The 230,686-nt window shown below is 40.6% G+C and carries 199 protein-coding genes, 8 tRNA genes, 3 rRNA genes, 8 pseudogenes, 1 riboswitch and 2 other annotated features (2 of these 221 only partly in view); of the genes and pseudogenes, 23 read left to right on the top strand and 195 right to left on the bottom strand.

Going from position 1 to position 230,686, the window contains the following annotated elements:
* The 29 genes and pseudogenes from BSR19_RS02985 to BSR19_RS02845 form a co-directional block, all read right to left on the bottom strand.
* A protein-coding gene (locus BSR19_RS02985; protein ID WP_107372736.1) for an alpha/beta fold hydrolase crosses the window boundary here: on the bottom strand, positions 1 to 742 show its 5' portion. 197 nt of this gene lie to the left of the window's left edge; the window shows 742 of its 939 coding nt (coding positions 1-742); the start codon lies at positions 740 to 742; its stop codon lies beyond the left edge, outside the window.
* Positions 743 to 791: 49 nt separating this feature from the next.
* Complete coding sequence (thrS, locus tag BSR19_RS02980) at positions 792 to 2,738, bottom strand: threonine--tRNA ligase (protein WP_002890325.1); 1,947 nt, start codon at positions 2,736 to 2,738, stop codon at positions 792 to 794.
* A gap of 44 nt (positions 2,739 to 2,782) precedes the next feature.
* Positions 2,783 to 3,178 (bottom strand): hypothetical protein, encoded by a 396-nt coding sequence (locus BSR19_RS02975; protein WP_156246541.1) that lies wholly within the window; start codon positions 3,176 to 3,178, stop codon positions 2,783 to 2,785.
* A 459-nt stretch (positions 3,179 to 3,637) separates the two neighbouring features.
* The gene (locus BSR19_RS02970) at positions 3,638 to 4,960 is read right to left on the bottom strand and encodes a glycosyltransferase family 4 protein (RefSeq protein WP_156246539.1); all 1,323 of its coding nucleotides are present in this window, start codon (positions 4,958 to 4,960) and stop codon (positions 3,638 to 3,640) included.
* Positions 4,961 to 5,959, bottom strand: coding sequence for an LTA glycolipid anchor biosynthesis glycosyltransferase, IagA/BgsA family (locus BSR19_RS02965; protein WP_156246537.1), 999 nt, complete (start codon positions 5,957 to 5,959; stop codon positions 4,961 to 4,963). It abuts the gene before it with no gap.
* 130 nt (positions 5,960 to 6,089) lie between these two features.
* On the bottom strand, positions 6,090 to 9,107 hold the full coding sequence (locus tag BSR19_RS02960) for a Spy0128 family protein (protein WP_156246535.1): 3,018 nt from the start codon (positions 9,105 to 9,107) through the stop codon (positions 6,090 to 6,092).
* Between the two features lie 392 nt (positions 9,108 to 9,499).
* Complete coding sequence (locus tag BSR19_RS02955; RefSeq protein WP_060972447.1) at positions 9,500 to 10,192, bottom strand: 5'-methylthioadenosine/adenosylhomocysteine nucleosidase; 693 nt, start codon at positions 10,190 to 10,192, stop codon at positions 9,500 to 9,502.
* A gap of 66 nt (positions 10,193 to 10,258) precedes the next feature.
* Complete coding sequence (gene macP, locus BSR19_RS02950) at positions 10,259 to 10,519, bottom strand: cell wall synthase accessory phosphoprotein MacP (protein WP_037602071.1); 261 nt, start codon at positions 10,517 to 10,519, stop codon at positions 10,259 to 10,261.
* A gap of 3 nt (positions 10,520 to 10,522) precedes the next feature.
* Positions 10,523 to 11,071 carry an NUDIX domain-containing protein gene (locus BSR19_RS02945; RefSeq protein ID WP_060972448.1) on the bottom strand — a complete coding sequence of 183 codons (549 nt, stop codon included), beginning with the start codon at positions 11,069 to 11,071 and terminating at the stop codon, positions 10,523 to 10,525.
* A gap of 75 nt (positions 11,072 to 11,146) precedes the next feature.
* Positions 11,147 to 12,529, bottom strand: coding sequence for a bifunctional UDP-N-acetylglucosamine diphosphorylase/glucosamine-1-phosphate N-acetyltransferase GlmU (glmU, locus tag BSR19_RS02940; protein ID WP_060972449.1), 1,383 nt, complete (start codon positions 12,527 to 12,529; stop codon positions 11,147 to 11,149).
* A 284-nt stretch (positions 12,530 to 12,813) separates the two neighbouring features.
* Positions 12,814 to 15,474: a magnesium-translocating P-type ATPase gene (mgtA, locus tag BSR19_RS02935; protein ID WP_002890316.1), complete on the bottom strand. Its 2,661-nt coding sequence runs from the start codon at positions 15,472 to 15,474 to the stop codon at positions 12,814 to 12,816.
* A gap of 224 nt (positions 15,475 to 15,698) precedes the next feature.
* Positions 15,699 to 15,854, bottom strand: a riboswitch (M-box (ykoK) riboswitch).
* A 463-nt stretch (positions 15,855 to 16,317) separates the two neighbouring features.
* Entirely contained in the window at positions 16,318 to 17,322 is a 1,005-nt protein-coding gene (gene fni, locus BSR19_RS02930) for a type 2 isopentenyl-diphosphate Delta-isomerase (protein WP_156246531.1), read from the bottom strand.
* A 48-nt stretch (positions 17,323 to 17,370) separates the two neighbouring features.
* On the bottom strand, positions 17,371 to 18,366 hold the full coding sequence (locus BSR19_RS02925) for a phosphomevalonate kinase (RefSeq protein WP_060972450.1): 996 nt from the start codon (positions 18,364 to 18,366) through the stop codon (positions 17,371 to 17,373).
* Positions 18,359 to 19,303, bottom strand: coding sequence for a diphosphomevalonate decarboxylase (mvaD, locus tag BSR19_RS02920; RefSeq protein WP_060972451.1), 945 nt, complete (start codon positions 19,301 to 19,303; stop codon positions 18,359 to 18,361). Before mvaD ends, BSR19_RS02925 begins: the two co-directional genes overlap by 8 nt.
* Positions 19,285 to 20,163: a mevalonate kinase gene (gene mvk, locus BSR19_RS02915; RefSeq protein WP_060972452.1), complete on the bottom strand. Its 879-nt coding sequence runs from the start codon at positions 20,161 to 20,163 to the stop codon at positions 19,285 to 19,287. Before mvk ends, mvaD begins: the two co-directional genes overlap by 19 nt.
* Positions 20,164 to 20,405: 242 nt before the next feature.
* A complete protein-coding gene (locus BSR19_RS02910) occupies positions 20,406 to 21,722 on the bottom strand; it encodes an FAD-containing oxidoreductase (RefSeq protein WP_060972453.1) in 1,317 nt (438 codons plus the stop codon).
* A gap of 180 nt (positions 21,723 to 21,902) precedes the next feature.
* Positions 21,903 to 23,246, bottom strand: coding sequence for a sensor histidine kinase (locus BSR19_RS02905; protein ID WP_037602050.1), 1,344 nt, complete (start codon positions 23,244 to 23,246; stop codon positions 21,903 to 21,905).
* Positions 23,218 to 23,892 (bottom strand): response regulator transcription factor, encoded by a 675-nt coding sequence (locus BSR19_RS02900; RefSeq protein ID WP_037602124.1) that lies wholly within the window; start codon positions 23,890 to 23,892, stop codon positions 23,218 to 23,220. The genes BSR19_RS02905 and BSR19_RS02900 overlap by 29 nt, the downstream gene beginning before the upstream one ends.
* A gap of 102 nt (positions 23,893 to 23,994) precedes the next feature.
* Positions 23,995 to 24,555, bottom strand: coding sequence for a PepSY domain-containing protein (locus BSR19_RS02895; protein WP_037602048.1), 561 nt, complete (start codon positions 24,553 to 24,555; stop codon positions 23,995 to 23,997).
* Positions 24,556 to 24,718: 163 nt separating this feature from the next.
* On the bottom strand, positions 24,719 to 25,519 hold the full coding sequence (locus BSR19_RS02890) for an alpha/beta fold hydrolase (RefSeq protein ID WP_060972454.1): 801 nt from the start codon (positions 25,517 to 25,519) through the stop codon (positions 24,719 to 24,721).
* A 35-nt stretch (positions 25,520 to 25,554) separates the two neighbouring features.
* Positions 25,555 to 25,917 carry a hypothetical protein gene (locus tag BSR19_RS02885; RefSeq protein WP_231605978.1) on the bottom strand — a complete coding sequence of 121 codons (363 nt, stop codon included), beginning with the start codon at positions 25,915 to 25,917 and terminating at the stop codon, positions 25,555 to 25,557.
* A gap of 210 nt (positions 25,918 to 26,127) precedes the next feature.
* Complete coding sequence (gene ald, locus BSR19_RS02880; protein WP_156246526.1) at positions 26,128 to 27,240, bottom strand: alanine dehydrogenase; 1,113 nt, start codon at positions 27,238 to 27,240, stop codon at positions 26,128 to 26,130.
* A 455-nt stretch (positions 27,241 to 27,695) separates the two neighbouring features.
* Positions 27,696 to 28,841: an amidohydrolase gene (locus BSR19_RS02875; protein ID WP_156246524.1), complete on the bottom strand. Its 1,146-nt coding sequence runs from the start codon at positions 28,839 to 28,841 to the stop codon at positions 27,696 to 27,698.
* A 248-nt stretch (positions 28,842 to 29,089) separates the two neighbouring features.
* A complete protein-coding gene (locus BSR19_RS02870) occupies positions 29,090 to 29,809 on the bottom strand; it encodes a 16S rRNA pseudouridine(516) synthase (protein ID WP_156246522.1) in 720 nt (239 codons plus the stop codon).
* Between the two features lie 128 nt (positions 29,810 to 29,937).
* Positions 29,938 to 30,621: a VIT1/CCC1 transporter family protein gene (locus BSR19_RS02865; protein WP_002886159.1), complete on the bottom strand. Its 684-nt coding sequence runs from the start codon at positions 30,619 to 30,621 to the stop codon at positions 29,938 to 29,940.
* A gap of 90 nt (positions 30,622 to 30,711) precedes the next feature.
* Positions 30,712 to 31,482, bottom strand: coding sequence for a nucleoside phosphorylase (locus tag BSR19_RS02860; protein ID WP_156246520.1), 771 nt, complete (start codon positions 31,480 to 31,482; stop codon positions 30,712 to 30,714).
* A 78-nt stretch (positions 31,483 to 31,560) separates the two neighbouring features.
* Positions 31,561 to 31,758 (bottom strand): annotated as a pseudogene (locus BSR19_RS11575) (hypothetical protein); the annotation flags it as partial.
* Positions 31,759 to 31,823: 65 nt separating this feature from the next.
* Positions 31,824 to 32,807 (bottom strand): oxygen-dependent tRNA uridine(34) hydroxylase TrhO, encoded by a 984-nt coding sequence (gene trhO, locus BSR19_RS02850; protein WP_156246518.1) that lies wholly within the window; start codon positions 32,805 to 32,807, stop codon positions 31,824 to 31,826.
* A gap of 189 nt (positions 32,808 to 32,996) precedes the next feature.
* Positions 32,997 to 33,698, bottom strand: coding sequence for a glucosamine-6-phosphate deaminase (locus BSR19_RS02845; RefSeq protein ID WP_156246516.1), 702 nt, complete (start codon positions 33,696 to 33,698; stop codon positions 32,997 to 32,999).
* Positions 33,699 to 33,848: 150 nt separating this feature from the next.
* Here BSR19_RS02845 and queA point away from each other — a divergent pair, with 150 nt between their 5' ends.
* Positions 33,849 to 34,892: a tRNA preQ1(34) S-adenosylmethionine ribosyltransferase-isomerase QueA gene (gene queA / locus BSR19_RS02840; protein WP_070476548.1), complete on the top strand. Its 1,044-nt coding sequence runs from the start codon at positions 33,849 to 33,851 to the stop codon at positions 34,890 to 34,892.
* Between the two features lie 97 nt (positions 34,893 to 34,989).
* On the opposite strand, the gene BSR19_RS02835 is transcribed toward queA, so the two are convergent.
* From BSR19_RS02835 to tnpA (BSR19_RS02790), 10 genes and pseudogenes are all read right to left on the bottom strand, one after another.
* Positions 34,990 to 36,777, bottom strand: coding sequence for an ABC transporter ATP-binding protein (locus BSR19_RS02835; protein ID WP_156246514.1), 1,788 nt, complete (start codon positions 36,775 to 36,777; stop codon positions 34,990 to 34,992).
* 12 nt (positions 36,778 to 36,789) lie between these two features.
* On the bottom strand, positions 36,790 to 38,526 hold the full coding sequence (locus BSR19_RS02830; RefSeq protein ID WP_156246510.1) for an ABC transporter ATP-binding protein: 1,737 nt from the start codon (positions 38,524 to 38,526) through the stop codon (positions 36,790 to 36,792).
* Positions 38,527 to 38,741: 215 nt separating this feature from the next.
* The gene (locus BSR19_RS02825) at positions 38,742 to 39,473 is read right to left on the bottom strand and encodes a LysR family transcriptional regulator substrate-binding protein (protein ID WP_156246506.1); all 732 of its coding nucleotides are present in this window, start codon (positions 39,471 to 39,473) and stop codon (positions 38,742 to 38,744) included.
* A gap of 42 nt (positions 39,474 to 39,515) precedes the next feature.
* Positions 39,516 to 39,635, bottom strand: a complete 120-nt coding sequence (locus BSR19_RS02820) for a LysR family transcriptional regulator (protein WP_156246504.1) — start codon at positions 39,633 to 39,635, stop codon at positions 39,516 to 39,518.
* A gap of 9 nt (positions 39,636 to 39,644) precedes the next feature.
* Positions 39,645 to 41,198: a BCCT family transporter gene (locus tag BSR19_RS02815; protein WP_156246503.1), complete on the bottom strand. Its 1,554-nt coding sequence runs from the start codon at positions 41,196 to 41,198 to the stop codon at positions 39,645 to 39,647.
* Between the two features lie 165 nt (positions 41,199 to 41,363).
* Positions 41,364 to 41,429: pseudogene (locus tag BSR19_RS11950) on the bottom strand (nucleotidyl transferase AbiEii/AbiGii toxin family protein); the annotation flags it as partial.
* A pseudogene (locus BSR19_RS02805) lies at positions 41,426 to 42,019 on the bottom strand (type IV toxin-antitoxin system AbiEi family antitoxin domain-containing protein). The pseudogenes BSR19_RS11950 and BSR19_RS02805, both read right to left, overlap by 4 nt.
* A gap of 57 nt (positions 42,020 to 42,076) precedes the next feature.
* On the bottom strand, positions 42,077 to 43,153 hold the full coding sequence (locus tag BSR19_RS11445; RefSeq protein WP_414820571.1) for a CHAP domain-containing protein: 1,077 nt from the start codon (positions 43,151 to 43,153) through the stop codon (positions 42,077 to 42,079).
* A 56-nt stretch (positions 43,154 to 43,209) separates the two neighbouring features.
* Positions 43,210 to 43,332 (bottom strand): hypothetical protein, encoded by a 123-nt coding sequence (locus BSR19_RS11795; protein WP_002269975.1) that lies wholly within the window; start codon positions 43,330 to 43,332, stop codon positions 43,210 to 43,212.
* 160 nt (positions 43,333 to 43,492) lie between these two features.
* Positions 43,493 to 43,966, bottom strand: coding sequence for an IS200/IS605 family transposase (gene tnpA / locus BSR19_RS02790; RefSeq protein ID WP_002891962.1), 474 nt, complete (start codon positions 43,964 to 43,966; stop codon positions 43,493 to 43,495).
* A 1,018-nt stretch (positions 43,967 to 44,984) separates the two neighbouring features.
* Here tnpA (BSR19_RS02790) and BSR19_RS02785 point away from each other — a divergent pair.
* Together BSR19_RS02785 and BSR19_RS02780 are read left to right on the top strand one after the other, a co-directional pair.
* A complete protein-coding gene (locus tag BSR19_RS02785) occupies positions 44,985 to 45,728 on the top strand; it encodes a response regulator transcription factor (protein WP_156246501.1) in 744 nt (247 codons plus the stop codon).
* 9 nt (positions 45,729 to 45,737) lie between these two features.
* Positions 45,738 to 47,045: a sensor histidine kinase gene (locus BSR19_RS02780; RefSeq protein WP_156246499.1), complete on the top strand. Its 1,308-nt coding sequence runs from the start codon at positions 45,738 to 45,740 to the stop codon at positions 47,043 to 47,045.
* Between the two features lie 239 nt (positions 47,046 to 47,284).
* Here the strand turns inward: BSR19_RS02780 and BSR19_RS02775 are convergent, their stop codons facing one another.
* Complete coding sequence (locus BSR19_RS02775; protein ID WP_156246497.1) at positions 47,285 to 47,851, bottom strand: transcriptional regulator; 567 nt, start codon at positions 47,849 to 47,851, stop codon at positions 47,285 to 47,287.
* A 402-nt stretch (positions 47,852 to 48,253) separates the two neighbouring features.
* Here BSR19_RS02775 and BSR19_RS02770 point away from each other — a divergent pair, with 402 nt between their 5' ends.
* Complete coding sequence (locus tag BSR19_RS02770; RefSeq protein WP_156246495.1) at positions 48,254 to 48,454, top strand: hypothetical protein; 201 nt, start codon at positions 48,254 to 48,256, stop codon at positions 48,452 to 48,454.
* 194 nt (positions 48,455 to 48,648) lie between these two features.
* Here the strand turns inward: BSR19_RS02770 and rplL are convergent, their stop codons facing one another.
* The 12 genes from rplL to BSR19_RS02710 all read right to left on the bottom strand — a co-directional run bounded on the left by rplL (position 48,649) and on the right by BSR19_RS02710 (position 63,065).
* Positions 48,649 to 49,017 (bottom strand): 50S ribosomal protein L7/L12, encoded by a 369-nt coding sequence (gene rplL / locus BSR19_RS02765; protein ID WP_004183006.1) that lies wholly within the window; start codon positions 49,015 to 49,017, stop codon positions 48,649 to 48,651.
* Positions 49,018 to 49,091: 74 nt separating this feature from the next.
* Complete coding sequence (rplJ, locus tag BSR19_RS02760) at positions 49,092 to 49,595, bottom strand: 50S ribosomal protein L10 (protein ID WP_003095623.1); 504 nt, start codon at positions 49,593 to 49,595, stop codon at positions 49,092 to 49,094.
* A 31-nt stretch (positions 49,596 to 49,626) separates the two neighbouring features.
* Positions 49,627 to 49,763 (bottom strand) — a sequence feature (ribosomal protein L10 leader region).
* 123 nt (positions 49,764 to 49,886) lie between these two features.
* Positions 49,887 to 51,095 carry an ABC transporter permease gene (locus BSR19_RS02755; RefSeq protein WP_156246493.1) on the bottom strand — a complete coding sequence of 403 codons (1,209 nt, stop codon included), beginning with the start codon at positions 51,093 to 51,095 and terminating at the stop codon, positions 49,887 to 49,889.
* A gap of 9 nt (positions 51,096 to 51,104) precedes the next feature.
* Positions 51,105 to 51,791, bottom strand: a complete 687-nt coding sequence (locus tag BSR19_RS02750) for an ABC transporter ATP-binding protein (protein WP_414820570.1) — start codon at positions 51,789 to 51,791, stop codon at positions 51,105 to 51,107.
* A gap of 10 nt (positions 51,792 to 51,801) precedes the next feature.
* On the bottom strand, positions 51,802 to 53,055 hold the full coding sequence (locus BSR19_RS02745; protein WP_156246489.1) for an efflux RND transporter periplasmic adaptor subunit: 1,254 nt from the start codon (positions 53,053 to 53,055) through the stop codon (positions 51,802 to 51,804).
* 63 nt (positions 53,056 to 53,118) lie between these two features.
* Positions 53,119 to 53,874 carry a class I SAM-dependent methyltransferase gene (locus BSR19_RS02740; protein WP_156246487.1) on the bottom strand — a complete coding sequence of 252 codons (756 nt, stop codon included), beginning with the start codon at positions 53,872 to 53,874 and terminating at the stop codon, positions 53,119 to 53,121.
* Positions 53,875 to 54,241: 367 nt separating this feature from the next.
* Positions 54,242 to 57,421: a carbamoyl-phosphate synthase large subunit gene (gene carB / locus BSR19_RS02735; protein WP_156246485.1), complete on the bottom strand. Its 3,180-nt coding sequence runs from the start codon at positions 57,419 to 57,421 to the stop codon at positions 54,242 to 54,244.
* A gap of 230 nt (positions 57,422 to 57,651) precedes the next feature.
* Entirely contained in the window at positions 57,652 to 58,740 is a 1,089-nt protein-coding gene (locus BSR19_RS02730; protein WP_002890257.1) for a carbamoyl phosphate synthase small subunit, read from the bottom strand.
* A gap of 163 nt (positions 58,741 to 58,903) precedes the next feature.
* On the bottom strand, positions 58,904 to 59,830 hold the full coding sequence (locus BSR19_RS02725) for an aspartate carbamoyltransferase catalytic subunit (RefSeq protein ID WP_156246483.1): 927 nt from the start codon (positions 59,828 to 59,830) through the stop codon (positions 58,904 to 58,906).
* Positions 59,831 to 59,854: 24 nt separating this feature from the next.
* Positions 59,855 to 61,132 (bottom strand): solute carrier family 23 protein, encoded by a 1,278-nt coding sequence (locus tag BSR19_RS02720; RefSeq protein WP_156246481.1) that lies wholly within the window; start codon positions 61,130 to 61,132, stop codon positions 59,855 to 59,857.
* A gap of 433 nt (positions 61,133 to 61,565) precedes the next feature.
* Positions 61,566 to 62,087, bottom strand: a complete 522-nt coding sequence (pyrR, locus tag BSR19_RS02715) for a bifunctional pyr operon transcriptional regulator/uracil phosphoribosyltransferase PyrR (RefSeq protein WP_002890254.1) — start codon at positions 62,085 to 62,087, stop codon at positions 61,566 to 61,568.
* A gap of 237 nt (positions 62,088 to 62,324) precedes the next feature.
* The gene (locus BSR19_RS02710; RefSeq protein WP_107372412.1) at positions 62,325 to 63,065 is read right to left on the bottom strand and encodes a CPBP family intramembrane glutamic endopeptidase; all 741 of its coding nucleotides are present in this window, start codon (positions 63,063 to 63,065) and stop codon (positions 62,325 to 62,327) included.
* Between the two features lie 83 nt (positions 63,066 to 63,148).
* On the opposite strand from BSR19_RS02710, the pseudogene BSR19_RS11570 reads away from it, so the two are divergent.
* Positions 63,149 to 63,292, top strand: a pseudogene (locus tag BSR19_RS11570) (IS30 family transposase); the annotation flags it as partial.
* A gap of 18 nt (positions 63,293 to 63,310) precedes the next feature.
* Here the strand turns inward: BSR19_RS11570 and BSR19_RS02700 are convergent.
* From BSR19_RS02700 to BSR19_RS02660, 9 genes are all read right to left on the bottom strand, one after another.
* Positions 63,311 to 64,201, bottom strand: coding sequence for an RluA family pseudouridine synthase (locus BSR19_RS02700; protein ID WP_156246479.1), 891 nt, complete (start codon positions 64,199 to 64,201; stop codon positions 63,311 to 63,313).
* A complete protein-coding gene (gene lspA / locus BSR19_RS02695) occupies positions 64,185 to 64,646 on the bottom strand; it encodes a signal peptidase II (RefSeq protein ID WP_037602007.1) in 462 nt (153 codons plus the stop codon). The genes BSR19_RS02700 and lspA overlap by 17 nt, the downstream gene beginning before the upstream one ends.
* Before the next feature lie 8 nt (positions 64,647 to 64,654).
* Positions 64,655 to 65,560, bottom strand: coding sequence for a LysR family transcriptional regulator (locus tag BSR19_RS02690; RefSeq protein WP_156246477.1), 906 nt, complete (start codon positions 65,558 to 65,560; stop codon positions 64,655 to 64,657).
* Positions 65,561 to 65,675: 115 nt separating this feature from the next.
* Positions 65,676 to 66,914: a CD20-like domain-containing protein gene (locus tag BSR19_RS02685; RefSeq protein WP_156246475.1), complete on the bottom strand. Its 1,239-nt coding sequence runs from the start codon at positions 66,912 to 66,914 to the stop codon at positions 65,676 to 65,678.
* Between the two features lie 218 nt (positions 66,915 to 67,132).
* Complete coding sequence (locus BSR19_RS02680) at positions 67,133 to 67,462, bottom strand: hypothetical protein (protein ID WP_048790465.1); 330 nt, start codon at positions 67,460 to 67,462, stop codon at positions 67,133 to 67,135.
* 86 nt (positions 67,463 to 67,548) lie between these two features.
* Positions 67,549 to 68,016: a helix-turn-helix transcriptional regulator gene (locus BSR19_RS02675; protein WP_037599662.1), complete on the bottom strand. Its 468-nt coding sequence runs from the start codon at positions 68,014 to 68,016 to the stop codon at positions 67,549 to 67,551.
* 21 nt (positions 68,017 to 68,037) lie between these two features.
* Positions 68,038 to 68,274, bottom strand: coding sequence for a hypothetical protein (locus BSR19_RS02670; RefSeq protein ID WP_037599660.1), 237 nt, complete (start codon positions 68,272 to 68,274; stop codon positions 68,038 to 68,040).
* Between the two features lie 397 nt (positions 68,275 to 68,671).
* Positions 68,672 to 69,457, bottom strand: coding sequence for a hypothetical protein (locus BSR19_RS02665; RefSeq protein WP_037599658.1), 786 nt, complete (start codon positions 69,455 to 69,457; stop codon positions 68,672 to 68,674).
* A 55-nt stretch (positions 69,458 to 69,512) separates the two neighbouring features.
* Positions 69,513 to 70,880, bottom strand: coding sequence for a hypothetical protein (locus tag BSR19_RS02660; RefSeq protein ID WP_037599657.1), 1,368 nt, complete (start codon positions 70,878 to 70,880; stop codon positions 69,513 to 69,515).
* Between the two features lie 287 nt (positions 70,881 to 71,167).
* Between BSR19_RS02660 and BSR19_RS02655 the strand changes: the two genes are divergently transcribed.
* Positions 71,168 to 71,926, top strand: a complete 759-nt coding sequence (locus BSR19_RS02655; protein WP_037599655.1) for a peptidylprolyl isomerase — start codon at positions 71,168 to 71,170, stop codon at positions 71,924 to 71,926.
* Between the two features lie 36 nt (positions 71,927 to 71,962).
* Here the strand turns inward: BSR19_RS02655 and BSR19_RS02650 are convergent, their stop codons facing one another.
* On the bottom strand, positions 71,963 to 73,864 hold the full coding sequence (locus BSR19_RS02650) for a beta-glucoside-specific PTS transporter subunit IIABC (protein WP_156246473.1): 1,902 nt from the start codon (positions 73,862 to 73,864) through the stop codon (positions 71,963 to 71,965).
* A gap of 305 nt (positions 73,865 to 74,169) precedes the next feature.
* Here BSR19_RS02650 and BSR19_RS02645 point away from each other — a divergent pair, with 305 nt between their 5' ends.
* On the top strand, positions 74,170 to 74,805 hold the full coding sequence (locus BSR19_RS02645) for a nucleotidyltransferase (protein WP_156246471.1): 636 nt from the start codon (positions 74,170 to 74,172) through the stop codon (positions 74,803 to 74,805).
* Between the two features lie 72 nt (positions 74,806 to 74,877).
* Here BSR19_RS02645 and BSR19_RS02640 read toward each other — a convergent pair whose 3' ends face one another.
* The 9 genes from BSR19_RS02640 to BSR19_RS02600 all read right to left on the bottom strand — a co-directional run bounded on the left by BSR19_RS02640 (position 74,878) and on the right by BSR19_RS02600 (position 86,246).
* A complete protein-coding gene (locus BSR19_RS02640) occupies positions 74,878 to 76,269 on the bottom strand; it encodes an amino acid permease (protein WP_156246469.1) in 1,392 nt (463 codons plus the stop codon).
* Between the two features lie 167 nt (positions 76,270 to 76,436).
* Positions 76,437 to 76,694 (bottom strand): DUF896 family protein, encoded by a 258-nt coding sequence (locus tag BSR19_RS02635; RefSeq protein WP_002886085.1) that lies wholly within the window; start codon positions 76,692 to 76,694, stop codon positions 76,437 to 76,439.
* A gap of 33 nt (positions 76,695 to 76,727) precedes the next feature.
* On the bottom strand, positions 76,728 to 78,764 hold the full coding sequence (gene glyS / locus BSR19_RS02630; protein ID WP_156246467.1) for a glycine--tRNA ligase subunit beta: 2,037 nt from the start codon (positions 78,762 to 78,764) through the stop codon (positions 76,728 to 76,730).
* A 280-nt stretch (positions 78,765 to 79,044) separates the two neighbouring features.
* On the bottom strand, positions 79,045 to 79,962 hold the full coding sequence (gene glyQ, locus BSR19_RS02625) for a glycine--tRNA ligase subunit alpha (RefSeq protein ID WP_002886077.1): 918 nt from the start codon (positions 79,960 to 79,962) through the stop codon (positions 79,045 to 79,047).
* A gap of 211 nt (positions 79,963 to 80,173) precedes the next feature.
* Positions 80,174 to 80,545, bottom strand: a complete 372-nt coding sequence (locus BSR19_RS02620; RefSeq protein ID WP_002890241.1) for a GFA family protein — start codon at positions 80,543 to 80,545, stop codon at positions 80,174 to 80,176.
* 272 nt (positions 80,546 to 80,817) lie between these two features.
* Entirely contained in the window at positions 80,818 to 82,062 is a 1,245-nt protein-coding gene (locus BSR19_RS02615; protein WP_156246465.1) for a YkvI family membrane protein, read from the bottom strand.
* A 105-nt stretch (positions 82,063 to 82,167) separates the two neighbouring features.
* Entirely contained in the window at positions 82,168 to 83,316 is a 1,149-nt protein-coding gene (nagA, locus tag BSR19_RS02610) for an N-acetylglucosamine-6-phosphate deacetylase (RefSeq protein ID WP_156246463.1), read from the bottom strand.
* Between the two features lie 84 nt (positions 83,317 to 83,400).
* A complete protein-coding gene (locus BSR19_RS02605) occupies positions 83,401 to 85,032 on the bottom strand; it encodes a Na/Pi cotransporter family protein (RefSeq protein ID WP_156246461.1) in 1,632 nt (543 codons plus the stop codon).
* Between the two features lie 137 nt (positions 85,033 to 85,169).
* Positions 85,170 to 86,246, bottom strand: a complete 1,077-nt coding sequence (locus BSR19_RS02600) for an SH3 domain-containing protein (protein ID WP_156246459.1) — start codon at positions 86,244 to 86,246, stop codon at positions 85,170 to 85,172.
* Positions 86,247 to 86,471: 225 nt separating this feature from the next.
* Here BSR19_RS02600 and BSR19_RS02595 point away from each other — a divergent pair, with 225 nt between their 5' ends.
* On the top strand, positions 86,472 to 86,981 hold the full coding sequence (locus BSR19_RS02595; protein WP_060971870.1) for a YgjV family protein: 510 nt from the start codon (positions 86,472 to 86,474) through the stop codon (positions 86,979 to 86,981).
* A 17-nt stretch (positions 86,982 to 86,998) separates the two neighbouring features.
* Here the strand turns inward: BSR19_RS02595 and BSR19_RS02590 are convergent, their stop codons facing one another.
* From BSR19_RS02590 to BSR19_RS02480, 23 genes are all read right to left on the bottom strand, one after another.
* A complete protein-coding gene (locus tag BSR19_RS02590) occupies positions 86,999 to 87,808 on the bottom strand; it encodes a Cof-type HAD-IIB family hydrolase (protein WP_156246457.1) in 810 nt (269 codons plus the stop codon).
* A gap of 164 nt (positions 87,809 to 87,972) precedes the next feature.
* Positions 87,973 to 88,551: an HD domain-containing protein gene (locus tag BSR19_RS02585; RefSeq protein ID WP_156246455.1), complete on the bottom strand. Its 579-nt coding sequence runs from the start codon at positions 88,549 to 88,551 to the stop codon at positions 87,973 to 87,975.
* A gap of 16 nt (positions 88,552 to 88,567) precedes the next feature.
* On the bottom strand, positions 88,568 to 89,224 hold the full coding sequence (locus tag BSR19_RS02580; protein ID WP_156246453.1) for a glucosaminidase domain-containing protein: 657 nt from the start codon (positions 89,222 to 89,224) through the stop codon (positions 88,568 to 88,570).
* A gap of 90 nt (positions 89,225 to 89,314) precedes the next feature.
* Positions 89,315 to 89,656: a P-II family nitrogen regulator gene (locus BSR19_RS02575; RefSeq protein ID WP_021144573.1), complete on the bottom strand. Its 342-nt coding sequence runs from the start codon at positions 89,654 to 89,656 to the stop codon at positions 89,315 to 89,317.
* A gap of 10 nt (positions 89,657 to 89,666) precedes the next feature.
* Positions 89,667 to 90,902, bottom strand: a complete 1,236-nt coding sequence (locus BSR19_RS02570) for an ammonium transporter (RefSeq protein ID WP_037599642.1) — start codon at positions 90,900 to 90,902, stop codon at positions 89,667 to 89,669.
* Positions 90,903 to 91,038: 136 nt separating this feature from the next.
* Positions 91,039 to 91,905 (bottom strand): 16S rRNA (cytidine(1402)-2'-O)-methyltransferase, encoded by an 867-nt coding sequence (rsmI, locus tag BSR19_RS02565; RefSeq protein ID WP_037599640.1) that lies wholly within the window; start codon positions 91,903 to 91,905, stop codon positions 91,039 to 91,041.
* A gap of 2 nt (positions 91,906 to 91,907) precedes the next feature.
* A complete protein-coding gene (yabA, locus tag BSR19_RS02560; RefSeq protein WP_002887582.1) occupies positions 91,908 to 92,228 on the bottom strand; it encodes a DNA replication initiation control protein YabA in 321 nt (106 codons plus the stop codon).
* Positions 92,215 to 93,021: a regulatory iron-sulfur-containing complex subunit RicT gene (ricT, locus tag BSR19_RS02555; protein WP_037599638.1), complete on the bottom strand. Its 807-nt coding sequence runs from the start codon at positions 93,019 to 93,021 to the stop codon at positions 92,215 to 92,217. Before ricT ends, yabA begins: the two co-directional genes overlap by 14 nt.
* Positions 93,018 to 93,893 carry a DNA polymerase III subunit delta' gene (locus BSR19_RS02550; protein ID WP_037599636.1) on the bottom strand — a complete coding sequence of 292 codons (876 nt, stop codon included), beginning with the start codon at positions 93,891 to 93,893 and terminating at the stop codon, positions 93,018 to 93,020. Before BSR19_RS02550 ends, ricT begins: the two co-directional genes overlap by 4 nt.
* A gap of 8 nt (positions 93,894 to 93,901) precedes the next feature.
* Positions 93,902 to 94,531: a dTMP kinase gene (gene tmk / locus BSR19_RS02545; protein ID WP_037599634.1), complete on the bottom strand. Its 630-nt coding sequence runs from the start codon at positions 94,529 to 94,531 to the stop codon at positions 93,902 to 93,904.
* Positions 94,532 to 94,654: 123 nt separating this feature from the next.
* A tRNA-Thr gene (locus tag BSR19_RS02540) sits at positions 94,655 to 94,727 on the bottom strand.
* Positions 94,728 to 94,819: 92 nt separating this feature from the next.
* The gene (tkt, locus tag BSR19_RS02535) at positions 94,820 to 96,805 is read right to left on the bottom strand and encodes a transketolase (protein WP_156246450.1); all 1,986 of its coding nucleotides are present in this window, start codon (positions 96,803 to 96,805) and stop codon (positions 94,820 to 94,822) included.
* 262 nt (positions 96,806 to 97,067) lie between these two features.
* Positions 97,068 to 97,826 carry a triose-phosphate isomerase gene (tpiA, locus tag BSR19_RS02530; protein ID WP_002890214.1) on the bottom strand — a complete coding sequence of 253 codons (759 nt, stop codon included), beginning with the start codon at positions 97,824 to 97,826 and terminating at the stop codon, positions 97,068 to 97,070.
* 254 nt (positions 97,827 to 98,080) lie between these two features.
* Positions 98,081 to 99,277, bottom strand: a complete 1,197-nt coding sequence (tuf, locus tag BSR19_RS02525) for an elongation factor Tu (protein ID WP_002890213.1) — start codon at positions 99,275 to 99,277, stop codon at positions 98,081 to 98,083.
* A gap of 236 nt (positions 99,278 to 99,513) precedes the next feature.
* Complete coding sequence (gene ftsW / locus BSR19_RS02520; protein ID WP_156246448.1) at positions 99,514 to 100,794, bottom strand: cell division peptidoglycan polymerase FtsW; 1,281 nt, start codon at positions 100,792 to 100,794, stop codon at positions 99,514 to 99,516.
* A gap of 258 nt (positions 100,795 to 101,052) precedes the next feature.
* Complete coding sequence (locus tag BSR19_RS02515; RefSeq protein ID WP_002890211.1) at positions 101,053 to 101,469, bottom strand: F0F1 ATP synthase subunit epsilon; 417 nt, start codon at positions 101,467 to 101,469, stop codon at positions 101,053 to 101,055.
* 12 nt (positions 101,470 to 101,481) lie between these two features.
* Positions 101,482 to 102,888 carry a F0F1 ATP synthase subunit beta gene (gene atpD / locus BSR19_RS02510; protein ID WP_002890209.1) on the bottom strand — a complete coding sequence of 469 codons (1,407 nt, stop codon included), beginning with the start codon at positions 102,886 to 102,888 and terminating at the stop codon, positions 101,482 to 101,484.
* 76 nt (positions 102,889 to 102,964) lie between these two features.
* Positions 102,965 to 103,843: a F0F1 ATP synthase subunit gamma gene (locus BSR19_RS02505; RefSeq protein ID WP_002886026.1), complete on the bottom strand. Its 879-nt coding sequence runs from the start codon at positions 103,841 to 103,843 to the stop codon at positions 102,965 to 102,967.
* 18 nt (positions 103,844 to 103,861) lie between these two features.
* A complete protein-coding gene (atpA, locus tag BSR19_RS02500) occupies positions 103,862 to 105,367 on the bottom strand; it encodes a F0F1 ATP synthase subunit alpha (RefSeq protein WP_002885972.1) in 1,506 nt (501 codons plus the stop codon).
* Between the two features lie 15 nt (positions 105,368 to 105,382).
* Entirely contained in the window at positions 105,383 to 105,919 is a 537-nt protein-coding gene (locus BSR19_RS02495; RefSeq protein ID WP_156246446.1) for a F0F1 ATP synthase subunit delta, read from the bottom strand.
* On the bottom strand, positions 105,919 to 106,416 hold the full coding sequence (gene atpF / locus BSR19_RS02490) for a F0F1 ATP synthase subunit B (RefSeq protein ID WP_156246444.1): 498 nt from the start codon (positions 106,414 to 106,416) through the stop codon (positions 105,919 to 105,921). The genes BSR19_RS02495 and atpF overlap by 1 nt, the downstream gene beginning before the upstream one ends.
* 20 nt (positions 106,417 to 106,436) lie before the next feature.
* Positions 106,437 to 107,144, bottom strand: coding sequence for a F0F1 ATP synthase subunit A (atpB, locus tag BSR19_RS02485; RefSeq protein WP_002890198.1), 708 nt, complete (start codon positions 107,142 to 107,144; stop codon positions 106,437 to 106,439).
* Positions 107,145 to 107,176: 32 nt separating this feature from the next.
* Positions 107,177 to 107,374 carry a F0F1 ATP synthase subunit C gene (locus BSR19_RS02480; protein WP_002890193.1) on the bottom strand — a complete coding sequence of 66 codons (198 nt, stop codon included), beginning with the start codon at positions 107,372 to 107,374 and terminating at the stop codon, positions 107,177 to 107,179.
* Positions 107,375 to 108,247: 873 nt separating this feature from the next.
* On the opposite strand from BSR19_RS02480, the gene BSR19_RS02475 reads away from it, so the two are divergent.
* Entirely contained in the window at positions 108,248 to 109,423 is a 1,176-nt protein-coding gene (locus tag BSR19_RS02475; RefSeq protein ID WP_060972516.1) for a peptidoglycan bridge formation glycyltransferase FemA/FemB family protein, read from the top strand.
* A gap of 204 nt (positions 109,424 to 109,627) precedes the next feature.
* On the opposite strand, the gene BSR19_RS02470 is transcribed toward BSR19_RS02475, so the two are convergent.
* From BSR19_RS02470 to BSR19_RS02430, 9 genes are all read right to left on the bottom strand, one after another.
* Positions 109,628 to 112,279: a valine--tRNA ligase gene (locus BSR19_RS02470; RefSeq protein ID WP_156246442.1), complete on the bottom strand. Its 2,652-nt coding sequence runs from the start codon at positions 112,277 to 112,279 to the stop codon at positions 109,628 to 109,630.
* Positions 112,280 to 112,291: 12 nt separating this feature from the next.
* Positions 112,292 to 113,179 (bottom strand): hypothetical protein, encoded by an 888-nt coding sequence (locus BSR19_RS02465; RefSeq protein WP_156246437.1) that lies wholly within the window; start codon positions 113,177 to 113,179, stop codon positions 112,292 to 112,294.
* A gap of 12 nt (positions 113,180 to 113,191) precedes the next feature.
* A complete protein-coding gene (locus BSR19_RS02460) occupies positions 113,192 to 113,764 on the bottom strand; it encodes a GNAT family N-acetyltransferase (RefSeq protein WP_156246435.1) in 573 nt (190 codons plus the stop codon).
* A complete protein-coding gene (locus tag BSR19_RS02455) occupies positions 113,751 to 114,329 on the bottom strand; it encodes a flavin reductase family protein (protein ID WP_156246433.1) in 579 nt (192 codons plus the stop codon). Before BSR19_RS02455 ends, BSR19_RS02460 begins: the two co-directional genes overlap by 14 nt.
* Before the next feature lie 446 nt (positions 114,330 to 114,775).
* Entirely contained in the window at positions 114,776 to 114,979 is a 204-nt protein-coding gene (locus BSR19_RS02450; RefSeq protein WP_002886082.1) for a hypothetical protein, read from the bottom strand.
* A gap of 133 nt (positions 114,980 to 115,112) precedes the next feature.
* Entirely contained in the window at positions 115,113 to 115,730 is a 618-nt protein-coding gene (locus tag BSR19_RS02445) for a PepSY domain-containing protein (RefSeq protein ID WP_156246431.1), read from the bottom strand.
* A gap of 111 nt (positions 115,731 to 115,841) precedes the next feature.
* Positions 115,842 to 116,726, bottom strand: coding sequence for an EamA family transporter RarD (gene rarD / locus BSR19_RS02440; RefSeq protein WP_156246429.1), 885 nt, complete (start codon positions 116,724 to 116,726; stop codon positions 115,842 to 115,844).
* Complete coding sequence (gene thrB, locus BSR19_RS02435; RefSeq protein WP_156246427.1) at positions 116,719 to 117,579, bottom strand: homoserine kinase; 861 nt, start codon at positions 117,577 to 117,579, stop codon at positions 116,719 to 116,721. Before thrB ends, rarD begins: the two co-directional genes overlap by 8 nt.
* A gap of 83 nt (positions 117,580 to 117,662) precedes the next feature.
* Entirely contained in the window at positions 117,663 to 118,949 is a 1,287-nt protein-coding gene (locus BSR19_RS02430; protein WP_002890168.1) for a homoserine dehydrogenase, read from the bottom strand.
* A 172-nt stretch (positions 118,950 to 119,121) separates the two neighbouring features.
* On the opposite strand from BSR19_RS02430, the gene BSR19_RS02425 reads away from it, so the two are divergent.
* Positions 119,122 to 120,000 (top strand): polysaccharide deacetylase family protein, encoded by an 879-nt coding sequence (locus BSR19_RS02425; RefSeq protein WP_156246424.1) that lies wholly within the window; start codon positions 119,122 to 119,124, stop codon positions 119,998 to 120,000.
* A gap of 40 nt (positions 120,001 to 120,040) precedes the next feature.
* Here BSR19_RS02425 and BSR19_RS02420 read toward each other — a convergent pair whose 3' ends face one another.
* The 25 genes from BSR19_RS02420 to BSR19_RS02305 form a co-directional block, all read right to left on the bottom strand.
* Positions 120,041 to 121,171: an acetylornithine transaminase gene (locus BSR19_RS02420; protein WP_156246421.1), complete on the bottom strand. Its 1,131-nt coding sequence runs from the start codon at positions 121,169 to 121,171 to the stop codon at positions 120,041 to 120,043.
* Between the two features lie 3 nt (positions 121,172 to 121,174).
* On the bottom strand, positions 121,175 to 121,912 hold the full coding sequence (gene argB, locus BSR19_RS02415; protein ID WP_156246419.1) for an acetylglutamate kinase: 738 nt from the start codon (positions 121,910 to 121,912) through the stop codon (positions 121,175 to 121,177).
* Between the two features lie 26 nt (positions 121,913 to 121,938).
* On the bottom strand, positions 121,939 to 123,132 hold the full coding sequence (gene argJ, locus BSR19_RS02410; protein ID WP_156246417.1) for a bifunctional glutamate N-acetyltransferase/amino-acid acetyltransferase ArgJ: 1,194 nt from the start codon (positions 123,130 to 123,132) through the stop codon (positions 121,939 to 121,941).
* A gap of 28 nt (positions 123,133 to 123,160) precedes the next feature.
* On the bottom strand, positions 123,161 to 124,183 hold the full coding sequence (argC, locus tag BSR19_RS02405; protein ID WP_156246414.1) for an N-acetyl-gamma-glutamyl-phosphate reductase: 1,023 nt from the start codon (positions 124,181 to 124,183) through the stop codon (positions 123,161 to 123,163).
* A gap of 127 nt (positions 124,184 to 124,310) precedes the next feature.
* Entirely contained in the window at positions 124,311 to 125,492 is a 1,182-nt protein-coding gene (locus tag BSR19_RS02400) for a pyridoxal phosphate-dependent aminotransferase (RefSeq protein WP_014633993.1), read from the bottom strand.
* Positions 125,493 to 125,501: 9 nt separating this feature from the next.
* Entirely contained in the window at positions 125,502 to 126,284 is a 783-nt protein-coding gene (locus BSR19_RS02395) for a carbon-nitrogen family hydrolase (protein ID WP_014633992.1), read from the bottom strand.
* 132 nt (positions 126,285 to 126,416) lie between these two features.
* The gene (ldcB, locus tag BSR19_RS02390) at positions 126,417 to 130,481 is read right to left on the bottom strand and encodes an LD-carboxypeptidase LdcB/DacB (protein WP_156246412.1); all 4,065 of its coding nucleotides are present in this window, start codon (positions 130,479 to 130,481) and stop codon (positions 126,417 to 126,419) included.
* Between the two features lie 284 nt (positions 130,482 to 130,765).
* Complete coding sequence (locus BSR19_RS02385) at positions 130,766 to 131,332, bottom strand: transcriptional regulator (RefSeq protein ID WP_156246408.1); 567 nt, start codon at positions 131,330 to 131,332, stop codon at positions 130,766 to 130,768.
* Between the two features lie 97 nt (positions 131,333 to 131,429).
* Positions 131,430 to 132,260: a sensor histidine kinase gene (locus BSR19_RS11565; RefSeq protein WP_231605976.1), complete on the bottom strand. Its 831-nt coding sequence runs from the start codon at positions 132,258 to 132,260 to the stop codon at positions 131,430 to 131,432.
* Between the two features lie 179 nt (positions 132,261 to 132,439).
* A complete protein-coding gene (locus BSR19_RS11560; RefSeq protein WP_231605975.1) occupies positions 132,440 to 132,724 on the bottom strand; it encodes a hypothetical protein in 285 nt (94 codons plus the stop codon).
* On the bottom strand, positions 132,721 to 133,455 hold the full coding sequence (locus BSR19_RS02375; RefSeq protein WP_060973247.1) for a response regulator transcription factor: 735 nt from the start codon (positions 133,453 to 133,455) through the stop codon (positions 132,721 to 132,723). The genes BSR19_RS11560 and BSR19_RS02375 overlap by 4 nt, the downstream gene beginning before the upstream one ends.
* A gap of 247 nt (positions 133,456 to 133,702) precedes the next feature.
* Entirely contained in the window at positions 133,703 to 134,368 is a 666-nt protein-coding gene (locus tag BSR19_RS02370) for a DUF6287 domain-containing protein (RefSeq protein ID WP_156246406.1), read from the bottom strand.
* Positions 134,369 to 134,502: 134 nt separating this feature from the next.
* Entirely contained in the window at positions 134,503 to 135,255 is a 753-nt protein-coding gene (locus BSR19_RS02365; protein WP_060973375.1) for a response regulator transcription factor, read from the bottom strand.
* A 201-nt stretch (positions 135,256 to 135,456) separates the two neighbouring features.
* Positions 135,457 to 138,039 carry an SH3 domain-containing protein gene (locus tag BSR19_RS02360; RefSeq protein ID WP_060973380.1) on the bottom strand — a complete coding sequence of 861 codons (2,583 nt, stop codon included), beginning with the start codon at positions 138,037 to 138,039 and terminating at the stop codon, positions 135,457 to 135,459.
* Positions 138,040 to 138,315: 276 nt separating this feature from the next.
* Positions 138,316 to 138,615: a hypothetical protein gene (locus tag BSR19_RS02355; RefSeq protein WP_060973374.1), complete on the bottom strand. Its 300-nt coding sequence runs from the start codon at positions 138,613 to 138,615 to the stop codon at positions 138,316 to 138,318.
* 64 nt (positions 138,616 to 138,679) lie between these two features.
* Positions 138,680 to 139,372: a DUF6287 domain-containing protein gene (locus BSR19_RS02350; RefSeq protein ID WP_038675425.1), complete on the bottom strand. Its 693-nt coding sequence runs from the start codon at positions 139,370 to 139,372 to the stop codon at positions 138,680 to 138,682.
* 138 nt (positions 139,373 to 139,510) lie between these two features.
* Complete coding sequence (locus tag BSR19_RS02345) at positions 139,511 to 140,434, bottom strand: helix-turn-helix domain-containing protein (RefSeq protein ID WP_060973373.1); 924 nt, start codon at positions 140,432 to 140,434, stop codon at positions 139,511 to 139,513.
* Positions 140,435 to 140,611: 177 nt separating this feature from the next.
* Complete coding sequence (gene alaS / locus BSR19_RS02340) at positions 140,612 to 143,230, bottom strand: alanine--tRNA ligase (protein ID WP_156246404.1); 2,619 nt, start codon at positions 143,228 to 143,230, stop codon at positions 140,612 to 140,614.
* A gap of 24 nt (positions 143,231 to 143,254) precedes the next feature.
* The gene (locus BSR19_RS02335; RefSeq protein ID WP_073685626.1) at positions 143,255 to 143,740 is read right to left on the bottom strand and encodes an LURP-one-related/scramblase family protein; all 486 of its coding nucleotides are present in this window, start codon (positions 143,738 to 143,740) and stop codon (positions 143,255 to 143,257) included.
* A gap of 337 nt (positions 143,741 to 144,077) precedes the next feature.
* On the bottom strand, positions 144,078 to 145,220 hold the full coding sequence (locus BSR19_RS02330) for a peptidyl-prolyl cis-trans isomerase (protein WP_002890136.1): 1,143 nt from the start codon (positions 145,218 to 145,220) through the stop codon (positions 144,078 to 144,080).
* A 61-nt stretch (positions 145,221 to 145,281) separates the two neighbouring features.
* The gene (locus BSR19_RS02325; RefSeq protein WP_014633986.1) at positions 145,282 to 145,989 is read right to left on the bottom strand and encodes an O-methyltransferase; all 708 of its coding nucleotides are present in this window, start codon (positions 145,987 to 145,989) and stop codon (positions 145,282 to 145,284) included.
* Between the two features lie 71 nt (positions 145,990 to 146,060).
* Positions 146,061 to 147,281, bottom strand: coding sequence for an L-lactate MFS transporter (locus BSR19_RS02320; RefSeq protein WP_073685627.1), 1,221 nt, complete (start codon positions 147,279 to 147,281; stop codon positions 146,061 to 146,063).
* Positions 147,282 to 147,496: 215 nt separating this feature from the next.
* On the bottom strand, positions 147,497 to 149,302 hold the full coding sequence (gene pepF, locus BSR19_RS02315; protein ID WP_060973367.1) for an oligoendopeptidase F: 1,806 nt from the start codon (positions 149,300 to 149,302) through the stop codon (positions 147,497 to 147,499).
* 10 nt (positions 149,303 to 149,312) lie between these two features.
* Positions 149,313 to 150,272: a competence protein CoiA gene (locus BSR19_RS02310; protein WP_156246402.1), complete on the bottom strand. Its 960-nt coding sequence runs from the start codon at positions 150,270 to 150,272 to the stop codon at positions 149,313 to 149,315.
* A gap of 1,302 nt (positions 150,273 to 151,574) precedes the next feature.
* The gene (locus BSR19_RS02305) at positions 151,575 to 153,512 is read right to left on the bottom strand and encodes a GbpC/Spa domain-containing protein (RefSeq protein WP_156246401.1); all 1,938 of its coding nucleotides are present in this window, start codon (positions 153,510 to 153,512) and stop codon (positions 151,575 to 151,577) included.
* Positions 153,513 to 153,924: 412 nt separating this feature from the next.
* On the opposite strand from BSR19_RS02305, the gene BSR19_RS02300 reads away from it, so the two are divergent.
* From BSR19_RS02300 to tnpA (BSR19_RS02285), 4 genes and pseudogenes are all read left to right on the top strand, one after another.
* On the top strand, positions 153,925 to 154,665 hold the full coding sequence (locus tag BSR19_RS02300) for a CPBP family intramembrane glutamic endopeptidase (protein WP_156246400.1): 741 nt from the start codon (positions 153,925 to 153,927) through the stop codon (positions 154,663 to 154,665).
* A 238-nt stretch (positions 154,666 to 154,903) separates the two neighbouring features.
* Positions 154,904 to 155,800, top strand: coding sequence for a LysR family transcriptional regulator (locus BSR19_RS02295; RefSeq protein WP_002885507.1), 897 nt, complete (start codon positions 154,904 to 154,906; stop codon positions 155,798 to 155,800).
* 10 nt (positions 155,801 to 155,810) lie between these two features.
* The gene (locus BSR19_RS02290) at positions 155,811 to 156,656 is read left to right on the top strand and encodes an aldo/keto reductase (protein WP_070839714.1); all 846 of its coding nucleotides are present in this window, start codon (positions 155,811 to 155,813) and stop codon (positions 156,654 to 156,656) included.
* Between the two features lie 69 nt (positions 156,657 to 156,725).
* Positions 156,726 to 157,183, top strand: a pseudogene (gene tnpA / locus BSR19_RS02285) (IS200/IS605 family transposase).
* 185 nt (positions 157,184 to 157,368) lie between these two features.
* Here the strand turns inward: tnpA (BSR19_RS02285) and BSR19_RS02280 are convergent.
* The 21 genes and pseudogenes from BSR19_RS02280 to gdhA form a co-directional block, all read right to left on the bottom strand.
* On the bottom strand, positions 157,369 to 159,177 hold the full coding sequence (locus tag BSR19_RS02280) for a DUF262 domain-containing protein (protein WP_156246399.1): 1,809 nt from the start codon (positions 159,175 to 159,177) through the stop codon (positions 157,369 to 157,371).
* Between the two features lie 15 nt (positions 159,178 to 159,192).
* The gene (gene metG / locus BSR19_RS02275; RefSeq protein ID WP_156246398.1) at positions 159,193 to 161,196 is read right to left on the bottom strand and encodes a methionine--tRNA ligase; all 2,004 of its coding nucleotides are present in this window, start codon (positions 161,194 to 161,196) and stop codon (positions 159,193 to 159,195) included.
* 109 nt (positions 161,197 to 161,305) lie between these two features.
* Entirely contained in the window at positions 161,306 to 162,184 is an 879-nt protein-coding gene (locus BSR19_RS02270; protein ID WP_156246397.1) for a hypothetical protein, read from the bottom strand.
* A 130-nt stretch (positions 162,185 to 162,314) separates the two neighbouring features.
* Complete coding sequence (locus BSR19_RS02265) at positions 162,315 to 163,361, bottom strand: hypothetical protein (RefSeq protein ID WP_156246396.1); 1,047 nt, start codon at positions 163,359 to 163,361, stop codon at positions 162,315 to 162,317.
* Between the two features lie 152 nt (positions 163,362 to 163,513).
* Positions 163,514 to 164,212, bottom strand: coding sequence for a hypothetical protein (locus BSR19_RS02260; RefSeq protein ID WP_156246395.1), 699 nt, complete (start codon positions 164,210 to 164,212; stop codon positions 163,514 to 163,516).
* Positions 164,213 to 164,338: 126 nt separating this feature from the next.
* On the bottom strand, positions 164,339 to 165,400 hold the full coding sequence (locus BSR19_RS02255; RefSeq protein WP_118185730.1) for a PhoH family protein: 1,062 nt from the start codon (positions 165,398 to 165,400) through the stop codon (positions 164,339 to 164,341).
* A 79-nt stretch (positions 165,401 to 165,479) separates the two neighbouring features.
* Complete coding sequence (locus tag BSR19_RS02250) at positions 165,480 to 166,745, bottom strand: LysM peptidoglycan-binding domain-containing protein (RefSeq protein ID WP_156246394.1); 1,266 nt, start codon at positions 166,743 to 166,745, stop codon at positions 165,480 to 165,482.
* A gap of 239 nt (positions 166,746 to 166,984) precedes the next feature.
* The gene (locus BSR19_RS02245) at positions 166,985 to 167,200 is read right to left on the bottom strand and encodes a YozE family protein (RefSeq protein ID WP_002885591.1); all 216 of its coding nucleotides are present in this window, start codon (positions 167,198 to 167,200) and stop codon (positions 166,985 to 166,987) included.
* 8 nt (positions 167,201 to 167,208) lie between these two features.
* The gene (gene cvfB / locus BSR19_RS02240; protein ID WP_104020677.1) at positions 167,209 to 168,066 is read right to left on the bottom strand and encodes an RNA-binding virulence regulatory protein CvfB; all 858 of its coding nucleotides are present in this window, start codon (positions 168,064 to 168,066) and stop codon (positions 167,209 to 167,211) included.
* 90 nt (positions 168,067 to 168,156) lie between these two features.
* Positions 168,157 to 168,714 carry a ribosome recycling factor gene (gene frr / locus BSR19_RS02235; RefSeq protein WP_156246393.1) on the bottom strand — a complete coding sequence of 186 codons (558 nt, stop codon included), beginning with the start codon at positions 168,712 to 168,714 and terminating at the stop codon, positions 168,157 to 168,159.
* Positions 168,715 to 168,728: 14 nt separating this feature from the next.
* Positions 168,729 to 169,466: a UMP kinase gene (gene pyrH, locus BSR19_RS02230; RefSeq protein WP_002885551.1), complete on the bottom strand. Its 738-nt coding sequence runs from the start codon at positions 169,464 to 169,466 to the stop codon at positions 168,729 to 168,731.
* 236 nt (positions 169,467 to 169,702) lie between these two features.
* The gene (locus BSR19_RS02225; RefSeq protein WP_156246392.1) at positions 169,703 to 170,926 is read right to left on the bottom strand and encodes a sensor histidine kinase; all 1,224 of its coding nucleotides are present in this window, start codon (positions 170,924 to 170,926) and stop codon (positions 169,703 to 169,705) included.
* 13 nt (positions 170,927 to 170,939) lie between these two features.
* The gene (locus tag BSR19_RS02220; RefSeq protein ID WP_156246391.1) at positions 170,940 to 171,617 is read right to left on the bottom strand and encodes a response regulator transcription factor; all 678 of its coding nucleotides are present in this window, start codon (positions 171,615 to 171,617) and stop codon (positions 170,940 to 170,942) included.
* Position 171,618: 1 nt separating this feature from the next.
* Positions 171,619 to 172,241: pseudogene (locus BSR19_RS02215) on the bottom strand (GTP pyrophosphokinase).
* A 211-nt stretch (positions 172,242 to 172,452) separates the two neighbouring features.
* A complete protein-coding gene (locus BSR19_RS11555; RefSeq protein WP_231605974.1) occupies positions 172,453 to 172,764 on the bottom strand; it encodes a GNAT family N-acetyltransferase in 312 nt (103 codons plus the stop codon).
* Between the two features lie 356 nt (positions 172,765 to 173,120).
* Positions 173,121 to 174,892: pseudogene (locus tag BSR19_RS02205) on the bottom strand (ABC transporter ATP-binding protein).
* Positions 174,882 to 176,687: pseudogene (locus BSR19_RS02200) on the bottom strand (ABC transporter ATP-binding protein). Before BSR19_RS02200 ends, BSR19_RS02205 begins: the two co-directional pseudogenes overlap by 11 nt.
* Before the next feature lie 3 nt (positions 176,688 to 176,690).
* Positions 176,691 to 177,134: a MarR family winged helix-turn-helix transcriptional regulator gene (locus tag BSR19_RS02195; RefSeq protein WP_156246390.1), complete on the bottom strand. Its 444-nt coding sequence runs from the start codon at positions 177,132 to 177,134 to the stop codon at positions 176,691 to 176,693.
* 188 nt (positions 177,135 to 177,322) lie between these two features.
* Positions 177,323 to 177,733 (bottom strand): peptide deformylase, encoded by a 411-nt coding sequence (locus tag BSR19_RS02190; RefSeq protein WP_156246389.1) that lies wholly within the window; start codon positions 177,731 to 177,733, stop codon positions 177,323 to 177,325.
* Between the two features lie 156 nt (positions 177,734 to 177,889).
* On the bottom strand, positions 177,890 to 179,431 hold the full coding sequence (locus BSR19_RS02185; protein ID WP_156246388.1) for a glycosyltransferase family protein: 1,542 nt from the start codon (positions 179,429 to 179,431) through the stop codon (positions 177,890 to 177,892).
* 286 nt (positions 179,432 to 179,717) lie between these two features.
* Positions 179,718 to 181,070 (bottom strand): NADP-specific glutamate dehydrogenase, encoded by a 1,353-nt coding sequence (gene gdhA, locus BSR19_RS02180; protein ID WP_037597452.1) that lies wholly within the window; start codon positions 181,068 to 181,070, stop codon positions 179,718 to 179,720.
* Between the two features lie 358 nt (positions 181,071 to 181,428).
* Here gdhA and BSR19_RS02175 point away from each other — a divergent pair, with 358 nt between their 5' ends.
* From BSR19_RS02175 to BSR19_RS02165, 3 genes are all read left to right on the top strand, one after another.
* Positions 181,429 to 182,535, top strand: coding sequence for an AAA family ATPase (locus tag BSR19_RS02175; RefSeq protein ID WP_156246387.1), 1,107 nt, complete (start codon positions 181,429 to 181,431; stop codon positions 182,533 to 182,535).
* 58 nt (positions 182,536 to 182,593) lie between these two features.
* Positions 182,594 to 183,355, top strand: a complete 762-nt coding sequence (locus BSR19_RS02170; RefSeq protein WP_107372589.1) for an NUDIX domain-containing protein — start codon at positions 182,594 to 182,596, stop codon at positions 183,353 to 183,355.
* 68 nt (positions 183,356 to 183,423) lie between these two features.
* A complete protein-coding gene (locus tag BSR19_RS02165) occupies positions 183,424 to 183,927 on the top strand; it encodes an HdeD family acid-resistance protein (RefSeq protein WP_037599580.1) in 504 nt (167 codons plus the stop codon).
* 84 nt (positions 183,928 to 184,011) lie between these two features.
* Here BSR19_RS02165 and BSR19_RS02160 read toward each other — a convergent pair whose 3' ends face one another.
* The 13 genes from BSR19_RS02160 to BSR19_RS02100 form a co-directional block, all read right to left on the bottom strand.
* Positions 184,012 to 185,892 carry an ABC-F family ATP-binding cassette domain-containing protein gene (locus tag BSR19_RS02160; protein ID WP_049545668.1) on the bottom strand — a complete coding sequence of 627 codons (1,881 nt, stop codon included), beginning with the start codon at positions 185,890 to 185,892 and terminating at the stop codon, positions 184,012 to 184,014.
* An 83-nt stretch (positions 185,893 to 185,975) separates the two neighbouring features.
* Positions 185,976 to 187,178 (bottom strand): CCA tRNA nucleotidyltransferase, encoded by a 1,203-nt coding sequence (locus BSR19_RS02155; protein ID WP_156246386.1) that lies wholly within the window; start codon positions 187,176 to 187,178, stop codon positions 185,976 to 185,978.
* Positions 187,175 to 187,942, bottom strand: coding sequence for a 4-hydroxy-tetrahydrodipicolinate reductase (gene dapB, locus BSR19_RS02150; RefSeq protein ID WP_156246385.1), 768 nt, complete (start codon positions 187,940 to 187,942; stop codon positions 187,175 to 187,177). The genes BSR19_RS02155 and dapB overlap by 4 nt, the downstream gene beginning before the upstream one ends.
* Before the next feature lie 60 nt (positions 187,943 to 188,002).
* Positions 188,003 to 188,845 (bottom strand): DegV family protein, encoded by an 843-nt coding sequence (locus tag BSR19_RS02145; protein ID WP_156246384.1) that lies wholly within the window; start codon positions 188,843 to 188,845, stop codon positions 188,003 to 188,005.
* Between the two features lies 1 nt (position 188,846).
* Positions 188,847 to 189,221, bottom strand: coding sequence for a DUF1149 family protein (locus BSR19_RS02140; protein WP_002885550.1), 375 nt, complete (start codon positions 189,219 to 189,221; stop codon positions 188,847 to 188,849).
* A gap of 198 nt (positions 189,222 to 189,419) precedes the next feature.
* Entirely contained in the window at positions 189,420 to 190,115 is a 696-nt protein-coding gene (locus BSR19_RS02135; RefSeq protein WP_156246383.1) for a GNAT family N-acetyltransferase, read from the bottom strand.
* A gap of 57 nt (positions 190,116 to 190,172) precedes the next feature.
* Complete coding sequence (gene rpmA / locus BSR19_RS02130) at positions 190,173 to 190,463, bottom strand: 50S ribosomal protein L27 (RefSeq protein ID WP_002885483.1); 291 nt, start codon at positions 190,461 to 190,463, stop codon at positions 190,173 to 190,175.
* Between the two features lie 35 nt (positions 190,464 to 190,498).
* Positions 190,499 to 190,813, bottom strand: a complete 315-nt coding sequence (gene rplU, locus BSR19_RS02125) for a 50S ribosomal protein L21 (RefSeq protein WP_002885597.1) — start codon at positions 190,811 to 190,813, stop codon at positions 190,499 to 190,501.
* A 40-nt stretch (positions 190,814 to 190,853) separates the two neighbouring features.
* Positions 190,854 to 190,928 (bottom strand) — a sequence feature (ribosomal protein L21 leader region).
* A 111-nt stretch (positions 190,929 to 191,039) separates the two neighbouring features.
* The gene (locus BSR19_RS02120; protein ID WP_156246382.1) at positions 191,040 to 191,576 is read right to left on the bottom strand and encodes a GNAT family N-acetyltransferase; all 537 of its coding nucleotides are present in this window, start codon (positions 191,574 to 191,576) and stop codon (positions 191,040 to 191,042) included.
* A 4-nt stretch (positions 191,577 to 191,580) separates the two neighbouring features.
* On the bottom strand, positions 191,581 to 192,900 hold the full coding sequence (gtfB, locus tag BSR19_RS02115) for an accessory Sec system glycosylation chaperone GtfB (RefSeq protein WP_156246381.1): 1,320 nt from the start codon (positions 192,898 to 192,900) through the stop codon (positions 191,581 to 191,583).
* Complete coding sequence (gene gtfA / locus BSR19_RS02110; protein WP_156246380.1) at positions 192,893 to 194,404, bottom strand: accessory Sec system glycosyltransferase GtfA; 1,512 nt, start codon at positions 194,402 to 194,404, stop codon at positions 192,893 to 192,895. The genes gtfB and gtfA overlap by 8 nt, the downstream gene beginning before the upstream one ends.
* Before the next feature lie 104 nt (positions 194,405 to 194,508).
* The gene (gene thiI, locus BSR19_RS02105; protein WP_002886671.1) at positions 194,509 to 195,732 is read right to left on the bottom strand and encodes a tRNA uracil 4-sulfurtransferase ThiI; all 1,224 of its coding nucleotides are present in this window, start codon (positions 195,730 to 195,732) and stop codon (positions 194,509 to 194,511) included.
* A 54-nt stretch (positions 195,733 to 195,786) separates the two neighbouring features.
* Positions 195,787 to 196,932, bottom strand: a complete 1,146-nt coding sequence (locus tag BSR19_RS02100) for a cysteine desulfurase family protein (RefSeq protein ID WP_073689966.1) — start codon at positions 196,930 to 196,932, stop codon at positions 195,787 to 195,789.
* A gap of 108 nt (positions 196,933 to 197,040) precedes the next feature.
* Here BSR19_RS02100 and BSR19_RS02095 point away from each other — a divergent pair, with 108 nt between their 5' ends.
* Positions 197,041 to 197,502: a DUF6556 family protein gene (locus BSR19_RS02095; RefSeq protein WP_156246379.1), complete on the top strand. Its 462-nt coding sequence runs from the start codon at positions 197,041 to 197,043 to the stop codon at positions 197,500 to 197,502.
* A gap of 44 nt (positions 197,503 to 197,546) precedes the next feature.
* A complete protein-coding gene (locus BSR19_RS02090; protein WP_060973343.1) occupies positions 197,547 to 198,803 on the top strand; it encodes a bifunctional folylpolyglutamate synthase/dihydrofolate synthase in 1,257 nt (418 codons plus the stop codon).
* Positions 198,804 to 198,905: 102 nt separating this feature from the next.
* On the opposite strand, the gene gorA is transcribed toward BSR19_RS02090, so the two are convergent.
* The 5 genes from gorA to BSR19_RS02065 all read right to left on the bottom strand — a co-directional run bounded on the left by gorA (position 198,906) and on the right by BSR19_RS02065 (position 205,854).
* Positions 198,906 to 200,258, bottom strand: a complete 1,353-nt coding sequence (gene gorA / locus BSR19_RS02085; RefSeq protein ID WP_156246378.1) for a glutathione-disulfide reductase — start codon at positions 200,256 to 200,258, stop codon at positions 198,906 to 198,908.
* 148 nt (positions 200,259 to 200,406) lie between these two features.
* On the bottom strand, positions 200,407 to 202,383 hold the full coding sequence (locus BSR19_RS02080; protein ID WP_002886665.1) for a PTS fructose transporter subunit IIABC: 1,977 nt from the start codon (positions 202,381 to 202,383) through the stop codon (positions 200,407 to 200,409).
* Complete coding sequence (pfkB, locus tag BSR19_RS02075) at positions 202,380 to 203,291, bottom strand: 1-phosphofructokinase (RefSeq protein ID WP_104020659.1); 912 nt, start codon at positions 203,289 to 203,291, stop codon at positions 202,380 to 202,382. Before pfkB ends, BSR19_RS02080 begins: the two co-directional genes overlap by 4 nt.
* Complete coding sequence (locus tag BSR19_RS02070; protein WP_104020658.1) at positions 203,288 to 204,034, bottom strand: DeoR/GlpR family DNA-binding transcription regulator; 747 nt, start codon at positions 204,032 to 204,034, stop codon at positions 203,288 to 203,290. The genes pfkB and BSR19_RS02070 overlap by 4 nt, the downstream gene beginning before the upstream one ends.
* A gap of 212 nt (positions 204,035 to 204,246) precedes the next feature.
* Positions 204,247 to 205,854: a ribonuclease Y gene (locus BSR19_RS02065; protein ID WP_049553800.1), complete on the bottom strand. Its 1,608-nt coding sequence runs from the start codon at positions 205,852 to 205,854 to the stop codon at positions 204,247 to 204,249.
* A gap of 143 nt (positions 205,855 to 205,997) precedes the next feature.
* On the opposite strand from BSR19_RS02065, the gene BSR19_RS02060 reads away from it, so the two are divergent.
* Entirely contained in the window at positions 205,998 to 206,480 is a 483-nt protein-coding gene (locus BSR19_RS02060) for an S-ribosylhomocysteine lyase (RefSeq protein ID WP_002885585.1), read from the top strand.
* Between the two features lie 28 nt (positions 206,481 to 206,508).
* On the opposite strand, the gene BSR19_RS02055 is transcribed toward BSR19_RS02060, so the two are convergent.
* The 14 genes from BSR19_RS02055 to BSR19_RS01990 form a co-directional block, all read right to left on the bottom strand.
* Complete coding sequence (locus tag BSR19_RS02055) at positions 206,509 to 207,279, bottom strand: acetyl-CoA carboxylase carboxyl transferase subunit alpha (protein ID WP_002886662.1); 771 nt, start codon at positions 207,277 to 207,279, stop codon at positions 206,509 to 206,511.
* A complete protein-coding gene (gene accD, locus BSR19_RS02050) occupies positions 207,276 to 208,142 on the bottom strand; it encodes an acetyl-CoA carboxylase, carboxyltransferase subunit beta (RefSeq protein ID WP_002886660.1) in 867 nt (288 codons plus the stop codon). The genes BSR19_RS02055 and accD overlap by 4 nt, the downstream gene beginning before the upstream one ends.
* Before the next feature lie 5 nt (positions 208,143 to 208,147).
* Positions 208,148 to 209,518, bottom strand: coding sequence for an acetyl-CoA carboxylase biotin carboxylase subunit (locus BSR19_RS02045; RefSeq protein WP_156246377.1), 1,371 nt, complete (start codon positions 209,516 to 209,518; stop codon positions 208,148 to 208,150).
* A gap of 118 nt (positions 209,519 to 209,636) precedes the next feature.
* Positions 209,637 to 210,062 (bottom strand): 3-hydroxyacyl-ACP dehydratase FabZ, encoded by a 426-nt coding sequence (gene fabZ / locus BSR19_RS02040; protein WP_002885470.1) that lies wholly within the window; start codon positions 210,060 to 210,062, stop codon positions 209,637 to 209,639.
* A complete protein-coding gene (gene accB, locus BSR19_RS02035) occupies positions 210,059 to 210,553 on the bottom strand; it encodes an acetyl-CoA carboxylase biotin carboxyl carrier protein (protein ID WP_002886657.1) in 495 nt (164 codons plus the stop codon). The genes fabZ and accB overlap by 4 nt, the downstream gene beginning before the upstream one ends.
* 3 nt (positions 210,554 to 210,556) lie before the next feature.
* The gene (gene fabF / locus BSR19_RS02030) at positions 210,557 to 211,789 is read right to left on the bottom strand and encodes a beta-ketoacyl-ACP synthase II (protein WP_002885574.1); all 1,233 of its coding nucleotides are present in this window, start codon (positions 211,787 to 211,789) and stop codon (positions 210,557 to 210,559) included.
* Positions 211,790 to 211,850: 61 nt separating this feature from the next.
* Entirely contained in the window at positions 211,851 to 212,585 is a 735-nt protein-coding gene (gene fabG / locus BSR19_RS02025; protein ID WP_037601838.1) for a 3-oxoacyl-[acyl-carrier-protein] reductase, read from the bottom strand.
* A gap of 12 nt (positions 212,586 to 212,597) precedes the next feature.
* Positions 212,598 to 213,518, bottom strand: coding sequence for an ACP S-malonyltransferase (fabD, locus tag BSR19_RS02020; RefSeq protein WP_156246376.1), 921 nt, complete (start codon positions 213,516 to 213,518; stop codon positions 212,598 to 212,600).
* Positions 213,519 to 213,540: 22 nt separating this feature from the next.
* The gene (gene fabK, locus BSR19_RS02015; RefSeq protein ID WP_021144652.1) at positions 213,541 to 214,506 is read right to left on the bottom strand and encodes an enoyl-[acyl-carrier-protein] reductase FabK; all 966 of its coding nucleotides are present in this window, start codon (positions 214,504 to 214,506) and stop codon (positions 213,541 to 213,543) included.
* A gap of 105 nt (positions 214,507 to 214,611) precedes the next feature.
* Positions 214,612 to 214,836 carry an acyl carrier protein gene (locus BSR19_RS02010; RefSeq protein ID WP_002885495.1) on the bottom strand — a complete coding sequence of 75 codons (225 nt, stop codon included), beginning with the start codon at positions 214,834 to 214,836 and terminating at the stop codon, positions 214,612 to 214,614.
* 63 nt (positions 214,837 to 214,899) lie between these two features.
* Complete coding sequence (locus tag BSR19_RS02005; RefSeq protein WP_013990101.1) at positions 214,900 to 215,862, bottom strand: beta-ketoacyl-ACP synthase III; 963 nt, start codon at positions 215,860 to 215,862, stop codon at positions 214,900 to 214,902.
* The gene (gene fabT, locus BSR19_RS02000; protein ID WP_002885562.1) at positions 215,862 to 216,296 is read right to left on the bottom strand and encodes a fatty acid biosynthesis transcriptional regulator FabT; all 435 of its coding nucleotides are present in this window, start codon (positions 216,294 to 216,296) and stop codon (positions 215,862 to 215,864) included. The genes BSR19_RS02005 and fabT overlap by 1 nt, the downstream gene beginning before the upstream one ends.
* 104 nt (positions 216,297 to 216,400) lie before the next feature.
* Positions 216,401 to 217,192 carry an enoyl-CoA hydratase gene (locus BSR19_RS01995; protein WP_013990100.1) on the bottom strand — a complete coding sequence of 264 codons (792 nt, stop codon included), beginning with the start codon at positions 217,190 to 217,192 and terminating at the stop codon, positions 216,401 to 216,403.
* Positions 217,193 to 217,403: 211 nt separating this feature from the next.
* Positions 217,404 to 218,042, bottom strand: coding sequence for an HAD family hydrolase (locus BSR19_RS01990; protein ID WP_156246375.1), 639 nt, complete (start codon positions 218,040 to 218,042; stop codon positions 217,404 to 217,406).
* A 129-nt stretch (positions 218,043 to 218,171) separates the two neighbouring features.
* Here BSR19_RS01990 and BSR19_RS01985 point away from each other — a divergent pair, with 129 nt between their 5' ends.
* Complete coding sequence (locus BSR19_RS01985) at positions 218,172 to 219,530, top strand: aspartate kinase (protein WP_070576611.1); 1,359 nt, start codon at positions 218,172 to 218,174, stop codon at positions 219,528 to 219,530.
* A gap of 151 nt (positions 219,531 to 219,681) precedes the next feature.
* Here the strand turns inward: BSR19_RS01985 and asnA are convergent, their stop codons facing one another.
* Positions 219,682 to 220,674 carry an aspartate--ammonia ligase gene (gene asnA, locus BSR19_RS01980; protein ID WP_155124126.1) on the bottom strand — a complete coding sequence of 331 codons (993 nt, stop codon included), beginning with the start codon at positions 220,672 to 220,674 and terminating at the stop codon, positions 219,682 to 219,684.
* A gap of 109 nt (positions 220,675 to 220,783) precedes the next feature.
* Positions 220,784 to 222,139 carry a 23S rRNA (uracil(1939)-C(5))-methyltransferase RlmD gene (rlmD, locus tag BSR19_RS01975; RefSeq protein WP_156246374.1) on the bottom strand — a complete coding sequence of 452 codons (1,356 nt, stop codon included), beginning with the start codon at positions 222,137 to 222,139 and terminating at the stop codon, positions 220,784 to 220,786.
* A gap of 34 nt (positions 222,140 to 222,173) precedes the next feature.
* Between rlmD and recX the strand changes: the two genes are divergently transcribed.
* Positions 222,174 to 222,950 carry a recombination regulator RecX gene (recX, locus tag BSR19_RS01970; RefSeq protein ID WP_156246373.1) on the top strand — a complete coding sequence of 259 codons (777 nt, stop codon included), beginning with the start codon at positions 222,174 to 222,176 and terminating at the stop codon, positions 222,948 to 222,950.
* Positions 222,951 to 223,021: 71 nt separating this feature from the next.
* Positions 223,022 to 223,555: a nucleoside tri-diphosphate phosphatase gene (ntdP, locus tag BSR19_RS01965; RefSeq protein WP_002886644.1), complete on the top strand. Its 534-nt coding sequence runs from the start codon at positions 223,022 to 223,024 to the stop codon at positions 223,553 to 223,555.
* Between the two features lie 29 nt (positions 223,556 to 223,584).
* Here ntdP and BSR19_RS01960 read toward each other — a convergent pair whose 3' ends face one another.
* The 12 genes from BSR19_RS01960 to BSR19_RS01905 all read right to left on the bottom strand — a co-directional run.
* Complete coding sequence (locus BSR19_RS01960) at positions 223,585 to 224,244, bottom strand: DUF1803 domain-containing protein (RefSeq protein WP_156246372.1); 660 nt, start codon at positions 224,242 to 224,244, stop codon at positions 223,585 to 223,587.
* 54 nt (positions 224,245 to 224,298) lie between these two features.
* Positions 224,299 to 225,231: a manganese-dependent inorganic pyrophosphatase gene (locus BSR19_RS01955; protein ID WP_156246371.1), complete on the bottom strand. Its 933-nt coding sequence runs from the start codon at positions 225,229 to 225,231 to the stop codon at positions 224,299 to 224,301.
* A gap of 90 nt (positions 225,232 to 225,321) precedes the next feature.
* Positions 225,322 to 225,393 (bottom strand) — tRNA-Glu (locus BSR19_RS01950).
* Between the two features lie 7 nt (positions 225,394 to 225,400).
* Positions 225,401 to 225,473, bottom strand: a tRNA-Thr gene (locus tag BSR19_RS01945).
* Positions 225,474 to 225,485: 12 nt separating this feature from the next.
* Positions 225,486 to 225,567: transfer RNA gene (locus tag BSR19_RS01940), tRNA-Leu, on the bottom strand.
* Between the two features lie 5 nt (positions 225,568 to 225,572).
* A tRNA-Lys gene (locus tag BSR19_RS01935) sits at positions 225,573 to 225,645 on the bottom strand.
* Between the two features lie 19 nt (positions 225,646 to 225,664).
* Positions 225,665 to 225,737, bottom strand: a tRNA-Asp gene (locus BSR19_RS01930).
* 2 nt (positions 225,738 to 225,739) lie between these two features.
* Positions 225,740 to 225,812 (bottom strand) — tRNA-Val (locus BSR19_RS01925).
* 5 nt (positions 225,813 to 225,817) lie between these two features.
* Positions 225,818 to 225,933, bottom strand: a 5S ribosomal RNA gene (rrf, locus tag BSR19_RS01920).
* A gap of 83 nt (positions 225,934 to 226,016) precedes the next feature.
* Positions 226,017 to 228,916, bottom strand: a 23S ribosomal RNA gene (locus tag BSR19_RS01915).
* Between the two features lie 146 nt (positions 228,917 to 229,062).
* Positions 229,063 to 229,135, bottom strand: a tRNA-Ala gene (locus BSR19_RS01910).
* Positions 229,136 to 229,189: 54 nt separating this feature from the next.
* Positions 229,190 to 230,686, bottom strand: a 16S ribosomal RNA gene (locus BSR19_RS01905) (it continues 51 nt past the right edge of the window).
* The 16S, 23S and 5S rRNA genes sit together here with 7 tRNA genes alongside, the layout of an rRNA operon.

The raw sequence follows: 230,686 nt of genomic DNA, 5'->3' as shown, positions 1-230,686 counted from the left end.
GGATTTGTGAATTTATCTTAGCATCAACCTTTTTAGCATTTTCCTCAACAGATAGGCTCTCATTTAACATAGCTTGTGACAGTATTTGACGATAAGCTATTCGTTGATAGAGGCGTCGATCACTACTACTTAGATTTTCATTAGGCACATATAAGCGACTCGGTATATACCTTAAAAGACCTAATTGACTTCCTAAACGAGCCATACGTAAAATCTGGGAATGCATTCTCAATTGCGAATAACTCTCTGGTAGAGACCAATCTAAGCCGATGACTGCCTGTATTTCACTTGGATATTTTTCTTGCCACAAAAGCGTTTCTAAGGAAGCCATCGAATGAGAAAGAATAATATAAGGACCTGATACTTGTGCCTTGGCTAGGGCTTGTCGTGTCTCTGAAAGAACCTCAGAAACATCTCGGGACTTAGATGTGTCCTCACTGTAACCATAGCCAGCCCTTTCAACAACGACTATCTTATACTGCTTCGAAAGCCCATCATACAAGTCTTTAAAATCTAGAATGGGAGAGGCTGTTCCAGCACCAGAAAGAAAAACTAGAGTTTGTGGCCCCTCCCCCTTTACAAAGACGCTCATGTCATGGCCATTAACAGACACCATTTGCCCCATAGGGTTGAGAGAAGCCTTCTCTCTTTGCAAGGATAATCTGTGATAAGTAAAGCTAGACAGTAACAAGAGCAGGACTGCTCCCAGCAGAAATAAAAGTCTTTTCCTAAAAACGTGCATGCTTTATCCTACTAAAAAGTCAGCTAGCTTAGCTAACCGACTTTCTGATTTATTCGGCATCTGGGCGTGATTTGCGAGCAATATCAGCAAGGATATTTTCTACAAATTCTGACACAGCTTCAGTGTGTGTTTGTTTTTGTCCATAGCGACGAACGTTAACAGTTCCGTCTTCCATTTCCTTATCACCAACAATCAATTGGTAAGGGATTTTTTGTGTTTGAGACGCACGAATCTTGTATTGCATTTTCTCGTTACGTTCATCCACTTCAACACGGATACCACGGTCACGAAGTTGTTTAGCAACTTCCCAAGCGTAATCTGTGTGGGCTTCATTTGAAACTGGAATAACAGTCACTTGTTGAGGTGCCAACCAAGTTGGGAAGGCTCCTTTATAGTTTTCAATAAGGATAGCTGTAAAGCGTTCCATTGTTGAAATAACCCCACGGTGAATCATAACTGGACGGTGTTCTTCCCCATCAGCTCCGATGTATTTAAGGTCAAAGCGTTCTGGAAGCAAGAAGTCCAATTGGATAGTAGAAAGTGTTTCTTCATTACCAAGGGCAGTCTTCACTTGGATATCAAGTTTTGGACCGTAGAAGGCAGCTTCACCTTCTGCTTCAAAGTAGTCGAGTTCCATGTCATCCATGGCTGATTTCAACATGCTTTGAGCATTTTCCCACATTTCGTCATTGTCGAAGTATTTGTGAGTATCTTTAGGGTCGCGGTATGACAAACGGAAACGATAGTCAGTCAAGTTGAAATCTTCGTATACGTCGATGATCAATTGAAGCGTACGTTGGAACTCATCTTTGATTTGTTCAGGTGTTACGAAAGTATGACCATCATTAAGTGACATTTCACGCACACGTTGAAGTCCTGTAAGGGCACCTGATTTTTCATAACGGTGCATCATACCAATTTCAGCGATACGGATAGGCAATTCGCGGTAAGAATGCACATGGTGTTTGTAAACTTCGATGTGGTGAGGACAGTTCATTGGACGAAGAACAAAGGCTTCACCATCTCCCATATCCATTGTTGGGAACATATCTTCACGGTAGTGATCCCAGTGACCTGAAGTTTTATAAAGTTCTACAGAAGCAATTGGTGGAGTGTAGACGTGTTGGTATCCTGCTGCTACTTCCTTATCAACAATGTAGCGTTCCAAGACACGACGGATTGTCGCACCATTTGGCAACCAGAATGGAAGACCTTGACCAACCTCTTGAGAAATCATGAACAAATCAAGTTCTTTACCAAGTTTACGGTGGTCACGTTCTTTAGCTTCTTCAAGACGTTTAAGGTAAGCCTTGAGATCTTTTTTATCGAACCAAGCTGTACCGTAGATACGTTGCATCATAGCATTATCGCTATTTCCACGCCAGTAAGCACCTGCAACATTCAAAAGATGGAAGACTTGGATACGACCAGTTGATGGTACGTGTGGGCCACGGCAAAGGTCAACGTACTCACCTTGACGGTAGATAGTCAAACCACCTTCGTCTTCTGAGTGCTCTTCAATCAATTCCAATTTATATGGGTCATTTTTGAAGATTTCACGCGCTTCGTCTTTAGTCACTTCTTCACGGATTGATGGGAAGTTTTCTTTAACGATTTTCTTCATTTCTTCTTCGATACGAGGAAGGTCTTCGTTAGAAATTTGACCAGCTTCATTGTCAGTATCGTAGTAGAAACCATCTTCGATGGCTGGACCAACACCCAAATGAATATCTGGGAAAAGGCGACGAGCTGCTTGGGCAAACAAGTGAGCCGCTGAGTGACGCAAGATTGGAAGAGCGTCTTCGTGATCAGGTGTCACGATTTCGATGCTTCCATCTTCAGTGATAGCACGAGTTGTGTCAATCAATTTGCCGTTAAATTTACCAGCAAGAGCTTTCTTAGCCAAAGAGTTGCTGATAGATTGTGCAATTTCAAAAGTTGTAACGCCAGATTCGAATTCACGAACAGCGCCATCTGGGAAAGTAATGTTAATCATAATTAAGATGTCAGAGCCCTAAAGGATGAGCCCCTTCTTCCTTTCTATTTAATCTTTTTGTTGTAATAATTTGTTTCTAGGATGCTTTGCAATTCCGTCTTATGCCAATCCGCTCCAATCAATATCTTGTTGACATTAAAGTCTAGCTCCCTGCCATCATTTAGAAAAATGCGAAGTTTATAACCAATAAACAAGCGTTTTTTAAACTGATAAGACTTAATCGTCTCTTCAGGAAATTTGGCGATAATATCTCCTATTTTTCCTAAAGGTGTAATAGAAATAATGAAAATCTCTGTTTCTGTAAAAACAATTAGGAAATAGGCATTGGCTGTTCCACCAAGTCTTTGGGTAGCATAGATAGCGTGCATAGTCTCAGCAAGACCAGCATCCACACCGTGGTCAATCAAGTAGGCCTTGATAGCTTCAAATTTGAACCCCATCATATTCTCCTTCAACTAAAAAGATAGTGCCACTTCATTCTAAACAGTCCTTTTTGTAATCAATAGAGAGAATATTTAGTCACAAAGTAAAGCTTTTCTATCTATACTCGACGTTCTAAAAATTTCAAAGTATCCCGAACAACATAAAAAGCGACATCCTCAAAAGGACGTCGCAACGTGGTTCCACCTTAGTTCGTGTACGACAAAAAATGAGTTTGCCCTACACCTCTGATTGGCTCTAACGTGGCCACCGTTTTATGTTTGCATAAAAAGTTAATCGAGTAGTCCCAATCATGTCCTCTGCGTGATTCCCAGCGACACACGCTCTCTGAAAGATTTCCCATGACTGATATGTCTCTATGCGTTATTATAGCATGAAACTGTAATTTTTCAAGCTAATTATCTCTTTTATTAATCAATTCTAAGATTTTATCTGACTAGGAAAATCTGATAGCTTTCCTAATCCAAAAGTTTCGTGATATTTTTGATTTTCTTGACCTGTTTGGCTGATCCTTTGAGGATACGAACAGAACCATTAACAGGCAAGGTAATAGCCTTGGTTGGCAAGTAAGTCACCATACGCGTCAAGCGTTTCATGGTACTATCTTCACCATTCAAATCATTGTGGAAATCCTTAGAAATCGTGAGGTCCAAGTAGTACTCATAGACACGTTTTCCAAAGTTTTCTGCAGAAATTTCATAAAGCTTGTCGGCCCACTTAGTCTCGTCTTTTTCTGGCGTTGCAATGGATGCTTCCAAAATGGCCCCAGCTAAATCATTATCATGATAATAAAGCGTTCCAAACATCTGGTCCGTAATCACATTATCCAAATAAGGATTTCCATGAGCAATAATCGGAGTACCGCTAGCCAAGGCTTCCAGATAGGTCAAGCCCTGAGTCTCACTGGTTGATGCCGAGATGAAGAAATCAGCAGCCTTATAGTAAAGAGCTGTTTCGCCAGGTGCAATCATACCTGTGAAAACCACCTTATCCAGAATACCAAGTTTCTTGGCTTGAGACTTCAGGTCTGGTAGGTAAGGGCCATCGCCAGCAACAACTAACCGAACCTTATCGTCTTCCTCTAAAACCGAAGGTAGAGCCGCCAGAACTGCTTGGATATTTTTCTCATAAGAGACACGAGACAAGCTCAACAACATGGTTTCATCCGAAGCAATACCAAGCTTGGCTCTCAAGTCCGCTACATCTTCTTCGGTAATCTCTGGACGCTGGAATTTCTCAAGTTCAATGCCTGTTGGAATGACCCGTTTTTCAGCAGCAATCTTGTACTTGAGTAAAAGGTCATAAACAATCTCGCTCGGACAGATAACCCCATCCAGATCGCTCATAAAGCCACGAACAATGTACTTAACCATACTTGGACGGATGACCATACCTTTGGCAATATAGCGGACATAGTCTTCATACTGAGTATGATAAGTGTGCACAACAGGAATCCTAAGTTCACGCGCAATGGCAATCCCTAGAAGCCCTAAGGAGAACTCTGTCTGCGTGTGAATAATATCAAGCTTGTACTGTTTTGCAATCTCTAGAGCCTTAGAAAAGCCACGATAAGCCACTCGGCGATCCTTAAAAGCAAAGAAAGGCACACTGGGAATACGGACAATCTGCCAGTCTTCATAGCGGTCAACATCTCTATCAGTCGTGGTAAAGATAAAGACTGTATGCCCCATTTTTTCCAACTGCGTCTTCAGTGTGCGAATACTAGTCGCAACACCTGATACCTGTGGAAAATAGGTATCTGTAAACAATCCGATACGCATTTAAATCTCCAATACTTCTTTGTAGGCTTCAACAAGTTTTTGGGCGACATCATCAATCGAGCGACTTTCCGCAACCTTGTAACCTTCTTCACGTTTGTCCACTTTACCATCGATAATATCTTGCAAGGCTACTACAAATTCGTCCACGTTATGCCCAAATGAGGCAGAGTTGTCATCAACCCAGCCCTCATAAACAGGAATATCACGCAAAACCACATGTTGGTGACTGGCAAAGGCCTCTAGCACTACGATTCCTTCGGTTTCCTCATAGGACGGAAAAAAGAAGGCATTAGCACCACTCATAGCTCCCTGGAAGACAGCTCCCTTGAAGTAACCTGGGAAGCTGACATTATCAGGGTGCTTGCCATTGACAATGTCTCGAATCTTCTTAGGAATCAACCATTTGCTGATACTCCCTAACCAAATGAAACGAACATGAGGCATCTTTTCGGCAACCTTGACGAAATCTTCAATTCCCTTGCGTTGGAAATAAAGACCCGCACAAATAACCACTGGCTGTCCTTCCTCGATACCAAAGTAGTCTCGGAAAACTTTTTCCTTACGTGGATCCTTACCGTATTTTTTTAGATCAATCCCATTTGAAACAGCAATGATTGGTGTGGTAACTCCGTAAGACTGAATCAATTTTTTGGAATACTCAGATGGTGTAATCACGTAATCGGCCTTTTGATACATGTGGGCCAAATAATTCCCAAAAAGTGGGGCCAAAAGGTTAGAACCGATGAATGAATTCTCAAAGTCTTCACGTGTCGAATGACCATGCATGATGACCTTCTTGCCACGGCGTTTTGCAGCATGCAACAACATCAAACTACGTGGACCATAAGTATTAATATGAACGACATCGTAATCACCCAAGATGTCCGTTGTATAGGGAATCCCCGCCAAGTCCAAGGCATGCATCTGATGGTGGAGAGCCCGTCCGATTCCTGATTTTTCAAGAACCGACTTTCCTTCAAGATAAAGTAGAACTTTCATACTCTTCATTATAGCTTAATTTAGTAGAAATTTCATCCTGCAGTTGGCTTTATCTTGATTTCTCATTTAATGAGATAGGCATTCCAACACTAAAAAAGATCGAGCATTCTCGATCTTTTAGGTCATCATCTTAAACGTCTTTACGGCGACGATGGCTATATGCTACACCCATGACTGCTGCCATTTCTGCTGCCACACCGAGGGCAAGCAAGGCAGTATCGTTAGCTTGACCAGTCTCTGGAAGTTGAGGTCCTGATTTCTCAGAGGATTGAACTGGCTTAGCTGGTTTTGGCGTCACCGGTGGAGTAGGCGGTGTTGGTGGTGTTGGCGGAACCACTGGTGGTGTCGGTGGGACACTTGGTGGTGTTGGCGGTGTAGGAGGTTTTGGAGGAATGTAACTATTGTTAAATTCTGTATCCAAAGGAAGGAGAACTGCTGCTACAAGCAGATTTTCCTTTTCACCCACAGTCTTGGTAACAGTCACCTGGAATTTAGCTACCATGTTATCATAAACCACATCGGCTTCATTGCCCTTGACTTCTTCAACAGTGTAGTAGTAAACACCTGGTTTGTCATAGACAATGTTTTCAAAACTAATGTTTCCTTGTGCATTATTGGTCACTGTTTGGATAACATTACCCTTGTCGTCCTTAAGAACGAAACTAAATTCACCATCTTTGAGGTTACGGCCCGTAAGAACCTTGGTCAATTCGAATTTGGCCTTGGCTGGTTGCACTTCTTTCACATAGTTATTAAAGACAGTGTCTTTTGGATTAGCGACCGTTGATACCAAAGCATCGCCATCTCGGGTCACTGTAATCCAGACAGTCGCTTTCATACCATCATAGATGATATCTTCGTTAGTTCCCTTAACTTCTTCAACAGTATAAGTGTAAGTTCCTGCCTTATCAAAGTGAAGTTCACTAAATGCAACACGACCATCAGCTGTATTTCCAACAGTTTCGACAATATGGCCTGCACTATCTTTGAGGACAAATTGGAACTCATTAGCAGTCAAAGTTTGGTTAACACCTGCCTTAGTCAATTCCTTACTGAACTGAATAGCAGCTTTAGCTGGAGTCACAAACTTGTTGTTAAAGATAGTGTCTTTTGGATTAACTACGGTTGAAACAAGAGCATCACCATCACGTGTTACCGTGATAGAAACAGCAGCTTTCATCGTATCATAGACAATTGCATCATCCTTACCTGCAAGTTCTTCAACAGTGTAGTTGTAGGTACCTACCTTGTTAAAGGTCAACTCACTAAAGGCAACCTGACCGTCAGCTGTATTTCCAACAGTCTCAAGGACTTTTCCAAAACGGTCTTTAAGGACAAATTGGAATTGATCTGCTTTTAGACCTTGCTTAACACCTGCCTTGGTCAATTCCTTACCAAATGCAATTTTGGCCTTGGCTGGTGTTACTAATTTATTGTTAAAGATAACGTCTTCTGGATAGGCAACCTTAGCAACCAATTTAACTTGGTTATCTACAGTTTCACGAACAACCTGAATAGTGATATTGGCTTCGAGTTTGTCGTATACCACATCTTCGTCATTTCCTGGAACTTCAGTCACACGATAATGATAGACGCCTGGCTTGCTAAGTGAGAGATTTGAAAAGACAATTTTACCCTTGGCATCATTAGTGGTTTCCCCTAAGTCAACAGGATTGGCACTATCCGTCACATCAACCAGTTTGAAGGTAAATTCTTTGTCCTTGAGGTCTCTGCCTGCCAAGTCCTTCTCAAGTTCAAGATTGAAATGAGCGAGATTATCCCCGATGGCATCTCCACGACCTCCAACTAAGCGAATGGTTGACTTGTAAGAATCAGAAACAACATCCGCATGGAGTTTAATACGGTTGACAGGGTTGGTTGATTCTTCAACAGGTTTTGTCAAACGGGTTTGATACCAAACATAAACCATGCGGTCCAACTGATTGAGTTTAAGCTCAAAATGGGTGTCGTCATAAGAGAAACTCTTAATCAGGTCCATAGCTGATCCCTTGTCAATCCAAGGATCTGCCGAATCAATGTAGCGGAGTTGCAAAGAACCGTCCACAAATCGTTGATTGTCAGACCAAGTGTCAATCAATCTCAAGTTGTTAAGAACACGACGTGAGTAGTTAAGACGCATCTGCCAATTCAAAAGCGTAGGATCATTCTTGTCTTGACTACCCCACTTAGAAATAACCTCTTGATCTGGAGGAGGTGACTGCACTTTACCCACTGAAACATGAATGATACGTCCCTCAAAATCAAGAGTAAGATGTTCCCCTTCATCTACTTCTTCAGAATAAAGGGTATCCAACTCCAAACTCATGAGCTTATTGTTGGGATGTGTTTGGAAATAGTTATTAAAGGTCGTTGTGACACGATTCTTCTCAGGATCAATTTGAGCCAGACCTACAATTTGATTGTCTGGATTATAGACATTAATATCGTATCTAGTACGGAATCGCAACTGCTCAGGCAAATTAAAAATGACCTGATCCCCTTCATTGATGGTCATATCATCAGGGAAAGGAATATTGTGGTAAACAACCTTGCTAGTAGCATACTTGCTATTTCCATTTGGAAATTCCATTTCCACATCAGGATTTTGAACATTAATTTCAGTTCCTGTCTTAGTCACCTTGACATCCGCTGGAATTGGACGACTTAGATTGGTAACCTTAAGTCCGAAATTATCAGATGAAGTGGAACTACTATTACTTGCTGCAGCAAGTTCGCTAGCACTAGCTTCTCGTGTTTCATTGACTGTAACAGGTTTCTCACTTAGCCCCTCACTAGTCTTATCTTGTGATGAACGCGTTTGCTCAGAACTTGCAACCGTTTGCTCTTGACGCGCAACTTCACTAGAAATAGCAGTCACTGAGATAGCACTTGTACTTTCTGCCTGAGCAGTAGGTTCAGCTGTCACTTCTTGACTTGAAGAACTAGTGTTTGTCCTTTGGCCCCCACCATCAGACTCACTGGCTTCCTCAAGTACACTCGTAGCTGGCTGTCCCGTAGGCTCTTCAGCTTGTTCTGCATTAGCGGTACTTACACCAAAAACTGCAGACGAAAGTAAGACCGAAGCAACGCCCACCGTAAACTTACGGATGGAGAAACGCTGCCTCGAATCACCGAATAGGTTATTCATGATTCTATCCTCCCATTTTTACAAATCTTAACATTTTTGTAACCCTTTTCAACCAGAATTATACACTATTTTCAGAACTTTGCAAGAAAATTATTTACCCCTTTGGAGGTTTTGTAAAGATTTCTAAGATATCAATAGATAGTGAAATTTTTAAACCCTTATATTATAGGCTTTCTTTCGGAGTCTCTCTTTTAATATTGTTTTTCTTTCTCATTTTATTGTCATAATTTTAATTCAAATTTTGTCTAAAAAATACTAAAATTCAGATTTTCTCTTCGAAAAATGAGAAGATTATCTTGTCTAAAGGAAGAAAAAAACTGCCATTCTTAAAGGAATAGCAGTCGTCTTTAAATTAATTAAGAAAATGAGCATAAATACTCATTTAAAGTATTTTAGGCAAGCTCTTTGAGAAACTCCACTAAGATAGCAGCTGATTGTTTCCCCGCCTGAATAATGAATTCGTCAAAAGTAATATTAGCGTCATGGGCTGCTGTATCACTCATAGCACGAACAACGATGAAAGGTTTCTTGACACTGTGTGCAGCTTGAGCAATGGCTGCTCCTTCCATTTCCACGGCTAAGACTTCTGGAAAGTGCCCTTTAATAGCATCAATCTTATCCTGACCTGCAATAAAGCTATCACCAGTCGCAATAAGACCAATTTTAGAGTCGATAGAGGCTTGAGCCAAAACCTTTTCAAAAGTCTCTACAAAGCTAGGGTCACTTTCAAAGTAAAGTGGCTGCATAGACATTTGGCCATAATCATAGCCAAATGCTGTCAAGTCAACATCGTGATAGGCCAATTTTGATGCCACAACGACATCTCCAATTTTGAGCCCAGGTGCTACTGCTCCTGCAGAACCAGTGTTAATGAGGGCATCAACGCCAAAGTGGTCGGCCAGAACAGCCACAGACATGGCTGACATAACCTTACCAACACCTGATTGCACCAAAACGACGTCGTGTTTTCCCAAGCGTCCTGTGTAGTAGGTATTGCCAAGAACAGTTTCTTCAACCTTATTTTCCAATTGCTCCACTAGAAGCACTAACTCCTGCTCCATGGCAGCGATAATTCCAATTTTCATATAGTTCCTTTTCAGCTTGTAATCTTGTCTGAATCAGTAGACAGAGCTATCTGACTCATAGACTTATTAGAAATAAAAGACAGCAATGAAGAGAATAATCAAGAGGACGACAACCCAAAAGAGGATGCGATTAAGCTTGTGCTGGAATTGATTGCGTTTAGCATTCTCAATCCGACGGCTCTTGTAAGCAGAGGGCTGATAATTAGCTTCATAGTCCTCATCATAGAACTCTTGATCATAGTCCTCATAATAAGGATGTTCCTCTAAATCGATTTCCCCACGCTTAGCCTGCTCAATGACATCGTCAGTCAAAAGTGGCTTACTCATAACTTATTTTCCTCCAAAATGAAGTGCATAGTATTGGAGAGCGATGATGGTTTTAGCATCTTGAATAGCCCCCGAAGCTACAAGTTCCATACATTCCTCATAAGTCAACTCATAGATTTCAAGAAACTCATCTTCGTCAAGTGGGCGTGGATTTTCAACAGGCTTGAGGTTTGTAGCCACATAGAGCTTGATTTTTTCATTACAGAAACCAATGGCTGTGTAAAACTCATGAATCAATTTAAGTTCACCCTTATACTGGGTCTCCTCTTCAAGTTCACGCGCTGCTGCAGCCATCTCTTCACCAGCCTCACCAACTTCCAGTTTACCCGCAGGAATCTCGTAGGAAACCGCCTCAATAGCCTTGCGGTATTGTTTGACGATAATGATTTTTCCTTCTGGGGTAACCGCTAAAACAGCTACTGCTCCCTTGTGGAAGATGAGCTCACGACCAGCCGTCTTACCGTCTGGCAAGAGGACCTCGTCTACTGCAACTTCAAAAATATGTCCCTTAAATTTTGACTCACGTTTGAGTGTTTTTTCTTCAAACTCCATGACTTGACTCCTTTAATCTATAACCCCAATCTAAATCATCTCTCCAATAGAAGTAAGACTTAGATAGGCTTAAGCCTACTTATGTTGGCTTGGATGATGAGGCTTCTTAGTAGCATAACCTTCTTTATTGACCTGACGGCCACGTCCAATGGCTACGCTGTCAGCTGGAACATTCTCTGTAATGGTTGAACCAGCTGCTGTAAGTGCATTGTCCCCGATTTCAAGCGGTGCAATCAAAGTTGAATTGCTTCCGATAAAGACGTTGTTAGCAATTTGGGTCTTGAATTTATGTTGACCATCATAGTTTACAGTGATTGTCCCTGCACCAAAGTTAACGTCAGAACCAACTTCCGCATTACCAATGTAGGTCAAGTGACCAGCCTTGGTATTTTCACCGATAGTAGAACCCTTAACCTCGACGAAGTTACCGATATGAACATCTTTTTTGAGGGTTGAATCTGGACGAACATGGGCAAATGGACCAACGGTAACACCTTTTTCAACCACTGAATGCTCAATCATAGAGTTAGTGATAACAGTATTGGCACCGATAGTTGAATCAACAATATAAGTCCCATTGGTAAGCACTGACTCTGCACCAATCTTAGTTTTACCTTTAAGTGTCACATTAGCTTCAATGACAACGTCTGGCTCAATTTCCACATCCACATCGATATAAGTGGCGTTTGGATTTTGGAAAGTAACACCATTAACCATGTGAGCTTGGTTGATGCGACGACGCATAACATCTTCTGCCGTAGCCAAGGCAACACGGTCGTTAACCCCGAGACTTTCTTCAAAGTCACGAAGAGTGAAGGCACCTACTTTTTCACCATTCTCACGGAAAATAGAAATAACATCAGTCAAATAGTATTCCCCTTGAGCGTTGTTAGTGTTGATATTTTTAAGTGCTTCGAAGAGGCGTTTATTATCAAAAACGTAAGTCCCTGTATTGATTTCTTTAACCTGTTGTTCAAACTCGTTGGCATCTTTTTGCTCAACAATCTTAGTCACTTCGCCATTTTCGTTACGGATAATACGACCATAACCAAATGGATTGTCGGCAGTTGCAGTCAAGATAGTCGCAACATTTTTGTGATTAACATGGAAATCAATAAGGTTTTTAAGGCTTTCACCAGTAATCAAAGGCGTGTCACCGGCGATAACAAGCGTTTGCCCTTCAAGTCCAGCCAACTCATCTTCAGCCATCATTACTGCGTGACCAGTCCCCAACTGCTCAGTTTGCATAGTGAAGGCAGATTGACCGTCCAAAACCTCACGAACAAGCTCAGCCTTGTGACCAATAACAGTAACGTTTTTAGCTGGTTCGATAGCTGAAACTGCACGGAAAACATGCTCAAGCATAGTGATGCCTGAAACCTTGTGCAATACTTTTGGAAGATCTGATTTCATGCGAGTTCCTTTACCCGCAGCAAGTATAATAGCGTAATTACTCATTTTCTTTTTCCTTCTTAAGATTTTTTTGTGATGGTTTCCTTCGAGGCGGTCTTAGCCTTGAGCCCCAAATCTCAGGGCCTCCACCTCCCACTGGGATAGCCTACGAAAGAAAGGGGCCTTGAAAACATAGTCTCTCATTTCTTAGAAAATATGTCCTCATAACTGACGTTTTTTAGGGCCTCTGATTATCTATAATCGCCCTATTATACCATAAATGAAAAGGTTTTGGCAGAATGAAAGGTAATGAAAAAAGAGCTGACGCTCTTTTTCTAAGAATAGTTATCCTATAACCATTCTTTGTATTTCTTAATATAGATATGCTTCACAAAGGTAACACTAAGCATATATAAAGTAATGATGATAAACAAGAGAATGAAATAGAGACCGTTTAGATGGCTGAGTTTTAAGAGACTAGCCAATGGACTGTATGGAAGAGAAGTCACAAAGAAAGCAGCAAATAAGGTTGTCACAACAACTGATAGTGCTGGGTGACTTTGAATAAATGGTAGTTTTGGTGAACGTAACATGTGGATAACCATGGTTTGAGACCACATAGATTCGATAAACCAACCTGTTTGGAAAATAATGATAAAGGCTGCTGCTTCTGGTGAACCATGAACATAGCCATGCCCCAAAATCATTGGCACAATGATGAAATAGAGCAAGATATATGTCAAAATATCAAATACGGACGAAATAGGTCCTATCCAAGCCATGAAACGCATGATTGATTTAGCTTCCCAGATATGTGGCTCTTTAAGAAATTCCTTGTCCACATTGTCAAATGGAAGGGCGATACAAGAGATATCATAGACAAGATTTAGGACAATCAAATGCACAGGTGCCATTGGTAGGAATGGTAAGAAAATGCTGGCAAAGAGGAGAGAAAAGATATTCCCGAAATTTGAAGAAACGGTCATCTTGATATATTTGGTCATATTAGCATAGACCTTCCGTCCTTCAACCAAACCTTTTTCCAAGACCATTAAATCCTTATCAAGCAAGATAACATCTGCAGTTTCTTTGGCGATATCAACAGCTGTATCCACAGAAATCCCCACATCTGACACCTTCATGGATGGGGCATCGTTGATACCATCACCCATATAGCCTACCTTATGCCCATTTTCCTTAAGGCTTAGGATAATTCGTGCCTTTTGGTCTGGGGATAACTTAGCAAAGACTGTTGTCGTTTCCACAGCCTTAGCCAAATCTTGATCTGACATGGTATCAAGATCACTTCCAAGTAGAATGTGCGTCACATCTAGACCAACTTTTTCACAGACAGCCTGTGTCACCTTATCATTGTCTCCAGTCAAAATTTTTGTGGTCACACCATATTCCGCCAAAGCCTTGATAGCAGGTGCTGCTGATGGTTTTGGTGGGTCAAGGAAGGCAAGATATCCCGTCAAAATCATATCACTTTCATCTTCGACACTAAAGACGTCATTTTCATTAAGCTGTGATTTGTAGCTAACACCGAGAACACGCAAACCTTGTTCATTCAACTGTGCAACTTCCGCAAGGACTTCCTCACGAACATCGTCAGTCAATGGGATAATGTCTCCCTTGTATTCCACATAGTTAGAAACAGAGAGCATTTCTTCAAGGGCACCTTTTGTCACCATGCTAACAAATCCATCAGTGTCTTGAACAATGACACTCATGCGACGACGTTCAAAATCAAAAGGTAGCTCATCAATCTTGTGGAAGGTCTGGTCAAGGTCACGAACGATGTCATGTTTCTTAGCTTCTCTTTCAGTTCGGCTAATAATGGCACGGTCCATAAGATTTTTTAAGCCAGTTTGGAAATAAGAATTAAGATAGGCTCTCCGAAGTACTGATAGGTCAAGGTCACCATGGATATCAAGAGGGTACTCAAGAACGATTTCATCCTGAGTCAGGGTTCCTGTCTTATCCGTACAAAGGATGTCGATAGCCCCTAGGTCTTGAATAGCATTAAGTTTTTTGATGACCACCTTTTCCTTGGCCATAATGATAGAACCCTTGGCAAGACTGGCTGTGATAATCATCGGCAACATTTCTGGGGTCAAACCGACTCCCACACTAAGGGCAAAGACGCCGGCTTCAAGCCAGTCCCCATCTGTTAAACCGTTAATCACAAAAACAACAGGAACCATAACCAACATGAGTCGAATCAAGAGCCAAGAAATGGAATTCATCTCACGTTCAAATGAAGTTGGTTCGTCATAAGTATTGATGGTCTGCTCAATTGCTCCCATCATGGTTTCATCACCAACAACTAAAACCAAGGCTGTTGCACGACCAGAGATAACATTAGTTCCCATGAAAGCAAGGCTCTCACTTTCAAGCAGGCTCTCTAGATTTTGACCATCTGCTTTAGCCAGACAAGCTTTTTCCACAGCATCACTTTCACCTGTCAAGCCAGACTGTTGAACAAAGAAATCACGAGAATCTAGTAAGACCACATCAGCCGGAATCATATCTCCCGCACTTAGTTTGACCACATCACCAACCACAATTTCATCAATTGGGATTTCTTGCTCACTGCCATCTCGAAGTACTGTTGCTGTATTGACAATCATGCGAGACAAATTACTGGCAGCCTTGTCGCTACGAAGTTCTTGAATAAAACGGATACCACCAGATATCAAAACTAGAGTGACAATGATGATAGAAGTCGTTGGGTCTTCTTCACCCGGTTTAGCAAGCCAGACATTGGTGATAAAGGAAACCAGAGCAATGACTAAGAGAATGACAGTAAAGGGATTGATGATAGATTCATAAATCTTTTTGATGATAGAATCCTCTTGTCCTTTGGTTATGACATTTTCCCCATAAAGGTCACGGTTTTCTTCTACTTGGTCTTCCTTCAAGCCATCCAAATGAGTCTTGTAGCGAGTAAGGGTTGTTTCAAGTGGCTCTTGAAGAGCAGCAATAAGTCTTTCTTTATTTGTTGACATTGGAATCTCCTTATTTAATCAGGAGCCAATCACTTATGGAGTCCCTAAGACACTAATCAGCGATTGACTGGTTAGGTGCGGTTCGGGGTGATCGTCGATTAGTCTCATAGGTTTCTCCTTTCATTTTTTTACATAGTGGGTGGACCTCAGACAAAAGAAAAGAGTCCTACCCATATACAGGTAAGACTCTATAAACTCGAGGTTGATTTTTTAATAGATTCTGTCAAAAAATGGACCGTTCAAGCTTTAGCTCCGCAAGGCGATGAAATGAGCTTAGTCTTGACCTTGACGATCAGGACTGTTGACCAACGAGTAGTGTCTCCACTGCTTTGCGGTAGTCATCCGTATCCTTGTGGTAGCCTCACCTACCGTATTTCACTGAAAATAATACTCCTAAGGCGGTAACTTGTCAAGGGGAAAAGTTACTTTTTGCTTGAGTGGGTAATAAAAAAAGAGCTTCCGCTCTTTTTTGTAAGATATTCTTTTGTAAAATGGATTTTTTTAGACTTTCCTTAAGTGAGTGCGGACGTCAGCGAACTTCTTCGAAGCTCCATGACTAATTTTTGAGCCCCTTCACTTTTTAATTTCTAGGCTCAGGCTAAAACAGTTCCCCAAACTGTTTTACTCTCAAAAATTCCGAGTTCTAGAAATACTTGTATTTCTAGAACTTTTCTCACAGCGGAAAGTCTCGTTAAGTGCTCGCTTTGCTCGCTAGAAACAAGTCAAATCAAGAATGTCATTATTTATCCTTGACCGGTGTTAAAATCATGTCTCCATAATATCATCGCCTAGAGAAATTGTTTTACCATCTTTAAAAATTAAAAAAGAGCACTTGGCTCTTTCCTACTTTCTTTGCTTGATATAAGTCCCTTGTAGCTTACCATGTAAGATGTAATCCACAGACTTGAGCTCATCAACAGTTCGACAATCAAGGGCACACATGATGAGACGAAGGTCATCCTTCCAGCCATTAACGATAGCCACAACCTTATCCACAGGGTAACGTTCCACCAATTCAAGGACAGTTCGTGAGAGGCCTACACCTTTTGCTCCTAAGACCAGACATTTAACCATATCAAGTGGATTGCGCACGCCACCAGAGGCTAAGATTTCCACATCTTCACGAAGATCTTGGGCTTGCAGGAGGGTCTGAACCGTACTTTGTCCCCAGTCATTTAGGTAATCACGGTTGCCGCCTCGACTATTTTCAATATAGGCAAAGCTAGTTCCACCACGACCTGAGATATCCACAGTTTTGATGCCCTGAGACATGGCGTAACGAATGGTTTCCACATCCATACCAAAGCCGACCTCCTTAAGCACAAGAGGAACCTCTATTTTCTGTGCATAAGCCGCCACATTTTCCTTCCAGGTATGGAAAATACGCTCTCCCTCAGGCATGAGAAGCTCCTGCATAAGATTAACATGGAGCTGTAAAAAGACTGGGTTCATAGTTTCCACCGTCTTAATGCCCAGGTCCACAGACTTATCCACACCGATATTAGTCGCTAGGTCTATGTCTGGAAACTCTTGGCGATAGTCAAATGATTCTGGTTCTTCTCCCTTTAGAGCAGCACTGTAGGAACCCGTCACCATGAGAATACCTGTGCGGCTGGCCACCTCAGCTAATTTTCGATTAACAGCACCACCCTTGGCGGAACCACCTGTCATGGCATTGATATAAAAGGGAAAATCCCAAGCTCGTCCCGCAAAATGTGTGGACAAGTCAATCTGATCTAAATCATAAGTCGGTAGAGACTTGTGGATAAGTTCCATATCGTCAAAACTATTGTAGGGCGACTGGTACTTAAGGGCATAACGGATGTGATCGTCTTTACGATTTGTCATAGGTTATTTCTTTACTTTCTTGCGTGATAATGTCTACTTAGCTGACCCCTAAACCTCATACAAAAGCTCTATACCTTCCTGTTGCCAACGCTCGACTAGAGCAGCTCGGCTAGCTTGGTCAAAGGCAAAGGCGATACCACAGTCTCCACCTCCTGCTCCAGAGGACTTAGCAATGGCATCTAGGCCTTGCTCAGCTTCTTTGAGTTTTTTCAGCTTGGCCACATAAATATCTGGACTAAGTGATTCCAACTGGTCACTGACAGTTTGAAGGCTGCTCTTAAGCAAGTTCTTATCTCCTGTTTCCAGAGCCTTGATAGCAGCTTGAACAGCCGCTTCAGTTTCACTTAGATACTTGCTTGATATACGAGATTTGGCCATCTTAACCATGTCTTTTGAAATAGCAGCTTGCTTGGTCCACCCCACCAAAAAGTGAGCTTGGAGAACTGGCACTACAGGACTGATACGATAGTCCCAGTCTTTATCCAAAAGCTCTGATAGAGTTATTTGGTCTATAAGCTCTGCTATTTTTTCACGGTCAAAAGAACGATAGGAAATCAGATCCTCGTATACGATACAAGCTAAATCTCCCATAGAACCATTATCTCCTTGCTTGAGGAGGGTGTAGCTAGCTAATTTAAAGAGAATGTCTTTGGATAAGTCTTTCTGAAGGGCTGCTGCCAAGGCATTGAGGGTCAATACCACAACAGAACCCGAAGAACCGATACCAAATTTAACCCCATCTCGTTCCAACTTTCCAGTGATGGAAAGGTCCAGAGCGGGTAACTTCTCACCACAAAAGGCCTCAAAAGTATTCAAGGCCTCTTGAATGAGGGCGTAATTTGCGTCTGGCTCACGACTAACACTATAGTCAAACATGTCTGAGGACAACTGGGTAGTTTGTGCTTTCTTGACCTCTGCTGACATGAAAATGGGAATAAATTGGATTAGGGCTGTCTGCCCAGCTGTTAAGACTGAGTATTCTCCAGCAATGTAGAGTTTCCCACCTGTTTTTACTGTGACCTGATTGACCGACTGCTTAGGCATCTGGTAACTCCTTGGTGCGTGAAACAATGACCTGATAGTCCTTACGGAAGTGGTCTGCTAGGCGGTCTAGGTCTTCTTCCAGACAGAGCACCTTAACATTTGGTCCTGCATCCATAGTAAAGTAACACTGCTCACCAGAGGCACGGAGAGCCCTAACCTTGTCCATAGCCTGATAAGAGGCTTCCGTTAGATATGAAAATGGTGGGTTAGCCGTACTTGTTGTTTGATGCATACGAAGAGCATTAGCTTCAGTGAGCTCACCGACCGCTTGGAAATCATTAGCCTTGAGGTAGTCTAACATATCCTTGTAATCCTGCTCAGACTGTTTAATCCACTCTGGGAAAGAAGTCGATGTTTCGGTACACAATTTCATACCGTCACGGCTTGATACGGGTTTCTTTTGATCTGTCAAAACCAGCATAATCATAGCCAATTTGAGGTCTGTTTCCACTTGGTAAACTTCACCGCTATCCTTGTCCCAAGCTGCCAATGGTCCAAAGAAGGACCGTGATGACGAACCTGAAGCAAACTTGGCAATTTGAGCCAATTCAGACTGCGTTTTTCCGACTTGGAAGAGCTCGTTGGCTGCTTTAACTAGGGCAGAAAGTCCTGAGGAACTTGATGATAGACCCGCTGCTGTTGGCATGTTGTTCCAAGTTTCAATCTTGACATGTTGGTTTGGATTAGTACGGAAGAGATCTAAAACCTTGCTGGCCTTGGTTGTTTCTTTTTCCCCTTGGAGCTCATCATCTATATACATGACATCACCAGTCGCATCCTCAGGCAGAAAAGATAACTTGGTTTCCGTATACATATTTTCCAAAGTCAGTGAGATACTACTGGTTGAAGGAATCATACGCTCCGCATCCGCCTTACCCCAGTATTTGACAATAGCAATATTTGCGTACGATTTGACGCTTACAGGCTTTCTATCCACGTGTTTACGGCTCCTTTTTCTTGAAGTTTTTTAGCAATCGTTCGGGCTTGGTCTTTAGTACTTGTCAGTGCAATAATACAGCCACCAAGTCCTCCACCTGACATCTTGGCTCCCAGTGCACCTTGCTCCAGAGCAGTTGCTACTAGAAAATCCGACAAATCACAAGACACCCCTAAAGATTTAAGGTGATTATGGGCTTGAGACATGAGCTGTCCAAGAGTATTTTGGTCCTTAGCTTCGAGGGCGTGTTCTGCCTTCTTACTTAATTCGCCCAGTTGGTTGAGATCTGACAAGGCATCTAAACCAATAGCCTCAACCTTTTCCACAGCCTCACGGGTATTTCCATGGATACCCGTATCAGCAATGACCAGATAGGCACCTAAATTGACCTCGATTTCCTTGAAACCGATATTACGCGTAAAGCTAATGGCTTTGTCACTCAAGCAGGTCTTTGCATCTAAACCACTAGGTTTACTATGGGCAATGGTCTCCGCCTGATGAACTAGCATTTCCAAGGTCTCCTGGCTAAGCTCCTGATCAAAATAATCAAAGACCGCACGAATAGCCGCAATGGCTACAGCCGCAGACGACCCCATGCCACGCTTTTCAGGAACACTAGACTTAATAGCATAGCTGATAGGCTGATTCTTGATTTCCAGATAATTAAGCGCTGAAAAAATCGCTGTCGTCAAGGGATCTTGAGCCTTGAGCGTCAAAGGAGTCTCAGCCGCCTGAATCTGACAGACAACCTCAATATCCTTAAGAGGGAGGGCAAGGGCAGGATGACCATAAACGACCGAGTGCTCCCCCATCAAAATAATCTTACTGTGAGCCTTGCCCACTCCTACTTTCTTAGTCATAAATTACACACACTCACAGACGAATTTGCAGGCGAGTGTCTTTCTAGATTTTTCATACAGATTCTAGTGGTGACTCAAGGTCAATCAAGCATTCAAAGGAGACAAAGAGCACCAATCTAAGGAATTTTCCTATGTCACTTCTATCTTATCATCAAAGCGCAAAAAAAGCGACATCTAACCTAGAGTGTCGCTTTGTATTAGAGATATGTTTTCAAAAAAAGAGCCTTTCGGCTCTTTTCATTTTAAATCGCAAACAAATCGTTTAGGTTTTCAGCCATAGTTGGGTGAGTAAAGATTTGTTTAGCCAAATCTGTGTATGGAATGTGATGATTCATCGCTAGGGTAATTAGATTGATAATTTCATGAGATTCTTGACCAAAGAGGGTCACTCCCAAAATTTCCTTAGTTTCAGGATTTACCACAGCTTTGAAGGCACCACGCAAATCGCCATTAACATGACCACGAGGCATGCCAGCAACTGGAAGTTCCTTGACAGCAACTGGTCCACCTGCTGCTCTGGCTTGATCTTCAGTAAGACCAACTTGTGCCAAAGGTGGGTTGAGGAACATGGCAGTTGGAACTGCTCCACGTGTTTCAAGGTTATAGCTACCATCCCCTGTCAAGTAATTAAAGACAATACGGAAATCATCTAGTGAAATGTAAGTGAATTGGAGACCACCATTAACATCACCCACCGCAAAGACACCAGGAACACTTGTTTCTAAATGCTTATTAACCTGAATACCGCCACGTTCTGTCAAGGCAATATCTGTATTTTCCAAGTGAAGGGGTTCGATATTAGGCTTGCGTCCTGTCGCATAGAGGAGAGCATCAAAACGAAACTCACCTTTGTCAGTAACAACGACAACTTCATCACCGTCATTCTTAACTTCAGAAGTTTTAACACCTTGCTCAAAGACAATGCCGTCCTCTTCCATGTATTCCTTGGCCAACTTAGCAATAGATGGCTCCACACGTGGCAAGAAGCTAGTCGCAGCATCCAAGACAGTCACTTGGCTTCCCAAACGGTTAAAAAGGCCAGCAAATTCAAGACCGATATTACCACCACCTAGGACACCCAGACGTTTTGGCAAGGCTTCAAGGGTTTGAATACCAGTTGAATCGTAGACATGCTCAGTTGTTGTCAAGCCAGGAATAGGCAAGACATTAGATACAGCACCAGTATTGATAACAATAGTCTCAGCTGTAAGCTCTTGGCGGTCATCACCAGCCACTACTTCAATAACCTTATTTGACACAAAATGTGCCTCTGCATCAATGACATCAACGCCATTGTCTGCCAACATTTTATAATTCTTAGCATTAAGACGACCAGTCACTGCACCACGTTCCTTCATGGTGTCGTCAAATGACCAGCCCTTCTCAGCCGCAACAATCATAGTCTTGGTTGGGATACACGCAATATTAATGCAAGTACCACCATACATCGCTTTACTGCGCTCGATGACAGCAACTTTCTTACCAGCTGCATTCATCTTAGCAGCCAGAGTTTTACCGGCTTTACCGAAACCGATAACAATCAAATCATAGTTTAACATTTCTGTATCCTCCTATCTATTGCCATTCTATCATTTAATTTTTCAGACTGCACATATCTGATCCGTAAATCAAAAAGGGGAAGTTTAGTAACCTCCCCCTAGTTCAATATAGAAGCTAAACTGTAAGACTTTAAAATAGTCTAGCTAGAAATAACTACTTTTTAGACTCACCCCATTTTCCTAATCACATAGAGGGAAACGAATCATAAAGCTACTCCCAACATCTTCTTTAGACTGAATATCAAGTTCTGCCCGGTGTAACTCTGCAATATCTTTGACAAAGGATAAACCTAACCCAACACCACTATTGAGCGATTTGTTTCGAGAATCTTCGACCTGATAAAAACGGTCCCAGATTTTATTGAGCTGGTCTTCTGAGATACCAATACCATCATCTGCCACTTTTAAAAGAGCCTGATTGTCCACCCTTTCAAGAGTAATGGAAATACTAGTACGAGTAAATTTCATAGCATTACTCAGCAGATTATCTAGCATTCGGATGACAAGTAACTTCTCACCCTTTATCCATAAATTGGGTTCAATAGCTACTTTAAAATCAATAGCTGATTCTGCCCACTTTCTTTCTTGTGCCTGGCAATATTCTGATATCAGGCTTGACAACGATAATCTTTCTAAATCATTCCAATTAAGCTTCTGAGTTTTAGACAACTCCAAAATTTGCTCCGTCATATTTTTCATTAATTTCGCCTGACGGTTTATGATAGTATGGGATTCTTTGGATTCTTCCAGACTATCAGCATATTTCGAACCAAACTCACTTTCAGACAAGATGACAGAAAGTGGTGTTCTAAGTTCATGAGAAACATTTTGATTAAACCGCTTTTCTTTCTCAAAAGTCGACTGGACCGATGATATCATGTCATTAAAAACTTTGGTCAATCGTGTCGTTTCAACATAAGACAGCTTATAAGAAGAGGAAACACGTTTAGTGTAGTCTCTACTTTCTGTAATCTCTTCCGCCATCTGAGTCACATCTTTAATTGGCACAAATGCACGTTTTAAAATTCGACGTCCTACCCATGCCATACCAAGAATTGAAATGGGAGCAAGAATAGCTATCGAAATTAAAAACAAGGTTAATTCCTTACTCAGTCCAGATGCGGTTCGCACACCACGAATCCACTTTCCTTTCTTGGCATTATAAACATCGTAATAATAATAGTTCATTTGTGAACTGCTATAGGTAGATAATTTACCAGACTTAAAGGAAGCATTCGCATCAAAATCACTTGGGAGTGCCCCTTTTTCAAACTCCTTATTTTGATTGTAGAGTGCAAAATAGATACCATCATCAAAGGATTCAAAATCATCAAGATCCGTAGACAATTCTACCGTTTCTTGTTCCAACTCACTTCGTGATTCATAGTCAGACCAAGTTCCTGATATGATAAAAGAGGCTACAAACATGACAATGAATAGTAAGGAGACAAACACTGTATACCAAAGTGTTACCTTCGAAATTATAGAGAGTTGTTTAGTCTGATTCTTCATTTTTGAAAACATAGCCCATGCCCCTCTTTGTCTGAATAATTGACGGATTCCCCAATTTCTTTCGAATATTCTTGACTAGCACATCAATGATATTCGATTCTCCCACATAATCAAAATCCCAAATATGCTCTCTAATTTGCTCCCGACTTAAAACAATATTCGGGTGTCTAACCAGGCATTCAAGAAGTTCAAATTCCTTAGAGGTTAAGTCAATCAGCTGGCCATTTTGAGTCAACGTTTTTTTCACAAAATCTAGACAATAGTCTCCAAAAACCACACTACTGGTTAGATTTTCCCTATTATCTCTTCGAAGCATGACACGAATTCTAGCTAACAATTCATCGAATTCAAAAGGTTTTACGAGATAGTCATCTGCACCAGCATCCAAACCCGTCACCTTGTCTTCTAGTGTATCTTTTGCCGTTAACAACAAAATCGGTGTCTTAATATGATGATTTCTCAAGTAGGACAATACCCCCAAACCATCTAATTTAGGCATCATAATATCTGAAATAATCACATCATACTGTGAAACTTTGATGTAATCCAATGCCTCTTGACCATCATAAGCCGAATCAACACTGTATTTTTGTGTCTTTAATAATTTCACTATGCTTCGGTTCAAGTCAACTTCATCTTCAATTACTAATATTTTCATAGACATCTACTCTCACTCTCTTATCCCATATTATATCATGTTCGTATGAAAAATCTCGGCTAGTAAAGGACTAGTCGAGATTTAGATTTTTAATAACTAAAATTAATCTTTTTCTGTTTCAATGTCTTCTTCTACAATTTGGCCTGTATTAGCATCAAGTTCAAGATCAATCTCTTTCTTGCCCTCAGTTAGACTAACGTCATAGACAAGTGTATTATTCTCAACATCTAATTGCAATTTTTCAATAGTAGACTTAGGATATTTAGATTTAACCTGACTTTCAGCACCAGCTAAATCAATCTTATAACTAGCATTAATCAATTGCTTATCATCCTTATCCTTGGTCAAGTCTTTCGTTTTAGACTTCAAGACATCCCCTGTCTGACCATCAATTTTGTACTCCTTCTCATTTTGACCATCAAGAATAGTAATTTCAAAAACAGTTTTTCCAAACTTAGCCTCTTGCTCATAACCGATTACCTGACCACTTTTTGATTCATTGAGAGCTTTTTCTTTGGCTTGGTCTACCGTCAAACTTGATTGGGTAGTTGACCCAGTACTTTTAGTAGCTTTAGCAGTATTAGCAAACACTACTACTGAACTACATGCGAGACCAAGTGATGCAAGTGTGATAACTGTTTTTTGTTTAATTGTTTTTTTCATGATATGTTCCAACTTTCTTTTTTATTAACTTATCAAGTTTCTCTTGATGATTTTATTTTAGCTAAGAAAGATGAATCTAAAATGAATAAATAACTTTTTTACTATTTTTTTTGATTTTTTTAGAGAGAGTAAGTGGTTAGATTTATTTTTATGAGTTTGCTGCCTAAGCATTCTTTCGCAGAAATTCTAATATCATTTTATTAAATTGATTACTTTCAATAAAGGCCGCGTGCCCCTGTTTGCTAAACTCATAATAGGAGGCTTTTGGAATGCTATTTGCAAGTTCCCTTGCACCACCCACACCCAGAACTAAATCGTTTTTGGCTCCCAGAACAAGGGTCGGACAAGTGATTTTATCAAGCGACTTATAGCAGTCAAACTCAAGAATAGAGTTGGCTAAACGGACAAATCGTTCTTGTTTTTCAACACTCACAGTCTTCAAGAATAGTTTATTAATCACATATAATTTCTTTAAAACAGGTGACGAAAATGTTTTACACATTGAATCCTTATTGAGCTTAGCTATCTCACCATTTTCTACCATTTCAATCCAGCCTCCAATGGTTTCTCTACTGATATCATTATTTCGAGAGAATGTCAGAGCTAATACTAGCTTTTTCACCTTTTGAGGATACTTGATAGCAAATAGCTGAGCAATCATACCTCCCTGTGATATGCCTATGATAGGAGCATTATCAATATGTAATTCTTGCAAGGACTGATAAAGGTCATCCGCCATATCCTCAATAGTAATGCCTTCTTCGATGTGGTCCCTTCTATCAAAAATATAGACCGTATACTCCTTAGCGTATCGATAAAATAGCGAGTAAATGGCAAGGTTGGACATATCACCTAATCGTTGCAAACTTAATCCCGTAATGATAATAAGAGTTTTGTCTCCCTTACCAAAAGTGACATAGTCTACACCTGGGTCCGACAAATGATTTCTTTGAATGGTAAACATTATCTACACACTTTCATTGTAAGATTTAAGTAGTATCATGCGTCCGGGGCATTATTTGATGCCATGATGATAATACTTACCAAGACAACAAAGGTAACTTGCCAAAGAATGAAGGCCAAGAAATCCCCACCTTTAAAAATAAGCAGATCACAAAGTAAAATAGCCAACAGCACAGCATTTTTTCTAAAAAGTTGGTCACAGTTTTTCCAAAAAGTCTCAAAAGAAATATTGGCTCCTATCTTACGAACAAACTTCACATGATAAATAATCTCAACCAGAGATGCCACAGCTACTGTAGTTAGCAGTTCGGTCAAAGAGACATCCATACGAAAACCAAAATAAAGAACGACAAGCTGAGAGAAAATAATTACTGTGATCACACGAATATGGTTGGCCACGATAAAACCTCCTAATGGCAAACATGAATAAAATACCTTATAGATACTCATTACTGCCCTTAATATGTCTACTCATTATAGCATAAAATAAGAGCAAAATTAGAAAAATTCTAACAGTTTCGGCTTTGTAGCATTTCTTGTCTCAGACCACAAAAAAAGAGTCAACCAAATCATGGTGCGACTCCTCTTTGTTTATGCTAAATAATCTATTTATGCCAATTCATCAATTGATGTATACTCTCTGTCTAAGCCCTTTGCAACCGGTTTGCTAGTAATATGACCTTGGTAGGTTGTAACCCCTTGACGAAGACCTTCGTCGTCGTTAATGGCTTTTCTGAATCCTTTTCCTGCAAGGGCTTCGATATAAGGCAAAGTGACATTGGTAAGGGCAATGGTTGATGTACGTGCCACAGCTCCTGGGATATTTGCAACGGCATAGTGAAGGACACCATGTGTTTCATAAACGGGCTCATCGTGAGTGGTCACGCGATCCGCAGTTTCAACAACCCCACCTTGGTCAACGGCAACGTCAACAATAACAGAACCTGGACGCATTTGTTTAACCATATCGTTAGTAACAAGTTTCGGTGCTTTAGCACCTGGGATAAGAACAGCACCGATAACCACATCAGCATCACGAACACTCGCTTCAATATTGAGCGGATTTGACATAAGTGTTTGAATTTGGCTACCAAAGACTTCCTCAAGGACAGACAAACGTTTGGCACTGATATCAAGAATAGTCACTTGAGCCCCAAGTCCAAGTGCGATACGGGCCGCATGTGTCCCTACGACACCACCACCGATAATAGTCACTTTCCCTTTAGGAACACCAGGTACCCCACCTAGGAGAACGCCAGAGCCACCCTCTTGTTTGGTCAAGAAGTGAGCACCGATTTGAACGGCCATACGTCCTGCAACTTCACTCATTGGAACCAAAAGTGGTAGGTGACCTTCTTGACCACGTACTGTTTCATAGGCCACACCTGTTGTCTTAGCATTGACCATAGCATCTGCCAATTCTGGAGCTGCTGCCATGTGCAAGTAGGTAAAGAGTAAAAGATCCTCACGAAGGAAGCCATATTCTGCTGCAAGAGGTTCTTTCACCTTAACCACAAGCTCAGCTGCCCAGGCTTCTGCAGCAGTTGCAACGATTTTAGCACCTTGATTGGCATAATCTGCATCCGCAAAACCAGAGCCAAGGCCTGCATTTGTTTCGATTAACACGACATGTCCCCTAGCTACAAGACTTTGCACACCAGCAGGCGTTAGAGCCACACGGTTCTCGTTATTTTTGATTTCTTTTGGAATACCAATTAACATACGTTTCTCCTTATTCGGAAGTTATAAGGTCAACCATCAAAAAGATGACTTGACCACTCCCTATCTATTTTTGAAATGATAACGCTTTCATTTTATCTAAAAAACTCAAAAATAGCAAGTGAAAAATCTTCCCTCCCTTTCTAAGTCCTGAAATCTTGCTTCTAAAATACGACAAAAGAACCCAACCAATCGGCTGGGTTCTTAAGTGTAAACTAAATGATCAAAAGATTTTTTCTCCTTAAGCACGTCCTCCTTTTCAATATCAAAAGTAGTACCAATTTAAAGTCCTTGTCCTTAAGCTTTATTCAAAATAATCAAAGAGTCCTTGGTCTTTTAAGAGCTTATGTCCCAAGAGAAACTCAGGATGCTACTGAACACCTATAAATGGCGCGTCGGTGAAACTCTCAACTCCCTAACAGGTTTTTCATTACTGGTAATACCGATTAAGGGAATGGTCATTTGCCTTTCTCCTTAAAATAGTCAAGTAGAAAAAGGGCGTTTTCCACATAGTAATTCACAGCTACTGGCAAGGCCTCATCTTTCACAAGGAAATCATCATGGTGCCAGTCTGGTGCATTTTCTTCACCATTTGAGCCAACAAAGGCAAAGACTCCTGGTATTTCCTTTTGATAGGCCGCAAAGTCTTCGCCCCCTGTTGATGGCAGCGTTTCAATCACTTCTGCGAAGGCTTTAGAATTTTCAAAGATGAGTGGTGTGAGAGTATGGTCATTGTAGGTCACGTAAGGTGAATTGCCCCAGCTTATCTCTACCTCAGCACCAAACTGGTCTGCTGTCGCCTGAACAACTTTTTCAAAGCGAGCAATGACATCTTCCCGAACCTTAGGCTCAAAGGTTCGAATCGTTCCTTCGAAAAAGCCGGCTGCCGGAAGAACATTCCAGGTATTTCCAACTTCGATATGAGTGACTGACAATACAGCTGATTCAAAGGGCGATACCGTCCGAGCCACAATTTGCTGTAAATTATTAATGATAGTCGTAGTAACCAAGACTGTATCCACACCCAAATCAGGACGGGCCGCATGGGACGAAACACCCTTGACATCAACCCTAAACTGCTCCACTCCTGCCATAATAGCACCTGAACGAAGACCAATCTGACCAGGTTTCAAGTGAGGATTATTGTGATAACCGATAATAGCTGATACACCCTCAATACCGCCCGCTTCAATGACCTGATAGGCCCCTTGGAAATTTTCCTCAGCCGGTTGAAAAATTAATCGAACGGTCCCCTTAAGCTCTGCTTCTCTTTCTTTTAAAAGATGAGCAGCTCCAATCAGAGAGGTCTGGTGAAAATCATGACCACAAGCATGCATGGCACCATTGTCGCTAGCATAAGGAAGTCCTGTCTTTTCCTTAATCGGTAGGGCATCAATATCAGCACGCAAGGCAATAATAGGATGACCTGACCCAATCTCAGCGATGAGTCCTGTCTTCAAGGGATAATTTAAAGGCTCAATACCTAAATTTTTCAAATAAGCTTTCAAAAAGACTGTCGTCTCATGCTCCTCCTCAGAAACCTCTGGATGTTGGTGAATCTGATGACGCGTCTTTGCTAAATGATTGTAAAATGCTTCTGTCATAATGAACCTCCCTCTCTGATTAGACTTGGTCATTGCTCCTGACTTACTTCAGTTCTCAATCGAATTGATACCATCATACCACCAGAAACAAGGCTTGAGAAATTAAAAAAACTTATGGAATGTCATAAGTTTTACTTATACCCCTAGAAAAGGCCGCCATTATGAGCCTTACAGTATTAAGTCTCATGATAGAGGGAACCTATCATGAGATTGAAAGTTACTATCGCACTTTAAGCCACATAGGGCTGCTAGCCAAGATAAGTACGTAAGATTGCTTTTTCCGCTTCCGTTAACGCTCGGTAGGATCCTACTGCTAACCCTTCATCAAGCTTAAACTCTCCAAAAGAAATACGCTTAAGATAGGTTACCTTGACGCCATAAGCCAAAAACATCTTTTTCACTTGATGAAACTTGCCTTCAGAAATCGTAATTCGAGCACAGCTCTTGTCACTTGCAGAACTTAGAATTTCCAGCTGAGCTGATTGACAAATAGTACCATCTTCAAAAACAACACCAGACTCAAAAAATGCAGGTGCATCAGGCCCAAGAACATCATTGACCTCGACATAATAAGTCTTAGCCACATGATAACGTGGGTGAAGCATGGCAAATCCCAAGGGACCATTGTTAGTAATCAGCACCAGGCCTTCCGTATCTCTATCCAAACGCCCCACAGGATAAAGGCCCTCTCGCTGATCTTCAGGCTTTATCAAATCAATGACTGTTTGGTGTTCCTTGTCCTTTCGAGCTGACACTACACCTGCTGGCTTATTCATGAGATAGTAAACTTCTGGCGTATGCTCCAGTTCCTTACCAGAAACCGTGATAGTTTGAAGACTAGCATCCACATTAAGATTATCTCGATCCGCCAAGACACCGTCTACATAAACTTGACGACTACGAATGAGCTTCTTGACCTGATTGCGGGAACCATAGCCTGCCTGTCCTAATAATTTGTCTAAACGCATAACCTTATTGTACCACGGATAAGCCTGGTCTAGCAGACTAAAAAAGAAGGACAGAAGAAAAATGTCAAAAGAACGCTGGATAAAACAAAAAGTCTACCTTAAAAGATAGACTTATCCATTATTAACACTTACACATTTACATGGAAGACATGCCCGACCAAGAAAGTCACAAGCATGGTCAAGAGTCCTACTGTCAAGTTACGCAACATCGCTTGTTTTACAGGTGCTTTTCCGAGCTTAGCACTGATATAACCAGTCAAAAGCAAGGTAAGAGCAACCACGACCACTGTTACAGGAATACGGTAAGGCTCTGGGAACAACATGATAGCTAGGGCTGGTGGCAAGGAACCAACTGAAAAAGCCAGGAAACTAGATACAGCAGCATGCCATGGATTAGTAATTTCATCCAAATCCACCCCATATTTTTCTTCAACTAAGACCTTAATCGGATTCTTATTGAAGGCTTGATTAACCTTAACTTCAGCTGCTGTTTCACAATCCCCCTGACTGAGGAAGGTTTGATACAAACTCTCTCTAGCTGCCTCAGGAGAGCGGTCCAAGAGGGCTTGTTCCTTAGCGATAGCAGCTTCTTCAGTATCTTTTTGCGTTGACACACTGACATATTCGCCACCTGCCATCGAAAAGGCACCGGCAAAAATCGCTGACAAGGCAGAAATCAAGATGAACCAGATGTTTGATGTCGCACTGGCCACACCGATAACCACTCCCGCAATGGAAATGATACCATCATTGGCACCCAAAACACCAGCTCTCAAAATATTCAAACGTTCTGCAAAATTCTTATCTTCCAATTCTCTTACTCCTTATTTAGAATGATTCTAAAAAGTATTATAGCAGTTATTTAGAATGATTACAAATAAGAAGTTTAAAAAGTAGAATTTTTAAGGTGTACTCCAGTCACACGCAAACTCCAAAGCTAATAAAGCTACCTTGTCCTTTTCATCTAAATCCTCATGACTAGATAAGGTTCGGATATCCCATTTTTCTTCCGAGAGGTGGTCTGCCGCGTAGAAGAAATAGCAGAGCTCAAAGCCTCTATAAGCTGCTAAAGCTGCCACTGCTGAACATTCCATATCCACACAGATGGCTCCTGCTTCCTTTCGTCGCTTCATCTTGTCGATGGTTTCCCGGTACGGTGCATCTGTCGTCCACACTTTTCCTGACTGATAGGAAACCTTGTGGCTTTCCAGAAAGGCTTGGAAGAGCGGAAGGGTTTTCTTGTTTACTTCCACTTCATCACTAGCTGGAAGATAGTGGTAACTGGTCCCCTCGTCGCGAAGAGCAGCTGTTGGAATGATGATGGAGGTCGCTTCGATATCTCGATCTAAAACTCCACAGGTCCCAAAAAGAACGAGTTTTTCCATCCCAAATTGAATTAGGTCCTCAATAATCCCCACACAGGAAGCAGCCCCAACTGGTGCATTAAAGGCACCAATCTGTTGGTCTCCAATAGTGATTCCATAGACCACGACTTCAAAATTAGCCATAGAGGTTCTTGCAATGACCTCATGGTCATAATTCTCAAGGAGGCGAGCAAAAGTTACTCTTGAAAAGCAAGAGATGACAACTTTGGGAAATCCTTCAATTGGTTCGTGTAAGTCTTGTGGATTGATAATCGCTTGTCTATTATCATCAAATTCAGTTAGTAGCATACGTGACCTCCTTAGTTTTAGGACCCATTATAACACAAAAAAATCAGACCAAAAAGAACGGTCTGATTCTATCACTATTTATTCTTCATTCTCCAAATCGTCCAGCTGTTTTTCAAGACGTCTTCTCTCATATCTTCCCAGTGCTGTGAGAGCCCAATTCACCAAAAAGACAAAGGGAACAAAATGATATAAGTAATTAGAGGTGATGACACCCTTGTTAAAGAAGGAGCTATAGACTAAGCATGCAACTGCCTCTGCAATCATTATGTAATGGCATTATGTTAGAAATAAATTGCAAAACAAAAAGCCGAGATTCCTCTCAGCTTCTTCACTATTTAAACTTAAGCAGGCGTTACATCCAAGATCTCACCAATTGCCGCAAGACGTTCGACAACTTCTTCTTGGTTCAAACCATTTTCAGAGACATAACGGTTGCGTGGGTGAACACGGCATTCATGTGAGCAGCCACGGAGGTATTTATCTTCATTTTCCTCTGAGGCAAGGATACGACGGTTACAGAATGGGTTACCGCAGTTGACATAGCGTTCGCAAGGCGTCCCATCGAACCAATCCTTACCGACAACGACAGGGTCTACATGGTTGATATCAACGGCAATACGCTCGTCAAAGACATACATCTTACCATCCCAAAGCTCTCCTTGAACCTCTGGATCTTTTCCGTAAGTGGCAATTCCACCGTGCAATTGACCAACATCTTTGTAGCCTTCACGGACCATCCAACCTGAGAATTTCTCACAGCGGACACCACCAGTACAGTACACAACCACGCGCTTGTCCATGAACTCTTCTTTATGGTCACGGACCCATTGTGGCAATTCACGGAAGTTGCGAATGTCTGGACGAATGGCTCCACGGAAGTGACCAAGGTCATACTCATAGTCATTACGTGTGTCAAGGACAACTGTGTCCTCATCTAAAAGGGCGTCTTTAAACTCTTTTGGTGACAAGTAGGCACCCGTTGTTTCAAGCGGATTGATGTCGCTGTCAAAGTTATCATCCTCTAAGCCAAGGTGAACGATTTCCTTCTTGTAGCGAACAAACATCTTCTTGAAAGCTTGCTCCTCTTCCTCATCAATCTTGAACCAAAGGTCCTCCATCCCTGGAAGGCTGTGAACGTAGTCCATGTATTTTTGAGTGGTTTCATAGTCACCAGAAACCGTTCCATTGATTCCCTCGTCAGCGACTAGGATACGTCCTTTGAGGCCGATTGACTTACAGAAGGCCAAGTGGTCAGCCGCAAATTGCTCAGCATTTTCGATGGGAAGGTATTTATAATAAAGCAATACTCGAATAGGTTTTGCCATTGTATGTCCTCTTTCTTTATGAGATATCTATATCTGTTGTTTGATAGTCAAAGTCAACTTAACTATTATAGCGCTATCAAAGAGAGCTAGGCAATTGATTTGCTTGGAAGTAACTTTTCACAAAAGAAAAAGGTTGAGCGCCAAATGGCTCAACCTGAGTTTCGTAAGATTGTTTTTCAAAAGATAGTATTACAATTTCGCAGCGGCTGCCTCATCTAGGATAAGAGTCACATCAGGATGATTTTGCAAGACACTAGCTGGGACTTCCTCTGTCACCGGACCCTTGACCATCTTGAAAATGGCATCTGCCTTCTTGTCGCCATAGGCAAACAAGATAATCTTCTTAGCAGCCATAATAGAAGCAATCCCCATCGAAATAGCCTTTGTAGGGACTTGATCACGACTGGCAAAGAAACGGCTATTGGCTTCAATGGTGCTGTCAGTCAAGTCGACCACATGAGTTTGACTATCAAAAGGCGTACCTGGCTCATTAAAACCAATATGCCCATTACTTCCAATTCCTAGGATTTGCAAATCAATGGCATGTTGTGCCAAGACGTCATCGTAATCCTTAGCCGCCTGATCCAAGTCCTCAGCCATGCCGTCAGGCAAGAAGCTTTCCTTGAATGGCTTGGCATCAAAGAGTTGAGCCTTCATAAAGGCATGATAGCTCTGCTCATGGTCTGGTGCCAGTCCAACGTACTCATCCAAATTGACGCTGTAAAGTTCCGAAAAATCCACGTCGCTTTCAACCATCTCTTGGTAAAGGGCGATAGGTGAACTACCTGTCGCCAAGCCCAATGTTTGAGCACCCGCTGCAAGGCTCTCTTTAAGAAGATCAAAGGCAACTTGGCCTCCCTCAACTTGATTCTTAACTAAAATCTTTTTCATTCTATTCACCTCGATATTGGTATATACCATTTTCTTTATTATCTCTTTTTTTAACCTTTTTGTCAAGCGCTTTCACTCGACTCCTTTAATGACGGTCGCCCTATATCGTGCTATAATAAAAAGGCTGAAAATTTTTAAACGAGGAAACAAATGAATACAAACGATTTTGATTTTGAACTACCAGAGGAACTGATTGCCCAAACCCCATTGGAACAACGTGATGCTTCTAAACTCTTGGTCATTGATCCTGTAACCAAGGAAATGACTGATACCCACTTCGACCATATCATCGACCAGCTTAACCCTGGCGATGCCTTGGTCATGAACAATACGCGCGTGCTTCCTGCCCGCCTCTACGGTGAAAAGCCTGATACCCACGGCCATGTGGAATTTCTCCTTTTGAAAAATACCCAAGGCGATCAATGGGAAGTTTTGGCTAAGCCAGCCAAACGCCTTAAAGTAGGTGCTAAAGTCAGTTTTGGGGATGGACGCTTGACTGCCACTGTCACTGAGGAACTAGATCACGGTGGCCGTATCGTAGAATTTAGCTACGACGGTATCTTCCTTGAAGTTTTGGAAAGCTTGGGCGAGATGCCATTGCCACCTTATATCCATGAAAAATTGGAAGACCGCGACCGTTACCAAACAGTCTATGCTAAGGAAAATGGCTCTGCCGCTGCTCCAACAGCTGGTCTCCATTTCACTCCTGAATTACTTCAAAAGATTGAAGCTAAAGGCGTAAAATTGGTCTACCTCACCCTTCACGTTGGACTGGGAACCTTCCGACCTGTTTCTGTCGATAATGTCGACGAACATGAGATGCACTCAGAATTTTACACCCTCAGCCAAGACGCTGCCGATACTCTCAATAGCGTCAAAGCCGCTGGAGGACGCATCATTGCAGTGGGAACAACCTCTATCCGAACACTAGAAACAATCGGCAATAAATACGATGGTCAACTCCAAGCCGACTCAGGCTGGACCAATATCTTTATCAAACCAGGCTACCAATTCACAGTAGTAGACGCCTTCTCAACCAACTTCCACCTTCCAAAATCAACTCTGGTCATGTTGGTTTCAGCCTTTGCTGGTCGTGAATTCGTCCTTGATGCCTATAAACACGCCGTCCAAGAACGCTACCGCTTCTTCAGTTTCGGAGATGCCATGTTCGTCACACGACCTGCTGAGAAATAAATATTAATTTTGAGACTTCTCTCACTGGGGAAGTCTCTTTTATTGCTCGTTAAAATCAGCAAAAATCCATCAGTTCATAACTGGTGGATTATTTTATTTATTTCTCTGCAAACTGGCTATTATACAAATCGTAATAGAAGCCTTTATCTGCAAGAAGGGATTCATGGTTCCCTTGTTCGATGATTTGACCATCTTTAAGGACCAAAATCTTGTCTGCTTCTTGGATAGTTGATAAACGGTGAGCGATGACAAAGCTTGTTCGACCCTGCATGAGAGTCTTCATAGCCTTTTGAATCAAGAGTTCCAAACGGGTATCAACTGATGAGGTTGCCTCGTCCAAAATCAAAATTTTCGGATCAGCCAAAAGCGCACGCGCAATGGTCAAAAGTTGCTTTTGTCCCAGTGAAATGTTACTTGATTCCTGGTTCATTTCCATGTTGTAACCGCCAGGTAGCGTACGGATAAAGTGGTCCACATTGGCAGCCTTAGCGGCTTCAACAATTTCTTCGTCAGTTGCCTCAAGATTACCAAAGCGAAGATTTTCCTTGATAGTTCCTTCAAAGAGCCAAGCATCCTGAAGTACCATACCAAACTGTTTACGATAATCCTGACGTGATAAGTTACGAATATCATGACCATCAACCGAGATAGAACCTGCAGTCACATCATAGAAACGCATGAGAAGATTGATAATCGTTGATTTTCCGGCACCAGTTGGGCCGACAATAGCGACCATTTCGCCAGGATTGACTTCAAGATTAAAGTCACGAATCAAAGGTTTATCAGCCACATACTGGAAGTCTACATGCTTAAAGCTAACCCGACCGGTCAAATCTCCTTCAAGCACTTCAGTAGCATCATTAGCCTCGTCTGGTTCATCCATCAGTTGGAAAATACGGTCCAAAGAAGACTTAGCACTCTGCAATTGTCCAGCTAACTGAGTCAAGTTCTGAATAGGTTGATTAATCTGCCAAACGTACTGAACAAAGGCCTGCATATTACCAATCGTCAAGCGACCAGCCAAAACTTGCAAACCACCTAGAACAGCGACAATTAGATAGGTCAAGTCAGATAAACCATTAAGTACAGGCATCATGAGGCCTGAAATGAAATTGGCCTTAAAACCTACCTTCTGAAGGTCTTCCGTAATCTCTTTAAAGTCGTCTAAAGATTTATCCTCACGGCCAAAAAGTTTAAGCACATTGAAACCAGTCAGATTTTCCTGAACAAAACCGTTAAGAGTACCTAGGGCATCAGCCTGCTGCTTAAAGTAAGGTTGAGACTTACTCATAATGAAGCGAGCGCCAAAGTAAGTAATGGGAATAGTGACGACAACTATAGCTCCCAATTGAAGATTAAGGTAAAGCACTGTCCCAATAACCAAGGCTAGAGTAAAGACGGCATTGACAACCTGCAAGAAGGACTGCTGCAAGGCATTCGAAACTGTCTCAACGTCACTCGTAAAGCGACCCAAAAGGTCTCCAAATTGATGCTTATCAAAGTATGACACTGAGGTACGATTGATTTTCTCAGTCATCTCATTTCGCATATCCTGAACCGTTGCTTGCACAGCATTGGTCATGAAATAGTTAGAATAGTAGACAGCCAACTCATAAATGAGACCACGCAAGAGGTAAAAGACCAAAACTAACCCAACGTAGGGCACGTTGATATGAGCCCCTTCTACCCCCTTAATGATGTTCAGTGTATTTTTAGTCAACTCGGTAATGGCTAAACCAATGACCACAGGTTCGAGAACACTCATAATGACACTAACAATTTTCAGGAAAATAGCTAGGTAAAGTGGGAAACGATAAACCTGCAAGTATGACCAAAGACGGCCAAAACTTGAGGAATGATTTGTTTTCTTTTTATTATTCTTCATTTTGACCCCCTTCTAGTCTTCCGTAAGACTCTTTTGATTCAATTGTGAATTAGCAATTTCACGGTAAATGTCATTGCTTTCCATAAGCTCTTCATGACGGCCACGACCAACGATTTCACCTTCATCCAAAACAATGATTTGATCAGCATCCATGATAGTTCCCACACGTTGGGCTACAATCAGGACTGTCGCATCTTGAGTCACTTCTTTTAGACGACGGCGCAAGGTCGCATCAGTCTTGTAGTCCAAGGCAGAGAAGGAATCATCAAAGATATAGAGATCAGGACGTTTAACCACCGCACGTGCAATTGACAAACGCTGCTTCTGTCCCCCAGAAAGGTTGCTGCCACCCTCAGCCAAGTGAGAATCATAGCGTTCTTCCTTACTTTCGATAAATTCCTTGGCTTGAGCCACATCAGTAGCTTGATTCAATTCTTCATGACTGGCATTTTCCTTACCATAACGGATATTTTCACCGATAGTCCCTGTAAAGAGTAGGGCTTTTTGTGGAATAAAGCCAATCTTACGACGAAGAGCCTTAAGATTGTAGTCACGAACATCTACACCATCAACAAGAATGCGTCCAAGTGTGACATCATAAAAGCGTGGAATCAACTGTACAAGTGATGATTTTCCTGAACCCGTAGACCCAATAAAGGCAATGGTTTCACCAGGTTTTGCCTTGAAAGAAATATTGTGTAGGACAGGACTCTCCGTCTCACCAGGATAGGCGAAGGTCACATTATCAAATTCCAAATATCCCTTAGTTTCAGTCTCTGTCACCCCATCTTCATTTGGATTGATAGAAATAGGCATGTCCATAATTTCCTGCAGACGTTCACTAGATACTGCCGTACGAGGATACATGGTAAAGAGATTAGCTAAGAAGAGGAAGGACAATAGTGCATGGAAACTGTACTCAATAAAGGCAACCAAGTCCCCAATTGCCAAAGTTCCAGAACCTAATGGCTCTAGGGCAAACCAAACAATAGCCACAATCATGGCAATGATGATTTGCACAAAAAGTGGCTCGGTCAAACCAGTCAATTTAAAAAGTTTGTTTGAATTATCCGCATAGACAGCATTTTCAGAAGCGAACTTCTTCTCTTGAAAATCTTCTCTAGCGAAAGCACGAATGACACGAAGTCCAGTCAGATTTTCACGAGCATACTGGTTAATCTTGTCGAGAGTTGCCTGTTGCTTTTCAGAAAGCGGACGCGTTTTTACCGCCACATACCAGACTACTACGGCTAGGAAAGGCAAGGAGATGGCCACAATCCAAGCCAAAGATGGACTTGTCGTCAAAATCAAAAAGACACTGGAAACCATCATCAAAGGAGTGATAACACCTAGCTTAAGAACCTGATCCGCAAACTGCATAAGCACAAAAGCATCTGATGTAATACGAGTCACCAAAGAGGATACCCCTATCTGCTCATACTCGTGGTGGGAATACTCCTGAAGCTTAGCATAAATGTCATTACGCATGACTTGCACCATAGTAGTGGTCAATTTACCAACCGCATAGGACAGAAGTATACGACCAACAATCCCAGTCAAAACTACACCAAACATGACCCAAGCATAAGCGTAAAGCTTATCAACATCACCACGGTTTATTCCCTCATCAATCATTCTGGCAAGAACCGTCGGCAGACCCAGGTTAGCAATAACAAATAAAATGGCCGCCGTAAAATTCATCGCCAGCCACTTAGGATAACGCCTGAGATAATACCAAATATAAGCCATAAATTTCTCCTTTTCTTTTTAGCATTTACCATGCCTTTAGAGCTTTTCTAGTTATGTACAACTGCTAGAGACTTAAAAAGCACAGAAAAAGGGCGTGACAAGCACGCACATTACCTACATTCTAACAAATGAAAATATTAAAAGCAATAGAAAAACCAGAGCTTATGCCCTGGTTTTCTTTTTTAAGCGACTTGAGTCGTTACCTTATTATTTCTTTAGAATAACTCTGCTGGATAATAAACTTTAATCCGCTTTAAAAATTCTTGTGCCACAAGAGAAAGATAGCGACTTTCCTTCCAGACTAATATCATCTCAGAGTAGAGAGAAGGCTCCATAGGGACAAAAGTTACCTCAGCATTGATTCTGTTTTTGACAGCTCCCTCAATACAGACTAGAGCCCCGATTTCATGTTCCACCAGAGGAATTGCATTGAAAGCCAGATTACTACTACCGATAACCACCATGTTATCTTGATGACCTCTAGCCCAAGGAATCAAAAAATCCTTGATTTCCTTTCGGTTTGGGAAAATCACTGGGATGTTTTCCATATCTGTGACAGTCACTCTTGGAAATTTGGCCAGATGGGAATGGCTACCTACCAAGACTCCCCATCGCTCCTTCACAGGCAAAAAATGACTTTGATACCAATCTACATTAACTGGGGTTAAAAGTATACCGAAATCCAAAATCCCTTTATCCAACTTATCCTGAATATCATCACTTGTTCCACTATAAAGCTGAAAATTCACATGCGGATAATCGATAAGCAAATCCTCAATTATTCCACCCAACAACTGGCTACTCTCAGATTCAATGCAACCGATAGCTTTCTGTCCAGAAAATAGAGCCTGTCTGCGACGCTCAAATTCCTCCTCGGTCTGCATACTTAACTCTAGGATATCCACTGCTCTATCCTTGAGGAAATGTCCAGCTTCTGTGAGAATCATTTGTTTATGTTCACGGATAAAAAGAGGTTCACCAAGTTCCTGCTATAAATCTTTTAACTGACGACTGAGTGTCGGCTGAGTAATCATCAGCTTCTCAGCTGCCTTGGAGATACTCCCCTCCTCAGCAATAGTAATAAAATAACGAAGCACTCTTAACTCCATGCCATCCTCCTAATTTTCCTCATAAGATTTAAACGGTTGATTCTTCTCAGGATACCGGTCTGGTGTAATGGCGAGTCCCATTTGCTCTTTTTCGTGATATAACTCTTTCATAAGCGACCACATCATCAACACTAGTACTATGGAAAATGGAAAAGCGACAATAATGAGCGTGTTTTGTAAAGCTGTCAATCCACCAGAAAACATGAGTGCAATAGCAATCAAGGCCAGCATGACACCCCAAACCACCTTTTTACGATTACTTGGATTTAGATTGCCATCTTCAGACAACATGGCCAAAACATAGGTGGCAGAATCCGCCGAGGTCACAAAGAAGGTTAAAACTAAAATAATTGCCAGGAGTGAAAGGACACTTCCCAGAGGATATTCATTAAAAGAGGCAAAAAGAATTTCTTCTGTGGCAAAACGTATCAAATCAACCCCCGAATCTTGTAGTGAAGTAGATAAGGTACCAAAAGCAGAAAACCAGATAAAACTAAGGACTGTTGGTGCCAAAAGCACTACTGTCAAAAATTCGCGAATAGTCCGACCTTTTGAGATACGGGCAATAAAGACGCCCACAAAAGGTGACCAGGAAATCCACCATGCCCAGTAAAAAATGGTCCATTGGTTAATCCAAGCCCGCTTGGTCTCATCAAAAGCCGCCGCCCGAAAACTCATACGGAAGAAGTTTTGAAAATAAAGGCCGATAGAGTCTGTCATGGTGTCAAATATCTTAACCGTTGGCCCCAAAACTATGACTCCAGCAAGCAAGACAATAGCTAAAATCAAGTTTGTATTAGATAGGATTTTAACACCCTTTCCTAAACCTGATAAGGCAGAAATAATAAAAAGAATTGTCGCAATGATGATAATGATGACTTGCACAAGACTATTATTAGGAATACCAAAGACATAGGAGAGACCACCATTGATTTGTGAGGCACCAAAGCCGAGCGTTGTCGCTACCCCAATCACTGTCGCAATAATGGTGATGGTATCGATAATGGTTGCTATTGGTCCGTCCGCATATTTTCCAAAAAGAGGCTTAAAGACGACTGAGAGCTGATATTTCTCCCGTTTACGAAAGCCAAAATAAGCCAAAGACAATCCCACCAGGGCATAGACCGCCCAAGCATGAAATCCCCAGTGAAAAAAAGTAAAACGAAAAGCATCTGCGAGAGCATCCGCACTGCCTATTTCTGCATTGGGCGTCGAGATAGCAAAGTGACTCAAAGGCTCTGCTGCCCCATAAAAGACCAGACCAATCCCCATTCCAGCAGAAAACATCATGGCAATCCATGACGTCGTCGAATGCTCTGGCCGACTCGTGGGATTACCCAAGCGAATCTGCCCTATCGGACTTACAATTAAAAAGACACAAAAAATTAAAATCCCCGTAACCAATAACAAGTAAAACCAGCCAACACTAGTTGTTAAGAGATTTTTTAAGTAAGAACTAATATTTTGAAACTGCTGGGGAACAAAGAGCCCTAACAAGACTAAAATAAATATGATGACGAGTGAAAGCTGAAAAACTTTCGTTCTTTTAGAATGCTTCACCATTTTACCTCCTTATGTGTTCTTAGTTATAAAAAGTTTTTGAGAAAACTTAAAATTCTATATGGTTTCATTATAACACGATTGTTTAATTTATACATATAACAACCGAATACATCCAACATATTCGCACCGTATTCTTCAAATATTTGACTAATCTTTTGAGAAAGAGATCCCTTTTTCTTTTGCAATATTCTTGATTTTAGCTTTGAAACTATTAGCATTTGAAAATTTCACGACAAGACCTCCACATATGATTGTAGTTTTTCGGTTACTTTAAATAGTTGTGCATAGTGATACAACTTGGCATAATCAACAGCTCCTTTTTTAAAGTAAGCTTGAAAAGCTGGAGCAATAACTTGAATATCGACATGATAAGCTGTTCTCAAACACACCACTAATGTTCGTTCCATATCATATACTGAGATAAACTGTCCAGCCTGTCGCTCCAGTCTAATAATACCGATTTCATGATACTTTCTAGCGACAATTGGCTTGACACCAGCCTCTTTCATTGGCCTCGTATTTGTCCCGAAAGGAAAAGTCATCACAGGCTCAAATGGAATGGTAAGGGACAGACCATGTAACCAAAGTGCTGTTTCTAAGGAATAAATTCCTTTTGGAAAACGGTACTGTAAACTAAAATAGTCATCGATATAGGTATCTGGCAGATGATAGATACCTTTTTCAATTGATTCCACTTTCCCTTTTGAGACTAATTGATTCAGTTATTGATAAGAAAAGTTAAGCTCTTCCATATCACGAAAAGTTATTACTCCATGATTATTTTTAATATAATTATAAACGGGTTTCTCTAACAAATCCATATCACCACCTCCAAAACAATATGCTAACAAATCAAGTCATTGTTAGCATATCCTTTTTTATTTCGTCGTATACGCAAAACTCAAGTTACTATCCACTCCAGATAATTTACGGAAGGTATGATTTGGATTGCCATTGTAATTGGTTTCGGAGATAAGGAATGAGCCATTTGGGTAGAGTTTTTCGATGAAAGCCACATGTCCGTATTCTGCTGGTGTGCCATGTCCTCCTCCCGCAAAGGAAATAATAGCTCCTGCTTGTGGACTTGTCCCTGTCTCCCCACCGAGACTTGCGGCTGTTCGTACCCAATCTTGGCCATTGCCCATGGTACTGATAATTGGAATCTTCTCACCGTTTTTTCCTTTGAGTTTTAGACCCAGTTGGTTAATACGGGCTGTGACTCCCCAAGTACATTGGCCGTAAGCGTAACCCATACCATCACCACCTCCTGGAATAGAGTTTTCAAAAAGGTCTCCTCGTACAGCTTCAAGTGCTTTTAGATCACTTTGTGCTGTCCCGCCGTTGGGTTGACTAAAGTCTTTTTCAATTTGGTAATACCACTCACTGGCTCGTGTCTGACGTTCAAGTAGTTTATCACCACTATTTCCTTCCCAGTAAATGAGAAAGAGTTGGGCGATATTTTGCAAGATTGGTACTAGACTCATATTCCAAGAGCTAACTGTTGAGGTTTGTTCGGCGAAGTCTGGGATTTCTCCGACATTAGCAAACTCATCCAGATAGCTTCTAACATGGATAGGCAGTTGCCCTTTAAAGTCCACATCAGCCTGTCTGGTCAAAGTGGAGAAAACCATAGAGAAAAATAAAGCAGATAGAAAACGAAAGGTAGTATCATTATCTGGAATAACAAGATAGACCATAGTCTTCTGAGTGCCCCACGTTTTCAAGTCCATAGAGTCTTTTTGCGTCAAATCAATCACCGATTGGATATTAAAAAGGGTAAACTTCGCTGTTGTGACCGCAATCACCAAATCCAACGTCTTATCCTTATAGTATTGAAAATCTGCCCAGTTTCTCATGGTAAAGTTCTCGTGACCGTATTTTTTAGCGTAATCTTTAAACAAGACTTTTGGGAGTTTATAATAACGCTCTGATGTCTGAAATTGATTAGCAGTAATACGTTTCATGATTATCCCTCCAAGACTAAAATTCCAAAATTCCCGAATTCATCAAATCAGATTAAACCTGTTTGTTCCATTTCATTTACCAGTTGAGTTGCTTTTAGATTATCAACTCCCATGATGGTCATGATATGGCTCTTCACGATTTGACGTGATGACTGTTCTTCCTTTTGCATAATTACCTCCGAAACGCAAAAGTCAAAACCACCCGTGAGAACGGGTGGCTTGCTCTTCGGCTGAAAGCCTCTGCTACCGGCCGAGGCCTAAAGGCCTACCGAATGGTTTCCCTTCAGCACCACCTTTGCTAGCTGACCCGTCTAGCGGGTCTCTTTAAGATTACTTTCTTTTATTCTTCTCACCTGTAAACGGATCGTACTCCTCAAATAGACTTAGCTGATCTGCTATCACGTCTTCTTGTAATTGATTACGAATATATTCTTCAATTCGTTTCTGATTTCGTCCAACCGTATCAACATAAAACCCTCGACACCAAAATTTGCGATTCCCATATTTATACTTTAAATTAGCGTGTCGATCAAATATCATTAAGCTACTTTTGCCCTTTAAATATCCCATAAATGAAGAAATACTTAGTTTCGGTGGTATACTCACCAACATGTGAATATGATCTGGGCAAGCTTCTGCTTCATGTATTTCAACACCTTTTCTTTCACATAATAATCGTAAGATTTGACCTATACTTGCTTTGTATTTCCCATAGATTATCTGACGTCTATATTTCGGTGCGAAAACAATATGATACTTACAATTCCATGTAGTATGTGCTAAACTATTATTATCCTGTCTCATCAGGGGTCCTCCTTTTGTATATTAGTTAGTGGTCGGGAAACCTTATCTAATATAACACTTTAGGGGGACTTTTTTGATATACCGCTATACCTCTTTTGGGCTAAGAAGTTAAGTAATTCTGTGGTAAACTGAACCATAGGAATAAATCTCTTTCTAGTAAGGTATTGCAACTCTAATATAACGTATTTATTCCTTTTTAAGTTTACATAACTTATTTTACACTACCTAAACAAAACGTTTATTACGATAAAACATCGAAAAACTATTTAATCTGATGATAAAAAAATAACCTCAAGTACAGTTTACATGTACATGGAGGTTAGTGCACCTTTTCGATATTAAAAAAATAATCTAGATAATCACTAATTTCATTAGAGGTATTCGCTAATGACTTTTTGATATCAATGACACCTAATAGTTCGAGATGTTCATTAAATATTTTGTTATAATCAATATTCGCTGTCAATAAAATAATTTGTGCATAAACGTTACTCCTCCTAATTTTTTTAACTTTTTTCCATAATTACAATTCTTTGTAAATGTGATAAAATAAAGAGTGTTAGTTGCTGTAGTAATCCTTATAGAATTAAAATGATTGTTAACTTTAACTTTTAACTTATATTTTTTAATATACTTTTTAACAGTTATCAACAACCAAAAGTGCCTCACAATATTGAACATACTTCACCTCCAATTCCTATTTTTATTATAGCTTGGTTATACCATTTAATTTGTCATATATCATAAACGGTTCATTTTTTGTCATTTTCAGTAAAAGTATACCGATATAATAGTTTCTAGAACTGTTACGATATACCGGTTTTACTATCATTACTTAAAAGTTTCCATACTTATATGTGTACTGCATGTTAGGGAAAATTATCTGTATTTGCAAAGAAACATGGATTTTTATTTAGACGTCCTAAAAAAACAAAACAAATATATTTTCATACTGGAAAAAGACTTCAATGTCTTTTACTACAGTACTAAATATTTTATCGAATGGAGAGTACACTAATTGTTAAATATTTTTATTTTAGAAGACGAATTTTTACAACAAACACGAATAGAGACTGTTATTAAGGATGTTATTGCAAAAAAATCTCTAAAATGTAAAGGACCTGAGATTTTTGGAAAACCTAGCCAGTTACTTGATGCGATTACCGAAAGAGGTTCTCATCAACTTTTCTTTTTAGATATTGAAATTAAAGGAGAAGAAAAAAAGGGGCTAGACATTGCAAAAGAAATTCGGAAAAAAGACCCTAATGCAACAATTGTTTTTGTAACAACACATTCAGAATTTATGCCAGTCACTTTTAAATATAGAGTTGCTGCACTAGATTTTATTGATAAAGCTTTGGATGATGAAAAGTTTTATGAACGTGTTCATTTAGCAATTGAATATACCATGGATAAAATGGGTGCCACTATTGCCCAAGATTCTTTTACTTTTGAAACAGCTACGGCTCACGTTCAAGTTCCTTTTAACAATATCTTATTTTTTGAAACATCTCCAACAATACATAAAGTTATTTTGCATACTAAAGAAGAACGCATGGAGTTCTACGCCAGTATTTCAGAAGTTGAACGAGCTGATGACCGCCTATTTCGATGCCATCGTTCATTTATCGTTAATCCTGAAAATATCGTTAAGATCAATAAAGAAGAGAAAATGGTAATGTTTGAAAATAATAATGAATGTCCCATTTCGCGTACGAAATATAAGGGCCTCCTAGAAAAAGTTAAATCTCTGAAAAGCTAAGGTGTTTCTATGGATATAGTTATAAATTTATTGCTGTTCTATTCTAAGATATTAGTAGCATTGTTACTGTTTCAACAGGTTAGTAACCAACCAATCAAACCTTTGTGGTGTATTATTGGTCCATTTTTGTATGTTCTACTCCTCATCATATGTCCTCCTGTTGGGTACTTTGCTTTCTTTTTTATCTTTATTGCTTATAATATATATCAAAATAAGTATGGTAGTAAAACACTTGATATTTTTTATGGCTTGTACCCCGTTATCGTTGAAAGCTTGCTAGGTAGAATGTTAGCATTCTACGTTTTCCCTCTACTAGGAGTCTCTGTCTTCAATGAAGTCAAACTAAGTTGGTATGATATCTTAATTCAATTACTGGTTTTCCCTCTCCATTTACTCATAGTAAAATCTCTTAGGTTAGATTTTGACGAAATAAAAGAAGGTTTCAAGCGTTACTATTTCAAGTATTTATTATTACTGATCAACATCTCTATGTTTGTATATATGCTCTTAGTTTCTTTACTTGTTATTTATAGAGACAAATTAGCTGATGCAGATAACTGGAGAGGACATATTAATAACTTTTATATTGTTCTGTTTTTTGTAATGCTACTCTATCTCAATGCAATTTCAAAAGAAAAACTAGAGAAGGAAATAATTGATCAAAAAGATACTCAACTAAATGAACTAGCTATCTATAGTCATCATGTTGAATCACTTTATGAGGAAATTAGAAGTTTCCGTCATGACTACATTAATATTTTGACCAGTCTAAAATTAGGAATTGATAATCAAGATATTGAAGCTATTAAAACTGTATACAATGGCGTACTTAGAGATAGTGGAACCCAATTCTATGATAGTAAGTTTGATATTGCTAAACTTAGTAATATTAAGAATGATGCTATCAAAAGTATTCTTTCCGCTAAATTACTTGAGGCACAAAATAGGGGAATTTCAATTTCTGTTGAGATTGAAGAACCTGTTAGTAATTTTAGGATAGAATTACTAGATTTCATAACTGTTCTTTCTGTCCTTTGTGATAATGCCATTGAAGCCACCATTAAAGCCACAAGTCCTAGAATGACTGTTGTTTTCATAAATAATGATGATTCATTGGTACTTATCGTTGAAAATAGTATAAAATCAGAAAAAGTGGATGTTAGTCATATTTTTGCTAGGGGGTACTCTAGTAAAGGGAAAGGAAGAGGTCTTGGGTTACATAATGTAAATAGCATATTGGAAAAATACCCTAAATCTACGATTACCACTCGTAGTGCAAATCATCTCTTTTCTCAAACCATAAGATTTTGTAAGTAAGTCTCGACTTTTAATTTTAACCTCTTTAATCGACTTAGGTTTTGCATTTGAATAGTCTGTTTCTAGTATTTTTTGCTACATAGCTTAATAATTTTTGGGACCACTAGAATAGCTAGTGGTTTTCGTAAGACCAAAATAAGACAGTAACTTCAGAATAGTTACTGTCTTTTTTATTTCATGTTTTTCTTAAAGCCTTGATAGACTTGAAAAGTGGTTTATAAAGACTTCTTAATCATTTATCAATGCCCTACATCTGAATATGAAATATAATAACGTTGCCCATCTTTGACAAAACTATACCAGTTTCCATCAGGTAAAATTTCATATTTATCCCAATCAACATCACCTGCAGGCATTTTAGAAACAACCTCACTGTCTTTATCTGGTGCAGCATATACAGGGGTTTCCTCATCAAGTGTCAATGTTCCAGAAGTAGCTGTCCAAGCACCTCGACCACCTTCAACTCCTCCAACTTGAGAAGCTGGTGTTGTTGCTTCAGCCACTTGCCCACCATCTGTGGTACCTGCTTGAGCTTGTTCTTGAGAAGAAGCTTTAGGTACTACTGCTGAAGCCTGGTTGTCATTTTCTTTACTTGAAACTGCTGAAGATGATGATTGAGCTGCTTTCTTATCCTTCTTAACAGCTTTACTTGAGCTTGAAGATGATTTCTTAACCGTCCTGACTGAGCTACTACTTGAGCTAACACGCGCCGACTCATGACTGTTAAACTTAGTCACTAAGAAGATAGCGAGGATAACTACAATAAGAGCTGATAGGATACCAATGAGTTTAGTTGTTGTTTTCATGATTGACGTTCCTTTTCTTATGATTTACAAGATTAGTATAATATAAAGACAACTAAAGTTTCATTGAAGTCATAAACTGTAGTTTTTTCGTCATAAAAGGACAACATCTTCTATTTTTAGTGTCTGTTTAAAACGATAGTCTTTATAATATTATTCGTCATGATACAGAATTAAATGAAAAACTTGCACAATACGAACGAGATTACTTAGAGGGTGAAAGGCGTGATCCACCCCCTACTTTGCTATTTGGATATGATGGTAAAACAGATAATGAATCAGATTTTCGTTGTGAAGAATTGACTATTGAAAATGAAAATTTATAAAAAGGTTAGTTCTCGTATTTTTCTACGACTAATATCAAACATAATATATTTAGAAAAATTGAAAATAAGGAGATAATAAATGATGAATCATGTCAATTCCCAAATAAAAAATAGGAGAAGAAATACAGTTATTGCAAGAGGAAAAATCATAAATATAGAACATAATGAGGATTACTCTTACTTAAAATTATTTATTCGAAATGGCGCTGGAGTAAGACATACTTACTTAACATTTAGATATGATCCAAAATATTTTATATTAGTAAAAACCAATATGTGATAATTACAGCTCATATTAAAAACAAACAAAATCAGTCTAAAATAGAAAAACAAAAAAACTGCCAAAGAATTTTTGGCAGGATTTTTGGCAGGAAACCAAATCAATTTATCAGTTTCTATCAATCGCTTATCGCAATAAAAAACCAGAGCTGATGCCCTGGTTTTCTTTTTTAAGCGACTTGAGTCGTTACCTTATTATTTAAGAGTAACTGAAGCTCCTGCTTCTTCAAGTTTAGCTTTGATTTCTTCAGCTTCAGCTGCAGCAACACCTTCTTTAATAACTGATGGTGCACCGTCAACGATAGCTTTAGCTTCTTTAAGACCTTCGCCTGTGATTTCACGTACAACTTTGATAACGCCAACTTTTTTGTCGCCTGCAGATGTCAATTCAACGTCGAATGAATCTTTAGCAGCACCAGCGTCAGCAGCACCAGCTGCAGCAGCAGCTACAGGAGCAGCAGCAGTTACGCCAAACTCTTCTTCGATAGCTTTTACAAGGTCGTTCAATTCAAGGATTGAAGCTTCTTTAATTTCAGCAATAATGTTTTCAATGTTCAATGCCATTGTGATTTCCTCCAAATGTGTTTTTTAATATAGTGTTTTAAACGTAGCTTAGGCTACGAGTTGTGAAGATGGGCTTATGCAGCACCGTCTTCTTTGCTTTCTGCAACCGCTTTGACAGCGTATGCAACGTTGCGCACTGGCGCTTGAAGTACAGAAAGGAGCATAGAAAGCATACCTTCTTTGTTTGGAAGTGATGCAAGAGCGTTGATTTCTTCGACTGAAGTGAACGCGCCGTCAACAACACCACCTTTGATTTCAAGAGCTTCTGCGTCTTTAGCAAATTCGCTAATAACTTTTGCTGGTGCGATAACATCTTCGTTTGAGAATGCTACTGCAGATGGACCAACAAAAAGTTCTTTAAGGTCTTCAAGACCTGCTTCTTCAGCTGCACGGCTCAAGATAGAGTTTTTGATAACTTTAAATTCAACGCCTGATTCACGAAGATTACGACGAAGAACTGTATCTTGGTCAACTGTAAGTCCACGAGAGTCAACAACAACGATAGATGCTGCTGCTTTCATTTTCTCAGCGACGATAGCAACCTGTTCAGCTTTCTTAGCAATAATAGCTTCACTCATTAGTAGTTTTACCTCCGTTTTTATTTTTGGGCTAGGCACAAAAAAAACGTACCTAAACCTAGACACGAAAGTACAATACGTTACAAAAAAATAGTTACGTTTTGTGCCTCGGTTGGATGTTTACGAGTCTAGCTCCCCAACTGTCTTAGGTCAGTTTTTTCAAACCTCATATATAATACCATGACCTATATCAGACGTCAAGAAAAAAATACAACTTTTTTTGATTTTTTCTCTATCTTTTTTTGAACACCATAAAACCTCTTAAAATCCAAAGATTTCAAGAGGTCATTTCTAATCATATCTAAGAGCTTCGATAGGGTCGAGTTTTGAAGCCTTATTAGCCGGCAGGAGGCCAAAAATGATTCCTACGCTTGCTGAGAAGGCTATGCTTCCCATGGCTACGCCAAGAGAGACCGTTGCTTTAAGATCCATTGCACTCCCAATTGGTCCAACTACAAGGGCCGCAAAACCTAGACCAATCAAACCACCCAGGATGGTAAGGACCATCGATTCAATTAAAAACTGAGTCAAGATTTTACGACGTGTGGCGCCTAAAGCTTTACGAAGGCCAATCTCTCGTGTCCGCTCAGTTACCGAAACCAGCATGATATTCATAACACCAATCCCACCAACTAATAATGAAATCCCAGCAATGGCACCAACAACAGTGGTTATGGTTCCAAAGATCGTGTTGACCTGATCTAAGGCTGAACTCATATCTGCCGCCTTGTACTCTCCATTGTCATCTTGGGACAACTGGGTCAAGCGTTTAGCAGCATCCTTAGCAACGCTACTACTATTTTTCACATCGGTCACATGGAAAAAAATTTGACCAATAGCGTCAGTGTTATTTTCAGCCGCTAGCTGGGTATTGGCCACAAGAGCTGTTCCAATTTCGCCGTAGGCACCGATTGCTGTGTCTTTATTCTTATAAACACCAATCACACGATAATCATTGTTCCCAATAGTAACCACTTGGTTAAGGGCATCCTCATTCGTCTCAAAGAGTTTTTTAGCCACCATCTGATCAATGACAATAACTCGTGAAAAGTTTTTATAATCATTGTCTTGCAAGGAACGTCCTGTCAACATTTCTAACTTTTTGGCTTTAAAGTAGCCCTGACTGGCACCTGTGATATTAACATTCTTCACGGTCTTTTTTTGGAGGGAGATCGAGGAAGTTAGGCTGTTGGTCACAAAATAACTATCGATACCTGGCGTCTGCTTAGCCACTTGCTCTAACCAAACTTCTTTAACCGGTTTGGTAGGTTGTGCCAAATCTGCATAAGCAGGATCTAGCTCCTCACCCTTGGCTTCATAGTAGACTTGAACTGTATCCTTGTCACCAGTCACACTATCGGTAACACTCTGACGCATTCCATTTCCTAGCCCCATGATAAGTACTACCGCGGCAACACCAATGATGATTCCCAACATGGTCAGGAAGGACCTCATCTTGTGTGAACGAATAGAACTAAGAGCAAATTTCCAATTTTCCATTCTTACCTCCTAGTCAATCCGAACGCTATCAGTTGTATCCTGGGTAATCTCCCCATCACGGATGACAATCTTACGTCGGGCATAGTCTGCAATCTCTGGCTCATGGGTAACCATGATGATAGTCTTTCCTTCACGATTCAGCTGGGTTAAGAGCTCCATAATCTGCATCCCCGTCTTGGTATCAAGAGCACCCGTAGGCTCGTCCGCCAAAATGATTGCTGGGTCATTAGATAGGGCACGCGCAATAGCCACCCTCTGCTTTTGTCCACCAGACAGCTCCGATGGTAGGTGATGGCTACGGTCTGACAAGCCAACTTTTTCCAAGAATTGTTGTGCCCTTTGCTTACGTTCACGTGGAGATTTCCCTGCATAAATCAAGGGAAGCTCTACATTCTTTTGGGCACTTAACTTTGGCAAGAGAAAAAATTGTTGAAAGATAAAGCCAATCTGGTCATTTCGCACCTTGGCTAATCGATTTTCGGAGAGGTCATCCACATCTTCCCCCTCAAGTTGATAGGAACCTGTAGTCGGTTGATCAAGGAGTCCGATAATATTCATGAGGGTTGATTTCCCTGAACCAGAAGGACCCATGATAGCCACAAAGTCACCTTCTTCAACCGATAAATCAATACCCTTGAGTACCTGCAAGGACTCTTGACCATTTTTGAAAGACTTGGTGATGCCTTTTAAAACCATAAGAGCTGGCTTAGTCACTAGACTTCACCTCTTCTCCACTAGTGTCTTTTGATTTTTTGCTATCAGCATCCGTCACATCCTTTAAGGTCTCGCCATCCTTAAAGGATTTTTCGGCCTTGGTGATGACCTTTTGACCCTCTTTAAGTCCTGATGCAATTTCTTGTTGCTTGCCATCTGCATTACCAAGTTTGACCTTAACTTGCTTGATTTTCTGAGTCTCGTCATCGTAAACCCAGACATAGTTGTCAGAGCCTTTCTTGCTCACAGCAGTTACTGGAACTAACAAGGCATCATCATCCTTTGTCACTTCAAGAGATACATTAAAACCTTGCTTAAGTTTGCCGATAGGACTGGTCAACTGAACCTTATATTCATACTGGGAACCTGACTGACCTGAATTGCCAGATGTCCCCGTTGACTGACTGGCATTTTGCTTAGGATAATTGGAAACGTAGCTGACTTTACCTGTCCAAGTTTGATCTGGGTAGACTTTAGAAGTAATCTTAACCTTCTGACCTACTGAAATATTTGGAATGTCATATTCTGTTAAGGTCCCTTGAATCTCAAATTGGCCTTCACTTGTCACATGAACTAGGGTTTGGCTCTCTTTTGAAGCAGGGTCCACAGAGTCCGCGACTTCTACGACTGTCCCATTAGCATCTGAAACAATGACTGTTTGGTTGAGAACATCTTGTGCCTTTTCTAGCTCTGATGCTGCATTGGCAATGGCATCATTATAATCTTGCAAGGTTTGGTAATTACTTGCCTCGGTTTGCTGACGCTGCTGAGGGCTAACGATAGTTGTCGAATCATCCTCATCCGAATCACTACTTGTTTGTGCTGAAGCCGCAGGAGCCGTCCCATACTGTTGGAAATAATTACGGTCACGAACTGCCTTATTGTAGGCACGACTAGCCGTATCATAAGCCGCTTGGGCTGAGGTGCTATCGTATTGGACCAGTTGCTGACCGACGCTAACTTCCTCACCAACAGAGACTGTCACAGTGGCATTGCGTCCAATGGTATTGTCAAAATAAACATACTGTTCCGACTGAGCCTTCACCATGCCAGTCAGAAGGGTCGACGAGGCTAGCTGCCCCTTAGTTACCTTACTTGCTGTAGGGGACTCAGAAGCCTTATCATTCTTGCCACCACCTGCAAAAAGGTTAAAGCCTAGGACCAAAAGGACAAGGAAGCCAATTCCTCCAATGATCCAAACTCTTTTTTTATTTTTAAATAACTTTGGACTGATTTTCTTTCGCATAAATCTCTCTTTTCTATTTGTACTACATGGATAAAACAATTGTAATACTTTTAATTTCCACTGTCAATGACCCTCTCTTACATCCATGACACCATAATGCAACTTTTGATTGGGCCGAACCTGGCGTTCAAAACCAAGTTCTTCAAAAACGGTATCTCGAAAATGTGCCTTGATGATAATTTTTTCCCGTGCAACACGTTTAGATTCTTTTAGCCATTCTTCTGTCAGACGGCTACCATTGGCCAGAGGCTTGATAGCCTCTAGATTTTCCGATTCCTTGATGATTTCTGAAAACATAGGATCGGCATAGATGATATCAAAGGAATTGTCAGCTTTAGCTTTCAAAAAAGACAAGCTATCGCTCTTAATAGCTTTAATAGAACGCATGGCTTTTTCAAGCTGCTTATCATCCGTCTGATAAGAGGCAAGACCACGAGAAACCACCTGAAAAATCACATCTTGACTCTCAAGGGCAGTCACCTGATTTCCCACTGCTGCCATCACTAAGCTATCAGAAGCCAAACCCATGGTCGTGTCAAGAATAGATTTGGGAGACTTACCTAAAAGACTGACTAAAGCGTCATGGGGGGCCTTAATCCTGAGAGCAGCCGTATCTGGATGGAAGGTCAACTCACTAGCATCCGAATTGACAAAAGACAATCTGTCTTTATATAGAAGATAAAAGGGGCCAAATCGTTCCAGACATTTGGATAAAGACAACTTGCGTCGCGGCTGATAGTCAGCTCCTAGTTCGCTAGCTAATTCTTGGGCACGCGCAATCAAGGTCTCATTTTCACGTAAAGATGTCGTAATAATCATGTTTCTAGTATAGCAGAATCTTAGGAAACAAAACCATCGTCTTAGCTTTCATTTTTAACTTGTTAGCTTACATTTGTGTAAGAAAAAGCCCCAGCAAGGCTGAGACTCAGAACATAATTAAACTATTTTTAAATATGAAATAGATTTTGCGAACCTAGTCAGCTTAGACCGAGACTTTTGGCAGTGATGAAAACGTCTGAAACTAATCGTTTCAGACGTTCGGAAGTTTTGAGACTTTCGGCTCAAAACTTAGTCATGGAACTTCGAAGAAGATCGCTGACGTCCGCCATCACCCAAGAAAAGTCTCAAAAGAAAACTGTGTCTTCAATAAAAAAAGTCCCAGCAATGCTGAGACTCTGTTTTAAAATTAGATAGCTTCTGTTGTAAAGCTACGGCTTTCAAGCACACGCACCATAGCATCTGCTGTATCAAGGGCTGTGAAGAGTGGAATTCCTGCTTCAATAGCTGAACTACGGATAGCTGCTCCATCCTCGTCATAAGTACGTTTGTTACCAACCGTATTGATAATAGCTTGCGCTTTACCTGTACGAACAAGGGCTGGAATGTCATTGTCGTCATTTTCACCTAATTTGTTAACAAGCGTTGCGTGAACTCCATGTTCATTCAAGAACTTAGCTGTTCCTTCAGTGGCGTAGATACCGTAACCGATAGCATCGAAACGACGAGCCAAATCAAGGGCTTCTTCTTTCGTATCATCATGAATAGTAAAGATGACATTACCAAAGGTTGGCAAGTGGAGGTAAGATGCTTCAAAGGCTTTATAGAGCGCTTTTTCAAGAGTCGCATCTGTACCCATAACTTCACCAGTTGATTTCATTTCAGGTCCAAGGAGGCTATCTACCTTAGCCAATTTTGTGAATGAGAAGACTGGTGCTTTGACATGGACATGGCTACTTTCTGGATAAAGACCATCTTTGTAACCTTGCTCAGCCAATGATTTACCAAGAATCAAGTTTGTAGCAACTTGAGCCATTGGGATATCAGTCACCTTAGACAAGAATGGTACTGTACGGCTGGCACGTGGGTTAACCTCGATAACATAGACCGTTTCGTCCTTAATAACGAACTGGATGTTCATCATACCGATACAGTTAAGACCGATAGCCAAACGTTTCGTGTAATCAACGATAGTCTCTTGGATTTTCTTAGAAAGAGTTTGTGGTGGGTAAACCGCCATTGAGTCCCCTGAGTGAACCCCAGCACGTTCGATGTGTTCCATAATACCTGGAATCAAGACATCCTTACCATCAGAGATGGCATCCACTTCACACTCACGTCCAATGATATAGCTATCAACAAGGACTGGATGGTCCGGACTTGCCTTAACGGCTGTACGCATGTAAGAACGAAGGTCATCTTCATTTTCAACGATTTCCATGGCACGTCCACCCAAAACGTATGATGGACGAACAAGAACTGGGAAGCCAATCTTACGAGCTGCTTCAACCGCTTCTTCTTCATTTGTCGCTGTTTGTCCTGGTGGTTGTGGGATATCGAGGTCTTTAAGGGCTTGTTCAAAAAGGTCACGGTCTTCGGCACGGTCAAGGTCAGCAACCTGTGTTCCCAAGATTTTCACACCAGCTTTAGACAATGGCTCTGCCAAGTTGATGGCCGTTTGACCACCAAACTGAACCACGACACCCTTAGGTTGTTCCAATTCGATAACGTTCATCACGTCTTCGAAGGTCAATGGTTCGAAGTAAAGTTTATCTGATACTGAGAAGTCTGTTGAAACCGTCTCAGGGTTAGAGTTCATGATGATGGCTTCGTAACCTGCAGCCTGGATAGCTTTCACAGAGTGAACTGTCGCATAGTCGAACTCAACCCCTTGTCCGATACGGATAGGTCCTGAGCCAAGAACGATGACAGATTCTTTATCAGATTTGATTGATTCATTTTCCCACTCGTAAGTTGAGTAGAAATATGGTGTTGATGACTCGAACTCAGCCGCACAAGTATCAACCATCTTGTAAACAGGAACAATGTTATTTTCCAAACGTGTCGCACGAACTTGGTCAGCTGTTTGATTCCAAAGATCAGCAATCTTACGATCAGAGAAACCGTTACGTTTAGCTTCTTTCAAAACATCAACATCACCTACGTGAGTAGCCAATTCTTGTTCCAATTCAAAGATATGGAGCAATTTGTCGAGGAAGAAGATATCAATCTTAGTCAACTCTGACAATTCTTCAATAGTATAACCACGACGGATGGCTTCAGAAAGGTAGAAGAGACGGTCGTCTTGAGCTTTGACAATCTTTTCAACCAAGGCGTCGTCTGTGACGTCCGCAAGCTCAAGCATTTCATTGTGGTAAACACCGATTTCAAGTGAACGGCAGGCTTTAAGAAGTGACTCTTCGATGTTACGACCGATAGCCATAACTTCACCAGTTGCTTTCATTTGAGTACCAAGACGACGTTCCCCGTGTTCAAATTTATCAAATGGGAAACGCGGAATCTTAGCAACCACATAGTCAAGAGCTGGCTCAAACATAGCGTAAGTTGTACCAGTGACTGGGTTAATCATTTCATCAAGTGTCAAACCAACAGCAATCTTGGCTGCCAATTTGGCGATTGGGTAACCAGTTGCTTTTGAGGCAAGGGCTGATGAACGAGACACACGTGGGTTTACTTCGATAACATAGTACTTGAAGCTATTAGGGTCAAGAGCCAACTGTACGTTACAACCACCCTCAATTTTAAGGGCACGAATAATCTTCAAGCTGGCATCACGAAGCATTTGGTTTTCAATATCTGACAAGGTTTGCGTTGGGGCAAATACGATTGAGTCCCCTGTGTGGATACCAACTGGGTCAAAGTTTTCCATGTTACATACCACAAGAGCATTGTCTGCGGCATCACGCATAACTTCGTATTCGATTTCTTTGAAACCAGCGATAGAACGTTCAATCAAACATTGGGTTACTGGTGACAATTTCAATCCATTTTCAGCGATTTCACGAAGTTCTTCTTCGTTGGCACACATACCTCCACCAGTACCACCAAGGGTAAAGGCTGGACGAACGATAACTGGGTAGCCAATCTCTGACGCAAAGGCAACTGCTTCTTCAACCGTATTTACAATCTCTGATTCTGGAATTGGTTGTTCCAAATCTTCCATCAATTGTTTGAAGAGGTCACGGTCTTCGGCTTGGTCAATGGCAGACAATTTTGTTCCCAAAAGCTCTACTCCAAGCTCTTCAAGAATACCAGCTTTTGACAATTCCATTGCCATGTTCAAACCAGTCTGTCCACCAAGAGTTGGCAAGAGGGCATCAGGACGCTCTTTACGAAGAATACGTGTGACAAACTCAAGCGTAATTGGTTCAATGTAAACCTTGTCTGCGATTTCTTTATCAGTCATGATAGTCGCAGGGTTAGAGTTAACAAGAACAACACTGTAGCCTTCTTCTTTCAAGGCCAAGCAGGCTTGCGTACCAGCGTAGTCGAACTCAGCAGCCTGACCAATGATGATAGGACCAGACCCGATAACCATAATTTTTTTAATATCAGAACGTTTAGGCATAATTTATGATACAAAGCCCGTTAAGGACCCAGTGAAAATAGGAAACGTGACGACGACGCCTAAGTGTCTAGTCACCGTTTATCTTTTTCACACAGTCCTTAGGGCGTGTTCACTTCCGTGAACCTGTATCTTCTCCTTTCTATTTGACAACTCTCTGGTTGTCATTAAATAAGGTAGTAGACTGGGGCGAACAAGAGTCACACCCCACTATAGTCACTAGACAGTTGCAATTAACGACGTGCTTTTTCAGCTTGGAAAGCATCAATCAATTCCAAGAACTCATCGAAGAGATAGCTAGCATCGTGTGGACCAGGTGCTGCATCTGGGTGGAATTGCACTGAGAATGCAGGGAAGTCACGGTGACGAACACCTTCAACTGACTTATCGTTAATTTCTTCGTGTGTTACCATGAGGCAATCTGGAAGCGTCTCACGGTCAATGGCATAACCATGGTTTTGGCTGGTGAAGTCAACACGACCAGTCGCAATTTCACGAACCGCATGGTTAAATCCACGGTGACCAAACTTCATCTTGTAGGCCTTGGCACCATTCGCCAAACTGAACAACTGGTGACCCATACAAATACCAAAAATTGGAATTTTGCCTTGAATGCCACGAATCATATCAAGTGCATACGGTACATCTTCAGGGTTACCTGGACCATTTGACAACATCACACCATCTGGATTAAGATGGAGAATTTCTTCAGCAGTGATATCATGTGGCACAACAGTCACGTTACAGTCACGTTTTGAAAACTCACGCAAGATAGAGTGCTTGAGACCGAAGTCAACCAAAACAATATTTTTACCAACACCTGGTGCTGGGTAGGCTGTCTTAGTTGATACCTGCTCAATATTGTTGGTTGGCAAAACAGTCGCACGCAATTGATCTTGCAAGTGCTCGATACTGTCACCAGGATTAGCCAAAGTCGCTTTCATGGTACCGTGTTGACGGATAATCTTAGTCAAGGCACGTGTATCAATACCAGAGATACCAGGGATGTTTTTTGCTTTCAAAAACTCATCCAAGGTCATTTGGTTACGCCAGTTGCTGGCACGACGGCTAGCCTCTGACACAACAACACCCTTGGTCGTTGGCTTAATTGACTCATAGTCGTCACGGTTAACACCGTAGTTACCAACAAGTGGATAAGTAAAAGTCAAAATTTGACCATTGTAAGACTGGTCTGTGATAGATTCTTGATAACCTGTCATACCAGTATTAAAGACGATTTCACCCGTCACATCCACATCAGCACCGAAGGCCTGACCCTCAAAAATAGTGCCGTCTTCCAAAATAAGTAAACGTTTTGCCATTATAGTAAATTGTTCCTTTCACTAAGATACAAAGGGCGTTAAACATCTGAATGAAAATCAAATCTAACAAAGAAGCTCTAGCCTCTAGGAAGATTTGTCTCTTTTCAAAGATTTAGCCCATGTTCTTTTTCGTCTGATTCTCTCAGGAATCGGTTAACGTAGTTTACGCTTTGCCATTTAAAATAGCTTCAATAATTGCCATACGGACAAAGACCCCGTTTTGCATCTGAGCAACGATACGAGCCTTAGGCGCCTCAACCAGGCTATCAGCAATCTCCACATCACGATTAACCGGAGCAGGATGCATGATAATCGCCTGATCAGCTAACTTGGCATAACGTTCTTCAGTCAAACCATAGAAAGCATGGTAGTCTTCTTTTGAAAATCCTTTATCGTCCCCATGACGTTCGTGCTGAACACGAAGCAACATGAGCACATCCAAGTCCTCAATGACGTCGTCAATAGCCACATGCTGACCATAGACATCGAACTCATTCGAGTACCACTCTGCAGGACCAGCAAAATAAAGCTGAGCACCCAAACGCTTGAGAATCTGCATATTGGACTTAGCGACACGCGAATGCGTAATATCACCTGCAATACAAATCTTTAGATTTTCAAAGGTTCCGAACTCTTCGTAAATGGTCATCAAGTCAAGCAAACACTGACTTGGGTGTTGCCCTGAACCATCACCACCATTAACAATAGAGGTCTGAATAGTCCTACTATCAATCAACTGCTTGTAGTAATCAACTTCCGAGTGGCGAACCACACAGATGTCAACGCCCAAGGCAGACATGGTCAAAATCGTATCATAGAGGGTCTCACCCTTATTCACCGAGCTAGTTCCAGCATCGAACTCAATCACATCCAAGCCAAGTTTTTTCTCAGCCACTTCGAAGGACTTGTGTGTTCGTGTTGAATTTTCAAAAAAGAGATTGGCAGCGAAATACTGTCGATCCAGCTGGAAATCAGCTCTGCCATTTTTAAAATCTCCACCTCGACGAATTAGGCCCAAGACCTCTTCATTCGTGAGGGTTTCCATGGTCACCAAATGCTTCAGTGACACTTTTCCATCTGCAATCGCCATAGTTTTTCCTTTTTAAATGATTGACTAGTCCTTGCTACCTTTATGAGGATCTGGCAAGATTTGGTAAAGTAAGATTCCAAGAATGGTTGAACTTGCCACACCCGTGATTTGAAGACCACCAAGGTCAATCATCAAACCACCGATACCAGATACCAAGATAACACTAGCAATCAAGAGATTCTTTTTATTATCAAAATCAATCTTATGTTCAACTAAAATTTTCAAACCGCTAGCAGCGATAACCCCAAAGAGGGCAATAGAAATTCCACCCAAAACAGCTGTTGGGATAGAACTCAAGAGAGCAGATACCTTACCGATAAAACTCATCAAGACCGCAATCACTGCTGCGCCCGCAATAACGTAAACTGAGTAGACCTTACTGAGGGCCATAACTCCAATATTTTCACCATAAGAAGTTACTGGCGGAGCTCCAAAGAAACCAGCGATAATCTGTGCCAAACCATCACCAGTGAGGGTACGGTCAAGACCTGGATCTTTAAAGTAATCACGTCCAGTTAAACTATTCAAAACCATGACATGGCCAAAGTGTTCGGTCATTGTCACAAAAGCAATCGGAGCCATGGTTAAAATCGCACTTGGATAGAGTTTGAAGTCATAATTCACAAATGGAATGTCAAAACTTGGAACTTGGAACCAATGAGCAGCCGCAACTTTTGAAAATTGAACAAACTCATGTCCTGTCAACCAACCAAGAACCACTGAAAAAATATAACCCACGATTAAACCAAGCAAAATTGGGATAACACCGATGATTTTCTTACCATACATGTTAAAGAGGATGACGGCAAAGAGAGTCACCATAGAAATCACAAGACTGAAGACACTATAGGTATCATTAACCATTGTCGCATCCTTGACTGCATTAGCCGCAAGACTCAAACCGATAACAATGATAATAGGACCAACCACGATTGGCGGAAGGACCTTATCAATCCAAGCATTCCCCGCATACTTAACAATCAAGGCAACAATCAAGTAGACCAAACCACCAGCCATGGCACCTTGAGCTACCGCTGCGATACCGTCAGTCTTCATAAGCATCTGCATGGCTGCAATATAGGCGAAACTAGACCCCATGTAAGCTGGAATCTTGTACTTAGTCACCGTCAAGTGAGCCAAAGTTCCCAAACCAGATGAGAAAAGAGCAATAGCGGGATCAATCCCAACCAAAATCGGTACAAGCACCGTCGCACCAAACATGGCAAACAAGTGCTGGAATGACAAACCAACCAATAAACCAGGTTTTGGCATATCATTCACATCATATTTTACGTTATTCACGATATCAAAGGACTCCTTAAAAACAAGATACAAAGGGACGTTTTGGCTTAGCCAAACATTTCTGTAGAAAAATAGGAAGTCGACAAGGCACTCCAAAGAGTGCTAGGAGACTTATCTTTTTTCCTAAGAAATGAGTCCCGTGTTCAATTAACAAGATACAAAGCCCGTATAAAGCCTAAAGCAAAAATAGGAAATACGATGACGGAGCACCAGCTCCTAAGAGTATTTATCTTTTTTGCACAAGGCTTAGGGCGTGTTCAGTTAAATAAGATACAAAGGGACGTTTTGGCTTAGCCAAACATTTCTGTAGAAAAATAGGAAGTCGACAACGCACTCCAAAGAGTGCTAGGAGACTTATCTTTTTTCCTAAGAAATGAGTCCCGTGTTCAATTAACAAGATACAAAGGGCGTTTCACCCTATCTGTCAGCCAACTTAGCTTGGATCAATAATGTTGACGCTATCTTTGCCATCAACTTCTGTCACCAAAACTTCGATTTCTTCTGACTCACTTGTTGGGATATTTTTACCAACATAGTCCGCACGGATTGGCAATTCACGGTGACCACGGTCAACCAAGACAGCCAAACCAACACGCGCTGGACGTCCATGGCTAACGATATTATCAATAGCTGCACGAATCGTACGACCTGTGTAAAGCACATCATCCACAAGGATAACATCTGTTCCATCAATTTCAATAGGGAAAACAGATGTGTCTTGTTCAGCCTTAACATCATCACGGAAAGCCTTAGTATCAAGCTCAATCAATGGCACATCAAGGTTTTCCAACTGTTTCAAGCGCTCTTGGATACGCTGAGCAATATAAACACCACGTGTCTTAATACCAGCCAAGACAATCTTGTCAAGATTTTTGTTACGCTCAATAATCTCATAAGTGATACGTGTAATGGCACGTTTCATGGTTACGTCATCGACGATCTCTTTTTTCTTCATAAAAGAACCTTTCTAAATACAAAAAAATCCCCTCGAAAACAAGGAGATACACAAAAATATGAGTACAGTTCACCCGTACACTTCTCATGGCTCCTTGCCTGCCTCTCTGGACAGTGATTAAAGGACTTATTTAATTAGGTAAATTATAGCAAATTTCAGACTCTTTTACAAGAAAAAAACAGACGCCTCTCCCAAGAAAGACTATCCGTTTAATAACTCCCAATTTGTAAAATTAAGCTAGACATCCGCCACTGGACGATACCACCGCCAGAGTAAATAGATGGAGCACAACAAGAAGCCTGCTCCCGCTAGCATAAAATGAGAATTCCCAAACCCATAGCCAGCCAATTCAAACATTTTACGAGTCATGTGAATTCCTCCATGCACAGCCACTGCTGCCCAAGTCGTCTGATAGCGATCACGTAGAATCGCTGCAAATAGACCGAAGGAAAATGCCATAGCCGTCGTTAAGAGCCCAAATCCCCATCCTGATGTAAGATGTACTAGATGGATTGCCGCAAATAAAGCAGCTGACGCCAGCATCTTATGGGCGGGCTTGAGATGAAGGGTCTGAAAAATATAGCCCCGAAAGACTAATTCTTCAGGAAAGCCTTGAATCAAAAAGGCCGATACAAAAGCTTTCACAAGGTTAGCAACTGACCAGCTAGCTGCTGACTTGTCCACATCGCCTAGAAAAATAGCGCCTACACAACTAGCTACGACAATTATAACAGTCCAAGAAGCTGCTAGGACAAAGCCTTTGATAGCCTGATGGTCTACCCGTAATTTCATGACTGACCATGGTTTTTTATCCCAAAATGTCAGATAAAGCCAGACCAGTCCTAGATAGGCTAGCACCGTCAGTACCCCTGCAAGCAAGTAACTCGTAACTGTCTCACCCGATACAACTGTTGAGAGGAGAAAAAGGGGTAAAAAGTAAGTAACAGTCATTATAAATGCTCGTACAAAAGTTTTCATCACACACCTCCAAATTTTTGTCAAACTTTTCTATTTTTGTAGAAATGGCTTTTATTCAAAGAGAAAAAGATGATTCCTGCACGCTACCGAAACAAATGGATTTTACGAATATTTCTCAAAATTATTTATCAGCTATAGCTGATAAAAGAAATAGAATTCCTAGGAAGTCTTTGAATTATCAAACACCATACCAAGTTTTTCTGAGTTACTTGAAAAGTCTAACTTAATTTGACAATTTAGGACTGTTAAACTTCTCTCAACTTCTCCAAGGTTTCCTTGAAAATAGCAGGTTCTTCCGCTGTAAATTCGACCAATTCTCCAGTCGTAGGATGCGTGAAACCAAGGGTCTTGGCATGTAGAAATTGGCCATGGCCCTTGAGGGTCTTGCGTGGCCCATAAAGAGGATCTCCCGCCACCGGGTGACCGATATAAGCCATGTGCACACGAATCTGGTGCGTGCGACCTGTTTCCAGTTGCAACTCTACCAAGGTATAGTTGCCAAAACGTTCAAGAACGGTAAATCGTGTAACTGCCGGTTTCCCTTTAGCTGTAATCGCCTGCTTCTTGCGATCCTTGTCTGAGCGCCCAATCGGAGCCTCAATCACACCTCGATCGTTAGGCAGATTGCCATGCACGATAGCCACATACTTACGAAGGGACTTCTTATCCTTAAGCTCCGCCGCCAAAGCATTGTGAGCCTTATCATTCTTAGCAATCATAAGGAGACCTGACGTGTCCTTATCGATACGGTGGACAATTCCTGGACGAACCACACCATTGATAGACGAGAGGTCCTTGACATGATACATCAGGGCATTGACCAAGGTACCAGACGTGTGACCAGCTGAGGGATGGACCACCATACCTTGAGGTTTGTTGACCACTGCCACATCCGCATCTTCGTAGATAATATCCAAAGGAATATCCTCGGCCTTGTACTCCAAGACCTCTTCTTCTGGCAATTCATAGGTGATGACATCACCCTCTTTAACCGCATACTTGGCCTTTGCCGACTTACCATTAACCAAGACTGTCCCAGCCTTGATTGCTTCATTGGCCTGACTACGTGACAATTCTGTCAAATCTGCCAGGGCCTTGTCCAGGCGGTTTCCCGCCTCTTTAATGATGACTTCCATTTTCCTCTTTCCATAAGATTAAAATCAAGAGCAGCACGCCCACCGTTAGATAGGAGTCTGCCACGTTAAATATCGCAAAATCAATAAAATCAAGCTGAACCATATCAACCACGTAACCCAAGTGCAGACGGTCAATAAAGTTACCAATACCACCTGAGATAATCAACACCAAAGATAGCACCAGCCAAAGACTCTTCTGATAATTCTTAACCAGATAAACCAGAGCCGCACCAATCACTAGAACCGTCAAAATCACAAAGAAATATTTCTGATCCTGTAAAATCGAAAAGGCAGCACCACGGTTCTGTAGATAGGTTAAGCTGAAAAGTCCAGGAATAGCCTTGATAACTTGGTTAAGGGCAATATTTGCCACAACCCAATGCTTGACCCACTGATCCAAACCAATCAGAGCTAGAATAGCCAAAGGAATCGCAACCTTACGCATAAATCCTCCTATGGTTTGTATGTATCAAAGTAGTCAAACATAACATTGACAAACTTGAGAGCACAAGACGACAAGTTAATCCCCTTACGACGGACATAAACCATCTTGTTATCCAAATTATCCTCAAGCGGAATCACCGTAATCCCATTCACACTTTGTGCATCCAAGAAGCCAGACCCCGTCGCATAAGCATCCGTACGTTCCAAGATACCGTTCAAAGTCGCACGGTCTGTCACGTTAAACATAAGAGACGAATCTGACGTATCCACAAAGTTCTCAGAATAGTAAAGGTACTCGTCCTTCTCCTGAGTGAAACGCACCGTAGGCAAGGCCGCCAAGTCTTCCATGACCAGACTTTCTTTTTTAGCCAGAGGATGCCCCTTACGGAGATAAATGTGCGTCTTAAACGGAATCAAATCAATAGCCTCAAGCCCAAGCTTGTCCATATTTTGCTGGATTCCCTTGCTATTTTGACGATTCAAATAGATAATCCCAATCTCACTGTGTCCCTTGGCTACCTCATCCAAAATCTGAATGGTCGTAGACTCAAAGATACGGAAATCCTTGTAATCAGGGTAACGCTCTGAAAAAGTCGTAATCAAAGGTGGCAAAAAGTCATAGTGCTGGCTGGCAATCGAATACTGGTTACCCTTTTCAGAAGCATTGAGATAGCGATTTTCAAAACTATCAAAACTGCATACCACCTCAAGCGCACGCTCATAAAAGGTCATACCCTGACTGGTCAAGACAGCCCCCGTCGTTGTACGGGTGAAAATTTGAAAATTCAGCTCCTGCTCCAAATCCTTGATAGCCACTGATAGGCTAGGCTGGCTCACAAAGAGCTTGCTGGCTGCCTCACGGAAGGTTCCGCTGTTGGCAATGGCTACGACATAACGTAGTTGTTGTATGTTCATCTGTGACACTTCTTTCTTGAAAAATCAATCAATTCTATTATACCAGATTTTATCCTCTTTTGTTGATACTAAAAAGCCCAGGTATCCCTGAGCTTGAATGACTAACAAAGTAGTCCTATTCGTCTGATTTATCTGTCAAGAAGTACTCGTTTTCACGTTTGTCATAGTCGAAGGTCAAACGAACAGTATCTACCTTACCATTTTCTGGATTATAATCACGGTAGCTAAGACTCACTGACTGAGTGAGATCGCCCTGTTCGGTTTGTCTCATTTCATGATAAGTGAAGCTAGCCTCTGGGTGTTTTTCAACCACCTCAGAAAGTCGTGTACCCTTAAGCAAATCAGCTTGTGTACCTACAGCCAACTTTTCATAGTCATCTTTTGTCCAGTTGCTATGATAATCATCAACTTTTTTAACCTTATCATAGTTAAAGGTTGCTGAGGCAGATTTCAAAACATAGACATCGCCTTTATTCTCAAAAGTCAAACGAACATAGTTGTTTCCATCTGTGTTTTCTTTTCTATAGGTAAGGTCTAGCAAATCTGGTTTATCTTCCTCGTAAGCATCACTATACTCGGCATCAGTCGCCTTACCGTGAGCGTCCAAGACCTCATCCAATGTCAAAGTACCAACCTTCAACTCCTTAAACTGATCCTCAGTCCAGTCAAACTTATAATTCTCATCGATGTACAGATAAGCTCTATCGTGACCATCACTTTGGAACTGCTCAGCATGGTTCATGACAAATTTCACTGCTTGATAGCCTGCTCCAGCAAGCGAAGTCATGAAGAAGATGATTGACATGACTAGGGCAATAATAGAAAGTGCCTTGCGTGTCGACTTCAGACTCAAAACCAAAGTCACAATAGCTAGAATGATAAGGAAGAAAGCAAGGAAAGTAAAGACAAAACCGAAAGGAAGCGTCCAAGACAAAATGACGAATAGAATCCCCAAAACTAGGATAATAATCGGCAAAGCAATATTAACAAAAGCATTATTCTTGGTTACTTTTGGTTTGTAATAAGGGTTTTCCAAAGGTATCTGACTTGCCTTTGGAGTTTCTTTTTCTTGCTCTTTCTCCATATTCAACTCAGGCATTGGCTTAGGAGCTTCCTCCTCTAATGCCACCTGAGCCTCTTCTGGTTGCGTATCTGCTACTGAGTCAGCTGTCACCTCTTCAGTAGCTTCAGAACTATCCACCTGCTTAGCCTCAACCTGCTCAGACACTTGGGCACTTGGTTCCTCCGAAGCAATGACAAAACCCTCTTTCTTAGCTTCCATAAACTCCTCAGGACTTGGTTTACGTCCATTGACGTCCTCAAAGTGACGCACCCATTCTTCTCTAGTTGCCATAGCTGACTCCTTTATCTCTTTTTCTTTATTTTATCATACTTTAATCTCGTCTTATGAAAATAAAATCGGATATAAGAGAGAATTTTTTGAGACTACCTTAGGTGCTTAAGTGACAAGCCATCTCATGAAAATGGATGGAAGAAGAAAAGAAACTGCACCCAAAAGTTAGATTTTCTCTATCACACTTTTTGGGGGCAGTTCACATTATGGTTTATTTATTACTCATCAGAAAACATCAATTCATCTATCTTTTCTCTATCTTCAGCAATACCCTTATATGACTCGATTGTATTACTAAGGAATTCCATACTTACCTCGTAATCTCCTTCATATAAATATATTTGAGCACCTAATGTTTCAAGACTTTCTAGGAGGGTCCTCATTTTTATCAATTCCTCTAAATCTAGATAATTACATTCTAATAAAACTTCTCCCTTTTGAATCCTATTTTTTATCTCACTAATTGGTATAGTCATAAAGTTTCTTACCAATTTACAAGCTTCAAAAATATTATTTGACATTTTTACTTTTGAGTAGATTACTGACATAACTTCATCCTTTAGAAATCTTGCACATATATACAGTCTAGTATTAGTAAGACTAGTTTTTTATATTTAAATGTATAGCTATGTATCTAGTCTTTTTTAATCTCCAAACTAAGCTTATAAAAACTATAAAGGCTATAAGCAATTGCAATGATTCCCAAGAAACCAAAGTATACATTATCCTTTAAACTCTTCAGATAAATGCCAATTATTATAAAGAGAAAGGTATTGATCAAAATGACTAATCTTTTATTTTCTATCTTGCCTATTTTAAGTACCAATAGTCTAATGATAAGTATCGATGGAGAGAATAAAACGGCAATGATTGTAAGTAAAATATTTTTTCTGCTAATTAAATTAGCTTTAATGCCTTTTTGAGATTCTTTTTCAATATTCATCTCTTTAAATAATAGTTCCAGTGAAACATTATCAGGTTCACTTTTTCCTAATTCCCATTTAGAAATCGTCTGACGAGTAACAAATACTTTATCTGCAAGTTCTTGCTGAGTCATACCTGTTTTAGTTCTATATTCTTTAATCAACGTAGCAATGTCCATTTTAATACCCCTAGCTTATTTCTATTCTTCGATAAAAGGCTCTATCAACAAAATTGCTATTAATATTATATAGAGAGGAAGTTTATAAATAAAGTAAGTAGCAACGAGTAATAGAAACAATAACATTCTCGTAACCCACGGATATTTGTTTGATAAACTGACCAATAAATTAACTAAAGGTTTCAGTATCAACCCCATTAATCCAAAAGCAAGCACCCATATAAAATTAGTTTTGTTTTTCTTAATAAATTGTAACATTAAGAATACCTCCTCAGATTTGTTACTTTAAATTTATCAAGACCCATGACTAAAAGCACGCAACGAATAGTAAAATATGCGCAACGTCCTTAGAAACTAGGATGCAACGCTCCAAGTCATTACGCAACGAGGAGAATATTACCTCTTAAAAGTACGAAATGGCAGTACATTAGAATCTAAAGACAGTGAAATTTTATAATAATTAAGCTGTACTATTTTAAAGTCTATATTTTCATAAACTTTTGTTTGTCTTCGAGACCAAAACGTTGGACTACGACCTTCATATTTTTGAAGCTTCTACTTTTGTAGTTACACTTTCATTAACTTTAATCATCTTTATTACGTTTCCATCAATCTTATAATTAACTTCAAAACCTGTTGGTCTTCTCTATGCACCTTACCCCTGCATCCTCCTATACTCCTTCGACTTCTCGCCATACCAGTCCTTAGCTGAGTAGCCAAACTGCTCTCTATATCGCTCGGAGTATTTGAAGAGGTAATAGCCTCGTAGCAAATCAATGGAAAAGACATAAGTCGCAAAGACAAAAATAGCAGGCATTAGGGGCATCAAAACTGCATCAATACTCCCTCTGATGTCGCTCCCGGTAGAGCGGTCAAACAGTACCAGTCCAGCTGTAATCCCCGTTCCTCCTAAAAAGACCAAGCCATCTGAAATTTTTTCGGTTACAAGAGCTACCATAGGGCTAAACTCTGTCTGATTTTGAACGGCTTCTCTCAGTTTACGGGGAACCGTTCGAATCAAATAATAAATGGACAGAAGAAACATAGCCCCCGATAGTATACTGACAATATTTCGTCGTGTCATCATCATTATACCAGCACATACTGTAAAGATAGCGAGTAAGACGACCATATAAAAGTAGGTGCAGAATTTTAGTTTCATCGGGCTTCTTCTGTACTTTATTGAAAAGAAAAGATAGATCAGATACATGACTACATACAAGAGAATGACTGGCCACTGAATCCAAGAAAATGTTGGATTTTGATCAACTGTCAATCCTTTTATAAACATGGGCATAGCAATGGAGAAGAAATAAATAACAATTGAAGTGATTAACAAGCCAATAAATCGTTTCCAGCTTCCTTTTTGATTGAGCTTTTCTACGGTCTCCTTAGTGACAAGAGACTGACTTTGCTCGAATGTATAATTTAAGAATTTCAATAGCTTTCTCCTTTTATCAAGAAAAAAAAGGAAGGTTTCCCCTCCTGTCCCTTAATTAATCCTCATCTGGACCTGATTTATAAGTAAGGTAGAATGTATCTTCACCTTCTTTGGTATCAAATGACAAGTAAACACTCTTGAGTTTGCCATCTTCAGCCTTATAATCACTATAAGAAATAGTCATTTCTTTTTTGAATTCACCTTGACGAGATGTTGAAATCGTGTATTCTGCACTTGAAGCTTTAGGGTGATCCTTAACGACATCTTCAAGTTTTGTACCGTTTGATGGATCAGTGTAATCCCCCTTATTGAGAGCATCAAACTGTTCTTTTGTCCAGTCAGCTTTATAAGACTTATCAACTTCTACCTTATCTTGAGGGAATCTACCTGAAGCATATGACAAGATAAATGTACCATCATATTGTTTCGTAAAGGTTAGGTAAACACTTTCACCATAGTCTTTACCAGAGTAGTTCAACTTCATCTCATCGCCAGAGATTTGTGCATCAGAAGCCTTACCATAAGTCTTGATGATAGACTTAACGGTATCTTTACCGACTTTCAATTTCTGGAACTTAGATTCATTCCAGTCAAATTTAGCATTTTTGTCAATGTAATCGTTGACGTCAGTGCTATCACCTTTTGAATCAGATTTAGAGTCAGATTTTGAATCGCTGTCATCATTTTTCTTGTCAGCATCATCGTCTTTATCAGCAACTTTTGATGTCTTGCTTGAGCTTGTGTTATCACTAGCGTTTTGAGAGATTTGGAAAATCAAACCACCAATAGACACAAAGAGCATGAGACCAGCAACACCTGTTGCAATGATTGAAAGCAATTTCTTGCTTGATTTAAGGCTAAAGACAAGTGAAACAACTGCCACCGCAACTGCGAGGACTGTCAAGATGATGAAGAGCCAAGCAGGACCTACAAACCATGCCAAGACTGCAAAGATTACTGAAAGTGCAATCGCAACGATTGGCAAGATAAGATTGAAAAGAGGTTTATCTGCTGAGCCAGCTGCTGCTGGATTAGGAACTGTTCCAAATCCTTGAGCTGATGAGATAGGTGCCTTTTCAAACATGCTTGAATCAAATTGTGGTGTTGGTTGTTGCACAGGTGCTTCTGAGAAAGCTTCTGCACCAAATGGTGATTCACTGCTTGCTTGTTCTGCGACGGCATCCTCAGCTGTTTCAGCTACATCTGCGATGTCATCTTGTTCTGTGACTTCTTCAGTAGCAACTGGTTCTGGAGCTACTTCTTCAGCGACAGGTTCATTAGCTGGTGCTTCTACAGATGCTGCTTGAGCAGCCAAAGCACTTGTATCAAAGTCAGCTGCTTTAGCATCCAAAAATTCTTGGGGGCTAGGCTTACGCCCGTGTACCGACTCAAAGAGTTCAGCCCATTCTGCTTTAGTTGACATAAAAATCTCCTTTTTTCAAGAAATCCAAACAAGAGGCCCCTTCAGCTTAGCGAAGTTTTCTATAGTTAGAATTTAGACACCTATCTCTGATAAGAGCAAGTAGCATGCGTCCTTCCAAAAGTCAGCCCTCACTTTTTAGCCTGAGGCAACCTTTCCCTATATCTAGTCCCATGTTCATTTTCTTGTTGATAGTTCCATTCTACCATATTTAAAGACCTCTGTTAACCGTTTCCCAAAAGGTTTTTTTCTGCTACAATAGTAGGTATAATGCACCAAAGGAGTTATATATGAAAAACATTAAAAAGTACATTCCATTAATTATTGTACTTGTTATCGCAGGCCTAGGTTTTGCCTTTCGTGAGAACATCGCACGCGTCGTTCGTGGAGATGCTTATGTTGATAATAAGATATTCACTAAACAATTAGAAAAAGCCCAAAAATCTGGAAAAGATGCCTTTCCACAGTTGTCTGACAAGGTCGGTAAGGACGAAGCTGAAGTTATCCTCCACACTTCAAAGGGTGATATCACAGTCAAACTCTTCCCTACACTTGCTCCAAAGGCTTCTGAAAACTTCTTGAAACATGCCAAGGACAAATACTATGATGGTCTTACCTTCCACCGTGTCATCAAGGACTTCATGATTCAAAGTGGTGACCCTAAGGGTGACGGTACTGGCGGAGAATCTATCTGGAAGAAAGGTTTCGCTGTTGAGCCTACACCATTCCTCTACAACATCCGTGGCGCACTTGCTATGGCCAATACTGGTGCTAAGAATTCAAATGGCAGCCAATTCTACATTGTTCAAAACAAGGACGATCAAAGCAAGCAACTAGGAAATGCTGGCTATCCAAAACCTATCATTGACGCCTACAAAAAAGGTGGTTACCCAGCTGGTGATACCAAATATACTGTCTTTGGACAAGTCATCAAAGGCATGGATGTCGTTGATACCATTGCAAACCTTGAAGTCGATGACAACAGCAAACCAAAAGAAAATGTAACGGTTAATTCCGTTGAAGTTGTGAAAGACTACAAATTCAAATAAACAAAAATCCGAGAAGTTGATTCTCGGATTTCTTTTTTATTTAACAGCAGTGAGGAGATAGTCGCCAGTGTTAACACGAGCTTCTTTAGTCGTTAAGACATCATTAAAGTCAGCTGTATTGGTCACAATGACTGGCGTGATAACTGGTAATTTAGCATCTCGGATAGTTGCTAGGTCAAATTCTATAAGTTTCTGTCCTGCTTCTACGACTTCACCTGCTTCCACATAGGTCTTGAAACCTTTACCAGCAAGAGAAACAGTGTCCATACCAATATGAATGAGAAGCTCTGCACCATTTTCAGTTGTCAAACCAATCGCATGACCAGTAGGGAAGACTAAATTAACAGTTGCCTTAGCTGGTGCGACAACTACCCCATCAGTAGGGTCAATAGCGATACCTTTACCCATAGCTCCTGAGGCAAAGACTTGGTCAGGAACTTGGTCAAGTGGGACAACATTCCCGATAAGTGGGCTTGCAATAATTTCTTGTTGAATTTCCTTAGGAGCGGGTGCAGCTTCTTCAGCTTTTTCCTCAACCTTAGCTGCCCCACCACCGTATAGATTTGGTACTCGGACAAAAAGTTGGATGAGGAAGGCAAGAACACCACCCACAATGGCAATAATAATGGCAAAGATAACTTTAGAAAGGTTACCGTCAGGCCCAATAAGGCTTGGGAAGACAAAGACACCCAGACCACCTATTGAATACGTCTTAATATCTAGGGCCATCATGGCAGCCCCCATAAGTCCTGAAACACCACATGAAATGTAGAATGGCGTTTTCATTGGAAGGGTTACCCCATAGATAGCAGGTTCTGTAACCCCAAAAATAGATGAAATGAAGGCTGGCATAGAGATGGTACGGACTTTTTCTTCTTTCGTTTTAAGCATGATAGCTCCCAACACACCTGTTTGCGTGAAACATGGAAGAATAGCTGCCGAAAGAATAATAGAACTTCCGTTTGTTGCCACATCTAGGATAGCAAGGGGAACAAGCGCCCAGTGCATTCCGAACATAACCAAGACTTGCCACGAGATACCGAGTATAAGACCAAAGACAATCGGACTAAAGTTCATGATTGCTTGGAAAAGGCTTGTCAATCCATCAGAGAAAGTATTAGCAACTGGTCCTACCACCAAGAATGTCAATGGGACAGTAATGAGTAATGTAAAGAAAGGTACCGCAAAGACTTTAATGACATCTGGGATAATCTTAGTAAAGAATTTTTGAATGTGAGAAGCTACCCAGATGGCCAAGATAGAAGGCATTACTGTTGAGAGGTAACCTCCTGCAGGAAGTGCAAATGGAATAACTCCTAGAGCATGACCTTGACCAGCTTTCTGAAGAGCAGTCACCAGCGTAGCAATATCAGGATAAACAAGTGCCGCTGCAATCGCAATAGCTGTAAACTCATTAACCTTGAAACGACGAGCAGATGTCAAAGCAATTAAGATTGGCAAGAACTGGAAGAAACCATCTCCTGCTGCATTAAAGATGACATACATAGGACTCGTTGCAGCTGACAAGCCACAAGCTGCCATGATAGCAACTATCCCTTTGATAATCCCCGCTGCAGCTAAAGGTCCAAGGAAAGGTTGGAAAATACTTGAAACCAAAGATACAAAGCGGTCAAAGAGATTCCCTTTAGGCGCATCACCTTCATCAATATCAAGACTACCACCTGCTGGAAGACCGCCAACTTGGAGAACCTCCGCATAAACATCAGGGACATGGTTACCGATAACCACCTGATATTGACCACCTGCCTTAACAACAGTAACAACACCGTCACGGTTCTTAAGGTAGTCATCATCTGCTTTAGACTCATCTTTCAAATCAAAGCGCAAACGTGTCACACAATGTTTTAAGCTATTGACATTTTGCTTACCACCAACGTGTTTGAGAATGTCTTCAGCTAATTCAGTATATTTAGCCATAAGGGCTCCTTTCTTTTCTAGGATTTTAGTTCTTTCGAGGCTTTTTCAACGAAAAAAACCTAAATAAATACCAAGAACCAATTAGGGTGAGTATACACTACTCCCATTAGTTTTTCGTATTTATCTAGGTTTTGCCTGCTGACCAGTAACAATCCTTTTGCTATGGTTATATAATATCAGAGTTCAAATATTTTTGCAAGCCCTTACAAAAATATTTTTTGTTTTTTGAGGTAAAATCTTGACCAAGATAATAAGTCATGATAAACTATTGTTAGTTTATAAACTAACAGAAAGAGAGTTACACGATGAAAACAAGTGCAATTATTGAATTTAAAGATACATACGCTAGCATGGAATGCCACGAGCTTGGTTACCAAACCAAGGAAACTGCCTTAGCTATTATTTCTCCTACTGGACATATTCTATCAAGTACACCGCTTTTCAGAAAGGTATATGGTTCAAATACTGCTCACATCGACCAACTTCCTTTCAATATAGATAACCTCAGTATCACAGCAAGAGGTCTTAGTAAAAAGGCTAAAGCCAACTTGGAAGATTGGATTACCCATACTATAATTCTTCCAATGGACTATGATAAGTCCTTTACTAAGCATCAAGAACTTTTGCACCTCTTAGCAGACTCACCTATCGTTGAGTCTGTCCAAGCATTAACTTATAAGACAGTTAAGATTCATTTTTCCGAAACACTCAATGATGAACATATTCGCCAACTGCAAGGTTTTATTCTCGCTCAGGCAGGCATCTACAGCTATATTGGGACATCTACAGTCTCAGACCGAAATGCCCACCAGGCTCTTGAATGGGCTAAACTTGATGTTAATGGTCGTTCGCACAACGATCACAAGCCTGCTATTTTCCATCGTAGTAAGGGCCTCTTAAGTGGTTTCTTTCACCATGGAAGCCAAGAAAGTATTGCATAGATAACAATTGGGACACCTTGTGTCCTTTTTTGGCAACTAAAAAAGCCCACCATAAAGGTGAGCTAAATCGACTTATTTACTGTGTTTCCAATTACTGTAGATACTAAACACTACAATCCAGATGGCTGCTCCGATAGCTCCGACAACTGTTGACTTTTGCAAGAAGAGACAAACAAAGACGAAGATGAAGAAAAGGATAGTCAATGGATTAAGAATCTTATAGGCTGGCATAAGGAAGCCATCTGCCATAAACTCTTGAGACTTACGGTACTTGAGATGAGCAAGCATGGTCAAAATATAGATGGCAATGTAGACACCCGATGAAGATGCGGTAATCAAAGCGAAGGCGTCAGATACACCAGGTAAGACGTTGATGAAGGCTGAAACACAAACTACAATGGCTGAAACAATGATAGCACGTGAAGGAATACCATTACGGGCCAAGGTATCAAGTTTCAAAGATTTCATAACCTTACTGTTTGGTGTTTCCCTAGCGATTTGGAAAAGGTGACGGCCAGTTGAATAAAGTGTTGAATTCAAAGAAGAGGCTGCTGCTGTCAAAACGACAAAGTTAATGAAAGCCGCTGCCCACTTGATACCAACCATTTGGAAGACCGTTACGAAGGGTGATTCATTAACTGGAAGTTTTTGCCATGGGAAGATAGCCATGATGGCAATGAGGGCACCCACATAGAAAATGACAATACGAATCGGAATTTCCTTAATTGCCTTTGGTAAAACCTTACGTGGATTTGCTGTCTCAGATGTTGTAATCCCTACAAATTCGATGGCTTGGTAGGCAAAGAAGACCATTTGGAAGGTCATGACAAAGCTCACCCAACCTTTAGGGAACATCTGGAAACCTTGTGTGATATTGTTAAGACTAGCATGTCCAGCTGGCGTTTCAAAGTTAGTTGCTACCATAAATATCCCTGTAGCTATCAAGGCAAGAATGGTGACAATCTTGATCATCCCAAACCAAAACTCAACTTCCCCGAAGATCTTAACCGCAATCAAGTTAACCGAACTCAGGATAATCAAGAAGACAATCTGAATCTGCCAGGCAGGCCAACTTGGAAACCAAAACTGCACATAGTTCGATACAGCCGTAATTTCTGCCATACCAAGAAATACCAGTGATACCCAGTAAGACCAACCTGAGAAGAATCCCCAGCCTTTACCAAGGTATTTCGTAATAAAATTAATAAAGGTATGTTGGTCCGGGTCCATGTAGAGCATCTCACCGATAGCTCGCATCATGAGGTACATGAAGACACCTGTCAGCATATAAACAAGTATGATTGAAGGTCCTGTTAGGGAAAGGGAACGCCCTGCCCCAAGGAAGAGACCTGTACCGATTGTACCAGCGATGGCAATCAGCTGGACGTGACGGTTTTGAAGACCACGCACCATCCCATTCTCAGTCTGGTTGTCGTCGTCTTTATGATGTTGCTTTTGCGACATTTTTTTCACTCCAATTCTATTAAGCAAGACTTATTGAGTCCTGCAATTTTTAACATAACTTATATTGTACCATTTTTGAAATAATCGGTCAATATTATACAGAATATTCAGAATTTTATACTTCAAAACAAGGGCTTGGAAAACTTCCAAACCCTTGTTACTAGTTATTATGATTCAGGATCATCAAGGCTACGACCATGCAAGCCTTTTTCACGTTGGACTTGACGTAGTTTTTCAGGTGTCACATCGTTACCTTCTTCGTCAACCACTTTAATTCCTTCGATGTGGTGACGAACTGAGCGACGATAACCCTCAATGTATTCTTCACGAAGTTTTGCTTGTTCTACCTCTTCTTCTGGTGTCAAGCCTTCTGTTTTTTTCTTTTTGGCAAGCTCATTGATACGAGCAATTTTTTCAGGTGTCATAATAAGACCTACTTTCTACCTGTCAACAGGTACTTATTTTGTATTCAATTGATTAAAGGCTGCAACAGCTTTGGCTTTAGCCACAAGACCCGAAAGAAGGGCCAAACGGTTGTTTTTAACAGCCTCATCTTCTGCCATAACCATGGTATTGTCAAAGAAGGCATCGATGACTGGGCTAAGAGCAAAGAGCTGAGCCAATTTGTCACTAGCTGAACCAGTCAATTCAAGCTCTTCAATCGCTTTAGAAAGGGCTTTTTCTTGGTCATTTTCAAAGAGACTTGCATCGACTGCTACTGAAGCATCTGCTTTTTCTGCCAAGTTGAAGGCACGTGAGAGTGATTCAACAGCTGCCTTGTAACCATCAGCCTTAGCAGCTTCTGAGAGGGCGTCAGCTGCTTCAAGCATATCTGCCACGACAAAGTTTGAACCAGCAAGAACGGCTTCCTTGATATCTTTAGATGTGCGTCCCATCATCTTATCCACACGCGCTTTGATGAAGTTGATGACTTCTGCTTGATTGTCATAAGAAAGACTATCAAATGAAAGGGCGTAAAGGCTGTCGATCAACTCATCCATAGGGATGTGCCAACCAAAAGCATCCAAGATACGAACAATCCCTTGTGTTGCACGACGAAGCGCATAAGGGTCATTTGAACCTGATGGAATCAAGCCAACTGAGAAGAAGGAAAGGAGAGTATCCAATTTATCTGCAAGCGCAAGGATAGCACCAACCTTAGTCTCTGGAAGAGCTCCGTCTGCTGAATCAGGAAGGTAATGCTCACGGATAGCTGTCGCAACCGCAGCATCCTCACCAGCAAGGAGGGCGTATTTTTCACCCATGATTCCTTGCAATTCATCGAACTCTCCGACCATACCAGTCAAGAGGTCAAATTTGTAAATTTCAGCTGCACGCGCTACGGCTGCAGTTTCTTCGGCAGTCAAACCAGCTTGCTCAGCCAATGACGCGGCAATGACACCAGCACGCGCCATGTGTTCTGAGAGAGAACCGATTTTTTCATGGAAAGTCACGTTAGCCAATTTAGCAACGAGGTCTTCAATCTTAAGCTTTTGGTCTTCACGCCAGAAGAATTCACCATCTTCAAGACGGGCCACCAAGACTTTTTCATTTCCTCGAACAACATTTTCCAAGTGCTCGGCGTTACCGTTACGGACTGAGATGAAGTTTGGTTTCAACTTACCATCAAGGTCACGTACAACAAAGTAACGTTGGTGGGTTTCCATTGAGGTCACCAAGACTTCTTCTGGAACGTCCAAATACTTAGTATCGAAACTTCCCATAAATGCAGTTGGGTATTCGACCAAGTTCAAGACTTCATTCAAAAGTCCTTCTTCGATTTGGACTTGAACACCTTGTTCTGCTTCGATAGCTTTGATTTGCTCACGAATCATGTTTTCACGTTCTTTGCTATCCGCAATCACGTAAACAGTACGAAGGTCTTCCTCATAAGAATCCGCATTGGTAATTTCCACTTCATGTCCAAGGAAACGATGTCCACGACTCACACGACCTGACTTGATATCCAAGAAGTCAAGGTCAAGCGCTTCGTCGCCCAAAAGAACTGTCAAGGTGTGAACTGGGCGAATGTATTCAAATGTGTTGTTAGCCCAGTGCATGCTGACAGGGAAAGTCAATGAAGCAAGCACTTCTGGAACGCCAACCAAAACTTCTTTAGCAGGTTTTCCAGCTTCGTGTTTAGTAACATAAACGTACTCTTCACCTTTGACTTCACGGAATTCGATATCGTCAACAGTCAAGCCTTTCCCACGGACAAATCCTTGCGCAGCTTTTGAGAAGTTACCTTCTGCATCCAAAGCGATTTTCTTAGAAGGGCCTTTAAAATCTTCGGTCAAATCGGATTGTTGATCAGCCAAACCAATCACACGGACTGCCAAACGGCGTGGTGTTGAGAAGGTTTGAATGCTTTCGTATGAGAGACGGTTATCATCCAAGAAGGCTGCCATTTTCTCCCCGAGTTGTTTTTCACTTGGTGTGACAACGTAGGCTGGCAACTCTTCAAGTCCAAGTTCTACTAATAAGTTTTTTGTCATGTTTCTTCCTTTACAAAATTCTTTTTTGATAGGCGCCTTAGGTACTGGGGACGTTGCTAACTAACTTTGTGAGGCTGTATGGAAATCTGGTGTCTCCTTGACATAGATTTCCAACAGTCTCATCAAAGTGGATTTAGCTAACTGATTTTTGAACCTAACGTTTCAAAAATCCCCATATACCAGTACAGCGGCGCCTATCCCTTTAGCAAGTCTTCGACTTGCCTCTGGGTAGCCATGTGGGCTCACTTTGTTTGCCCATTTTCCATTCTTGTAACGCTTATTATTCTTCCTCTTCTGCTAGGAGTTTGGCGCGTGTGGCTTCGTCGAGAAGTGGATATCCGAGTTTTTTGCGTTCTGCGACGAAGGTTTTAGCAACGACACGGGCCAAGTTACGGATGCGGGCAATGTAACCGGCACGTTCTGTAACAGAAACAGCGCCACGAGCATCTAGCAAGTTAAAAGTATGTGAACATTTCAAAACGTAGTCATAGGCAGGGTGAACAAGACCCAATTCCAAAGCACGTCCTGCTTCTTTTTCAAATTTTTCGAAGTTTTCAAGAAGCATGTCTTGGTCAGAAACTTCAAAGCTGTATTTTGAGTGTTCGTATTCTGGTTGAAGGAAGATTTCCCCGTATTTAACGCCTGGAGCCCACTCAATATCGTAAACAGAATCTACTTCTTGGATGTAAGAAGCCAAACGTTCCAAACCGTAAGTGACCTCAGAAGTTACCGGACCAGTTGCCAATCCACCAACTTGTTGGAAGTAGGTGAACTGAGTGATTTCCATACCGTCAAGCCAAACTTCCCAACCAAGACCAGCTGAACCAGTTGATGGGTTTTCCCAGTTATCTTCAACGAAACGAATATCGTGTTCCAAAGGATTGATGCCCAATTTTTCCAATGACTCAAGGTAGAGCTCTTGGATGTTTGATGGAGAAGGTTTCATAACCACTTGGAATTGGTGGTGTTGGTAAAGGCGGTTTGGGTTTTCCCCGTAACGACCATCTGCTGGACGACGAGATGGCTCTACATAAGCCGCATTCCATGGCTCAGGACCAATGGCACGAAGGAAGGTGTAAGGACTCATGGTTCCCGCACCTTTTTCGTTATCATAAGCCTGCATGAGCATACAACCCTGGTCATTCCAGTATTGTTGCAAAGTCAAAATAATTTCTTGAAATGTTAATTTCTTAGACATTGAATACTCCTTGATTAAAAATGATTTCTTGCGACACGAGTCTGCCTCGTCGATTATACGAGGCAGGACGAGTTAGTACTGCGTCTAGCTCAGGCACCCTAGTGCTGAGCGTGGGGCAGTCCGACTGTAAGGAGGTCTCTGCCACTGACGCAGTGGAAGGTTAGTTTTTTAGACATTATTTACTCCTTTAATTTATATTATCTTTTTAGGTTTATTTATCAAGCAACCAAGAAAAAGCTGGATCCTGAAAAATATGACGTTTGGGAATAGTTTGTAAATTCTGATCGCATTCATCTATTGTACCTAATTTCAAAGCACAGACTTCTGGTATATTTTCTTGAACAGTGAAAATTTGACTATGACAGTTCTGGCAGTAATAACGCTGTTTTCCTGGAGAAGAACTATACGTAACAAGCTTTTCTTTTCCATGCAATACTAGATTTTTACTGCTAACTTTAGCATTAACTGTATAGGCAGACGCAGTTGCTTTCCGACAGAATGAACAGTGGCAGAAAACTAATTCAGATAATTCCTCATCTAGAGTGTAAGTCACTGCTTTACATAAACAAGATCCTTTAAGCATTGTACTCCTTTCTACTTAGGCATTAGATGAATTCAAAAAGAACCGAATTTCAACACCCAAGCCTTGCGACTAGGGGCGTCAGAAACGCGGTTCCACCCTAATTTATTACTTCATTTTATCTGTTTGTCTTCAGCTCTTTGCTGAGAGAAAGCGCCACTTGCTTACTTTGCTCTACTTGGCTTTCACTATCCCAAGCTCGCTAGAAAAACGCCATAAGCCCTTCTTTCTTGTCAGTATTATAGCAGAAATAGAGAAACTTGTAAAATAAAATTCTAATCCTTCTTACTGATTCCCATTTCCTGACGAACATGGGCATGAGCATCCTCATGGAGAATATCATTATCAATAATCGAGGCATCTCGAAGTTCTTCGGCCTTTTTCTTGTCCTGATGGGTTAAGTCCTGATTGGGATCATAAGACTTCTCAACGATGGACAAGAGATGATTTCGAATTTCCTTTTCCTTACGAATTTTGGCTTTTTCGCGGTAGCTAGCCACAACTAGCACGACCAACATCAGCATTCCCAGATAACCGATAATAGGATACATAACCGCTACCAATTGACGGAAGCCCATGAAGGAAATAGCGAAGCCAGCTAGGGCAAATGCAACCACAAACAACTTGAAGCGCTTATCACTACCTGCTGAGAAACGTTTCCCAAGGGCATAGTAAAGACTAAAGACGGTATTAAAAATCAAGCCAAAGATGACCAAGGCATAGAGCGTCGCAAAGATAGGGTTCACTTTCTTAGCAATAGCCAACATTGGAACATCCGAGCTAGCACTCTTATCACTGTTAGCAAAGAGAATCAAGGTCGTGACGAAGAAAATCACACCAACCATGAATCCTCCCCAGGCCCCACTCTTTTCAGCTTCATTGATTTTGAGAATAGAGCCACCCATGACAAAGGCCATGGCTATGGCTGACATGACACAAACGGCGAAATAGTTAACCACAGACAGCCAAATACTCGGAAAAGGAGATTGAATGGTTTGCGACACCTTATCCATCTCAGCAAAATCCCAGTGACGCCCTAAAACATTGGTCACGAATATCATGGCAATCATAACCAAAATCATAGGGGTAAAAACTCCAATAACACCAATGATTTTTTTGAAATCTAGGAAACTCACAAAGATAGTCAGAGCTGTACACAGGAAGGCACCTACCCAAATCGGAAAGCCGAACTGTTGGTTTAGGTTAGCCCCTGCCCCCGCTGTCATCACAAAGCCAAACAGGAAACAAGTGATAATCAAAGCGATATCCAAAATACGGTAGATAACAGGATGACTGATTTCTGCCAGGACTACTGAGTGATCGTCTGAGCGGTAATAACTTCCCAAAGCAATCATGAGTCGCCCAAAGCCAACATGCAAAACTCCTAGAACTATGACACCTATCAGTCCCCAGGCTCCAAAACTAACAAAATACTGTAAGAGGTCCTGCCCTGAAGATACCCCTGCGCCAATCATTACACCGACATAGGCCAGGGCAATGCTCCAAATACGTTTTGACATATTACCTCCTGTAAAATATAAAGTATTTCTATTTTACACTACTCTAACACCTTTGTAAAAATCAATTAAAAACAGCACCTTCATAAGAAAGTGCTACTTATTCTCTTATTTTTCCCAACCTTTTTGCCCATCAACATATGTTGCCTGTAAGTCCAAGGAATCATCTAGTACGATAAAATCAGCTGGTAGACCTACTTTTAGGCTTCCGCAAGTATTTTCAAGTCCAACCGATTTAGCTGGAACACTAGTTGCCATTTGCAGAGCTTGAGCAACCGTCACAAGTCCCCAATCAACCACATGTTTGGCACCATCTTTAAGTTGTAGGATAGATCCAGCTAGGTTACCGCCTTCTTTGAGGCGGGCAGTCCCATTTTCAACAATAACAGGAAGTTCACCCAGCATATAGTCGCCATCAGGACGTCCTCCCGCCGACATACAGTCTGTAATAAGGGCAACTCCTCGAGGTGTCTTTTGCTTGATAAGAACCTTACAGGCTGCAGGAACCACGTGATGACCATCTGCGATCAACTCACCAATCGTTTCTGGACTATCAAAGGCTGCACCAACCATACCAGGCTCACGGTGGGTAAAACCACGCATCCCATTGTAGACGTGGACCCAAACGGACGCCCCAGCTGCCACTGCTGCCATCGCTTCTTCATATGTGGCATTGGAATGACCTAGAGCAATAGTTACGCCTTGCTTGGTTGCTTCTTGGATAAATTCAGCTACTCCCTCACGTTCAGGAGCAAGAGCCAATTTAATCAATTTTCCTTGAGCTGCCTCCTGCCATGCCTTCAATTGTTCCACACTTGGATTGCCCATGTATTTAGGATTTTGAGCTCCCTTATAGGTTTCAGTAAAATAAGGTCCTTCAAAGAAGAGCCCTTGAATTTTGGCACCAGTTTCCTTACCAACCGTATTAGCTGTTGTTTGGCAAATAGCTTTTAACTCTTCAAATGGCGCTGTTAGAGCTGTCGGTAAGAAAGAGGTCACACCTGCTGAAAGTAAGGCTTGACTCATACCTAGAAGACTTTCCTCAGAATTATCCATGACATCATAACCCGCAAATCCATGAATATGAGTATCTACAAGACCCGGAGCAATCTGATAATTACTGTAATCCAGTACTTCTGCACCTTCTGGTACCTTTTCTGTCCAGTCACCGAAATGACCATCCACAACCTCTAGGTAGCCACCTTCCTTGATTTTATTCTCAAAGTAAAAACGTTTGGCTGAAATATAATAGGTCATAGGACCACCTCTCATCATTTTTCTATATTCTTAATACGCTTTCATTATATCAAAAAAGCCGAGAATTTTTCTCGGCTTTCTCTATTAAATCACACCCTCTGTAACCTTTTCAACAAGATTAATCGCATGGTCTGCGATACGTGTGTAATGTGAGAGGTAATCAACATAGTTGATACCTGCTTGCGCAGTACATTCACCATTGTTAAGACGTTTGGTATGTATTTTACGCAATTGTTTTTCAAGTTTTTCCAACTCTTCATGACGAAGGATGACTTGACCTGCAAGTACCTTGTCATCATCTACAACCACACGAATACTATCAAGGGCGATGCGGTGAGTACGGTTGTAAACATCCGCAAGCTCAGCCTTGGCAGTATCAGAGAATTCAATTCCCTTACTATGAATGTGTTGTGAAAGGTTTGCACTTGCAACTGCAAGGTCACCAATACGCTCCAAGTCACGAACAGAGTCAAGCACACTTGCCAACACTTCATTTTCAGAAACGCTTAGAGATTCGTTAGAGATGTCAATCAAATAAGTTGTCAACTCTTCGTCAATACTATTAACTGCTGTTTCATACTTCTCAACCTTATCGAAGTATTTTTCATCTCCCTTAGCAAAGAAAGCATAGGAAGCTTCCAAAGACTGGATGGCGTACGATGCCAAGTGCACCAATTCTTTCTTAGCATTACCAAGGGCGATAGCTGGTGCTTGTGTGATAAGCAAACGGTCCAAGTAAAGTGCTTCGTACTTGTTAATCTCATCTTCACCAGGAATAATCTTAGTCACAAGGTAAGCCAAGAGTCCGATGAATGGGAATTGAACAATAGTATTTGCGATGTTAAAAGTACCGTGAGCAAAGGCGATAGTCATCTCAGGTGTCAAACCAAGCACAGACTTAAACCATTGAATCAAGGCTGTGAATGGTACCAAGAGAATCAAACACAAGACCGTCCCAATGACGTTGAACAGTACGTGAGCCCCTGCCACACGTTTAGCTGCAATGTTTGAACCAAGAGCAGCTAGAACCGCTGTGATAGTCGTCCCGATATTATCCCCAAAGAGGATTGGAAGGGCACCTTGCAGATCAAGCAAACCACCTGAGTAGAGACTCTGAAGAATACCGATGGTCGCTGCTGACGATTGAATCAACATGGTCAAGCCAGCACCGATGATAACCCCCATGACTGGGCGATCACCCAAGGTTGCCAAGTAGTCCTTAAAGGCTGTAACTGACTTCAAAGGTTCTACCGCATCTCCCATAAGGTTAAGGGCAAAGAAAATTCCCCCTACACCAAACAAGATACGACCTAGGTTATTGAGCTTCTTATTGCTTGTAAAGAAGAGAAGCGCAGCCCCCAGGAAAATCACTGGAAGGGCATAGTCACCAAGCTTGAAACCAATCATGAAGGAAGTTACGGTTGTACCGATATTTGCCCCCATGACAATACCAATAGCCTGACGAAGACTTAAAAGCCCTGCCGAAACCAGACCGACGACAATAACGGTAACCCCTGAACTCGACTGAATCAAGGCCGTCATGACAATACCAATCAAAACCCCTAAAAACGGGTTGCTGGTATACTTATCGATGTAAAAACGCAACTTATCTCCGGCTGCTTGTTGAAGACCATCTCCCATGTACTTGATACTGAAGAGGAAAAGCCCCAAACCACCGAGGAAAGAAAACGCAATATCTTGCCAATTTACTGACACATTTTTGTCCTCATTATTTAAAATTTTTCGGTAAAACCGACCTTTCTATTGTATCGATTTATCAGAGAATAGACAAGACTTTTTCCACAAAATAATAGAAAGATCAGAAGAAAATCTGACCTTTCTAGATATCTCAATTAATCCACTTGAACATAACGGCGAACACCACTATAGCTGATGTAAGAAATCCAACTATGACCGTCTTGCGTAACCTTCAAATCGAAGTTAATCTTATCGCCTGCTTCTAAGTAAAATTCTACTGGAGCTGTATCACTAGGCGTATTTTTGACAGCCGTACGTTTGGTAAGCGTGTAGCTACCAGATTCTGATATACCACCATCAATTGGAAGTTGATTGTCAGTAACTGTCACGTCTTTAGGTAGCGTCACATTATCTGATTCTTTAAAGTAGACTTTTGTTCCACCAGTACTGGTTACTTGAATGGTATCTTGTTCATAACTTGGACCAGAAATAGCTGCTTTTTTAGAGACAAAGCTAATATCTCCAACGATACCAGAGGTGTCCCCCCTATCTCTTGAGAGGGTAGCATCATACTTACCTGAGCCCTCTTGATAATCATCTTTCGGGTGTACATAATTATGAACTGTCGCTTGGCCTTGTGCAGTTATATCTCCTATTAGGCTAGTGTTGTTAAAGACCAGACGGCTGCCATCACTAGACTTCCAAGTTCCGGCAATACTATCAAACTGACCACGCGCTACCGCACTCACATCCATATCCACAGTGGTCACTTGCGTATCCGTTTTAGCTTGAGCTTGACTGCTAGATTGACTACTTGAAGCTTGACTATCACTTGAGCTCTTTGGCGCTTGGGATTGACTCGCTGAAGATTGATTCTCGTTTGAAGATTTAGGAGCCTGTGACTGACTGCTTGAGGGAACTGATGAACTATTTGAAGATGATGACTGAGCCTGACTACTGCTTGAACTTGGTGCAGAAGACTTTTTGCTACTTGGTGCACTTGAAGATTCAGTATTTGAACCAGAAGACTCCTTGACTTTAGTACTAGACTTGCTGGTCTTACCACTATCTTTATTGGATGATTTAACTCTACTTGATGAGGTCACCTGGCTGCTCTTAGGCGTCTTATCTGCTGAACTCGATTCCTTATGGCTGGAACAGGCCGTCAGCAAAGCCATTGAGGAAAGGGTAACCATTGAAAGCACAATTGCTTGGGAAAATTTGTTTTTCATAATCATTTCCTCATTTCTAGTCTTTCATAAAAAGTAAAGATAGGGCCTATGTTATAAGGAAACATCAGGTTCTCTCTACTTTTAAGGGAAAAATATCTTCTACATTTTCATTATATCATTTTCTAATGTAAACGCTAACATATTAGACTTGTAAATTCTAAAATAGAGATGAAAATATCTTGAATCCTTGTGATACAATAGAGACAAAAAATTGAAAGTTATACCATGACATTCTATCTTCTAGCACAAGTATTCTCAGCCATAGGTGCCCTATGTGTCGCTATATCCTCTTTTGCAAAATCAAAAAATAACATGCTCGTCTGGCAAATTACCGACTATATTTTTACTGCTATTGCCAACCTGCTTCTCGGAGGCTATACCGGTGCTTTAACCATTAGTATTTCCATCATACGTAATAGCCTGATGGTCAAAAAGAAGATGACCAAGACTATCTTGACCATCCTCATCATTATTCAAATCATCGTCGGAACCTATCTCAATCAACTTGGGATTATTGGTTATTTACCTATCATCTCCTCAGTTTCTTATAGCCTAGCTATTGCTGCCACACCAAACCTTCAGTGGCTTCGCTGGGTCATTATTGAAAATATGTTACTTTGGCTAATTTATGATTTGACCATTCAGGCTTACCCAGCTGCCATCACTGATGTCACTATCACACTTACTACTCTCATTGCCATTATCAGAAATCGAAAAACCTTTAGCAAACAATAAAGCTAAAGGTCTTTTTCTTATAGAGCCCAAGTACGAATGGCGTGTGCCACACCTGCCTCGTCATTTGTCAAAGTCACATACTTACACAAAGCCTTAATGTCGTCACTCGCATTACCCATGGCAACGCTTTGACCGACGAATTGAAGCATTTCAAGGTCATTAGCAGCATCACCTAGAGCCATGATTTGATCTGGGTTAATGTCAAGTTTTTCCGCCAAATGCTTAAGTCCACTGGCCTTAGTTGCCCCTTGCGGCATAATTTCAAAGATATAGTCTTGACTACGAACTGTGCTATAGCTCTGATCAAGTCGATCTTGCACAGTATTTTGGAAGGCGTCCAAAGGTTCAGAATCTGCCATATACATGGCTTGGAAAATCACTTGCCCTTCCGCAAAGATATCTTCCAAACTCCTAGCTTTCGCTTCTGTGAAGACAGTGCCAGCATCATATGCTACAAGCTCAGGTACCTCATCGCCCACAACATAGTAAGTCTTTTCTCCAGTCAAGGTTAGGGCCACCTCTGGGAAGTCTTCGCAAGCCTGCAAGAGTTCTTCCATTTCAGGGCGAGATAAACTTTCAGATTGAAGCAAGGTCCAATTTTTAGTTTCATAAGTAGAGCAACCATTGTTCATGATAATGTACTCTTCTTCACTAAGCCCCAATTTCTCAAAATGAGGAAGAATCCCCGAACGTGGGCGACCTGTACAAAGTACGATTTTAATGCCTGCTTCAGCCGCTTCTTGAATAGCCTTAATATTCTCTTCAGGAATCTCTTTTTGGCTATCTAAAAGCGTCCCATCCATATCTATTGCTATCAATTTAATCATACTATCTAACCTTCTCTCTTTCAAGGGAGTGCAAAAATCCATCGAGGTGTGCATCTCAATTCCTAATGTAACTACCTCCATTATAACACATAAAAATCAAAAAAGACGTGCCGAATCGACACATCATGTTGTCTATAAACCATTCCGTAGGGGGCCTATTGATATTACAAATACAAGCCCTTTTCTACACTTTTCTTAACCAACTCTTCCGTCAGCTTCCATAACTCTTCAGACTCACTTTTTATAAATTTTTTCTTTTCTAATACCATGTCTGAACTAATATTATCTGGATTATAATTACATTCTGACACTTCCAAGTGATTTATTAGTGGTACCAATGCGTCAATGACTCTTGCATATCTTGCCTCAGCACTCTGCCCTTTTTCAAATTCTAGCCAAGATTCTTTCATATTCAAATATTTTTCTTCTGGAAGGATGCTCATTGTTTTTTTAATAGATTCTAGCTCTCTATCATGAGAGTGAACCTTTTTTTTATCGTCAAAAACCCAAGTATCTCCAGCATAGATCTCACCTAGATCATGAATCAGTAACATAGAAATGACCTTTTCCATATTCAATTTTTCAGGATAATAATCTTGAAGAACAATTGAAGCTATCGCACCCTGCCAAGAATGCTCGGCACTATTTTCAAATCTTCCATCAAGGGTTCTATTAAATCTTGTTACGGACTTCAATTTCTCTATTTCTTTAATAAAATCAACTGTTTTATCTAAATCACTCATTGTCGCTCTCACCTTCCTAATAAGTGTCATAAATGGTTAACTGGTATTGTTCAATGATGCTGTTTAATTTGTCTCCATAGGTTGTATCCGTAGCGTAGACCCCTGTTAGGGCAGCTGTGGCATCTTTATAACTCTTTGTCTTGGAACGGTGCACCCCTACATAGTAGCTCCCCTCAAGAAAGTCCACATAGTCCTGTAAAGAATTTTCCACAGAGCCATAAGAACGAAAAGCTGCATCAATATAGTAAGGATTGCCCTTACCATCATCCTCCCAGGTTGGTAGGGTTACACTTTGACCATTGTAGTCCCCCTTAATTCCAAAAAAGTTATAGGACGGCTTCTGACTCAAAGTAGATTGTCCAGAGTCAGATTCCAAGATGGCCTGAGCAATCATGACAGATGCATAAAGATCGTTTCTAGCCGCCAAATAGCGGGACGTCTCGCCAATCTCGGCAATAAAAGCAACCGTGGTCTCATCCGTAGATGTCATGTTCTTTTCCATGGTCAACCTTGGAAAATTCAAACTAGCAAGGAGTCCCAATAAGGCAAATAGGCCAATAAAAATCAGACTCCACTTCTGGAAAAATTTAGGAAAGAGCAAGAAAGACTTCTTTTTCTTTTTAGTTTTCTTAGGTCTAGCTTTCGTGTTGCTTTTCTTTTTTCCTTTTGCCAATCGGTCACCCCCTCAATCATACTAACTCCTCTAAGTATATCAAAATTCACTAAAAAAGACCCAAACCAACCGGTTTAAGCCTTCATTATATTAAATGGCGTCTCCACCACGTTCACCAGTACGAATACGGATAACATCATCAATAGGAACGATAAAAATCTTCCCATCACCAACTTCTCCTGTCGCCACGGCACTACGAATAGCTTCAACAACTTCGTCAACTGCCATGTCCTTGACTACAATCTCAACCTTAACCTTAGCTAATAAGGTAGGAACAATGCGCTGTCCACGAACAAACTCTGCAAAGCCACGTTGATTACCATAACCTAGTACTTGACTCACAGTCATCCCTTTGGCCAAGCCACTACCAGTCAAGGCGTTTTTCAAATCTTCTAATTTATCCGAACGAATAATCGCTTCTACTTTTTTCATCTGTATTCTCCTACGAATCTAAGCCCATAAAGGTTGGATAGGCTGTTTCCTTGTGTTCACAGTCATCAAGACCAATAGCTTCATCACGGTCACTAACACGTAAAGGCATATAATGAGCAATTACTTTAATAATACCATAGGTCACAAGAGCAGACCAAATAGCTGTAAAAATAATAGCCAAAAATGTCACAATAAACAGATGCGCCTTTCCATAAATCAAGCCAATATTGGCCTTATCTAGGGCTAAATCTGGTGTCGTAAAAATCGCAGTGGCAAAACCACCAAAGATACCTCCAACACCATGGCAACCAAAAGCATCCAAAGCATCATCATAGGCAAAACGTTTCTTCAAGACTGAAATAGCATAGAAACAAATCGGACTAACCATAAGACCAATTAGAATAGCACTCCAAATTGAAACAAAACCAGCTCCAGGTGTGATTGCAACTAGACCTGCTACCAAACCGGTTGAACCACCAACCAAGGATGGATGTCCTGTGACATGTTTTTCAATTGCCAACCATGAAAACATGGCTGCAGCAGCTGACACATGAGTGGTTACTAGCGCGTGAACTGCCAAACCATTAGCAGCCAAGGCTGATCCTGCATTAAAGCCAAACCAACCAAACCATAAGAGACCCGCTCCCAATAGGACAAAAGGAACATTATGAGGACGGTGTTCTAAAATGCCAAAATCACGACGTTTACCAACAACGATTGCCAAAACTAGGGCTGATACACCTGAGGTAATATGAACCACATCACCACCTGCAAAGTCAATCGTCCCCCATTTTGCAAGGAGCCCTTCATCCCAAACCATATGTGCAAATGGATAATAGACAAAAAGTAACCAAAAAATAACAAAAATGGCTAAAGGTGTAAAGCGCATCCGTCCTACCACTGAACCCGTCAATATCGCCACACAGATAATCGAAAACATCATCTGAAAAGCAGCAAACAGCATATCAGAAATGGTTAAACCACGGCTTGAGGCCGTTTCAGACACACCATTTAAAAAAAGGTGACTGAAATTACCGAAGAAATTCCCATGACCGCCAAAAGAAAGCGAGTAGCCAACAACAATCCACAAGAGAGAAGCTATAGCTAAGGGAAGAACAGACATCATCATGGTATTGATAACATTCTTACGACGTCCAAGCCCACCATAGAAGAAGGCCAAGGCCGGTGTCATCAAACAAACCATGGCAGAACAAATCAATATAAAGGCACTGCTACCTGTATCCATGAAACCACTCCAATGCGTAAAATATTTTATGTCAGATAATATAACACAAAACCATGAGACAAACAAGTGTATTTACGGAATTTTTTGATAATTCTTTCTTTTCTAACATCTTGTGTTGCCACAAAAAAAGAGCCTCTTAAACCCCATGAAAAAGGTTATAAAGCTCTTGTCTATTCATTTTTCGCTCTTTAGCAACGGTTTTTATAGCCTGATTAGGTTTCATTCCAGAGGCAATTAAAGCTTCTACAGCCTCTACCGGGGTAACATTTGATGTTAGATTTTCTTCCTTATCATTTTCAGAAGCTCCAGCCACAATCAGTAAACATTCACCCTTGAGAGGATTACTAGCAATATAATCTAAAACTTCTGAAATAGATCCTCGTTGGTACTCTTCATAAAGCTTGGTCAATTCTCGAACTAAAGTTACTTGACGGTTGCCATAGACCGCATGCATATTTTCAAGGGTGTCCGCCACACGGTAAGGTGACTCGTAAAAAATCTGTGTCTCAGGATAAGACAGTTTTTCCTTGAAGAAATCAATCTGCTGTCCTTTTTTACGGGGTAGGAAGCCATAAAAAATATGAGGTTGGGGTGCTAAACCACTGGCAATCAAGGCTGTAATACCAGCCGATGCTCCCGGTAAGGCCACCACTGGAATATCCTCTGCAATGGCGGCTTTGACCAAATCATGCCCAGGATCCGAAATAGAAGGCATCCCCGCATCAGAAACCTGAGCCAAAGAAAGACCTGACTTCAAGCGCTCCAGTAAATCTGGAATTTTCTCATAAGCATTGTGCTCATGAAAAGAATACTGCTTCGTTTCAATCTCAAAATGCTTGAGCAAGAGACCCGTATTGCGCGTGTCCTCCGCACAAATAAGATCCACCTCTTTCAGGATTTGCACACTACGAAAAGTCATATCCTGCAAATTCCCAATAGGTGTGGGAACCAGATAGAGGGTACCGTAGCTAGATTGCCCCTTAAAACTCTTTTGAATCCGCATGCTTAGTCTCCGTACAACAATTCTGCACAGAAGCCACAAGCTTCATTATTATCACGACGTTGGCCATAAAAATCTGGACAAATATGGAATCCATCATCGTAAATAGCCTCGAGATTTACCTTACCATGAGACATTTTAGTCCCTGTCTCCTCTTGAACCACTTGACTCAAGTGCTCACGCAACTTGTCGTTTTCCAACTTTAGGGCCGTATTTTCATCAAGAATCCCTGAGAAGTTCGCCTTAATCGCTTCCACTTCTGCCAACATCGACATCAAATTTTGTGATAATTCCTCGAATTTATCATACAATTCACGCTTTTCCATTTAGCTGAACTTCCTCCACTCCATAAGTTAGGGGCGCACGCCCTTTTTCAAATACAACCTTAATGGTCCCTGCAATTACATCAATGGCAACAACCTGACCTGTGCCATCCTTGGTTTCAATGTCATCACCCAAGTCAGGATAACTAGCCTTGCTATCTCGGTAAAAGTCATCTTCATAACTGAGACAACACATAAGTCGACCACAGACCCCATTCATCTTACCAGAATTCAAAGATAAACTTTGGTTTTTAGCCATCTTAATTGATACTGGTGGGAATTCACCCAAAAAACTAGAACAACAAAGTGCCCGCCCACAAGGTCCTAAGCCACCATAAATCTTTGATTCCTCACGACTTGAAATTTGGCGCAACTCAATACGTGTCTTAAAGTAAGAAGCCAGATCTTTGAGCAATTGACGAAAATCTACCCGTTTTTCAGCAACAAAACTGATTAGCACATAAGAGCAATTTAGCGGAAAGACAATATCAACGACCTTCATTTCTAGCTGATTTTGAGCAATCAAATCAGCCACTACTCCCATACTCTTTTCAGCCTTCAAAAGATTTTCATCATATCTAGCGAAATCTTTCTCCCCTGCCAATCCTTCAACCCGATTCAAATCCGCAGGCAAACTAACCTCAGGAAAATCAGTGTTTTCCATGACAACCTGGGCTAGGCGTTTATCTTTTTTCTCCAAAACGACTACAAAGTCATCTTTGGCATAATTTTTATCAGGAACAACATATTCTACTGCTCCAGTTTCTTCAAATTTTATTCCAATGACTTCTGTCATGATAATACCATATACTCCATCGCATTTTGAAAGCTGACATTAGCTAGCCACATTTTTCGTGCCTCATAAACTAAGCCTAACCATCGTCTTGCTTGTGGATTTTGTATATCCTTCCCCAATTGATAAGTTAAAAAAGCCCAGACCATCTCTTGTTCCGACTTTTCACTACACTGGACAGCCAGTTTTGCAACATCCAAATAAAGCAGGTCCTGATTAGATAGCAGGGACTGTGTGAAACGCTCTACTGTATTAATCAGATCAAGAATCCTATTATCCTTAGCTAAGTCTAAAGCCTGAACATCATCTTTAGCAAAATCCGCCAACACTTTGGCTTGTGTCAGCAACAAGCCTTCCTTCTGCAGCAATTCTTCCAGATAAGCCCGATTCTTAGGAAAATAAAAGAGTTGAGCTCGACTTTTAATCGTCGGTAAAATACGACTATCATCAGCTGTCAAAAGAAAAATATAAATCTGACTTTGAGGTTCTTCAATAAACTTTAATAGACTATTGGTAGCATTGACATGCATCTTATCTGCATCACGAATGATAAACACCTGAGCCTGTCCCTCAAAACTCGATTGACTAAACTCTCTGGTCAACTGACGAATCGTGTCCGTCTTAATAATCTGTCCTTGTGGCTCTACTAATTTAACATCAGAAAAGTCCCCCTGTGCAATCAAGCGACAGGGACGACAATGACCACAAGGTAGACCATTCTCAGGAGTCACACAAAATCGACTCTGTGCTAGCCAAATAGCCATGTCGAGACTTCCAAAATCACCCGAAAACAAATAAGCATGACTCAAACGATTTTCCCTGATAATTTGTGAAAACTCTTCAAATAGTTTGCTTTGACTTTCAGCTAACTTCATCTTGCTCCTTATAAATAGCCTTTAATTACTTTCCAAGCGTCCTCTACAACATCTTCAAAAGCCTGTGAGGCATCGATTAGCTTGATACGTTCTGGTTCAGCCTGTGCTAAATCTAAATAACCTTGACGTACACGCTGATGCAAGTCAAGCTTCTCTAAATCCAACCGATTGACTTCACGTTCACCGCTGGCTGCAATGCGGGCCAAACCAGTCTCAGAATCCACATCAAACAATAGGGTCACATCAGGTTTATAACCATCAGTCGCATAGGCATTTAACCAGGCAATCTCATCCTGATTCAAGCCACGGCCAGTACCTTGATAAGCAACTGATGAATCAATAAAACGATCCATGATGACCATATTGCCTTTTTCAAGCTCTGGCAAAACCTTCTCAACCAGATGTTGACGGCGAGCCGCAATATAGAGTAAGAGCTCTGTCTTAGCATCCATAGCCGTATTATCTACATCCAAAATAACCTCACGGATTTGCTCTGCAATAGCTACTCCGCCTGGTTCACGTGTCGTCACGACTTTGGCTGGATAGGCTTCTCTAAGACGAGGTAAAAGCGCCTCCAAAACTGTGGTCTTTCCAGCACCATCTGGCCCTTCGATTGAGATTAATAACCCTTTTGACATGATACTTCCTTTTTTATTTTTTCACCTTCTATTTTATCAAATTTTAGCTTAAATGAACAATCTAGGACAAAAGAAAACAGAGGTTTCTAAAAACCCCTTTTTCTATCTGAATACTTCTGACCATGCCGATTGCAGGTTTCGAACCTGTGACCTACGCGTTACGAGTGCGTTGCTCTACCAACTGAGCTAAATCGGCTGACACAGTCATTCTAGCACTATGTCCTAAAAAGTCAAGTTCTGTATGATATTTAGAAAAAAGAACTTGGACGAACCAAGCTCTTTCTTTTCTTACAATGATTTGTAAAGTTGACTTGCATTTTCAACAGTGAAACCATATTCTTTAAAGATACGGTCACCAGGTGCTGAGGCACCCCAAGTATCAATAGTAAGTGTTTTACCTGCAAGACCAACGTATTTGCCCCAACCAAAGCTAGTTCCAGCTTCGATAGCCAAACGTTTTGTCACAGCTGCTGGAAGGACTTCTTCTTTATATGCGGCATCTTGTTCATCAAAGAGGTTTTGTGATGGCATTGAAACAACACGAACATGCACACCTTCAGCTTCAAGAGCAGCCTGCGTATCAAGAGCCAATTTCACTTCAGAACCAGTGGCAATGATGATACCATCAAGATCACCTTTTGCTTCTGAGATGATGTAAGCTCCTTTATTGACACCAGTTTCAGCATTTTCAGCAGTACCATCAAGGACTGGCAAGTTTTGACGCGTCAAGACTAGCATTGTTGGACGTTCAGTCTCAGCCAAGGCACGTTTCCATGCAGCATTAGTTTCATTACCATCTGCAGGACGGATAACGTTAAGGTAAGGCATTGAACGCACACTTGCCAATTGTTCGATTGGTTCGTGAGTAGGTCCATCTTCACCAACTGCTACTGAGTCGTGTGTCATTACATAAGTTACTGGCAGGTTTTGAAGAGCTGCCATACGTACTGCTGGAAGCAAGTAGTTTGAGAAGACGAAGAAGGTACCACCATAAACACGAGTACCACCATGAAGAGCAATACCATTCATCGCTGCAGCCATAGCAAACTCACGCACACCAAACCAAATATTACGTCCAGCATAGTTGTCTGCTTGGAAATCAGACTCAGCCTTAACCATAGTATTGTTAGAAGCTGAAAGGTCTGCTGAACCTCCCCAGAATGAAGGAACTTGTTCAGAAATCTGTTGGATAGCTTGTTGGCTTGATACACGGCTAGCTACTGCTGAACCCAATTCATGAGCATTCAAGTTAACGTGTACAGGTTCATTTGCAAAGGCAAACTTGTATTCAGCAGCCAATTCTGGGTAAGCAGTTTCATATTCTGCAAATTTAGTTTGCCAAGCATTTTCAGCAGCTTCACCACGGAATTTAATACCAGCTTCAAAACGACGAGCAACTTCATCTGGAACTGTAAATGCCGGTGCATCATAACCGTAAACACCTTTTGCGTGATCAATGCCATCTTGACCAATTGGAGCACCGTGGACAGCTGATGTTCCTTGCCCTTCAGCTCCATAACCAATGATTGTCTTAACTTCAATGATAGATGGTTTATCTGTCTCAGCCTTAGCTTCTTCGATGGCTTTAGCAATAGCTTCCAAATCATTACCATCTTTGACAAGAATGTGTTGCCAACCATAAGCTTCAAACTTTGCCTTAACATCTTCTGTGAAAGCCATTGAAGTTGGTCCATCAAGTGAGATATCATTTGAATCGTAAAGAAGCACCAACTTACCAAGTTTAAGGTGACCAGCAAGACTGGCAGCTTCTTGAGAAACACCTTCCATCAAACAACCATCGCCATGGAGGGCATAAGTATAATGGTCAACAATATCAAAACCAGGTTTGTTAAATTTAGCTGCCAAGTGTGCTTCAGCCATTGCCATACCTACAGCATTAGCAATCCCTTGACCAAGAGGACCTGATGTTGCTTCAACACCATCAGTATGGTTAACTTCAGGGTGACCTGGAGTCTTAGAGCCCCATTGACGGAAATTCTTCAAGTCGTCCATTGTCACATCATAGCCAGAAAGGTGCAATAGACTATAAAGCAAGGCAGAACCATGACCAGCAGAAAGAACAAAACGGTCACGGTTTGTCCAGTTACGGCTAGTCTTTGGATTGACATTCATCACATGGTTCCAAAGCACATAAGCCATTGGCGCTGCACCCATAGGAAGACCTGGGTGCCCAGAATTCGCGGCTTGAATTGCCTCGATCGAAAGCGAACGAATAGTGCTGACCGCCATTTGGTCAATTGCATCAAAAGTCATGATTCTAACTCTCCTTTTTTGGGAAAAAATGCGGAGCATACAGACTATTAGCGTCTGAGCTCTAGTTATACTATTTTAATTATAGCATATTATCTATCTCTTTGGGCAGTCCAATTCTATTTGTGAGACCCTAAACCTATAAAATACAGGACCTAAAGCGTTCGTTTTTACAAACCAATAGCATTTGTCTTATCCCAAGTAATTATTAAATCTATTCATCAAAAAACAAAAAAGCCGAGGGAAACCCCGACTTTATGTAAAATTATTTAACGAAGTCAAGCAATGCCAAGAAGCTTTCAGCTTCAAGTGATGCACCACCAACAAGAGCTCCGTCAACGTCTGGACAAGCCATGTATTCAGCAACGTTTTCAGGTTTAACTGATCCACCGTATTGAACACGTACTTTGTCAGCAACTTCTTGACCAAAGTCAGCAGCTACAACGTCACGAACAACTTTACACATTTTTTGTGCGTCGTCTTGTGAAGCTGATTTACCAGTACCGATAGCCCAGATTGGTTCGTATGCGATTACTGTTGAAGCTACTTGTTCTGCAGTCAATCCAGCAAGAGCAGCTGAAACTTGAGCACCTACGAATTCTGCTGCTTTACCAGCTTCGTAAGTTTCAAGTGATTCACCACAACAGATGATTGGAAGCATACCGTTAGCAAAGATTGCTTTTGCTTTTTTGTTGATGTCTTCATCAGTTTCGTGGAAGTAGTCACGACGTTCTGAGTGACCGATAACAACGTAGTCAGTACCGATTTCTTTCAAAACTTGTGGGCTAGTTTCACCAGTGAAGGCACCAGCATTTTCAAAGTAAGTGTTTTGTGCAGCAACTTTAAGGTTTGAACCTTTAGCAGCGGCAAGTACAGCTGTCAAGTCAACTGCAGGAGCTGCGATACCAGCTTCAACAAGATCTGATGAAGGAAGTTTTGATGCTACAGCTTCAACGAATGCTTTTGCTTCTTCTGGATTTTTGTTCATTTTCCAGTTACCAGCGATAAATGGTTTACGTGACATTTCACATACCTCTTCTTTTATTTATTTACTCGTTTATTTTATCACAAATCCCTTACTATTACTAGGATTTTAGGAAAATTCCGAAAACTCGACTTCCTTTATGACTTTTTATCACTATCAAAACTTAGCTTAAGCACCTTAAACAGTTTAAAAGTATAGAATCACAATTATTTTTAAACACCAAAAAGAGCCGAGTAAACTCGACTCTCTCAATTATTGTCTGACGAATAATTGTATTGGGAACTTAATATTAATTAAGCTTCGATTTCAGATACGATACCTGAACCAACAGTACGTCCACCTTCACGGATAGAGAATGTTGTACCTTGTTCAACGGCGATTGGGTGGATCAACTCAACGTCGATAGTCACGTTATCACCAGGCATAACCATTTCAGTACCTGCAGGAAGTTCGATTGAACCTGTTACGTCAGTTGTACGGAAGTAGAACTGTGGACGGTAGTTGTTGAAGAATGGAGTGTGACGTCCACCTTCTTCTTTAGAAAGGATGTAAACTTCACCTTTGAATTTAGTGTGTGGGTTGATTGAACCAGGTGCAGCCAATACTTGACCACGTTCGATTTCATCACGTTGGATACCACGAAGAAGGACACCGACGTTATCTCCGGCAATACCTTCGTCAAGTTGTTTACGGAACATTTCAACACCAGTAACAACTGCTTTTTGGATTTCTTCTTTAAGACCAACGATTTCAACTTCGTCATTGACACGAACAACACCACGGTCGATACGTCCTGAAGCAACAGTACCACGACCAGTGATTGAGAATACGTCTTCGACTGGAAGCAACAATGGTTTGTCAGTGTCACGTTCTGGTTCTGGAATGTATTCGTCAACAGTGTTCATCAAGTCCATGATGATGTCTTCGTATTTAGAATCACCTTCAAGAGCTTTAAGAGCTGAACCTTGGATAACTGGAATGTCATCACCTGGGAAATCGTATTCTGAAAGAAGGTCACGGATTTCCATTTCAACCAATTCAAGCAATTCTTCATCGTCAACCAAGTCAACTTTGTTCATGAAGACGATAAGGTGTTTAACACCAACCTGACGTGAAAGAAGGATGTGCTCACGAGTTTGTGGCATTGGTCCGTCAGTAGATGCTACTACAAGGATCGCACCGTCCATTTGAGCGGCACCAGTGATCATGTTTTTAACGTAGTCCGCGTGTCCTGGTGCGTCGATGTGAGCGTAGTGACGTTTTTCAGTTTCATACTCAACGTGTGCAGTGTTGATTGTGATACCGCGTTCACGTTCTTCTGGAGCAGCGTCGATTGAAGCGTAGTCTTTTGGTGTGTTAACTGCGCTAGGAAGACGACGAGCCAATACAGTTGTGATTGCAGCTGTCAAAGTAGTTTTACCGTGGTCAACGTGTCCGATTGTACCAATGTTAACGTGTGGTTTACTACGATCGTATTTTTCTTTTGCCATTTAGGAAAAGCCTCCAATAAAATATATTTTATAGATAGACAGTAGGCAATACAGTCTAACTTTACTCTACTATTCTATCAAAATGTCATAGAATTGCAAGTATTTTATATAGTTTTCAGTTTTTCTTTAGAGTAATTACAAATATTCCTTTCAATAATTCTATTTCTACTGCTCCTATTAGCTTTCACTATCTTCATACTACCGCCTAACACCATCTAACGAAAGAAGAAGCCGTATTAACGACTTCTTCTTAAAGGTACGATTTTTTCATCTTGATTTTCCAATTCTTGAGTCTGAGATAACTCATCCTCAATCGCTTGAACAATATTATCACGCTTTTCATTAGCAGCGATGTTCAAGACAAAGGCTATCCCAACTGAAGTCACTAAAAGAGAGTTACCTCCTTGCGAAAGGAAGGGGAAGGTAACCCCTGTTGATGGAATTAGCCCTGAGATTCCTCCGATGTTAACGAAGACCTGCATTAGCATTAAGGCACCTACACCCAATGCCATCATAGAGTTAAAAGGATTTCGTGCCTTTACTCCCACAATCATAATACGAAGAATGAGGAAAAAGAGGAGGGCCAGAATCAAGCCAGCTCCGATAAGACCTAACTCTTCAATTGCAATTGAAAACACAAAGTCTGTTGTAGCTTCTGGGAGATAACCAGTTTTTTCAATCGAATTTCCAAGTCCAAGACCGAACCAGCCCCCATTACTCATAGCATAGTAGGAATGAGATAGCTGGAGACCAGATCCAGTCAAATCCTTGAACGGATTAAAATATGCTGCGAAACGCTTGGCAACATAACCGAAGATAGGTACCTTAGCCATGGTTTGAACCCCAACCAAGGCAATTAAACCAAGGAAGGCTGATGAAATCCCTACAATGCCGGCAAATAAGGCCGTGAACCAACGGTAGCCAACACCAGAAATTGAAAACATAACTATCGTAGTCAATACAATGATAGCCGCATTACCCAAGTCAGGTTGGATAGCAACCAAACCAATCATTACAAGCAAATAAACACGCCAGTCATTAAGTTCCTTACCATTTCTAGGAATCCATCTATTCTTCGTCAAGGCTTGATAGTCATAACGTTCTATAGCAGACTGTTTTTTTGAAAAAGTGTGTGCCAAAAACCAGACAACAATGATCTTAAGGTACTCCGCTGGTTGGAAAGACAAGGGACCAAGCACAATCCAACCATTGGCACCATTAATTTCCCTAGTGAAAAATTTGGCAATGACCAAAAGTAAAATCTCAAAGGCAATAACAACACCCAAAAGCTTATCTTTCCTGAGAAAGTTCAATTTCAGTCGGTAGATGAAAAAAATAGAGAACAAGGATACCAACCAAAAGGCTCCTTGGTTTATAACAGATGCGAAGGGATTGGCTCCCAAGGCTACTAAACGAGCACTTGTTGTTGAATACACTACTATTAAACCAACTATGGATAAGATTAAATAAGGTATCAAGATGGTGTAATCTAAAAGATGCTTCTTTTCAATTTTCATATCTTTAAAAAACTCATACTTTCTATTACGTTACTCTACATTTTCTCTTAAAATATAAAGCTAACAGCTTATATTATAACACTTTGATACCTTAAACTAAAGCAAAAGCTAAATTAACCGTTTTCAGGACTGGAAATCTGATTTTTTATCTTACCTTCAGATAGGTTTTACAATGAGCTTTCTTTGATAACTTTGCTACTTCTCATGTTTTCTTTTACGACAAATAAAAAACGGGACCAAAGTCTCGTTTTTTTTGTCTTATTTTGTACCGACACTGATACGATTAAGTGCTCGACGGAGAGCAACCTGAGCACGTTGAACTTCATCAATACGGTCAGATTTAGTCGCTTCTTCCAAGTCACGTTCGGCACGTTGCTTGGCACGTTCGGCACGAGAAACGTCAATGTCGCGTTCACGTTCTGCTGAATCGGCAACGATAGTAATAAAATCATCTTTAACTTCGATGATACCACCGTTTACGGCAATCCAATCGACGTGACTCTCGTCATCCACACGACGAACCTTGAGTTCATCCACTTCAAGTGGCGCAATCAAGTTAATATGGCCTGGCAAAATACCAATTTGACCATCTTTAGTAACCGCGTGGATAAAGCTGGCATGGTGATCATATTTCAGACCATCCGGAGTTACCACTTGTACGGTCATTTGTGCCATATCTTCACCTCATTAGTAGCCCATAGCTTTAGCTTTAGCTACTACATCCTCAATTGGACCTACGCTACGGAAGGCATCTTCTGGAAGATTGTCATATTTACCTTCAAGGATTTCTTTAAAGCTACGAACGGTTTCAGCAACTGGAACATAAGAACCTGGTTGACCTGTAAACTGTTCAGCAACGTTAAAGTTTTGTGACAAGAAGAATTGGATACGACGAGCACGTCCAACCAATGTTTTTTCTTCGTCTGACAATTCATCCATACCAAGGATAGCGATAATATCTTGCAATTCACGGTAACGTTGAAGCACACGTTGAACTTCAGTCGCAACAGCATAGTGTTCTTCACCAACAATTTCAGGTGAAAGGGCACGTGAGCTTGATGCCAATGGGTCAACGGCTGGGTAAATACCCATTTGTGTCAACTTACGTTCAAGGTTGGTTGTTGAATCCAAGTGAGCAAATGCTGTAGCTGGCGCTGGGTCAGTATAGTCATCGGCTGGAACGTAGATGGCTTGGATTGATGTAACAGAACCTTTTTTAGTTGATGTGATACGTTCTTGCAATTGACCCATTTCAGTAGCAAGTGTAGGTTGGTAACCAACGGCTGATGGCATACGACCAAGAAGGGCAGAAACCTCAGAACCTGCTTGAGTGAAACGGAAGATGTTATCGATGAAGAGAAGCACGTCTTGACCTTCGACATCACGGAAGTATTCCGCAATTGTCAAACCAGTAAGAGCAACACGCATACGTGCTCCAGGTGGTTCGTTCATTTGACCGAAGACCATGGCTGTTTTCTCAATAACGCCAGATTCTTTCATTTCCCAGTAAAGGTCATTACCTTCACGTGTACGTTCACCAACACCTGTAAACACGGAAATACCACCGTGCTCTTGGGCAATGTTGTGAATCAACTCTTGAATAAGAACGGTTTTACCAACACCGGCACCACCAAAGAGTCCGACTTTACCACCTTTAAGGTAAGGGGCAAGCAAGTCGATAACTTTAATCCCTGTTTCAAGGATTTCAGTAGATGTTGACAATTCATCGAAAGTTGGTGCTTTTTTGTGAATTGGTTCACGCTCTGCATCTTCTGCAAAAGGTGCTTCCAAGTCAATGGTATCACCAAGAACGTTAAAGACACGTCCAAGGGTATCTTTACCAACAGGAACGCTGATTGGACGACCAGTGTCCAGAACTTCTAGTCCACGAGTCAATCCATCAGTAGATTCCATGGCAATGGTACGAACCACACCTTCTCCAAGTTCAAGAGCTACTTCGAGCACGATACGTTTAGACTTTTGTTCATCAGTATAAACGACCAATGCATTGTTAATCTCAGGGAGTTTATCACCGGCTGCAAACGCTACGTCTACAACAGGACCAACAACCTGAGCAATTTTGCCTGAGCTCATTGTTTTCTCCTTATGATAGTTTTTTGGATGACAATCATCCCTTTTTCATGTGTGTCTAATTAAGACAAATCTCTAGCTATTCAAGTGCACTTGCACCACCAACAATTTCAGTAATTTCCTGAGTGATGGCAGCTTGACGCGCACGGTTATATTGGATTGTCAAATCGTTAATCACATTCTTAGCATTATCAGTGGCTGTCTGCATTGCAGTCATACCCGCTGCGTGCTCAGCTGTTTTGGCATCTACGATAGCACCGTAGATAAGACTCTCCGCATATTGTGGTAAGAGTTGATCCAAAATAGTGTCACGATCTGGTTCCAATTCAAACTTGGTCAACACATGACCTTCTGATTCATTGGGATCCAAATCAGCGATAGGAAGCATTTGTTCCACACGAACTTCGCTAGACAAACTGTTAACATGGTGGTTATAGCACACATAGAGTTCATCAAAAAGTTCATTTTGATACATTCCTACAGCTTTAGAAATGATTTTTCCGACTTGTTCAAAACTAGGTTGATCTTCAAGGCCACGAAGTTCAAAAGCAACATTCATGTTACGAGCCTTGAAGAAATCTGAACCTGTTCCACCAATAGAAATGATAGCATATTCATCTTCAGAATCATGGTCACGTTTAATCATGTCCAACACAGCTTTAAGAATTGTTGAGTTATAACCTCCAACAAGTCCTTTATCTGAAGTAATGACAATGTAACCTGTCTTACGAACTGGGCGTGCATCCAACATTGGATTTGACGAACCATTAATCAATTCTGAATGTAGAAGATCTGTTGTGATCTGTCTAATTTTTGAGGCATAGATTTGGAAATCTTTAGCAGCTTGCTCAGAACGTGTCAATTTTGAGGCAGAAACCATTTGCATGGCTCCTGTGATTTGACTCGTTTTCTTAGTTGAAGCAATTTTTGCTTGGATTTCTCTTAGAGAGCCTGCCATATGCTGTCCTCCCTATTTCTATTTGTATTCTGACTGATCTTTGAAAGCTTGGATAGCTTCATTAAGTACAGATTCCTCAGGAAGATCCTTAGTTGTACGAATAGTTTCAAAGATATCCTCATGGTGACTATCAAAGTAGTCATAGAGTGCTTCTTCAAAATCCAAGATTTGATCAACCGGAACACTATCCAAGAAACCGTGTGTCAAAGCGTAAAGGATAACAACTTGTTTCTCAACTGGAAGTGGTTTATGAAGCGGTTGTTTCAAAACTTCGATTGTACGACGACCACGGTTCAATTTCGCTTGAGTCGCAGCATCCAAATCTGAACCAAATTGCGTAAAGGCTTCAAGTTCACGATATGAAGCCAAGTCAAGACGAAGTGTACCAGCAACCTTCTTCATCGCTTTAATTTGTGCTGATCCACCTACACGTGATACGGAAGAACCCGCATCAATGGCTGGACGAATACCTGAGTTAAACAAGTTTTCTTGCAAGAAGATTTGTCCATCTGTGATTGAGATAACGTTTGTTGCGATATAAGCTGAGATATCTCCGGCTTGCGTTTGGATGATTGGCAAGGCAGTAATTGAACCACCACCAAGATCATCTGAAACTTTAGCTGAACGTTCCAAAAGACGTGAGTGGAGATAGAAGACATCCCCTGGGTAGGCTTCACGACCTGGTGGACGACGGAGAAGCAATGAAAGTTCACGGTAGGCCACGGCTTGTTTAGACAAATCATCATAAACAATCAAGACGTGTTTTCCGTTATACATGAACTCTTCAGCCATTGCAACACCAGCGTAAGGTGCGATGTAAAGCAATGGTGATGGTTGTGATGCTGAGGCAGTCACAACGATTGTGTAATCAAGAGCACCATGTTTACGGAGAGTTTCTACTTGTGTACGAACTGTTGATTCTTTTTGACCAATAGCCACATAGATACAGATCATATCTTGACCTTTTTGGTTCAAGATTGCATCAATGGCTACTGAAGTTTTACCAGTTTGGCGGTCTCCGATGACCAACTCACGTTGACCACGTCCAATTGGAACCAAGGCATCAATCGCCTTAAGACCAGTTTGCAATGGCTCAGAAACTGATTTACGTTGCATAACACCTGGAGCAGGCGTTTCAACTGGACGGAAACCTGTTGTTTCGATGTCACCAAGACCATCAACTGGTTGCCCAAGTGGGTTTACTACACGACCAATAAGGGCTTCACCAACTGGAACTTCCATGATTTTTCCAGTACGTTTAACAATATCGCCTTCACGAATTGCTACGAAATCCCCCAAGATAATGATACCGACATCATTAGTTTCAAGGTTTTGGGCCATACCATAGGCACCATTTTCAAATTCGAGCAACTCACCACTCATGGCATTATCAAGACCACGAGCACGTGCGATACCGTCACCGATATAGGTAACGACACCAGTTTCAGTGACGTCAAAGTTTGGCTGGAAGTTTTCAATTTGCTTTTTAATTAAAGCGCTAATTTCTTGTGCGTTAATTGCCAAAAGTCACACCACTTTCTATTTCAAATTCGTTTTAAAGGTTTGCAATTGACTGCGAATTGACGTGTCAACAACCTTATTTTTTGCTTTGATGACGAATCCTCCGATGAGGTCCTCATCAATTTTTTCTACTAAACGACGTGTCTTAATCTCAAATTTTTGTGAAACAATCGCCAAAAGTCGGGCTTTTTGTTCCTCAGACAAGGGACTTGCTGATGTCACTGTAACATCGTAAGTATTGTCTTCTTGATCAAAGAGCTCAAGGACCAATTTCAACACATCATAGAGAATGTTGGCACGGTCATTGAGTAAGATTACCTCAAGAAAATTGTTCATATACACTGAACAAGACTCTTGAAACAAGCTCAAACTTTCTTTTTTAGCTTCACTTGTCACATTTTCCTGCGACAAGAAGGTTTTTAGATTTGTTTCAGCAAAAACTGCTAGGATTTGCCTTACTTCTTCTTGGATTGTTGACACGGCGTCTTGTTCAAAAGCGACTTCTACCAGGCTTCTGGCATACTGCTCAACAAGAGCTTGTGTTTTCTTATCCATTAAGCATCTCCTAATTGATCAAGATAGCTATCAATCAAGTCAGATTGCGCTTTTGCATCAAGGCTTTGTTTCATAACTTTTTCTGCCAAGAGGACAGTTAAGTCTGCAACTTCACCTTTAACGCCAGCAAGTGCTTCCACACGGCTTTGGGCGATGTCTTGATTTGCTTTTTCTTTCAAGCGTTTAGCTTCATCATGTGCTTCTGCAATGATTTTTGATTCTTGAGTTTTACCAGTTTCCTTGGCCCCATCAATAATTTGAGCTGCCTCAGTGCGAGCACCTGCTAACTCATCTTGACGTTTTTGTGCCAAGCTTTCTGCTTCTTGACGAGCATTTTCAGCACTATCAATATCTGTGGCAATTTTCTTTTCACGAGCAGCAAAGATTCCTGTAATTTGATCCCATGCGAATTTACGGATGAGGTAATACAAGAGAAAAACTGAGCCGAGTGTGATAATGATATTACCAAGTGTCGTACTATTAATCAGTAATGACATTTCATTTCTCCCTTTCTTAATTATTCTTCGTTGACTTTATCACCAATATAGTTTGAACTTAGGATAATAAAGACATAGGCTTGGATAAAGCCGATAAAGGCTGAAAAGGCAACCCAGACAAGGTTCAAAGCAAAGGATACAGGTGCTGCAAAGGCAGACCATGTTACCAATTGAAGAATCAAGCCAGTAAGTACCTCACCAGAATAAATGTTACCAAACAAACGCAAGGCCAATGAAGCAAGGTTTGTTAATTGTTCCAAAATGTTCATTGGGAGCATAGCTGGGTATGGTGAAAGGTAGCCCTTTAGATAGCCTTTAAACCCTTTTTTACGGATCCCCTCAATATGACTAATGAGGGTAATAATCAAAGAAAGAGTGATAGTAACACCGAAGTTCGATGTTGGAGAAGTCCAAAAATTGTAATGCTCACTTTTTACAGACACAAGCAAACCTAAGTTGTTTGCTGTAAAAACAAAGGTGAAAATTACAAACAAGAGCAAACTATAATTCTTCGTGAATTTCCCAAGATTTTGAGAAATGGTACTGTTCACAAACTCATAGATGAACTCAAGCACATTTTGTTTTCCCTTTGGTTTAATGGTCATCTTACGACTTGACCAGAAAACCACTCCAAAAACGATAATTACTGTCAAGAGAGACATGGCAAGGACAGTCAAGTCAAAATCAATCCCAAATAATGAGACGGTTGGATTACTTGTAGTTTCCACTGCTCATCCCTCCTTCATCTTTTATTTGTCTATTAGACAATGTAGCTAAGGGCAAACAATACGAAGAAGGTACCTTCGATAAAGGCAACACCAGTAAACATCAATGTTTGAAGTTTGCTAAACATCTCAGGTTGGCGAGCTGCAGCTTTAGCGATATTGGCAACGAGGATACCCTCACCAACAGATACACCCATAACGGCCAAACCGAGGGCTAAGATAGTTAGATTCATAGTAGAATTCTCCTTTTTAATTATTTTTACCCTGCTATTTTAGTCCTATTTTCCACGAAAGTCAATGAATTGACGGTTTTTTAGACGTTTTCACTGACTTTGCCTAACGTTTTCATTTTACTTACACAAGCGTTTACTTTTAATGAAAAACTTTCTGCTTATTTCAAAAAAAACAAGCCTAACTATGGTAGGTTAGACTTGTTTGGGAGATTTATGAAAAAAAGAAAGTTTCACTCTCTGACTCAGTGTCAGAGGTCGTGAGTTCTACTGAACCATATTCAGCAATACTTATTAGGATGGTCATAGTATAGCTTGGGTTGCTTAAAGAAAGCTGAAGGGGAGCGTTTTTGCTCCACTTTCTCTTTAGAAAGTCCTACTGACTCCAAAAGTAGAAAATACTACTCCGACACTTTTTAATATTAGTATCGCTCCATATCAAATGTTTACTTTATCAATAATTACCATTGACGTGGCTACTCTCCTTGGATAAAACAAACACTAACATTATCAGATATTAAACGACTTACCCAACCTTTATTTCATATTCCAAGAATAATAATATCACCTCATAGAGACTTTGTATTTTTCATAAAATGACGTGTACAAAACGGTAACTCGTCCAATTTAACAACTTCTTTTGTCCTAAATCTTCTTCTATCATACAAAACACATGACCCGATGCTATCTTCCTTTCGTTATCAACGATAGAATCTGGAACCTCACTGTACCTAGTTTTATATTAATGTAAGATTACTAGACTTTAGCATTCTCTGACTATAGTCACTTTGAAATATAGATAGTTTGAAGCATCTGGATTTATTTTTGTTATAATAACTTATATAACTATTTTACTTGTAATCGAAAGGAAATAAAATGAGTCTTACAATTTTGAAAGAGGATGAGTTTACATCTTTCATAGAAAAATGTAAAGAACATTCGTTCATGCAAACAGTATCAATGTCTAATCTCCTAAAAAAAAGAGGATTCGAGACTAAATATCTAGGTTGGAAAAGCAATAATGAAATTACCGTTGCCGCTATTGCTTTCATGAAGCATTTGACTGGAGGAGTCCGAATAGAAATTAATAGTGGTCCATCGTATACAAATGAATCCGATTTAAAGAGTTTTTACCATGAATTACAACTTTTTGCTAAGAAACAGGGAGCTTTAGAATTGGTTGTAAAGCCAGATGACATTTATCAGACATTTGAAATTGATGGAAAGCCTATTGAACCTGAGAAAACAGAACTAATTTCTACACTAACAGATCTTGGCTACAAATTTGATGGTTTACAGGTAGGCTATCCTGAAGGGGAGCCAACTTGGCATTATTTGAAAAACCTTGAGGGCTTTGATGAAAAATCTTTATTAAAATCATTTAACAAAAATAGCATCAGAAACATCAAAACTGCTCTCGACTATAATGTTATTGTTCGCAAAATAAATAAAGGAGAAATTCCAGAATTCAAAAAGATTATAGAAGAAACCGGAAGAAGGCAAGGATTTGAAGATAAAAGTTTAGATTATTATACAGATTTATATGATGCATTTGGTGATAACGCTGATTTCTTGGTAGCAGAGTTAGATTTTGAAAAAAGCTTAGATCACATAAATAGTAAACTTACCTCACTGAACCCTAAGAGCAAACAGTATGAGCAACAAGCTCAAAAATTGAATAAACAAAAACAGATCATTTCAGAGCTCAAACAAAAAATTAATACAGAGAAGATACTTCTTGCCTGTGCTTTAATACTATATACGAAAGATCAGGCCACATATCTCTTTGGAGGTTCCTACACAGAATTTCAAAAATTCTCTGCTGCTTTCTTAATTCAGTATCATGCCATGAATTGCACTTTAAGAAGAAATATTATGAGTTATAATTTCCTTGGAATCACAGGTGTGTTTGACGGCTCTGATGGAGTTCTACGATTTAAACAAAACTTTAACGGTTATATTGTTCGTAAGATGGGAACCTTCCGCTATTACCCACAACCTTTAAAATACAAACTTATTCAAGGACTTAAAAAGCTTCTTAGACGTTCTTAGTTAAAAAATACTGTTTACTATTCACTGCTTGAAATAAACGCAGGCTTTTGTTAGAGCCACTGAAAAAGTCATCATATGATGACTTTTTTGTTATATTTAAATTACGATACATCACAAGAATTTTTTTGAGAAGCACCACAGTTGACAAAGAGCTTAAAAAACACGGCCTTCTACCGTGTCTCTTTCTTTATTTCACCAGTTTCTTTATTTAACCAATTTCTTCATTTCTTCAATACGTACGACTGTCGCATCGTATTTAGCTTGGTAATCTTCTTGTTTGTCGCGTTCTTTTTGGACGACTTCTGGTTTGGCATTGGCTACGAAGCGTTCGTTAGAAAGCTTCTTACCGACCATATCCAGTTCTTTTTGCCATTTGGCTAATTCTTTTTCAAGACGAGCCAATTCTTCTTCGACATTAAGAAGGTCAGCGAGTGGTAAATAGATTTCTGCGCCTGTGATGATGCTTGACATAACCAAGTCAGGCACTTCGACATCTGCTGCAATTTCCAAGTGTTCTGGGTTTGTGAAGCGTTTGATGTAGTTGACATTATCATTAAAGAAAGCATCGAGCTTACTGTCGCTTGTCTTGATCAAGATAGTGATTGGCTTGCTTGGTGCTACGTTCACTTCTGCACGTGAGTTACGTACTGAGCGAATCACGTCTTTAAGAGATTCAACGCCAGCTGCAGCTTCTTCATTTTCAAACTCTGGACGAACCACTGGGTATTCCGCAGTCACAATCGTTTCTTCAGAGATTTGACCGTAGATTTCCTCAGTCACGAATGGCATGATTGGGTGAAGGAGACGCAAGATTTGATCCAAGGTGTAAAGAAGAACCGAACGAGTGATGACTTTTTCGTCCTCATTGTCGCTGTAAAGCACTTCCTTAGTCAACTCAACATACCAGTCCGCAAACTCATCCCAGATGAAGTTGTAGAGGATGTGACCAGCCACACCAAATTCGAACTTGTCAAAGTTCTCAGTAACTTTTCCAATGGTTTCATTGAGGTTGTGGAGAATCCAACGGTCTGTGACATTACCTGCTTGACCAGCAGCCACTTTAGCTACATTTTCACGCGCTACATCCAAGGTCAATCCTTCATTGTTCATGAGGATGTAACGAGAGATGTTCCAAATCTTGTTAATGAAGTTCCAAGACGCATCCATTTTCTCGTAAGAGAAACGCACGTCTTGACCTGGTGCAGAACCGTTTGAAAGGAACCAACGGAGGGCATCAGCACCGTATTTCTCAATAACATCCATGGGGTCAATACCGTTACCGAGTGACTTAGACATCTTACGTCCTTGCTCGTCACGGATAAGACCGTGGATAAGGACATTCTTAAATGGTTGACGTCCTGTGAATTCCAATGATTGGAAGATCATACGAGACACCCAGAAGAAGATGATATCGTAACCTGTTACCAAGGTTGACGTTGGGAAGTAACGTTTGAAGTCTTCTGCTTCCACATCAGGCCAACCCATAGTTGAGAATGGCCAGAGGGCAGAACTGAACCAAGTATCCAATACATCTTCGTCTTGTTTCCATCCGTCACCTTCTGGTGCTTCTTCGCCAACGTACATTTCACCCTCAGCATTGTACCAAGCAGGGATTTGGTGACCCCACCAGAGCTGACGAGAGATTACCCAGTCGTGAATATTTTCCATCCATTGAAGGAAGGTATCGTTGAAACGAGGTGGGTAGAAATCAACCTTATCATCTGTGTCTTGGTTGGCAATGGCATTTTTCGCCAATTGATCCATCTTAACGAACCATTGTGTAGACAAACGTGGCTCAACGGGCACACCTGTACGCTCTGAGTGACCAACTGAGTGAGTCATTTTCTCAATTTCGACAAGGGCACCGATTTCTTCCAATTTCTTAACAACAGCCTTACGTGCTTCAAAGCGGTCCATACCGTTGAATTCGCCAGCCAATTCATTCATAGTACCATCATCGTTCATAACGTTGACTTGTGGCAAATTATGACGTTGACCAACCAAGAAGTCATTAGGGTCATGGGCAGGTGTGATTTTAACCACACCGGTACCAAACTCAGGGTCTGCGTGTTCGTCCCCAACGATTGGGATTGGCTTGTTCAAGATTGGTAAGATAACATTTTTACCAATCAAGTCTTTATAACGGTCATCATTTGGGTTAACCGCTACGGCAGTATCCCCAAACATAGTCTCAGGACGAGTTGTTGCTACTTCAAGGGCACGTGAACCGTCTTCCAACATGTAGTTCATGTGGTAGAAGGCACCTTCAACATCCTTGTGAATAACCTCGATATCAGAAAGGGCTGTACGAGCTTTTGGATCCCAGTTGATGATAAATTCACCACGGTAAATCCACCCTTTCTTATAAAGCTCTACAAAGACTTTACGAACCGCTTTTGAAAGACCTTCATCAAGAGTGAAACGCTCACGAGAGTAGTCTACAGAGAGACCCATCTTACCCCATTGTTGCTTGATAGTTGAGGCATACTCATCTTTCCATTCCCAGACTTTATCGAGGAATTTTTCACGACCAAGGTCATAACGAGAGATGCCGTCTTCAGCCAAACGCGCTTCAACCTTGGCTTGAGTAGCAATACCTGCGTGGTCCATACCTGGAAGCCAAAGTGTATCGAAACCTTGCATACGTTTTTGGCGGATAATGATATCTTGCAAAGTTGTATCCCAAGCGTGACCAAGGTGAAGTTTACCAGTTACGTTTGGTGGTGGAATGACGATTGAATAAGGCTTAGCCTTTTTATCGCCTGAAGGCTTGAAAACATCCTCATCAAGCCATTTTTGGTAACGACCAGCCTCAACCTCGGCTGGATTGTATTTAGGTGAAAGTTCTTTAGACATGTGTGTTCTCCTCTATTTCATTGATATTTTATAAAAATTAATTATATTAATCAATCTATCTAATCTTGATTTCATACCAATCCATAAAATAAATCTTCCAAATTTACTATTTGAAGAGTTGTCCTTCGAAAAGGCAAAATAGACACGTAGAAAAAGATAAATAATTGATAAAAATACTATTAAACCTGTTAACGAATATATTCTTGGGACACTCCTTTCATAAAATGTCATACATTCTTTTTCAAAAAATGAAGAAATAATTAGTGAAATATAAAATATTATAGTAGCAATGGTCGCAAATAATCTATTTCTTTGCCATATGTATTCTAATTTTGTAGGAATTCTCGTAATGTCTTTGCCATTTCGAAGGAATCTGATGAAATCTTTTGAATTAATATAATGCCACAGTGCTAGTAGCCCCGTTACAGCAGCCCACCATTTAACATCAAAAGCACCTATAAACACAACTAAAAAATATATTAAGAATAAAAATATTGTTATAAATTTTATAAATTTTAAAAAATTCAAACCTAAAACTATTGCCATAACAGACAACAACAATTTATATATAATAATGTTTTGATACATTATTCCAAGGAGTTTTATCGTCTCAGTAGTAATTAAAAAAGACAATATTTGTGAAATTCCTATTTGTATAAAAATATATGGGAAAAGCTGTATAAACTCTCTAATAATCAATATAATTTTTACATAATTATTATTTCGATCTAGCTGATTTGTTTGAAAACAACTCCTTATATATAAACAAGAAACAATAACAAGAAGAAACAGTGATATATTTGCTACAATTGTACCTTTCCCCAAAAAAGCAATCATTACTAAAAATATCATTATTAAAATAAGTTTAATGAAAATATCATCGAGGAATCTTTTAAACATAAAAACTCCAATCTAGTCTTTTAATAATTTCATATCCCATTCACTCTTCAGCAAGCCGTATCTCAAATCATCACAACGATTGCCTTGGGCATCTTTACGGTCACGGATACGAGCTTCAAGGGTGAAGCCAAGTTTCTCAGCGACTCGTTGACTTTGAAGGTTGTAACCAAAGCAAGACAATTCTATCTTGTGTAGGTTTAGTTCTGTAAAAGCTAAATCAATCAAAGCACGCGCTGCTTCTGGCACATAGCCTCGACCCCAATAGTCTGGGTGCAAAGTATAGCCAATTTCAAGCACATCATCTTCGTGGCGATGGTTGAAGTCAACAGAGCCAATAACCTTATCGGTTCCTTTGACCACAATGCCATAACCAGCTGGAAGGTTGTCCTTTTCATTGCGATTGGGAAGGATATGCTCTAGGTAATAGATTTCGTCTTCCAAGGTCTTAACGGGTGGAAAGCCTGCTGGGTAAGAAACTTCTGGAAGACTAGCGTAAGCATGGATATCTTCTGCATCCGCCACTGTTCGGACTCGTAAAAGAAGACGCTCCGTTTCGATTCGTTCTGGCAATTCAGCTCTTGCCATACTTCTTCCTCGCTTTCTTGATGAAGCTTCCCATGGGATTGACTCGGTCATCTAGATAACGATAAACACGCTGATGGCCGTCCCCCATAAAGTAAGTCGGCGCAAAACGGTCATTTTTTAAATGTCCCTTGTCATCTAACAAATCAGATTCAGCCAGGCGATCTACAATCTTAGCGAAAATATGACAGATACCATCTTCCTCAATAATTCTGTCTACCTTACAATCCAAAACGACTGGACAAGCATCCAAAATAGGTGCTTGTGTCAGCTTAGAAGGTTGGAAATCTATGCCAAGTTTAGCAATCTTTTCACGATGACTAATAAAACCAGCCTGTTCCATCTCAAGCATGAGGTTTTCATCAGGAATATTCACTGTGAACTTCTGATAATGCTTAATCTGGTCTGCCGCATTTTCCTCGCTACCGACCCCTATAACAAGCCAATCTCCTAGACTATAGGAAGAACTACAAGTCGTCACATTATAACCATGTGCCTGGTCCTGGTAACCCAAGATAAAAATGGGAAAACCATAATACAATTTACTGGTCTCAAAAGATTGCTTCATGTCACCCTCCTTGGATAGGAACGTAGACCTCGCTTTCGCTCCGTCTGCATCAATATCTCTAAATCCACCTGCGACCTTCGGTCTTGGTTCTTTAAAAGATATAGAAAATCCCTGCCATAACTATGACAGGGACGAATGTGTATCCGCGGTACCACCCAGTTTTGAGTGGTAACCACTCACAGCTTTTTTGATTCAAATTGACCATCAGCAACCAGCTTTGACATTTGTGCGGATTTCTCAGTACCACCGCTTCCTGTGACAAATGGGCTTCAAAGCACCTCTGAATGGTCTTATTCTATCACATTTTTAATCTCAAGACAAATGAAATTGTGGGGAAGATGTTATCGCAAAAAGTCAGATTTCAGATTCCACCTTGAAACGTAAATACAATGCTTCACTTTTTATTTTCATAAGAAAAATCCCTGTCTGCCGACAAGGATTGTATCTTATTTTTCTTCCTTAGCTCTTTCTTCTTTTAGCCATTTTTCATAGCTTTCAAGTAGATTGATAGCCATTTGGGTTGCCAAGGCTAGTGAGAAGGCTTCTGTACCTTCGGTTGTTTCATCTTGAACTTCCAATTTACTTTCTTCGTAAATGGCTTTGAGAGCCTTATTGCTAAGCGTGTCTTTAAATGCCTGGAATTCTTTCATGGTCAAAGCCTCCTTGATTCTACGGCAACTTTTACAGCTACTGTTACCGTTTTCACTTTAAGTTTACACCATTTCAGAGAAATTGCAAGGATTTTCCTCAATAATAAGGAGAGCTTTTCACTCTATCTGCGACCTACTGAGCAGGAGTCGCAGCCCCTGTGAGATACTCAGTCGTATAGGCTACGATAGCTCCTGAATCCGCATTTACCGCGTATTTATAACGTAGACCGCTAGCAGCATAATCAAAGCTGATATTGTAGACTTTACCGTCTCCTTCAGTCTTCAAGTCCGTTTTCAAGTTGGTCACAGAACCTTCAGCTAGGCCAGCATGGTTAAGAGCTGTCGTTTGCGCAGCTTCTTTAGATACTGCTGTCTCTTCCTTGTTTTCGCTAGGTTGAGTCTCGTCTTTAGGCTCCTCACTTTTTTGAGTATCATCCTCATCCTTAGATGTTGGATGGTCACTCTTATGTTTCAAAATAGATCCTGACTGACCGTCAATCGTATACTCAAAATGGTTGTCTGACGTTGTGAAACTAATCTCATAACTTCCGTGAAGCCCAGAACGTGATTTTGAAACTGTTGATTGAGAAATCTCAGAAGTTTTGACACCTGCATTTTTATAAGCAATGTCTGCTGCATCTTGTTCTGACAAACGATAACCTGATCCGTTAAAGATAAACAGGCCTGCAGCGATGGCAACTGGGATAGCGAGCAAAAGCAGATAGCTCACTAGCTTTTTCATTTTTCGCATAAAATTCTCCGCTATTTTAATCTAATACTACTATTATATCTTAAAGTTCTAAAATTGTCAGATAAACTTGGCTCATTTTTGGTCGACATTATAAAAAGTTCCCGATGGCTATCAGGAACTTCTACGAAATGTTACTATTTGGCCAGTTACAAAGACTAGGATGGCTATCCATATAAGGAGGAAGCCTTTCAATTCTCCAAAGCTGACCGTCTCACCAAAAATGAGAATAGCTACGAGAAGTTGAATCGTAGGATTAAGATACTGGATGAAACCGATAAGGTTAAGCGGTGCCCTTTTGACTGCTTCCGAGAAGCAAAGTAAAGGAACAGCAGTCACCACACCTGAGATGGCTAGAAGAAACATCTCTAAGCTCGAATAGGAAGAAAATGCTTCTGGAGAAAAAAATATGAGATAGATAGCTACAAAAGGTAGTAGCAAACCACTTTCTACTAGCATGGCTACGTCACTGGAGAGCTTAACCCCTTTTTTGATGAGACCGTAAAAACCAAAGCTCAGGGCTAGCCCCAAAGAAACCATGGGAAGTTTTCCTGTATTGACAACAAGAACCAAGACCCCAATAAAAGCTAAGACTACTGCTACCCACATGGTTCTGCTTAGAGATTCACGAAGAAAAATAAGGGCAAACAGGATAGAAACAATAGGCATAATGTAATAACCCAGGCTAGCCTGCGTCGCTTGCCCATGACCCACAGCATAGATATAAATCAACCAGTTAGCTGCTATGAGAAAACTAGCAAGTAGCATGCGAAGTAAGACTTTCTTATCCTGCCAAAGTTCGACTAGCTCATCTTTAAAACGGGCATTTTGCTTAGCAACCAGGGCATAAACCAACATAGTCACTACAGTAAAAACAATTCGCCATGAAAAGGTGTTATAAGCCGAAACACCTGCTAAAAGCTTCCAAAAAAGGGATAAAAATCCCCATTGAATATAGGTTGCTAGACCAAAGAGTAGCCCTTGATTTTTTCTAGTCAACGACAACACCTGCTTTATCCACAGATAGGATGAAGGTTTCACCATCTAAACCAAGACCATCTATTGCAGTTTTAAGTGCCTCAGCCTGATTCTTTGGCGTCAAGGTCATAACTGTTGGGCCAGCGCCTGAGAGATAGGTCGCATAGGCACCGTATTGGCCTGACAACTCCTTAATAGTCGCAAATTCTTTAACCAGTTTTTGACGGTAGCGTTCGTGGAACATATCTCCTTGGATAGCACGTCCCGCCTTAACTAAATCACCTGCAAAGAGGGCAGCAATGGCAACGTTGGCAATAGATGATGCAGCTACAGCTTCTTTGTAAGACAAGTCACTTGGAAGCACCCCACGTGAATCAGACGTCTTGAGTTCATAGCTAGGAATGAAGGCTACAAAAGCACACTCTGGAAAATCTGTAACGATGCTATTAACATGTTCGTCCACATAAGATGCCACAACAAGATTCCCAAAAATAGCTGGAGCAACATTGTCCGGGTGACCTTCAATCTTGGTCGCAATATCAAGTTTATCATCGTCTGAGAGCTTCAAGTCTGCCAATTGATTGGCCAACTCGATTCCTGCGACAATAACAGAACTTGAAGAACCGAGACCACGCGCCAAGGGAATATCTGATGTCATCACTAATTTATGAGGCTGCAAATCAGACTTCACTTGCAAGGCAGTTGAAATGAGGAGGTTATTTTCATCTGAAGGAATATCTCCCAATTCATGTTCGATATACCATGCATCCGCTGGTTCAAGCACCTCGACTGTCAAATATTTAGAAACGGCAACACCCACAGAGTCAAAACCTGGACCAATATTGGCAGATGTTGCTGGAACAGTAATTTTCATAATAATACACCAAAAGGAGGAAAGCCATCAGCGACTTTTCTCCTTGAACACCTTTCTTATACGCACCAGTATGGGCTTATCAATTAGTTAGACAAAACTTTCAATGTATTGACAACAGTGAAGTCTTCTGCTGCTTCAAGTTTTTCAGTAACAGCTTTGAGTTGTGTCTTAGACATAGCATGCGTAATCACAACGATACGAGCTGTAGTACCATTTGCTTTTTGTTGCAAGACTTGCTCAAATGAAATATCTTCTGAGTTAAAGATTTCAGACAAGTGAAGGATTTTACCTTTTTCATCTGGCGTATCAAGGGCAAAGTAGTAGTTGCTCTTAACATCTGCTGGATTAGCCAATGGCAAGTCACGACGGAACTCGTTAAATGGTTTACCAACATTGCCATCTGAAAGACGACGAGCAATACGGATAATGTCTGCCAAAACAGATGTTGCTGTTGGTTTTTGACCAGCACCTGGACCGTAGTACATTGATTCTCCGATACCGATAGATTCAACAAAGACTGCATTCATGACATCGTTGACGCTAGCAAGTGGGTGATTTTTTGGCAAGAATGTTGGGGACACTTCTGCTGAGATACCTGATTCTACTTCACGCACATCACCAACCAATTTGATGACATAACCCAATTCTTGAGCGACAGCTACATCATCAGTAGAGATGTTTGTAATCCCCTTATGAGTCACATCGTCGAAATCAATTGTGGCACCAAAACCAAATTGACTAAGGATAACAGCTTTATAAGCAGCGTCAATACCTTCAACGTCGTTGGTTGGATCACTTTCAGCATAACCAAGTTCTTGGGCAGTCTTAAGAGCGTCCTCATATGACCAACCTTCGTCAACCATCTTAGTCATCATAAAGTTAGATGTTCCGTTAAGCACACCAAGGATACGTGTCACCTTGTCAGACGTCAAAGAGTTAGCCAAAGTACGCAAAATTGGAATACCACCAGCAACGGCAGCTTCATAGTAGAAAGCCACTCCCTTATCTTGGGCTAGAGAAATCAACTCTTTTCCATGAGTGGCAATCAAGTCTTTATTGGCAGAAACAACGTTTTTACCTGCTTCAAGTGCTTTTGTGATGAAGGTACGAGCTGGCTCGATACGACCCATCAATTCAACAACGATTTGAATCTCTTCATCGTTAAGGATTTCGTCAACATTTGTGACAAAATTGTAGTCGTTTCCGGCAGCGATAAGACGATTTTTTTCCTCGTCATCTTTAACCAAAACTTTGGCAATTTCGAGTTGGTCACGTGAGGCTGCAAGAACCTTTTCACCATTTTCCTTCAAGAGGAAAGGAATACCGCTAGCTACTGTACCAAAGCCAAGCAATCCAATTTTAATAGACATTTACGATTTCTCCTTAAAAACATACATTTTTTTAATTGTACCACATTTCTATCGGAATTGACAGAATATTGTTGCCATTTAAGGAGGCAAGTATTCTTTTTACTGAAAATTCTGTGCATTTCCATCCCATTTTTGTTAGAATAATAGCTAGACCTATTTGAAAGGGGATACAATGACTTCTCAAAAGAAAAAAACAACTCAAGCTAACAGAAAGAAACTGAACCTTCTTCTGCTTTTCCTAAATATTGTCCTTCTTGGCTTACTAGCAGTCTTTATGCTTAACCGACCAAATCAGTCGAAAAGCAAGCAACAACAGGCTCAGACCAGTCAATCTAAGAGTACAGCTAAGTGGAAAACCTATGATGACCCTGTCCAAATCCCTATCCTCATGTACCATGCGGTTCACGTTATGGATCCATCTGAGGCCTCTAACGCCAACCTCATTGTTGCTCCGGACAATTTTGAAGCGCAAATCAAGGCCTTGGCGAAGGCAGGTTACTATTTCCTAACGCCTGAAGAAGCCTACAAAGCCTTCACTGAAAACGCCCTACCTGCTAAGAAGGTTGTCTGGCTGACCTTTGATGATGGTAACGAAGATTTCTATACTATCGCCTACCCTATTCTCAAAAAATACAAGGCTAAGGCAACCAACAATGTGATCACTGGCTTTGTTAAGAAAGGAAATGCTGGAAATCTTACCGTCAAACAGATGAAAGAAATGATGGCTCACGGTATGAGCTTCCAGTCTCATACGGTTAACCACCCCGATTTGTCAACCACTGATAAGGCGACACAAAAGGTTGAATTATCGGATTCTATTGACTTCCTTGAAAATAAACTCAATACCAAGGTCAATACCATTGCCTACCCATCAGGTCGCTACAATCAAACGACACTTGACCTAGCTAAGAAAACTTACAAGTTAGGACTAACAACCAACGAAGGGCTAGCCAGTGCCAAGGATGGTCTTCTCTCACTTAATCGTGTCCGTATTCTGCCAACAACAACAGCTAAAGGACTTCTCAGCGAGATTGATACTGACAATGAGTAAAAGAAATCACTTGATTCAAGAATCAAGTGATTTTTATGTTCTAGTCAAATATTTCTGATAGGATAGCCACACCCTTGTCAATTTCAGCATCACTTAGGGTGATTGGTGGCAAAAGACGAATCACGTTTGTCCCTGCAGTTAAGACAATTAACCCCTTATCTCGAGCCGACTGGACCAATTCTCCTAAATTGCCAGTAGTCTCAATCCCAATCATATATCCCAAGCCACGTACAGTGGTAACCGTCTCTTTATCAGATAAAACTGCCTGCAATTTTGCTTGTAGCTGGTTTCCATTTTCAAGGGCAGTATCTAGAAAACTTGGGACCAACATAACTTCAAGCGTAGCTTTGGCCGCCGCCATAGCCAGTTTATTTCCTCCAAAGGTAGAGCCGTGACTTCCGTAAGAGAAGGCTTCTCCAAGAGATGACTTAGCAAGCATGGCACCAACTGGCACCCCATTTGCCAAACCTTTTGCCAGAGTAAAGATATCTGGTTCAATATCGTAGTGCTCATAAGCATAAAGCTTACCAGTACGACCAAGTCCTGTCTGAACCTCATCTACAATAAGATAAATACCCGTCTCCTTACAAAAGTCAGCCAAAGCCTTAACAAAGTCCTTATCAGCAGGTTGAACACCTGATTCCCCTTGAACCAACTCCAACATAATAGCCGCTGTTTCGTCACTAGCTAGGGCCTTGACACTATCTATGTCATTGAAAATAGCATAGCTAAAGTGGGGCACACCTTCACCAAAGCCTTGTTTGATTTTATCCTGACCAGTGGCAGACATGGATCCAAACGTTCGACCATGGAAGGAATTTTGGAAGGTAATGATTTCTTGTTTACCCGATGCCTTTCGGGCGATTTTTATGGCTGCTTCATTGGCCTCTGCACCACTATTACAGAAAAAGGCTAGATAGTCCTTGTCACCAATTAAAAGTCCAGCAACATCTTCTTGCAACTGATTGTGATAAAGATTAGGCTGGTGCAAAATCTTACCCACCTGCTCTGTCAAAGCCTGATTGACATGGGGATGATAGCCCAGGTTAGTTACCCCGATACCTGATGAAAAATCCAAGTAGGTCTTGCCAGTTGTATCAGTCAAATAATTGCCCTGTGCCGAAGCAAAATCAATCGCTGCCCGCTTATAGTTTGAAAATAGTTTTGTCATCTCTTACTCCTTGATTATGGTACCATCTGTCAGGTTATCACCAATGATGACCTGCTCAACACCGGCTTGAACTGTCTGAACAGCGCTTTGAATTTTAGGAATCATGCCCCCAGTTATCACGCATGACTCTATTTTTTTCTGAACGTCCACAAAATTCAGATGCTCCAAAACCTGACCATTTTCTAAAGCTCCCTTGACATCTGTCATAAGGATAAGTTTTTTGGCACCTAGACTAATTGCCACAGCTCTAGCAAGGTAATCCGCATTGATATTGAGCAAATCACCCTGCTCACTGTAACCCAAACTAGGAATCAAGGGGATCTTACCTTGAGCAAGGAGTGCTACTAAGGTCTGATTGGCGATGTTTTTGACCTCACCCACAAAGCCATAAGTCTCTTGATCCAAAAAATCAGCATGAACAAGGTCTGGCAATTCATCTACAAGCTGATAGGCTGGCAAACCCGCCTGTGTTAACTGACCTGCCAAGTTTTTCCCAACTATGTCAACCAAGGCTTCTTTAATCAAGGCCATATCTGACTGACTCGTCACACGAAGACCATTGACCTTGTGAATTGGAATATGATTCTCCTCCATCAGCTGATTAATAGCAAAACCACCCCCATGGATGATGATTATTTTTTGACTAGCCTGCTGCCATTCTGACAGTTTGGTCAATATCTCAGGAGTTAGCTGTTTACTGGCTACTCCACCAATCTTAATTACAATATATTCAGTAGTCATCAGTTAACTCCTTTTCCTTAGATAGTCTAAGTGTGATAGAGGGCATTAATCTTAACGTAATCGTAAGAAAGATCACAACCCCAAGCGGTTCCTTTTTCATGTCCAGCATGAAGATCTACCGTAATGGTCACTTCATCCTCATGCATGATGTCTTTCATTTCCTCATCATCAAAGGTCACAGGACTAGAGGCTAACATGACTGGCAGACCGCCAAGCATAATATCAACATTGTCCACAGGAACGTCCACACCGGCATAGCCAACAGCAGCTAGAATACGCCCCCAGTTAGGATCTTCACCAAAAATGGCTGTTTTGACCAGACTTGAACCGACAACAGATTTTGCCATCATACGAGCATCAAGAGCATTAGGAGCATTGATCACATCAACTTGGATGAGCTTATTGGCACCTTCACCGTCCTTGGCAATTTTCTTAGCCAATTCTTGCATCACGAAATTAAGCATTTTTGAAAATTTATCAAATTCTGGTGTACCTGGCAGAATCTCTTCATTGAGCGTGCAACCATTTGACATGACAAGAACCATATCATTAGTTGATGTATCCCCATCAACTGTAATCTGATTAAAGGTCTTTTCCACATTTTGGCTCAAAGCTAATTGAAGGGTGTCACTAGAAATATTAGCATCACAAGTAATAAACCCAAGCATGGTTGCCATATTCGGGTGAATCATGCCTGAACCCTTAGCGACACCAGACATAGTGACAACATCACGACCAAAAGTCTCCGTCACAGCAATAGTCTTAGTTGCTGTATCTGTCGTCAAAATCGCCTTAGCAAAATCATCAGTATTCCCATTGACCACCAACTTGGAAAGACCATTTTTCAAGGTATCCATTGGTAGCAACTCACCGATAACCCCTGTAGAAGCCACACCAACCAAATCTGGTTCAACACCTAACTTTTCAGCGGTCCACTCCTGCATGGTGTAAGCATCCTCCAATCCTTGAGTCCCTGTACAAGAATTGGCTACACCTGAGTTAACAACGATGGCCTTCATTTTCCCAGCCTTTTTAACTGAGGTCTTGGTCACAATCAGAGGAGCTGCGATAACCTTATTAGTCGTGTAGACCCCTGCCACACTGGCTGGTTTTTCAGAGACAATCCAACCAAAATCCATTTTTCTCTTTTTAAATCCTGCATGTAGCCCGTCTGCTGAGAATCCCAGCGGACTAGCAATTGTTCCATCTATGACTTTCATATTTTTTCTCCTAACTCTATGCTTACATCTACAAGTATGACGGTGTCAGAAGCAAACCTTCTGTCTCATCCCACCCCTGCATAAGGTTGAGATTTTGAACCGCTTGACCAGCAGCACCCTTAATCAAATTATCAATCACTGAAATAACTGTCAGAACATTGGTTTTCTCATTATAGGCAAAGCCAATATCTGTAAAATTCGATCCAATAACGTTGTGTAGTTCTGGCAAACTGTCTTGCACACGTACAAAGGGTTTATCACTATAAGCCTTTGTGAATGCTGAAGCTACATCAGCTACAGTCACGTCCTTCTTCAACTTACAATAAACCGTAGCCATGATTCCACGATTAACGGGTAAAAGCGACGTTGAAAACTGAATCTCAGGCATTTCCGGATTAAAGCCCTGCAAGGTTTGAACAATTTCAGGAATATGCTGATGATGATTAAGTTTATAAGTCACGTAATTATCATGAACATTGACAAAATGACTAGACTCACTCAAAGCTTTACCCGCACCAGTTAAACCAGACTTGGCATCCACAATAACACTATCCGTCTCAATCAGACCAGTAGCAACCAAAGGAATCAGTGCCAACTCCGTCGCTGTTGCATAGCATCCAGGATTGGCAATAAATTTCTTACCCTTTACATCTGTATATTCTGATAATGCGTATGTAAATTTATTCAAAACACTCTGCTTGGCAGGTGATTTTTTATACCATTCTTGATAAACATCTGCCGGCAAGCGATGATCCCCAGACAGATCAATAATAGGAAAATCAGCCAGAACAAATTCCTCTGCTAGCGAACTAGCGACTCCTGAAGGTGTGGCAAAGAAAACCAAATCCGCCTTTTTCATAATCTTTTCCGCATTGTAAGCTTCAATGTCTAAGTCACAAACACCTGTCAGATAGGGATACACATCAGACAATCGTCGGCCCACTTCCTTGGTTGCGTGAATAGAAACAAGTTCCACTTTTTTATGATTATTCAAAATTTTAACTAACTCTAAACCACTATAACCAGTGATACCAACGATTGAAACTTTCATTTATGCACTCCTTTTGTATAAATATGTAACTAGTTTATTGCATTTTTATTCATTTGTCAAGGAAAAATTGTAATTAATATGAAAAAACAAGCAGTCTTTTTCAACTACTTGTTTTCATGATTGCTATCTAGTTATTAAATAAATGCAAGTTAGCAATACGATTGACTGCTTCGACTAGACGCTCTGGCTCTACCAAAAGCCCAATACGAACATAAGCATCACCCGCAGGACCAAATCCTTTACCTGGTGCCACAGCAACATGGACCTTCTCAAGTAAAAGATCCGCAAAACTCTCACTGGTGTACCCCTCTGGCACAGGCATCCAAGCATAGAAAGAACCCCTGGATGGAAAGGCCTGCCAGCCAATCTTAGCAGCTGCCTGGACAAAAGCATCTCGACGTCTATCATAAGTCGCATTCAGTTGAGCAACAGCCTCCTCAGATTTAGGGTCTAAGAGAGCTGCAATCCCAGCCTCCTGCAAGGCAGGAAAGATTCCCACAAAAAGATGGTCTTGAATCAGATTTAAGGCTTCAATCATTTGCTCATTCCCAGCCGCAAAGGCCAGACGCCAACCAGCCATATTGAAAGTTTTCGAGAAAGTATAGAACTCAATGCCCACATCTTTAGCACCAGGTGTTGACAAGAAGCTAGGATTCTCATAGCCCTGATAACCCAAAGCTCCATAGGCTAAATCACTCACCACTCCTACTTCGTAAGTTTTCGCCCAAGCAACTAACTTTTCATAAAAGGCCTTAGTCGCCACAGCCCCCGTAGGATTATTCGGATAATTGATATAGATAAACTTAGCACGGCGAGCTGTCTCCTCTGGAATGGCATCCAGATCTGGCAAGAAATCATTTTCAGCCGTCAAAGGGAAGGTTTCATAGGTCACACGGCCTAAACTCACTCCTGACAAGTAATCTGGATAACCTGGGTCAGGCAAGAGCAAGAGGTCTCCAGGATTCATCAAAGCTAGGGGCAATTCCACTAGTCCAATTTTAGCTCCACCCATGACACAAATCTCACGCTCCGCATCCAAATCAACCCCATAATGTTTCTTGTAAAAACTAGCAGCTGCTTCCTTAAAAGGACGATTGCCTCGAAACTGTGAATACTTATGGCTAGCAGGATTTTTCGCTGAAAGGCACAGCGCCTCAACAATATGGTCATAAGTCGGTTGGTCGGGATTGCCTTGACCGAGATTGATCACATCTACTCCTTCCGCTACCTTGGCATTAACTTTAGCAACCAAACCTGCAAAAAACTGTTCTGGCAATGCCTTCAATAAGTCAGATTCTTCAAATAACATAAACGCTCCTTAATGATACAAGTCCGTGCGACGATCCTCAAAAACAGGAATCTGACCTCGAACCTTATCTACCTCTTCAAGATTAATATCGGCCGTAAAAATGCCCTCCTCATGCTCCTTGGATTGCAAGACCACATTTCCAAGTGGATCGATAACCATAGAATGCCCTGAAAAGACATCGTCTGATCCTGTTCCGACACGATTAACAGCAACTACAAAAGCTTGATTTTCAACCGCACGCGCCTTTAACAAAATCTCCCATTGTTGCACACGAGGTTCTGGCCACTGCGCTACCACAAAAAGTACCTTGGCCCCTTGCGCCATCTGTGTCCGCACCCATTCAGGAAAACGAATATCATAACAAATGACACTAGCAGCTGTCACACCATCAAGCTCAAATACAGACTCCGAAGACCCAGCAGACATATACTGGTCCTCTGCCATGAGGCCAAAGAGATGGACCTTGCTGTAGGTATTGATTAGGTCCCCAGACTTATTGTAGACGTAGGTCGTGTTGTAGAATTTGCCATCCTTCTCAATAGCAACGGACCCTCCGATAATAGCCACAGCATGTTTCCTCGCAAAATGAGACAAGAGTTCTTGAGAGTTCAAACCTTCCTTATCTGCAAGCCCATCCAGTTCATCTAAAGCATAGCCAGTATTCCACATTTCAGGGAGCACAATGACATCGGGATTGTCATCAAGCGCCCTTTCCAACATCTCTTTCACGTGCTTTTTATTTTCCACAGGCTGTCCGTGGGCAACATCCATCTGTACCAATGCGATTTTCATAGTAACCTCGATTCTATATTAACCATTATAGCACTCCAAAAGACGTCACAAAAATTGAAAAATTCAATCTCATGATAAAGAAAGGCTATCAAAAAAGGCTGGACACATTGTCCAACCTGATTCAATACTTCATTAAGCAATATCAACGTAACGGCGAGCACCGCTCACTGTCATGTATGAGAGCCATGTGTGACCATCGGCTGTCAAAACTTTGTCATAGTTAACACTCATGCCTTTGTCATAGTAGGCCAACTCTGGACTCGAAACCTTAGCTTCTGCCTTGATTGACGCACGACCTGTGAAGGTATAACGACCTGACTCTGGGAGACTTGGTTTTGCGGCTGGTTGACTTGCTTCTGGCTTAGCCGCTGCAATATCAACGTAACGACGGGCACCGCCTGCTGTCATGTATGAAAGCCATTGATGACCATCGGCTGTCAAAACCTTATCGTAGTTAACGCTCATACCTTTATCATAGTAGGCCAATTCTGGGCTTGAAACCTTGGCTTCTGCCTTGATTGACGCACGACCTGTGAAGGTATAAGTGCCTGATTCTGGAAGACTTGGTTTATCCGCTGGTTTAGCAACTGGTTTAACTTCTGGTTGACTTGCTGGCTTAGAGTCTGCCTTGGCTGCTGCAATATCAACATAACGACGAGCACCACTTGTTGTCACGTATGAAAGCCATTGACGACCATCGGCTGTCAAAACCTTGTCGTAGTTAACGCTCATACCCTTATCATAGTAGGCCAACTCTGGGCTTGAAACCTTAGCTTCTGCCTTAATTGACGTACGACCTGTGAAGGTATAAGTGCCTGATTCTGGAAGACTTGGTTTATCCGCTGGTTTAGCAACTGGTTTAACTTCTGGTTTAGTTTCTGTAGCTTTAACTGTTGCAATATCAACGTAACGACGGGCACCGCTTGCTGTTACATATGAGAGCCATTGATGACCATCGGCTGTCAAAACCTTATCGTAGTTAACGCTCATACCTTTATCATAGTAGGCCAATTCTGGGCTTGAAACCTTAGCTTCTGCCTTAATTGACGCACGACCTGTGAAGGTATAAGTGCCTGTTGCTGGAAGGTTGATGGCACCTGTAGTGGCTGGTTTGCTTTCAGCAGGTTTGCTGCTAGTAGCATAATCGCCACCTTCGATACCAAAGTACTCTTCCAAGCTCAATCCTGAATCGTGGATGTCTTTAGCTTCTTTACCCACATAGCGGATATGCCACGCTTCTGGCATGTAGCCGGTTGAAGCTTCTTTACCTGCTTGGAAACGCACGATAAAGCCATAGTTATGTGCATTGTCTTTAAGCCATTGACTAGCTCGTGCATCCTCAAGCAAGTTACCTGATTTATCAGTCAAATCAAAGACCAAACCAGTTTGGTGTTCGCTGAACCCAGGACGAGCTGAGTAACGGTCCGCAGCTGCTTGACCATCACGGCTTACGTAGTTGTCGTAAAGAGTCTTTTGATAATCGTAAGAACGGAAACCACTGTATGAACGTCCAACATTCAACCCTTGATTAATCATATCATCACGAAGGCGAACAAAGGCTGCCTTAGCTGTTGGGTTTTCACCTGGATTGTAGTCCTTAGAAAGACCATGCTTCTTATTGACAATGATAATATCATCGTATTTACCACGAACACTGTAGTAAGAACCGTTATTGGTCAATTTCCCTGTCACTTGAGTTTCAGTGATTTGAGGGACTGTAGCTGTAGTTTCTGTGATATAGGTTCTCTTACCATCCAACATATAGTAAAGATGCACAGAATAAGTACCCGCATCACCCTTATGGCTGGCTGTATCTACATGAACCTTATAGCTACCGTCTGATTGTTTATCAGCATGATACCAAGTGAGATCGTCTTGGCCATTCTTATCTGACCAGATTGGGACACGGACTTCTTTAACTTCTTTGCCACCACCTGAAACATTAGTTACAACAACATCAAAGCCATTAGACGTTTGGTTGGTGATAGTCAATTTTCCTGTGACTTGAGTTTCAGGGACTGTGGCTGTAGTTTCGGTAATATAAGTTCGCTTACCATCCAAAATGTAGTAAAGATGCACAGAATAGGTACCAGCATCACCCTTATGGCTGGCTGTATCTACATGAACCTTGTAGCTACCGTCTGATTGTTTGTCGGCATGATACCATGTAAGGTCGTCTTGACCATTCTTATCTGACCAGATTGGAACACGGACTTCTTTAACTTCTTTGCCACCACCTGAAACATTGGTAACGACAACATCAAAGCCATTAGACGTTTGGTTGGTAATCGTCAATTTTCCTGTGACTTGAGTTTCAGGGACTGTGGCTGTAGTTTCGGTAATATAAGTTCGCTTACCATCCAACATATAGTAAAGATGCACAGAATAGGTACCGGCATCGCCCTTGTGGCTGGCTTTATCTACATGAACCTTATAGCTACCGTCTGATTGTTTGTCGGCATGATACCAAGTAAGGTCGTCTTGGCCATTCTTATCTGACCAGATTGGGACACGGACTTCTTTAACTTCTTTGCCACCACCTGAAACATTGGTAACGACAACATCAAAGCCATTAGAGGTTTGGTTGGTAATCGTCAATTTTCCTGTTACTTGAGTTTCAGGGACTTTGGCTGTAGTTTCGCTAATATAAGTTCGCTTACCATCCAACATGTAGTAAAGATGGACAGAATAGGTACCAGCATCGCCCTTGTGGCTGGCTTTATCTACATGAACCTTATAGCTACCGTCTGACTGTTTATCAGCATGATACCAAGTGAGGTCATCTTGACCATCTTTATCTGACCAAATTGGGACACGGACTTCTTGGACTGTCTTGCCGCCACCTGAAACATTGGTAACCACAACATCGAAGCCGTTAGAGGTTTGGTTGTTAATGGTAAGGTTACCAGAAACACGGTTTTCTTGTGGTTTAGACTCAGTAGCTTTCAAGGTCGCAATATCCACATAACGACGTGTACCACTGTAACTGATGTAAGAAATCCATTGATGGTTATCCGCAGTCAAGACCTTGTCATAGTTCACTTTGTAGCCTTTTTCCAAGGTATAAAGTGTTTCTGCAGAAGCTTTAGGTTCGTTTTTAACATTCAAGCTACGTGTCACATTATAAGTGCCGCTTGCTGGAAGCTTTTCAGCACCAGTAACTTCTGGTTTTGCTTGATTAGTCTCTGTTGGTTTAACAGTTGGTGTTTCAGCTTTAGCAGGTGTCAAAGTCGCAACATCTGCATAATAGCGAACATAGTCATAACCAAGGTAAGAAATCCATTGGTGATTATCAGCTGTCAAAACTTTATCATAGATGACATGGTCACCCTTGCCGAAAACAAAAGTAGGTTTGAGGTCTGCTTTTGGTTCTTTCTTAATATCTGTGTCACGTGTAAAGTAATAAGTTCCTGTTGCTGGGATATCCAAAACACCTGTTGTGGCTTGAGTGCCATTAGAAGGCTTACCATCCCCATTACCACTATTACCGTTACCACTACCAGCTGCCACTGGTTTCACTGGCGCATAACGACGCACGCCAGAGTATGATTTGTAGCTAATCCATTGGTAGCCGTCAGCCGTCACGACTTGATCGTAAAGGACGCTGTCTCCTGGATTTACATAAAATTCAGCCTTGGCAGACACCTTGGGTTGATTCTTAATCTCTGTACGTTCCTTGTAGACATAAGTTCCTTGACTTGGAAGGTCGCTGTCTGTAGTTGTAGCTGGTTGGCTCACCAAACTAGTATTGACAGCTGCTCTCGTTAAGGCAGATACATCAAGGTTAGTGGCTGTTTCAGATGAAGCATTTGTGTTCCTTGTCGCTTCTGAGCTAGCAGTTGTTGATTCAGAAATTTTATCTGCTGCTTGTGAGGTACTAGCACTCACTTCACTTCTAGCCTCGCTAGTAGCAGTTTCACTAGCGGTTTGGCTAGTTGTTGAGACTTGGCTAGCTTTCTCGCTTGATACTACCCCATCGGTCGCTACACCACTGAAAATATCAGCTGCTGTCACAGCATCACTATCTGAGGTAGCACGCAAAGTAGCATCTGAAAATGTTGAAACCTCATGATGCTCATCAGCCAAAGCTTGACCTGCAAAGACCAAACTTGCTCCTAAAAGAACTGATGCTGCTCCAAATGAATATTTACGAATGGAAAAACGTTGTTGTTCGTGTAAAAATTTTTCTCGTTTCATATTAGTATTTCTCTCTATCAAATTGTTGTTACCGATTGATTGTAACATTAGGTGACAAATATTACAAGTATTTTACAGAATATTACTTAATATTTCTCACTTGTCCATTAGTATACCAAATTTATTTGACTTGTTCACACCTAAATCATAAACTGTCCAATTTTTGTCATAATCGGAAAATGACTGATTATACTTATATATTCGTTGTTTTTCCAAAAAAATGGAAAATAAAGTAAAAACACGACCGCTTTAAATGCCATCATGTTTCATTTTTGAACCTTTTATCAATGTCCTACATCTGAATATGAAATGTAGTATCGTTGACCATCCTTAACAAAACTATACCAGTTTCCATCAGGTAAAATTTCATATTTGTCCCAATCAACATCCCCTGCAGGAAGTTTAGAAACAGCTCCACTGTCTTTATCTGGCGCAGCATAAATAGGCGTTTCCTCATCAAGTGTCAATGTTCCAGAAGTAGCTGTCCAAGCACCTCGACCTCCCTCAACTCCTCCAACTTGAGAAGTTGGTGTTGTAGCTTGAGCCGCTTGTCCACCATCTGTAGCGCCTGCTTGAGCTTGTTCTTGAGAGGAAACTTTAGGTGCTACTGCTGAGGCCTGATTGTCATTTTCTTCATTTGTGACTGCTGAAGATGATGATTGAACTGATTTCTTATCCTTCTTAACAGCCTTACTTGAGCTTGAAGATGACTTCTTAACCGTTTTGGCTGGGCTACTACTTGTGCTAACACGCGCCGACTCATGACTATTAAACTTAGTCACTAAGAAGACAGCGAGGATAACTACAATAAGAGCTGATAGAATACCAATGAGTTTACTTGTATTTTTCATGAGTGAGATTCCTTTTCTGATAATTTACGAGGTTATTATAATATCTAGAAAGCTAAATTTTTCATTGAAGTCATAAACAGTCGTTTTTTCGTCATAATCAAACCACATCTTCTATTTTTAGCGTCTGTTTAAAACGATAGTCTTTAGATTGTGTTGACAAAGAACAATTAGGGTACTTCCCTAAAATCTCTCGAACAGTGGACAGACCTATACCACGTCCCTCTCCTTTACTTGAGCGGCCAAGTTTAAAGATACCGACTGTATTGATAGATTCTTGAGCAATGGTATTCTCCACTATTACTACCTTCGTCTCTCCACTGATAAGAGCAATGTTCACTTCTTTAGTACTGCTATCCAAACTCCCCTCAATAGCATTATCCAAGAAGATGGACAGCACCGTTATGAAATCCAACAATTCCATCCTCGATACTTCAAAGACGTCGCTGACCTCAAGGTGAACGGTAATAGACTGTCCCTGTGCTTCCAAGATTTTACTAGCCAAGACACCTTTAACGGCTTCATCTTTAATATTAATCAAGTTGGCAATTTCGTACTGTTTTCCCTCAATCCGAGTCTTTGTTTTTTCAAGAATGTTATCGTAGATATCAGAAATGATAGCTATATCTTTGGAGTCAATGCCATATTTGATACTAGACAAAACATTTAGGTAATCATGCCTAAATCGACGAAGATCAGTATAGAGTCTCTCGATTTGTTGACTATAATGAGCCAAATCACTCATTTGCCTATCTTTTTGGAGTAGGACTTCTTCTTTTAGCCTCTCACTGAAGGTCGCATTGATATAAACAAGGGTCGCAAGAAAGAGTAAAGCATAAGTCACCACGAGATAAACATGCCAATCTCTTCCTCCAGGGCTCTGTTGCACAAAAAAGGTAATATATTGGAGAAGGAGGGCATAAGATAACATTGATATATCTATAAGCAATAAAAAGTACTTTGAAAATGACTTTCTAAAACCATAGTTCAATGCTTTGAAATCTACTTTTAAGGTCTTAATGATTAACCAAAACACAGGAAAGACTAGCAACTCAATGACAAGGTTTAAATGGAAATGGTTAAGTACTATCATATAATGACGATTGATGACTAAGGCAATCCCATAAATAATAAGATTGGAAACAAGCCATAGAAAATATCTAATAACCTATTGCCATAACGATTTCTGTAGAAGGAATAAACAACCAAGAAGGCATGCCCTAAAACATAGGATAGGGCTGGAGAAAGCACAAACAAAAATCGGATAATCAAGGGGATGATGATATACCATCTTAACTTTATCTTCTCGGAGGTAATATATTGATAAATGAGAATAAAGAGGATAATCTCCGCTAAAAAGTCTAGATTATCCAACACAAAATTAATCGCTGTCATCGTCCAATTCTCTCAATCAATTTCTTTAGTTTCAATTTTGAAACATAGCAAACGCCACCATTTTCAAAATAGACCGTCCCCGTACTTTTATCTAATTTGATGATATTTTCTGGATTAACTAGGAAGGACTTATGACATTTAAACAGTCTAGGGTCGCTCTTTTCAATTTGAGAGAGACTGCCATAAAACTCAATCTGCTCCTCTTTAGTATAAAGGATAACCTTATGAACGATATCCGAGGTCTCAAGGTACAAGATATCATGAAAGGGAACCTGAATAACGGTCTTAACATTCTCAATCCGAAAAGCGTCTTCTGGATTCTGACTCTGTATCTTTTTGCAGGTTAATAAGATAATACTTTCCACACGCTTTTGAAAGTCCTCTCCCTCCAAAGACTTATCAATAAAGTCTAGAGCTGCCAGTTGGTATTGAAAAGTTAAGGGAAGATACTCTGAATGAGTCGTGAAAAAAACAATATTGGCATAGGGGTCGTTCTTGCGAATCTGCTTAGCCACTTCTAAACCTTTTTTAGTATCGTCTTTAATCTGAATGTCCAGGAAAAAGAGCTGATGAGATCCTCTCTCAGTAACAGACTCTAACAGTTGATTGGGTTTGTCAAAAACCTCAAAGTCACCCACTTTAATGTTATTTTTCTTAAGAATCGTATGAATAACCTCTTCAATACGATTTTGTTGGATAAAATGATCCTCTAAAACATAGATGTCAAGCATGGCATAACTTCCTTTAGCATAATCTTAAGAGAAATTCTAAGTTAGAGCATTTCTTTAATAAATGAACCTCTCTTATTTATTCAAAATGAGATTTATTGTTCTCTTTACTCATTTTACATTTTTATTACAAAAAAACAATAGTTTGTAACATTTTTTTACTTCAATCAACTAAAAAAACACCCCACAAAGTTAGATTTTATCTGTCTAACTTTTGGGGTGCAGTTCATAAATAGCAATCTTTTTCGTACTAGTTACGATAATAAGGGACACCTTCAGCAGTTTGGTCCTGACCAATAACAAGGTAATCAGAGCCGTTACTACCTCCAGAAATCGCTCTCAATGCAGCTGAGCTTGTATCTGAGAAAACTCCTGCATAGAAAATATTATCTGAAACTCTTTGAGGCTTCAATTGAGCAGTATAACCTGTTGAGTTTTTAATAATTGTACCATCAGCATTAATTGTAACTGATTCACCATTCGCATTAGTCCAAGTTCCCACAAGAGAGCTAATATCACCATTGTCAAGGGCACCAAAGTCAAGCGATGATTGACTATTATTTGTGTTCTTTTCAGATTTAACCTTGTCTGTTCCAGCTGTTGCTTCAGCCACTTGTCCACCATCTGTAGTACCTGCTTGAGCTTGTTCTTGAGAAGAAGTCTTAGGTGCTACTGCTGAGGCCTGATTGTCATTTTCTTCATTTGTGACTGCTGAAGATGATGATTGAGTTGATTTTTCATCCTTCTTAACAGCCTTACTTGAGCTTGAAGATGACTTCTTAACCGTTTTGGCTGGGCTACTACTTGTGCTAACACGCGCCGACTCATGACTATTAAACTTAGTCACTAAGAAGACAGCGAGGATAACTACGATAAGGGCTAATACTAAACCAATGAGTTTACTTGTATTTTTCATGATTGATGTTCCTTTTCTGATAATTTACTAGGTTATTATAATATATAGACAGCTAAATTTTTCATTGAAGTCATAAACGGCCGTTTTTTCGTCATAATCAGAAAATAACATTTAAAATAAAAATACTATATACATCAAACTGCTATGGTTTTTGGAACAAGCATCTTAGCTACAATCTCTTTTTGTTTAGCTTTTGAAACCAAGCATGACTCTCCGTTTTCAAAATAAATAATACCTAACTCTTTGTCCAACCTCACAATGTTTTCGGGATTTACAACAAATGATTTATGGCATTTATATAGTCTGCAATCTTGTTTCACAATTTCTGACAATTGACCATAGAACTCGATCTGCTCTTCCGTTGTATGAAGAATCACCTTATGAACTGTTGGAGATGTTTCAAAATAAAGAATCTTATGAAAAGGAACTTGTATAGTTGCATTCTTTGTATCTACCGTAAAAGCACACTCTATTTGGCTAAGACCATTTTTAGAAAGTGCTAATCCAATATCAGAAATAATCCTATCTTCATATTCATTATCAGGCAAATTCTTATCAATAAAATCAAGTGCAGCTAAGCGATACTGAAAGGTTGAAGGTAGGAGTTCGGGATGTGCTGTGATGAAAACAATACTAGCATAAGGATCTCGCTCACGAATCTGTTGAGCAACCAATATTCCCCCTTCGATATCACTATCAGATCCAATATCTAGAAAAAAGAGTAAATGCGAGCCCCTTTCCGTAATACGCTCTAATAATTGATTGGGTTTATCGTATAAATTGACCTTCCCAATTCTTAAAATATATATTTGTTTAGACTTGTGGATGGCATCCTCAAGACGAGCTTGTTGAAAATAATCTTCTTCTAAAACAAAAATATCTAACATGCTCAATACCTCCGTTTTATAACATTTCCTTTCAATAACTTGATGAATTAGCTACTTATAGAACGAATCCCATACTTTCATCTTGATTCTACAACTTTCGCTAATTTACGGCAAATATTTTCAAAACATATTGAACAATATATTTATTCAACTCTTGAAACCAAAAAACACCACCCTCAAAAGAGAGTGATGTTACAACTCTTAAGAAATATCTACATAGCGTCTTGCACCGCTATAGGTTACATAAGACAACCAGGTGTGGCCATCAGCTGTAAGGACCTTGTCATAGCGAACGGACATGCCTTTATCATAGTAGGCTAACTCTGGGCTAGCAACACTTGGTTGTGCCTTGATAGAGCTAGGTTTGGTAAAGGTATAGGTGCCAGTTGCTGCTAGGCTTGGGCTTGCTGGTTGAGCAACTGCTGTTGCCTTACCATCAATAGCAATGTAACGGCGGTTGCCTCCATGGCTAACATAAGAGAGCCATGTATGACCATCTGCAGTCACCAATCTGTCATAGTTAACGGACATACCAGCATCATAGTAGGCCAACTCTGGACTTGCGACACTTGGTTCTGCTTTAATGCTAGAGCGTTCCTTGAAAGTATAGGTACCAGAAGATGGTGTACTTGGTTGAACTGGTTGTTCTACTGGTTTAGTCACACTTGTTGGTGCGATAGCCACATAGAAACGATGTCCTGAATAGCTGAGATAAGAAAGCCATGTATAGCCGTCATTATTGACAACCTTGTCATAGTTAACTGACATACCTGAATCATAGTAGCTAACATCAGGGTTGGCTACCAAAGGTTGATTCTTAATGCCAGAACGAGCAGTAAAGGTGTATGAACCTGAAGCTGGAAGATTGTGGCGGGTTGCATTTTGAACTGGAACAGTTGTGCTAGTGCCTCCGATACCTACCATCTTACCGTCTTGAACATAGTAGAGATGGACAATGTATTCGCCTGCTTCAGCCTTATGATCACTAACATTGATGCGAACCTTGTAGCTACCATCACTTTGTCTGTCAGCTTGGTGCCATACAAGATCATCTTGGCCGTCCTTAGCTGTCCATACTGGAACTCTTACGCCTTGGATAGCTTTATCTCCACCAGAAACATTAGTGATATGAACATCGAAACCGAGGTTAGAGAGATTTTCAATATTGATAGTACCACTTGGTTTGCTTTCTTGTTGAGCAAGTTTAGACACGGCTACATAACGGCGGTTGCCATTGTAGCTGAGGTAAGAAAGCCATTGGTAACCATCACCACTGACAATCTTGTCGTAGTTGACTGACATGCCAGCATCGTAGTAGGCCAACTCTGGACTTGCCACACGAGGTTCTGCCTTGATGCTAGAACGTTCTTTGAAGGTGTAAGTTCCTGCATCAGGAAGGCTATAGCTAGTAGTTGTATGAGTTTCTTCAACTTTGGCAGGAACTGTGTAAGTTGTACCACCCACACCAACTAATTTACCATTAGTTTCAACATAGTAAAGATGAACATTGTAGAGGCCACGTTCATTCTTGTGGTCAATTAGACTAACGTTAACCTTGTAGTTACCATTGTTAAGACGAGTCGCATTGTACCAGATGATATCATCTTGACCATTCTTTTCAGACCAGATTGGAACAGATACCCCAAGGACACCATTTTGATCTGAAACATTACTGATAACCACGCTAAAGTCACCATTGTTATGACTTTCAATAGAAATGTCGCCTCTTGGTTTAGCTACAGCCTCTGCAACAGCACCTAGGTCGACATAACGACGAGTACCACTGTACGAAGTATAAGAAATCCAACGGTGGTTGTCAGCAAGCAAAGATCTATCGTAGTTGACTGACATACCAGGATCAAAATTGAACTCAGTTTTAGCAGTCAAGCTAGGTTGGTTCTTCACATCTGCAGGTTTAGTGAAATAATAAGTACCACGTTCAGGGATGGTTTCATCTCTAGTCGCCTCAGTGTTGCTACTAGTATTTTCGGCCTTCAAAGCTGCGATATCAGCATAGTAGCGTTCATAGTCGTAACCAATGTAAGAAATCCATTGGTGATTATCTCTCTTCAAGACCTTATCATAAATAACATGGTCACCTGCACTAAAGACGAAAGTAGGTTTGATATCCATGACTGGAGCTGTACGAATTTCAGTAGTGCGACGGAAATAATAGGTGCCGTTTGATGGGATATCAAGAGAACCATCAGCAGTCACTGGACCATCCACACCTGGCTGACTAGCATTAGTTAAGACAGTACGAAGACTAGTATCGACAGCTTCACGGTCAGTACCTCTAACTTCTGCTACTTCTGAAGTTGCTGAACGGTTAGTCTCACTTGCTACTTCAGAGCTAGCTACTGATGACACTTCAGAACGTGGGCTAGCCACTTCTGATCTAGAAACAGTAGCAACAGCAGATGCAGAATGAGCAACCTCTGCCGGTACTTCCAAAGAAGCAGCCTCGCTAGCCACTACACTATTAGCTTCAGAAGAGGCAACCTCACTGCTAGCAAGCTTAGGTCTTGGCGCTTCAGATCTTGAAGCTGGTTGATTGAGGACATCGGTAACAGCTTCTGAAGTTGCCTGGTCGATTTGAAGTGGTTCAGAATTATTTACAAAAACTTCATAATCCTTGCTGGTACTTGTGCTGTTGGCTTGTTCCTGAGCCAAAGCATGTCCACCAAGCATCAAGCTCGCACCAATCAAGACTGATGCAGCTCCAAAAGAATATTTACGAATTGAGTAACGTTGACGTTCCTTAACAACATATGCCTTTCTCATTTTGATCACTCTCACTTTCTAGGCTGTTTGATAAACATTGGAACCGTTTTCATATTTCTATTATACCCCTTTGAAATATTTTTTACAATTATTTCAATATTATTACTAAAGTTTATTTTGTAGAAAATTGATATCTAATTCTTTCAAATAACTATAATTAAGAAAAACCCCAAGAACTACCTGAGGGCTTTTGCTACATCTAATTCCTTGACACATTAAGCAAATCTGAATAGATTAATTAATTCATTCTGAGTTGATTTGACTATAGGTATCAATCTAGTCTAACTCTGATTCATCATAGATGTATTCTTCTAAATGTTCAGTCACTGTAATCTCATCGCAGGAGCTAACATTTTGAAAGTCCTTAATGTAAACAATTTTATACTGATTTGGTAGAAGTACAGGAAAGGCAATTGGCTCACCATTCTTACACACGCGAAACATCTGAAAGCTATCTGTTACGTTACTAATAAAGACAAACGGAAACAAATGAGGACTGGGAGAATTCAAATAGTGATAGATACCCTTTAAGGTACCACTAGTACTTCTTACTTCTCCTTGTTCTTTTTGAGACATTTTTAAAGTGTGCTCCTTCTACTACTTGTGATTTCCTTTTCTTAAGTACTGAGAGACAATACCATTAATCTAATTTATTGTAAACATGCATCCGACCATATATCGCATCAGAACCGAAACGAATCTGTCCGTTACTATCAAAGAAAATTGGGTCACTGGTTGGTCCATCATTATGAGCAAAACCTGCTACATAACCGCCATCTTGAGCAAAACCATTAAAGAGCTGACTACTTGTATCACTATAACCACTTTCAGCACCAACACGGGTTACACTACCGGATGGGGATACTGTAATTGTGTCCCCTAAGTCATTTTGATAGGTACCAGCAACACTAGAGAAATCACCATTAGCCATTGCCGTAGCATCAACCACTGTGGTAGCTGGTGTTTGTTCCGCTGAAGCAGCTGGTTGTTCTGTAGGAGTTCCTTGATTTACTCCAGCTGTTTCTTCACTAGGATTTGTTGGAGCAACTTCTTGTTGAGTAGATCCAGCAACATTTCCGGCTGATGGTTGTGAAGCCGTTTCTCCAGAGGTTGCCTTTGAGACCTCTTCTGAACTAGAAGATTTTGTCTTTTGCTCAGACTTCTTCGTTTTTTCTTTTGAAGATGGTTTTGTCGATTTCACTTTCTGACTAACCTTACTAGAGCTCGATGTTAATGTAGCTTCCTTCTTGTTATTACCACATGCACCAAGTAATAGAACGGAAGTTAAAGCGAGTGCGGTTAAAGTTGTGAAACGTTTTGTAGCAGGTTTCATAATAATTCTCCTTTTTACTCTATTTTAGACTGTGTCATTTTCAAAAATCTCAATGAAATAAGTTATATTCTTTAGTTCTTCTTATGGACATAATATACTGCATATTAGAAAAAAAGAACAGGACACGTATGTCCTGCTCTATTCTTTCATGGCATCTCTCATTTTCTCTGACATGATGTCAGCTAAAGAGGTATCTCCTAATAATCTAGCCAAGATTATCCCTTCTTGATAAGCCTTTTTAGCCTCAAAAATATCATTCTTTACAACATATAGATACTGTCCCTCTAGCATTCTCAAAATTGGTTTTTTCTGAAAATCTTGAGTTTCCTCCATAATACGATGCAGTTGATTGAATGCTACTTCCGATAAATGAAACTTTTTTCGTTCATATTCAACTATTGGAACCATTAATAAGGCATCCCTAAGTAAAAACAAATACTCCGTGGGAATATTATCATAACTATTTATTAGATTTCTACAAATGGTATAAAAGGTCCCTTCACTAAACCCATCTGACCTCATACTATCACCATCTCCTAACGAGATTTGATATAGTTCTATAAGTAGTAGATCATTGATAGTGTATACCCTTTTCTCACATAATGATGGTAAACTCTTCTCCAATATGCTCATACCAAATTTTTGGTGTGTCTTTGAAGTATATGAGTAAAGTTTTGACTGTAAGATATCAACAACCCTCTGTTCATCAGCAGGCAAATCATCATAATAGCTATCAATAATTTTACCCAGCTTTTCGTCTAGTTTCATTAGATTATTTGGCTTATCTAGACTAGTCGCATGCATCAATTGATATTTGAGATTGAGGTATTCTACCGGCAGCTTTGAGACTACAGTCCTCTCTCCAAGCAATTCCGATAAAGATATATTCAGACGTCTTGCCAAGTGCTCTAAGGTCTCTAATTTAGGTTGAGACTTCCCTGTTTCTATACGTGTCAATTGCCGTACTGATAAAACCTCATCCCCTTCACAAAATTTTTCTTTAGTGAGTCCTTGTGCTAATCTCAACTCTCTTAACCGATGACCAAAGTCTTGTCCAAACATCGCTAGCTCCCTTTTACTTGAAACTATTATAATTTTTATGATTTGTAATAGTATACCACCCAGTATTCACTATTTCAATTATGAAACGAAAATAATCATTACTTTCAATACCACTTACAAAGAAAAAAGATAGGATTTTCATCCTACCTTTTCAAGTTACTTTTATTGTATCACATCTTAGAGCTGTTCTGCTACTGCTGAAAGAAGATCTTGGATACCATTGGCATCGCTACCACCGGCCATGGCCATATCTGGTTTACCACCACCACGACCTGATACGATTGGTGCGAGAACCTTGATAACATTACCTGCGTGAACATCTTTAGACTTGCTTGCTACGAGGACATTAACTTTTTCGCCAATGTGAGCTGCAAGGACAAGGACATCAGAGTAGTCTGCTTGTTTCCATTGGTCCGCAAAGGTACGAAGGGCACCTGCATCAGAAACTTCTACTTGGCTAGCAATGTAACGAACACCGTTAGCTTCTTTAACGTCTTTGAAGACATCACCAGCTGCTGCAGCTGCTGCTTTTTCTTTAAGAGCAGCATTTTCTTTTTGAAGGGCATGCAACTGCTCTTGAAGGCTAGCAACCTTGTTAGGTACTTCTTTCAATTGTGGAGCCTTAAGTGTTGCAGCGATTGCTTTGAGGGCATCTTCTTCTTCACGGTAAGCAAGGTAAGCTTCACGTGATGTCACTGCCAAGATACGACGTGTTCCTGAACCGATACCTTCTTCTTTGACAATCTTGAACATACCGATTTCAGCAGTGTTGGCAACGTGCGTACCACCACAAAGCTCAACAGAGTAATCACCGATTGAAACGACACGAACATTCTTACCATATTTTTCACCAAAGAGGGCCATAGCTCCCATTGATTTAGCAGTGTCAATGTCTGTTTCAATAGTTGTTACTGGAGTAGCTTTCCAGATTTCTTCGTTAACTTGTTCTTCGATAGTACGCAATTCTTCTGGAGTTACAGCCTCAAAGTGAGTGAAGTCGAAACGCAAGAATTCTTGTTCGTTAAGAGAACCGGCTTGAACAGCATGATCACCGACGATGTTATGAAGGGCAGCGTGCAAGAGGTGAGTCGCTGTATGGTTCTTCATGACACGGTGACGACGTGTGTGGTCAATTTCAAGTTTGTAGTTAGCCCCTACAACAAGTTCACCTTCAACTTCAACAGTGTGAAGGGCTTGTCCATTTGGTGCACGTTGAACATCAACAACACGCGCAACGACTGTACCAGCTGCATCTGAGATTGTACCGTGGTCTGCTACTTGTCCACCCATTTCAGCGTAGAATGGTGTTTGTTCAAAGACAAGGAGGGCTTGACCAGAGTTAACACTATCATGACGAGCATCATCAGCAACGATGACGCTCAAACGGCTTTCAGCAGTTTCCGCTTCATACAAGAACTCAGATGGTTCAGTGATGTTAGCGAGGGTTTCATTTTGCATACCCATAGAACCACCTTTGACGACGCTAGCACGCGCACGTTCTTGTTGTTCTTTCATGGCAGCTTTGAAACCTTCATGGTCAATCTTGAAGCCTTCATCTTCAGCCAACTCTTCTGTCAATTCCACTGGGAATCCGTAAGTATCGTAAAGTTTAAAGATGTCTTTACCTTCAAGCGTATCTTTACCAGATTTCTTAAGGATAGCAAGAAGCTCGTCAAGCATGCTTGAACCTGCATCGATAGTACGTGCAAAGGTTTCTTCTTCACGTTTAACAATCTTCTCGATAAAATCTTTCTTCTCAAGAACTTCTGGGTAATAGCTTTCCATAATTTGACCAACAGTTGGAACAAGTTTGTACAAGAAAGCATCAGAAATGCCGAGACGACGACCATGCATTACTGCACGACGAAGAAGACGACGAAGGACATAACCACGACCTTCATTACCTGGAAGAGCACCATCACCGATGGCAAATGCCAATGAACGAATGTGGTCAGCAATAACCTTGAAGCTCATTGTGTCACCATCTGGATCGTAAGTTTTACCAGACATTTTTTCGATTTCACGAATGATAGGCATGAAGAGGTCTGTTTCAAAGTTTGTTTTAGCCCCTTGCATTACGGCTACAAGACGTTCAAGACCTGCGCCCGTATCAATGTTTTTATTAGGAAGTTCCTTGTATTCTGAACGTGGAACAGCTGGATCTGCGTTGAATTGTGACAAAACGATGTTCCAAATTTCAATGTAACGATCGTTTTCAATATCTTCTTCAAGCAAACGGATACCAATATTATCAGGGTCAAAGTCTTCGCCACGGTCAAAGAAGATTTCAGTATCTGGTCCTGAAGGTCCAGCACCGATTTCCCAGAAGTTATCTTCAATTGGAATCAAATGACTTGGTTCAACACCGCAAGCAATCCAACGGTTGTATGAATCTTTATCATCTGGATAGTAAGTCATGTAAAGCTTGTCTTTTGGAAAATCAAACCACTCTGGGCTTGTCAAAAGCTCATAACCCCATTCGATAGCTTCATCACGGAAGTAATCACCAACTGAGAAGTTACCAAGCATTTCAAACATAGTGTGGTGACGAGCTGTCTTACCAACGTTTTCGATATCGTTGGTACGGATAGCTTTTTGTGAGTTGGTAATACGTGGATTTTCAGGAATCACAGAGCCATCAAAGTATTTTTTCAAAGTGGCAACCCCTGAGTTAATCCAAAGAAGGGTTGGATCGTTAACTGGAACCAAGTTAGCTGATGGTTCAACAGCGTGACCTTTTGATTTCCAGAAATCAAGCCACATTTGACGAATTTGTGCTGAAGTAAGTTGTTTCATTGTTTCTCCTTAATCAATTGTTTCTTATTTTGAGCTATTCTCGAGCATTTCCACATAGTCAATAGCGACACATAGGGAAATGGCTAAATCGGCATAAGTATTTTCATAAACGGTAACAGTATAGGTCGATGTTAGATGAAAGAGCTCCTTTTGAATCCTAGCAACTACCTGATCTTGACTATTAAGCAGTTGAAAATCCAGGTCCCAAATATTCCCCTCTATTCGCAAGCCAAGATTATCGACATCATACTTATCACGAAGAAAGGTTAATTTTTTACGAATGTAAAAAATCGAACCATCCTGTAAATTCACCGTAAATTTGGGTAAGAGGCTAATAGGCTCCTTGGTGATATGACTAATCTCACGACCATCCTCGCCAAAAATCGTAAAGGTCTTTGGAATCTTAAAAAAGGATCCTTCTACCTGATAGGCAACTCTACCTTGATCATCCTTGATATCAAAGCGTTCACCACCCAATCGAAACTTCTGTTTGACAAAATAGGTTTTCATACGCCACCTCCAATAATGTCATACATTCATTCAAAAAATACTAAAAGAATAAAAGACAAGACCACTAAACGAAGGGCGACGTGAACCGCGGTACCACCTTCATTCAATGAACTTGTCATTCTTATTTGTCTTTAATTGTAAACTTTGAGTAGCAAGTAATCAGATTCGTCCGTGGCTCGCAGCGACCGCCATTTTTCTGTATCAGAAGCAATGATTACCAATCTCAAAGGGAAGGCTAAAAATGTCATGATATTAGAACTTTCAGCCACTCTCCATTTTAACGTGTTTTAGGTCTTAGGTCAAGCTGATAATAGCATTATCAACTCTATCTTGTGATTTATTTGCTAGAGCTTGATGATGAACTTGATGAAGCCCCAGAACCAGTCACATACTGGTCAAGAATTGCGCTGAAGGCCTTGTCTACAACTTTAACATTGTATTTCTTAAGGACCTTAGCAATCACTGAGTTAGTGAAGTTAGTATCAGCTTTCTTACCATTGATGATAACCTTAGTCAAATCATCCTTATAGTTTTTCCAATCTGCATTTTTCTCAGCTTTTGAAACAGTTTTGACGATATAGTAAGTTGCAGCACCAGTTGAACTGTTTGAAACGGTCACTACGTCAGAAACGGCATTAGCATCTTGTTTGAAGGCTGCTGTCAAAACATCTGCTGGGAAGTCTTGAGAAGCTGAGTTAACTGTCTTAGAAGCCACTTCCAAGCTGTTATCTTTAGCAACTTGTGAGAAGTCTGCTCCTTCTGCTTTAGCTTCAGAGTCTACCTTATCTGCCACTGCTTTATCAGTAGTTGAAACTACTTGTACCTCTGTATTTGGTGTGTAGTTATCATAGGCGGCCTTGTAATTTGCTTCAGTCAAATCTTTTTGTGCGGCTTGGTTAACAGCATACTCAACCAATTTTTGTGTACGGATTTGAGTACGGTATGACTCTTCTGTTTGACCATAGGCTGCAAGTACTTGTGAGAATTGATCTCCGTATTGTTCTGAAGCTTGCTTATAAGCTTTGTCTACGTCTTCTTTGCTGACTTTGCTACCATATTCTTTTTCAAGAGCCTTTTGCAAAGTTGCACTCAAAACACTTTGTTGTGTTTGGCTGCTACCTTTAAGTGAATCAAAGACATCACCGACAGTAACAGTATCACCTTTCATAGATACCAAAGTTGTTTCTTCAGTCGTTTTGTTACCTAGAGAAACATACATAGCACCTGCACCAACGAGAGCTGAAACAGCTACAAGGGCAAGACCTCCGAGGAAGCGGCCACCTGAGCTTGGTTTACCAGCATCACGTGTCTTTTTCGTTTTAGCACGTTTAGCTTTTTCTTTCGCTTTTTCACTAGCGAGGGCGATGCTTTCCTCTTCTTCTTTTTGGCGATCAAGATGCTCTTGTTCTGCGTCTTTGTCTGCTACAACCTCTTCAACAGTTTCTTCTGTCGACTCAAGGTTTTCATTTTCTTTAGCCATTCTATCTACTCCTTAAATTGTCAATATCTTTGTTATTATACCACACTTACTTAAATAATGCTTAATCTGGCAAGATAATATTTTCAGAATTTTTCCGAAGCATAAGAAGTCCGTCACTCATAGGTACCAAACTAGCAGTCAAACCAGGGTTATCTAAGGTCGCATCAAAAAGACGATGCAAACCACGGTAAATCGTACGCTGACCACGACGAACCTCCATAATGTCTTTGGCAATATCCCCCCCTTGGAAGATATCATCAAAGACAATGACACCACCTACCTTGAGACGTTTTAGGATTTCAGGCAGAAAGACGATATATTTAGACTTGGCTGAGTCCATAAAAACAAAATCATAATCAGTGTCCAAATCTTGCAAAACTTCTGCTGCATCACCTTCAACTAAGGTAATTTGTTTGCGGCTGTCATACTTGGCTAGATTTTCCTTGGCAAAGCCAATCATTTCTTCATTACGATCAACCGTCGTAATCTGAGCATCAGGGGCGTACTCAGCCATAAGAAGAGCTGAAAAACCAATAGCCGTTCCTACCTCAAGGATTTTCTTAGGCTGCAAGGTCTGTAACAAAAATCGGAAATAAGCAACAACTTCGTGCTGAATAATTGGAATATTTTCCTTACGAGCAAAGGCCTCCAGCTCAGCCAAATGCCCTTTATTTTCCTGAAGATGCGTTCGCATGTAATCCACGATATCCTTGTTTACTACTGGGCGACGCATGTTGTGATTTGCGTTTTTACTATATGATTTAACCATGTGTTTTATTATATAAAAAATCCCTAGCGAGTGCTAGAGATTTTTCTTATCTATAACTCAAATCCTCATCATTAGACTACTTGACGAATAACCTTCTTTTTCAAGAGGTAAGCAATAACCAAAGCTACCACGTAAAGAGCAATGAAAACAAGCAAGGTCATCTGGTAAGATTTTGTCAATTCATAGGTTACCGACAGGAGCATTGGTCCCACCAAGGCTGCCATAGCCCAGGCAGTCAGAATATAACCATGAAGGGTAGCCAATTCCTTTGCCCCAAAGATATCGCTAAGGTAGGGAGGAATCAAGGAGAATCCTGCCCCGTAGCATGTCATCAGAACAGCCATCGCAACCACAAAGACAAGTGGAACTTGCAGGACAATTAGGAGGATAGCCATAACGATATTAACCACAAAGAGGAGGATAAAGGTCTTCGGACGCCCAATATAATCCGACAAGCCTGCCCACAGAAGGCGACCAAAACCATTAAAGATTCCCATAACACCGACAACAACTGCTGCTGATTCCGCTGACATCCCAACCATATCTTGAGCCATTGGAGAAATAGCAGAGACAAGGGCTAAGCCACATGAAATATTGATAAACAAGATAAGCCATAACCAGTAGAAAGTTGACGATTTCAGAGCTTCATTAGCCGTAATTCCCTTGCTTAAATTAGCAGCCTGACGGTTTGGACTCTTGTCAGCCAACAGTTGTGCTTCCTCTACACTTGGTCGTTTAATGAATTGTGAGACAAAAAGCATCACAATAAAATAAACAACTCCCAAAATATAAAAGGTCTGCTCAACACCACGTGCCTGAATCAGATATTGGGCAAGAGGACTGGTTAGCAGTGAGGCAAAGCCAAAGCCCATGATGGCAAGACCAGTCGCAAGTCCACGCTTATCAGGAAACCACTTAATAATAGTTGAAACAGGCGTAATATAACCTACACCCAGTCCTAGACCACCAAGAATACCGTAACCAAGATAAAGTATCCACAGCTCTCCCTGAGCAATGGCAACTCCTGTTAGAATGTTACCTCCGGCATAGAGAACAGCCGACATACTCCCAGTCACTCTAGGACCAAATTTTTCAACCAAACGTCCCATGAAGGCTGCAGAAAGACCAAGACAAAAGATGGCCAATGAAAAGGCAAAAGAAACTGAAGATTGATCCCAGCCAGTCTGGGCCATAATAGGATTACGATAGATACTCCAAGCATAGGTAGACCCCAACATAAGATGGAGTAAGACACCACACGTTGCTACAAGATAACGATTGGTTGTTTTCACAAAAACCTACTTTCTATTTCTGAACACTGTTCACTTATCAATTATAAAACGTTAGGTTTTTAGTCTATCATGAATATAAACAAGGAGCTATAAATATGCTCATTAGTAATTTCCGTAGCAATTAGGGCTTGCATGCTATAAATGTTCGGTTTTTAGATGTAAAAAGAACCACTCTTATTCAGAATGATTCTTTCATATAGTATAGTAACTTCTTTTTAAGAAAGGTGAACACCTTTTTCAACCAAGGCTTCCAATTCAACGAGACGGTCTTCAAAAACTTTGAAGGCAGCATCCAAGTAGTCGGTATTGGTCATATCAACACCAGCTTTCTTGATAACTTCCAAAGGATAATCTGAGCTTCCCGCCTTAAGGTAAGTAAGGTAAGCTTCTTTATCCTCCTCAGTACCGTGAACAATTTTTTCAGCCAAGTAGCTTGCTGCTGCAAACCCTGTAGCGTATTGGTAGACATAGTAATTCATGTAGAAATGCGGAATACGTTCCCACTCAAACTGAATTTCGTAGTTATCTTCAGCTTTAAGGTTATAGTATTTCTCATTGAGGTCTGCGTAAAGTTTATTCATGAAGTCGGCTGTCAAGATTTGACCAGATGCATCTGCTTCATGGATAGCATGCTCAAACTCAGCAAATTGGGTTTGACGGAAGACAGTTCCCTTGAAACCATCCAAATAGTGGTTAAGAATAGCAAAACGTGTCTTGTCATCTTTAACCTCTTTAAGAAGCGTTTCTGTCAAGATATTTTCATTAGTTGTAGACGCAATTTCCGCCAAGAAGATTGGGTAATCTCCATAAACATATGGTTGTGTCTGACGTGTGAACGTTGAATGCAAGCTGTGGCCAGTCTCGTGAACCAAGGTAAAGAGATTGTCCAGAGTGTCTTGCCAGTTCAAAAGCATGAAAGCATTTGTATCATAGGCACCACCTGAGTAGGCACCTGAGCGTTTTCCTTTGTTAGGGTGAACGTCAATCCAACGTTCCGTAAAGGCTGCATGAACCCCTTTACTATACTCTTCACCAAAGATTGCCAAGACTTCTTCTGCTTTCTTGAGGGATTCTTCATAAGTAAGAGCAGTTTCAGTCTCAGAAAGTGGTGTGTAGACGTCATACATCTTAAGCTCGTCAAGCCCCAAGACCTTCTTACGCAAATCAAGGTAACGGTGCAAAAGTGGCAAATGCTTATTCACTGATTCCAAGAGTGAGTCATAAACACTCTCTGGAATAAAATTGGCCGCAAGTGCTGCATGACGTGCCGAATTATAGTGACGAACTTTGGCTTGGTAATTGTGAACCTTAACAACGCCTTGAAGTGTTTGTGCATAGGTATGTTGGAACTGCTCGTAAGTACCGTACATCGCTTCATAAGCACCCTTACGAATGTCACGGTCCTTAGATTCCATGAGGGTGATAAAGTTACCATGTGTCAACTCAACCACATCCCCTTGGCCATCTGATACCCATGGGAAGAGGATATCAGCATTATCCAAGACATTAAAGGTATCCGTTGGACCGTTGAAAATATCACCGGCTGCTGCCAAGAGCTCTTCCGCTTCTTGAGAAAGAACGTGGTCCTTGTTTGCCAAGAGGCGTTCGAAATAGTGGTCATAAAGTCCAAGACCTGGCTCTTGTTCTTTAAATTCAGCTAATTTCTTATCATCCAAGGCCATAAATTCAGGCTCAAAGTAAGCAAAGGCTTCACTCAACTGTGAATAAAGGTTTGAGGCCTTTGCTTGGTACTCTTGATACAGACCTACTGTTGTGTCTTGGTCATTTTTCATTGACGCATAGACATAGATTTTCTCCAAGCGACGCATAAGGCTCATATAAAGTTCTGTTGCCTCAAGCAAGTTCTTAGCAGAATCCAAGAGATGACCTGCATAAGCACTAGCCTTCCTCAAATCCTGAACAGTGCTTTCATATTCGGTCTCCCAATCTGCATCTGTCGCAAAAATGGTCGTCAAATCCCATGTGTATTTTTCTTCTAAATGAGTACGATTGTCTGACATAATATTCTCCTTAATTGTGTCTATTCTTTTCTATTTTAGCATAAAAGGTGGGAGGGTAGAGAGTTTGTCGATAAGAAAAATGACTTTTTCGATAATATTGCTTAAAAAGCTTTTCAAAACCTTCAAGTGACTGTCTAATTTGTACAAAACCCTGCCTAGATTCAGGAAATCTTACTTGTGGGAAAAAATCTTGATCAGACAGACTTAACAAATTCATCCCCTTAAGATAAGCCGCCTCCTGCCTTCTCATCCATCTTGGATTTTTCCCCATTAATTCCCGTTGAATCACATGTGAGACTTTCTTTCGCTGAGTCACTTGATAGGTCTCAACCTTTTCTGCTTGATAGGGAAAACGTAAAACCGTCATGAGATTCTCTGTTAAAGACCAAGTCTTAGTTAAGTAATAAACTCTCCCAAAAATATCCTCATAGATGAGATACTTAAGTCTAATTTCCTCTTTCTTCCAATCAAGCTCCCATAGATGAAATCCTATCTTAGCCGTAAAATAGAGAAAGTCCCGCTGTAAGTCTGTTAAACGCCGTCCCAACCATAGGTCTTCCCCCAAAAGCCAACGCACTTCATAACCTGCTTGGTGATAGGTGCGTGTGCGTTCTCTTAAACGTTTCTGTGATAAACGAGAACACTGAACTTCCAGAGCCAGGGAATCGCCAACAAATAAATCTGCAATTTGCCCCATCTCGGACAAAACCTTTTCAATACGTACTTTTTCACCATGATTAACCAAAGATTTATATAAGGCTGCCTTAAGGGATAAATGTTGGGCCGATTCATTCTCCGAGAAGAACTGACAATCTTGCAAAGACTTATGAGCAAAATGTGGACACATGACTTGACCATGTCTCAATAGGACAACTCCCTGACAGCCCGGACAGCAATAGGATTCCTCACGATTCAAACTAGTTTCTAGAGCTGAAACGAGGTTTCCCTCCGGATTTTTTGCAATTAACACGACACCCTCCTTCATGCACTCTCTTACTTATTCGCAAAAGAACTCACAAAATAAAAAAACATCTAGATTACTCTAGATGCGTCCCCCATTCAAACTGAAACTTGCTCCCTGCTGTATGGAAACTTAGGTTCATAGGTGTATTGCTTACCTTGGGATACAAGTGCCGCTCAGTCCATTTGATCTCTTTTCAACAATCCCAATACCTAAAGGAAAATCCCCCAACTTTCCTTGGTACCAGGACCTTGAAAACAGTTCCTATTCCACACGACCTTTAAAAATAGTCAATGTAGCATAGACAGATGCTCTCACAAACATCTAGTCAAATTCCGTCGCTAAAACATCATCCCAATATGCTTCTTACCTTTTTGTTCCTGAATCTCAACTTGAACTTAATCCCTCGAGTTCACGTTGTGATAAAACAATTTTTTGACTTTTTGAAATGTAAAGTCTTTATTTACTAACATTGAACCACCATTTCCCTAGGTGCAGTTCAATACCAACAAACGCAAAACCGTGTTGGTCCAAAATGGTTTCTAGTCAAGAGTATCTTATGATTGATAGTCAGTCAATCTGAAAAGCTTTCCCTCTAGCTTCTTGACGCAGAACGTCTTACTGCTTACAAGATACTATTTCCTAGAAGAGTATTGGCTAAAAACGCCACTCTCAAAACATACCATCTATCAGTCATTAGGTTTAATCCACCTTCTGATAGGTATATTAGCAGTTACTGCTTTATTTTCTTTCCCTCTTCGCTTTTGAAGATTAGTCTCTACCGATTCTGCTGTTTTTGAATCTGTCGTTTGCTCTACACGGATTAAAAATACCGCTAGCTCCCGCTACGATGATGCTGATGTTTTAAATCGATTAATCTGATTTGTTTGCTGTTTAAATCTTCTCTTTTTAAATCATCACAATGAAACATTGGAATTTGATAACCTAGAATTCTAGATTCTAAGCTAGTCTTTTTTGACCAGGGAGTCACCCTGCCAAAAAACAAACTCTTCCTAACACAATCTATTATACTGTATTATAATTTTTTGTCAATTAATTTATTTCATATTTTTTGAAAATAATATTTAGACCCTTGTTTCTTACATGGTTAACTATAGAGAAAAGCCTATATTATAGGCCTTATTTGCAGTTTTGAAAAAATTAGAAAATGTATATCATTTTTTCTTTTTTGAGTCTAAATCAAGTAGCTTTACTAAATGTCAGAAATTTTCATCTTTCTTATTCCTAGCTAACTTGATTCTTCCAAACTAAAAAAGCTAGGAAAATTTCCTAGCTTTTTTATGTATTATCTTAGTGTTTACGTTTGTAAGTTGAGATACCGAACAAGGCCAAAGCTGATGTCACCATAGCTGCACCTGCTGCTGCAGAAGCTACTGTTGATTTTTCACCAGTAGCTGGAAGAGCTGGAGCTTCTTCTTTTACAGGTGCTGATGTTGGTGTTACAGGTTTACCTGGTGTAGGTTCTGTTGGAGTTGTTGGTACTTGAGGTTTTGGTTTCTCAGTTGTTTCTTCAACAGATACAAAGTTTTTGTGGTAAGTAACTGACGCTGAAACAGTATTTGGAAGAACTGGTTTATTTGGTTCTTCTGGCAATTCAGGAACAACTACTGTTGAGTTAGTTGCGAACCAGTAAGCAGTTGGAACGTTAAGGTTATTTCCGCTTACGATGAAGTCCATTGGTTCACCCTTGAAGATTGTTGCAGCAGCACCATAGTAGGCATTCTTCGTACGAGGTGTTCCATCTGGGTTAATCGCATCCCAACCTTCATCAGTCACTTCACCAGTTGTTGGGTCTACTGTTGAGTCACTGTTAAAGCGTGAACCGTTAGCCACAAATTCGTTATCATTTGTTGCATAAGCATAACCATCTTCATGCAAAGTGATAGATGAACCAGGGATTTGAACGTATTCATTACCATTCAAACCAACTTTTTCAATGTGGTTTCCAAGCTCAGTGTTCCAGTGGTTAAGTGATGAGATACTCAAAACTGATCCATTCTTAGACAAATCAAGTGGTGTCACTGATGACTCAGTTTCAAAGAAGTTCAAGTTCATCTTAACATGAAGTTTTTTGTTAGTGTCGTCAGTTTGTGAACCAATGAAAAGTGTCTTCGTTGGATCGTGGTACAACTTAACAATGGCTGAACCATCTGTACTTGGTGTTTCTACCAAAGTGTAAGTTGCAACGATTTTCTTAACTGGAGTACCATTGAATGATGTTCCGTTTAGATTGTTGTATGTTACAGTCAACGTTTGACCTGTAGCCATCTTCAACCATACATCTTCAGTATATTCACCATCAGCATTGATAGTGTACTGTGTACCGTTAGCTGCACTAAAGTCACTTGGAATATAACGAGATGTGTTGAATTGTTCAAGAATTTCATCTACTGAGTGACCTGATTGGATTGTTTTATCCAAGTAGTCAACAGAACCTGCTGAATTTTCAACAGTCATAGTAGCATTAGATTCTGTTTTATAAATCAAACCAGTAGCATTTTCAGCCAATCCTTTTGTCAAAAGACGTGCTGTTGTTCCACCAGTATATTCTTTATAAGCTTTTTCCCAAGCAGCATAAGCAAGAACATCTTGGTAATATTTATCCAATTGTGTCTTGTAATCTGCAAGTTTTTGTTTATATTCTGAAACTGCAGTTGTCAAAGCTGTTGTTTGAACTTTATTGTCATTATTAGCAGCTTCTACGCTAGTGTGTTTAACACCTGCTTCTTCTGTAGCAGTGAATCCCCCTGTAGCAACAACATTTGCTTTAGCAGATGTAAGAGCTGCGTCAGCTTCTTCACGTGTCAATTTATTTTCAGAAACAACTGTATTTGAAGCTTCTTGAGCATCTTTAGCTGCTTGATCTTGAACAGCTTTAACATCAGCAGAATCTTTTGATGCTGCTGCAGTCGTTGTTGCAGCTTCAACAGCGTTATTGAAGTCAGGATTTGAAACTTCAGCAATAGCTTTAGTTGTTGTTTTTACAGTAGTATCTGTTTCAGTAGTAGTTTTTTCTTCTGTTCCAGGTACTGTAGTGACAACCGCTGCATCACCTGTTGTTTTAACAAGATTAGCACTTGATTCTGCAGTCGTATTTGATACGGTTGCATCAGTATCAGTAGTTGCTGTTACATCTTTAGCTTCATCCGCAGCTGCTACGCTTGTAGCCGCGAGTCCTGCAAGCAATACGCTTGAATACAATGTTGTTTTAAATGGATTGACTTTCATTTACACTTTCTCCTTCTTGGTTAACATTTTATTAACCTATTTTCTTCACCGTTTAATATACTACCGTGATTTTCAAAATTTGGCAATAGTTTTCTGAAAAAAATATTATATATTTGCTACATATTTTTAAAATTTGACACACTTTTGTTATAATTCAACCATTTCTTTACAATAAATTGTAATTCGTAAGGGATTCACAGAGTTTTCACTTATTACTTTCTTACAGCCGTTCATTTTTTTCTCATAAAGGACTGTTTCTAAGATAGCATATGTTTTCTACTATATTCGGATTATCATGAAGTGACCTCTTCATTACTAAAAACACAAAAAAAAAACACCTTCAAGACCTTGACTTTAAGCATTTTTCGTCGTATGCTTGAAAAAAATGTTAAGAAAGTTGGGGGACTTTTCAATGACAAAAAAAGAAATTAAAGCACTGATTCTTTTGGGAATTAGTATTGTTTTTGCAAACCTTGTACTTCGTTTGCTTCTTAAGCCTTTGCCTGAGAATATAGCTTATCTCATTAAAACACTTGGCCTTATGTGTCTATACTATTTCCTCGTACAGAGACGCCTTGGATTAAAGATCAAATCGACTAAAAAGATAAGTTGGTCTGAAACCTTAGGGGTTTGTTGGTTTCTTCTTTTGGCAGATTTCTTCTATGTTTCTGCGGTTGCTCTTGGGATCAGTAAAGCACCTCACATGATAGGAACTGCCTTGGTTATTGCCTTAGGAGCCGGTTTTTTTGAGGAATATTTTTTTCGTGGACTTTTCCTTAAACTCGCCTTCCAAGATGGTATTAGATCTTCAAAACAGGTTTTAGGAGTCGTTTTCTTATCTGCCATAATTTTTGGACTAGCCCATCTTGGAAACCTCACTCACCAGCCCTTGAACGCTACCTTGTTCCAGGTTTATTATGCGACAGCTATAGGAATATTCTTTGCTGCTATTTACCTACGTACTGGTAGCCTCTGGTGGACTATTATTCTGCACTGTTTGGTTGATTTTGCCAGTGTCCTTCTCTCGCAATCAACACAGGCTGCACCAGCTACAAGTATCTGGCATTTCATTTTCTGGCTACCTTTAATTGCCCTAGGACTCTTCCTTATTCGTCCTAAAAAATTGAAAGCCATTAGATATCTTAATGACTAATATTTCAAACTGCATCCCACAAGTTAGATTTTTGGTGTCTAACCAGGGGATGCAGTTTTTCATTTATCAGCACCGCATTCTTACAACTTATCTCAATTTCCATTATTACTCCTAAAACGATTTAATCATAGAAATTTCATATCAGGTCTTCATCTATTCCTATCAGAATTTTGCTGATTTTAGACTTCTCATTTTGTTATAATATGACCTACAATCACATTTTTTAAAGGGGATGCTTATGAATTTTCAACAATGTCGCTATGTTCAGACTATCGCTGAAACAGGGTCTTTTAGTAAGGCTGCTAAAAAACTCTTTTTGACTCAACCTAATCTCTCAGCATCCATCCGTGATTTAGAGGAAGAACTTGGAGTCCAACTCTTTGAACGTTCCAATACAGGAGCTAAACTAACTGATGACGGTCATGATTTTCTCAAATACGCCAAACGTATTCTTGGAGAGCTAGATCTACTAGAAGGACGCTATCGCAAATCCTTTAAGAAATCATTCACTGTTGCCAGTCACCACTACGATTTCTTGTCACTTCCCATGGCTCACATTGCCCAACGTTTTCGTAGTGATTATCAAGAATTTCAACTGATTGAAACAACAACTAGGAAGATTCTCAAAAGCGTTGAAAGCTTCGAAAGTGACCTGGGGATTATTTATCTAGATGAAGATAACGACCATATCCTAGAACGCAGTTTCCAACACATGGATTTAACTTTTACCCCACTTGGAGAGTTTGAAACCAAGATTTTCCTAGGTCGCCAACATCCCCTAGCTCACAAAAAATCCCTCAATCTCAAAGATTTAGAGGGATACCCACAGGTTCGCTTTCGTCAAGAAAGCTCTGGAATTCATTTTGACGAAGATCCTCTCGAGGTTCTGCCTGACCAACAAGTAATTTACAGTAATGACCGAGGCAGTGTCATGAATTTGCTCTGTGCCTCAGATAGTTACGCTTCTGGCCTCGGTATTGTTAATAGTTTCATTAAGGACCAAATTGTTTTACTTCCACTGAAGAACAGTCCAAAGCACACCTTGGGGTTTGTGACAAATAATAAACAGAAACAATCCGCAATTATTCAAGCATTTATCGAGGAAATTCAGGATAGCTTACTACCCCACCACTAAGGAGAATAAAATGGAATTTCAAACACTTAACAATGGCATCAAAATACCCGTGCTTGGTTTTGGTGTCTGGCAAATTTTCGATCAAAAGGAATGTCAAAAAGCCGTTGAAGACGCTCTTTCTGTAGGCTATCGATTAATTGATACTGCTAGTCTTTATCGAAATGAGGAAGCCGTGGGACGTGCTATTAAGGCATCTGGTATCCCTCGAGAGGATATTTTCTTGACTAGTAAAGCTTGGATTAGCCAGCTTGGCTACGAAGATACCAAATTAGCCCTAAAAGAGACACTTCGCAAACTAGATACTGACTATCTTGATTTATATTTAATTCATCAACCTTTTGGCGACTTACATGGTGCTTGGCGTGCTATGATTGAGCTTCAGCATGAAGGACTTATTAGAGCCATTGGGGTTTCTAACTTCTCAACAGGGCGTTTGGCAGATTTTGCCTTGCAAACACCTGTTATTCCAGCGGTCAATCAAATCGAGTTGCACCCCTATAAACAACACAAACTTATCCAGAAAGCTGATAAGGAATTTGGTACCCTAACGCAAGCCTGGGCTCCTTTTCACAGAGGTGAGGATGGTATTTTTCAGGACTCAACTCTGACTGCTATCGCTGAAAAACATGGCAAGACAGTCGCTCAGGTCATCCTCAGATGGCAAACCCAACAAGGCATTCTGACCATACCTAAAAGTACCCATATCGAACGAATGAAGGAAAACTTTGATAGCTTTGACTTCCACCTAGACCAAGCAGACCTTGATGCTATTAGTAAGCTAGACCGATACCCAAATGCTTATGGTCCTGATGAAAGTGTAGAACGCATTAAGCATTTATTGAAATATAGTGTATAAGAAAACAAACTCCTTTCATTTTACAATTGGCTTGAACGCCTATATTGTAAAATGAAAGGAGTTAAGACTATGGTGCAAAAAGCTAACAGTTTATCACAAGCAAAATGGATGCGTATGTACCACATTGTATTTACACTTCAGTATAGACGAAAAATAATCTATATAGGAGTAGTCTGGGAGATGTTTTTCATAAATTATGCGAATATAAAGGTGTTGAAATAATAGAAGGCCACTTAATGCCAGATCATGTCCATATGTTAGTAAGTATTCCACCACGAATGAGTGTAGCTAGTTTTATGGGATATTTAAAGGGTAAAAGTGCATTAATGATGTTTGATAAACACGCCAATTTAAAATATAAATTGGGGAACAGGCATTTTTGGACAGAGAGTTATTATGTAAGTACAGTAGGACTTAATGAAGCCACGATTAAGAAATATATTTAGGAACAAGAAAAGCATGATATTGCTTTGGATAAATTAATCGTTAAAGAATATGAAAATCCCTTTAGGGATAATGGTAAGTAATGCGAATGCCTCTTTGAGAGGCTTGTGACGAGTCAAAAGCAATAAGGCTTGAACAAAATGAAAGCCAGCGTCTTTAGGCGCTGGCTGGTATTATGTGCTTATAGTCCCGCTCAAACCACCTGGCTATGATTGACCTAGACTTTTTATATAAAAAACGTTAGTAGAATGAAGTTTTCAGTAGTCACTCAATCATCAGACAATTCAGAAACGATATACTGATATATAGATTCAGCTATATCAATTCCTCTTTCTCTAAAATCTCTATTTGTAAATGAAATATCACCATTACTTACATATTTATTTAAGAAAGAAGCGATTGAATGATAGCTACTTTTTTTATAAATGGTATATTTAAAATTCAAATCCTGAGATTCCGCCTCCCGATTTAACGTTTCTTCAAGTAATACAAGATTACCTATATTTAGAGTACTTTCATCACTCTCTGGTATGATATGTTCAACTGAATAACCATATAAACTTGAATTATTTGCTTGAAGTATCTCTTCATATTTTCGTACTGTGTACTTAGCAATAGTATTTTCTTTAACTCCTTTTTGAGATTTCACTTTTTTTCTATAAGAAATCTTCAGAAAATCTGAGATGAAAGCTTCTTTACCTGGTAACAATCCAACTAACTCTTTTTTAAACTGTTTTGAACTCTTTTGGAGATCACCCTTTGAAATTGAAAAGATACTACGAGCCATATTTGCATATCTACTCTCTAGTTTATTATTAGGACTTCTAGTAACCGCATTATAAATATAATGAAATCCTTCTAAAGTATACAAGATTTCTTTAAAATATTTTGTTGTTATACGCCCCTCTTTATAATTCTCATATAAAGCTAGGATAATTAACTGAGTTTGTTGTATTGAAAAATATTGAGTTAAAGCATTTATTGAATAGAAAAGCTTATCAATGTCTCCTGTGCTCCATTTTTTATTAATAAAGAATTCTTTATTTTCACCAAAGATCTCAGAATAACATTTCGAAGATTTCTCTAGTCTCCTCAAAAAATCAAGGTATTCACTTTTATTAATATTATGTTTAAAGTTTTGATAGAGATCTTTTTCAGAACTTTTTCCATATCTAGATATCCAGAAATATCTGAAAAATCTTTCTTTAGAAATACTAGTTCTTATTGACGAAATATTTTTTGTAATATTACTCCATATTTCCTTAGCATCATCCTTTGGTACTATAGTATCTTCAACTGCAAAGATCTCATTCTTAATCATATCTAATGTACTTAAGTTTTTACCTTTTGAATTTATATTTTCAAAGATAACATTAACAGATTCTTCCTCTGTAGAACAAATATATATTATTTGACTTTTCAATAATTGATCTCTTAGAATTTTTAATATCTCTTCATACTCAATTGAATATCTTATTATGTATTCTTCTAGACTGTCTTCGCTTAGTTTGTTATAAAAATAGTCATATGCATCTCGAATTTTCTTTTGTTCATCAGTTAAATTTTCTACAATTCGATCAAACTCAGAAACTCTTACAAAATTTTCATAGTATTCTTCTAATGAATCCTCTGGATGATTTAGCAATCTTTTTTGAATTTTATCTGCAAAATAGCTACCCGCTGTTTCATTGGATAAAACAACAAATTCATTGCCATCATCGTCCTCAGCAATAATGTACTTCCATAGGTTATCAGATAATTTACGATTACGCGTAAGCAGAATATCCGATAAAACTGAAAGAAAAATTGTAAAAGTTGTAAGTCTTTGCTGGCCATCTACAATCTCAATAGGTTCCCCACTTTTCGACATATCTCCTATCAAAATTGTTGTTCCAAAAAAGTAATCACTAGTTGGATTTGCTTTATTCTCAAAGTCCACTTGATTTACTATGTCATTGAAAAAATCATCATGTTGTTTTTTTTCCCATGAATACTCCCTTTGATATCTTGGAATAACATATTTATGCCCACTCGATAACAATCCTCTAACCTCAATTGTTTTTGCATCAAATTGCATAAGCTTTCCTCCTAATTACCCAATCACACTTCCGTTTGGAACAGATGAATCTACTGTCAAGACAGTGAGTTTGCCGTCATGTTCTGCGGAAAGAATCATACCTTGGCTGACATATTTTTTCATCATCTTACGTGGTTTGAGATTAGCCACGACTTGAAGTTTCTTACCGACCAATTCTTGTTCATCTGGATAGAATTTAGCGATGCCTGAGAGGATTTGGCGGTCTTCTCCGTCGCCAGCGTCAAGACGGAAGCGAAGCAATTTGTCTGAACCTTCGACTTTTTCCACTTCTTTAACTTCAGCGACACGGATTTCAACCTTGTCAAAGTCGTCAAATTTGATTTGGTCTTTTTCAGACTTAAGTTCGACCTCTTCTGGGTTCCATTCTTTCTCTTGAGGTTTGCCTGCGTTCATTTGAGATTGGATGTAGGCAATTTCTTCATCCATGTCAAGACGTGGGAAGATTGGTGTTCCTTTTGAAACGACTGTCACATTCTCTGGGAAACCTGAAAGTTCGAGATTTTCAAGGTCAAACTTCCCTGATAATCCAAGTTGTTCCATAATGGCATTTGAAGTTGTCATCATGAATGGTTGGATGAGGTGGGCTACCACACGAAGGCTAGCCGCCAAGTGAGCCATAACCGCTGCCAATTGTTCCTTGTCACCATCCTCTTTGGCAAGTACCCAAGGAGCTGTTTCATCAATATACTTATTGGTACGTGAAATGATGTTCCAAACGGCGTCCAAGGCACGTGGGAAATCTACAGCATTCATTTGTTTGTGGAATTCTTCAATATTTTCAGCCACAACCTTAGCCAAATCAGCATCAAAGTCTGTAACGTTCTCAACATAGGCAGGCACTTGACCACCGAAATACTTGTTAATCATGGCAACTGTACGGTTGAGGAGGTTCCCAAGGTCATTAGCCAACTCGTAGTTGATACGGGCCACATAGTCTTCTGGTGTGAAGGTACCATCTGAACCGACAGGAAGACTACGCATGAGGTAGTAACGGAGTGAATCAAGACCAAAACGCTCTACCAACATTTCTGGATAGATCACGTTTCCTTTAGACTTAGACATCTTACCGTCTTTCATGACGAACCAACCGTGGGCAACAAGACGTGTAGGCAATGGCAAATCAAGAGCCATAAGGATGATTGGCCAGTAGATTGAGTGGAAACGAAGAATATCCTTACCAATCATGTGGATAATTTCGTGGTTTTCATCATTTTGCCAGAACAAATCAAAGTTACCATGCTCATCCTGACCATAACCAAGGGCAGTAATATAGTTGATAAGAGCATCAATCCACACATATACCACGTGTTTTGGATCTGATGGGACTTTAACCCCCCAAGTGAAGGTTGTACGTGATACTGCCAAGTCTTCCAAGCCTGGCTCGATGAAGTTTTTAAGCATTTCATTCATACGACCATCAGGTTGGATAAATTCTGGGTGTTCTTTAAAGAAGGCCGTCAAACGGTCTGCGTAGTTGCTGAGTTTAAAGAAATATGATTCTTCAGACACTAGCTCTACTTCATGTCCTGATGGAGCCACACCACCAATAACATTGCCTTCTTCATCACGGTAAACTTCTGCCAACTGACTTTCAGTGAAGAATTCTTCGTCTGAAACTGAGTACCAACCAGAGTATTCACCAAGGTAGATATCTCCTTGTTCCAAGAGGCGCTCGAAAACTTGAGCAACAACTTTTTCATGGTAATCATCAGTCGTACGGATGAATTTATCGTATGAGATATCCAAAAGTTGCCAGAGGTCCTTAACACCAACAGCCATACCATCCACATACTCTTGTGGTGTGATTCCTGCTTCTTCAGCCTTTTGTTGAATCTTTTGGCCGTGCTCATCAAGCCCAGTAAGGTAGAAGACATCATAGTTCATCATACGTTTGTAACGTGCCAAGACGTCACAAGCAATGGTTGTATAGGCTGAACCAATATGCAATTTACCAGATGGGTAGTAGATAGGTGTTGTGATGTAGAATGTTTTTGTCATTTTAATTTCCTTTCATGTGTTAACAAATGGGCTAACACTGATGATATAACATCTTATTATAGCACGTTTTGGACACTAAAAAAACCAGCTAGGCTGGTTTTAAACATTACTAGTTTTGGAAGCGCTTTTTATCAGCTCTAACATCACGTTCATAGTCATAATCTAATTTCTTCACGTCATCCTCTGATAGGTGTTTGAAGCTTCTTTCTTCTGTAAGTTTGCCTTTCTTATTATAAGTAGTGACGATTAATTTATCACCCTTAACCTTGTATCGAACGGTTTCTTCGAGAGATTCTTTGTAGGATTTAACGTAAATCTTTTTACTTTCATCGTTATCAGCCTTAGTTCGATATTCACTTATTTTGTATTGACTATCTACTGCTTGGTCAATGACTTTCGTATATTCAGATAGTGACATGTTTGGTTTAAGCGTTCTAGACCAAGCATCTGGACGGTATGCTTTGTCAGTATCATAGTCTGTAAAGTCAACCAGATTGTTCCCGCCAGCTAAGGTATAAAAATAAAATTTAACATTGTTCCCTTTGACTTTAACAAAATCATGAGCCTCTAGACCACTTTTCTTGAAAGATTCCTTACCATCAACCATTTTCTTCTTATCTTTATGGTAAAAGCGATAAGTTTCAAGTAGATAGGTTCCTTCAGGTATTTTACCACCTTGCAGGTGCATAAACGCATAGCCACCAAATGAAAGTGCCACTAGGACAATCGCTCCCACCACAGAAGCGATAATAATTTTAGCTTTCTTAGACAAGCCTGTCTTAGCAGTCGTAGCTTGTAAAACGGCTTGTGTCACTTGGTCACTCAACTGAGCTTGTTGAGGATTAACACCCTCGTCCTTAGACTCTTGAGAAATAAATTCCCCATTAGCTTTTGCTTGTTGGTTTTCTTCCTCTGTCGGCTTACGATTATTGATTGTTTCGAAATAATCTAACCACTCTTTTTCGTTCATAAAAGTCCCCTTTTTCATTGATATTTCCATTCTACCAGAAAAAAGACTCCAAAGCTATTTGACTATTTTCATAAAAAGAAAAGCGGTACCAAGATGGAGTTTTAGCTCTCCTTCTTGTACCACTTTCCTCATTTACATCATTGGCTGATTAAATTTTATCAATGCCTTTTTTGCTGCTTTTACTATCGTCAGAGCCTGATTTAGAACCACTACCATAGTCATCGCTGTAACCATAACCGTAGTCACCTCCATAACCATAATTAAAGTAATCCTTATACTCGTCGTACTGATCACTATAAGTCTTCAATTCTTTCTTATAATCTTTAATTGCATTCTTATAATCATCCCAACGCTCTTCAGCATCCCCCTTACTCATACGCTTAAAAGTAACACGGGATTGAAGCTCTCCATCCTTGTCATAAGTAGATAGCGTATACTCGTTACCTTTTTTGACGTAAGTTCGTTTTTCTTTGAGAGATTTCTTGTAAGATTTTACAGATTCTTTAACGGCTTCTTTTGTAGCGTCTTTAGTGTAAAAAGAATAATCCTTAGACATATCTTTCATGAAGTCTTTGACTGTAGATTCAAGCTCTTCAACTGTTAAAACTTCTGTCTGAGTTTTATTCCATGGATCGAACTGCTGAGGGATTTCATGTTCATACTCTAACAAGCTAACATAAGGTGATTTATTGTCCTCGAGATAAGAATAGTATCTAGATCTATTATTTTTTACTTCTACAAAGGAGTAGACATCATCAAATTCATCGAAAGCATTTACCATCTTATCTTTATCTTCATCACGATAAGAATAGGCCACTACCTCATATGTTCCATCCGCAATCTTACCTGACTGATAACGCCATAATGAATAGCCACCAACAGAAAGTAAAATTACTGCCACAGCACCCAAGACTGATGCTAGAATAATCTTGGCTTTTTTTGACATTCCTTTTTTCACTGGCATGGCTTGTTGGAAGGTTGCTGTTGTTTGGGCAAACTGAGGCTGTTGCGTCATAGCAATTACAGGTTCAGCTGGTTTAATCGGTCTTTGCTCCGTCACTTGTCCATTTGAGCTAAAAATATTAGGTCGTTCAAGGATAAACTCGCCTGCTGCTTGAGCTTGAGATAACTCTGCGGGAGTTGGTTTACGACCGTTGACTAATTCAAAGTACTCAATCCACTCTTGCTGGTTCATAATAATCTCCTTTTTTATTGGTCTACTGTTCTATTGTACCAAAATAAATGGTGAAATAGTATTTGACAATTATCATAAAGACTGTAAGTTTTTTTAATAAAACATTTGGCTATGATTCTCGATAGTAAAGAGGTACTTGGTCGGTAAGTAGTTCAACGCCAGATGAGATAATCCCCATCATGCCTTGAATAATTATAATACTTCAAGGAATACTCATAATCCCAATCATAACCACTTTTGACCTCTTTGGCTTCCTCTGAGCTCAATCGTTTAAAAGTTCTACGCGACTCAATATGTCCATCATCAGCATAAACAGTCAGAACGAGACCATTAGGTCGCTTTTCATAAGTTCTTTTTTGCTTCAACATTTTTTTATAATCGTCTACACACCTTTGGACAGATACTTCCTTTACGTTTGAGTACTCCTCTCCCTTTTTAGAAATCTTATCAATATGAGAAATCACTAGAGCTTTATATTCAGAGACTGTTAAATCCTGTTTCAAAGTCCCTGTACGTGGGTCAAAAATCTGTGGGAGCTTTTCATCGTGCTCAAATGGTGAGACAAAAGGTTCCCCATCCCCCACAAAAACATAATAAAATTGAGATTTCATATTCTCAACAACTATAAAATCCTCATATAAGCTATCATTATTCTCTCCTCGCTCAGTCCAATTTATCAATTCATTGGAATATGCCGATTTAGCCTCATATTTTACCATCTGATAGGTACCATCTGGAATATAGTTCTGTTGATACTTCCAAAATCTTCCCTCTTCTATGGCAATCAAAACTGTCGCAACAAGTCCTAGAAAAACAATAATCCCAATCTTCCATTTTTTTGCCTTAGTCATACCTCTCCCCTTCATATTAGCCTACTCTTTAATACTATTTTACCAAAAATAGAGAGGAAATCTGTGACTTGACTACCAAAGAAAAAGAGGTTGGGAACTCATACTCTCAAACCTCTTTTCATCTATTTACTTTTTAAGATCCTCAGCACCAATGACTGGGTATTCGGTCAATCCTGATACTACTTCTTTAGCCTGGTCTGATTCTTCTGATTTTTTCTCAAGATCAAACTTAGGTGCATCTTTTTCATAAGCATTAATGATATCGGCAACAACTGGGTGACGTACGACATCACTGGCAGAGAAATGAACAAAATCAATAGCCTTGATTCCCTTCAATTTCTCCATGGCATCGACAAGACCAGATTTAACACGACGTGGAAGGTCAATCTGGCTCATATCTCCATTGACAATCATCTTAGAATTAAACCCAAGACGAGTCAAGAACATCTTCATCTGCATGATAGTTGTATTTTGCGCTTCATCAAGGATAACAAAGGCATCTTCGAGGGTACGACCACGCATATAAGCAAGAGGGGCAATCTCAATAATTTCACGTTCCATTAGGCGAGTCGTTTGCTCTTTGCCAAGAATTTGATAGAGGGCATCATAAACTGGACGGAGGTAAGGGTCCACCTTTTCCTTGAGATCACCAGGCAAGAAACCAAGGCTTTCACCTGCCTCAACCGCCGGACGTGTTAGAACAATACGTTTAACTTGACCACGTTTAAGAGCTGTAACTGCAAGGGTAACCGCTAAAAAGGTCTTCCCTGTACCGGCTGGACCAATCCCAAAGACCACATCATGATTTTTAATGCTATCAACATAGACCTTTTGTCCTAAAGTCTTCACTCGGATAGGCTTACCACTATTGTCCTTGATAATCTCTTCTTCATATAAAGCAACAAACTTATCAATCGAACCATCTTGAGCCATGGTCAAGGCTGCGACAACATCTGAGGTGTTGACTAGCATTCCACGCTCCACTAAAACAAGGAGGGCTTGAATGGTCAAACGGGCCAATTCGACACTTTCTTCGTCATCTCCAAGAATCTGCACACGTTCTGTTCGGGCATGGATGATAACATTTAGGTTCTCTTCAATGAGTTTTAAATGACGTTCATTAGTCCCAAAAAGTGACAAGACATCATCTGGGTGATTTAGGGTAATTTCAACAGAATACTCTTGCAAATAGAGTTCCTCTTTCTTTCGTCTTTTTCTCCATTATATCAAAAAAATCACGCCAGGCGTGACTTTTTGTAATTCTTAATTATGCGTTGAATGACACGTGAACGTGGTCATAGTGGTTTTCAGTAATGCTACCACGGTCAGGCATTTGGTTCCAAGTGTTAGCTGGTCCGTAGATATTATCTACTGGTGCGTAGAATTGTTGTCTGTAGATGACATATGAGATACCTGCATTTGAGATATTGTCTACTGCATATTGAGCGACTTGATTACCAACTTCTGAACCAACTGGTACCATAACGTCAACGGCAAGTCCTTGACCATGGTCTTGTGGATCACCTTCACGGTAACCACCGATATCAGTAAGACCGAATTGTGCTGCTACATCTTGACGGAAAGCTTCAGCTTGTGGTTGAAGGTGTGGATCCGTTGGAAGTGTATTTGTTGATGCAGGTTGTGCTGCTGGTGCCTCTGATGCCGCTGGTGCCTCTGATGCTACTTCTGATGTTGCTGCTGGTTCTACCGCTGGCTGTTCTGCTGGCGCCTCTGATGCTGCTGGTGCTTCTGAGGCAGCTTCTGATGTTGCTGCTGGTTCTGCAGCTGGTTGTTCTGCTGGTGCCTCTGAAGTTGCTGATGCTTCTGAAGACGCTTCTGACGTTGCTGCTGGAGCTTCTTCTTTTACTTCAGGTTGTGCTGGTGTTTCAGCAGTTGGAGTAGTTTCTGCTTCAGGTGTAGCTTCTGCTGACGTAGTGACATGATCAATAGCATCAGCAACTGGTTGTTCAGTTTCTGCGTATGCTGGTGCTTCTGATGCTGATGCGATAGCTTCTGTTACTTCGGAAACAGCTTGAGTTGATTCTTCTGTAGCAGGTGCTTGAGTAGCTGTTGTGCTTACTGTTTCAACTGGAGCTGTCAAGTCCGCTGCAACTACAGATTGACCATTTACAGTCACTTCGTTAGTTGTCAAATTAGCTTCTGCAACTACAGGTGTAGTTGATGTTTCTGAAGCTGGAGTTTCAACTTTAACAGAGACTGCTTGATTATCAGCATTGTAAGTTGCTGTCAAGACTGTTCCAGGGTAAATCAAATCAATGTTTGTAATTTGATTGATGTTAGCCAAAACGTTCACATCGATACCCATAGCTTCAGCGATACTTCCCAAAGTATCACCGTATTGAACTGTATAAGTTTGTTGGTTATCACTTACAGCGATATCTGCTTTGATTTGATCTACTGAACGTACTGCCCAGTTTGAAGTTTCATCGGCATGTACGTGACTTGCAGCAAAAAGTGAAAGTGCTGCGGTCGAGTAAAGAAGTGCCTTTGTAGTTTTAGATTTTGATAACATGTATAATTCATTCCTTTTTTAACAATTTCAATATCTACAATAATACCACACTTTTCATCAAAAAAGTTATGATTTACTGCTCTTTAAAGCAATTACTAACTAGTTGTAACAAGCCTAATTTATTGAAAAACACCTGAGATATTTGTAAAAAAATGTAACAATTCATCCCAATTCAAATGGTAATTACTTTTTAAAGAAAATGCTAAAAGTCATTATGCTTATCGTAAGCTTAGTCACTATTAATGGGCTAGATAATCTTCCCAAATCTGGTCAAACTGCCCTAGATTAAAGGAAAAGCTAGCTTGATCTTCCAAGTAACGACTGACTTCTTCAAAGTCATCGGTATGCTTCGGGAAGGTTGAATCTTCAAAAGCCAAATCAGCCAAGATTGCTACTGGTTCATTGGATTTGGGATTACGCTGGGCCATCAGCCAAGTATAAAAGGATTTTCTCATGCCTTCTCCTAACCGATTAATTCTGTTCCAAACTGATCTTGTTTGATTTTTTTGGCCTTCATCAGACCACCTAGAGCCTTCTTAAATTGACCCTTAGAAATACCGAAGGTTGCCTTGATATCTGCTGGTGATGACTTGTCATTAAGCGTCATAAAGCCACCATTGCTCTCTAAATAGGTCAAAATCATCTGAGCATCATTTTCGAGCATTTCAAAAGAACGTGGTTTAAGAGAAAGATTAAGAGTCCGGTCAACTTCTCTGAACCCAATCACACGTGCTTCAAGGACCTGACCTAAACGTGGCTCCGCATAACGTTCTGATGGATGGATGAAACCAAGCATGTTATTCTCTGGCAAATAAACAAAAGTTCCTGACAATTTGAGACGGTAGGCAATAGCTGGCCATTTTTGGTTTTGCATATTATCGTAAGCAGGTCCAGCCATACGTTGAAAGACCTCAGGTTCAGCAGGAAGTCCCCAAATACGGTCTTTTTTGTCAACATCGAGTTTGATGTAGAGTTTATCCCCCTTCTTAGGCCAAAGCTCTTTGAGTTCTGGCAAAACATCGAGAGAGACAACAATCTCCTTATCTGGAATTCCTACGTCTACAAAGACACCCAAATCCTTACGAACTTCAGTGACCTCTCCCCAACCATAGGAATCGCGAGTTGCCTTGATTTCCTTTTGAGTCAGACGTGATTTTTGCTTGCTATCTGTATAGGCGAAGCCTGTCACCATGTCACCAATGGCGTATTTCCCTTCTTCTTTAGACAAGGCAAAAGTCACACCGTCCTTTTGTACAAAGTAAAATTTATCATTTTCATCAGTTACTAGGGCAGTAATGATCGTTCCAAGTAATGTATTCATCTTTTTTCCTCTAAAAAGAGAGTCGGACAAGGAAGCTAACATAGTCCATGCTCTTTTGCTTCTGTCCCACTCTCCTTATTTTTCTATTGATTAAACAGTAAGGAGTTCTTTTTCCTTTTCTGCTGTCATGCTGTCAATCTTATTAACAGCGTCATCAGTTGCTTTTTGGATATCTTTTTCCAAAGCTTTCAATTGATCTTCTGTGATTTCTTTGTCTTTTTCTTGCTTCTTAGCTTCATCCATAGCATCGCGGCGGATGTTACGGATAGCGATTTTAGCATTTTCGCCGACTTTTTTCACTTCTTTAGCCAACTCTTTACGTGTTTCTTCTGTAAGTGCTGGGATAACCAAGCGCACAACAGAACCATCATTAGCTGGGTTGATTCCAAGGTCAGATTCATTGATAGCTCGTTCGATATCAGCAATTGAACCTTTATCAAATGGTGAAATCAAAAGGACACGTGCTTCAGGAACCGTGATTGAAGCCAATTGGTTAAGTGGTGTTGGAGCACCGTAGTATTCTACAGTGATGCGGTCAAGAAGTGAGGCATTGGCACGACCTGCACGGATAGAGCCAAATTCACGGGCCAATGACTCGTGTGAGTGGGTGAAACGTTCTTTTGCTTTTTCAATAATTGCGTTTGTCATAAATTCTCTCTTTCTTACTTGTGTGATTCTGCTTTGTTAGATACAGTTGTCCCAATTTGCTCACCAAAGATAACACGTTTGATGTTTCCTGGTTCGTTCATATTGAAGACAACAAGGTCAATGTCATTATCCATTGAAAGGGTAGAAGCTGTGGCATCCATAATTTTCAAACCACGTTTGATAACTTCCACGTGTGTCAATTCATCAAATTTGACAGCATCAGCGTTTTTACGAGGGTCGTCATTGTAGACACCATCAACGCCGTTTTTAGCCATAAGAATAGCATCAGCTTCAATTTCAGCTGCACGAAGAGCCGCTGTTGTATCTGTTGAGAAGTACGGTGAACCAATACCTGCTGCAAAGATAACAATACGACCTTTTTCAAGGTGACGAAGGGCACGACCACGAATATAAGGCTCTGCCACAGATTTCATATCAATCGCTGTCTGAACACGTGTATCAACACCGAGTTGTTTCAAACTATCTGCCATAACAAGGGCATTCATAGTTGTTCCAAGCATACCAGTATAGTCTGCTTGAACACGATCCATTCCTGCTTCAGCTGCAGGTTCCCCACGCCAAAGGTTACCACCACCGATAACTAGAGCAATTTGAATACCTGAATCCGCTACCTCAGCAATTTCTTTAGCCATAGCTTGGACAGTTGGAAGATCAATCCCAACACCTCGTTCACCAGCTAGAGCTTCACCTGAAAGCTTAATGAGGACACGTTTGTATTTTGGTTCTGCCATGATTTCTCCCTATTAACTATTTTGTTTTATGATTTAATTCTTAGCTGAGATTCATCTTTCCTAAGTCGTCAATTACCATCCTTTTAAGGTGGTTAAGGGGCTTATTCGAGCAACTCCTTTTTATGATTAGGATAGGAAAATGTTTTCTTTTTTTGCAAAGAAAACACTAAATCTTCATCCTTACTATTTTATCATAAATTAGGGTTTTCACCTAGTCAAATATTTAAAAAATATCCTTACAAGATAACTGTAAAGGTGATGGTGTCATTTTTATAAGAAGCAAAGATACGCCCCTTAAATAATTTGACCATACTTTGAGCCATGGACAGGCCAATGCCAAAACCTTTGTGTTCTTTGTTATTATGGGATTCTTCAATACGATAAAAACGCTCAAAAAACTTGCTATAATCAACAGCCTTACCTTCTTTATAGGTATTTGACACTTCTAAACGAGCCCGTTTTCGCGTTCTTCCAATCTGACGAAGTCTTACCGTAACTGTCCCTTCTGGATCACAATACTTGTTAGCATTATCCACAAGGAGAGTCACAAGTTCAAAGAGAGACTTCTCCTCTGCCTTTACATGAATATCCGGTGTGATGTCCATGACAAAAGATTTACCGTCTCGAACGACAGGTCCCTTAAAGTCCTCTGCTGCATCCTCAGTAATATAGGAAAAATCGACATCTTGAAGAACAATATCCGGCTGCTCCTCCAGACGAGATAGGGCTACCAGAGAATTGATTAGAGTGGTCAAGCGTGCCACCTGGTCTTTCGTTGACTTGGTCCATTCGTTCTCTCCAGTCATGAGTTCCTGTAGCTCCGTATTGGCAGAAATAATGGCCAATGGTGTCTTTAATTCATGACTAGCATTGGTAATAAAACGTCGCTGCTTTTCGTAGTTTCGAATGAAGGGACGAATGACGATTCCTGATAAGGCACTGACAATGACGACAAAAAAGATAAACCCAAACAGTGATAAGAGGATAGAAAGACTGAGCAAGGCTTGGGAAGAATTGTAATAAGAGGTCGTGTCCAGGAAGACCACAAGAATCTTATTTTTGCTGACTTTGCTAACCTGATAACTCAGATTGATATTTTTTTCTCTAATTGTTCCAAGAGTATTCGTCATACGTCTAGCTGCAAGTGCATAGCTAACAGCTTCTTCATCATCTATTAAAGAAGTATGGCTGGTATCCTGACTGATCACTTTATCACCAGATAAGGTCACACTGAAAAAACGAAAACTATCCAATGGAATTTCACGCCCTTGATTGGTCTCAATTTTTTTAGTTTTTCCGAAACTACCATTATTTTCTGTAAGCGTGTTGAGAACCTTACTAATTTCCTGTTCTGTCTGAAAGGACCTCACAGTATTGATGATTCCCACTGTAAAAACCAAGATAAAGAGAATAGCCAAGGAAGCAATCGTAATAAATTGAAGTCGTAAACGTCTAAACATGCACTACTCCTCTCTAATTGGCAAGAAGGCAAAAGTCACCACCCTTTTCACCAAGAATGCTGATATCAGCCTGGATGGCTTGCAATTTCTGACGCAAATAGGAAATATAGACCCAGACAATCGACTCGTCCACATCTTCCTCATCATCCCAGATGGTCTTAAAAAGGTGCTCAGTCGTTAATTTCTTAGCAGGATTGAGCATGAAGTGAGCCATTAACTTGGTCTCTCTGCTTGAAAGTCGAATGGCGTTGCCAGCTACCAACTCCTGTTCCTCCTGGTCCAAACGTACAGAACCAAGTGTCAAAATTTTGGCAGTAAAGGTCTCGTTAACACGACGCTCTAGCGAGCGCAAACGAGCCAAAAGTTCTTTAAGAGAAATCGGCTTGGTCAAGTAATCGTCTGCCCCAGCGTCAAGTCCTGTCACACGATCATCAACTTCAGCCATGGCCGTCAACATAATGACATGCGTCGTATTCCCAGAGGAGCGAATCTCTTTCAGGGCCTCAATACCTGTTTTAATGGGCATCATGATATCCATAATCATTACTTGATAGGCATTTTGTGCAGCTAGGTCAACTGCCTCTTGACCGTTAAAGGCCTGATCCACCTCATAGCCTTGATGCTCAAGAGCCGCCTTGTAAACTCGAGAAAGAGCTTCCTCATCCTCAGCTAGTAGAATTTTCAAAGCCATTCTAGTCCCCTCCTTCTTGAATTAAGTTACGGATGGTCTGCATGGTCAAATCACATGAAGCTAATTCATCCGCACAGCGCTTAAGCTCACGGGTAATCATTTCTGGATTCTTGATATCGTGCTTGTACTTCATCTGATGCTCCAAACTGGCCACGAATCTTGAGCAATGGTTCGAAGCTGAACCTCAACAAAATAGGTTCCTCTCTCATTTCCTAAGACATCTGGAAACTCGGTTTCTACTTCCAAAATGAGATGATATGAACGATAACCATTAGGCTTAGCATTTAAAATGTAATCTTTCTCGTTATAGATAGAGACGCCAGGGATAGTCTTAATGACATCGATAGTCTTGTAAATATCATCGACAAAGCCACAAACAATTCGAAGCCCTATACTGTCACGGATTTCCTTGAGGGCAGACTGACTGGTTTCAGGCAAATTTTTCCGACGACACTTTTCACGCATAGAATCGCTCTCTTTGATTCGTGAAATAAAATGTTCATAGAGTTTGAAGCCTGTTTCTTTTTTGCTAGTAATATTAGCCGCAATAATTGGGTCTGTTATTTCTTGTAAAATCTTGGGGAGATACTGAGCATATTCCCCATAAATACTTGGAGTTAACATATAAACCTCCTCTAATACCATTCCTTAATTATAGCATAGATAGGCTTAAAAATAAGGAATAAGCCAGCTATGAGAGTCTCTTAAAGAATAAGAAAAAATCCAGCCGAAGCCAATTCAATTTGCTTATCTAAGTTCAATTAACACAAGGCTATGCATCAAGTGTTTGACAAAAGGCCAGTTGCCTAGTTTGTGTGTTTCATAGGTCAAGACCTTATAACCCACATTGCTTTGTAGCCATTTTTCTCATAGAAAGCACATTGTAATCGCGATTGGTAATCAAGCCAAGACTACGACCTCCTGTACTACGTACAAAAGGTTCAACCCCTTCAAGCAAGAAACGACTTCCTATACCTTTTCTTTGATAATCTGGAGTTACTGCTAACATCATCAGGTACCAATCGTATTCTGCAGAATCCTCCAGATGTCTTTCAGACTCTTCAACAAAATTAAAGTACTTAAACAACTTAGTGATGCTTATGAAACGGAAAAGCTTGGTCGCTCCGTTCTGGAGATAGTCAAGCATAGAAATCGTTGATGCTGTAAAATAGCTGCCGCAACAATGCGACCATCCTTTTCAGCCACAAACACGAATCCCTCTTTATAGCTAAACGCACCAACATTTCCTGCAAGGCTAAGACAAATTCCTCATACTGTTCAGGCTTCTTTAAATTAGTGGCAATCATTTGAAAGATAGGGATAATCTTCAAAGGCATCTGCACATACTTGTGCCACTTCCCTGAACTTCGTCTAGTCTTGCTTTGCGATATTGCATCTTAATCTCCTAATCTGTCTGTTTTTTTCAGTATAACACAAAACGCATGACTGACAGTCATACGTTCTATGGTTTTTTGTAAAATCTTATAATTTTATAAGAAAAGTTTAGGCAACTTCTTCTGTAAATTGACTATTATAAAGATCAGCATAGAAACCATCTGCTGCCATGAGCTCATCATGATTTCCTTGTTCAATAATATTCCCATCTTTCATCACAAGGATTAGATCAGCATTTCGAATGGTTGATAAGCGGTGAGCAATGACAAAGGAAGTCCGACCTTCCATAAGTTTGTCCATGGCTTTTTGAATCAATTCTTCTGTTCTGGTGTCAACAGATGATGTCGCTTCATCCAAGAAGAAGAGGGGCATCCTTCAGAAGGGCACGTGCAATGGTCAAGAGCTGTTTCTGACCAACTGATAATGTCACAGAGTCATCCAAATAAGTGTCATAACCTTTTGGAAGTGTGGTGATAAAGTGGTGAACACCGACAGCCTTGGCTGCAGCAATAACTTGCTCGTCAGAGATATTTTCTTGGTTGTAAATTAAATTATCACGAATAGTACCTTCAAAGAGCCAAGTGTCCTGAAGCACCATAGAGAATTGGTCATGGACAGTTTCACGTTTCATGTCGCCAGTATCCACACCGTCAATGGTGATATGGCCTTGATCGATGTTATAGAACTTCATAAGCAAGTTAACAATAGTCGTCTTACCAGCACCTGTTGGACCAACAATCGCAATCTTTGACCTGGCTTAGCAAGAGCTGAAAAATCATGAATAATAGTTTTTTCAGGAGTATAACCAAAGGAAACATGATCAAAGACAACTTGACCTTTAGTATCTGTCAATTCAGCTGTCTTACTTGATTCGTCATCCATATCTTTTTCTTCCAAAAATTCAAAGATACGACCAATAGCTGCAGTGGCTGACTGGAGCTGTGTAATCCCTTGTGCAATTTGAGAAAGAGGTTGTGAGAAAATACGAACATAAGTCATGAAGGCTACCACATCACCAATAGTCAAGCTACCATCAATAACCTTAATAGCTCCCACAAGACAGACCATGACGTAACCAAAGTTCCAATGAAAATCATAAGTGGCATCATAATACCTGAGATAAACTGAGATTGCCACATCGATTTATAGAGCTTATCATTAAGCCCCTTGAAAGCTTGACTACTTTCTTCAGATGCATTGTAACTCGTTACAACTGCTTGACCTGTGTAGATTTCTTCAATATATCCATTAATGTTAGCCAAATTTTCTTGTTGACGTTTGAAAAGGGGTTGTGAGAAACCCATGATGAAGGCTACTAGAACAAATCCTATCAAGACAGAACCAATCGCAGTGAAAGCCATAGTGACATTTGAGTAAAACATCATAATAATGGCTGCGACCAAGAGAACACTTGAAGTAATTAGGGTACCCAGACCTTGACTAAAGATTGTCCCAAAAGGTCAACGTCATTAGTCACACGAGAGAGGGTGTCCCCTTGAGAATGACTGTCAAAATAATTAAGAGGTACACTGTTGATTTTCTTTTGGATAGCTGTACGGAAACGTTGTGAAAAGCGTTGTGTAACCGTCGCAACCGTAAAGCTTTGTAAGTAACCCACAATCGCTGAAATGGCATAGAGAACAGCCAAGGTCATAGCAATACTTGTCACCTTATCCAAATCAATACCTGGAATCGTCCCCATTTTGGTAGGTGTAATACCTTCAGTAATAGTTGGTAATTTCTTTAAGCTTATCTGGTCCAATAACTGTAATGACTGCTGAAATAATTGCTCCAACAATCGCAAGGACAAAGGGAATTGGGAAACCTTTAATATAGGGTTTTAAGCGTTTATAGGACGATGTTTTTGGCTTATTTTCCATTTTCTAACTCCTCCTTAGACAATTGTGAATAAGCAATTTCTTGGTAAACCTCATTGTTAGTCAAGAGTTCCTTGTGGGTTCCTTGACTACTACTTGATCAACCAAGATTTGATCAGCATCCATAATAGTAGAGATACGTTGAGCAACAATCAACTTGGTCATATCTTGTGTTTTTTCAGACAATTCTTGACGCAGTTTACGATCGGTCTTATAGTCCAAAGCTGAGAAGGAATCGTCAAAAATCAAGATTTCAGGCTTACGGGTAAGTGCACGCGCAATAGCCAAACGTTGCTTCTGGCCACCTGAGAAGTTAGACCCCGCTTGAGCCACTTCTGCCTTAAGTTGGCCTTCTTTATTTTCAACAAAGTCTTTTCCTTGAGCCAATTCGAGAGCTTCCCAAATCTTAGCGTCATCTAGAGGACTATTATTGCTCGTTCCCATTGTCATATTTGACGTGATATTACCTGAGAAAAGCACAGCCTTTTGTGGAATATAACCGACTATATTGTGCAAGGTTTCGTGGTCATAATGTCGTACATCCACACCGTCAACCTTGATAGTTCCTTGCGTGGCATCATAAAATCGTGGGATAAGATTGACAAGCGTTGATTTACCAGATCCAGTCGAACCAATAAAGGCAACCGTGTCACCCTTTTTAGCTTTGAAGCTAACATGCTCCAAAAACAGGCTCTGAAGTTTCAGAATAACGGAAGGAAACATCATCGAATTCGACAGTGCCCACGTCTTTAGGTTTTTCAGAACTATTTTTAGGGTAAGAGACTGAAGATTGGGTATCTAGAACTTCATTGATACGGCCAGCTGCTACAACGGCACGTGGAAGAAGGAAGAAAACGACAATCATCATCATGAATCCCATAACAACCTGCATGGCATAAGACGAATAGACAACCATATCTGAGAAGAGATGGACCTTGTCTTCCATGGCACCAGCAATTTTCGTTGGATCTGTTGGAATCTTAACATCTTCAATCAGATGCGCACCAATCCAATAAATAGCCAGTGTCAAACCGCTAGATACAGCAGTCATTACCGGTGTTAGCAAGGCAAAAGAACGACCGATAAAGAGGTTGTTTTGGGTCAAATCAGTATTAGTCTTTTCAAATTTATCCTCTTGATAACTTTTGGCATTGTAGGCACGCACCACACGAATTCCTGTAAGAGATTCACGCGTTACGCTATTCAGTTTATCGGTCAGAGTTTGAATCAAGCGTTGCTTAGGCATAACCATAATTAAGAGGAAGAGCATGAGAACAGCAATCACTGCCACAGCGACAAGCAAGGCAAGGAGCCAATTTCCATTTTTATCGGCAATCTTTGTAATCGCCCAAATGGCCATGATAGGCCCCTGTGTAATGACCTGTAGTCCCATGGTCAGTACCATCTGTAATTGGGTAATATCATTTGTCGTGCGGGTCAAAAGACTAGGAATGGAGAATTGCTTAATCTCTGCATCCGAAAAATCTAGAACTTGATGGAAGATATCATCACGAAGACGGGTTGTAAAACTTGCTGCTGTTCTGGCAGCTAGGAAACCAACCACTACTGAGGCCATAAAGCCCGCAAAGGACATTAAAAGCATTCGCATCCCTGGGGCATCTGTATTCCAGGCAAAAATATCCGACGCCTTAGTCCCCTTGGTTGATAAGAGAGTCGTAATGTCAGACATATAGTCTGGAATTTTCAAGTTTAGATAGACGTTCAAACAAACAAATATCACAGCTAAGATAATCATGCTTAACTCTTTTGCTGTCAAACGTTTAAAAATTTTAAACATAAGTTACTCCTTATTTTTTTCTAAATTCTTACGAATTTGGTGAAAGACCCGAAAAGCTATTTCAGCATCCTCTTTCGAAATGCCTTCTAATAACTGTTCATGGATAGCCTCTCGGAAATGTCCAACATCTTGGGCCTTCTTTTTACCCAAGTCTGTCAGATGAACATACTTGTAGCGTTTGTCCTTGTCCGATGTCACCAATTCAACGAAACCGTTTCTCTCCATACGTTTGACCAAATTACTAGCCACTGATTTAGATATAGATAGCCTTTTCTCGACATCTTTGATAAAGATTTCTTTATCTTGGTTCTCAAACAAGTACCTGACGGCAAACCCTTGTGGACCAGCTAAATGCTCAACGCCGTAAGCTTTGCCTAGCTCTTGCACTCTAGATTCCATGGTATTGATGAATTTTTTGATTTCATTAAAAGGATCTTTTCCATGCATCGCAAGTTCCTCCTTAAATAATTCTCATGGAAACTATTTTAGTTCTTATGAGAACTATTGTCAAGAAGAAAAGTTATTATGAGAACTAAAAAAGAGTGAAAAAGAATATTGCTTTCCACTCTCACTCCCATAACTGTGATTATTAAGGCTTTGGACTCTAAAACCTAACAACGCTTGAGCTAGGCTATCTAAATAATAATACCCTCCAAATGGTCCAATTCATGTTGAATAATTTGGGCTGGCATGCCAGAAAAACTTAACTGTTTAGGCATCCATTGTTCATCTAAATAAGCTACCTCAATCGACTCATAACGTCTGGTTGGACGACTTCCTTCTAAAGATAAACAAAACTCCTCTGTTTGAAAAGGTGAGGACTTGCTGACTAAAACAGGATTAAACATGACTAGATTAACAAAACCGATATTGACGATAATGACACGCTTTTTAACTCCAATCATATTGGCAGCCATACCCACACAGGCATCCTTATGAAACTCCAATGTATCACGCAAATCTTTAGCCAAATAGAGGTCTTCTTTAGTCGCTTCTGTCGATTTTTGTCCAAGGAAAAAGACATCCTTTACGATAGTTTTTATCATCTATTTACTCCCTTTTCTTATCTAAACTATGAAATGATATATCCTTCTTTTATCGGAACCAAAGATCTTCATTCCAAATAAATCACCTTGACCTATTATATCAAAAGGCCCACCCTCTAGTAAAACAGACAAAAAAAGAAACCCGCAGGCTCCTTTTTAGTCATCTTTCTTCACTCTATACAAATAACCAATAAAAACCAAAAGACTAATAGTTGAAACACTCATTGCCACTTTAGCAACTGTAGTATAGCTATAGGTCAAAACAACACCATGTTTACCTGGTGGTAAGACTAGATTAGTTGGATTCTTTTCCTTAGCTAAGTAAGTAGTTACTCGCTTTCCATCAATCCTCGCTTCTTGTCCTTTGTAGTAGAAAACTGGCAACGACAAGACCTTAGATTCTTTAGACTCGTTGGTCACCGTAAGTACTAGCTCGTTGGGAGAACGGCTGATGAATGGCTTGATTTCCTGATTATCCAAGAAAAGGTGTTTGTCAAAGACAAAGCCAAAAGGCACTTCTTTATTGGTATAATCCCCATTTATATTTTTATAAGTTCCCTTGGCCAGCATTTCTCTCGTGACTTTTGTATGACTTGGCAATATATTCTTTGCTTTAGTCATCTTATCTTGAACAGTAACAATCTGAAACATATTTAGACAAAGACCTAACAAGACAAGTATTGTCGATGCCTTTATAGAAATATTTTCTAAGATATTCGCCAAAGCTAAACTGAAGAAAAGCAGAGCAAAACTCCATAATCTCCAAGGAAATTGAAGGTTGGACACTGGACTTGCCTGTAAGAACTGCCAAGGAAAACTATTCAAAGTTAGAAAAGCCAAAACAAAAGAAATAAAAAGGTAAATTCTAGCTTCCCCAACCTTAACAAAACGCTTAGTAAAAATCAGGCTTAGCACTAGGCCCAGAAGGTAGAGAAGATTAACTGATGGAGTCCTTAAATCACTTTTTAGAATCAACTCCCAGTTGTCTGCCAGACTTAAAGCTGTCTTTGATAGGAGCGGTTTAAAAGTCGTTCGTAGAGTGACATACTTGAATTGCTCTATCATAGGAACAAAGAAAGCTAGAGACATACTAAGAGTGACAAGGGTGGCCTTAAGAAATCCTAGGACACGTTCTTTTTTATTATCCCAAATCCAAAAACTAGTTACCACCGCAAAGAAAATCCCAACAGAAGCCAAAAGGACCGATAAGACATGGGAATAAACTAAACCAAGCATCCCAAGAGTCAAGATCCACCATTTCTTGTAATTTCCAAAAGTTATCAAACGAACACCAACGAAAACTAGAGGTAGAAAAATCATCGCTAGCGTTTCGCCAACGGCTGCCCGGTAATAAGAATTGTGCAAGAAATACCCCGAAAAGAGATAAAAGGTAGAAAATATCATCACCTGTTTATCAGAATATTTCAATAAACGTAATCCGTAAAAACTAAGCAAACAAGTTACAAAGCGAACAAGAAACTGAAAACTCATCCAGGCTACAAAGACCGACTGAGTCAGCTTATAGATTATGAAAATAGGATAATAAGTTAACCAAGGATAAAAGGTATTGATTAATTGTCCGGTCCCTCCGTTAGTCGTAAAATTGATAGGACTCTTCCAGACAGTATCCAAGGATAAGAGTCGGTTAATGTGAAAGACAATATCATCACCATAAAGCTTGTCCCTAAAAAAGAACATAGGCAGTATTGACACTACGCTGATCAAAAAACTTATTAGAATGACTGTCTGATTAGTATACTTCTTCTTTTTTACCCAACAGGGACCCTTGCCAACACTCAAAATTATTCCTCTTGTATTCTAATTCATAAAAATCTGCTCTAGAAAGAGATTTCTTACAAGGTATTATACCAAAAAAAGCACGGAACACCTCTTCCTCCTAAGTCTGTCTAAACAAAAAAAAGAAACCCGCAGGCTTCTTTTTTTATTTTATCGAGAGGCTTATTAATCAGGTCAAGGCTGTTAATTAAACAATACCTTGAGCTGACATAGCGTCTGCAACTTTAAGGAATCCAGCGATGTTGGCACCCACAACAAGGTTACCTTCATGACCAAATTCTTTAGCAGCTGCTGCAGCATTTTCGTAGATACCTTTCATGATATCGTAAAGTTTAGCATCAACTTCTTCGAATGTCCATTGTGTACGTCCGCTGTTTTGTGCCATTTCAAGAGCTGATACAGCAACACCACCAGCGTTAGCAGCTTTGGCAGGACCAAATGATACACCAGCTTTAAGGAAGACATCAATAGCTCCCAAAGTTGAAGGCATGTTAGCACCTTCTGAAACAGCCAACACACCATTTGCTACAAGTGTTTCTGCATCTGTTTCATCCAATTCATTTTGAGTTGCACATGGGAATGCCAAGTCAGCTTTGATAGACCAAACTGTCTTTTCACCACCAGCAGGTGTGAAGGTTGCATTTGGACGAGCTTCTGCATATTTAACGATACGTTCACGTTTAACTTCTTTGATTTCTTTCAACAAGTCAACGTCAATTCCGTCTGGATCATAAACAAAACCAGATGAGTCAGAACATGTTACAGCTTTAGCACCTAGGCTTTGCAATTTTTCAATAGCGTAGATGGCAACGTTACCAGCACCTGAAACAACTGCTGTTTTACCGTTAAAGTTTTCACCACGTGCATTAAGCATTTGTTCTGCAAAGTAAACAGCACCGTAACCAGTTGCTTCTGTACGAGCAAGTGATCCACCCCAGTTCAAACCTTTACCAGTAAGAACACCTGTGTACTCATTACGAAGACGTTTGTATTGGCCATAGAGGTAACCAATTTCACGTCCACCAACACCGATATCACCTGCAGGTACGTCTGTATCTGCACCAATGTGTTTGCTCAATTCAGTCATGAAGCTTTGGCAGAAACGCATGATTTCGTTATCTGATTTACCTTTAGGATCGAAGTTTGATCCACCTTTACCACCACCGATTGGTTGACCAGTCAATGAGTTTTTAAAGATTTGTTCGAAACCAAGGAATTTAATGATTGATTGGTTTACTGATGGGTGGAAACGAAGACCACCTTTGTAAGGACCAATAGCTGATGAGAATTGTACACGGAAACCACGGTTTACTTGTACTTGTCCTTTATCGTCAACCCATGGCACACGGAATGAAACGATACGTTCTGGTTCAACCAAACGTTCCAAAAGGTTTTCTTCAATATATTTAGGATATTTATCGAAGACAGGAACAAGTGAATCGAAAACTTCTTCAACTGCTTGAAGGAACTCAGCCTCATGGCCATTTTGAGCTTTCACTTTTTCAAAAACGCTAGCAACGTACTCTTTACCTGTTGTCATATCAATGTTTCCTTTCAAATAATTACCTTAGTAATTTAATTACATGAATAGTATAAATTTTCAGAATCTTCTTGTCAAGTATTTTCTGCTATTTTTTTGATTTTTATGTTAGCTTTTATGACATAGCAAGTGATCTATCTTTTTTTAAGATACTCCTAAAAAGTTGTCAATTCAACAATGTAAACGGATTCTATTTTTCTAGTTTTTCTCCAAAATTTTTTAAACTTTTTTTCAACTTTAAAGCTAAAATAGCCTAAAAACAATTTAGTAAATTTACTATTTTTACATTTACAAAGATCTCCAACTATGTTATTATGAATTTAGTAATTTTACTAAATCTTGAAAAGGATCATTTTTTATGAAAAGAAAGCAATTATCAGGAAAGCACATCGGCATTGTTTTTGGAACTTTCGCTCCAATGCATGTTGGGCACGTTGACCTTATTACCAAGGCAAAACGCGCTAATGACAATGTGCTCGTCATCGTAAGTGGCAGCAACACACAAGAAGATCGGGGGACACGCGCAGGCCTATCACTCAACCGCCGTTTCCGTTATGTTCGAGAAGTTTTCTATGATGATGAATTAGTCGTTGTGGATAAACTGGATGAGGCTGGGATGCCAGCCTATCCCGAGGGATGGGTACCTTGGGTTAATCGTGTCAAAGAGCTTATCTCTAAAAATACGGATAATCCTGAAAAGATTACCTTTTATGTTGGAGAGCCAGAGTACGTGACCGAGCTCAATCGCTATTATCCTCAAGCTCAGGTAGAACTCATCGAACGCTCTATTATCAACATCTCTGCTACCGAGATTCGCGACAATCCTATGGAAAATTGGCGTTTTATCACCAAGCCTTTCCGTCGTCACTTTACTCATAAGGTTCTTGTCGTGGGCTCTGCTAGCGGTGGAAAAACTACTCTTGTTAAAGATTTGGCCCGAACTTACAACGCTCCCTGCTCTCTTGAATATGCTAGGGAATATCAAGAAAAGTATAATGTACGAGATGACGAGTTAGATACTAACGATTATATTCACCTCCTAACAGATCAATATGCCCAGACCTCTGATATCATTGATAAAGGGCAGCACTCAGGACTTATCTTTGCCGATACCAACTCAACAGTCACAAAAGTTTATATCGACTACTATTTGAAAGAAAATATTTCTAAAGAAGAATTTGATATGCTGGATCGGCTCTATCAAGTAACTCAAGCTCGTGAAAAATGGGATTTGATTTTTGTAATTCTGCCAAAATCAAACTATGTGGATGATGGCTTCCGTGACATGACTATGGCTGATAGCCAAACACGTGACTGGTTTACCAAGCATCTCTTAGACCTCCTATCACCATTCAAGGATAAAATCGTTATTTTAGGGGAAAATAGTAATAGTGACAGCTTCTTTGCGGACAACTACCACAATGCCAAAAAAGCAATCAAAGAACGTCTGCACATCGAGATTTAAAGGACCAATCCAACGTAATCATCACTTAAAACTTACAATACAAACATGGAGGAAACATATGACTAGAACCTTCGAAAACTCTGGTAGCGAAAAGGAATTTTTGGACATCTATCAGCGAGAGGAAATGGATAAGTACGTTAAGCCCTCAGTGACCGTTGACTCGGTCATCTTCCGCTATTATGAAGGAAGAGTCCAAACCTTACTTATCAAGCGAAAAAACCATCCCTTCATGGGGAAATACGCCTTCAGTGGTGGCTTCGTTCAGGAGCAAGAAGATCTCAATCTAGCTGTCTGTCGCGAAGTACAGGAGGAAACATCCATTACACTCAATCCTGATCATATTGAGCAACTCATTACTGTGGGAACACCTTATCGGGATCCTCGAATGTGGACCATTACAGTGGCTTACCTCTGCTTCATGACCTTCAATGACATTCAAGTGGAAAAGGCTGCCGACGATGCAGCGTCTACGCATTGGTTAGACATTGCCATGGTAGACGGTCAACTGCAACTTGTTGATGGTGATAAGGCGCTGTCACATGATGACCTTGCCTTTGACCATTGGGAAATTCTCTTAACAGCTATGGAACGTATCAAGGGACGACTCGAATACTATCCAACTATCCTTTCCATTATGCCCGAGGAAAACACCTTGACCACCTACCGCCAACTTTTTGGTACCTTCAATGAAGACTACCTCAAGATGGATTCCACAAATTTCTTGCGTCGCTTTAAACACCTCTTCCAAAAAACAGGTCGTCAGGTAGCTACTAGAACCAGAAAGGCTGCCACCTACACTTATCATATCAAGCCGCTCTAAAGTACGGTCTTTGTTTGACAATTTGATACTTACATAGTAGTATTAAGAAAATTAATAAGAGGTATCCTATGAAAAGTTTTACATTGATTAGTGGAATTCTCATTACACTCTTGGGTGTCTTTTTCTTCGCTAATCCTACAAATCTTCTTGCCATCGTTGGTTGGCTATTTGCCCTAGTGATGCTGGTATCTGGTGTTTCAAGTCTCATGGTTTATTTTAAACGAGATAACGAAAACCGCTCCTTCTTCCAACTGCTTCAGAGTATCATTTCCATCGTTTTTGGTATTATCCTGCTATCAACATCAGCATGGGTACTCTCGGGCGTAGCTGTAACCATTATCGCTTGGTGGCTTCTTGTCTCAGCATTTACGCAAGGCTTTCAAGCTTATCGCCAACGTCAATTCGGCTTCTCAGGTCAACCTGCCCTATCAATCACCTTGATTTGTCTAGTCTTTGGACTCCTGCTCTTTAGTGCTCCGTTTTTCTCAGCCTTTCTTATTGGGCGCTTGGTAGCTTCCTTAATTATCTTCGCGGGGGTCTCTGTCCTCTCCTTTTCGTTCCGCTTGTGGTAGGAAGAAAGCAGTCACTACATAAACATAAAAAGCCTTGCAGTTCACATCTGCAGGGCTTTTGTCATACTTTGATTACTAAAGAGCTTATCCTTCTAGCTCACTCAAATACTCATAGCGTTCATACTTTTCAAGCAAGGTTTCGTTAGCAGCATCCAAGTCTCGTTGGAGGGAGGCTAACTGTCCATAATCGCTAGCATTTTCAAGCATGGCTGCTTCAATCTCTTCGATTTTGGCTTCAAGGTCAGCAATCTCATCCTCTATGGTCGCCCACTCTTGTTTTTCAAAGTAGCTCATGCGTTTTTTGTCTTCTTTGACTTTCTCAACTTTAACGCTAGCTTGCTCTTTTTCCTTCTCTAAGAGGGCTGCTTGCTCTTGGAAGAAGGCTTTTTCATCAAGGTAGTCAGTGTAGTTACCAAAGAACTCTCGCACACCACCCTCTTCAAAGGCTAGAATCTTGTTAGCCACCTTGTCCAAGAAATAGCGGTCGTGACTTACGGTAACGACAGGGCCACCAAAACCATTAAGGAAGTTTTCCAAAACCGTCAAAGTTGCAATGTCCAAATCATTTGTCGGCTCATCCAAGAGCAGAATATTAGGCTTTTCAATCAGAATCTTAAGTAGATAAAGACGTTTCTTTTCCCCACCAGAGAGCTTAGAAATCTGTGTCCCATGAGTAGAACGAGGGAAAAGGAATTGCTCTAAGAGCTCTGTGATACTAGTTGTTCCAACCGTTGTCTTAACCTCATCTGCAACTTCTTGCAAGTAGTTAATGACACGCTTGCTCTCATCCATGTCCTTAATTTGCTGCGAGAAATAACCAATACGTACCGTCTCACCAATATCTAGGACACCAGCTGTGGGCACAAGGTCGCCATTAATCAGATTGAGCAAGGTCGATTTCCCGACACCATTATCCCCAACAATACCGATACGATCACGATTTTGCATGATAAGATTGAAATCACTGAGAATTTGCTTGCCATCTTCATAAGCAAAATCGACATGCTCGAAGTTCACTACTTTCTTACCAATACGGCTAGTCTCAAAGTTAATTTCAAGATCGTCATTATTAACCGTTTGGTGAACCTCACCCTTAAGCTCCTTAAAACGATTGATACGAGCTTGTTGCTTGGTCGCACGTGCCTGTGGTTGCGTTCGCATCCATGCCAACTCCTGCTTATAGAGTTGCTTTTTCTTGTGGAGAGCTGCTGCATCTCGTTCATCTTGTTCAGCTTTTAGACGCACATAGTCTTGATAATTTCCCTGGTATTCAATCAGATTAGCCTGGTCTAGCTCAAAGATACGTGTGGCCACATTGTCCAAGAAATAACGGTCGTGGGTAATAAAGAGGACCGTTTTTTTGGAAGACTTGAGAAAATTAGTCAGCCAAGCAATAGTGTCAATATCCAGATGGTTGGTTGGCTCATCCAAGAGCAAGAGATCTGCATCATTCAAGAGAACCTGAGCCAACTGCACACGGCGACGAAGACCACCTGAGAGGTCCCCGACCTTTTGCGAGAGGTCTGACAATCCCAACTTAGACAAGACTGTCTTAACCTCGCTCTCAATGGACCAAGCATCTAGACTATCCATCTCAGCCATAACCTTCTCCAAGCGAGCCTGATTCTCCTCAGAATATTCTGCCATAAGGGTTTCATATTCTCGAATCAAAGCCATCTCACGAAGGTCTGATGACAAGACAGTTTCAAGCACCGTCTTGCTATCATCAAATTCTGGCTCTTGAGTCAAATAAGCAATCTTATAGCCATTAGCCTTGGTGAAAGGTGACACATCACCATCAAAACCAATACGCTCAGATACAACATCTAGCAAGGTTGTCTTACCTGTTCCATTGACACCAATAATCCCAATACGATCCAAATCATGGATAATGAATGAAATCTCTTTAAAAACCGTCTTATCTCCAACGGACTTGGTTAATTTTTCAACAATAAAATCTGACATCTTACTTCCTTCTTACAAATAACACCGCTACGGATCCTACGCATGCTCTGTAGCGGTGTGTCATTTTTATCACGTCTCTAGACTTATTTCATAGCTTGAACAAAGGCCATGATGGCTTCCTCGGCATTAGCTAGTTGACCATCAACGATGGCATTTTCGATAGCCTTAAGTGCACGACCAAGGTCCGGACCAGGTTTGAATCCTAGCTCCTTCATCAGTGTGCCACCATTCACAACGATTTCGTGCTTATCATGGATGAGCAACTGACCATCCAAATCGGCAATACGCTCATAATCGACGTCCAAGCCCTGAGCCCGCCTCAAGGTTTCAGCCTCCTCTAAGAGTTCCTTACCATACTGATAAACATCTTGCTTAGTCACAGCTCTCTCCAAACGGAAATTGAAAATGTCAACCAGGGACTGAACTGTCTTTTGGAAATTAACAGATGTCTTCCATTTTTTAAGAAAAGAGCGTGGATTATCGTGCTTGAGAGCCAAAAGAGTTGCCGCCCAGGCCTGCTCAGAACTTATAAATCTAAAGTCATCAGCATAATCTGATACAAAAGACTGCCATTTCTCTGCTGTCTCTTGAAAATCTGGAAGATACTGATAAGCCTTAGTCGCTAGAAGTGCCTTAACCCCTTTTTTCCAATGTGGTGCCAAGAGCAACTTATCAAATTCGATGAAACTTCGCTCAATCGAAATCTTTTCCAAAAGAGGAGCATGGCTGGTCATAGCCTCAAAAGTCTTTTCTTCAATATCGAAATCTAAGCTCGCTGCAAAACGTAGGCCCCGCATGATGCGAAGAGCATCCTCGTTAAAGCGTTCCTCAGCCTTACCAACAGCCCTTAAGACACGGTTGTCCAAATCAGCAAGACCATTGAACTTATCAATAATCTCAGCATTTTCATTAAGAGCAAAAGCATTGACTGTAAAATCACGACGCTTAAGATCTTCTTCCAATGAACGCACAAAGGACACGCTAGACGGACGACGGTAATCCACATAGACGTCCTCTGTTCGGAAGGTCGTCACCTCATACTCACCGCCATTTTCCAAGACCAAAACGGTCCCATGCTCAATACCAATGTCTACCGTACGCTCAAAAATCTGTTTAGTCTCCTCAGGATAAGAAGACGAAGCAATATCAACATCGTGAATAGGACGGTTGAGAAGGGCATCGCGGACCGATCCACCAACAAAGTAAGCCTCAAATCCTGCAGCCTTAATTTTCTCTAATATTGGTAAAGCCTTCTGAAATTCAGAAGGCAAATAACTTAATCTCATAGTAAATGTTCCAAACCATAAACAAGCTGATTACGTTTAACAACTTCTTTAATCCCAAGATTGACACCACCCATAAAGGAAATGCGGTCGTAAGAGTCGTGACGCAAGGTCAAGCCTTCTCCTTGGGCACCAAAGATAACCTCTTGGTGAGCCACAAGTCCTGGCAAACGTACACTGTGAATACGGAAACCATCAAACTCAGCACCACGTGCTCCAGCAAGTGTTTCCACCTCATCCTCAGCACCTTGATGTTTCGTTTCGCGAACCTCACGAATAAGTTCAGCTGTTTTCACTGCTGTACCTGAAGGCGCATCTTTTTTCTTGTCATGGTGAAGCTCAATGATTTCAAGATCTGGAAAATATTTGCTAGCTTCTGCCGCAAACTTCATAAGAAGGATAGCACCAATAGCAAAGTTAGGTGCAATCAAACCACCAATAGACTTGTCTTTAGAAAGGTCTGTCAATTCCTGAATTTGTGCTTCAGTAAATCCTGTGGTACCCACAACTGGTGCAAAACCATTCTCCAAAGCAAAACGAGTATTTTCATAGGCAACAGCAGGCATAGTGAAATCCACCCAGACATCTGCATCAAAGCCAACCAAATCCGCTTTATCTGTGAAGACAGGAATACCGTCCACTTCTTTTTCTGTCGCAAATGGGTCAAGCAAGGCAGCCAAAGTCAATTCGTCATCTCCCTTGACCATCTCAACCGCAGTTGAACCCATTCTTCCTTTAAATCCAGCAACAATAACTTTAATAGACATGTCATTTTTCCTCTCTATTGATCTTAATCATAGACAAGCCCCATCCCACATGGATAGTACTTATTTGGTAAATTTAGGTGTTAGACCTAACACTAGTGCTCCTTCACCCAAGTGTGTCGCAATTACGGCACATAAGGATACCACTGTTGAAACGCTAATTCCCTGTGTTTCTAGCTGTCTTTTTAATTCCTCAGCTTTTTCAGGGGCATTAGTGTGAAGGATACTAAGCTCCATTTCACGATTTTCCTCAGCTAGGGCAACCAAACGTTTCACAGCTTTCTTCTCTGTACGCACCTTTTCAAAAACAACGATTTTTCCTTCGTCATTAAAATTCAAAATAGGTTTGATAGACAAAAGATTTCCTAAAATCGCCGAACCATTCGACAAACGACCACCCTTAACCAGATGATTAAGATCATCCACAAGAATATAGGCCGTCGTTTGGTCAACTTGCTCCTCAAGCTTCTTCAAAATGTTCTCAAAAGACATTCCTTGGGCTGACCAATGCAAAACGTTTCTCACCATAGCTCCCATAGGAGCTGCTGTGATTTTTGTATCAGGAAAAGCAATCTTCAACTTGGCATGGTCCTCAATCAAAAACTGACTATTGGCCCAAAAACCAGAGATTCCTGAAGAAAGGAAAAGCCCAATGACATGGGTATAACCTTCCGCCTCCAACTCCATAAGCAAGTTATCCAAGTCAGCTAGATTTGGTTGTGACGTCTTGAGCAGTTCCTCAGAGTTTGCCATTTGTTCATAAAACTGATTGACATCCAAGTTTTTTCCTTCAACAAAAGGCTGCCCCTCAATGATGACTGGAATATCTAAAACATAAACATCAGCATGGCCCTGAATCTCAGCAGGGAGATTAACCGATGAATCCGTAATAACTGCAAGAGACATCTTAGAACTCCAAGTTTATACCTGGGCGATCCAAGGCAATTTCAGTTACTTCATAAGTCAAACGTTGAAGCGTATCCAAGAGCGGTGCAGCCAAGGCTTCTGCTTCTTCTTGTGAGAAGTCTTTTGGTTCATTGACGATACGGTTTTGAATATGGTCCATTTGAGAAACAATCCCTGAGATAACAAACTCATCACGGACAATCATAAATTGCAAAACAGCTACAACAGACGTATTGTTAGCTTCTTCATCTTTATTGTGCAACTGGAAAGTTACTTCAACATTTGTTTTAGGCACACCATTCTCTTTTTCCCACTCATGGTTACGAACATCATAGTGGTAACGGTTAACAAATACTTTTTCGCGAATTAAATCCATTAGTCATATTCTCCTTGATACAATTACTCTTTATTATAGCATAAATATGCTTTATTATGGGAATATTATTGACAGAAAAATGAGTATTTAGACTGAGTTTGACAGCAATAATAATCACTAGAAAAGTAGGAGCTTTGATTTAGGTCTAAGAACACTAAAATAAGGCTCCTTCATCAAAAGAGAGCCTTATTTTGACAACTAACAGTCTCTTAAAGAATGTTTCTGCTGTCCCTTTTCATCAAAATTCTCAGGAGCTAGCCAATTCTCAAATCGGTCCTTAAGCGCCGGCCACTCACTATCAATAATCGAGAACCAGTCCGTATCACGGCTACGTCCCTTATAGATAGCATGGTTACGAAAACGCCCCTCAAAGGTGAACCCTAAACGCATGGCAGCATTGGCAGAAGGACGGTTAAGACTATCACATTTCCACTCATAACGACGATAGCTAAGATCTTCAAAGACATATTTCATAAGCAGGTATTGAGCTTCTGTGGCTGCTCGAGTCTTTTGTAAGGCAGGTGCCAAAATCACTCGCCCCATCTCAACACTGCGATTTTTGGGTGTAATAGCCATGAGTGAGAAGGTTCCTAGAACCTTACCTGAAACCTTATCCCTGATGGCAAAGAAATAAGGATTCTGGGATTGCTCATAATCCTCCAAACACTGACGTACAGCTTCTTCAGATTCAAAAGGGTCTGCATACATATAGGTCCAATCAGAAAGAATCTGATTAGTAAAGTAAAAGTCTAAAATGTCCTCATAATGCTCTGTCACTGTCAAATGTTCAACGCTACAATAACGACCTTCTAATAGAGCAACATCTGGCATTTTACCCGGACTAGCATCTGCTAGACTTGGCCCTACTTCTTGTTGGTAGTGATTTAAAGGCATAGGATTCTCCTTTTTTCATAAAGAAAAGCCTACACAAAAGTGCAGACTTTAGCTTAATTATTTAGCAACTGGGTATACAGATACTTGTTTTTTGTCGCGACCTTTACGTTCGAAACGTACAACACCTTCAACTTTAGCGAAGAGTGTATCGTCACCACCACGGCCTACGTTTACACCTGGGTAGATGTGTGTACCGCGTTGACGGTAAAGGATTGATCCACCTGATACAGTTTGTCCATCAGCTGCTTTAGCACCAAGACGTTTAGCTTGTGAATCACGACCATTGGAAGTAGAACCCCCACCTTTTTTGTGGGCGAAAAGTTGCAAGTTTTCAAGAGTTTTCAACATAAGATTGTGTCCTTTCTTAGTGATTAGTCGCTAACTTACGCGTTGATAGCGTTGATAACAACTTTTGTATAAGGTTGACGGTGACCTTGTTTACGGTGGCTACCTTTTTTAGGTTTGTATTTGAAAGTAACAACTTTCTTTTGTTTACCTTGTTTTTCGATAGTTCCGACAACAGTAGCTCCCTCAACAACTGGAGTACCTACTACAGTTTTATCACCACCGACAAGAACAACTTCGTTAAAAGTTACTTCTGATCCAGCTTCAGCGTTGATTTTTTCAACGTAGATCGCTTGACCTACTTCAACTTTAACTTGTTTTCCACCAGTTTTGATGATTGCGTATGTGCTCATGATGCACCTCCTATTAAAATTTTTAATGTGTCTGAGGTTTCCCTCTGTGAAGACTCGCCTAGTACTGCGGGGCCGAACCCACTTGTAAACAGTAGTCGTGCGGTTGCACAGGACGTGCATTTAGTCAACGTTACAATTCTATCATTTTTTCATGCTAATGACAAGAGAAAAAGTTTTTTTGATTATTCTTATCTGTCAATTTAAGTTTAATACCCTAATACTCTATCTACTCCACTCTTACACCATGCTTACCTAGGAAAGTCTTAGCTAGAGCTCGCTCCAGATCAACTAAGGAAAGGCTCTTATCCGTTGTCAAAATTTGATAGCGTTCACTTCCTTCAAAATAGAAGTGATTCAATGCCTGATAGCCATTTCGTTCATAAAATGCTAAACGTTTTAGACGTTGAGCCCGATTAGAGACTTGCTCCTCATCCATAGGTTCAATCGTAAGCACACACGGTCGTACCCCTGCTTTTTTCTTAACTTGTGCCAAAATCTGACTGCCATATCCCTGCGACTGTTTACTTTCCTCAACCGCAAGAAAGAGTAGGTATACCAGGTTATCAGTACAGATTGCATAGGTAAAACCAATAAAAACTTCTTGATCAAAATAAGCCAAGAAAGATTGTCCATTTTTCAAACTGTTCCAAGACAATTGCCAGAGTGGGAGCCTCTCCTCCACAGGAAAAGCCGCTTCATAAAGCGAAGCGACCTTCTTGAATGTTGGTGTCAGAGGATAAATGTTACGAACCTCTAGTGTCATTTCCCTAACCAATAACCTTCTTATAATCTTCTGGTGTCGCCACATGAGCATGCTCACGTTGACGATCAAGCAAGTGACTAAGGAAGTCACGGTTGCCCAAGGCTTCTTTAAGGGTTTGTTTAAATTGCCCAGCATTCATAGCTGAGAAAATATTGCTTGGTGCAGTATAATCTGGACCATGGCTTGTGTTCGTGAAAGCAAGGATAAGCAGGTTATTTTCAAAGGCAGCACGTGTCGCTGACAGGATTTCATTTTGGTGGTTAATATCTAAATAGAAATCAACCTCTTGATAGAGACGCTTAACCTGTTCTGTTGTAATATTCGGATAAAGGCTAACATTACTATATTTAGCTAAATCCATCAAACGACTTGACATTTCAGTGATTGCACCAATATGGTAGTGCATGGTAGGCACTTCACTAACAATGTTTTCCAAGTGTTCAATCTGATCTGAGTTGGTCAAGATCAGTGCTTGATTTTGGAAATTATTCTGACGAGCAAATGGATACATGAATCCGAGAAAGGCCACGCGAGAAGCCTGCTCTGGACTAACCAACTTTAGAAGATTCGTATATGCCGTGTATTCTTGCACTACAATCTTAGTTTGACGGTGATTGCTATCAAGAAGGAGGCGCATATTCCCAGGGACTGAATCAGTGATAGGCTCTTGCCAGAAGAGGACATCTTGACCAGAATTCGGAAGATTCATAGCTGTCAAGAAAGGCGTTGACAAGGAGTTATAAAGGATACGTCGCAAATCATAGCCAGCTTCTTTAAGATAAAAGACTACAAACTCCGATTTGTTTTTGAAAATGTAGACCTTGTCTTTCCAATTCAAGATAACGTCTTTGGTCAAATGGTTAATGACGATAACTTCCTTGTTGTCTGGAGTGAAATAACTAGTAATGGTCGCTTCTTGCTTAACATTGTAAGTTGTTTGTGAGAAACGGTATCCCTTATTATTGTAGCGATCAGTCACACGCAGGCGACCTGACTCATCATACCAATCCACAGCTTTAACTAGACGCTGATGAGCAGGATGCGCATAGTGAATATGACCACGTTTCTTATCAAAACGGAAGATTTCCGCGTTGCTATTTGTTCCTAAAATTTCCCAGTAGTCAGGCACAGGAACCTGATTAAAGTAAAGTGCAGAACCTTGAACCTTGTCAAAACCAGTGAAATAAAGGTAAGGTGAGGTCACATCACTAGGCAGAAAGCCATCATCTGAAAGACAAACTGTTGTATTTACATAGCCAGCGACAATCAGCGAGTAATGGAGATCCCAACTACCTTGACTATAGTTCTCAAATAAATTAATCATGATTAGTCATCTCCTTTACTAAGTTAAGCCACTTCTGCTCGATTTCCTCTGTCAAAAAGCCTTTGGCGATATCATAAGAGACTTGATGAACATGATCTAAATCTGAACGATTGAAGAAAGCTACAATTTTCTCTGCCAAGGCAGCCACAATAGCAAGCTCGTCATCTTTTTCAAATCGAGGGATGAGGTAACCATTTTCATTATCCTTGATAAAAGTTTGGTTTCCATAACGAACATCAAAACCAATCATACCAAGGCCCGATCCAACAGCTTCTAGAAGTGTCAAGCCAAAACCTTCACTCTTAGAACCTGACAGGTAAAGTTCGTAATCCTTGTAGACTTCTGTTAAATCTTGGTGACCCTTGAGGTGGATATAATCCTGAGCGTGATTTTCCTCGATAATGGCCTTAAGTTTGGATTCTTCAGCACCTGTACCAAAGATATCAAAGTTCACTTGTGGCAGACTTTCTTTAGCCTTAACAACAGCCTTGGCCAACCAGTCTACGTGTTTTTCATTAGCCAAACGTGAAGCTGTGATGATTGAGAATGGTTTACGCTCTCCCTCAGGCTCTCTCAGTTTATCCAAACTTCCCACAGGGATTGTTACGATATGAGGCGTAAATGGTGTGTATTTATTGAACTGATCTAGCATAATGCTGCGTTGACGTTCTGTCGCTGTGATGAAGAAATCAACCTTATCTGCATTGCTGAATTGGTACTCATAGAAGTTATTCCAAAGAATAGTCTTGTCTGTCACAGCATTTTCACTAAAGTGCTCTGCATGGACAACAACTCCAAGCTTAGCAGGTTTAGTATTACGGAAAACAGCCTGCCCTGTGCCAGTTGCACGGTCCAAAATGACAATATCTTGATCAGTTAGACCTAGTTGAGACATAAAGTAGGCAATAAATTCATGCTTAGATGACAAAATCTTATCTGGGAAACGGAAGACACTATCCTTACCATCAACAATTTCATCATAAGCAACACTACCATCCTCATTGAAGAAACGACGTTGATAGAGGTGGGCCTTGTTATCTACAGGGGTGTAGTACTCCGTGAACATCTTAGTGTAAGAGTAAAAGTCTTTACGAATTAAGCAACCACGCGATACTTTTTCCACACGGTGAACGATATCTTCACCCTCTTTACGCAAATAAGCGGCGTAGAAAATATCTTCCTTGGCACAAAAGAGCTTAACCACCTTGCCATTAATCTCACGACGCGTGATGTCATAAGGGATTTCCTTTTCCAAATCCTTGACAGTATAGGTCGTTGGAGCAATTTTCAGGTCTGTGAAATAGCTGTATAGCCAGATGACGTCTTCATCTTCAAACCCCATGTTACGGGTCAAATCAGAAAGATTGTCCTGCAGGAACATATCCATAAAGACAAATTTGGCCTTAATACCTGTGTTTTTGAAAATTGTAGAACGATAGGCCTGGGCGTACTCAACACCACTTGATGCCCAACCGATTCCTAAATTGATGTTATAAACAGTCATGTATTTTCCTTTCTGGGTAAAAGCTCAACATCGACATTTCTTTTTGGACATACCTAACTCTAGTAGCACCTAAATACTACTATGTTAGTATATATCCTCCTAGACTAGAGCAAGTCTTCAATAAGTGTATCCACTTCGTCTTGCGCTTCTTCAATAGGTGTGATTTCAGTCACCATGATTCCCGCAACCGCACGTTCAACCAAGGCTTCAACATCCATACGACGTTCATATTGTTCAACGTTTTTGATTTTTGGATTAGTCTTTGGACGGTCAGGTGCAAAGATAGTACAGCAATCCTCAAAAGGTTGGATGGAAATGTCAAAGGTATCAATTTTTTGTGCTAAATCAATAATTTCCAACTTGTCCATAGTGACAACTGGGCGAATCACTGGCGTACATGTAACAGCATTAATCGCCTGCATAGACTCCATAGTCTGACTAGCAACCTGACCAAGACTCTCACCATTGATAATCACAAGACCTCGACGTTCTTCTCGAATGCGGTCAGTAATACGCATCATAAAACGACGCGTCAAGGTCATCAAATAAGCCTCAGGCGCTTTTTCTTTGATTTCCTCTTGGATTTCAGTAAATGGTACTTCAATGAACTGGATATTACCACCAAACTTGGTCAACTTACGGGTCAAATCTTGAGCCTTTTTCAGTGCACCAGGACTGGTATAAGGAGGGCTTGCAAAGTGGACAGCTTCAATATCCACACCACGTTTAAGTGCAAGATAACCTGCCACTGGCGAATCAATCCCACCTGAAAGCATAAGCATTCCTTTACCGGCAGTCCCTACAGGTAGTCCACCTGCTCCTTTGATTTCCTCGTGAGAAATATAAGCCGCCTCGGCACGAATTTCTACCTTAAGGTTGACATCTGGGCCCTTCATCTGAGCCTTAATGTCAGGCAATACATCAAAAACTGCATTTCCTAAAGTAAGATTGAGCTCACGACTATCGAGAACAAAATCATGGTCACTACGTTTAGCAGTCACTTTAAAGGTAAGACCGTCACGATAGAGCCCAGTCATAATATCTTGAACAGCCTTTTTCAAGACCTCGACATCTTTTTCAAACTTGTAAACAGGACTAAAGGCTTGAATACCAAAAATTTGCTTCAAAGACTCTGCTACTGGCTCATAGTCTGTACCGTTGAGGTAGATGTGACCACGGTCTCGATCAAAAGTCACTTTAACATCTGGATAGATGGATAGAACATCCTTGATGTTATTTCTAAGTTTATTGATAAAGCGCATACGGTTTTTGCCCTTGGTAGACAATTCACCATAGCGAACCATAATTTCTGAATATGTTAGTGTCATTCCTTTTCCTTTTACATTTGAATTTAGTTTTATTGTTTAATTGCTTAAATCTTGCTATCTCACTTTTTGTGTCTTGGCGTAGACCTGCTTGAAAATCGTGAGAAACTGTTCTACCTGTCCCATATCATTGTCATCATCAAGACTGATACGTACAGCCGTTTGAGCTAATTTAGTCGGAACACCCATAGAAATGAGAGTCCCTGCTGGTTTTCCCGCCTTAGATGAACATGCAGATGTCGTTGAAATATAGATTTGATGCTCTTCAAAAGCATGGACAATAACTTCACCACGAACACCCTTGATTCCAAAGGTCAAAATATTGGGCGCAAAGTCTTCACCCTCACCTGAGAAAATAGTAATGTCCTCATACTTAGCCAATTCGTCAAAGATAATTTTTTTCATCTTGGCAATTTTCGGAAGAGAAAACGCCTCTTTGTCAGTAACTAAGCGCAAGGCCTTAGCCATACTCGCAATGCCAGCAACATTCTCAGTCGTTGAACGAAAGTCTTTTTCTTGACCACCACCTGTTAGGAGCGGCGTAATCTTTTTCCCTGCCTTTTTGTAGACAAAACCGACACCTCGAACAGCATGGAACTTGTGACCAGAAAAAGTTGCAAAGTCAACACGGTCTGTTAAATAAGCTGATACAGGAATCTTCCCAATGGCCTGAACAGCATCCACATGGAAAGATATCGTCGGCTCATCAGCCAATATATCCGAGATAGCTTGAATAGGTTGGATTGATCCGATTTCGTTATTAACGGCCATAACCGAAACCAAAATCGTGTCGGGGCGTAATAATCCAGCAAGAGCTTCAACATCCACAAATCCTTGCTCATTAACTGGTGCATAGGACACTTCGAAACCATGCTCTGAAAGCCATTTGGCAGACTCTTTCACCGCAGGGTGCTCAATATCAGAAACAATAATGTGTTTGCCGTAAGGCTCTTTTTCAAAAGCAACTCCTTTAATGACCCAGTTGTCTCCTTCGGTTCCTCCAGACGTAAAGAAAATCTCATCGGCTGATTTTCCAATGAGGTCCGCAACTTGCTTACGAGAAGCCTCCAAAATACGTGTCGCAGATGTTCCTAATTGGTGCAGGCTGGATGGGTTCCCAAAAATTTTAGTAGCCACTTCTTGATAGGTTCTAAGTGCCTCTGGATAAGGCACCGTAGTGGCTGAATTATCAAAATAAATCATGATTTTTCCTCGATTTTTATTTACTATTTATTATAGCATAATTTTTTTAGCAATTTTTGCGAGAAAATCATATAATAGAAAGTACGAAATATTTTTAAGGAGAGCATCATGTCTGAAAATTACTCACGCCGTAATCATTCATCAAAAGAAGAAAAAAAATCTGCCCCAAAGGTGACTGAACACGTTACAAAAGGCTTCACTGCCTTCCAAAAAGTCCTTACTGCCGTCGGGACAATTTTGTCAATCATCGTGGCTTCAATCACCATCATGAATTTCACAGCCTCTAAAAATAAGGACACTTCTGATTCATCAGCCAATCAATCAACTGTAGTCATCAAAGAAGGCAATAATAAGACTCAAGAATCAAGCGCCGCTTCATCTAGTTATGGCAATGCGACTGATTCAGAAACACAAACAAGTAGCCAAGCAGGAACTAACGCCTATTCGTCATCTGCAGACACAACAACGGGTGGCAATACGACTACCTCTTCATCAGCAACTACTGCAGACACAACATCTGGCAATGCGACTACTGGTGGCGCAACAACTGGTGACGCCGCTTCTAACTAAGACATGTAAAAGGCTAGGAAACCCTGCCTTTTTTCTATAATTCTATGAACTATACAGAAACTCTAAATTTTATCCATTCTTTCAAGGGCAATGGCCGTCGCCCTCAACTCGAACGTATGCGTTGGCTTTTGAAACAAGCCGGAAATCCCCAGACTCACTTTCCAACGGTGCACATTGTCGGGACCAACGGTAAGGGATCAACAACAAGCTACCTACAAAATATCCTAACAAAGTCAGGCTATCAGGTCGGGACCTTTACCTCACCTTATATTACTCGTTTCAACGAACGTATTAGTATAAACGGTACAGAAATCCCTGACAAGGATTTGATTAGCCTTGTCGAGAAAGCTCAGGTTCTTCTTGATGATTTAGAAGAACACACTGCTTTTGACCGACCAACGGAATTCGAGTTGGTCACCTTACTCATGTTCCTCTACTTCGACCTTAAACAGGTTGATATGGCTATCATTGAAGCAGGTATTGGTGGACGTCTTGATTCGACCAATGTCCTTTCGCCAGAGCTTGTCATCTGTACTTCAATTGGCTTTGATCACACTGAAACCTTGGGCAATAGCCTTTTGGACATCTCCAATCATAAAGCAGGCGTCATGCGAGAAAACACACCTATCTTACTTGGTCGTGTCTCTGCAGAAGTTGAACATTTTTTCAACCAAAAATCACATGACCTACAAGCTCCTTTAGCCGTCATTGATAGGGAAATTCAGCTGCTTCCGAAAGACAACCAAACGATCCAAGTTTCTTATGACCATTGGGAAAGTCCAGATCTTAAGCTACCAATGCTAGGACGACATCAAGAAAACAATGCTGGGTTAGCTGTCACTGCTGCCCATCTCTTGACTCCAACATTTCCTAAGATTACTAATAAGAGCATTCAAGATGGTATTTGTGACACACACTGGCCTGGTCGTAGTGAGTGGATAGGAAACAATATTTATCTAGACGGTGCCCATAACCCTCAAGGAATTGCCAGCTTAAAACAGGTACTAAAAGATAACTTTACCAATCGTAAAATCCACATCCTCTTTGCAGGACTGAGACGAAAACCTTTAGCAAACTTACTAGAAGAATTGAAAGATTATGATATTACGGTAACCAGCTTTGACTTTTTTGAAGCACTGCCCTTGGATGACTATCCTCAAAACTTCAAATGTGCGGCCGACTATAGAGAATGGCTAGCAAAAGCTGAATCAGCAGATTCTGATGACCTATTTGTTGTCACAGGATCCCTTTACTTTATCTCAGAAGTAAGAAACTACTTATTAAACGAAAGAAAGGCCTAAAGGTCTTTTTTATTTAGACAATATACAGTTACACACAAAATATAGGTTGTTATTTGAACATAAAGAAAAGTCTATCCATTTAGGTAGACAGACTTCACCTTTTTATCTCATCGTTACAAATTCTTCTGAACCGGTTGGATGAATGGCAACCGTATTATCAAAATCAGCCTTAGTTGCTCCCATCTTAATAGCCACAGAGAAGCCTTGAATCATCTCATCGACACCGTAGCCAATGCCATGAAGACCGATGATTTTTTCATCCTCACCAAGTGTTACTAATTTCATAGTTGACGGCTGACGATTGTTTGCAAGAGCTGTATACATTGGAGTGAAACTAGATTTATAGACCTTGATATTCTCCGCACCATATTTAGCAATTGCTTTTTCCTCAGTCAAACCAACAGAACCAATAACTGGGTGGCTAAAGACCACAGTGGCTACATCAGTGTAATCAAGCTTAGCATCGGCTTTATTGTTGAAGAGTCGCTCTGACAATTGACGTCCCGCCTTGATTGCAACTGGCGTCAAATCTAGTTTACCAGTCACATCACCAAGGGCGTAGATACCAGGAACTGATGTATTTTCAAAGGCGTCTGAATAAATGTTACCTCGTTCGGTCAACTCAACGCCCGTCTTTTCAAGACCAAAGCCAGAGGTATTGGCTGCACGACCAATAGCCCAAACGAGGCAATCAACAGTGATCGTTTCTCCATTGTCAAAGCTAATGGTCAAAGAATCGTCAGCATTTTTCACTACTTCTGTAGCATTAGCATGCGTGTGAAGGGTCGGACCTGATTTAGCCATCTCATCGACTAAGACATCGATAATATCCTTGTCAAAGGTACGTAATGGGCGTTCCTTACGAACAAAGAGATGCGTGTCACTACCAAGAGCATTGAGAACACCAGCAACCTCAACGGCGATATAGCCAGCACCGATAACAGCTGTACGTTTTGGTACCTCATCTAACTCAAAGAAACCATCTGAAGTAATCCCATATTCACTACCTGGAATATTTGGATAAAGAGCATGACCACCTGTTGCAATAAGGATATGGGGTGCTGTATAAAGCTCCCCCGCTACTTCAACCGTATGAGGATCAACAAATCTTGCATACTCGTATACACGTTCAACGCCATTGCTATCAAAACCACGCTCATAAGAGCCATGGATACGGTCGATATAAGCCTGACGATTGGCCTTAAGCCTTGCAAAATCAAACTTATTAACCGTCACATCAAAACCATACTCACCTGCATAACGGTGAAGGGTCTCAGCAACCTGAGCACCATACCACATAACCTTTTTAGGTACACAGCCCACATTGACGCAGGTACCGCCGACCTCTTTTCCTTCAAAGAGAATAACCTTAGCGCCGTGCATAGCAGCACGATTAGCACTGGCAATCCCACCAGAACCACCACCAATGACAATATAATCGTATTCTTTTACCATATTTTACCTCTTATGTTTCTTTATACAGCGCATTAGCTACTAGATAAGCCATTTCTGCCTATACTTTATCATAAAATAGGTACCCTGACAAAAATCTGCTACGACACAAAAAAACAATCCCGTCACAACGAGATTGTTTTATCATATCTTATTTATCAAGTGGTTTGCGGAGGAATCCGAAAAGGATACCTGATACCACAGCACCAATCAAGATGAAGAGAAGGTAGAGAAGGGCATTTGAAGTGAGGGCAATAACGAAGATACCTCCGTGTGGTGCCATCAATTTGATTCCTGCCATACCTACGAGAGCACCTGTAAGAGCTGAACCGACGATAAAGCTTGGGATAGCGCGTGCTGGATCAGCTGCACCAAATGGGATTGCACCTTCAGTGATGAATGAGAGTCCCATAACGATGTTTGTCAAACCAGAGTTGCGTTCTTCTTCGGTAAATTTATCTTTAAATAAGAGTGTCGCTACAAAGACTGCCAATGGAGGAACCATACCAGCTGCCATAACTGCTGCCATAACAACTGAACCACCTGAAGTTACTGTTGCTGCGAGAGTACCAGTACCAAAGACATAGGCTGCTTTGTTGACTGGTCCACCCATATCCACTGCCATCATACCACCAACAAGGAGACCAAGTAATACGGCTGAGCTTCCTGACAAGCTTGACAAGAAGTTATTAAGACCTGTATTGATTGCTGCCATTGGGATATTCACTGCCAACATCAAGAAACCTGTAGCAAATACACCTAGAAGTGGCAAGAGCAAGATAGAACGGATTCCTTCAAGAGCACGTGGGATACCTGCCAAGAGTTTACGAAGAACGAGGATAACACCACCTGCAAGGAAACCACCAACAAGAGCTCCAAGGAAACCTGAAGATACACCGGCAAGGGCAAGGGTTGCTTTACCACCTGAACCAAAAGGAACACCACCAAAGGCTGCACCACTTGATGCGATAGCACCAGCTACAAAACCTGAAACCAAACCTGGTTTTTCAGCGATAGAGTAAGCAATGTAACCTGCAAGTACTGGAAGCATGAAACCAAAGGCCGCACCACCAATTGCTTTGAATTGAGCAGCAATTTCATGGTAAGAACCAAGTTGTGACAATTGATCTTTAGGAACACCCATGATTTGGTCAAGCAAGAAGGCAAGCGCAATCATGATACCACCACCGATAACGAATGGAAGCATTTGTGATACCCCACTCATCAAGTGTTTATAGAAGGCACCACCGAGGCTCAGTTTCTCACTTGATTCTTGAGCAGCTCCAGCATTTTCAGCATGGAAGACTTCAGCCTTACCATCCAAGATATTTTGGATTAATTCTTGAGGTTGACGAATTCCTGCAGCGACTGGTTTAGAAAGCAATTTTTTACCATCAAAACGTGCTGTTTCAACTGCCTTGTCTGCCGCTACGATAACACCTACAGCCTTACTGATTTCTTCAGCAGTCAATGGTGTTCCGACACCTGAAGCACCGTTAGTTTCAACACGAACATTGACTCCCATTTCTTCACCTGTTTTAATCAGTGATTCTTCAGCCATGTAAGTGTGAGCAATACCAGTTGTACAAGCTGTTACAGCTACGATAAGTGGTTTATCGCTTGAAGCTGCTTCTTTAACAGCTTGTGCTTTCTTAGCTTCCTCAGCTTGTGCTTCTTCTTCGCCAGTATTAAAAGCAGCAATCACTTCATCTGGAGAAGTCACCTTACGCAAACGATCTGCAAAACCATCTTGCATAAGGTATTTTGACAACTCAGCAAGGGCTGCCAAGTGAGTGTCATTTGCTCCCTCTGGAGCAGCAATCATAAAGAAGAGGTCTGTAGGTTGACCATCAAGTGATTCGTAATCTACACCTTTATTAGATTTAGCAAAAAGTACTGTTGCTTCTTTTACTGCAGCATTTTTACTGTGTGGCATAGCGATTCCATCACCCAAACCAGTTGATGTTTGTGCTTCACGAGCCATAATACCTGCTTTGAAAACATCAAAGTCAGTCACAACACCGTTGTCAACCAAGCTGTTAATCATTTCATCGATAGCAGCTTCTTTTGTAGTTGCTTGAAGGTCAAGCAACATTACTTTTTTGTTCAGTAAATCCTGAATTTTCATAGTTTTTCTACCTCTACTTTATTGTATGTTTCTTTAATAAATTCAATTGTCGCTAAGTCATCTGAGAAAGCCGTAGATGTTCCACATGCTACTCCCCACTTGAGAGCCTCAATTGGATCACCTGATTTAACAAACTCACCAGTGAAACCAGCAACCATTGAGTCACCCGCACCAACAGAGTTTTTTACTGTTCCCTTGATTGGTTTAGCAAAGTAAGCAGCCTCTGGAGTAACAAGAAGCGCTCCATCACCTGCCATTGAGATGATAACGTTCTGTGCACCCTTAGCAAGGATTTCACGCGCATATTTTTCAACATCAGCCAAACCATTAAGTTTGACATTGAAAATAGCTTCTAACTCATGGTTATTTGGTTTTACCAAGAGTGGTTGGTAAGCCAAGGAATCAAGCAAGGTTTGACCTTCAAAGTCACAGACAACCTGTGCACCAGTTTCACGCACTAGTGGAATCAATTTGTTATAGACCTTATTTCCAAGATTGCTTGGTGCTGATCCAGCAAAAACAACCACATCATCAGCACTTACACTTGAAAGAACTGCTTCCAATTCAGCCAATTGATACTCATTAATGACAGGTCCTGCACCGTTAATTTCAGTTTCTTGGTCAGCCTTAATTTTAACATTAACTCGTGTGTCTTGATCCACAGCTACAAACTTGGTTTTAATACCTTCTGCATCCAAACCATCTGTCACAAAACGTCCTGTAAAACCACCGATGAAGCCCGTTGCAGTATTATCAACACCTAAACGTTGCAAAATACGACTAACATTAATCCCCTTACCGCCAGCGAACTTATCATCACTCTCCATGCGGTTAACTTCACCAATCTCTACTTTGTCGATACGAACAATGAAGTCGATTGATGGATTCAGCGTTACAGTATAAATCATACTTCAATAACCCTCGTTTTCTCTTTTAATTCTTTTAGGAGCTCTTCTTCCGAAGCATTTGTAATTATGGTTACTTTCTCGACCTCGGCTACCTTAGCATAGGTAATCTGACCAAGTTTAGAGGCATCCGCTAGAACATAGGCTTTTTGCGCATTAGCTATAACCGTCCGTTTGATAACTGCCTCTTCCATGTCTGGTGTGGTGAAATAATTAGCATCAACGCCATTAGCACCAATGAAAGCACAATCAAAATTCAGTTGTCTAATTTGCTCTTGAGCAGTACTTCCAATAGACGCATCCGTTGAATGTTTAACCTTTCCTCCAACAATCCTAGTGCTAACACCGAGATCTACCAGCTTAACCGCATGATGGATAGAATTAGTCACAACCGTTACCTGACGATTGGCCAAATGTGGAATCAAAAGTTCATTTGTTGTACTAGCCTCAAGAAAGACGACATCACCTTCCTTAATCAAATCGGCAGCATAACCAGCTAACTGAGCCTTTTCTTGAACGTTTCTAATAGCTTTTTGACTATTGGCAATTTCTTCCTTTAGACCATGAATGCCTTCAGCACCGCCATGAACACGTTTAAGTTGGCCATCTGCCGCTAACTCATCCAAGTCGCGACGAATCGTCGACTCGGAAGTATCACTTAACAAAACAGTTAGGTTTTCCAAAGTGACAAAACCATCTTGTTTCAACTGAGACAAGATAATCTGCTTACGTTCAGACTTTAGCATAATCTCTCCTTCTGTAATCGTTTACAAAATCTATTATACTAAATTTTTAATAACTGTCAACTAGAAACAGTCAAAAAAAATCAAAATATTTCATTATAAAATACTTATCTACCAAAATGACGCAATTTGATAAGAAAGTTCTTACATTTTCAAAAAGAATACACCCTTTCAGTATGAAGGGCAAAATAAAAAAGCCTTTCGGCTCTCTTATCTTACTTGGCATAGTCAACCGCACGGAATTCACGAATGACTGTAACCTTAATATTTCCTGGGTAATCCAAATTCTTCTCAATTTGTTCACGTACCTTGTGAGACAAGATTGTAACTTCATCATCCGAGATTTTGTTTGGATGAACCATAATACGAATTTCACGACCAGCTTGAAGGGCGAAGCTTGTTTGAACACCGTCAAAGCTTGATGCAATTTCTTCCAAATCACGAAGGCGTTTGACATAATTCTCAACGGATTCATTACGAGCCCCTGGACGAGCCGAACTCAAAGCATCTGCTGCAGCTACAATAACTGCAATAACGCTCTCAGGTTCTACATCGCCATGGTGGCTGGCAATGGCATTGACCACAACTGGATGTTCTTTGTACTTACGTGCAAACTCTGCACCAATCTCTACGTGGCTACCTTCGACTTCTTTGTCAATGGCTTTCCCCATATCGTGAAGGAATCCAGCACGACGAGCAAGGGCAACATTTTCACCCAATTCACCAGCCATGATACCTGCTAATTTACCAACTTCAACTGAGTGACGAAGGACGTTTTGACCATACGACGTACGGAACTGCAAGCGTCCCATAATCTTAATCAAATCAGGATGAAGATTCATAGCGCCAATTTCATAGGCTGCCTCTTCACCATATTCACGGATACGGTTATCCATTTCCTGACGGCTCTTCTCAACCAACTCTTCAATACGAGCCGGATGGATACGACCATCCTTAATCAAGGCCTCGAGAGTCATACGTGCAATTTCACGACGGACTGGATCAAAACCAGAAAGGACAACCACTTCTGGAGTGTCGTCAATGATAACGTCAATACCTGTTAGACTTTCAAGCGTACGGATGTTACGCCCCTCACGTCCAATGATACGACCTTTCATATTGTCATCTGGAAGGTGAACAGTGGTTACTGTTTGTTCAGTAACATAATCTCCAGCCAAGCGTTGCATAGCTTGCGCCAACAAATTTTTGGCCTTCTTATCAACAGTATCTTTAACCTGTGCTTCTGCATCTTTGATACGTGTTGCAATCTCATGAGTCAGATTATTCTCAGTCTCCGTTAAGATTACCTCACGCGCCTCTGCAATGGTCATCTGACCAACACGTTCAAGTTCAGCTTGCTTCTCAGCCTCCAACTGAGTCACATTCTCTTCACGCTCATTAAGATGTTTAGATTTGTCAGCAAGACTCTGCTCTTTCTTCTCGAGGGTAAGTTCTTTACTTGATAGATTTTCATCCTTACGGTCAAGGCTGGTTGCACGTTCTGTTAAACGATTTTCCATTTGTTTAAGCTCTTGACGTTCAGATTTGAATTCTTTTTCAATATCTTCTCGATATTTTCTAGCTTCCTCTTTTGCTTCTAACAAGAACTCTTTACGTTGAGCCTTACTTTCGCGTTCGGCAGTCACACGCAGATGATCTGCATCATGTTCCGCCTGACTGCGAAGGTTCACAGCGTCTTGTTCTGCCTTTAGCAAGGTAGTTTCTGCTTGTTCCTTAGCTTTGCTAAGTTTAATAGAAATTGCTAAATATCCAACGACTAAACCAATGAGTGCAAAGACAACTAAAATTATCATGTTTATCATGTCTTTACCTCAACTTTTCTAAGGTTTCCCTAAAGAAAACCGTCTTCTAGTGTATCATATTTATAGCTTTTTCTCAAATAAATACTAGAACTTTAAACTGATTTTGTGGTATCATAACTCTATTAGAATAGGGAGGTATTACCATGCCAAAAGACGTTACTGTTGAAAGTTTTGAACTTGATCACACTATTGTAAAAGCACCTTATGTCCGTCTTATTTCAGAGGAAGTTGGACCTAAAGGAGATATCATCACAAACTTTGATATCCGTTTGATTCAACCTAATGAAAATAGTATTGATACAGGTGGTCTTCATACTATCGAACACCTACTCGCTAAATTGATCCGTCAACGTATCGATGGCCTTATTGATTGCTCACCATTTGGTTGCCGTACAGGTTTCCATATGATTATGTGGGGTAAACAAGATCCTACAGAAATTGCCAAAGTTATCAAATCTAGTCTTGAAGCTATTGCTAACGAGATTACATGGGAAGATGTTCCAGGGACAACCATTGAATCTTGTGGTAACTACAAGGATCACAGTCTTCATTCAGCTAAGGAATGGGCTAAACTTATCCTTGAACAAGGTATCTCAGACCAAGCCTTCGAACGCCATACCGTATAAAAAACATTGGGGTAAATCCCAATGTTTTTTAATATTTTCTAAAACGTTGATAACGCGCTTCAAGTAAGTCTTCTGTTGATAATTGGCTTAATTCTGCCAACTCGTCTACAATTGCTGTCTTAATTGCTTCAATAATTTCACTTGTAAAGTAACCACGTTCGGGGATAACCTTATCAACGATTCCCATGTTAAGCAACTCGCCTGATGTAATCTTCATCAACTCTGCCGCCTCTTCTGAACGTGAGCCGTCTTTCCAGAGGATAGTTGCAAATCCTTCAGGACTCAAGATAGAATAGATGGTATTTTCAAGCATCCAAACCTTATCGGCTACTGCCAAGGCAAGAGCTCCTCCCGAACCACCTTCACCAATGATAATAGCAATAATTGGCACCTTAAGGTCGCTCATTTCCATAAGGTTACGTGCAATTGCCTCACCTTGTCCGCGTTCCTCTGCCCCAACACCAGGATAAGCACCTGCAGTATTGATAAAGGTAACGACTGGACGACCAAACTTTTCAGCCTGTTTCATGAGGCGAAGAGCCTTACGATAACCCTCTGGATGAGGTTGCCCAAAGTTACGGTTAAGGTTATCTTGTAGGTTTCTACCTTTTTGGATACCCACTACAGTAACCGCTTGGCCATTTAAACGACCAATACCACCAATAATGGCACCATCGTCACGGAAATTACGATCGCCATGAAGTTCGATAAAGTCATCGAAGATTCCTTGGGCAAAGTCCAAAGCAGTTAAACGGCCTTGGTCACGCGCTTCTTTTAAAATACGTGCTACGTCGCTCATTGAACACCTCCATGGAATGATAAGAGTGTGGCAATGGTATCAGCCAACTCTGTACGTTTAACAATGGCATCAACAAAACCATGTTCTTGAAGGAACTCAGCCTTTTGAAAATCATCTGGCAAAGTTTCGCGAACTGTGTTTTCAATGACACGACGACCTGCAAAACCAATCAAGGTTTGTGGCTCAGCTAAAATGATATCACCTTCCATGGCGAAACTTGCTGTAACCCCACCAGTTGTTGGATCTGTCAATACAGTCAAATACAACAAGCCAGCATTCGAATGACGTTTTACCGCAGCTGAAATCTTAGCCATTTGCATCAAACTCATGATTCCTTCTTGCATACGGGCCCCACCAGATGCTGTAAAAATAACAACTGGAAGTTTTTCCTCAATCGCATGTTCAAAGAGTTTAGTGATTTTCTCACCAACAACAGTTCCCATTGAAGCCATAATAAAGTTAGAATCCATAATGGCCAAGGCTGTTTTTTGCCCCTTGATAGTTGCAACACCAGTCACGACAGCTTCATCAAGACCAGTTTTTTCCTTAGTCGCTGCTAGTTTCTCCATATAACCTGGAAAATTCAATGGATTTTCAGTTTTAATGCCTGTAAACAGTTCTTGGAAAGATCCCTCATCAACTGTTAAATCGAGACGTTCTTTAGCGGAAATACGGAAGGTATAAGAACAATTTGGACAAATTTTAGCTTGTCCCAAGTCCTTTTGATAAATAGCTTGTTTACAACCAGGACATTTTGCAAAAAGTTCATCTGGAACTTCTGGCACTTGGTGATCAATCCCATTACGTACAGAACGGTTAGGATTGATACGGATATACTTTTCTTTTCGATCAAATAATCCCATAAACTCTATTCCTCACGATTCTGATAAGCTGGTAGGAAGGTCTCCATCAAGAAGGAAGTATCATAATCCCCAGCGATAACGCTACGATCTGAAATCAAATCCAACTGGAAGTCAGCATTAGTCACAACACCATCGATTTCGAGCTCGTAAAGAGCACGTTGCATCTTCATGAGTGCCTCAAATCGATTTTCTCCATGAACAATGATTTTGGCAATCATTGAATCATAGTAAGGTGGAATAGTATAGCCAGGATAGACTGCACTGTCTACACGGAGACCAACACCTCCACTAGGTAGGTAGAGATTGCTAATTTTCCCTGGACTAGGTGCAAAGTTGAACTTAGGATTTTCTGCATTGATACGACACTCAATAGCATGTCCCTTGATTTCAATATCATCTTGGGTCACAGAGAGTTTTTCACCTGCGGCAATACGGATTTGTTCTTTAACAATATCCACACCACTTACAAATTCTGTAACTGGGTGCTCAACTTGAACACGGGTGTTCATTTCCATAAAGTAGAACTGACCTGTTTTCTCATCAAGAAGGAACTCGATAGTACCCGCATTTTCATAATTAACAGCCTTAGCGGCACGGACAGCCGCTGAACCAATTTCGTGACGAAGTGTCTTACCAATAGCAACTGACGGTGATTCTTCCAAAACCTTTTGGTTATTACGTTGAAGAGAGCAATCACGCTCACCTAGGTGAACAATATTACCATAGCTATCTCCCAAAATTTGAACCTCGATATGACGAGCTGGGTAAATAACTTTTTCAATATACATCGCCCCATTACCAAAGGCTGCTTTAGCTTCTTGTGACGCAGATTCGAAGGCAGGAGCTAACTCTTCTTCAGTGTTAACCTTACGAATCCCCTTACCGCCACCACCAGCAGAAGCCTTAAGCATTACTGGGTAACCAAGACGGTTGGCAACCTCTAAAGCCTCCTCAACTGTAAAGACTTCACCATCTGAACCAGGAATTACAGGGACATTAGCCTTAATCATTTCAGCACGGGCATTGATTTTATCACCCATCTTGTCCATGACTTCGCCTGAAGGACCAATAAACTTGATGTTCATTTCTTCACAGAGAGTGGCAAATTTAGAGTTTTCACTCAAGAAACCAAACCCTGGATGAATAGCTTGAGCCTCAGTCACAATAGCAGCTGATAGGACACGATTCATATTCAAATAAGAATCCGTTGATTTTGCAGGCCCGATACAAATAGCTTCATCAGCGAGCATAGTATGGAGAGAATCCTTATCTGCTTCAGAATAAATAGCAACCGTTTGGATACCCAATTCACGCGCTGCACGGATAATACGCACTGCAATTTCACCACGATTGGCAATCAATAATTTTTTAAACATAAAACAAGATAACATCAGACATTTTTTGAAAGTCTGTGTTGATTTCCTTTCTATGTGATAGACCAATGTCTAAAGAAAAATCCTTTCCGACTGTCGCCAGAAGGATTTTCACAAAACATTAGCTTCCAATAGCAAAAGTCAAAGTACCTGATGCAGCTAGTTTACCATCGACTTCAGCCTTAGCTTCAACAACAGCAATTGTTCCACGACGTTTAACAAACTTAGCTGTCATAACAAGTTGGTCACCAGGAACCACTTGTTTTTTAAATTTAACCTTATCCATACCTGCATAAAAGACTAGTTTGCCCTTGTTTTCAGGTTTAGACAATTCAAGAACACCAGCTGTTTGCGCAAGAGCTTCCATGATAAGAACGCCAGGCATAACTGGGTATTGAGGAAAATGTCCATTAAAGAAAGGTTCATTAATCGTTACATTTTTAATAGCTGTGATTTCGTCTTCTGAAACTTCTAGCACACGGTCAACCAAAAGCATTGGATAACGGTGTGGTAAAGCTTCACGAATAGCATTAATATCAATTGTCATTTGATGCGTACCAATCCTTTTCCGTAGTCAACAACTTCTTCATTCGCTACCAAGATTTCAGTAATAACACCATCTTTAGGTGCTGGCACTTCATTCATCACCTTCATTGCTTCAACAATAAGAAGCGTTTGACCTTTCTTAACAGTATCACCAACAGAAACAAAGGCTGGTTTTTCAGGTGATGGAGACAAGTAAGCCACACCAACAAGTGGACTTTCAACCACTTCACCTTCAGCAGCTTGAGCAGGAGCAGAAGCTTCTTCAACTGGTGTTGCTGGAGTTTCAACAGCGGCAGGTGCTACTACTGGAGCAACTGGAGCTTGAGGAGCTGGCGCAACTACTTCAACTGTAGGAGCTACTGGGGCAGCTGTTACTGAACTTGTTTGATTTTTGCTCAAGTTCAATTCTTCACCATTATTTTTGTATGAAAATTCACGTAAAGTTGAAGCATCAAATTGAGCCAATAAATCTTTGATTTCAGAAATATTCATGAATTAAGCCTCCCAACGTTTAAAGGCAAGAACAGCATTGTGTCCACCAAAACCGAAGGTATTTGAAATTGCGTACTCAATATCAGCTTCTTGACCTTCACCATAAACAACATTAGCTTCGATGTAGTCAGACAATTCTTTTGTACCAGCAGTTTTCGGTACATAGCTATGACGAATAGCTTCGATTGTTGCAATAGCCTCAACTGCACCAGCAGCACCTAGCAAGTGACCTGTAAATGATTTAGTAGATGAAACTGGAACATCTTTACCAAGTACAGAAACAATGGCACCACTTTCACCCTTTTCATTAGCAGGTGTTGATGTCCCGTGAGCATTGACATAATCAACATCTTCAGGTTTGATACCAGCTTCATTGATAGCCAATTTAATTGCTTTAGCAGCACCTGAACCGTCTGGAGTTGGTGTTGTCATGTGGTAGGCATCACAGTTTGATCCGTAACCAACAATCTCAGCCAAGATGTTAGCACCGCGTTTTTGGGCATGTTCCAAGCTTTCGATAACGAGAACCCCTGCACCTTCACCCATAACAAAACCATTACGGTCTTTATCAAATGGAATTGATGAACGTTCTGGATCCTCTGTTGTTGAAAGTGCTGTAAGAGCATTGAAACCACCAATACCAATCTTAGTGATTGAAGCTTCAGCACCACCAGCCAAGACAACATCATGCAAACCGAATTTAATTTCACGGAAGGCTTCACCGATTGCATCGTTGGCAGAGGCACAAGCAGTCGTCACTGATTTACATACCCCTTGAGCACCAATTTTAAGAGCAATGTTACCAGCACCCATGTTTGAAAGTGCTTTAGGGATAAACATTGGTTTGATACGTTTCATCCCACGTTCGTGCATACGAATGATTTGATCTTCAAGTTCTTGAAGACCACCGATACCAGATGACACGATGACACCAACACGATCACGATCTTCTTCTTCCATGTTAAGTCCTGAATTTTCAAGAGCTTCCATAGCAGCATAAATCGCATAAAGTGAGTAAGTGTCCATACGGTTAGTATCTTTTTTCACAAAGTACTTATCGAACGGGAAATCTTGGATCTCACCAGCGTTAAAGACTGGAATTTCAGAAGCATCGAACTTCGTAATTGGTTTGATACCAATTTTACCGTCATGAAGACTGTTCCAAAATTCTTCTGGTGTATTACCGATTGGTGAGGTTACGCCGTAACCTGTAACAACAACACGATTTGTAGACATATATATTCTCCTTTTGTCGGGTGGATATTCTAGTAAATGACTTTTTGATATTGACATTCAATTATTGCATGGTCATACCACCATCAATAGCGATGGTTTGACCTGTGAGATATTCTTGACTAGCCAAGAATGCTGCAACTTCAGCCACTTCTTCTGCTTGACCAATACGTTTCATTGGCACTTGAGCAATCATAGCATCTTTCATTTTCTCTGGAATAGCGTCAGTCATATCTGATTCAATGAAACCAGGAGCAATAGCATTGACACGGACACCACGAGCCGCAACTTCACGCGCCACTGATTTTGTAAAACCAATCAAACCAGCTTTTGAAGCCGCATAGTTAGCTTGACCAATATTCCCCATGAGACCTACAACAGATGACATATTGATGATGGCACCTTGACGAGTCTTAGACATTGGTTTTAAGACAGCCTGTGTCATATTGAAAGCACCAGTCAAGTTGATTTTCAAGACACGTTCAAAATCTTCTTCACTCATCTTCAACATCAACTTATCGTTAGTGATACCAGCATTATTAACTAGCACATCAACACTACCAAGCTTTTCAATAGCTTCAGCTACCATACGTTTAGCATCTTCACCGTTAGAAATATCACCTGAGATACCTACAACAGTTACACCATAATCTGCAAACTGTGCAAGCAAGTCCTCAGAGATTTCAGAACGTCCATTTAAAACAACATTGGCACCAAGACTAGCAAATTTGTGTGCCACAGCTAATCCAATTCCACGTGTTGAACCTGTTACAAAAACATTTTTATTCTTAAGTTCCATGTTTACCTCGTTTTAAGCATTAAGAAGGGCATCAAGACTAGCTTGATCTTCAACATTATGAGTTGGTAAGGTTTTATCAATTTTCTTCAAGAAGCCCGACAAGACTTTTCCTGGACCAATCTCAATTACTTCATCTACACCAAATTCTTGGATAGTGGCAATCGAATCATAAAAACGTACAGGTTCCATCACCTGACGAGCCAAAAGTGCTTTGACGTCTTCTGACTTCATGATTTGAGCCTCAGTATTACCTACTAAAGGAAGCGTAAAGTCCTTGAATGACACTTTCTCAAGTTCTGCTGCCAATTTTTGACTAGCTGATTCAAGTAAAGCTGTATGGAACGGCCCTGAAACATTAAGAGGAATCAAACGTTTAGCACCAGCTTCTTTAAGCAATTCCACAGCATAATCAACAGCCTCAACTTCACCACCAATAACAATTTGTGCTGGAGTATTATAGTTAGCAGGCGTTACTACACCCTTTTCAGATGCTTTTTGACAGATTTCTTCAATCAAACTTGGATCTGTATTCATGACAGCAACCATTTTCCCACTTCCAGCAGGAGCAGCTGTTTCCATGAATTCTCCACGTTTAGCAACCAAGGCTACCGCACCCTCAAATGAGAGTGCTCCAGCCGCAACTAGGGCAGAATATTCACCCAAAGAGAGACCGGCAACAATATCAGGAGTGATACCATTTTCTGCCAAAAGGCGATAAATGGCTACTGACGTTGTCAAAATAGCTGGTTGAGTATAGCGTGTCTGATTAAGTTTTTCTTCGTTAGAATCAATCAATTCACGCAAATCATAACCTAGAATACGACTAGCCGTATCAAATGTCTCTTTGACAACGGGATAAGTCGCATACAAATCGCTCGCCATGCCCAATTTCTGAGCCCCTTGACCAGCAAATAAGAACGCACGTTTTGTCACTATCCTAATCCTTTCGACGTTTTTAGACGTTTACATCTGCCCAACGAGCAGCTTCTTCTTTAATCACCTTGGCAGCACCTGTGTATAGGTCTTCCAAGATTTCTGCACATGTTTCTTCTTTACGAACAAGACCTGCAATTTGTCCAGCCATAACTGAACCATATTCCACATCTCCATCAACAACCGCGTTACGAAGGGCACCTGCACCAAGCTCTTCAATTTCCTCTTGAGTCTTCTTACCAGCCAAGAAATCTTTTTCAGCTTGGTTATATTCAGTAGCCAATTTATTCTTAATCGCACGAACTGGGTGTCCAACAACTGAGGCTGAAATAACAGTATCAATATCTTTAGCCTTCAAAATCTTATCTTTGAAGTTTTGGTGTGCATTAGACTCTTTAGCAACAGCGAAACGCGTACCAACCTGAACAGCTTCTGCTCCAAGCATAAGAACAGCAGCCATACCACGTCCATCAGCAACACCACCAGCTCCAATAACTGGGATAGATACCGCATCAGCAACTTGGCGAACAAGTGCCATAGTTGTCAATTTACCGATGTGACCACCAGCTTCCATACCTTCTGCGACAACAGCATCTGCTCCAAGTTTTTCCATACGTTTAGCAAGTGCTACCGATGGAATAACTGGGATTACTGTAATTCCAGCATCGTGGAAACGCTCCATATATTTACCTGGATTTCCGGCTCCTGTTGTAACAACCTTAACGCCCTCTTCGATAACGAGGTCAACGATGTCATCTGCAAATGGTGACAAAAGCATGATATTAACACCGAAAGGTTTGTCAGTGATTTGTTTTACTCTATCAATATTAGCTTTTACCACTTCTTTAGGGGCATTACCGCCACCAATAATTCCGAGTCCACCAGCATTTGAAACGGCTCCTGCCAAGTCGCCATCAGCAACCCAGGCCATACCACCTTGGAAGATTGGATATTTAATTCCTAACAGTTCTGTAATACGAGATTTCATTTTGCACCTTTTTTCGATTTTTTAATCAAATAAATAGTTTAATAATCAAAGTAATTGTATAAACAAAGGAGAATATCCCAAATAAGAATATTCTCTATGCCCTGCTTATTTAGTTTTTTCTTCTACGTAAGCAACAAGGTCACCAACAGTGTTAAGACCTTCTTCAGTTTCGATTTGGATATCGAACTCATCTTCGATTTCTGAGATAACTTGGAACACGTCAAGTGAGTCAGCGTCAAGTTCGTCAAAAGTAGTTTCTACTTTTACTTCTTCTGCATCTTTCCCAAGTTCTTCAACGATGATTTCTTGTACTTTTTCAAATACTGCCATTTTAATTTCTCCTTTAAGATAAATATATTTCTTATAATCTATGCTGGTGCATAATTTATATAACTAGATTTTAACAATAAGACTGCCCCATGTCAAACCCCCACCAAAACCTGATAAGAGAATTGTTTGACCGCTGTCTAATTTTAAGGTCCCATTCGCCACGTTTTCAGAAAGCAGAATTGGGATACTTGCCGCACTGGTATTACCATAAGACATCATGTTTGCCAAGAATTTATCACGACTGACATCGATTTTCTTAGCCATAATATCCAAAATACGAATATTAGCTTGATGAAGAAGGAAGTAATCAGGCTCACCTTTTTCTTCAACCAAGGCCTTAATACTCTTTGAAACCGTCTTAACGGCAAAATCAAAGATTGCTTTCCCATCCATTTGCATATAGGGATTAGGCTGATCAGACTCATCTGAATAAGGCGAGATAACTGCAGAAGCTCCTGACTCAAGACCACCCTTGCTACCATCGGTATTTAAAGATTCTCCGAAGAAATGTTCTTCTTCAGTTTCTTCCAAGAGGACTCCGCCAGCACCATCTCCAAAGAGGACAGCTGTTGTACGGTCAGACCAGTCTAAAGTTTTTGAAAGAACTTCAGAACCAATGACTAAACCTTTTTTGTATGCGCCTGACTTTATCAATTTTTCTGCGGTTGCTAAAGCAAAGATAAACCCACTACATGCCGCAGTAATATCAAAAGCAAAGGCGTTGACTGCACCAATTGCTCCTTGAACTCGAGCCGCTACTGACGGCATAGAACTATCAGGAGAAATCGTTGCAACTAAAACAAAGTCTAGCTCCTCAGGAGCTAATCCTGATTTTTCTAATAGCTGATGAGCAACATTGGTAGCTAAATCACTCGTATTCTCATTCAATGAGATGCGACGTTCCTGAATACCTGTACGTGAGCGAATCCACTCATCGCTAGTATCCATGATTTTTGATAGGTCATCATTAGTCACGACCTGAGCAGGTGCATAATGGGCAACCTGACTAATTTTTGCAAATGCCATTATTTCAACTCCTCAAGAAAGGCGTGGAGATTTTCCAATCCCTTGCTCATAACCTTCAATTCCTCGTCGTTAAAGCCTTCTGTAATCCTCATCACCATTGATTTATGAAAACGACGGTGAAGACGATATACCAAACGACCCTTTTTAGAAAGCGAAAGATGGACCACACGACGGTCAACTGATGAACGCGTACGGACAATATAACCTTTCTTTTCAAGTTTATTGAGAGATGTTGTTACAGTACCAAGAGTTAGCATGAGTTCTTTAGCTACTGCACTTGGTGTCGTATCTGGATGTGTACCGATCACATCAATGGTATGCATTTCCTTGAGGGAAACATCGTTAAACTTTGAATTCTTTAAACTTGCTTCTTCGATAATAACTACGTTATTAAAAATATCAACAAGATAGCCATCAATTTTGTCGTAATTCACACCAGACTCCTTTCAATAAAACTTTGACTTTCAAATTATATCAGACTCAAACTAATTTCGCAAGCCCGATTAAAAAACTTTAGTTTTTCTTTTAGAAAATGTGGCTATTTCCCTTGGAATTTAGGTCGACGACGCTCACTATAAGCACGTACCCCTTCTTTGAAGTCTTCTGTGAAAGCAAGAGATTTTTGCAAGTCAAGTTCCAACTTAGCGTAATTTTCCCATCCTGCAAATTCAGATTCCCAAACCATTTCTTTAATGGCTTTAAAGGAATTCACTGAAGAGCGGTTCAATTTTTTAATCAATTGACTCACAGTTTTTTCAAGTTTTTCTGACTCAACAACTTTGTAGGCAATTCCCCAGTCCAAGGCTTTTTCAGCTGATACTGGCTCTCCTGTCATGGTAATTTGAGTCGCACGGTTAATACCGATTGAACGTGTCAAAAGGTAGAGACCTCCAGCGTCAGGTGCCAAACCAACACCTACAAAAGCTTGGATGAATTTAGCTTTATCAGATGCAATCGTAAAGTCTGCTGCAACAGCTAAGTTAGCTGCAGCACCTGCACATGGTCCATCAACTACCATGATGACTGGCTTAGGCAATTTTTTAAGAGCAAAAGAAATTTCATTTACCTGCTCAGCAATACGAACCAAAGACTGTACATCATCTACAGCAACCGCTTTTTGCATTTGATCAAGGTCACCACCAACAGAAAAGACTTTTCCATTAGCATTGATTACCAAGAATTTTACTGACGCATCTTGTTTAGCTTCCTCAATTGCAGCCATAATCTCATCACAAACTGGAATATTAAATCCATTTTGCACTTCTGGACGATTAAGCGTTAAAGTTGCTACTCCATCTTCAACACTATAAAGAATTGTTTCGTAAGCCATTTTTTGCATTCCTCCGATAACTAGTTCCTATATGAAAACCGTATGTTCTTTATATTTTTATCACAATTTTATTTGATGAATAGATAATTTGATTATCAAATCATTCATCGTTAATTTCTAGTATACCATAGTCCATCTAAAGGTCAACAAAAACTTAGAGTTTTTTAATTTGATACATCAAAACACCGAGTTCTACAACTCGGTGTCTCTTCTATTTTAATAAATCTAAAACATCTATAAGGTTATCCAACAAGCCTTTGGCTGCACCTTGATCCATGCCAAAACGATTATCTTTAATGGCCCAAACCTCAACACCTGCAGCGACTCCAGCAGCAATCCCCTTTTCGCTATCTTCGATAATCAGCGCCTGATTTGCTTCCACGTTCAAATGCTGTAATGCTGTCAGATAAATCTCTGGATTGGGTTTACTCTCTTTAAATTCTTCTCCTGAGAGAACCACATCAAAGAAACCGTTCAAATGATTTTCCTCCAAAGCTCTAAGGATATCTGCCTTTACTGAGCTAGAAGCTAAACCTATTTTCAACCCTTGAGAATTCACTTCATTCAAGACCTTGAAAACATCAGGAAAGATTAATTCTTTATAGGGTAAGGGGTTGTCTTGTTTATAGGCATTGTACTCTTCTTGTAAAGTTGGCACATCCCAGTTATCATAGTCATCTCTGAGAATATTTTCCCAAACTTGCTTGGTATTTCCACCTATAAAGAAAGACGGGGGTAAATGGTCTATTGAAATTCCCTTTTGAGCTAAGAAATTTGCACGTCGATCATAATAATATTTTTCAGTGTCAAAAAGGACACCATCCATATCAAAAATAATTGCCTCTACCACGGGATATCCTCCTTTTCTTTCCTTATTGTACCATAATCAGACTAAATCTTACTTGCTTTTAAAAACAATGTGACAAATTGTCAGAATTTTGCTATAATTGTAGAGTAATTTAAAATTTTTGGAGTAACTATGAAAGTCATCAAATTCGGTGGGAGCTCACTTGCTTCAGCCACACAATTAGAAAAAGTCTTAAACATTGTAAAATCTGACCCTGAACGTCGCTTTGTCGTAGTATCAGCCCCTGGTAAACGTAACGATGAAGATACCAAAGTCACAGACGCCTTGATTAAATACTATAAACACTACACAAAAGGTGCTGATGTCAAAGCTGACCAAGAATGGATTATTAACCGCTACCAAGCTATGGTCGATGAGCTAGGCTTCAAATCAACAGAAATGGCGAAGATTGCTAAATCTATCAACGATCTTGCCACTCTTCCTATTGAAGACAATGATTTCCTTTATGATACTTTCCTAGCTGCAGGGGAAGATAATAACGCAAAATTAATCGCAGAATATTTCCGTAATAACGGTATTGAAGCACGTTACGTTCACCCTCGCCAAGCTGGTATTTTTGTCTCAAGCGAACCTGGAAATGCTCGTATCCTTCCAGGAGCTTATGACAAGTTGGAAGAGCTTCGTGAATCAGATGAGGTTCTTGTAATCCCCGGTTTCTTCGGTGTTACCCCTGATAATCAAATTTGTACTTTCTCACGTGGAGGCTCTGATATCACTGGTTCTATCGTTGCAGCTGGAGTTAAGGCAGATTTATATGAAAACTTCACAGATGTAGATGGTATTTTCGCAGCCCATCCTGGTGTCGTTCATGAACCACATTCAATTCCAGAGTTGACTTACAAGGAAATGCGTGAATTGGCATATGCTGGCTTCTCAGTTCTTCATGACGAAGCCCTTCTCCCTGCCTACCGTGGTAAAATTCCACTCGTTATTAAAAATACAAATAACCCAGACCACCCAGGCACACGCATTATTCTTGAACACAAGGGTGCAACTGTTCCTGTCGTTGGTATCGCGAGTGATGATAAATTCGTCAGCATCAATATGAGCAAATACCTCATGAACCGTGAAGTTGGTTTTGGACGTAAGGTTCTCCAAATTTTGGAAGATTTAAACATCCGTTGGGAACACATGCCTTCTGGAATCGATGATCTCTCAATCATTATTCGAGAACGTGAACTTACCCCAATCAAAGAACAAGAAATTCTTTCATACTTGACTCGTGAACTCGGTGTTGATGAAGTTGAAATTGAACATGGCCTTTCAATCCTCATGATTGTTGGTGAAAATATGAAAGACCACATCGGTGTTACAGCGACAGCGGCTAAAGCGCTCTCTGAAAAACATATTAACCTAGAAATGATTTCCCAAGGTTCTAGTGAGGTTTCTGTTATGTTTGTAATTGAAACCGAGCAAGAAAAAGCAGCTGTCAGAGCTCTTTACGATGCTTTTTTCCGTAGTGGCGACTAATCTAAAAACCTATCTCCTTCAAGGGATAGGTTTTTTCTTTATGAGAAAAACGAAGTCAGCTCTCATCATATCTACACCAATAGCAAATTCATTGATCAATTATACGCAGCAATTGCTAACCAAAAAGCACTAACGAAAGTTAGTGCTTTTTTTACAAGATATTTTCGTAACTTTCACGAACGGCATCTGGCCAAACTGAAGTTTGAACCTCACCAATATGTTTCTTACGAAGCAAGAACATAGCCATACGTGACTGACCAATACCTCCACCAATTGTTAGTGGGAAAAGGCCATGTAACAAGGCTTGGTGCCAATCCAATTTCAAACGATTCTGGTCGCCAGTAATTTCAACCTGACGTTTAAGGGCATCTTCGTCAACACGAATACCCATTGATGACAATTCAAAGGCATGTCCTAATTGTTCATTCCAAACCAAGATATCTCCATTCAAACCATGGTAGCCATTCTCAGACTCAGTTGTCCAGTCATCATAGTCAGGTGCACGACCATCATGTGGTTTTCCATCAGGAAGAACACCACCGATACCAATCAAGAATACAGCACCATATTCCTTAGTAATAGCATCTTCACGCTCTTTTGGTGTCAAATCAGGGTACTTCTCAACAAGTTCTTCTGAATGGATGAAGGTAATTTTCTTAGGTAAAATAGCTTCAATATCGTAACGTGCTTCAACTGCTAGCTCAGTCAAACGAATAACCTTATAAATGGTTTCAACAGTTTCTTTCAAGTAAGCGATATTTCGATGTCCGTCAGGAATAACTTTTTCCCAGTCCCATTGGTCAACGTAAACAGAGTGCGTTGCATCCAATGAATCTTCATCTGGACGAAGAGCCTTCATATTAACCACGAGCCCTTCACCTTCATTGAAACCAAAACGAGCCAAAGTATGGCGTTTCCATTTTGCTAATGAGTGAACAACTTCGTATGTTGCGTCAGGAATCTGAAGCACATTAACAGTTACAGGATTTTCAATACCGCTCAAATTATCCTGCATACCATCCCCGACCTTACTCAAAATAGGCCCTTGCACTTCAACGACGTCAAGTTTATCAATCAAATACTGTGTAAAAGTATTCTTCACAAAAGAAATTTCCTCTTGTTGATGAATGAAGCTCTTTTTCATACGCTCCTCCTTTAAAAAATCGATAAGCCTATTATACTCCTATTTTTCAGAAAAATAAAGAAATTTTCCAACAATTTGGAAAATTTCTTGTTTTTTATGTTAGGTTTTATCACATTTTCTTAGTCAGCTTCACAACTGCTTCTGTTCGAGCTGTATGAGGAAACATGTCTACTGACTGAATATAATTAACATCATAAACTTTAGCCAAAGAAACTAGGTCTCTAGCCAAAGTAGATACATTACATGAAACATAAACCATTTTTTCAGGAGTGTAGGCCAGTATCGTTTTAAGTAGCTTATCATCTAAACCAGTTCTAGGTGGATCCACAATAAGAGCATCTGCTCGATAGCCTTCCTTGTACCAACGAGGAATGATATCTTCTGCTTTCCCCGCCTCATAGTGAGCATTTTCCAGTCCAAGTGATTTAGCATTCTTTCTAGCATCCTCAATAGCCTCTGGAATAATATCCATACCTCGAATACTCTTTACCTTATTTGCAAAAGCAAGTCCAATAGTACCAACGCCACAATAAGCATCAATAAGGTGTTCAGCCTGACCTACATCCAAAGCTTCAACGGCCTGACCATAGAGTACCTCTGTTTGTTGAGGATTCAACTGGTAAAACGCACGAGGAGAGAGAGCAAAGCTATAGTCCAGTACCTCTTCTTGAATAGTGTCTTGCCCCCAAAGAATTTCCGTCTCTTGACCATAAATCTCGCTAGATTTCGAATAATTATAATTGACAGCAATTGTTACAATTTCTGGAAAACTTTCCGTCAATTCCTTAACTAATTTAGTGAAAGAAACTGATTTAGAGGTTACAAAAATCAACTGGACCTGATTTGAACCCAAAGCACGTCGTATCATAACGGTCCGAATTCCAGAAATTTTACGCTCATTATAAATTGGCAACCTGTATTTATCTAACAAATTTGTCACCTTATTCATGATGACTTGAGTTAGCTCATCCTGAACTAGGCAATCATCAATATTAATGAGGCGATGACTCCCTTCCGCAAATAAGCCAGCTTTGACTGAACCACCAAAAGAACGGGTTTGAAATTGTAGTTTAGCTCGGTAATGTTGTGGTTGCTCCATCCCTATTGTTGGACGAATGTCATATGACTCAAAATTAGCCGGTTTAAACTTCTTCAAGGCTTGTCCTAATAAGTCAGTTTTAAACTCTAATTGCTTATCATAACGAAGATGCATTAACTGGCAACCGCCACAGTCTTCATAAATACTACATGCAGGTTCAACACGAAACTTAGAAGGCTTATTAATCTTTAATAATTTTGCCTGAACAAAGTTTCTCTTAACAGAAACAACCTGACAGAATACTTCTTCACCCTTCAAAGCCCCTGGCACAAAAACTAGAGTTTTCTTATAAAAACCAATGCCTTCGCCATTGATTCCCATGCGTTTTATCTTAAGCGTGATACGCTGTTTCACTTGTAAATTCATACTACCATTCTAACATTTTGATATAATAATAACTATGAAAATCACAAAAATCGAGAAGAAAAAGAGACTTTATCTCCTTGAGATAGACAAAAAAGAGAGTCTCTACGTTACAGAAGATACCATCGTTAAATACATGTTGACAAAAGAAATGATACTGGACAAAGATCAACTAGAGAATATTAAATCCTTTGCCCAGTTCTCGCATGGTAAAAACTTAGCCCTCTATTTTATTTCATTTAAACAACGTACTGAGAAAGAGGTAAAAGATTACCTTTTTAAACATGAAATAAACCCTCATATAATTCCAAAAATTATTGATAATCTAAAAAGAGATCACTGGATTGATGATTACAAACTCCTAGAAAGTCTAGCTCAACAAAATCTGAATTCAGGTGATAAAGGAGCCTATGTGCTGAAGCAAAAATGGCTTCAAAAAGGTTGTAACAAACAGATCATTGACGATGTTTTAAGTCAATTTGATTTCTCAGAAATAGCCATTAGAGTAGCTTCAAAACTGTTACGAAAATATCAGGAAAAACTACCATCTAAAGCCCTAAAAGATAAATTAACTCAAAGCCTTATCAATAAAGGTTTTTCATTTCAAGAAAGTAAACTAGCAATCAATCATCTAGAACTTGAAGCAGATGAAGAAACTGAACAAGCTCTCCTTTATAAAGAAATAGATAAGCAATATCAAAAATTTAGTAAAAAATACGACGGTTATGAACTTAAGCAGCGCTTGACACAATCTTTAGCCAGAAAAGGTTATGACTTTGATGCCATAGCATCCGCTCTAAGAGAATATTTATAGGAATTCTCCCCTCTTTTCAAAAAATTATGATACAATAATGGGGATAACCCTTATTGTAGAAAGAGGACGCCATGAAATTACCAAAAGAAGGCGACTTTATCACAATTCAAAGTTATAAGCATGATGGTAGTTTGCACCGTACTTGGCGCGATACTATGGTACTAAAGACAACTGAGAATGCTGTTATTGGCGTTAACGACCACACCCTCGTTACTGAAGCAGACGGAAGACGATGGGTAACACGTGAACCTGCTATTGTTTATTTCCACAAAAAATACTGGTTTAATATTATAGCCATGATTAGGGATAACGGCATTTCCTACTACTGCAATTTAGCTAGTCCATATATTTTGGACCAAGAAGCACTAAAATATATTGACTACGACCTAGATGTCAAGGTCTTCGCTGATGGTGAAAAAAAATTGCTAGATGTAGATGAGTATGAAACACATAAAAAAGAAATGCATTACTCTCCTGATATTGACTATATCTTAAAGGAACATGTTAAAATCTTGGTAGATTGGATTAACAATGGTAAGGGGCCATTTTCGCAATCTTATGTTAACATCTGGTACAAACGTTATCTTGAACTAAGGAATCGTTAAAGTTGTCATAAAAAAGACTAGTAATAATACTAGTCTTTTTTTGCACTAAAAACGAATGCTTCGGAATCTAAGTCCATATTCAAAAGATAACGACCTTCTTCTACTTGAATAAGATACCCTAATAATTCTAAAGCATCAACAAAAATATTCCTTCTCTTTTGAAGTACATACTCCTTCCTTATGTATTTTAATAGAAAAGTCGTTACATGTTTCAAAAAGTATTCAGGATTAACATCCCCTAATTTGTCATATAATCTATTCTGCTCTTCAGATAATGGTAGATTTTCTCTTAATTTATAGAAATAATTTGAAATCGTAAGTTCGTCTCTCGTGATACCCGTTTGTTCGATAATAACAACATCATTAGTAGAATTAGATATCTCAGTAACAAATTTACGATTTAATAGCTCTAAATAACAAGTAGAATCATCTTCAATAAAAAAATGCTGATCTAAGTCAATTGTAGAAGAATCCAACACAAGACTAATTAATAAACGGTAACGTTTCTCAAATCGTTCAATATAGCCTACTTTTACAAACTCCTCAATTAATTTATCTATATTCTTTTGAAAAGGAAACTGCCTTTTTATTGCTCTCAGGGTCACAGGCTGATTAAGATATAGATAATTCACTATTTCCATAAAAAAAGCTTGCTTACATAGTTTATTTGGGTTAAATTGTATTATCATAAGAAGTATTATACCATTAATCAGACCACTAAAAAAAGGCCTGACGGCCTAATTTTATGCATTAAAGCTTTCAGTCAACTGTGGTACCACTTGTTTCTTACGAGAAACGGCACCTTCAAGGAAAGCATGATTATTTTCTAAAACAAAATCAAAAGCATTTTCAACTTTATCAGTATTTGAACCAAGTGCAAGAATTTCTGAATTTGAATTAAGGATATCAGTAATCATTAAGACAAAGTCAGAGTATCCATTGCTTTTAATTGAGTTATTAATAGCTTCTTCGATTTCCTCTTGACGAGAAAGAACATCTGCAATATCAACAGTATTAACTTGTGCAACACGAACTTGATTGCCATTCAATTCGAAAGTTTTGGCATCAATATCAATAAGTTCTTCAGCAGATTTAGAAGAAAGATTAGTACCAGCTTTAAGCATAGCTAGACCATATTCTTCTAGATTAACACCAGCAATTTCTGCAAGTTCAGCTGCGACTGCAGGATCTGAAGCATGTGTAGTTGGAGATTTAAGAAGAAGAGTATCTGAAATCAAACCTGACAAAAGCAAACCAGCCACTTCCTTAGGAACTTCAACATTGTTTTCTTTAAACATACGATAAACAATTGAAGATGCAGATCCAACAGGTTCCAATCGCATCATTAATGGATTAGCAGTTTCAAAGTTAGCCACACGATGATGGTCTACTACCTCAACAACCTCAACATCCTTAATATCTGAAATAGATTGTTGAAACTCATTATGATCTGTAAGAATTACTTGATTAACACCCTCTGACAAAGCTGATTCAACAACTCGTGGTGCCTCAACACCAAAATAATCAAGAACGAAAGCAGTTTCTTCGTTAGGAGTACCTAAAGCAACAGCTTCAGCATCAACACCAAGTTGACGTTTCAAATAAGCGTATCCATAAGAAGACCCAATCGCATCAGAATCAGGGTTTTGATGACCAAAAACAAAAACTTTAGACATAAATTCACCTCAAAAATAGTATTATAAGTTATTATAACATATAAAAAAAAGAAACAAAATAAAAAGAGTAACCTAAGTCACTCAAAAATATAGTCCGTACGGGATTCGAACCCGTGTTACCGCCGTGAAAAGGCGGTGTCTTAACCCCTTGACCAACGGACCATCTTTATGCCGGCTACATGACTTGAACACGCGACCCTCTGATTACAAATCAGATGCTCTACCAACTGAGCTAAGCCGGCTAACTTTTCTAATGCGGGTGAAGGGACTTGAACCCCCACGCCGTTAAGCGCCAGATCCTAAATCTGGTGCGTCTGCCAATTCCGCCACACCCGCATATATGACCCGTACTGGGCTCGAACCAGTGACCCATTGATTAAAAGTCAATTGCTCTACCAACTGAGCTAACGAGTCTCAAATATTTCTACTTGAACGGTCCCGACGGGAATCGAACCCGCGATCTTCGCCGTGACAGGGCGACGTGATAACCGCTACACCACGGGACCTATGGGAGTTAACGGGATCGAACCGCTGACCCTCTGCTTGTAAGGCAGATGCTCTCCCAGCTGAGCTAAACTCCCTTTGCGCTAAGCGACTACCGTATCTAACAGGGGGCAACCCCCAACTACATCAGGCGTACTAGGGCTTAACTTCTGTGTTCGGCATGGGAACAGGTGTATCTCCTAGGCTATCGTCACTTAACTCTGAGTATTCTCAACTCAAAATTGAATATCTATACTGTATCAAGAAACCAAATCGTTGTCAATATGTCTCAGTTACTTTCTTTGGATAAGTCCTCGAGCTATTAGTATTAGTCCGCTACATGTGTCACCACACTTCCACTTCTAACCTATCAACCTGATCATCTCTCAGGGCTCTTACTGATATAAAATCATGGGAAATCTCATCTTGAGGTGGGCTTCACACTTAGATGCTTTCAGCGTTTATCCCTTCCCTACATAGCTACCCAGCGATGCTCTTGGCAGAACAACTGGTACACCAGCGGTAAGTCCACTCTGGTCCTCTCGTACTAGGAGCAGATCCTCTCAAATTTCCTACGCCCGCGACGGATAGGGACCGAACTGTCTCACGACGTTCTGAACCCAGCTCGCGTGCCGCTTTAATGGGCGAACAGCCCAACCCTTGGGACCGACTACAGCCCCAGGATGCGACGAGCCGACATCGAGGTGCCAAACCTCCCCGTCGATGTGAACTCTTGGGGGAGATAAGCCTGTTATCCCCAGGGTAGCTTTTATCCGTTGAGCGATGGCCCTTCCATGCGGAACCACCGGATCACTAAGCCCGACTTTCGTCCCTGCTCGAGTTGTAGCTCTCGCAGTCAAGCTCCCTTATACCTTTACACTCTGCGAATGATTTCCAACCATTCTGAGGGAACCTTTGGGCGCCTCCGTTACCTTTTAGGAGGCGACCGCCCCAGTCAAACTGCCCGTCAGACACTGTCTCCGATAGGGATAACCTATCTGGGTTAGAGTAGCCATAACACAAGGGTAGTATCCCAACAACGCCTCACTCGAAACTGGCGTCCCGAGGTCATAGGCTCCTACCTATCCTGTACATGTGGTACAGATACTCAATATCAAACTGCAGTAAAGCTCCATGGGGTCTTTCCGTCCTGTCGCGGGTAACCTGCATCTTCACAGGTACTAAAATTTCACCGAGTCTCTCGTTGAGACAGTGCCCAAATCATTACGCCTTTCGTGCGGGTCGGAACTTACCCGACAAGGAATTTCGCTACCTTAGGACCGTTATAGTTACGGCCGCCGTTTACTGGGGCTTCAATTCATACCTTCGCTTACGCTAAGCACTCCTCTTAACCTTCCAGCACCGGGCAGGCGTCACCCCCTATACATCATCTTACGATTTAGCAGAGAGCTGTGTTTTTGATAAACAGTTGCTTGGGCCTATTCACTGCGGCTGACCATAAGTCAGCGCCCCTTCTCCCGAAGTTACGGGGCCATTTTGCCGAGTTCCTTAACGAGAGTTCTCTCGCTCACCTGAGGCTACTCGCCTCGACTACCTGTGTCGGTTTGCGGTACGGGTAGAGTATAATTAACGCTAGAAGCTTTTCTTGGCAGTGTGACATCACTAACTTCGCTACTAAACTTCGCTCCCCATCACAGCTCAATGTTATAAATATAAGCATTTGACTCATATCACACCTCACTGCTTGGCCAGACACTTCCAATCGTCTGGTTTAGTTAGCCTACTGCGTCCCTCCATCACTATATACTCTAGTACAGGAATATCAACCTGTTGTCCATCGGATACACCTTTCGGTCTCTCCTTAGGTCCCGACTAACCCAGGGCGGACGAGCCTTCCCCTGGAAACCTTAGTCTTACGGTGGACAGGATTCTCACCTGTCTTTCGCTACTCATACCGGCATTCTCACTTCTATGCGCTCCAGCACTCCTCACGGTACACCTTCTTCGCACATAGAACGCTCTCCTACCATACCTATAAAGGTATCCACAGCTTCGGTAATATGTTTTAGCCCCGGTACATTTTCGGCGCAGGGTCACTCGACTAGTGAGCTATTACGCACTCTTTGAATGAATAGCTGCTTCTAAGCTAACATCCTAGTTGTCTGTGCAACCCCACATCCTTTTCCACTTAACATATATTTTGGGACCTTAGCTGGTGGTCTGGGCTGTTTCCCTTTCGACTACGGATCTTAGCACTCGCAGTCTGACTGCCGATTATATCTCGTTGGCATTCGGAGTTTATCTGAGATTGGTAATCCGGGATGGACCCCTCACCCAAACAGTGCTCTACCTCCAAGAGACTTAACATCGACGCTAGCCCTAAAGCTATTTCGGAGAGAACCAGCTATCTCCAAGTTCGTTTGGAATTTCTCCGCTACCCACAAGTCATCCAAGCACTTTTCAACGTGCCCTGGTTCGGTCCTCCAGTGAGTTTTACCTCACCTTCAACCTGCTCATGGGTAGGTCACATGGTTTCGGGTCTACGACATGATACTAATGCGCCCTATTAAGACTCGGTTTCCCTACGGCTCCGTCTCTTCAACTTAACCTCGCATCATATCGTAACTCGCCGGTTCATTCTACAAAAGGCACGCTCTCACCCATTAACGGGCTCGAACTTGTTGTAGGCACACGGTTTCAGGTTCTATTTCACTCCCCTCCCGGGGTGCTTTTCACCTTTCCCTCACGGTACTGGTTCACTATCGGTCACTAGAGAGTATTTAGGGTTGGGAGATGGTCCTCCCAGATTCCGACGAGATTTCTCGTGTCTCGCCGTACTCAGGATACTGCTAGGTATAAAGACTATTTCGAATACGAGGCTATTACTCTCTTTGGCCTACCTTCCCAGGTAGTTCTTCTATAATCTTTAAGTCCACGTTGCAGTCCTACAACCCCGAAGAGTAAACTCTTCGGTTTGCCCTCTTGCCGTTTCGCTCGCCGCTACTAAGGCAATCGCTTTTGCTTTCTCTTCCTGCAGCTACTTAGATGTTTCAGTTCACTGCGTCTTCCTCTACATTACCTTAACAGTAATGAGTGACAGGCATTACCTGCCGGGTTCCCCCATTCGGACATCTCTGGATCATTGCTCACTTACAGCTCCCCAAAGCATTTCGTCGTTAGTCACGTCCTTCATCGGCTTCTAGTGCCAAGGCATCCACCGTGCGCCCTTATTAACTTAACCTTATTTTGGTCTTGCGACCTAACTCATTAAATATTCACAGCGTTTCGGTTTATTTTCTTGTTACTATCTATATGTAATTAATTACATATGGAATTTGATATAGATATTCAATTTTCAATGGACAATACTTGAATCTTTCGATTCAATGGAGCCTAGCGGGATCGAACCGCTGACCTCCTGCGTGCAAAGCAGGCGCTCTCCCAGCTGAGCTAAGGCCCCACAAGACCTCTCAAAACTAAATAAGAAACTCAAGTACATTCCGTTTTTCCTTAGAAAGGAGGTGATCCAGCCGCACCTTCCGATACGGCTACCTTGTTACGACTTCACCCCAATCATCTATCCCACCTTAGGCGGCTGGCTCCAAAAGGTTACCTCACCGACTTCGGGTGTTACAAACTCTCGTGGTGTGACGGGCGGTGTGTACAAGGCCCGGGAACGTATTCACCGCGGCGTGCTGATCCGCGATTACTAGCGATTCCGACTTCATGTAGGCGAGTTGCAGCCTACAATCCGAACTGAGATTGGCTTTAAGAGATTAGCTTGCCGTCACCGACTCGCAACTCGTTGTACCAACCATTGTAGCACGTGTGTAGCCCAGGTCATAAGGGGCATGATGATTTGACGTCATCCCCACCTTCCTCCGGTTTATTACCGGCAGTCTCGCTAGAGTGCCCAACTGAATGATGGCAACTAACAATAGGGGTTGCGCTCGTTGCGGGACTTAACCCAACATCTCACGACACGAGCTGACGACAACCATGCACCACCTGTCACCGATGTACCGAAGTAACTTTCTATCTCTAGAAATAGCATCGGGATGTCAAGACCTGGTAAGGTTCTTCGCGTTGCTTCGAATTAAACCACATGCTCCACCGCTTGTGCGGGCCCCCGTCAATTCCTTTGAGTTTCAACCTTGCGGTCGTACTCCCCAGGCGGAGTGCTTAATGCGTTAGCTGCGGCACTGAATCCCGGAAAGGATCCAACACCTAGCACTCATCGTTTACGGCGTGGACTACCAGGGTATCTAATCCTGTTCGCTCCCCACGCTTTCGAGCCTCAGCGTCAGTTACAGACCAGAGAGCCGCTTTCGCCACCGGTGTTCCTCCATATATCTACGCATTTCACCGCTACACATGGAATTCCACTCTCCCCTTCTGCACTCAAGTTTGACAGTTTCCAAAGCGAACTATGGTTGAGCCACAGCCTTTAACTTCAGACTTATCAAACCGCCTGCGCTCGCTTTACGCCCAATAAATCCGGACAACGCTCGGGACCTACGTATTACCGCGGCTGCTGGCACGTAGTTAGCCGTCCCTTTCTGGTAAGCTACCGTCACAGTGTGAACTTTCCACTCTCACACTCGTTCTTGACTTACAACAGAGCTTTACGATCCGAAAACCTTCTTCACTCACGCGGCGTTGCTCGGTCAGGGTTGCCCCCATTGCCGAAGATTCCCTACTGCTGCCTCCCGTAGGAGTCTGGGCCGTGTCTCAGTCCCAGTGTGGCCGATCACCCTCTCAGGTCGGCTATGTATCGTCGCCTAGGTGAGCCGTTACCTCACCTACTAGCTAATACAACGCAGGTCCATCTTGTAGTGGAGCAATTGCCCCTTTCAAATAAATGACATGTGTCATCCATTGTTATGCGGTATTAGCTATCGTTTCCAATAGTTATCCCCCGCTACAAGGCAGGTTACCTACGCGTTACTCACCCGTTCGCAACTCATCCAAGAAGAGCAAGCTCCTCTCTTCAGCGTTCTACTTGCATGTA

Origin of the sequence: Streptococcus salivarius (assembly GCF_009738225.1) — a bacterium.
Lineage (GTDB): Bacteria > Bacillota > Bacilli > Lactobacillales > Streptococcaceae > Streptococcus.
Note: the sequence above shows the minus strand (reverse complement) of the source record. Positions and strands in the feature narration are given on the sequence as shown.

Excerpts from the sequence above, each read along its gene's own strand:
- thrS (WP_002890325.1), bottom strand. The coding sequence starts at position 2,738 with ATGATTAACATTACTTTCCCAGATGGCGCTGTTCGTGAATTCGAATCT.
- BSR19_RS02975 (WP_156246541.1), bottom strand. The coding sequence starts at position 3,178 with ATGGGGTTCAAATTTGAAGCTATCAAGGCCTACTTGATTGACCACGGT.
- BSR19_RS02970 (WP_156246539.1), bottom strand. The coding sequence starts at position 4,960 with ATGCGTATCGGATTGTTTACAGATACCTATTTTCCACAGGTATCAGGT.
- BSR19_RS02965 (WP_156246537.1), bottom strand. The coding sequence starts at position 5,959 with ATGAAAGTTCTACTTTATCTTGAAGGAAAGTCGGTTCTTGAAAAATCA.
- BSR19_RS02960 (WP_156246535.1), bottom strand. The coding sequence starts at position 9,107 with ATGAATAACCTATTCGGTGATTCGAGGCAGCGTTTCTCCATCCGTAAG.
- BSR19_RS02955 (WP_060972447.1), bottom strand. The coding sequence starts at position 10,192 with ATGAAAATTGGAATTATCGCTGCCATGGAGCAGGAGTTAGTGCTTCTA.
- macP (WP_037602071.1), bottom strand. The coding sequence starts at position 10,519 with ATGAGTAAGCCACTTTTGACTGACGATGTCATTGAGCAGGCTAAGCGT.
- BSR19_RS02945 (WP_060972448.1), bottom strand. The coding sequence starts at position 11,071 with ATGGAGTTTGAAGAAAAAACACTCAAACGTGAGTCAAAATTTAAGGGA.
- glmU (WP_060972449.1), bottom strand. The coding sequence starts at position 12,529 with ATGAGTAATTACGCTATTATACTTGCTGCGGGTAAAGGAACTCGCATG.
- mgtA (WP_002890316.1), bottom strand. The coding sequence starts at position 15,474 with ATGTCAACAAATAAAGAAAGACTTATTGCTGCTCTTCAAGAGCCACTT.
- fni (WP_156246531.1), bottom strand. The coding sequence starts at position 17,322 with ATGACAAATCGTAAAGACGATCACATCCGTTATGCCCTTAAGTACCAG.
- BSR19_RS02925 (WP_060972450.1), bottom strand. The coding sequence starts at position 18,366 with ATGCCTAAGCAGTCGGTCAATCAGGTCACAGTAAAAACAGGTGGGAAA.
- mvk (WP_060972452.1), bottom strand. The coding sequence starts at position 20,163 with ATGACTAAGAAAGTAGGAGTGGGCAAGGCTCACAGTAAGATTATTTTG.
- BSR19_RS02910 (WP_060972453.1), bottom strand. The coding sequence starts at position 21,722 with ATGTTAAACTATGATTTGATTGTTATCGGTTTCGGTAAAGCCGGTAAA.
- BSR19_RS02905 (WP_037602050.1), bottom strand. The coding sequence starts at position 23,246 with ATGTTTTCAAAAATGAAGAATCAGACTAAACAACTCTCTATAATTTCG.
- BSR19_RS02900 (WP_037602124.1), bottom strand. The coding sequence starts at position 23,892 with ATGAAAATATTAGTAATTGAAGATGAAGTTGACTTGAACCGAAGCATA.
- BSR19_RS02895 (WP_037602048.1), bottom strand. The coding sequence starts at position 24,555 with ATGAAAAAAACAATTAAACAAAAAACAGTTATCACACTTGCATCACTT.
- BSR19_RS02890 (WP_060972454.1), bottom strand. The coding sequence starts at position 25,519 with ATGTTTACCATTCAAAGAAATCATTTGTCGGACCCAGGTGTAGACTAT.
- ald (WP_156246526.1), bottom strand. The coding sequence starts at position 27,240 with ATGTTAATTGGTATTCCAAAAGAAATCAAAAATAACGAGAACCGTGTG.
- BSR19_RS02875 (WP_156246524.1), bottom strand. The coding sequence starts at position 28,841 with ATGACAGAAGCATTTTACAATCATTTAGCAAAGACGCGTCATCAGATT.
- BSR19_RS02870 (WP_156246522.1), bottom strand. The coding sequence starts at position 29,809 with ATGCGTTTAGACAAATTATTAGGACAGGCAGGCTATGGTTCCCGCAAT.
- BSR19_RS02860 (WP_156246520.1), bottom strand. The coding sequence starts at position 31,482 with ATGCTACTAACTGAATTTGATGATAATAGACAAGCGATTATCAATCCA.
- trhO (WP_156246518.1), bottom strand. The coding sequence starts at position 32,807 with ATGGCAAAACCTATTCGAGTATTGCTTTATTATAAATACCTTCCCATC.
- BSR19_RS02845 (WP_156246516.1), bottom strand. The coding sequence starts at position 33,698 with ATGAAAAAGATTTTAGTTAAGAATCAAGTTGAGGGAGGCCAAGTTGCC.
- queA (WP_070476548.1), top strand. The coding sequence starts at position 33,849 with ATGAATACAAACGATTTTGATTTTGAACTACCAGAGGAACTGATTGCC.
- BSR19_RS02835 (WP_156246514.1), bottom strand. The coding sequence starts at position 36,777 with ATGAAGAATAATAAAAAGAAAACAAATCATTCCTCAAGTTTTGGCCGT.
- BSR19_RS02830 (WP_156246510.1), bottom strand. The coding sequence starts at position 38,526 with ATGGCTTATATTTGGTATTATCTCAGGCGTTATCCTAAGTGGCTGGCG.
- BSR19_RS02825 (WP_156246506.1), bottom strand. The coding sequence starts at position 39,473 with ATGATTCTCACAGAAGCTGGACATTTCCTCAAGGATAGAGCAGTGGAT.
- BSR19_RS02820 (WP_156246504.1), bottom strand. The coding sequence starts at position 39,635 with ATGGAGTTAAGAGTGCTTCGTTATTTTATTACTATTGCTGAGGAGGGG.
- BSR19_RS02815 (WP_156246503.1), bottom strand. The coding sequence starts at position 41,198 with ATGGTGAAGCATTCTAAAAGAACGAAAGTTTTTCAGCTTTCACTCGTC.
- BSR19_RS11795 (WP_002269975.1), bottom strand. The coding sequence starts at position 43,332 with ATGCAAAAGGAAGAACAGTCATCACGTCAAATCGTGAAGAGCCATATC.
- tnpA (WP_002891962.1), bottom strand. The coding sequence starts at position 43,966 with ATGAGACAGGATAATAATAGTTTAGCACATACTACATGGAATTGTAAG.
- BSR19_RS02780 (WP_156246499.1), top strand. The coding sequence starts at position 45,738 with ATGGATATAGTTATAAATTTATTGCTGTTCTATTCTAAGATATTAGTA.
- BSR19_RS02775 (WP_156246497.1), bottom strand. The coding sequence starts at position 47,851 with ATGAAAACAACAACTAAACTCATTGGTATCCTATCAGCTCTTATTGTA.
- BSR19_RS02770 (WP_156246495.1), top strand. The coding sequence starts at position 48,254 with ATGATGAATCATGTCAATTCCCAAATAAAAAATAGGAGAAGAAATACA.
- rplL (WP_004183006.1), bottom strand. The coding sequence starts at position 49,017 with ATGGCATTGAACATTGAAAACATTATTGCTGAAATTAAAGAAGCTTCA.
- rplJ (WP_003095623.1), bottom strand. The coding sequence starts at position 49,595 with ATGAGTGAAGCTATTATTGCTAAGAAAGCTGAACAGGTTGCTATCGTC.
- BSR19_RS02755 (WP_156246493.1), bottom strand. The coding sequence starts at position 51,095 with ATGGAAAATTGGAAATTTGCTCTTAGTTCTATTCGTTCACACAAGATG.
- BSR19_RS02750 (WP_414820570.1), bottom strand. The coding sequence starts at position 51,791 with ATGGTTTTAAAAGGCATCACCAAGTCTTTCAAAAATGGTCAAGAGTCC.
- BSR19_RS02745 (WP_156246489.1), bottom strand. The coding sequence starts at position 53,055 with ATGCGAAAGAAAATCAGTCCAAAGTTATTTAAAAATAAAAAAAGAGTT.
- BSR19_RS02740 (WP_156246487.1), bottom strand. The coding sequence starts at position 53,874 with ATGATTATTACGACATCTTTACGTGAAAATGAGACCTTGATTGCGCGT.
- carB (WP_156246485.1), bottom strand. The coding sequence starts at position 57,421 with ATGCCTAAACGTTCTGATATTAAAAAAATTATGGTTATCGGGTCTGGT.
- BSR19_RS02730 (WP_002890257.1), bottom strand. The coding sequence starts at position 58,740 with ATGGCAAAACGTTTACTTATTTTGGAAGACGGCACTATTTTTGAGGGT.
- BSR19_RS02725 (WP_156246483.1), bottom strand. The coding sequence starts at position 59,830 with ATGGCGATTGCAGATGGAAAAGTGTCACTGAAGCATTTGGTGACCATG.
- pyrR (WP_002890254.1), bottom strand. The coding sequence starts at position 62,087 with ATGAAGAAAAAAGAGATCGTCGATGACGTAACCATGAAACGTGCCATT.
- BSR19_RS02710 (WP_107372412.1), bottom strand. The coding sequence starts at position 63,065 with ATGAAAACTTTTGTACGAGCATTTATAATGACTGTTACTTACTTTTTA.
- BSR19_RS02700 (WP_156246479.1), bottom strand. The coding sequence starts at position 64,201 with ATGGAAGTCATCATTAAAGAGGCGGGAAACCGCCTGGACAAGGCCCTG.
- lspA (WP_037602007.1), bottom strand. The coding sequence starts at position 64,646 with ATGCGTAAGGTTGCGATTCCTTTGGCTATTCTAGCTCTGATTGGTTTG.
- BSR19_RS02690 (WP_156246477.1), bottom strand. The coding sequence starts at position 65,560 with ATGAACATACAACAACTACGTTATGTCGTAGCCATTGCCAACAGCGGA.
- BSR19_RS02685 (WP_156246475.1), bottom strand. The coding sequence starts at position 66,914 with ATGGCAACTAGAGAAGAATGGGTGCGTCACTTTGAGGACGTCAATGGA.
- BSR19_RS02680 (WP_048790465.1), bottom strand. The coding sequence starts at position 67,462 with ATGTCAGTAATCTACTCAAAAGTAAAAATGTCAAATAATATTTTTGAA.
- BSR19_RS02675 (WP_037599662.1), bottom strand. The coding sequence starts at position 68,016 with ATGGACATTGCTACGTTGATTAAAGAATATAGAACTAAAACAGGTATG.
- BSR19_RS02670 (WP_037599660.1), bottom strand. The coding sequence starts at position 68,274 with ATGTTACAATTTATTAAGAAAAACAAAACTAATTTTATATGGGTGCTT.
- BSR19_RS02660 (WP_037599657.1), bottom strand. The coding sequence starts at position 70,880 with ATGTCAACTAAAGCAGAATGGGCTGAACTCTTTGAGTCGGTACACGGG.
- BSR19_RS02655 (WP_037599655.1), top strand. The coding sequence starts at position 71,168 with ATGAAAAACATTAAAAAGTACATTCCATTAATTATTGTACTTGTTATC.
- BSR19_RS02650 (WP_156246473.1), bottom strand. The coding sequence starts at position 73,864 with ATGGCTAAATATACTGAATTAGCTGAAGACATTCTCAAACACGTTGGT.
- BSR19_RS02645 (WP_156246471.1), top strand. The coding sequence starts at position 74,170 with ATGAAAACAAGTGCAATTATTGAATTTAAAGATACATACGCTAGCATG.
- BSR19_RS02640 (WP_156246469.1), bottom strand. The coding sequence starts at position 76,269 with ATGTCGCAAAAGCAACATCATAAAGACGACGACAACCAGACTGAGAAT.
- BSR19_RS02635 (WP_002886085.1), bottom strand. The coding sequence starts at position 76,694 with ATGACACCTGAAAAAATTGCTCGTATCAATGAGCTTGCCAAAAAGAAA.
- glyS (WP_156246467.1), bottom strand. The coding sequence starts at position 78,764 with ATGACAAAAAACTTATTAGTAGAACTTGGACTTGAAGAGTTGCCAGCC.
- glyQ (WP_002886077.1), bottom strand. The coding sequence starts at position 79,962 with ATGTCTAAGAAATTAACATTTCAAGAAATTATTTTGACTTTGCAACAA.
- BSR19_RS02620 (WP_002890241.1), bottom strand. The coding sequence starts at position 80,545 with ATGCTTAAAGGATCTTGTTTATGTAAAGCAGTGACTTACACTCTAGAT.
- BSR19_RS02615 (WP_156246465.1), bottom strand. The coding sequence starts at position 82,062 with ATGTCAAAACGTATTTGGAGCATTGCCCTGGCCTATGTCGGTGTAATG.
- nagA (WP_156246463.1), bottom strand. The coding sequence starts at position 83,316 with ATGACCTATTATATTTCAGCCAAACGTTTTTACTTTGAGAATAAAATC.
- BSR19_RS02600 (WP_156246459.1), bottom strand. The coding sequence starts at position 86,246 with ATGAAAAACAAATTTTCCCAAGCAATTGTGCTTTCAATGGTTACCCTT.
- BSR19_RS02595 (WP_060971870.1), top strand. The coding sequence starts at position 86,472 with ATGACATTCTATCTTCTAGCACAAGTATTCTCAGCCATAGGTGCCCTA.
- BSR19_RS02590 (WP_156246457.1), bottom strand. The coding sequence starts at position 87,808 with ATGATTAAATTGATAGCAATAGATATGGATGGGACGCTTTTAGATAGC.
- BSR19_RS02585 (WP_156246455.1), bottom strand. The coding sequence starts at position 88,551 with ATGAGTGATTTAGATAAAACAGTTGATTTTATTAAAGAAATAGAGAAA.
- BSR19_RS02575 (WP_021144573.1), bottom strand. The coding sequence starts at position 89,656 with ATGAAAAAAGTAGAAGCGATTATTCGTTCGGATAAATTAGAAGATTTG.
- BSR19_RS02570 (WP_037599642.1), bottom strand. The coding sequence starts at position 90,902 with ATGGATACAGGTAGCAGTGCCTTTATATTGATTTGTTCTGCCATGGTT.
- rsmI (WP_037599640.1), bottom strand. The coding sequence starts at position 91,905 with ATGCGGATTCAAAAGAGTTTTAAGGGGCAATCTAGCTACGGTACCCTC.
- yabA (WP_002887582.1), bottom strand. The coding sequence starts at position 92,228 with ATGGAAAAGCGTGAATTGTATGATAAATTCGAGGAATTATCACAAAAT.
- ricT (WP_037599638.1), bottom strand. The coding sequence starts at position 93,021 with ATGACAGAAGTCATTGGAATAAAATTTGAAGAAACTGGAGCAGTAGAA.
- BSR19_RS02550 (WP_037599636.1), bottom strand. The coding sequence starts at position 93,893 with ATGAAGTTAGCTGAAAGTCAAAGCAAACTATTTGAAGAGTTTTCACAA.
- tmk (WP_037599634.1), bottom strand. The coding sequence starts at position 94,531 with ATGTCAAAAGGGTTATTAATCTCAATCGAAGGGCCAGATGGTGCTGGA.
- tkt (WP_156246450.1), bottom strand. The coding sequence starts at position 96,805 with ATGACTTTTGATGCAATTGACCAAATGGCGGTCAGCACTATTCGTTCG.
- tpiA (WP_002890214.1), bottom strand. The coding sequence starts at position 97,826 with ATGTCACGTAAACCATTTATCGCTGGTAACTGGAAAATGAACAAAAAT.
- tuf (WP_002890213.1), bottom strand. The coding sequence starts at position 99,277 with ATGGCAAAAGAAAAATACGATCGTAGTAAACCACACGTTAACATTGGT.
- ftsW (WP_156246448.1), bottom strand. The coding sequence starts at position 100,794 with ATGAAAATTGAAAAGAAGCATCTTTTAGATTACACCATCTTGATACCT.
- BSR19_RS02515 (WP_002890211.1), bottom strand. The coding sequence starts at position 101,469 with ATGGCACAAATGACCGTACAAGTGGTAACTCCGGATGGTCTGAAATAT.
- atpD (WP_002890209.1), bottom strand. The coding sequence starts at position 102,888 with ATGAGCTCAGGCAAAATTGCTCAGGTTGTTGGTCCTGTTGTAGACGTA.
- BSR19_RS02505 (WP_002886026.1), bottom strand. The coding sequence starts at position 103,843 with ATGGCAGGCTCTCTAAGAGAAATCCAAGCAAAAATTGCTTCAACTAAG.
- BSR19_RS02495 (WP_156246446.1), bottom strand. The coding sequence starts at position 105,919 with ATGGATAAGAAAACACAAGCTCTTGTTGAGCAGTATGCCAGAAGCCTG.
- atpF (WP_156246444.1), bottom strand. The coding sequence starts at position 106,416 with ATGTCATTACTGATTAATAGTACGACACTTGGTAATATCATTATCACA.
- BSR19_RS02480 (WP_002890193.1), bottom strand. The coding sequence starts at position 107,374 with ATGAATCTAACTATCTTAGCCCTCGGTTTGGCCGTTATGGGTGTATCT.
- BSR19_RS02475 (WP_060972516.1), top strand. The coding sequence starts at position 108,248 with ATGAGTCTTACAATTTTGAAAGAGGATGAGTTTACATCTTTCATAGAA.
- BSR19_RS02470 (WP_156246442.1), bottom strand. The coding sequence starts at position 112,279 with ATGTCTAAAGAACTTTCACCTAAATACAATCCAGCCGAGGTTGAGGCT.
- BSR19_RS02465 (WP_156246437.1), bottom strand. The coding sequence starts at position 113,179 with ATGTTTAAAAGATTCCTCGATGATATTTTCATTAAACTTATTTTAATA.
- BSR19_RS02460 (WP_156246435.1), bottom strand. The coding sequence starts at position 113,764 with ATGGCAAGAGCTGAATTGCCAGAACGAATCGAAACGGAGCGTCTTCTT.
- BSR19_RS02455 (WP_156246433.1), bottom strand. The coding sequence starts at position 114,329 with ATGAAGCAATCTTTTGAGACCAGTAAATTGTATTATGGTTTTCCCATT.
- BSR19_RS02450 (WP_002886082.1), bottom strand. The coding sequence starts at position 114,979 with ATGAAAGAATTCCAGGCATTTAAAGACACGCTTAGCAATAAGGCTCTC.
- BSR19_RS02445 (WP_156246431.1), bottom strand. The coding sequence starts at position 115,730 with ATGCGAAAAATGAAAAAGCTAGTGAGCTATCTGCTTTTGCTCGCTATC.
- thrB (WP_156246427.1), bottom strand. The coding sequence starts at position 117,579 with ATGAAAATTACTGTTCCAGCAACATCTGCCAATATTGGTCCAGGTTTT.
- BSR19_RS02430 (WP_002890168.1), bottom strand. The coding sequence starts at position 118,949 with ATGTCTATTAAAATTGGATTGCTTGGCTTTGGTACAGTAGCTAGCGGT.
- BSR19_RS02425 (WP_156246424.1), top strand. The coding sequence starts at position 119,122 with ATGACTTCTCAAAAGAAAAAAACAACTCAAGCTAACAGAAAGAAACTG.
- BSR19_RS02420 (WP_156246421.1), bottom strand. The coding sequence starts at position 121,171 with ATGACAAAACTATTTTCAAACTATAAGCGGGCAGCGATTGATTTTGCT.
- argB (WP_156246419.1), bottom strand. The coding sequence starts at position 121,912 with ATGACTACTGAATATATTGTAATTAAGATTGGTGGAGTAGCCAGTAAA.
- argJ (WP_156246417.1), bottom strand. The coding sequence starts at position 123,132 with ATGAAAGTCATAGATGGAACAATTGCTAGTCCGCTGGGATTCTCAGCA.
- argC (WP_156246414.1), bottom strand. The coding sequence starts at position 124,183 with ATGAAAGTTTCAATCGTTGGTATCACTGGTTATAGTGGTTTAGAGTTA.
- BSR19_RS02400 (WP_014633993.1), bottom strand. The coding sequence starts at position 125,492 with ATGTTATTTGAAGAATCTGACTTATTGAAGGCATTGCCAGAACAGTTT.
- BSR19_RS02395 (WP_014633992.1), bottom strand. The coding sequence starts at position 126,284 with ATGAAAATCGCATTGGTACAGATGGATGTTGCCCACGGACAGCCTGTG.
- ldcB (WP_156246412.1), bottom strand. The coding sequence starts at position 130,481 with ATGAAACGAGAAAAATTTTTACACGAACAACAACGTTTTTCCATTCGT.
- BSR19_RS02385 (WP_156246408.1), bottom strand. The coding sequence starts at position 131,332 with ATGAAAAATACAAGTAAACTCATTGGTATTCTATCAGCTCTTATTGTA.
- BSR19_RS11565 (WP_231605976.1), bottom strand. The coding sequence starts at position 132,260 with ATGTTATCTTATGCCCTCCTTCTCCAATATATTACCTTTTTTGTGCAA.
- BSR19_RS11560 (WP_231605975.1), bottom strand. The coding sequence starts at position 132,724 with ATGACAGCGATTAATTTTGTGTTGGATAATCTAGACTTTTTAGCGGAG.
- BSR19_RS02375 (WP_060973247.1), bottom strand. The coding sequence starts at position 133,455 with ATGCTTGACATCTATGTTTTAGAGGATCATTTTATCCAACAAAATCGT.
- BSR19_RS02370 (WP_156246406.1), bottom strand. The coding sequence starts at position 134,368 with ATGAAAAATACAAGTAAACTCATTGGTTTAGTATTAGCCCTTATCGTA.
- BSR19_RS02365 (WP_060973375.1), bottom strand. The coding sequence starts at position 135,255 with ATGTTAGATATTTTTGTTTTAGAAGAAGATTATTTTCAACAAGCTCGT.
- BSR19_RS02360 (WP_060973380.1), bottom strand. The coding sequence starts at position 138,039 with ATGAGAAAGGCATATGTTGTTAAGGAACGTCAACGTTACTCAATTCGT.
- BSR19_RS02355 (WP_060973374.1), bottom strand. The coding sequence starts at position 138,615 with ATGTCTCAAAAAGAACAAGGAGAAGTAAGAAGTACTAGTGGTACCTTA.
- BSR19_RS02350 (WP_038675425.1), bottom strand. The coding sequence starts at position 139,372 with ATGAAACCTGCTACAAAACGTTTCACAACTTTAACCGCACTCGCTTTA.
- BSR19_RS02345 (WP_060973373.1), bottom strand. The coding sequence starts at position 140,434 with ATGTTTGGACAAGACTTTGGTCATCGGTTAAGAGAGTTGAGATTAGCA.
- alaS (WP_156246404.1), bottom strand. The coding sequence starts at position 143,230 with ATGAAACAACTTACTTCAGCACAAATTCGTCAAATGTGGCTTGATTTC.
- BSR19_RS02335 (WP_073685626.1), bottom strand. The coding sequence starts at position 143,740 with ATGAAAACCTATTTTGTCAAACAGAAGTTTCGATTGGGTGGTGAACGC.
- BSR19_RS02330 (WP_002890136.1), bottom strand. The coding sequence starts at position 145,220 with ATGGCTAAAGAAAATGAAAACCTTGAGTCGACAGAAGAAACTGTTGAA.
- BSR19_RS02325 (WP_014633986.1), bottom strand. The coding sequence starts at position 145,989 with ATGGTTAAATCATATAGTAAAAACGCAAATCACAACATGCGTCGCCCA.
- pepF (WP_060973367.1), bottom strand. The coding sequence starts at position 149,302 with ATGTCAGACAATCGTACTCATTTAGAAGAAAAATACACATGGGATTTG.
- BSR19_RS02305 (WP_156246401.1), bottom strand. The coding sequence starts at position 153,512 with ATGAAAGTCAATCCATTTAAAACAACATTGTATTCAAGCGTATTGCTT.
- BSR19_RS02300 (WP_156246400.1), top strand. The coding sequence starts at position 153,925 with ATGACAAAAAAAGAAATTAAAGCACTGATTCTTTTGGGAATTAGTATT.
- BSR19_RS02295 (WP_002885507.1), top strand. The coding sequence starts at position 154,904 with ATGAATTTTCAACAATGTCGCTATGTTCAGACTATCGCTGAAACAGGG.
- BSR19_RS02290 (WP_070839714.1), top strand. The coding sequence starts at position 155,811 with ATGGAATTTCAAACACTTAACAATGGCATCAAAATACCCGTGCTTGGT.
- BSR19_RS02280 (WP_156246399.1), bottom strand. The coding sequence starts at position 159,177 with ATGCAATTTGATGCAAAAACAATTGAGGTTAGAGGATTGTTATCGAGT.
- metG (WP_156246398.1), bottom strand. The coding sequence starts at position 161,196 with ATGACAAAAACATTCTACATCACAACACCTATCTACTACCCATCTGGT.
- BSR19_RS02270 (WP_156246397.1), bottom strand. The coding sequence starts at position 162,184 with ATGAAAAAGGGGACTTTTATGAACGAAAAAGAGTGGTTAGATTATTTC.
- BSR19_RS02265 (WP_156246396.1), bottom strand. The coding sequence starts at position 163,361 with ATGAACCAGCAAGAGTGGATTGAGTACTTTGAATTAGTCAACGGTCGT.
- BSR19_RS02260 (WP_156246395.1), bottom strand. The coding sequence starts at position 164,212 with ATGACTAAGGCAAAAAAATGGAAGATTGGGATTATTGTTTTTCTAGGA.
- BSR19_RS02250 (WP_156246394.1), bottom strand. The coding sequence starts at position 166,745 with ATGTTATCAAAATCTAAAACTACAAAGGCACTTCTTTACTCGACCGCA.
- BSR19_RS02245 (WP_002885591.1), bottom strand. The coding sequence starts at position 167,200 with ATGAGAAAATCCTTTTATACTTGGCTGATGGCCCAGCGTAATCCCAAA.
- cvfB (WP_104020677.1), bottom strand. The coding sequence starts at position 168,066 with ATGAATACATTACTTGGAACGATCATTACTGCCCTAGTAACTGATGAA.
- frr (WP_156246393.1), bottom strand. The coding sequence starts at position 168,714 with ATGACAAACGCAATTATTGAAAAAGCAAAAGAACGTTTCACCCACTCA.
- pyrH (WP_002885551.1), bottom strand. The coding sequence starts at position 169,466 with ATGGCAGAACCAAAATACAAACGTGTCCTCATTAAGCTTTCAGGTGAA.
- BSR19_RS02225 (WP_156246392.1), bottom strand. The coding sequence starts at position 170,926 with ATGTTTAGACGTTTACGACTTCAATTTATTACGATTGCTTCCTTGGCT.
- BSR19_RS02220 (WP_156246391.1), bottom strand. The coding sequence starts at position 171,617 with ATGGCTTTGAAAATTCTACTAGCTGAGGATGAGGAAGCTCTTTCTCGA.
- BSR19_RS11555 (WP_231605974.1), bottom strand. The coding sequence starts at position 172,764 with ATGCTTGACTATCTCCAGAACGGAGCGACCAAGCTTTTCCGTTTCATA.
- BSR19_RS02195 (WP_156246390.1), bottom strand. The coding sequence starts at position 177,134 with ATGCATGGAAAAGATCCTTTTAATGAAATCAAAAAATTCATCAATACC.
- BSR19_RS02190 (WP_156246389.1), bottom strand. The coding sequence starts at position 177,733 with ATGATAAAAACTATCGTAAAGGATGTCTTTTTCCTTGGACAAAAATCG.
- BSR19_RS02185 (WP_156246388.1), bottom strand. The coding sequence starts at position 179,431 with ATGTTCTTTTTTAGGGACAAGCTTTATGGTGATGATATTGTCTTTCAC.
- gdhA (WP_037597452.1), bottom strand. The coding sequence starts at position 181,070 with ATGACAACAGGTAAAGAGTACGTTGCTAGCGTTTTTGAAAAAGTGAAA.
- BSR19_RS02175 (WP_156246387.1), top strand. The coding sequence starts at position 181,429 with ATGAAAAGAAAGCAATTATCAGGAAAGCACATCGGCATTGTTTTTGGA.
- BSR19_RS02170 (WP_107372589.1), top strand. The coding sequence starts at position 182,594 with ATGACTAGAACCTTCGAAAACTCTGGTAGCGAAAAGGAATTTTTGGAC.
- BSR19_RS02165 (WP_037599580.1), top strand. The coding sequence starts at position 183,424 with ATGAAAAGTTTTACATTGATTAGTGGAATTCTCATTACACTCTTGGGT.
- BSR19_RS02160 (WP_049545668.1), bottom strand. The coding sequence starts at position 185,892 with ATGTCAGATTTTATTGTTGAAAAATTAACCAAGTCCGTTGGAGATAAG.
- BSR19_RS02155 (WP_156246386.1), bottom strand. The coding sequence starts at position 187,178 with ATGAGATTAAGTTATTTGCCTTCTGAATTTCAGAAGGCTTTACCAATA.
- dapB (WP_156246385.1), bottom strand. The coding sequence starts at position 187,942 with ATGTCTATTAAAGTTATTGTTGCTGGATTTAAAGGAAGAATGGGTTCA.
- BSR19_RS02145 (WP_156246384.1), bottom strand. The coding sequence starts at position 188,845 with ATGTCTCTTGCAGTTATTACGGATTCATCGGTTAATCTCCCTGCTGAG.
- BSR19_RS02140 (WP_002885550.1), bottom strand. The coding sequence starts at position 189,221 with ATGGATTTAATTCGCGAAAAAGTATTTGTTAACCGTTACCACTATGAT.
- BSR19_RS02135 (WP_156246383.1), bottom strand. The coding sequence starts at position 190,115 with ATGCCTTTAAATCACTACCAACAAGAAGTAGGGCCAAGTCTAGCAGAT.
- rpmA (WP_002885483.1), bottom strand. The coding sequence starts at position 190,463 with ATGTTGAAAACTCTTGAAAACTTGCAACTTTTCGCCCACAAAAAAGGT.
- rplU (WP_002885597.1), bottom strand. The coding sequence starts at position 190,813 with ATGAGCACATACGCAATCATCAAAACTGGTGGAAAACAAGTTAAAGTT.
- BSR19_RS02120 (WP_156246382.1), bottom strand. The coding sequence starts at position 191,576 with ATGACACTAGAGGTTCGTAACATTTATCCTCTGACACCAACATTCAAG.
- gtfB (WP_156246381.1), bottom strand. The coding sequence starts at position 192,900 with ATGATTAATTTATTTGAGAACTATAGTCAAGGTAGTTGGGATCTCCAT.
- gtfA (WP_156246380.1), bottom strand. The coding sequence starts at position 194,404 with ATGACTGTTTATAACATCAATTTAGGAATCGGTTGGGCATCAAGTGGT.
- thiI (WP_002886671.1), bottom strand. The coding sequence starts at position 195,732 with ATGACACTAACATATTCAGAAATTATGGTTCGCTATGGTGAATTGTCT.
- BSR19_RS02100 (WP_073689966.1), bottom strand. The coding sequence starts at position 196,932 with ATGATTTATTTTGATAATTCAGCCACTACGGTGCCTTATCCAGAGGCA.
- BSR19_RS02095 (WP_156246379.1), top strand. The coding sequence starts at position 197,041 with ATGTCTGAAAATTACTCACGCCGTAATCATTCATCAAAAGAAGAAAAA.
- BSR19_RS02090 (WP_060973343.1), top strand. The coding sequence starts at position 197,547 with ATGAACTATACAGAAACTCTAAATTTTATCCATTCTTTCAAGGGCAAT.
- gorA (WP_156246378.1), bottom strand. The coding sequence starts at position 200,258 with ATGGTAAAAGAATACGATTATATTGTCATTGGTGGTGGTTCTGGTGGG.
- BSR19_RS02080 (WP_002886665.1), bottom strand. The coding sequence starts at position 202,383 with ATGAAAATTCAGGATTTACTGAACAAAAAAGTAATGTTGCTTGACCTT.
- pfkB (WP_104020659.1), bottom strand. The coding sequence starts at position 203,291 with ATGATTTATACTGTAACGCTGAATCCATCAATCGACTTCATTGTTCGT.
- BSR19_RS02070 (WP_104020658.1), bottom strand. The coding sequence starts at position 204,034 with ATGCTAAAGTCTGAACGTAAGCAGATTATCTTGTCTCAGTTGAAACAA.
- BSR19_RS02065 (WP_049553800.1), bottom strand. The coding sequence starts at position 205,854 with ATGATAAACATGATAATTTTAGTTGTCTTTGCACTCATTGGTTTAGTC.
- BSR19_RS02060 (WP_002885585.1), top strand. The coding sequence starts at position 205,998 with ATGCCAAAAGACGTTACTGTTGAAAGTTTTGAACTTGATCACACTATT.
- BSR19_RS02055 (WP_002886662.1), bottom strand. The coding sequence starts at position 207,279 with ATGAGCGACGTAGCACGTATTTTAAAAGAAGCGCGTGACCAAGGCCGT.
- accD (WP_002886660.1), bottom strand. The coding sequence starts at position 208,142 with ATGGGATTATTTGATCGAAAAGAAAAGTATATCCGTATCAATCCTAAC.
- BSR19_RS02045 (WP_156246377.1), bottom strand. The coding sequence starts at position 209,518 with ATGTTTAAAAAATTATTGATTGCCAATCGTGGTGAAATTGCAGTGCGT.
- fabZ (WP_002885470.1), bottom strand. The coding sequence starts at position 210,062 with ATGACAATTGATATTAATGCTATTCGTGAAGCTTTACCACACCGTTAT.
- accB (WP_002886657.1), bottom strand. The coding sequence starts at position 210,553 with ATGAATATTTCTGAAATCAAAGATTTATTGGCTCAATTTGATGCTTCA.
- fabF (WP_002885574.1), bottom strand. The coding sequence starts at position 211,789 with ATGTCTACAAATCGTGTTGTTGTTACAGGTTACGGCGTAACCTCACCA.
- fabG (WP_037601838.1), bottom strand. The coding sequence starts at position 212,585 with ATGGAACTTAAGAATAAAAATGTTTTTGTAACAGGTTCAACACGTGGA.
- fabK (WP_021144652.1), bottom strand. The coding sequence starts at position 214,506 with ATGAAATCTCGTATTACAGAACTGTTAGGAATTAAATATCCAATCTTC.
- BSR19_RS02010 (WP_002885495.1), bottom strand. The coding sequence starts at position 214,836 with ATGGCAGTATTTGAAAAAGTACAAGAAATCATCGTTGAAGAACTTGGG.
- BSR19_RS02005 (WP_013990101.1), bottom strand. The coding sequence starts at position 215,862 with ATGGCATTTGCAAAAATTAGTCAGGTTGCCCATTATGCACCTGCTCAG.
- BSR19_RS01995 (WP_013990100.1), bottom strand. The coding sequence starts at position 217,192 with ATGGCTTACGAAACAATTCTTTATAGTGTTGAAGATGGAGTAGCAACT.
- BSR19_RS01985 (WP_070576611.1), top strand. The coding sequence starts at position 218,172 with ATGAAAGTCATCAAATTCGGTGGGAGCTCACTTGCTTCAGCCACACAA.
- asnA (WP_155124126.1), bottom strand. The coding sequence starts at position 220,674 with ATGAAAAAGAGCTTCATTCATCAACAAGAGGAAATTTCTTTTGTGAAG.
- rlmD (WP_156246374.1), bottom strand. The coding sequence starts at position 222,139 with ATGAATTTACAAGTGAAACAGCGTATCACGCTTAAGATAAAACGCATG.
- recX (WP_156246373.1), top strand. The coding sequence starts at position 222,174 with ATGAAAATCACAAAAATCGAGAAGAAAAAGAGACTTTATCTCCTTGAG.
- ntdP (WP_002886644.1), top strand. The coding sequence starts at position 223,022 with ATGAAATTACCAAAAGAAGGCGACTTTATCACAATTCAAAGTTATAAG.
- BSR19_RS01960 (WP_156246372.1), bottom strand. The coding sequence starts at position 224,244 with ATGATAATACAATTTAACCCAAATAAACTATGTAAGCAAGCTTTTTTT.
- BSR19_RS01955 (WP_156246371.1), bottom strand. The coding sequence starts at position 225,231 with ATGTCTAAAGTTTTTGTTTTTGGTCATCAAAACCCTGATTCTGATGCG.